Annotated in this window: 205 protein-coding genes and 6 pseudogenes (2 of these 211 running past the window's edge); 95 read left to right on the forward strand and 116 right to left on the reverse strand. The window is 55.9% G+C overall.

Annotation, left to right across the window (positions count from 1 at the left end; translation table 11 throughout):
* Together L384_RS22525 and L384_RS06380 are read left to right on the forward strand one after the other, a co-directional pair.
* Positions 1 to 86, forward strand: partial view of a cytochrome bd-I oxidase subunit CydH gene (locus L384_RS22525; protein WP_003857632.1) — the 3' portion only. It extends 4 nt beyond the left edge of the window; only the last 86 of its 90 coding nucleotides appear in the window; its start codon lies off the left edge, out of view; its stop codon occupies positions 84 to 86.
* 161 nt (positions 87 to 247) lie between these two features.
* The gene (locus L384_RS06380; protein WP_003857631.1) at positions 248 to 1,414 is read left to right on the forward strand and encodes an MFS transporter; all 1,167 of its coding nucleotides are present in this window, start codon (positions 248 to 250) and stop codon (positions 1,412 to 1,414) included.
* 37 nt (positions 1,415 to 1,451) lie between these two features.
* Here the strand turns inward: L384_RS06380 and sodB are convergent, their stop codons facing one another.
* Positions 1,452 to 2,033, reverse strand: coding sequence for a superoxide dismutase [Fe] (gene sodB, locus L384_RS06375; protein WP_003857629.1), 582 nt, complete (start codon positions 2,031 to 2,033; stop codon positions 1,452 to 1,454).
* A gap of 122 nt (positions 2,034 to 2,155) precedes the next feature.
* Positions 2,156 to 2,914 carry a C40 family peptidase gene (locus L384_RS06370; RefSeq protein WP_022650940.1) on the reverse strand — a complete coding sequence of 253 codons (759 nt, stop codon included), beginning with the start codon at positions 2,912 to 2,914 and terminating at the stop codon, positions 2,156 to 2,158.
* A gap of 338 nt (positions 2,915 to 3,252) precedes the next feature.
* On the opposite strand from L384_RS06370, the gene grxD reads away from it, so the two are divergent.
* The gene (gene grxD, locus L384_RS06365) at positions 3,253 to 3,600 is read left to right on the forward strand and encodes a monothiol glutaredoxin 4 (RefSeq protein WP_003832760.1); all 348 of its coding nucleotides are present in this window, start codon (positions 3,253 to 3,255) and stop codon (positions 3,598 to 3,600) included.
* 78 nt (positions 3,601 to 3,678) lie between these two features.
* Here grxD and rnt read toward each other — a convergent pair whose 3' ends face one another.
* The 5 genes from rnt to eptA all read right to left on the reverse strand — a co-directional run bounded on the left by rnt (position 3,679) and on the right by eptA (position 8,359).
* Positions 3,679 to 4,338, reverse strand: a complete 660-nt coding sequence (gene rnt / locus L384_RS06360) for a ribonuclease T (RefSeq protein ID WP_003857625.1) — start codon at positions 4,336 to 4,338, stop codon at positions 3,679 to 3,681.
* Positions 4,339 to 4,434: 96 nt separating this feature from the next.
* A complete protein-coding gene (gene gloA / locus L384_RS06355; RefSeq protein WP_003857623.1) occupies positions 4,435 to 4,842 on the reverse strand; it encodes a lactoylglutathione lyase in 408 nt (135 codons plus the stop codon).
* A 99-nt stretch (positions 4,843 to 4,941) separates the two neighbouring features.
* Complete coding sequence (locus L384_RS06350) at positions 4,942 to 6,039, reverse strand: alkene reductase (protein ID WP_023324540.1); 1,098 nt, start codon at positions 6,037 to 6,039, stop codon at positions 4,942 to 4,944.
* A 53-nt stretch (positions 6,040 to 6,092) separates the two neighbouring features.
* On the reverse strand, positions 6,093 to 6,692 hold the full coding sequence (locus L384_RS06345; protein ID WP_003857618.1) for a TetR/AcrR family transcriptional regulator: 600 nt from the start codon (positions 6,690 to 6,692) through the stop codon (positions 6,093 to 6,095).
* 41 nt (positions 6,693 to 6,733) lie between these two features.
* Positions 6,734 to 8,359 (reverse strand): phosphoethanolamine transferase EptA, encoded by a 1,626-nt coding sequence (gene eptA, locus L384_RS06340; protein ID WP_032628380.1) that lies wholly within the window; start codon positions 8,357 to 8,359, stop codon positions 6,734 to 6,736.
* Positions 8,360 to 8,506: 147 nt separating this feature from the next.
* On the opposite strand from eptA, the gene L384_RS0121225 reads away from it, so the two are divergent.
* From L384_RS0121225 to sodC, 3 genes are all read left to right on the forward strand, one after another.
* Positions 8,507 to 8,746, forward strand: coding sequence for a DUF1289 domain-containing protein (locus L384_RS0121225; RefSeq protein WP_032628212.1), 240 nt, complete (start codon positions 8,507 to 8,509; stop codon positions 8,744 to 8,746).
* Between the two features lie 48 nt (positions 8,747 to 8,794).
* Positions 8,795 to 9,691 (forward strand): aldo/keto reductase, encoded by an 897-nt coding sequence (locus L384_RS06335; RefSeq protein WP_023313962.1) that lies wholly within the window; start codon positions 8,795 to 8,797, stop codon positions 9,689 to 9,691.
* A gap of 81 nt (positions 9,692 to 9,772) precedes the next feature.
* Complete coding sequence (gene sodC, locus L384_RS06330) at positions 9,773 to 10,291, forward strand: superoxide dismutase [Cu-Zn] SodC (RefSeq protein ID WP_023313963.1); 519 nt, start codon at positions 9,773 to 9,775, stop codon at positions 10,289 to 10,291.
* On the opposite strand, the gene L384_RS06325 is transcribed toward sodC, so the two are convergent.
* The 3 genes from L384_RS06325 to L384_RS06315 are packed head-to-tail and all read right to left on the reverse strand — an operon-like array spanning position 10,270 to position 13,402.
* Positions 10,270 to 12,303: an FUSC family protein gene (locus L384_RS06325; protein ID WP_032610210.1), complete on the reverse strand. Its 2,034-nt coding sequence runs from the start codon at positions 12,301 to 12,303 to the stop codon at positions 10,270 to 10,272. The two genes, sodC and L384_RS06325, sit on opposite strands and share 22 nt — an antisense overlap.
* Positions 12,303 to 13,163: an efflux RND transporter periplasmic adaptor subunit gene (locus L384_RS06320; RefSeq protein WP_032628382.1), complete on the reverse strand. Its 861-nt coding sequence runs from the start codon at positions 13,161 to 13,163 to the stop codon at positions 12,303 to 12,305. Before L384_RS06320 ends, L384_RS06325 begins: the two co-directional genes overlap by 1 nt.
* Before the next feature lie 2 nt (positions 13,164 to 13,165).
* Positions 13,166 to 13,402 (reverse strand): DUF1656 domain-containing protein, encoded by a 237-nt coding sequence (locus tag L384_RS06315; protein WP_023324544.1) that lies wholly within the window; start codon positions 13,400 to 13,402, stop codon positions 13,166 to 13,168.
* 187 nt (positions 13,403 to 13,589) lie between these two features.
* On the opposite strand from L384_RS06315, the gene slyA reads away from it, so the two are divergent.
* Complete coding sequence (gene slyA, locus L384_RS06310; RefSeq protein ID WP_006808997.1) at positions 13,590 to 14,030, forward strand: transcriptional regulator SlyA; 441 nt, start codon at positions 13,590 to 13,592, stop codon at positions 14,028 to 14,030.
* Between the two features lie 35 nt (positions 14,031 to 14,065).
* On the opposite strand, the pseudogene L384_RS06305 reads toward slyA, so the two are convergent.
* Together L384_RS06305 and slyB are read right to left on the reverse strand one after the other, a co-directional pair.
* A pseudogene (locus L384_RS06305) lies at positions 14,066 to 15,429 on the reverse strand (MASE4 domain-containing protein).
* 193 nt (positions 15,430 to 15,622) lie between these two features.
* Positions 15,623 to 16,090, reverse strand: a complete 468-nt coding sequence (gene slyB, locus L384_RS06300) for an outer membrane lipoprotein SlyB (RefSeq protein ID WP_003857604.1) — start codon at positions 16,088 to 16,090, stop codon at positions 15,623 to 15,625.
* A 255-nt stretch (positions 16,091 to 16,345) separates the two neighbouring features.
* On the opposite strand from slyB, the gene anmK reads away from it, so the two are divergent.
* The 5 genes from anmK to pdxY all read left to right on the forward strand — a co-directional run bounded on the left by anmK (position 16,346) and on the right by pdxY (position 20,928).
* Entirely contained in the window at positions 16,346 to 17,470 is a 1,125-nt protein-coding gene (gene anmK / locus L384_RS06295; RefSeq protein WP_022650944.1) for an anhydro-N-acetylmuramic acid kinase, read from the forward strand.
* 93 nt (positions 17,471 to 17,563) lie between these two features.
* Complete coding sequence (gene mliC, locus L384_RS06290; RefSeq protein WP_023324546.1) at positions 17,564 to 17,887, forward strand: C-type lysozyme inhibitor; 324 nt, start codon at positions 17,564 to 17,566, stop codon at positions 17,885 to 17,887.
* 57 nt (positions 17,888 to 17,944) lie between these two features.
* Positions 17,945 to 18,601: a pyridoxamine 5'-phosphate oxidase gene (gene pdxH, locus L384_RS06285; protein ID WP_003857601.1), complete on the forward strand. Its 657-nt coding sequence runs from the start codon at positions 17,945 to 17,947 to the stop codon at positions 18,599 to 18,601.
* 125 nt (positions 18,602 to 18,726) lie between these two features.
* The gene (gene tyrS, locus L384_RS06280; protein WP_003857600.1) at positions 18,727 to 20,001 is read left to right on the forward strand and encodes a tyrosine--tRNA ligase; all 1,275 of its coding nucleotides are present in this window, start codon (positions 18,727 to 18,729) and stop codon (positions 19,999 to 20,001) included.
* Between the two features lie 66 nt (positions 20,002 to 20,067).
* Positions 20,068 to 20,928, forward strand: a complete 861-nt coding sequence (gene pdxY / locus L384_RS06275) for a pyridoxal kinase PdxY (RefSeq protein ID WP_023324547.1) — start codon at positions 20,068 to 20,070, stop codon at positions 20,926 to 20,928.
* Positions 20,929 to 21,018: 90 nt separating this feature from the next.
* On the opposite strand, the gene gstA is transcribed toward pdxY, so the two are convergent.
* From gstA to blr, 12 genes are all read right to left on the reverse strand, one after another.
* Entirely contained in the window at positions 21,019 to 21,624 is a 606-nt protein-coding gene (gene gstA / locus L384_RS06270) for a glutathione transferase GstA (protein ID WP_023324548.1), read from the reverse strand.
* A 105-nt stretch (positions 21,625 to 21,729) separates the two neighbouring features.
* Positions 21,730 to 23,238: a dipeptide/tripeptide permease DtpA gene (gene dtpA, locus L384_RS06265; protein ID WP_003857596.1), complete on the reverse strand. Its 1,509-nt coding sequence runs from the start codon at positions 23,236 to 23,238 to the stop codon at positions 21,730 to 21,732.
* A gap of 613 nt (positions 23,239 to 23,851) precedes the next feature.
* Positions 23,852 to 24,487, reverse strand: a complete 636-nt coding sequence (gene nth, locus L384_RS06260; RefSeq protein WP_003857594.1) for an endonuclease III — start codon at positions 24,485 to 24,487, stop codon at positions 23,852 to 23,854.
* On the reverse strand, positions 24,484 to 25,170 hold the full coding sequence (locus tag L384_RS06255; protein ID WP_003857592.1) for an electron transport complex subunit E: 687 nt from the start codon (positions 25,168 to 25,170) through the stop codon (positions 24,484 to 24,486). Before L384_RS06255 ends, nth begins: the two co-directional genes overlap by 4 nt.
* Before the next feature lie 2 nt (positions 25,171 to 25,172).
* The gene (rsxG, locus tag L384_RS06250; protein ID WP_003857590.1) at positions 25,173 to 25,793 is read right to left on the reverse strand and encodes an electron transport complex subunit RsxG; all 621 of its coding nucleotides are present in this window, start codon (positions 25,791 to 25,793) and stop codon (positions 25,173 to 25,175) included.
* Positions 25,794 to 25,803: 10 nt separating this feature from the next.
* Positions 25,804 to 26,856: an electron transport complex subunit RsxD gene (gene rsxD / locus L384_RS06245; protein ID WP_003857588.1), complete on the reverse strand. Its 1,053-nt coding sequence runs from the start codon at positions 26,854 to 26,856 to the stop codon at positions 25,804 to 25,806.
* Positions 26,857 to 28,878 (reverse strand): electron transport complex subunit RsxC, encoded by a 2,022-nt coding sequence (gene rsxC, locus L384_RS06240; RefSeq protein WP_023324549.1) that lies wholly within the window; start codon positions 28,876 to 28,878, stop codon positions 26,857 to 26,859.
* Complete coding sequence (gene rsxB / locus L384_RS06235; RefSeq protein WP_023324550.1) at positions 28,871 to 29,449, reverse strand: electron transport complex subunit RsxB; 579 nt, start codon at positions 29,447 to 29,449, stop codon at positions 28,871 to 28,873. The genes rsxC and rsxB overlap by 8 nt, the downstream gene beginning before the upstream one ends.
* The gene (gene rsxA / locus L384_RS06230; protein WP_003857582.1) at positions 29,449 to 30,030 is read right to left on the reverse strand and encodes an electron transport complex subunit RsxA; all 582 of its coding nucleotides are present in this window, start codon (positions 30,028 to 30,030) and stop codon (positions 29,449 to 29,451) included. The genes rsxB and rsxA overlap by 1 nt, the downstream gene beginning before the upstream one ends.
* A gap of 76 nt (positions 30,031 to 30,106) precedes the next feature.
* Positions 30,107 to 30,547 (reverse strand): DUF2569 domain-containing protein, encoded by a 441-nt coding sequence (locus L384_RS06225; protein ID WP_015570663.1) that lies wholly within the window; start codon positions 30,545 to 30,547, stop codon positions 30,107 to 30,109.
* 85 nt (positions 30,548 to 30,632) lie between these two features.
* Entirely contained in the window at positions 30,633 to 30,848 is a 216-nt protein-coding gene (gene ydgT, locus L384_RS06220; protein WP_000217941.1) for a transcription modulator YdgT, read from the reverse strand.
* Positions 30,849 to 31,077: 229 nt separating this feature from the next.
* Positions 31,078 to 31,203, reverse strand: coding sequence for a division septum protein Blr (gene blr / locus L384_RS0121230; RefSeq protein WP_151884424.1), 126 nt, complete (start codon positions 31,201 to 31,203; stop codon positions 31,078 to 31,080).
* A gap of 239 nt (positions 31,204 to 31,442) precedes the next feature.
* Here blr and L384_RS06215 point away from each other — a divergent pair, with 239 nt between their 5' ends.
* Positions 31,443 to 32,483: an oxidoreductase gene (locus tag L384_RS06215; protein WP_003857576.1), complete on the forward strand. Its 1,041-nt coding sequence runs from the start codon at positions 31,443 to 31,445 to the stop codon at positions 32,481 to 32,483.
* A gap of 56 nt (positions 32,484 to 32,539) precedes the next feature.
* Here the strand turns inward: L384_RS06215 and add are convergent, their stop codons facing one another.
* The 3 genes from add to malX form a co-directional block, all read right to left on the reverse strand.
* Positions 32,540 to 33,538 (reverse strand): adenosine deaminase, encoded by a 999-nt coding sequence (gene add / locus L384_RS06210; protein WP_015570661.1) that lies wholly within the window; start codon positions 33,536 to 33,538, stop codon positions 32,540 to 32,542.
* A 96-nt stretch (positions 33,539 to 33,634) separates the two neighbouring features.
* Entirely contained in the window at positions 33,635 to 34,807 is a 1,173-nt protein-coding gene (locus L384_RS06205) for a MalY/PatB family protein (protein WP_023324551.1), read from the reverse strand.
* Positions 34,808 to 34,857: 50 nt separating this feature from the next.
* Entirely contained in the window at positions 34,858 to 36,450 is a 1,593-nt protein-coding gene (gene malX, locus L384_RS06200) for a maltose/glucose-specific PTS transporter subunit IIBC (RefSeq protein ID WP_023324552.1), read from the reverse strand.
* A gap of 179 nt (positions 36,451 to 36,629) precedes the next feature.
* Here malX and L384_RS06195 point away from each other — a divergent pair, with 179 nt between their 5' ends.
* Complete coding sequence (locus L384_RS06195; RefSeq protein WP_003857568.1) at positions 36,630 to 37,658, forward strand: Mal regulon transcriptional regulator MalI; 1,029 nt, start codon at positions 36,630 to 36,632, stop codon at positions 37,656 to 37,658.
* A 101-nt stretch (positions 37,659 to 37,759) separates the two neighbouring features.
* On the opposite strand, the gene L384_RS06190 is transcribed toward L384_RS06195, so the two are convergent.
* A complete protein-coding gene (locus L384_RS06190) occupies positions 37,760 to 39,286 on the reverse strand; it encodes a YdgA family protein (RefSeq protein ID WP_023324553.1) in 1,527 nt (508 codons plus the stop codon).
* A 99-nt stretch (positions 39,287 to 39,385) separates the two neighbouring features.
* Complete coding sequence (gene manA, locus L384_RS06185) at positions 39,386 to 40,561, reverse strand: mannose-6-phosphate isomerase (protein ID WP_032628216.1); 1,176 nt, start codon at positions 40,559 to 40,561, stop codon at positions 39,386 to 39,388.
* 199 nt (positions 40,562 to 40,760) lie between these two features.
* Here manA and fumA point away from each other — a divergent pair, with 199 nt between their 5' ends.
* Positions 40,761 to 42,407: a class I fumarate hydratase FumA gene (gene fumA, locus L384_RS06180; protein ID WP_023314046.1), complete on the forward strand. Its 1,647-nt coding sequence runs from the start codon at positions 40,761 to 40,763 to the stop codon at positions 42,405 to 42,407.
* A gap of 182 nt (positions 42,408 to 42,589) precedes the next feature.
* Positions 42,590 to 43,984 carry a class II fumarate hydratase gene (gene fumC / locus L384_RS06175; protein WP_023324555.1) on the forward strand — a complete coding sequence of 465 codons (1,395 nt, stop codon included), beginning with the start codon at positions 42,590 to 42,592 and terminating at the stop codon, positions 43,982 to 43,984.
* On the opposite strand, the gene tus is transcribed toward fumC, so the two are convergent.
* The 4 genes from tus to rstA all read right to left on the reverse strand — a co-directional run bounded on the left by tus (position 43,985) and on the right by rstA (position 48,143).
* Positions 43,985 to 44,914: a DNA replication terminus site-binding protein gene (tus, locus tag L384_RS06170; RefSeq protein WP_023314048.1), complete on the reverse strand. Its 930-nt coding sequence runs from the start codon at positions 44,912 to 44,914 to the stop codon at positions 43,985 to 43,987.
* Positions 44,915 to 44,988: 74 nt separating this feature from the next.
* The gene (gene rstB / locus L384_RS06165) at positions 44,989 to 46,287 is read right to left on the reverse strand and encodes a two-component system sensor histidine kinase RstB (protein ID WP_003857557.1); all 1,299 of its coding nucleotides are present in this window, start codon (positions 46,285 to 46,287) and stop codon (positions 44,989 to 44,991) included.
* Positions 46,288 to 46,611: 324 nt separating this feature from the next.
* Positions 46,612 to 47,031, reverse strand: coding sequence for an anti-adapter protein IraM (gene iraM, locus L384_RS22080; protein WP_058659747.1), 420 nt, complete (start codon positions 47,029 to 47,031; stop codon positions 46,612 to 46,614).
* A 392-nt stretch (positions 47,032 to 47,423) separates the two neighbouring features.
* A complete protein-coding gene (gene rstA, locus L384_RS06160; protein WP_003857553.1) occupies positions 47,424 to 48,143 on the reverse strand; it encodes a two-component system response regulator RstA in 720 nt (239 codons plus the stop codon).
* Positions 48,144 to 48,270: 127 nt separating this feature from the next.
* Here rstA and L384_RS06155 point away from each other — a divergent pair, with 127 nt between their 5' ends.
* On the forward strand, positions 48,271 to 48,606 hold the full coding sequence (locus tag L384_RS06155; RefSeq protein ID WP_003857551.1) for a GlpM family protein: 336 nt from the start codon (positions 48,271 to 48,273) through the stop codon (positions 48,604 to 48,606).
* On the opposite strand, the gene folM is transcribed toward L384_RS06155, so the two are convergent.
* The 3 genes from folM to ydgH all read right to left on the reverse strand — a co-directional run bounded on the left by folM (position 48,603) and on the right by ydgH (position 51,877).
* Positions 48,603 to 49,325 (reverse strand): dihydromonapterin reductase, encoded by a 723-nt coding sequence (gene folM / locus L384_RS06150; protein WP_003857550.1) that lies wholly within the window; start codon positions 49,323 to 49,325, stop codon positions 48,603 to 48,605. The two genes, L384_RS06155 and folM, sit on opposite strands and share 4 nt — an antisense overlap.
* A 39-nt stretch (positions 49,326 to 49,364) precedes the next feature.
* Positions 49,365 to 50,747: an amino acid permease gene (locus L384_RS06145; RefSeq protein WP_023324556.1), complete on the reverse strand. Its 1,383-nt coding sequence runs from the start codon at positions 50,745 to 50,747 to the stop codon at positions 49,365 to 49,367.
* Between the two features lie 185 nt (positions 50,748 to 50,932).
* A complete protein-coding gene (gene ydgH, locus L384_RS06140; RefSeq protein WP_003857546.1) occupies positions 50,933 to 51,877 on the reverse strand; it encodes a DUF1471 family protein YdgH in 945 nt (314 codons plus the stop codon).
* Between the two features lie 535 nt (positions 51,878 to 52,412).
* On the opposite strand from ydgH, the gene pntA reads away from it, so the two are divergent.
* From pntA to L384_RS06125, 3 genes are all read left to right on the forward strand, one after another.
* The gene (pntA, locus tag L384_RS06135) at positions 52,413 to 53,942 is read left to right on the forward strand and encodes a Re/Si-specific NAD(P)(+) transhydrogenase subunit alpha (RefSeq protein ID WP_023324557.1); all 1,530 of its coding nucleotides are present in this window, start codon (positions 52,413 to 52,415) and stop codon (positions 53,940 to 53,942) included.
* Between the two features lie 10 nt (positions 53,943 to 53,952).
* On the forward strand, positions 53,953 to 55,341 hold the full coding sequence (gene pntB, locus L384_RS06130) for a Re/Si-specific NAD(P)(+) transhydrogenase subunit beta (RefSeq protein ID WP_003857541.1): 1,389 nt from the start codon (positions 53,953 to 53,955) through the stop codon (positions 55,339 to 55,341).
* A gap of 107 nt (positions 55,342 to 55,448) precedes the next feature.
* Positions 55,449 to 56,561: a mechanosensitive ion channel family protein gene (locus L384_RS06125; RefSeq protein ID WP_003857538.1), complete on the forward strand. Its 1,113-nt coding sequence runs from the start codon at positions 55,449 to 55,451 to the stop codon at positions 56,559 to 56,561.
* Between the two features lie 38 nt (positions 56,562 to 56,599).
* On the opposite strand, the gene uspE is transcribed toward L384_RS06125, so the two are convergent.
* From uspE to L384_RS06095, 6 genes are all read right to left on the reverse strand, one after another.
* Positions 56,600 to 57,550: a universal stress protein UspE gene (uspE, locus tag L384_RS06120; protein WP_003857535.1), complete on the reverse strand. Its 951-nt coding sequence runs from the start codon at positions 57,548 to 57,550 to the stop codon at positions 56,600 to 56,602.
* Between the two features lie 137 nt (positions 57,551 to 57,687).
* Positions 57,688 to 58,440 carry a fumarate/nitrate reduction transcriptional regulator Fnr gene (fnr, locus tag L384_RS06115; protein WP_000611906.1) on the reverse strand — a complete coding sequence of 251 codons (753 nt, stop codon included), beginning with the start codon at positions 58,438 to 58,440 and terminating at the stop codon, positions 57,688 to 57,690.
* A gap of 183 nt (positions 58,441 to 58,623) precedes the next feature.
* Entirely contained in the window at positions 58,624 to 59,139 is a 516-nt protein-coding gene (gene ogt, locus L384_RS06110; protein WP_003857532.1) for a methylated-DNA--[protein]-cysteine S-methyltransferase, read from the reverse strand.
* A 9-nt stretch (positions 59,140 to 59,148) separates the two neighbouring features.
* Complete coding sequence (gene abgT / locus L384_RS06105) at positions 59,149 to 60,675, reverse strand: p-aminobenzoyl-glutamate transporter (protein WP_023324558.1); 1,527 nt, start codon at positions 60,673 to 60,675, stop codon at positions 59,149 to 59,151.
* Between the two features lie 36 nt (positions 60,676 to 60,711).
* On the reverse strand, positions 60,712 to 62,157 hold the full coding sequence (locus tag L384_RS06100; RefSeq protein ID WP_023324559.1) for a M20 family metallopeptidase: 1,446 nt from the start codon (positions 62,155 to 62,157) through the stop codon (positions 60,712 to 60,714).
* Entirely contained in the window at positions 62,157 to 63,467 is a 1,311-nt protein-coding gene (locus L384_RS06095) for a M20 family metallo-hydrolase (protein WP_023324560.1), read from the reverse strand. The genes L384_RS06100 and L384_RS06095 overlap by 1 nt, the downstream gene beginning before the upstream one ends.
* A gap of 175 nt (positions 63,468 to 63,642) precedes the next feature.
* Between L384_RS06095 and L384_RS06090 the strand changes: the two genes are divergently transcribed.
* Entirely contained in the window at positions 63,643 to 64,548 is a 906-nt protein-coding gene (locus L384_RS06090) for a LysR family transcriptional regulator (protein WP_003857524.1), read from the forward strand.
* A gap of 349 nt (positions 64,549 to 64,897) precedes the next feature.
* Positions 64,898 to 65,461 carry a DNA endonuclease SmrA gene (smrA, locus tag L384_RS06085; protein WP_003857522.1) on the forward strand — a complete coding sequence of 188 codons (564 nt, stop codon included), beginning with the start codon at positions 64,898 to 64,900 and terminating at the stop codon, positions 65,459 to 65,461.
* A gap of 32 nt (positions 65,462 to 65,493) precedes the next feature.
* Here smrA and L384_RS06080 read toward each other — a convergent pair whose 3' ends face one another.
* On the reverse strand, positions 65,494 to 67,155 hold the full coding sequence (locus L384_RS06080) for a methyl-accepting chemotaxis citrate transducer (RefSeq protein ID WP_023314051.1): 1,662 nt from the start codon (positions 67,153 to 67,155) through the stop codon (positions 65,494 to 65,496).
* 145 nt (positions 67,156 to 67,300) lie between these two features.
* On the opposite strand from L384_RS06080, the gene L384_RS06075 reads away from it, so the two are divergent.
* A complete protein-coding gene (locus L384_RS06075) occupies positions 67,301 to 68,167 on the forward strand; it encodes an aldo/keto reductase family oxidoreductase (protein WP_003857518.1) in 867 nt (288 codons plus the stop codon).
* Positions 68,168 to 68,213: 46 nt separating this feature from the next.
* On the opposite strand, the gene L384_RS06070 is transcribed toward L384_RS06075, so the two are convergent.
* Positions 68,214 to 68,414, reverse strand: coding sequence for a hypothetical protein (locus L384_RS06070; protein ID WP_003857516.1), 201 nt, complete (start codon positions 68,412 to 68,414; stop codon positions 68,214 to 68,216).
* 325 nt (positions 68,415 to 68,739) lie between these two features.
* Between L384_RS06070 and L384_RS06065 the strand changes: the two genes are divergently transcribed.
* Both L384_RS06065 and L384_RS06060 read left to right on the forward strand, forming a co-directional pair.
* Positions 68,740 to 69,159 carry a translesion error-prone DNA polymerase V autoproteolytic subunit gene (locus L384_RS06065; protein ID WP_003857514.1) on the forward strand — a complete coding sequence of 140 codons (420 nt, stop codon included), beginning with the start codon at positions 68,740 to 68,742 and terminating at the stop codon, positions 69,157 to 69,159.
* A 347-nt stretch (positions 69,160 to 69,506) separates the two neighbouring features.
* Positions 69,507 to 71,936: a glucose/quinate/shikimate family membrane-bound PQQ-dependent dehydrogenase gene (locus tag L384_RS06060; RefSeq protein ID WP_003857512.1), complete on the forward strand. Its 2,430-nt coding sequence runs from the start codon at positions 69,507 to 69,509 to the stop codon at positions 71,934 to 71,936.
* 86 nt (positions 71,937 to 72,022) lie between these two features.
* On the opposite strand, the gene pqqF is transcribed toward L384_RS06060, so the two are convergent.
* The 9 genes from pqqF to yajD form a co-directional block, all read right to left on the reverse strand.
* Positions 72,023 to 74,299, reverse strand: a complete 2,277-nt coding sequence (gene pqqF / locus L384_RS06055; RefSeq protein ID WP_023324562.1) for a pyrroloquinoline quinone biosynthesis protein PqqF — start codon at positions 74,297 to 74,299, stop codon at positions 72,023 to 72,025.
* 5 nt (positions 74,300 to 74,304) lie between these two features.
* Positions 74,305 to 75,447: a pyrroloquinoline quinone biosynthesis protein PqqE gene (gene pqqE / locus L384_RS06050; RefSeq protein WP_023324563.1), complete on the reverse strand. Its 1,143-nt coding sequence runs from the start codon at positions 75,445 to 75,447 to the stop codon at positions 74,305 to 74,307.
* Entirely contained in the window at positions 75,434 to 75,712 is a 279-nt protein-coding gene (pqqD, locus tag L384_RS06045; protein WP_003857508.1) for a pyrroloquinoline quinone biosynthesis peptide chaperone PqqD, read from the reverse strand. Before pqqD ends, pqqE begins: the two co-directional genes overlap by 14 nt.
* A gap of 2 nt (positions 75,713 to 75,714) precedes the next feature.
* Positions 75,715 to 76,470, reverse strand: coding sequence for a pyrroloquinoline-quinone synthase PqqC (gene pqqC / locus L384_RS06040; RefSeq protein ID WP_003857506.1), 756 nt, complete (start codon positions 76,468 to 76,470; stop codon positions 75,715 to 75,717).
* Between the two features lie 2 nt (positions 76,471 to 76,472).
* Positions 76,473 to 77,390 (reverse strand): pyrroloquinoline quinone biosynthesis protein PqqB, encoded by a 918-nt coding sequence (gene pqqB, locus L384_RS06035; RefSeq protein ID WP_003857504.1) that lies wholly within the window; start codon positions 77,388 to 77,390, stop codon positions 76,473 to 76,475.
* 55 nt (positions 77,391 to 77,445) lie between these two features.
* Positions 77,446 to 77,517, reverse strand: a complete 72-nt coding sequence (pqqA, locus tag L384_RS22085; RefSeq protein WP_002905689.1) for a pyrroloquinoline quinone precursor peptide PqqA — start codon at positions 77,515 to 77,517, stop codon at positions 77,446 to 77,448.
* A gap of 138 nt (positions 77,518 to 77,655) precedes the next feature.
* A complete protein-coding gene (locus tag L384_RS06030; RefSeq protein ID WP_003857474.1) occupies positions 77,656 to 78,675 on the reverse strand; it encodes a dipeptidase in 1,020 nt (339 codons plus the stop codon).
* A 104-nt stretch (positions 78,676 to 78,779) separates the two neighbouring features.
* Positions 78,780 to 80,045, reverse strand: coding sequence for a Y-family DNA polymerase (locus tag L384_RS06025; protein WP_023324564.1), 1,266 nt, complete (start codon positions 80,043 to 80,045; stop codon positions 78,780 to 78,782).
* A 259-nt stretch (positions 80,046 to 80,304) separates the two neighbouring features.
* Positions 80,305 to 80,652 (reverse strand): HNH nuclease YajD, encoded by a 348-nt coding sequence (gene yajD / locus L384_RS06020; protein WP_003857471.1) that lies wholly within the window; start codon positions 80,650 to 80,652, stop codon positions 80,305 to 80,307.
* Positions 80,653 to 80,859: 207 nt separating this feature from the next.
* On the opposite strand from yajD, the gene L384_RS06015 reads away from it, so the two are divergent.
* Both L384_RS06015 and L384_RS06010 read left to right on the forward strand, forming a co-directional pair.
* Entirely contained in the window at positions 80,860 to 81,894 is a 1,035-nt protein-coding gene (locus L384_RS06015) for an LLM class flavin-dependent oxidoreductase (RefSeq protein WP_003857470.1), read from the forward strand.
* Positions 81,887 to 82,834, forward strand: coding sequence for a zinc-dependent alcohol dehydrogenase family protein (locus L384_RS06010; RefSeq protein WP_032628222.1), 948 nt, complete (start codon positions 81,887 to 81,889; stop codon positions 82,832 to 82,834). The genes L384_RS06015 and L384_RS06010 overlap by 8 nt, the downstream gene beginning before the upstream one ends.
* On the opposite strand, the gene L384_RS06005 is transcribed toward L384_RS06010, so the two are convergent.
* Complete coding sequence (locus L384_RS06005) at positions 82,831 to 83,871, reverse strand: AI-2E family transporter (protein WP_003857467.1); 1,041 nt, start codon at positions 83,869 to 83,871, stop codon at positions 82,831 to 82,833. The two genes, L384_RS06010 and L384_RS06005, sit on opposite strands and share 4 nt — an antisense overlap.
* A gap of 421 nt (positions 83,872 to 84,292) precedes the next feature.
* Here L384_RS06005 and mdtJ point away from each other — a divergent pair, with 421 nt between their 5' ends.
* Complete coding sequence (gene mdtJ / locus L384_RS06000) at positions 84,293 to 84,655, forward strand: multidrug/spermidine efflux SMR transporter subunit MdtJ (protein ID WP_003857465.1); 363 nt, start codon at positions 84,293 to 84,295, stop codon at positions 84,653 to 84,655.
* Positions 84,642 to 84,971: a multidrug/spermidine efflux SMR transporter subunit MdtI gene (gene mdtI / locus L384_RS05995; protein ID WP_003857463.1), complete on the forward strand. Its 330-nt coding sequence runs from the start codon at positions 84,642 to 84,644 to the stop codon at positions 84,969 to 84,971. Before mdtJ ends, mdtI begins: the two co-directional genes overlap by 14 nt.
* A 5-nt stretch (positions 84,972 to 84,976) precedes the next feature.
* On the opposite strand, the gene L384_RS05990 is transcribed toward mdtI, so the two are convergent.
* The 5 genes from L384_RS05990 to L384_RS05975 form a co-directional block, all read right to left on the reverse strand.
* On the reverse strand, positions 84,977 to 85,798 hold the full coding sequence (locus L384_RS05990; protein WP_003857461.1) for a trypsin-like serine peptidase: 822 nt from the start codon (positions 85,796 to 85,798) through the stop codon (positions 84,977 to 84,979).
* A gap of 102 nt (positions 85,799 to 85,900) precedes the next feature.
* Complete coding sequence (locus tag L384_RS22920) at positions 85,901 to 85,984, reverse strand: small membrane protein YdgU (RefSeq protein WP_057979992.1); 84 nt, start codon at positions 85,982 to 85,984, stop codon at positions 85,901 to 85,903.
* 92 nt (positions 85,985 to 86,076) lie between these two features.
* Complete coding sequence (asr, locus tag L384_RS05985; RefSeq protein WP_003857459.1) at positions 86,077 to 86,382, reverse strand: acid resistance repetitive basic protein Asr; 306 nt, start codon at positions 86,380 to 86,382, stop codon at positions 86,077 to 86,079.
* A gap of 149 nt (positions 86,383 to 86,531) precedes the next feature.
* Positions 86,532 to 88,016 carry a carboxypeptidase M32 gene (locus L384_RS05980; protein ID WP_023324566.1) on the reverse strand — a complete coding sequence of 495 codons (1,485 nt, stop codon included), beginning with the start codon at positions 88,014 to 88,016 and terminating at the stop codon, positions 86,532 to 86,534.
* 74 nt (positions 88,017 to 88,090) lie between these two features.
* On the reverse strand, positions 88,091 to 89,344 hold the full coding sequence (locus L384_RS05975) for an MFS transporter (protein ID WP_003857455.1): 1,254 nt from the start codon (positions 89,342 to 89,344) through the stop codon (positions 88,091 to 88,093).
* 121 nt (positions 89,345 to 89,465) lie between these two features.
* Here L384_RS05975 and L384_RS05970 point away from each other — a divergent pair, with 121 nt between their 5' ends.
* The 3 genes from L384_RS05970 to bioD all read left to right on the forward strand — a co-directional run bounded on the left by L384_RS05970 (position 89,466) and on the right by bioD (position 92,538).
* Positions 89,466 to 90,371 carry a LysR family transcriptional regulator gene (locus L384_RS05970; RefSeq protein WP_003857454.1) on the forward strand — a complete coding sequence of 302 codons (906 nt, stop codon included), beginning with the start codon at positions 89,466 to 89,468 and terminating at the stop codon, positions 90,369 to 90,371.
* 121 nt (positions 90,372 to 90,492) lie between these two features.
* A complete protein-coding gene (gene mlc / locus L384_RS05965; protein ID WP_003857451.1) occupies positions 90,493 to 91,713 on the forward strand; it encodes a sugar metabolism global transcriptional regulator Mlc in 1,221 nt (406 codons plus the stop codon).
* 129 nt (positions 91,714 to 91,842) lie between these two features.
* Positions 91,843 to 92,538: a dethiobiotin synthase gene (gene bioD / locus L384_RS05960; RefSeq protein ID WP_023324567.1), complete on the forward strand. Its 696-nt coding sequence runs from the start codon at positions 91,843 to 91,845 to the stop codon at positions 92,536 to 92,538.
* Here the strand turns inward: bioD and clcB are convergent.
* The 7 genes and pseudogenes from clcB to L384_RS22925 all read right to left on the reverse strand — a co-directional run.
* Complete coding sequence (gene clcB / locus L384_RS05955; protein WP_023324568.1) at positions 92,473 to 93,783, reverse strand: voltage-gated ClC-type chloride channel ClcB; 1,311 nt, start codon at positions 93,781 to 93,783, stop codon at positions 92,473 to 92,475. The two genes, bioD and clcB, sit on opposite strands and share 66 nt — an antisense overlap.
* Positions 93,784 to 93,888: 105 nt before the next feature.
* Entirely contained in the window at positions 93,889 to 95,037 is a 1,149-nt protein-coding gene (gene osmV, locus L384_RS05950; protein WP_023324569.1) for an osmoprotectant ABC transporter ATP-binding protein OsmV, read from the reverse strand.
* Positions 95,037 to 95,684: an osmoprotectant ABC transporter permease OsmW gene (gene osmW / locus L384_RS05945; protein WP_006808875.1), complete on the reverse strand. Its 648-nt coding sequence runs from the start codon at positions 95,682 to 95,684 to the stop codon at positions 95,037 to 95,039. Before osmW ends, osmV begins: the two co-directional genes overlap by 1 nt.
* An 8-nt stretch (positions 95,685 to 95,692) precedes the next feature.
* A complete protein-coding gene (gene osmX / locus L384_RS05940) occupies positions 95,693 to 96,592 on the reverse strand; it encodes an osmoprotectant ABC transporter substrate-binding protein OsmX (RefSeq protein WP_023324570.1) in 900 nt (299 codons plus the stop codon).
* A gap of 18 nt (positions 96,593 to 96,610) precedes the next feature.
* Positions 96,611 to 97,321, reverse strand: a complete 711-nt coding sequence (gene osmY / locus L384_RS05935; RefSeq protein WP_003857442.1) for an osmoprotectant ABC transporter permease OsmY — start codon at positions 97,319 to 97,321, stop codon at positions 96,611 to 96,613.
* Between the two features lie 250 nt (positions 97,322 to 97,571).
* Positions 97,572 to 98,321, reverse strand: coding sequence for a YoaK family protein (locus tag L384_RS05930; RefSeq protein WP_003857441.1), 750 nt, complete (start codon positions 98,319 to 98,321; stop codon positions 97,572 to 97,574).
* Positions 98,322 to 98,613: 292 nt separating this feature from the next.
* Positions 98,614 to 98,728: pseudogene (locus L384_RS22925) on the reverse strand (alpha/beta hydrolase); the annotation flags it as partial.
* A 105-nt stretch (positions 98,729 to 98,833) separates the two neighbouring features.
* Here L384_RS22925 and L384_RS22535 point away from each other — a divergent pair.
* Positions 98,834 to 99,280, forward strand: a pseudogene (locus L384_RS22535) (LysR substrate-binding domain-containing protein); the annotation flags it as partial.
* 85 nt (positions 99,281 to 99,365) lie between these two features.
* Positions 99,366 to 100,043 (forward strand): type A chloramphenicol O-acetyltransferase, encoded by a 678-nt coding sequence (catA, locus tag L384_RS05920; protein ID WP_023324573.1) that lies wholly within the window; start codon positions 99,366 to 99,368, stop codon positions 100,041 to 100,043.
* A gap of 175 nt (positions 100,044 to 100,218) precedes the next feature.
* On the opposite strand, the gene L384_RS05915 is transcribed toward catA, so the two are convergent.
* The 7 genes from L384_RS05915 to L384_RS05885 all read right to left on the reverse strand — a co-directional run bounded on the left by L384_RS05915 (position 100,219) and on the right by L384_RS05885 (position 106,614).
* On the reverse strand, positions 100,219 to 100,530 hold the full coding sequence (locus tag L384_RS05915; RefSeq protein WP_003857437.1) for a YebG family protein: 312 nt from the start codon (positions 100,528 to 100,530) through the stop codon (positions 100,219 to 100,221).
* A 109-nt stretch (positions 100,531 to 100,639) separates the two neighbouring features.
* Positions 100,640 to 101,254: a Tat proofreading chaperone DmsD gene (gene dmsD, locus L384_RS05910; protein ID WP_017384547.1), complete on the reverse strand. Its 615-nt coding sequence runs from the start codon at positions 101,252 to 101,254 to the stop codon at positions 100,640 to 100,642.
* Positions 101,255 to 101,298: 44 nt separating this feature from the next.
* Complete coding sequence (locus L384_RS05905; RefSeq protein ID WP_023324575.1) at positions 101,299 to 102,153, reverse strand: dimethyl sulfoxide reductase anchor subunit family protein; 855 nt, start codon at positions 102,151 to 102,153, stop codon at positions 101,299 to 101,301.
* Position 102,154: 1 nt separating this feature from the next.
* Positions 102,155 to 102,772 (reverse strand): DMSO/selenate family reductase complex B subunit, encoded by a 618-nt coding sequence (locus L384_RS05900; protein ID WP_023324576.1) that lies wholly within the window; start codon positions 102,770 to 102,772, stop codon positions 102,155 to 102,157.
* A gap of 10 nt (positions 102,773 to 102,782) precedes the next feature.
* Positions 102,783 to 105,221, reverse strand: a complete 2,439-nt coding sequence (ynfE, locus tag L384_RS05895) for a selenate/tellurate reductase subunit YnfE (protein ID WP_023324577.1) — start codon at positions 105,219 to 105,221, stop codon at positions 102,783 to 102,785.
* Between the two features lie 130 nt (positions 105,222 to 105,351).
* Complete coding sequence (locus L384_RS05890) at positions 105,352 to 105,657, reverse strand: DUF1161 domain-containing protein (RefSeq protein ID WP_003857424.1); 306 nt, start codon at positions 105,655 to 105,657, stop codon at positions 105,352 to 105,354.
* Between the two features lie 102 nt (positions 105,658 to 105,759).
* Positions 105,760 to 106,614, reverse strand: coding sequence for a glycosyltransferase family 17 protein (locus tag L384_RS05885; RefSeq protein WP_003857421.1), 855 nt, complete (start codon positions 106,612 to 106,614; stop codon positions 105,760 to 105,762).
* A 192-nt stretch (positions 106,615 to 106,806) separates the two neighbouring features.
* Between L384_RS05885 and L384_RS05880 the strand changes: the two genes are divergently transcribed.
* Positions 106,807 to 107,517 (forward strand): YnfC family lipoprotein, encoded by a 711-nt coding sequence (locus L384_RS05880; RefSeq protein WP_023324578.1) that lies wholly within the window; start codon positions 106,807 to 106,809, stop codon positions 107,515 to 107,517.
* Between the two features lie 17 nt (positions 107,518 to 107,534).
* On the opposite strand, the gene speG is transcribed toward L384_RS05880, so the two are convergent.
* A complete protein-coding gene (gene speG / locus L384_RS05875) occupies positions 107,535 to 108,095 on the reverse strand; it encodes a spermidine N1-acetyltransferase (protein ID WP_003857416.1) in 561 nt (186 codons plus the stop codon).
* Positions 108,095 to 108,433 carry a DUF1283 family protein gene (locus L384_RS05870; RefSeq protein ID WP_023300007.1) on the reverse strand — a complete coding sequence of 113 codons (339 nt, stop codon included), beginning with the start codon at positions 108,431 to 108,433 and terminating at the stop codon, positions 108,095 to 108,097. Before L384_RS05870 ends, speG begins: the two co-directional genes overlap by 1 nt.
* A gap of 150 nt (positions 108,434 to 108,583) precedes the next feature.
* Here L384_RS05870 and L384_RS05865 point away from each other — a divergent pair, with 150 nt between their 5' ends.
* The 5 genes from L384_RS05865 to L384_RS05845 all read left to right on the forward strand — a co-directional run bounded on the left by L384_RS05865 (position 108,584) and on the right by L384_RS05845 (position 114,410).
* Positions 108,584 to 108,910, forward strand: a complete 327-nt coding sequence (locus L384_RS05865) for a YnfA family protein (RefSeq protein ID WP_003857412.1) — start codon at positions 108,584 to 108,586, stop codon at positions 108,908 to 108,910.
* Positions 108,911 to 109,021: 111 nt separating this feature from the next.
* The gene (manD, locus tag L384_RS05860) at positions 109,022 to 110,236 is read left to right on the forward strand and encodes a D-mannonate dehydratase ManD (RefSeq protein ID WP_023314071.1); all 1,215 of its coding nucleotides are present in this window, start codon (positions 109,022 to 109,024) and stop codon (positions 110,234 to 110,236) included.
* 14 nt (positions 110,237 to 110,250) lie between these two features.
* Positions 110,251 to 111,270, forward strand: a complete 1,020-nt coding sequence (locus L384_RS05855; protein WP_003857408.1) for a Zn-dependent oxidoreductase — start codon at positions 110,251 to 110,253, stop codon at positions 111,268 to 111,270.
* Between the two features lie 73 nt (positions 111,271 to 111,343).
* Positions 111,344 to 112,723, forward strand: coding sequence for an MFS transporter (locus tag L384_RS05850; RefSeq protein ID WP_023324579.1), 1,380 nt, complete (start codon positions 111,344 to 111,346; stop codon positions 112,721 to 112,723).
* A gap of 223 nt (positions 112,724 to 112,946) precedes the next feature.
* Positions 112,947 to 114,410, forward strand: a complete 1,464-nt coding sequence (locus L384_RS05845) for a mannitol dehydrogenase family protein (protein WP_023324580.1) — start codon at positions 112,947 to 112,949, stop codon at positions 114,408 to 114,410.
* 44 nt (positions 114,411 to 114,454) lie between these two features.
* On the opposite strand, the gene ydfZ is transcribed toward L384_RS05845, so the two are convergent.
* Entirely contained in the window at positions 114,455 to 114,658 is a 204-nt protein-coding gene (ydfZ, locus tag L384_RS05840; protein WP_003857405.1) for a putative selenium delivery protein YdfZ, read from the reverse strand.
* A gap of 287 nt (positions 114,659 to 114,945) precedes the next feature.
* Here ydfZ and L384_RS05835 point away from each other — a divergent pair, with 287 nt between their 5' ends.
* Entirely contained in the window at positions 114,946 to 115,377 is a 432-nt protein-coding gene (locus tag L384_RS05835; protein ID WP_023324581.1) for a universal stress protein, read from the forward strand.
* A 35-nt stretch (positions 115,378 to 115,412) separates the two neighbouring features.
* Here L384_RS05835 and L384_RS05830 read toward each other — a convergent pair whose 3' ends face one another.
* Positions 115,413 to 116,099: a GntR family transcriptional regulator gene (locus L384_RS05830; protein WP_003857403.1), complete on the reverse strand. Its 687-nt coding sequence runs from the start codon at positions 116,097 to 116,099 to the stop codon at positions 115,413 to 115,415.
* A gap of 90 nt (positions 116,100 to 116,189) precedes the next feature.
* Positions 116,190 to 116,936 carry a bifunctional NADP-dependent 3-hydroxy acid dehydrogenase/3-hydroxypropionate dehydrogenase YdfG gene (ydfG, locus tag L384_RS05825; protein WP_023324582.1) on the reverse strand — a complete coding sequence of 249 codons (747 nt, stop codon included), beginning with the start codon at positions 116,934 to 116,936 and terminating at the stop codon, positions 116,190 to 116,192.
* A gap of 143 nt (positions 116,937 to 117,079) precedes the next feature.
* On the opposite strand from ydfG, the gene dcp reads away from it, so the two are divergent.
* On the forward strand, positions 117,080 to 119,113 hold the full coding sequence (gene dcp / locus L384_RS05820; RefSeq protein ID WP_023324583.1) for a peptidyl-dipeptidase Dcp: 2,034 nt from the start codon (positions 117,080 to 117,082) through the stop codon (positions 119,111 to 119,113).
* Positions 119,114 to 119,243: 130 nt separating this feature from the next.
* Here the strand turns inward: dcp and L384_RS05815 are convergent, their stop codons facing one another.
* Positions 119,244 to 120,035: a sulfite exporter TauE/SafE family protein gene (locus tag L384_RS05815; RefSeq protein WP_032628384.1), complete on the reverse strand. Its 792-nt coding sequence runs from the start codon at positions 120,033 to 120,035 to the stop codon at positions 119,244 to 119,246.
* Positions 120,036 to 120,144: 109 nt separating this feature from the next.
* Here L384_RS05815 and L384_RS05810 point away from each other — a divergent pair, with 109 nt between their 5' ends.
* Both L384_RS05810 and L384_RS05805 read left to right on the forward strand, forming a co-directional pair.
* On the forward strand, positions 120,145 to 120,948 hold the full coding sequence (locus L384_RS05810) for an AraC family transcriptional regulator (RefSeq protein WP_023324585.1): 804 nt from the start codon (positions 120,145 to 120,147) through the stop codon (positions 120,946 to 120,948).
* 108 nt (positions 120,949 to 121,056) lie between these two features.
* On the forward strand, positions 121,057 to 121,548 hold the full coding sequence (locus L384_RS05805) for a 2-thiouracil desulfurase family protein (RefSeq protein WP_003857394.1): 492 nt from the start codon (positions 121,057 to 121,059) through the stop codon (positions 121,546 to 121,548).
* Between the two features lie 59 nt (positions 121,549 to 121,607).
* On the opposite strand, the gene L384_RS05800 is transcribed toward L384_RS05805, so the two are convergent.
* The 3 genes from L384_RS05800 to L384_RS05790 form a co-directional block, all read right to left on the reverse strand.
* Complete coding sequence (locus L384_RS05800) at positions 121,608 to 122,291, reverse strand: SOS response-associated peptidase (protein WP_023324586.1); 684 nt, start codon at positions 122,289 to 122,291, stop codon at positions 121,608 to 121,610.
* Between the two features lie 149 nt (positions 122,292 to 122,440).
* Complete coding sequence (locus tag L384_RS05795) at positions 122,441 to 122,680, reverse strand: DinI family protein (protein ID WP_003857390.1); 240 nt, start codon at positions 122,678 to 122,680, stop codon at positions 122,441 to 122,443.
* 87 nt (positions 122,681 to 122,767) lie between these two features.
* On the reverse strand, positions 122,768 to 124,030 hold the full coding sequence (locus tag L384_RS05790) for an amino acid permease (protein ID WP_080394436.1): 1,263 nt from the start codon (positions 124,028 to 124,030) through the stop codon (positions 122,768 to 122,770).
* 632 nt (positions 124,031 to 124,662) lie between these two features.
* Here L384_RS05790 and L384_RS05785 point away from each other — a divergent pair.
* The gene (locus L384_RS05785; RefSeq protein ID WP_022651139.1) at positions 124,663 to 125,028 is read left to right on the forward strand and encodes a hypothetical protein; all 366 of its coding nucleotides are present in this window, start codon (positions 124,663 to 124,665) and stop codon (positions 125,026 to 125,028) included.
* A 10-nt stretch (positions 125,029 to 125,038) separates the two neighbouring features.
* Positions 125,039 to 127,135, forward strand: a complete 2,097-nt coding sequence (locus L384_RS05780) for a pyrroloquinoline quinone-dependent dehydrogenase (RefSeq protein WP_023314079.1) — start codon at positions 125,039 to 125,041, stop codon at positions 127,133 to 127,135.
* 74 nt (positions 127,136 to 127,209) lie between these two features.
* Here the strand turns inward: L384_RS05780 and L384_RS05775 are convergent, their stop codons facing one another.
* Complete coding sequence (locus tag L384_RS05775; RefSeq protein ID WP_003857383.1) at positions 127,210 to 127,800, reverse strand: DUF4142 domain-containing protein; 591 nt, start codon at positions 127,798 to 127,800, stop codon at positions 127,210 to 127,212.
* Positions 127,801 to 128,028: 228 nt separating this feature from the next.
* Here L384_RS05775 and L384_RS05770 point away from each other — a divergent pair, with 228 nt between their 5' ends.
* Positions 128,029 to 128,307, forward strand: a complete 279-nt coding sequence (locus L384_RS05770) for a YdgH/BhsA/McbA family protein (RefSeq protein ID WP_003857380.1) — start codon at positions 128,029 to 128,031, stop codon at positions 128,305 to 128,307.
* 308 nt (positions 128,308 to 128,615) lie between these two features.
* A complete protein-coding gene (locus L384_RS22090) occupies positions 128,616 to 128,789 on the forward strand; it encodes a GnsA/GnsB family addiction module toxin (protein WP_003857379.1) in 174 nt (57 codons plus the stop codon).
* 87 nt (positions 128,790 to 128,876) lie between these two features.
* Here the strand turns inward: L384_RS22090 and L384_RS05760 are convergent, their stop codons facing one another.
* Positions 128,877 to 129,713, reverse strand: coding sequence for an alpha/beta fold hydrolase (locus L384_RS05760; protein ID WP_023324588.1), 837 nt, complete (start codon positions 129,711 to 129,713; stop codon positions 128,877 to 128,879).
* 660 nt (positions 129,714 to 130,373) lie between these two features.
* The gene (locus L384_RS05755) at positions 130,374 to 131,363 is read right to left on the reverse strand and encodes a 2-hydroxyacid dehydrogenase (RefSeq protein WP_003857375.1); all 990 of its coding nucleotides are present in this window, start codon (positions 131,361 to 131,363) and stop codon (positions 130,374 to 130,376) included.
* 210 nt (positions 131,364 to 131,573) lie between these two features.
* On the opposite strand from L384_RS05755, the gene L384_RS05750 reads away from it, so the two are divergent.
* Genes L384_RS05750 through L384_RS05740 form a run of 3 tightly spaced genes read left to right on the forward strand, consistent with a single transcriptional unit; the run spans position 131,574 to position 134,726 of the window.
* A complete protein-coding gene (locus tag L384_RS05750) occupies positions 131,574 to 134,213 on the forward strand; it encodes a YdbH family protein (protein WP_023324589.1) in 2,640 nt (879 codons plus the stop codon).
* Entirely contained in the window at positions 134,210 to 134,401 is a 192-nt protein-coding gene (locus tag L384_RS05745; RefSeq protein ID WP_003857369.1) for a YnbE family lipoprotein, read from the forward strand. The genes L384_RS05750 and L384_RS05745 overlap by 4 nt, the downstream gene beginning before the upstream one ends.
* Positions 134,402 to 134,408: 7 nt before the next feature.
* Complete coding sequence (locus L384_RS05740) at positions 134,409 to 134,726, forward strand: YdbL family probable chaperone protein (RefSeq protein ID WP_023324590.1); 318 nt, start codon at positions 134,409 to 134,411, stop codon at positions 134,724 to 134,726.
* On the opposite strand, the gene feaR is transcribed toward L384_RS05740, so the two are convergent.
* On the reverse strand, positions 134,727 to 135,635 hold the full coding sequence (gene feaR / locus L384_RS05735; RefSeq protein ID WP_023314084.1) for a transcriptional regulator FeaR: 909 nt from the start codon (positions 135,633 to 135,635) through the stop codon (positions 134,727 to 134,729).
* Positions 135,636 to 135,876: 241 nt separating this feature from the next.
* Between feaR and L384_RS05730 the strand changes: the two genes are divergently transcribed.
* Complete coding sequence (locus L384_RS05730; protein WP_022651146.1) at positions 135,877 to 137,376, forward strand: aldehyde dehydrogenase family protein; 1,500 nt, start codon at positions 135,877 to 135,879, stop codon at positions 137,374 to 137,376.
* Positions 137,377 to 137,415: 39 nt separating this feature from the next.
* On the opposite strand, the gene L384_RS05725 is transcribed toward L384_RS05730, so the two are convergent.
* The 6 genes from L384_RS05725 to paaZ form a co-directional block, all read right to left on the reverse strand.
* Positions 137,416 to 138,522, reverse strand: a complete 1,107-nt coding sequence (locus tag L384_RS05725) for a GGDEF domain-containing protein (RefSeq protein ID WP_023324591.1) — start codon at positions 138,520 to 138,522, stop codon at positions 137,416 to 137,418.
* A gap of 51 nt (positions 138,523 to 138,573) precedes the next feature.
* Positions 138,574 to 140,547, reverse strand: coding sequence for an alkyl/aryl-sulfatase (locus L384_RS05720; protein ID WP_023324592.1), 1,974 nt, complete (start codon positions 140,545 to 140,547; stop codon positions 138,574 to 138,576).
* A 168-nt stretch (positions 140,548 to 140,715) separates the two neighbouring features.
* Complete coding sequence (tynA, locus tag L384_RS05715) at positions 140,716 to 142,989, reverse strand: primary-amine oxidase (RefSeq protein WP_023324593.1); 2,274 nt, start codon at positions 142,987 to 142,989, stop codon at positions 140,716 to 140,718.
* Positions 142,990 to 143,148: 159 nt separating this feature from the next.
* Entirely contained in the window at positions 143,149 to 143,544 is a 396-nt protein-coding gene (locus tag L384_RS05710; protein WP_023324594.1) for a hypothetical protein, read from the reverse strand.
* Positions 143,522 to 143,761 (reverse strand): Hcp family type VI secretion system effector, encoded by a 240-nt coding sequence (locus tag L384_RS22930; RefSeq protein WP_071789850.1) that lies wholly within the window; start codon positions 143,759 to 143,761, stop codon positions 143,522 to 143,524. Before L384_RS22930 ends, L384_RS05710 begins: the two co-directional genes overlap by 23 nt.
* 225 nt (positions 143,762 to 143,986) lie before the next feature.
* A complete protein-coding gene (paaZ, locus tag L384_RS05705) occupies positions 143,987 to 146,026 on the reverse strand; it encodes a phenylacetic acid degradation bifunctional protein PaaZ (RefSeq protein ID WP_023324595.1) in 2,040 nt (679 codons plus the stop codon).
* A 285-nt stretch (positions 146,027 to 146,311) separates the two neighbouring features.
* On the opposite strand from paaZ, the gene paaA reads away from it, so the two are divergent.
* The 13 genes from paaA to paaY all read left to right on the forward strand — a co-directional run bounded on the left by paaA (position 146,312) and on the right by paaY (position 157,493).
* Entirely contained in the window at positions 146,312 to 147,241 is a 930-nt protein-coding gene (gene paaA / locus L384_RS05700) for a 1,2-phenylacetyl-CoA epoxidase subunit PaaA (protein WP_003857355.1), read from the forward strand.
* 12 nt (positions 147,242 to 147,253) lie between these two features.
* Complete coding sequence (gene paaB, locus L384_RS05695; protein ID WP_003857353.1) at positions 147,254 to 147,541, forward strand: 1,2-phenylacetyl-CoA epoxidase subunit PaaB; 288 nt, start codon at positions 147,254 to 147,256, stop codon at positions 147,539 to 147,541.
* A gap of 8 nt (positions 147,542 to 147,549) precedes the next feature.
* Entirely contained in the window at positions 147,550 to 148,296 is a 747-nt protein-coding gene (gene paaC / locus L384_RS05690; RefSeq protein ID WP_023324596.1) for a 1,2-phenylacetyl-CoA epoxidase subunit PaaC, read from the forward strand.
* Between the two features lie 11 nt (positions 148,297 to 148,307).
* Positions 148,308 to 148,805 (forward strand): 1,2-phenylacetyl-CoA epoxidase subunit PaaD, encoded by a 498-nt coding sequence (gene paaD, locus L384_RS05685; RefSeq protein WP_003857347.1) that lies wholly within the window; start codon positions 148,308 to 148,310, stop codon positions 148,803 to 148,805.
* A 7-nt stretch (positions 148,806 to 148,812) separates the two neighbouring features.
* On the forward strand, positions 148,813 to 149,883 hold the full coding sequence (gene paaE, locus L384_RS05680) for a 1,2-phenylacetyl-CoA epoxidase subunit PaaE (protein ID WP_023324597.1): 1,071 nt from the start codon (positions 148,813 to 148,815) through the stop codon (positions 149,881 to 149,883).
* Complete coding sequence (paaF, locus tag L384_RS05675) at positions 149,880 to 150,647, forward strand: 2,3-dehydroadipyl-CoA hydratase PaaF (protein ID WP_003857343.1); 768 nt, start codon at positions 149,880 to 149,882, stop codon at positions 150,645 to 150,647. The genes paaE and paaF overlap by 4 nt, the downstream gene beginning before the upstream one ends.
* Positions 150,647 to 151,435 carry a 2-(1,2-epoxy-1,2-dihydrophenyl)acetyl-CoA isomerase PaaG gene (paaG, locus tag L384_RS05670; RefSeq protein ID WP_026080707.1) on the forward strand — a complete coding sequence of 263 codons (789 nt, stop codon included), beginning with the start codon at positions 150,647 to 150,649 and terminating at the stop codon, positions 151,433 to 151,435. The genes paaF and paaG overlap by 1 nt, the downstream gene beginning before the upstream one ends.
* 1 nt (position 151,436) lies before the next feature.
* Positions 151,437 to 152,861 carry a 3-hydroxyacyl-CoA dehydrogenase PaaH gene (gene paaH, locus L384_RS05665; RefSeq protein WP_023324598.1) on the forward strand — a complete coding sequence of 475 codons (1,425 nt, stop codon included), beginning with the start codon at positions 151,437 to 151,439 and terminating at the stop codon, positions 152,859 to 152,861.
* Positions 152,851 to 153,273 (forward strand): hydroxyphenylacetyl-CoA thioesterase PaaI, encoded by a 423-nt coding sequence (gene paaI, locus L384_RS05660; protein WP_023324599.1) that lies wholly within the window; start codon positions 152,851 to 152,853, stop codon positions 153,271 to 153,273. The genes paaH and paaI overlap by 11 nt, the downstream gene beginning before the upstream one ends.
* Complete coding sequence (pcaF, locus tag L384_RS05655; RefSeq protein WP_023324600.1) at positions 153,273 to 154,478, forward strand: 3-oxoadipyl-CoA thiolase; 1,206 nt, start codon at positions 153,273 to 153,275, stop codon at positions 154,476 to 154,478. The genes paaI and pcaF overlap by 1 nt, the downstream gene beginning before the upstream one ends.
* 26 nt (positions 154,479 to 154,504) lie before the next feature.
* Positions 154,505 to 155,821 carry a phenylacetate--CoA ligase PaaK gene (paaK, locus tag L384_RS05650; RefSeq protein WP_023324601.1) on the forward strand — a complete coding sequence of 439 codons (1,317 nt, stop codon included), beginning with the start codon at positions 154,505 to 154,507 and terminating at the stop codon, positions 155,819 to 155,821.
* Positions 155,822 to 155,942: 121 nt separating this feature from the next.
* A complete protein-coding gene (gene paaX / locus L384_RS05645; RefSeq protein ID WP_032628228.1) occupies positions 155,943 to 156,878 on the forward strand; it encodes a phenylacetic acid degradation operon negative regulatory protein PaaX in 936 nt (311 codons plus the stop codon).
* A 9-nt stretch (positions 156,879 to 156,887) separates the two neighbouring features.
* Positions 156,888 to 157,493: a phenylacetic acid degradation protein PaaY gene (gene paaY, locus L384_RS05640; protein ID WP_006810541.1), complete on the forward strand. Its 606-nt coding sequence runs from the start codon at positions 156,888 to 156,890 to the stop codon at positions 157,491 to 157,493.
* Between the two features lie 42 nt (positions 157,494 to 157,535).
* Here the strand turns inward: paaY and L384_RS05635 are convergent, their stop codons facing one another.
* Positions 157,536 to 158,171, reverse strand: a complete 636-nt coding sequence (locus tag L384_RS05635; RefSeq protein WP_003857323.1) for a helix-turn-helix domain-containing protein — start codon at positions 158,169 to 158,171, stop codon at positions 157,536 to 157,538.
* Positions 158,172 to 158,373: 202 nt separating this feature from the next.
* Between L384_RS05635 and L384_RS05630 the strand changes: the two genes are divergently transcribed.
* Positions 158,374 to 160,350, forward strand: coding sequence for an alkyl/aryl-sulfatase (locus tag L384_RS05630; RefSeq protein WP_023324603.1), 1,977 nt, complete (start codon positions 158,374 to 158,376; stop codon positions 160,348 to 160,350).
* A 56-nt stretch (positions 160,351 to 160,406) separates the two neighbouring features.
* Here the strand turns inward: L384_RS05630 and L384_RS05625 are convergent, their stop codons facing one another.
* Both L384_RS05625 and L384_RS05620 read right to left on the reverse strand, forming a co-directional pair.
* The gene (locus L384_RS05625) at positions 160,407 to 161,159 is read right to left on the reverse strand and encodes a hypothetical protein (protein ID WP_022651152.1); all 753 of its coding nucleotides are present in this window, start codon (positions 161,157 to 161,159) and stop codon (positions 160,407 to 160,409) included.
* Between the two features lies 1 nt (position 161,160).
* Positions 161,161 to 161,358, reverse strand: coding sequence for a hypothetical protein (locus L384_RS05620; RefSeq protein ID WP_003857318.1), 198 nt, complete (start codon positions 161,356 to 161,358; stop codon positions 161,161 to 161,163).
* Between the two features lie 259 nt (positions 161,359 to 161,617).
* Between L384_RS05620 and L384_RS05615 the strand changes: the two genes are divergently transcribed.
* Genes L384_RS05615 through L384_RS05580 form a run of 8 tightly spaced genes read left to right on the forward strand, consistent with a single transcriptional unit; the run spans position 161,618 to position 167,498 of the window.
* Positions 161,618 to 162,052 (forward strand): nuclear transport factor 2 family protein, encoded by a 435-nt coding sequence (locus L384_RS05615; RefSeq protein ID WP_003857316.1) that lies wholly within the window; start codon positions 161,618 to 161,620, stop codon positions 162,050 to 162,052.
* The gene (locus tag L384_RS05610) at positions 162,049 to 162,768 is read left to right on the forward strand and encodes an SDR family NAD(P)-dependent oxidoreductase (RefSeq protein ID WP_023324604.1); all 720 of its coding nucleotides are present in this window, start codon (positions 162,049 to 162,051) and stop codon (positions 162,766 to 162,768) included. Before L384_RS05615 ends, L384_RS05610 begins: the two co-directional genes overlap by 4 nt.
* Positions 162,765 to 164,024 carry an NAD(P)/FAD-dependent oxidoreductase gene (locus tag L384_RS05605; protein ID WP_023324605.1) on the forward strand — a complete coding sequence of 420 codons (1,260 nt, stop codon included), beginning with the start codon at positions 162,765 to 162,767 and terminating at the stop codon, positions 164,022 to 164,024. Before L384_RS05610 ends, L384_RS05605 begins: the two co-directional genes overlap by 4 nt.
* 1 nt (position 164,025) lies before the next feature.
* Complete coding sequence (locus tag L384_RS05600) at positions 164,026 to 164,748, forward strand: DUF1365 domain-containing protein (protein WP_023324606.1); 723 nt, start codon at positions 164,026 to 164,028, stop codon at positions 164,746 to 164,748.
* The gene (locus L384_RS05595; protein ID WP_023324607.1) at positions 164,745 to 165,965 is read left to right on the forward strand and encodes an SAM-dependent methyltransferase; all 1,221 of its coding nucleotides are present in this window, start codon (positions 164,745 to 164,747) and stop codon (positions 165,963 to 165,965) included. Before L384_RS05600 ends, L384_RS05595 begins: the two co-directional genes overlap by 4 nt.
* Positions 165,962 to 166,447 (forward strand): DUF2878 domain-containing protein, encoded by a 486-nt coding sequence (locus tag L384_RS05590; RefSeq protein WP_003857308.1) that lies wholly within the window; start codon positions 165,962 to 165,964, stop codon positions 166,445 to 166,447. Before L384_RS05595 ends, L384_RS05590 begins: the two co-directional genes overlap by 4 nt.
* Positions 166,444 to 166,968, forward strand: a complete 525-nt coding sequence (locus tag L384_RS05585) for a chalcone isomerase family protein (protein ID WP_003857307.1) — start codon at positions 166,444 to 166,446, stop codon at positions 166,966 to 166,968. The genes L384_RS05590 and L384_RS05585 overlap by 4 nt, the downstream gene beginning before the upstream one ends.
* Entirely contained in the window at positions 166,965 to 167,498 is a 534-nt protein-coding gene (locus L384_RS05580; protein ID WP_023324608.1) for a DUF3833 domain-containing protein, read from the forward strand. Before L384_RS05585 ends, L384_RS05580 begins: the two co-directional genes overlap by 4 nt.
* On the opposite strand, the gene L384_RS05575 is transcribed toward L384_RS05580, so the two are convergent.
* Together L384_RS05575 and L384_RS05570 are read right to left on the reverse strand one after the other, a co-directional pair.
* Positions 167,495 to 167,953, reverse strand: a complete 459-nt coding sequence (locus L384_RS05575) for a DMT family transporter (protein ID WP_003857305.1) — start codon at positions 167,951 to 167,953, stop codon at positions 167,495 to 167,497. The two genes, L384_RS05580 and L384_RS05575, sit on opposite strands and share 4 nt — an antisense overlap.
* A gap of 4 nt (positions 167,954 to 167,957) precedes the next feature.
* The gene (locus L384_RS05570) at positions 167,958 to 168,392 is read right to left on the reverse strand and encodes a DMT family transporter (RefSeq protein WP_003857304.1); all 435 of its coding nucleotides are present in this window, start codon (positions 168,390 to 168,392) and stop codon (positions 167,958 to 167,960) included.
* Between the two features lie 98 nt (positions 168,393 to 168,490).
* Between L384_RS05570 and L384_RS05565 the strand changes: the two genes are divergently transcribed.
* Positions 168,491 to 169,423 carry a LysR family transcriptional regulator gene (locus tag L384_RS05565; RefSeq protein ID WP_023324609.1) on the forward strand — a complete coding sequence of 311 codons (933 nt, stop codon included), beginning with the start codon at positions 168,491 to 168,493 and terminating at the stop codon, positions 169,421 to 169,423.
* Positions 169,424 to 169,426: 3 nt separating this feature from the next.
* Here L384_RS05565 and L384_RS05560 read toward each other — a convergent pair whose 3' ends face one another.
* On the reverse strand, positions 169,427 to 170,455 hold the full coding sequence (locus L384_RS05560) for a methionine synthase (RefSeq protein WP_023324610.1): 1,029 nt from the start codon (positions 170,453 to 170,455) through the stop codon (positions 169,427 to 169,429).
* The gene (locus L384_RS05555; RefSeq protein WP_022651153.1) at positions 170,452 to 171,456 is read right to left on the reverse strand and encodes a DUF1852 domain-containing protein; all 1,005 of its coding nucleotides are present in this window, start codon (positions 171,454 to 171,456) and stop codon (positions 170,452 to 170,454) included. Before L384_RS05555 ends, L384_RS05560 begins: the two co-directional genes overlap by 4 nt.
* Before the next feature lie 168 nt (positions 171,457 to 171,624).
* Between L384_RS05555 and L384_RS05550 the strand changes: the two genes are divergently transcribed.
* Entirely contained in the window at positions 171,625 to 172,164 is a 540-nt protein-coding gene (locus L384_RS05550) for a DUF2058 domain-containing protein (protein ID WP_003857300.1), read from the forward strand.
* A gap of 7 nt (positions 172,165 to 172,171) precedes the next feature.
* Here L384_RS05550 and L384_RS05545 read toward each other — a convergent pair whose 3' ends face one another.
* Both L384_RS05545 and azoR read right to left on the reverse strand, forming a co-directional pair.
* Positions 172,172 to 172,858 carry an RluA family pseudouridine synthase gene (locus tag L384_RS05545; RefSeq protein ID WP_023324611.1) on the reverse strand — a complete coding sequence of 229 codons (687 nt, stop codon included), beginning with the start codon at positions 172,856 to 172,858 and terminating at the stop codon, positions 172,172 to 172,174.
* A gap of 90 nt (positions 172,859 to 172,948) precedes the next feature.
* The gene (gene azoR / locus L384_RS05540) at positions 172,949 to 173,554 is read right to left on the reverse strand and encodes an FMN-dependent NADH-azoreductase (protein ID WP_023324612.1); all 606 of its coding nucleotides are present in this window, start codon (positions 173,552 to 173,554) and stop codon (positions 172,949 to 172,951) included.
* Positions 173,555 to 173,757: 203 nt separating this feature from the next.
* Between azoR and hrpA the strand changes: the two genes are divergently transcribed.
* Positions 173,758 to 177,660, forward strand: a complete 3,903-nt coding sequence (hrpA, locus tag L384_RS05535; protein ID WP_023324613.1) for an ATP-dependent RNA helicase HrpA — start codon at positions 173,758 to 173,760, stop codon at positions 177,658 to 177,660.
* A gap of 84 nt (positions 177,661 to 177,744) precedes the next feature.
* Here the strand turns inward: hrpA and L384_RS05530 are convergent, their stop codons facing one another.
* From L384_RS05530 to L384_RS05520, 3 genes are read right to left on the reverse strand one after another with little or no spacing between them, the layout of a single operon-like run.
* Positions 177,745 to 179,124, reverse strand: coding sequence for an efflux transporter outer membrane subunit (locus L384_RS05530; RefSeq protein ID WP_023324614.1), 1,380 nt, complete (start codon positions 179,122 to 179,124; stop codon positions 177,745 to 177,747).
* Positions 179,121 to 180,203 (reverse strand): HlyD family secretion protein, encoded by a 1,083-nt coding sequence (locus L384_RS05525; protein WP_003857294.1) that lies wholly within the window; start codon positions 180,201 to 180,203, stop codon positions 179,121 to 179,123. The genes L384_RS05530 and L384_RS05525 overlap by 4 nt, the downstream gene beginning before the upstream one ends.
* A gap of 22 nt (positions 180,204 to 180,225) precedes the next feature.
* Complete coding sequence (locus tag L384_RS05520; protein WP_003857293.1) at positions 180,226 to 181,878, reverse strand: MFS transporter; 1,653 nt, start codon at positions 181,876 to 181,878, stop codon at positions 180,226 to 180,228.
* Between the two features lie 214 nt (positions 181,879 to 182,092).
* Here L384_RS05520 and L384_RS05515 point away from each other — a divergent pair, with 214 nt between their 5' ends.
* From L384_RS05515 to cybB, 3 genes are all read left to right on the forward strand, one after another.
* On the forward strand, positions 182,093 to 182,887 hold the full coding sequence (locus tag L384_RS05515) for a YdcF family protein (protein ID WP_023324615.1): 795 nt from the start codon (positions 182,093 to 182,095) through the stop codon (positions 182,885 to 182,887).
* A 199-nt stretch (positions 182,888 to 183,086) separates the two neighbouring features.
* Entirely contained in the window at positions 183,087 to 184,526 is a 1,440-nt protein-coding gene (gene aldA, locus L384_RS05510) for an aldehyde dehydrogenase (RefSeq protein ID WP_023324616.1), read from the forward strand.
* Between the two features lie 87 nt (positions 184,527 to 184,613).
* A complete protein-coding gene (cybB, locus tag L384_RS05505) occupies positions 184,614 to 185,144 on the forward strand; it encodes a cytochrome b561 (RefSeq protein WP_003857288.1) in 531 nt (176 codons plus the stop codon).
* A gap of 40 nt (positions 185,145 to 185,184) precedes the next feature.
* Here cybB and L384_RS05500 read toward each other — a convergent pair whose 3' ends face one another.
* Both L384_RS05500 and L384_RS05495 read right to left on the reverse strand, forming a co-directional pair.
* Positions 185,185 to 186,252 carry an oxidoreductase gene (locus L384_RS05500; RefSeq protein ID WP_023324617.1) on the reverse strand — a complete coding sequence of 356 codons (1,068 nt, stop codon included), beginning with the start codon at positions 186,250 to 186,252 and terminating at the stop codon, positions 185,185 to 185,187.
* Between the two features lie 13 nt (positions 186,253 to 186,265).
* Positions 186,266 to 187,009 carry a DeoR/GlpR family DNA-binding transcription regulator gene (locus L384_RS05495; protein WP_023324618.1) on the reverse strand — a complete coding sequence of 248 codons (744 nt, stop codon included), beginning with the start codon at positions 187,007 to 187,009 and terminating at the stop codon, positions 186,266 to 186,268.
* A gap of 733 nt (positions 187,010 to 187,742) precedes the next feature.
* On the opposite strand from L384_RS05495, the gene L384_RS05490 reads away from it, so the two are divergent.
* The 4 genes and pseudogenes from L384_RS05490 (at position 187,743) to L384_RS05480 (ending at position 210,739) form a co-directional block, all read left to right on the forward strand.
* Positions 187,743 to 189,080 (forward strand): TolC family outer membrane protein, encoded by a 1,338-nt coding sequence (locus L384_RS05490; protein WP_023324619.1) that lies wholly within the window; start codon positions 187,743 to 187,745, stop codon positions 189,078 to 189,080.
* Positions 189,081 to 189,200: 120 nt separating this feature from the next.
* Positions 189,201 to 207,225 (forward strand): annotated as a pseudogene (locus L384_RS0121240) (Ig-like domain-containing protein).
* 176 nt (positions 207,226 to 207,401) lie between these two features.
* Positions 207,402 to 209,567, forward strand: coding sequence for a type I secretion system permease/ATPase (locus L384_RS05485; protein WP_023324622.1), 2,166 nt, complete (start codon positions 207,402 to 207,404; stop codon positions 209,565 to 209,567).
* Positions 209,564 to 210,739 carry an HlyD family type I secretion periplasmic adaptor subunit gene (locus tag L384_RS05480; protein WP_022651165.1) on the forward strand — a complete coding sequence of 392 codons (1,176 nt, stop codon included), beginning with the start codon at positions 209,564 to 209,566 and terminating at the stop codon, positions 210,737 to 210,739. Before L384_RS05485 ends, L384_RS05480 begins: the two co-directional genes overlap by 4 nt.
* A 33-nt stretch (positions 210,740 to 210,772) precedes the next feature.
* Here L384_RS05480 and L384_RS05475 read toward each other — a convergent pair whose 3' ends face one another.
* The gene (locus L384_RS05475) at positions 210,773 to 211,657 is read right to left on the reverse strand and encodes a hypothetical protein (RefSeq protein WP_032610223.1); all 885 of its coding nucleotides are present in this window, start codon (positions 211,655 to 211,657) and stop codon (positions 210,773 to 210,775) included.
* Between the two features lie 285 nt (positions 211,658 to 211,942).
* On the opposite strand from L384_RS05475, the gene L384_RS05470 reads away from it, so the two are divergent.
* Complete coding sequence (locus L384_RS05470; RefSeq protein WP_023324624.1) at positions 211,943 to 213,400, forward strand: EAL domain-containing protein; 1,458 nt, start codon at positions 211,943 to 211,945, stop codon at positions 213,398 to 213,400.
* 83 nt (positions 213,401 to 213,483) lie between these two features.
* Here L384_RS05470 and L384_RS05465 read toward each other — a convergent pair whose 3' ends face one another.
* From L384_RS05465 to L384_RS05440, 6 genes are all read right to left on the reverse strand, one after another.
* Positions 213,484 to 213,762: a biofilm development regulator YmgB/AriR family protein gene (locus tag L384_RS05465; RefSeq protein WP_044596271.1), complete on the reverse strand. Its 279-nt coding sequence runs from the start codon at positions 213,760 to 213,762 to the stop codon at positions 213,484 to 213,486.
* 23 nt (positions 213,763 to 213,785) lie between these two features.
* Positions 213,786 to 214,085: a hypothetical protein gene (locus tag L384_RS05460; RefSeq protein WP_003857266.1), complete on the reverse strand. Its 300-nt coding sequence runs from the start codon at positions 214,083 to 214,085 to the stop codon at positions 213,786 to 213,788.
* A 118-nt stretch (positions 214,086 to 214,203) separates the two neighbouring features.
* A complete protein-coding gene (gene ycgZ / locus L384_RS05455; RefSeq protein WP_003857265.1) occupies positions 214,204 to 214,443 on the reverse strand; it encodes a regulatory protein YcgZ in 240 nt (79 codons plus the stop codon).
* A gap of 189 nt (positions 214,444 to 214,632) precedes the next feature.
* A complete protein-coding gene (locus L384_RS05450) occupies positions 214,633 to 214,905 on the reverse strand; it encodes an ElaB/YgaM/YqjD family protein (protein WP_003857263.1) in 273 nt (90 codons plus the stop codon).
* 184 nt (positions 214,906 to 215,089) lie between these two features.
* The gene (locus tag L384_RS05445) at positions 215,090 to 215,695 is read right to left on the reverse strand and encodes a hypothetical protein (protein ID WP_023324625.1); all 606 of its coding nucleotides are present in this window, start codon (positions 215,693 to 215,695) and stop codon (positions 215,090 to 215,092) included.
* Between the two features lie 339 nt (positions 215,696 to 216,034).
* Entirely contained in the window at positions 216,035 to 216,346 is a 312-nt protein-coding gene (locus tag L384_RS05440) for a hypothetical protein (protein WP_003857260.1), read from the reverse strand.
* Between the two features lie 398 nt (positions 216,347 to 216,744).
* Between L384_RS05440 and L384_RS05435 the strand changes: the two are divergent.
* A pseudogene (locus tag L384_RS05435) lies at positions 216,745 to 217,290 on the forward strand (phosphotransferase family protein); the annotation flags it as partial.
* 9 nt (positions 217,291 to 217,299) lie between these two features.
* Here L384_RS05435 and L384_RS0121245 read toward each other — a convergent pair.
* Positions 217,300 to 218,513 (reverse strand): IS3 family transposase gene (locus L384_RS0121245; RefSeq protein WP_155857818.1). Its coding sequence is split into 2 segments (ribosomal slippage): positions 217,300 to 218,219 and positions 218,219 to 218,513, totalling 1,215 coding nucleotides; the frame shifts between segments, so codons are not numbered across the junction.
* Between the two features lie 38 nt (positions 218,514 to 218,551).
* On the opposite strand from L384_RS0121245, the pseudogene L384_RS22800 reads away from it, so the two are divergent.
* From L384_RS22800 to L384_RS05415, 4 genes and pseudogenes are all read left to right on the forward strand, one after another.
* Positions 218,552 to 218,794: pseudogene (locus L384_RS22800) on the forward strand (aminoglycoside phosphotransferase); the annotation flags it as partial.
* 216 nt (positions 218,795 to 219,010) lie between these two features.
* Positions 219,011 to 219,286 (forward strand): metal/formaldehyde-sensitive transcriptional repressor, encoded by a 276-nt coding sequence (locus L384_RS05425; RefSeq protein WP_003857256.1) that lies wholly within the window; start codon positions 219,011 to 219,013, stop codon positions 219,284 to 219,286.
* 32 nt (positions 219,287 to 219,318) lie between these two features.
* Positions 219,319 to 220,437, forward strand: a complete 1,119-nt coding sequence (locus tag L384_RS05420) for an S-(hydroxymethyl)glutathione dehydrogenase/class III alcohol dehydrogenase (RefSeq protein ID WP_003857251.1) — start codon at positions 219,319 to 219,321, stop codon at positions 220,435 to 220,437.
* A gap of 159 nt (positions 220,438 to 220,596) precedes the next feature.
* The gene (locus tag L384_RS05415; RefSeq protein ID WP_023324628.1) at positions 220,597 to 222,288 is read left to right on the forward strand and encodes a methyl-accepting chemotaxis protein; all 1,692 of its coding nucleotides are present in this window, start codon (positions 220,597 to 220,599) and stop codon (positions 222,286 to 222,288) included.
* A 41-nt stretch (positions 222,289 to 222,329) separates the two neighbouring features.
* Here L384_RS05415 and L384_RS05410 read toward each other — a convergent pair whose 3' ends face one another.
* A complete protein-coding gene (locus L384_RS05410) occupies positions 222,330 to 223,253 on the reverse strand; it encodes a LysR substrate-binding domain-containing protein (RefSeq protein WP_003857247.1) in 924 nt (307 codons plus the stop codon).
* A 227-nt stretch (positions 223,254 to 223,480) separates the two neighbouring features.
* Between L384_RS05410 and L384_RS05405 the strand changes: the two genes are divergently transcribed.
* Positions 223,481 to 224,824 carry a 2-oxoadipate dioxygenase/decarboxylase HglS gene (locus tag L384_RS05405; RefSeq protein WP_003857245.1) on the forward strand — a complete coding sequence of 448 codons (1,344 nt, stop codon included), beginning with the start codon at positions 223,481 to 223,483 and terminating at the stop codon, positions 224,822 to 224,824.
* Between the two features lie 42 nt (positions 224,825 to 224,866).
* Positions 224,867 to 226,372, forward strand: coding sequence for a carboxylesterase/lipase family protein (locus L384_RS05400; protein ID WP_023324629.1), 1,506 nt, complete (start codon positions 224,867 to 224,869; stop codon positions 226,370 to 226,372).
* Here L384_RS05400 and L384_RS05395 read toward each other — a convergent pair.
* The gene (locus L384_RS05395) at positions 226,359 to 227,201 is read right to left on the reverse strand and encodes a LysR family transcriptional regulator (RefSeq protein WP_022651173.1); all 843 of its coding nucleotides are present in this window, start codon (positions 227,199 to 227,201) and stop codon (positions 226,359 to 226,361) included. The two genes, L384_RS05400 and L384_RS05395, sit on opposite strands and share 14 nt — an antisense overlap.
* Before the next feature lie 113 nt (positions 227,202 to 227,314).
* Between L384_RS05395 and L384_RS05390 the strand changes: the two genes are divergently transcribed.
* The 3 genes from L384_RS05390 to L384_RS05380 all read left to right on the forward strand — a co-directional run.
* Positions 227,315 to 228,484 (forward strand): pyridoxal phosphate-dependent aminotransferase, encoded by a 1,170-nt coding sequence (locus L384_RS05390; protein WP_023324630.1) that lies wholly within the window; start codon positions 227,315 to 227,317, stop codon positions 228,482 to 228,484.
* A 10-nt stretch (positions 228,485 to 228,494) separates the two neighbouring features.
* Positions 228,495 to 229,268 (forward strand): ABC transporter substrate-binding protein, encoded by a 774-nt coding sequence (locus L384_RS05385; protein WP_023324631.1) that lies wholly within the window; start codon positions 228,495 to 228,497, stop codon positions 229,266 to 229,268.
* A 230-nt stretch (positions 229,269 to 229,498) separates the two neighbouring features.
* A protein-coding gene (locus L384_RS05380; RefSeq protein ID WP_032609161.1) for a glucan biosynthesis protein D crosses the window boundary here: on the forward strand, positions 229,499 to 230,686 show its 5' portion. Its footprint extends 468 nt past the window's final position; only the first 1,188 of its 1,656 coding nucleotides appear in the window; its start codon is at positions 229,499 to 229,501; its stop codon lies off the right edge, out of view.

Here is a 230,686-nt window from a genome sequence, read left to right on the forward strand (position 1 = left end):
GTACCGATCTGAAGTTTTCGCTGTTTACCACCATTGTTGTTCTTGCTCTGATTGTTGCCGGTGGTTTAACCGCTGCACTGCACTGATTCAGGCGGAGGGAGAACCTTCTCCCTCTCTTGCCGCTATTGTTACCTCTCCGGCAAAAATCTTTTGCCAAAATGTTAACTTCTCATTTTTTGTGATTGATGTCATGCTTTTGACTTCTTAGTTCTGTGCCGGGTTATGGCACGGTATCCGGAGCCTCTTCATGAAAATCAATTTTCCCCTGCTGGCCCTGGCGATTGGCGCCTTTGGGATTGGCACCACTGAATTCTCCCCGATGGGGTTATTGCCTGTTATCGCCCGGGGGGTAGACGTCTCTATCCCTGCGGCCGGTATGTTAATTAGCGCCTACGCGATCGGCGTGATGGTGGGCGCGCCGCTGATGACGCTGCTGCTTTCGCACCGTGCGCGCCGCAACGCGCTGATTTTCCTGATGGCGATTTTCACTCTCGGCAATGTGTTTTCCGCGATTTCGCCCGATTACACCACTCTGATGCTTTCGCGCATTCTTACCAGCCTCAACCATGGCGCCTTCTTCGGACTGGGCTCGGTTGTTGCTGCCAGCGTGGTGCCAAAACATAAGCAGGCCAGCGCGGTAGCCACTATGTTTATGGGCCTCACCATCGCTAATATCGGCGGCGTTCCCGCCGCCACCTGGCTGGGAGAAGCCATCGGCTGGCGTATGTCTTTCCTCGCAACCGCCGGACTGGGCGTGGTCGCGATGGTTGCGCTGTTCTTCTCACTGCCGAAAGGAAGTGCTGGAGAACGTCCGGAAGTACGTAAAGAGCTGGCGGTGCTGATGCGTCCTCAGGTGTTGTCCGCGCTGCTCACCACGGTGCTGGGGGCCGGGGCGATGTTTACGCTCTACACCTATATCTCCCCGGTGCTGCACGACATAACCCACGCAACGCCACTCTTTGTTACCGCGATGCTGGTGCTGATTGGTGTCGGGTTCTCGATTGGCAACTATCTCGGCGGGAAATTTGCCGACCGCTCCGTGAGTGGGACGCTGAAAGGTTTTTTAACGCTGCTGATTGTCATCATGGTGGCGATTCCGTGGCTGGCGCGTAACGAAGTGGGTGCCGCGATTGCCATGGTGGTGTGGGGCGCCGCAACCTTTGCCGTGGTGCCACCGTTGCAGATGCGCGTAATGCGCGTTGCACACGAAGCGCCGGGGCTCTCTTCATCGGTGAATATCGGTGCGTTTAACCTGGGCAATGCGCTGGGGGCCGCAGCGGGCGGGGCGGTGATCTCCGGTGGTTTGGGTTATAGCTTTGTGCCGGTGATGGGGGCGATCATTGCCGCACTCGGCCTGCTGCTGGTGATAATGTCTGGTCGTAAACAGCCTCAAGCGGTGTGTACGGCGGAATAAACAAAAACGCAGAAGGGCTGCCCCTTCTGCGTGTCTCTTACGCGGCGAAGTTCTTCGCAACAAATTCCCAGTTAACCAGTGCCCAGAAGTGTTCCAGGTAGTTCGGGCGCGCATTACGGTAATCAATGTAATAGGCGTGTTCCCATACGTCCACGGTCATCAGCGGCGTGGCGCTGGTGGTCAGAGGGGTACCCGCATTAGAAGTGGAAACGATAGCCAGTTTGCCATCAGCCTCTTTTACCAGCCAGGTCCAGCCGGAGCCAAAGTTTTTAACGGCTGCATCAGTAAACTTCGCTTTAAAATCCGCGAAACTGCCGAACGCGGCGTTAATCGCTGCCGCCAGCTCACCGTCAGGTTCTCCGCCTGCATTCGGGGCCAGGCAGTGCCAGTAGAAGGTGTGGTTCCACACCTGTGCGGCGTTGTTGAATACGCCGCCGTCTGAACTGCGCACGATCTCTTCCAGCGTTTTGCCTTCAAAATCGGTGCCCTTGATCAGGTTATTCAGGTTGGTGACATAGGTCTGGTGATGCTTGCCGTAATGGTACTCCAGGGTTTCCGCGGAAATATGCGGGGCCAGGGCGTCTTTTGCATACGGTAGTGCAGGTAATTCGAACGACATTGCTTCTCTCCTTATAGTTTTATACGTTGCCAATAACCCTACAGACAACAAGGACAGGATAGCAAATTGAAAGGGTATGCAAAAGAGGAACTTACCCTGCCACAGAGGCGGCAGGGCAGGGGCTAGCGGATGGTTTTTGGCGTCATCACGCGGCGCGCACCCACATAGTGGCGCACCCAATAATCTTCGCTGAGAGAGGTGATCTGAATGTCCTGACCGCTGCGCGGTGACTGGATAAATTTACCGTTACCCACATACACCCCAACGTGATCTGCCGTACCGCGTCCCTGGGTGCGGAAGAACACCAGGTCGCCATTTTGCAGTTCGCCACGGTTTACAGGGGCGGCGTCGCGCAGATGGTACATCTCATTGGCGGTGCGTGGAATGCGAAACTTCACCAGATCTTTATAGGCATAATAAACCAGCCCACTACAGTCAAAACCGGTGCGCGGAGAGGTGCCACCCCAGCGATACGGTTTACCTATTTGCCCCATCAGTTTGTTCATCGCCGTTTTTTGCGCTTTCTGCATACGCGCTTTATGCACGTCAGCCAGCTTCGTCACTTTTGCGCATTTCGTTTTATGGCCTTTGCGCACGGTGCATTTTTCATTCACCAGGCTGGCGGTTGTTCGGGTGGTTTTGTGCGTGCCGGAACGGAGAGTTTTGGTTTTACTGGAGGCGGTCTTTTTGGTCTGAGCGGTGGTTTTCTTCTTTACTGTTTTACTGGTGGTTTTTTTCTTACGTTCTGTGGATTTTGCCAGATGCGTTTTTTGTACAGCAGAATGCCGCGCCTGTTCAGAGGCGTTCGCCGCTGGCGTAAATGAGAGTGTGGTAAACAGTAAAGCACAGAGCGTCATCGAGATTTTAGTTATCCGCGCCACTGGGCAGTCCCCTGATAAATGCAGGCCACAATGCATACCCGCGTGAGATTTACAAAACCTGTCGATTCTAATCCATAAAATCAGAAGAAGTTAATAGCATTTTTCATTCAAAAATTATGTTTCGTTAGCAAGTGCAAAAAAATTCACCATTCTGACGCACTCCTGTTCGCTCCTTAAGCAAAACCGCACTCCGTCTGGCGATAAACGACATTAGCAATGCAACTTTATGCGATAAGCGATAAAATAATTAGACGTGACAAAAATGTTATTTTCCGATGTCGGCCTGACCCGCTACAATGTCAGACTGATGCCGTAACAGAAGTTAAAGGAAGCAAGACATGAGCACCACTATTGAAAAAATTCAGCGCCAGATCGCTGAAAACCCGATTCTCCTGTACATGAAAGGTTCTCCGAAGCTGCCAAGCTGCGGCTTCTCCGCGCAAGCGGTTCAGGCGCTGTCCGCCTGTGGTGAGCGTTTTGCTTACGTTGATATCCTGCAAAACCCGGACATTCGCGCTGAATTGCCAAAATACGCAAACTGGCCGACCTTCCCACAGCTGTGGGTTGATGGTGAACTGGTTGGCGGATGCGATATCCTGATTGAAATGTATCAGCGCGGCGAACTGCAACAGCTGATCAAAGAGACTGCGGCGAAGTATAAAACCGAAGAGCCGGACGCAGAATAAGTTTTCTGCGGATATAAAAAAGCGACCACATTATGTTGGTCGCTTTTTTTTGTCCTGTGGGGCTGTTGATAATCCAACCTACGATTGAAGATCGGCCTCGTCGCCCATCGGCAGCGGCCAGCCGCCCAGACGTTTCCAGCGGTTGACGATCTCACAGAACAGCTCCGCCGTACGCTCGGTGTCGTATAACGCGGAATGCGCCTGGGTACCGTCAAACGCAATACCCGCCGTGATGCAGGCTTTCGAGAGCACGGTTTGCCCCAGCGCCAGGCCGCTCAGCGCGGCGGTGTCGAAGGTCACAAACGGATGAAATGGATTACGCTTTAGCGAGGCGCGCTCGGCGGCAGCCATGGTGAAGCTGTGATCGAACGTAGCGTTGTGGGCTACCATGATGGCGCGGCTACAGTCATTCTCTTTCATGCCTTTGCGCACCATTTTGAAAATGGCGTGCAGCGCCTCGTATTCGCTTACCGCCCCGCGCAGCGGGTTTGTCGGATCGATACCGTTAAAGGCCAGCGCCTCTGGCTGTAAGTTTGCCCCTTCAAAGGGTTCAACGTGGAAATGCAGCGTGGTGTCCGGTACAAGCCAGCCCTGTTCATCCATCTTCAGCGTGATGGCGGCAATCTCAAGCAGCGCATCGGTTTTAGCGTTAAATCCGGCTGTTTCTACATCAATGACAACGGGATAAAAACCACGAAAACGGTCGCACAGACCGGTAAATTGAGCGTTATCGGACATCAGGGTCTCTTACAAGGGGGAAAAAGCAGTGCGCATTATGGCAAATTTTGAGAGGGGATGCAGCAAAACAACGGGCGCATAGTGCGCCCTGCGGGATCAATTGCCCAGACCGCGACCAGCGTCTTTGGCTTCAATCAGTTCGATTTTATAACCGTCCGGATCTTCCACAAACGCAATGACGGTGGTACCGCCTTTAACCGGACCGGCTTCACGGGTGACGTTACCGCCATTGCTGCGGATACGTTCGCAGGCTTCGGCGGCGTTATCCACTTCCAGCGCGATGTGTCCGTAAGCCGTACCCAGCTCATAGCTGTCCACGCCCCAGTTGTAGGTCAGCTCGATGACCGCTTCATCAGATTCCGGGCCGTAACCGACAAACGCCAGAGAGTATTTATATTCCGGATTTTCGCTGGTGCGCAGCAGCTTCATGCCCAGAACGTTAGTGTAGAAATCGATGGAACGTTGCAGGTCGCCAACGCGCAGCATGGTGTGAAGTAGGCGCATAATTTCCTCATTAACCAGTGGAATGGATTATCTTTTTGAACAGAAACGATGTTTTAGTATAGCGGCGAAAGGTCGCCGCTATCAATGTACAAAGCGGGATTACAGTGAAGGGTAGTCGGTATAACCTTCCGCGCCGCCGCCATAGAAACTTTCAGGGCGCTGCGGGTTCAGTTCGGCTTTCTTCTGCAAACGGGCAACCAGATCCGGGTTAGCAATGTAGTCACGGCCAAAGGCCACGGCGTCGATCAGGCCTTTCCCGATCAGATCTTCAGCTTTCTCTGCCGTATACGCGCCCGCCCCGATAATCACGCCGTGGAAGCGCTCGCGCACTTTCTGGCGGAAGGCTTCACTATAAGGCTTGCCGCCTGCCCAGTCCGGCTCGGACATGTGCAGATAGGCGATACCGCGTTTCGCCAGCTCTTCAATCAGATACAGCGCGTCTGCTTCTTCGTTCGGACCGTTGTCGACGTTCTGGAAAGTACCGATCGGGGAGACACGAATACCAATGCGGTCTGCGCTCCACTCATTACAGACAGCATCCACCACTTCAAGCACCAGACGCGCGCGGTTTTCAACGCTGCCGCCGTACTGGTCGGTACGCTGGTTGGAAGAAGGGGACAGGAACTGATGCAGCAGGTAACCGTGCGCAGAGTGCAGCTCAACCAGGTCGAAGCCCGCTTCACGGGCGTTGGCGACGGCCTGACGGAAATCATTCACAATACCCGGGATCTCGTCCAGCTCCAGCGCGCGTGGCGTGGTGGTGTCAACGCGGATCGCATTACCGTTTTCATCGCGCAGGGAAGTGCGGGTATTGGCGTTCAGGGCAGAAGCAGAAACCGGCGCCTGACTGCCAGGCTGGATGCTGCTGTGTGAGATACGTCCGGTGTGCCACAGCTGAACCGCAATACGGCCATCTTCAGCATGAACACCTGCGGTGATTTTTTTCCACGCGGCGATCTGTTCTGGGCTGTGCAGACCCGGCGCACCGGCGTAGCCTTTTGCCTGGGCAGAAATCTGCGTGGCTTCGGAAATAATCAGGCCCGCGCTGGCGCGCTGACGATAATACTCACCCATCAATGGCGTTGGGATATCGCCCGGCTCGATGCTGCGCAGACGGGTGAGTGGGGCCATAAACACGCGGTTTGGGGCAGTAACGGCACCCACTTTCAGTGGGGTAAACAGCTTTTCAGCGGACATAATGGCTCCTGAGTAGACCAGTCGACTAGTAAAAGGGTAAATAAAAACGCCGGCTACACGCCAGGCGCGGTTATACAGTTTTTCACGTGCGCCAGCGCGCTTTCGAGCGGCACGGCGCTGCGAGACATTTTTGCTTGCAGGTTGGCGCCTAACCAGAGGGAATAGAGCACCTGTGCCTGCGTGAGCGGATCGCCGGAGAAGGAGAGCGTTTTTTCATTGCGCCCGCTCTCCAGCGCCTGAGCCAGCAGGGCAATCACGCCGCTGGCCCCTTTATCCATGGCGGTGCGCATATCTTCGGAGAGATCGCACACTTCGGCAGACAGTTTTACCGTCAGGCAGCCGCTGATGATGCCCTGCTGACAGAACTGCGTCAGCGTTTCCTGATAGTAGTTCAGAACACGATCCCGGTAGTCACCTTCACCGCTGGCGAAGTGGGCTGCCAGGCGCTGATGGTAGCTGGCGTAGTGCCGCTCCAGCATGGCAACGCCGAACGCCTCTTTGGAACGAAAATAGTGATAAAACGATCCCTTAGGTACTTCAGCGGTTTTTAACAACTCGCTAAGCCCCATCCCGGTAAACCCGCGATGCATGCAAAGGCGCTCGCCGGTAGCCAGCAAATGTTCTCGTGTATCGTGTTCAGTGTGTCTGCTCATGCCCTTACTCTAATAGACCGTTCGGTCTAATGCAAGCCCGCTTAGCGACGACACTGCGACAGAATATCCAGCTGCGGCTGATAAACCGCTGATTTCACGTCCATCATGCCCAGAACGGTGGCGAATAAATTGTCCTGTGAAACCGCCTCTTTTGCGGCATGGTCACGCAGGCAATCCGTGTTTACGCCGAAGTTTTTCGCATAATCCGGGGAGAGCCAGAACATAAAAGGAATATGCGTTTGCTGCTCCGGGGCCAGCATATACGGCGTACCATGCAGGTAAATTCCGCTTTCGCCCAGCGATTCACCGTGATCGGAGAGGTAAATGAGCGCCGTGTTCATGTTGGCCTGCCGGGCTTTCAGTGCGTCGATGGTTCGGCTGACGACGCTGTCGGTATACAGAATCGTGTTGTCATAGGTATTGATCAGCGACTGATGATCGCAATCCTGAATTTCATTGGTATCGCAGGTTGGGGTGAACTTGCGGAAGCTGTCGGGGTAGCGTTTGTAATAGGCCGGACCGTGGCTGCCCATCAGGTGAATAACCAGAACCGTATCCTGTTTTATTCCATCCAGCACGTTGTCCAGGCGGTACAGGTTAACGTCGTCGATACAGGATTTGTCCTTACAGAACTGATCCAGTTTCCACTGGGTCATGTCCGTGTGCGGCACGCGGTCGCAGGCGCCTTTACACCCGCCGTCGTTATCGCGCCACAGCAGGTTGAACCCGGCGTGGTTAAGCACATCAAGCAGACCTTCCTGATGATGGGCGAGGTCCGCGTCATATTTTTTCCGCGTCATGCCGGAGAACATGCAGGGGACGGAAACAGCGGTTTCCGTGCCACAGGAGGAGGCCCGCGGGAAGTTGATGACATCCTGCTTTTTCAGCTCGGGGTTGGTTTCACGCGGGTAACCATTTAACGAGTAGTTTGCGGCGCGGGAGGCTTCGCCCACCACCACAACCAGCACGGTTTTCTTGCGTTGGCTGGCAATCAGCGCGCCTTTATGAGCATCTTCGCCAATGCGGACCAGCGTCTGGTCGCCGGCAAACCAGCGCATTTTGCTGTATTTCACCACGGCGCTCACGTAATTCGCCGGGGTGACCATTTTTACGATGCTTTTGTTATTGCGGAACAGCGAAGCATAGTCTTTATAGAACACTGACGCGACCAGGATGATCACCAGCAGCGCACCCAGCATAGCGGCGAAGCGCGTCAGGAGGGCATACCACCATTTTCCGGTGCGAATGCGCGTCAGGGCTAACACAACAGATGGAACCAGACCCGCTACGACCAGCCACAGGATCATCTGCGGCGTCACCAGGGCTGTCGCTTCCTGAGAATTAGTCTCGAACACGTTCACAATCATGTTCTGATCGATAACCGCGCCATAGGTATACATAAACCAGGTCGCGGCGGCACATCCCAGAGTCAGGACAATCAGGAGCGGCTTACGAATATAGGGGATATTTAACAGGCTGAAGACAATCACCCAGCCGCAGAACAGTACCAGCGGCACGCTGGCAGCAAACAGGACATCGTGCAGATGCGCAGGCGCAATAATTGACCAGCTGCGCTGGATAAACAGTGCATTCAGTACGGTAAAGAAAAGTGCACAGCCCAGAGTAAATTTTATATCGTTACAGTGTAACTTTTTTGCGAACCACATGATGAGCAGACCATTCGTTATATCAATGCGGCGAGTATAAGAAGGGAAGATTAGCGAAACCTTAATGTCCTGTTTGTGGCAGACATCCTTGCATGCAAGCCATTTAGGGTCTTCACTGTAGGGAATAATGACGTTCTGGAGGTAGGTGTGGCAGAGCAACTGGAATTTTTCCCTGTCCAGAGCCCGTGCCGGGGTATTTGCCAGGTTGATGAACGAGGATACTGTCGTGGCTGCATGCGCACGCGCGATGAACGTTTTAACTGGCAAAATTTCAGCGACGCGCATAAGCAGGAGGTCTTACGGCTTTGCCGACAGCGTCTGCTGCGTAAAATTCGTGCAAACAAAGCGGTTGAACCCGAAGAACCTCAGCAACCTTCACTGTTTTAGCAGGGTAATTGCGTATACTGGTGACATGACTTCCTTGAGGAAAATGTTATGGTTCAGCGTATTACCCTTGCCCCACAGGGCCCGGAATTCTCCCGATTCGTTATGGGCTACTGGCGCCTCATGGACTGGAATATGTCTCCGGTCCAGCTGGCGGACTTTATAGAAGAGCATCTCGATCTCGGGATCACCACCGTCGATCACGCTGATATTTATGGCGGCTATCAGTGCGAGGCCGCCTTTGGCGAAGCGCTGAAGCGTGCGCCGGGGCTGCGTGAACGAATGGAGATTGTGACCAAATGCGGTATTGCCACCACAGCAAAACCGGAGCATGCGCTTGGACATTACATCACTGACAGCGCGCATATCGTTAAAAGCGCCGAGCAGTCACTGGTCAACCTGGCCACAGATCGTATCGACCTGCTGCTGATCCACCGTCCCGATCCGTTGATGGATGCGGATGAGGTCGCGGAAGCCTTCCTGACGCTGCACCAGAGCGGCAAAGTGCGCCATTTTGGCGTGTCTAACTTCACCCCGGCACAGTTTGCGCTATTGCAGTCTCGCCTGCCGTTTACGCTGGCGACGAATCAGGTGGAGATCTCGCCTGTTCATCAGCCGCTGCTGCTGGATGGCACGCTCGACCAACTGCAACAGCTGCGCATCCGTCCAATGGCATGGTCCTGTCTGGGAGGCGGCCGTCTGTTTAACGATGAGGCATTCCAGCCGCTGCGTAACGAGCTTGAAACGGTGGCGCGCGAACTGAATGCGGAGAGTATCGAGCAGGTGGTTTACGCCTGGATCCTGCGCCTGCCGTCTAAACCGCTGCCAATTATTGGCTCCGGCAAAATTGAGCGTGTCCGCGCTGCGCTTGTTGCTGAGGAGCTGGATATGACGCGTCAGCAGTGGTTCCGCATTCGTAAGGCGGCGCTGGGCTACGACGTACCCTGAGCACGCCTGAACCTGACTTTCCGGTGAAATCTGCGCCTCTGGTATAGACTTAAGGTGCAAAAAATAACCCGTGGAGGTCATATGAAGCGTTTTGCTCTGGCAATGGTCACGCTGGTTGTTTGCGCAGGGGCGCAGGCAGCCAGCGAGGACGTTGAAATGAATCTCGTCACTTCTCAGGGGGTAGGTCAGTCCATCGGGACGGTGAAAATCACCGAAACCGATAAAGGGCTGGAATTTGCTCCCGATCTCAAGGCTCTTCCACCCGGCGAACATGGTTTTCACGTTCATGCTAAAGGCAGCTGTCAACCCGCGATGAAAGAGGGGAAACCAACAGCTGCGGAAGCCGCAGGGGGGCATCTCGACCCGCAGAACTCCGGTAAGCATGAAGGCCCGGAAGGGATGGGGCACCTCGGCGATCTGCCGGTGCTGGTGGTAAATAACGATGGTAAAGCCACCGATCCGGTTGTGGCGCCACGACTCAAAAAGCTTGACGAGGTCAAAGGCAAGGCGCTGATGGTCCACGTGGGCGGCGATAACATGTCCGATCAACCTGAACCGCTTGGCGGCGGCGGGGCGCGCTATGCCTGCGGGGTGATCTGATCGCCAATCGTTCCGGGTGGCGGCGCCTGTTCAAGCTGTGACAGGGAGCAGTGCAGCCGCCAGATAATGGATGCCAGATCGCGGGCCGCAGGCTGATGATGGTGCGCCAGCGTGTCGCAAATACGCTGAAGCTCGGCGAGCGTGACGCTCAGGGGGCGCTGCTGCACCCCGCGCTCGCTCATCACATCGCGGAGCATGGAAATACAGTTATCACGGACCTGCGACAGCGGATCGGAACGCGTCTCCCAGGCGCGCAGCTGCCACACCACGTGCGAACAGTTTAGCAGCACCACGCCCCAGCGCAGTAGCCAGCGACGGGAGAGTGAATCCTGGCTGTTGTTCAGCTGGCTGACATGATGGTAAACCAGCGATTCATACTCGCTTTCGCGCAGATGCGGCCTGCGGCTCAGCTGATCGACAAAACCCCTGCGCAACTCCCGAATATGCCTGCGGCTTTTACGCGCGTCCGAGCCCGGGCGTAGCACGGCGAAAGCCAGCCACGCCAGCCCCACGCCGAGGATCTTCGCCAGGTTGTCGTTGAGAAAATCAGCGTAATCGTAAACCGGTGGATTCGTTACAGAGATAAATGAGCCCATAAAAACAATTAACTGACCCCACAGACCGGCCAGTTTAGGCATTTGCAGTTTGAGCAACTGCATGGTGGTTAATAGCGGGAAGAGAAACAGCAGAAATTGCCAGAGGTCGGTTATCTGCACCATCAAACCAAATTTCACCACGAAGCTGAACAGCGACAGCAGCACCAGCGTACGCAGCAGAAGCGTCAGGGAGTTAAAGGGGGAAGCGGCGACGGAATAGAGCACGCAGCTGATTGCCGCAAGCGTCAGGGCCGCACTGCCCGCATCCCATTGCGTGGTGATGGCCCATGCGCCTACGGCCGTCAACGCGCAAAACGTACGAAAACCGCTCCATAGCGCCTCCATTGCGTCGGTATGCCGCGCCAGAGCAGGACTACCGGGAACGGAAAATTCGGTGACGGGCGTGGCATTCTCGACGGCTTTTAACCAGCGGCTGCTGCGCAGATACAGGCGGCAGAAATAGTTTAGACGCTGCCAGAAGGCGCGATGCCGGTAGTCATATTCATCCGCTGGGGCGAGCGGCGCGATAATGCGGGCCACGGTATAAATATCGGCATCCGAACGCGCAAGGGTAGCGAGCAGCGCCTCGATAATCTCCCGGGTATGGGCTGGCGGTGCAGGCCAGTTCAGCAACATCCGACGAAGGCTCGAGATCGCGCTCGTCATCCGCAATTGCTGGTGCAATAAATAGTTCAGAAGCGTGTTCTGGCGACGAAAACGGTAGTGGCTCCAGAAAGCCTGGATGCGCAACAGGTTCATGGTCAGGATCTGGCCGATGACCTTTTCGTGCGCGAGGCGGATGTCATCGCTGCTGTCAGGCTGCCAGAGCAGGCTGGCATGTTCCAGCAAACGTGCGTGCATCGTTTTAAGGGCGGTGATAAGCGTAGTGCCATCTGAGGTACTGGGCAGGATCATCATCATGACGCCCCCGCACAGAATGCCGACCATCACTTCACACACGCGTGCCTGGGCGATATCCCACAGCTCAGTGGTATCCAGCACGTTGACGACCGGAAAGGCGATAATGGCCGCGGTGTAACCCGCCAGTTGAAACGCATAGGCAACGTTATTGGTAAAATGAGCGCAGGCCCAGGTACACAGCCCCAGCCATGCCGACATGCTTAACAAAAAGAGCCAGGGATCGTTCAGAGTATGGCCGGCAAGAAGCAGTGCGGCGGTTGCCCCCAGCAGGCTACCCGCCACGCGCCCGAGGCTTTTACTGATAACGCCCCCGACGGTTGGGAAGCTGACGACCGCCGCAGAGGTCATCGCCCAGTAAGGCTCATCCAGATTCAGATAATAGGCAACCGTAAGCGCAAGGCACATGGCGATGCCGTTACGCAGCGCGTAACGCCACTGCGGCCGTGTAGCTTTTATCCACGGCGTATTGCGCCAGGAGAGAGCTCCCAGGTTCATCATCGCGATCCGATGGCGACGGTGCAGGTTGTGCCAGAGACCAGGGTAATGTCTTTCGGCAGTTGATCAAACTCGACGCGAACAGGCACCCGCTGAGCCAGACGCACCCACGGTACGTTGGGTTTGATGTCGGGCACCAGGCCAGAATCGGTTTCCACGCTCTGATCGTAAATTGCCCGACCTATGCTGCTAACGTGACCCTGTAACGTTTCTGCGCCGCTGTAAAGCGTGATTCGGGCAGGCGCTCCCTCGCGGATATGGCGCAGCTTGGTTTCTTCAAAATAACCTACAACATAGAAAGAGCGGCTGTCGACCAGGGCAAAGACCGGCTGGCCTGTGGTGGCGTAATCCCCCACACGGGTCGACAGGCTCGTGATCCATCCATCCACCGGAGCTTTGACAACGGTCTGGGTCAGTTGCCACTCGGCCTGTTTCAGCGTTGCCTCTGCAACCTTCAGGCTGGCCTGCATGGCTTTTACATTGATATTGGCGGTATCGAGATCTTCCGCAGAGATGTAATTCCTCGACAGATGTCGGCGACGTTCGGCTTCGTTATTGGCTTTTGCCAGATCGGATTGAGCTTTTGCGAGCTGCGCCTGGGCATTGAGCACCGCAATGTGAAAAGGGGTCTCGTCGATGCGGAATAACACATCACCCGCATGAACGAACTGGTTGTCCTTCACCAGCAGCGCGCTGATACTGCCGGACACCTGTGGCGTGATGCTGACCTGTTCCGCGCGGATCTTGCCGTCACGCGTCCAGGGCGACTGCATGTAATAATTCCAGAGCCACCAGCCGGCGATAAGCGACAGCGCTAAGACGAAAAGAGTGGAAAAATATTTTAACGTTTTCAATGCTATTCTCACCACACGGTTAACACGGCAAGGCCAAGACAGACGGAGAGGGTAAACAGGGAGAGATCCATTAACATCGGGTGCCAGATTTCACCGGAATACATCCAGTCGCGCAGCAGACGATGCGCAATGAGCCAGATCACAAAACCGACCATCACGGCTTTAAACAGTGGCGGAAAGTAGACCAATGCGCCAACAATCAGATCCTGGAGGGGCAACCCTGCGGAGAAGGAAAACAACGTCACAAGCAGCGATCCTTTGCGGTGGAATGAGGGCCACAATGGCAGATTTCAATGCGATGGCGCATTACCGTTCAGTGTAAATCATCCTTTAAGGAATGATGAATACCGTGATTGCATTTGTTTTGGCAATACAAATACTGCAAACTATTCTAAAATCACTATAATCACTTAGCAAGCTAATTATAAGGAGATGAAATTGGAATCGCCATTAGGTTCTGATCTGGCAAGGTTGGTACGCATCTGGCGTGCTCTGATTGACCATCGCCTGAAACCTCTGGAACTCACACAGACGCACTGGGTTACGCTGCACAACATCCATCAGCTTCCGCCCGATCAGTCACAGATCCAATTGGCAAAAGCGATTGGTATTGAACAGCCTTCCCTGGTGCGTACCCTTGACCAGCTGGAAGAGAAGGGACTCATCTCCCGACAAACCTGCGCCAGCGACCGTCGCGCCAAGCGGATCAAATTGACGGAAAAAGCGGCCCCGATTATTACTGAGATGGAAACCGTCATCAGTAAAACGCGAGGGGAGATCCTGGCCGGTATTTCACCCGCTGAGCTGGAGATGCTGATCGGACTCATCGCCCGTCTTGAACAAAACATCCACGATTTACAGTCGCGCGACTGACGTTGTTCACTGGCCTTGCTCGTGCAAGGCCTTTGTCATGTTCTGAACACCACCACCCGGTTGCGGCCCGTCTCTTTTGCCTCGTACATGGCTTTATCCGCGCTTTCCACACAGGTTTCAGCGCTGGTTTCCGGCGAGGTAGCGGTGAATACTCCCATACTAATGGTAATCGGTTCCGGAAGCTGCCCACCGCTGCTGGCCTTGTCAAACCCGCTCAACTTGAGGCGAATACGTTCGGCAACCTGATGCGCGACATCGGACGGTGTATTTGTCAGCATGAGCACAAACTCTTCGCCGCCGATCCGCGCCGCGATATCCTGCGGTCGCACCGAATCGGTCAACAGGTTTGAGACAAACTGTAAAACCCTATCCCCCTGCAAATGACCGTAGCAGTCGTTAATGCGTTTAAAACGGTCAAGATCGCTCACGACCACCGACACCGGATGTGTCACCGTGGCCGTGTTTAGCGCGTGATTTAATGAATCATAGAAATAGCTGCGATTATAAAGACGGGTGAGGGGGTCGCGGATGGAATTTTGATAAGACTGCTGATATTTTACATGCGAGTCACGATACAAATTAAATACGTCGGAAAGTAAGATGAAAATAATCATTAACGTAGCGACAGTTTCGAATAACCGTGCCCGGTACCATGAAATATCTTCAGCGTGTCCGCCTAACAATAGCATGAGCAGAGTGACGATATAACAGACACATAAAAAATTGCCGCCGACCCAAAACAAATTCCTCACGCGGGTAATGGCCAACAGGGTGATTAACGTTACTACCCACAGGACGATCAAAATGATATTGATCGCCTGGCTCCAGAGAACCATAAACTGTCGGGTTTCATTATCCACCAGGTCCAGTGTGAGCAGGGTCGAATGGCTGGAATAGAACAATGCCAGCCCAAGCATACAGCCCGTAAAGAGCGAGGCGCCGACAACGATACCAACATGGGCGCTTCGTGAGAGCGCAGAATTGCGCAGGGTATACAGTAATGCTGCGACGATCATCAGCACCGCCATTAAAAAGTGGCGGAACATGTAGAAAATCATGGCGTCATTATAGTTCGCTTCGTTGAACTGATAGAGATCAAGCCAGGCCGGGAAGCTGGCCAGTGTCCCCACCATCAGTAACGCCGAACCGGCAAAGGCCAGGGCAATGGGAACAAGATATAATCGCCTTTTGTCGCACCAGTATTTCATTGCCATAAAACAGGCAATAAACAGATGGAACACCAGAAGAAATATCGTCAGCGTAGGGAAAAACAAAGGTGAAAACGAAGGAACCCATTCAACAAATTTTATAAAAAAACCTTGTAATACGGCAATGATAACAATGCACCAAGCGCGAAGGCCACAAAGCGGTTCTTTACAAATCGACAGATCGCAAGCATAGAGAATTTAAAAATTAAAAAAGGAAAAAGAGATTGCGAAGAGTCTAAGCGAGGGAAATAAAAAATACTTTGCGCACGGACAAGAACGGGTGAAATGAATAATTCACCATGTGAATATATTGTGCCAATATATTATTGGAAATGATGATTTTGGTAAATGGATGCGGTCTGAAAGACCACATCCATCAGGATATTAACGCGGGGAGACGGTGACCTGGCTGCCGTTGCTTGCAAGAACAACACGCTGGCCAGCAGAGAAGCGGGTGTTACCCTGTTTCTGCACAACCATAATAGTGCTGCCATCGTCTTTGCGGATTTCCAGCTCAACGCCCTGAGTTTTGTTCATCGCACCCTGAACGCCCTGACCCGCTACGCCGCCTGCAACTGCGCCCGCTGCGGTCGCCAGAGAACGTCCGGTGCCGCCGCCAATGGTATTACCCAGGAAACCACCCAGCACAGCACCGCCGATTGCGCCCACCACGTTCGTGTCATCGCCACCCTGAATCTGAACAGGACGGGCATTAACGATAGTACCGTATGTCACGTTCTGTACCTGTTTAGCTTCAGAAGCACTATATACGTCGCCGGAGAGTGAACTGTCATTCACACAACCCGCCAGTGTTAAACCAATCAGCGAAACGCCCAGTACACGTAAAATCATTTGACTCTCCTGTTCACCAAAAAACGCCCGGTTGGGGCATCCGTTATGGCTAAATTATATGGCATTCCTGACCACAGTTCATATCTTTGCATGCCGAATAAATAAATTTTACCTGAACAGGGCTTAACGGGACATAAACAAACATCGCCTGTGCTACAGGTCTGAGATTGTTAAAAATTATTATCACCGCATAGCAAAGCCGCGTTATTTATGATGGAGTGTTTGCACTTAGCCCATGTAACGTAAGGAAAGCGCATGAAATCGGGTCGCTATATCGGTGTGATGTCTGGTACCAGTCTTGACGGTGTGGATGTCGTTCTGGCCGCCATTGATGAAAACATGGTGGCGCAGCAGGCAAGCCTGACCTGGCCAATTCCGGTCTCGTTAAAAGAAGAGATCCTGAACATCTGCCAGGGGCAACAGCTGACGCTTTCCCAACTGGGCCAACTGGATGTGCGTCTGGGGGCGCTGTTTGCTGATGCGGTACTGGCCCTGATGCAGCAGGAAAGACTCCACCCGCAGGATATCGTGGCAATAGGCTGCCATGGGCAGACCGTCTGGCATGAACCTGTCGGCGAGGCGCCGCACACGATGCAAATTGGCGATAACAACCAGATTGTGGCAAAAACCGGCGTAACGGTGGTGGGTGATTTCCGTCGTCGTGATATGGCCCTCGGCGGGCAGGGGGCGCCGCTGGTTCCGGCATTTCATCAGGCGCTGCTGGCGCACCCGGTAGAGCGCAGGATGGTCCTGAACATCGGCGGGATCGCCAACCTGTCGATGCTTATTCCCGGGCAACCCGTGCGGGGGTACGATACCGGACCCGGTAATATGCTGATGGATGCCTGGATCTGGCGTCAGAGCGGTAAAGCCTATGACAAAGACGCGCAGTGGGCCAGCCAGGGGAAAGTGATCCTTCCCTTGCTGCAAACCCTGTTAAGCGATCCTTTCTTTGCTCTGCCTGCGCCAAAAAGCACGGGGCGGGAATATTTCAACTACGGCTGGCTTGAACGTCAGCTGGCGCGCTTCCCCGGCCTTGCGCCTCAGGATGTTCAGGCTACGCTGACGGAGCTCACCGCGGTGTCGATCTCTGAACAGGTGTTGCTGAGCGGCGGGTGTGAGCGCTTGCTGGTATGCGGAGGCGGAAGCCGAAACCCTCTGGTGATGGCACGCCTTGCCGCCTTGCTGCCGGGCACCGAAGTCACGACCACTGATGAAGCCGGGATCAGCGGAGACGATATGGAAGCGCTGGCCTTCGCCTGGCTTGCCTGGCGTACGGTTGCCGGTCTGCCGGGTAATTTACCCTCCGTAACCGGTGCGCGGGAGGCGAGCGTCCTCGGGGCCATTTTCCCCGCAAACCCGCGCCATAATCAGAGTTAACTGAAATTCAGCGGGAGGCGTAACCCGTAAAATAGGGAAAAACAGGAGGGCGGTTAGGCCCTCCAGGACCAGGATAGTCTTCGGAATCTGCCCATGAAAAAACTTCTTCTCATTGCTGTACCTTTTCTTATGACCGGATGCAGCGTCTATAACCAGTTCGTTGAGCGTATGCAAACCGATACGCTGGAATATCGTTGTGATGAAAAACCGCTGACGGTGAAGCTGAACAACCCGCGTCAGGAAGCCAGCTTTGTTTATGACAATAAGTTGTTGACGCTGAAGCAGGGAATGTCGGCCTCCGGTGCGCGCTACTCAGACGGGATCTACGTCTTCTGGTCGAAAGGCGACAGCGCCACCGTCTACAAGCGTGACCGCATTGTGCTGAACGATTGTCAGCTTCAAAATCCGAAGCGTTGAGATTTTTGAAGGGGGCGCGCACAATAGCGCCACCCAATCTCACTTTCAGCTAACGCCATGTCAGATAACGACGAACTACAGCAAATTGCGCATCTGCGCCGTGAATACACCAAAGGCGGTCTGCGACGCCAGGATCTTCCCGCCGAACCGCTGGTGCTTTTTGAACGCTGGCTGAAGCAGGCCTGCGAAGCGAAACTGGCCGACCCGACCGCGATGGTTGTTGCCACGGTTGATGAAAATGGTCAGCCGTATCAACGCATCGTTCTTCTCAAGCATTATGACGAGAAAGGGCTGGTGTTCTACACCAACCTGGGCAGTCGTAAAGCGCATCACCTTGAAAATAATCCGCGTATTAGCCTGCTCTTCCCGTGGCATATGCTTGAGCGCCAGGTGATGGTTACCGGCAAGGCGGAGCGCCTCTCTACGCTCGAAGTGGTGAAATATTTCCACAGCCGCCCGCGCGACAGTCAGATCGGTGCCTGGGTCTCTAAACAGTCCAGCCGAATCTCAGCCCGCGGCGTGCTGGAGAGTAAATTCCTCGAACTCAAACAAAAGTTTCAGCAGGGTGAAGTACCGCTGCCGAGTTTCTGGGGCGGGTTCCGCATCCCCATTGAGCAGATGGAATTCTGGCAGGGCGGTGAACACCGTCTCCACGACCGCTTTTTATACCAGCGCGACAACGGTGGCTGGAAAATCGACAGACTGGCACCGTAATCCCCAAAATTTGTTGATTTAAGCGCTAGCGCACACCGCGCTGGCGCTTTATTCTATGGTCCTTTCGCATCAGGCGAAAAGTCGTGTACCGGCAAAGGTGCAGTCGTTTATACATGGAGAATTTGATGGCAAGCAGTAACTTGATTAAACAATTGCAAGAGCGGGGCCTCGTGGCCCAGGTGACGGACGAGGAAGCGTTAGCAGAGCGACTGGCGCAAGGCCCGATCGCGCTCTATTGCGGCTTCGATCCCACCGCTGACAGCTTGCATTTGGGGCATCTTGTTCCATTGTTATGCCTGAAACGCTTCCAGATGGCCGGCCATAAGCCTGTCGCTCTGGTTGGCGGCGCGACCGGTCTGATTGGCGACCCAAGTTTCAAAGCCGCTGAGCGTAAGCTGAATACCGAAGATACCGTGCAGGAGTGGGTAGATAAGATCCGTAAACAGGTTGCACCGTTCCTGGATTTCGACTGCGGTGAGAACTCTGCGATTGCGGCGAACAACTACGACTGGTTTGGTGGCATGAACGTGCTGACGTTCCTGCGTGACATCGGCAAACACTTCTCTGTTAACCAGATGATTAACAAAGAAGCAGTGAAGCAGCGTCTTAACCGTGACGACCAAGGTATCTCTTTCACCGAGTTCTCTTACAACCTGTTGCAGGGGTATGACTTTGCCTGCCTGAACAAGCTGCACGGCGTATCTCTGCAAATTGGCGGTTCCGACCAGTGGGGTAACATCACCTCCGGTATCGATCTGACCCGTCGCCTCCACCAGAATCAGGTGTTTGGTCTGACCGTGCCGTTGATCACCAAAGCAGACGGTACCAAGTTCGGTAAGACCGAAGGCGGCGCGGTATGGCTGGATCCGAAGAAAACCAGCCCGTATAAATTCTACCAGTTCTGGATCAACACGGCGGATGCCGACGTTTATCGCTTCCTGAAGTTCTTCACCTTTATGGATATCGAAGAAATCAATGCGCTGGAAGAAGAAGACAAGAACAGCGGTAAAGCACCACGCGCCCAGTACGTGCTGGCGGACGAAGTAACCAAACTGGTTCACGGCGAAGAAGGTCTGGCGGCGGCGAAACGCATTACGGCGAGCCTGTTCAACGGGACCCTGAGCGATTTAAGCGAAGCGGATTTCGAACAGCTGGCGCAGGATGGCGTACCGATGGTGGAGATGGAAAAAGGCGCCGATCTGATGCAGGCGCTGGTGGACTCCGAGCTCCAGCCGTCTCGCGGTCAGGCGCGTAAAACCATCGCCTCTAACGCGATCACCATTAATGGCGAAAAACAGGCCGATCCGGAATACACCTTTACCGAGAACGACCGTCTCTATGGTCGCTACACGCTACTGCGTCGCGGTAAGAAAAATTACTGCCTGGTCTGCTGGAAGTAATTAAAAGTATGCAGGGGCGTGGGAAACCACGCCCCTTTTGTTTTGACAGGGTTTGGTAAGTACAACATGAAGAACATCCTCGCCATTCAGTCCCACGTTGTGTTTGGACATGCTGGCAACAGCGCTGCGGAATTCCCGATGCGCCGCCTCGGCGTTAACGTCTGGCCCCTCAATACCGTCCAGTTTTCGAATCACACCCAGTACGGTAAATGGACCGGCTGCGTGATGCCGCCGTCGCATCTGACGGAAGTCGTTCAGGGGGTTGCGGATATCGACCAGCTTAAACGCTGCGATGCCGTACTGAGCGGCTATCTGGGATCGGCGGAGCAGGGGGAACATATCCTCGGCATTGTGCGCCAGGTGAAAGCGGCAAACCCCGCGGCGAAATATTTCTGCGATCCGGTGATGGGACATCCGGAAAAAGGCTGCATCGTAGCGCCGGGCGTTGCGGAGTTTCATGTCCGTCATGCATTGCCCGCCAGCGATATTATTGCCCCCAACCTGATTGAACTGGAGATCCTCAGCGAGCATCCGGTTAACAGCGTAGAAGAGGCTGTAAGCGCCTCTCGCGAGCTGATCGCCCAGGGGCCAGAGATTGTACTGGTGAAACACCTGGCACGCGCAGGGTTGAGCCAGGACCGTTTTGAGAAGCTGCTGGTGACGAAGGATGAAGCCTGGCATATCAGTCGACCGCTAGTGGATTTCGGTACACGTCAGCCTGTCGGGGTCGGGGATGTGACCAGCGGTTTGCTGCTGGTGAAACTATTGCAGGGCGCGAGCCTGCGCGATGCGCTGGAGCACGTCACCGCAGCCGTTTATGAAATCATGATTGCGACGAAGACGATGCAGGAATATGAGCTCCAGGTCGTCGCGGCACAGGATCGCATCGCGAAGCCGGAGCACTATTTTAGCGCAACGCAGCTATAGACACTGCCCGGCGGCGCTGCGCTTGCACGGGCCTACGGAATTTGTAGGCCGGGTAAGCGTCAGCGCCACCCGGCTCCCCAGGCCGCTCCGTTAATTCAACCCTTCCGCTTTCAGCGCCGCCGCCACCGCAGGACGCTCCGCCACGCGCGTCATATACGAGGCGACATGGTCTAATCTTTCCATGTTCAACTTAACCGCGCGCGCCCAGCGCAGAACGGTAAACAGATAGGCATCGGCGATAGTGAAACGCGAGCCACAGATCCACTGGTCGTCTTTCAGCGCGTCGTTAACGTACTGCAACTTTTTCTCCAGCAGCGCGCGCACGGTAGGTTTGTACTCTTCTGGCGTGTCCGGGCGGAACAGGGGCGTAAAGCCTTTGTGCAGTTCGGTGGCAATATAGTTCAGCCACTCCAGCGTCTTATAACGCGCAATGCTGCCGGTGGGGGCAAGGAGCTGACGATCCGGTACGTTGTCCGCCAGGAATTGCATAATCGCCACCCCTTCGGTCAGCAGGGTGCCATCATCCAGCAGCAGGGCCGGAACCTGCCCTTTTGGGTTAATCGCAAAAAAGTCATCCCCGTTTTCCAGGCGCTTTTTCATCAGGTCAACGCCGTCCAGCGTGAAATCTTTACCGCTCTCGCGAAGCGTAATATGGGAAGCAAGAGAGCAGGCGCCCGGTTTATAGAACAGTTTCATCGGTAACTCCTTTTTGCTGAGGTTCCAGCTATGTTAGTGCGCGTTCGGATAAAAAAAAAGCCGCTAATCAATTAGCGGCTTCTGTTCAGTCGTTTCCCGATGACATTACGCGTTCGCGGTTTTAATCGCTTTAGCGGATTTGTCGTCGTCCTGCGTCATACGATTCAGTTTAGGTGCGGTCAGCAGCATCAGTACGGCAATCACGGCGGTCGCGATACCAATTTGCATGAACACGGTGCCGTAGACATTCAGGGAAACCAGCGGGTCGGTAACGTTGTCTGGTACCGCCATCAGGTTCGCAATCTTACCTGCGATGATGGCCGCGCCAGCGGTAGTCAGGAACCAGCTACCCATGATGAAGCCCATCAGACGCTGAGGGACCAGCTGCGCAACCATCGCCAGGCCCAGACCGGAGATCATCAGTTCACCGATGGATTGCAGCGCATAGCTCAGGATCAGCCAGTTTACAGACACGATACCCGCGTCGGTCGCGAATTTCGTCCCCAGCGGCAGCACCAGGAATGCGCCAGAGCACAGCACCATACCGATAGCGAACTTGTGCGGCATAGGCAGACGGTCGCCCATCTTGTTATAGATAGCGGCCAGAATCGGGCTACCAATCATGATCCAGAACGGGTTCAGGGCCTGATACTGCTCCGGCTCGAACGCGATACCGAGGATGGAGTGCTCAACGTTGCGGATAGCGAAGAAGTTCAGAGACGTTGGCATCTGGCTGTACAGAACGAAGAAGATGATTGCTTCCAGCATCAGAATGAACGCCACAATCATCTTACGACGTGCCGCACCCTGCATCGCGAAGGCTTCTTTCGCGAAGATAATCACGATACCCAGCGCAACCACGCCCAGTACGGCACGTGCAACGCCCTGGTTATGCAGCAGCCAGGTGGCGACAGCGGCCAGGATCACGATGCCGACGATGGTTGCCAGCAGTTTGCCCATGTGCACGGGTTCGAAGTCTGGTTTTGAACCATAGTCTTTAACCCAGCTACGGCAGAACAGGAAGTTCACAACGGTGATCAGCATACCCACGAAGCTCAGCGCAAACGCTACGCTCCAGCCGAATTTTGCGGCCAGCCATGGGGTTGCCAGCATAGAGAAGAAGGAGCCGATGTTGATGGACATGTAGTACATGGTAAATGCACCGTCCAGACGTGGGTCATCTTTGCTGTAGCAGGTAGAGAGCAGGGAAGATGGGTTCGCCTTGAAGAGGCCGTTACCTACCGCGATGGTAGCCATGCCCATGTAAACCACACCTGCATCGTGCCCGGACCAGGCAACCAGCCCATAGCCAATCGCCAGAACAACGGCGCCCAGCATAATGACTCGTTTAGTACCGAGGACTTTATCGCCTAACCAGCCGCCGATAGCGACGAGGCCATACACCAGGGCGCTGAAGGAAGAGAATAGCGTGATGGAATCGGCTTCAGACATACCCAGCTGTTTAACCAGGTAAACCGCCATGATCCCTTGCAGGCCGTAGTAGCCAAAACGTTCCCATAATTCGATAGAGAAAATGAGATAGAACGCTTTAGGCTGTTTGAAAGCGTTAAGACTTACGCTCTCATCTGTTGGTTTATTGTTTGCAGTAGACACATATACCTCTTTTTTTACATCCCATATTAACGGGGGTGTTCATAGCGTGATGACCGTAGTCCATCCGCTTTATAGTTATATTGGGAGGGGAAACGGCGGGTAATGTTCACTATCCAGCCCCATCTGGCAATACGTTTGTAATAATCTGTTACATATAACTCTGGCGGTATAATCATCGGTTCACGCAAATGTTATGCAGCTTTAAATTTCATTGGTTGAAAATTAGTGGTTTTTTTGACTGTGAGCGACCCTGTTTAATGGCTGTATGGCGATATGTTCTGCTATTTCGGGTGATTGGCAGTGATATAGCCCATGTTCTGAAAAATGACTGGTCTTATGTGCGGTGTTGAATAGACGAAATCTTGTCTGACAAAGGGGTTGGGCGGGTTTTAACAACAAAAATCCAACATCAGGTTATCAGAGTGATCGCGATCACAGATGTATAGAAATTTTTGGTGATGAAAAAACTATTAACCTGTTTGAGTGTTAAATGACCGAAGAATCGACAATGCGTAAAGGAGAAAAAGAGGGCAATTTATGGTCACATGAGAAGATATCAGAGCCCTTGTTAATTCTAAGGGCTTGAACAGGTAAGAAGTAAGGTGGTTTACGCTCAGGGATAGACTTTTTCTTTGTATTCGCAGAGATCTTCGATAATGCAGGAACCGCAGCGTGGCTTACGGGCAATACAGGTATACCGGCCGTGCAGGATCAGCCAGTGGTGGCAGTCCACCTTAAATTCCGCAGGAACGACTTTTAACAGCTTCTCTTCAACCTCTTCCACGTTTTTACCCGGCGCGAAACGGGTGCGATTTGAGACGCGGAAGATATGGGTATCTACGGCGATGGTCGGCCAGCCAAACGCCGTGTTCAGCACCACATTTGCCGTTTTACGCCCGACGCCCGGCAACGCTTCCAGCGCGGCGCGATCTTCCGGGACTTCACCGCCGTGCTTCTCCAGCAGGATCCGGCAGGTCTTAATGACGTTTTCGGCCTTGCTGTTAAACAGGCCAATGGTCTTGATATAGGATTTCACACCTTCAACGCCCAGCTCCAGCATGGCCTGCGGCGTATTGGCGACAGGGTAGAGCAGGGCAGTGGCTTTATTGACGCTCACGTCCGTCGCCTGTGCAGAGAGCAGCACCGCGATCAACAGTTCAAACGGCGAGTTAAAGTTCAGCTCTGTCGTTGGATGAGGATTCTCATCGCGCAGGCGCGTCAGGATCGCAATGCGTTTCTCTTTATTCATACTGCTTTCTCGGGGATCCCTTCCTGTACGCTGCGTTCAGCGGCGCGGCGTTTACGTTTTTCATCAATCAGGTATTTTAACGCCAGCATCATCCCAAGGCCAATGAAGGCGCCAGGAGGTAGCATGGCCAGCAGGAACGGGGTGTCCGTATGGAACACCTCAATACGCAGCGACTTCGCCCAGCCGCCAAGCAGCGCGTCCGCACCGTCGAAGAGCGTACCGTTGCCCAAAATTTCACGCAGAGAGCCGAGGACGAACATGGCGGCAGTCGCGCCCATGCCGATGGAAAACCCATCCAGCGCGGATATGGCCGGATTGTTTTTCACCGCGAAGGCTTCAGCGCGGCCTACGACAATACAGTTAGTCACGATAAGCGGAATGAAGATCCCGAGCGACTGGTACAGGCCAAATGCGTAGGCGTTAATCAGCATTTGCACGACGCTGACCACCGACGCAATGATCATGACATAAATCGGAATACGGATTTCTGACGGCGTCCAGCGGCGCAAAACAGAAATGGAAAAGTTAGTCAGGGTCAGCACCAGCGTGGTCGCCAGCCCCAGCCCGAGCGCGTTGGTGGCGGTAGACGTCACCGCCAGCAGCGGACATAGCCCAAGCAGCTGCACCAGCGCGGAGTTGTTCTTCCAGAGACCCTGGACGATAACCTCTTTAACCTGGCTCATGGTCACTCCTCACAGGTGGAAAGATGATTGATCTGCGCGGGCAGCGTTTCGGCATACAGCCCGGCGCGCTTTACGGCGTTGACCACCGCGCGCGGGGTAATCGTGGCGCCCGTGAACTGGTCAAATTCGCCGCCATCTTTTTTCACCGCGAAAGCAGGATCGTCCTCGCCATGAATCATCTTTCCGGCGAAGTGTAAGATCCAGTCGCTTAAGCGTGTTTCAATTTTGTCGCCAAGGCCCGGCGTTTCGTGATGTTCCGTCACGCGCGTACCCAGTACGGTGCCGGAAAAATCGCTGCCCACCAGCAGCTGAATCGCACCGGAGTAACCGTCCGGCGCGGTGGCTTCCATGACGGCGCCCACGGGGTTATCGCCCTTGCGGGCAATATAAACGCGATGGGGTCCTTTACCAAGCTGCGGAGCCTGCACGACAAAGCAGCTTTTTTGCAGGTCATTATCGTAGAGATCGGATGGGATCACCTGATCGAACAGCGCTTTTTGCTGCTTCATTGCCTGCTCTGCAATGGTGGTTTTCGTCAGTTCATTTACCAGCGCGGTCAGCCCGGTGAGGGCGGCGGCGAAGATCGCCAGCGTGACGCCGTGTTTTTGCATTGTCTTTAGCATGGCGCGACCCTTAGCGATGACCGTACACGCGTGGACGCGTGTAGTAGTCGATGAGCGGAACGGTGATGTTAGCCAGCAGCACGGCAAATGCCACGCCGTCCGGATAGCCGCCAAAGCTGCGAATAAGCCAGACCAGCAAGCCTGCCAGCGCGCCGAAAATCAGACGACCACGGTTGGTGGTAGAGGCGGTGACCGGATCGGTCAGAATAAAGAATGCCCCGAGCATGGTCGCGCCGGAGAGCAGATGGAGCTGCGGGCTGGCCAGTGACTCAGGTGAGATAACCCAGCCGAGCGTCGAGCAGACGGCCAGCGTCACCAGGAAGCTCACCGGAATATGCCAGCGGATCGCCTTCTGTTGCAGCAGGAACGCGCCACCCAACAGGTAGGCCAGATTGACCCACTGCCAGCCAGCACCTGCCAGTACGCCGCTGTAAATAGACGATTTCATCACCTGCTCCACGCTTTGTCCGGCACGCAGGGAGGTTTTGAAGGTATCGAGCGGAGTGGCCTGACTGATGCCGTCCACGCCCATGCGAAGCGCGTTCATATCTGCGCCCAGCGCGGTGTGGCCGGTAAAGATAACGTGCAGGGCATCCATAAAGCCGGGCACCGTGGCGGCGATCTCATGCGGCGGCAGCCAGCTGGTCATCTGTACCGGGAAGGAGATCAGCAGTACTACGTAGCCAATCATCGCCGGGTTAAACGGGTTATGGCCCAGCCCGCCGTACAGCTGCTTGGCGATGATCACCGCAAACACCGTTCCCAATACCACCATCCACCACGGGGCGAACGGGGGAATGCTGATGGCCAGCAACAGGCCGGTCAACAGGGCGGAGTTATCGCTCAGGATGCGAGTCACCTCCATTTTGCGCAGCTTCAGGATCGCGGCTTCCGCTGCGACGGCACTGGCGCAACCCAGAACTAACTGGAAAAGCGTACCCCAGCCGAAAAACCAACACTGTACGGCAATACCTGGCAGCGCGGCCAGGCACACCAGCATCATAATACGCGATGTCTGGCGCTGGTTATGGGTATAAGGGGAACTTGCAATTCTGAAAACCATTTAATCCTCGTTAACGGCTTGCTGCGCGGCTTTCTTTGCCTGAACGCGCGCAATCGCGGCGGCGACTGCGGCTTTGCGTGGATCGTCATTAGCGGCCGCAGGCAGTTCGTCCTGCTGTGCCGCTTTTCGTGCTTTGGCACGGGCGATGGCCGCTTCAACGGCGGCTTTACGCGGATCGACAGGGGCTTCACTCTCTTCGGCAGGTTGTAGCTGTGCCGCTTTACGTGCTTTGGCGCGGGCGATAGCGGCTTCAACGGCCGCCTTGCGCGGATCCGTCGCTTCCTGTTCAACCACCACTGTCTGCTGACCGGCTTTGCGGGCTTTTGCCCTGGCAATAGCCGCTTCCACCGCCGCTTTACGCGGGTCGATGTCGGCTTCCGGTTTGGCGTTTTGCGCTTTCTCCGCCTGACGCGCGCGTGCTTCGGCTTTCCGCGCTTCGCGGGCTGCAATCGCTTCGCTGTTGTCCGGTTTTTCTCCCGGAGCGATCACAACCGTCTGGGCGGCGGTGGCTTTCTTCTCGCGTACGCGGGCCAGGGCTGCGTTAATGGCATCCTGATCTTTCGCCGCAGGCTGCACGGCAGCCTGCTTATGGCGTTCCTGACGGGCTTGTTTCTCGCGCTCCAGTCGCGCCTGGCGCGCTTCAAAGCGGGCCTTCGCTTCAGCGGCACGTTTTTCTTCCATGGAGATGGCGTAGATTTCAGCTTTCTCCTGACGGAAATACTGCACCAGCGGAATATTGCTTGGGCAGACCCAGGCGCAGGCACCGCATTCAATACAGTCAGCCAGGTTATGCGCCTGGGCTTTATCGTGCAGCTGGCCTTTGCTGTACCAATACAACTGCTGCGGCAGTAAATCTGCCGGGCATGCGTCCGCACAGGCGCTACAGCGTATGCAACCTTTCTCTTCCTGCGTTTCGCCCATCTCCGTCAGGGAAGGGGCGAGCAGGCAGTTGGTAATCTTCACCACCGGCACATCAAGCCACGGCAGGGTAAAGCCCATCAGCGGGCCGCCCATAATGACCAGTTGATCGCTACCCGGGCAGAAGCCAGCCTGTTCCAGCAGATGACGCACCGGCGTACCCAGACGCGCCCAGATGTTGCCGGGACGGGAGACGGACTCGCCTGTCAGCGTGACGACGCGCTCGGTCAATGGCTCGCCGTCAATCACCGCACGTTTCACCGCGTAGGCAGTCCCCACGTTTTGCATCAGCACGCCGATGTCGGACGAACGGCCCCCGTGGGGGACCTGTTTGCCGGTCAGGATCTGCGTCAGCTGTTTTGCCCCGCCGGACGGATATTTGGTCGGGATCACGCGCAGGGCGATATCATGGCTGTCCGCCAGTACCGCACGCAGCATCGAAATGGCCTGCGGTTTATTGTCCTCAATACCGATCAGCACTTCGCGGGGTTGCAGGATATGCGCAAGAATGCGAATACCTTCCACCACCTGCGCGGCACAGTCCTGCATCAGACGGTCATCGGCGGTGATGTACGGTTCGCACTCGGCGGCGTTGATGATCAGCGTTTCGATTTTATCGCCGCCGCCGTGAAGCTTAGCGCCGGTCGGGAAGCCTGCGCCCCCCAGACCCGCCACGCCGAACTGATGAATGCGTTCAATCAGCGCTTCACGGCTGTGGGAACGGTAGTCGCTCCAGCCGTCACGCTCGATCCAGCGGTCTTCACCATCGGCTTCAATGATCACGCTCAGCTCAGACAACGCCGACGGATGGGCAACGGTATGGGGGGCAACAGCCACCACCTTACCGGAAGTCGGGGCATGTATCGGCAACATCCGTCCGCGACCAAAGGTCAGCGGCTGGCCGCGAAGAACGCTATCGCCTTCTTTCACGCACAATTCGCCTTCCGCGCCGATATGCTGTTTCAGGGGCATAACGTAACGGGTCGCCAGCGGGATCTGGCGCAGCGGCGTGCCGTTAGACTGCGATTTCATCTCAGGCGGATGAATGCCGCCGTCGAAATCCCTGATCTTCTCTTTTCTGAAGGCAGAAAATAACTTAAGCATGTTGTTCCACAGGAATATTGCGAACCGGAATGGTCTGAAGGTCCCACTTCCAGTTTTCGGTAGTCGTTTCAACCGGGCGCAGTTCTATACACTGCGTCGGGCAGGGCGCCACGCAGAGATTACAGCCGGTGCACAGATCCGCCACAACGGTATGCATCGCGCGCGTTGCGCCCACAATGGCGTCAACAGGACACGCCTGAATACATTTTGTGCAGCCAATGCAGTTGGCTTCGTCGATAACAGCAAGGGCACGAACAGGCTCCTGGGCATGTTCATCGCCGTCGACAGGCTGGGGATCGACGTTCAGCAGGGCAGCTATTTTAAGCATGACCGCTTCGCCACCCGGCGCGCAGCGGTTGATCTTTTCTCCCTGCACGCCCACCGCCTCAGCGTAAGGGCGGCAGCCAGGGTAGCCACACTGCCCGCACTGGCTCTGGGGTAAAAGTTCATCAATTTTTTCAACCACCGGATCGTCCTCCACCGCAAACCGGCGGGAGGCGTAACCCAGAATGATGCCAAAGACGAGTCCCAGCACGCTGATGGACGCGATGGCAATCCAGATAGCACTCATTACAACTTCACCAGACCACTAAAGCCCATAAAGGCCAGAGACATTAAACCTGCGGTCACCAGAGCGATGGCGTTACCGCGAAACGGCGCGGGAATATCCGCCGCGGCCAGACGCTCGCGAATCGAGGCGAACAGGACCATAACAAAAGAAAAACCGACCGCGGCGGAAAAACCATACAGCGCCGATTGCAGGAAATTATGCCCAAGGTTGATATTCAGTAGCGCCACGCCCAGCACCGCACAGTTAGTAGTGATGAGGGGCAGAAAAATACCCAACAGGCGATACAGGGCAGGGCTGGTTTTCCGCACCACCATTTCGGTAAATTGCACCACGACCGCAATGACCAGAATAAAGGCCAAAGTGCGCAGGTAGAGCATGTCGAGCGGGATTAGGATCCAGGTATCAATCAGCCATGCGCAAATGGAGGCCATCGTCATCACGAAGGTGGTTGCCAGCCCCATGCCCATTGCCGTCTCCAGCTTTTTGGAGACGCCCATAAACGGGCACAGGCCAAGGAACTTCACCAGTACGAAGTTATTCACCAGCACAGTTCCGACAAAGAGCAGTAAGTAATCGGTCATTATTTAGCCTGAAATAAAATAGCCGCCTATTATCGGATAAACGACAACAGGCCACAACAGGTTAACTGTAAGGTTATTACGGGTTGACAAAGGTCTTCTTAACGCGCGTCGAACGCTTGAAATAAGGGACCAGAAGCGCCGTCGCCAGTAGCGGAAACAGTAACTGGCGAACCGCCAGCGCGTCAGACACAGGCGAGAAAGCGAACGCTTTGACAGCCAGCAGCACGGAGACCAGCAGCCAGATAATGTAATGCTTTGGCACGCTTTTGCGGCGTTTGAAGAAGGCGATAGTCAGCCACAGCGTGTAGTACCACATCGCGATCGCGAAAACGAACGACACAAACCACGTCGCAATATTGAGCGCACTCTGGGACATCAGTGTCTGGATAGCATGAGGCGTAACCAGTGCGGTGGTGTAAAGCAACAGCGCCAGTGAAGCGCTTAATAATGCCACCAGCAGCCATGCCAGCGGGGCGATTAACCAGCCCCCAATTCTCTCTCCAGGCAATGCGGTCATACGCTCTCCCATAGTCTGCGCGAAATGTTATACAGAAATTTGCAGGGCGGAGAGTATATAACATTTCACGCCGAAGGCTACTTTCTTATACAACGTAACGCCATACGGATTTAGGCACTTCCCCCACATTGAACAGACGACCACCAGAGACCAGTTCGGCGCGACGATGGTCAGCAGCGCGGTACATATTGATGATGTCCTGATTATCCGACAGCGTGTAGTTCAGATGGTCAAACAGTTTTTCCAGGCTTTCAAGGGAATTGATCTTGCGAAATTTTAATAAATAGTCCTGAACTGTCATATTAATAAGTTTCCATATAAAAGGGTAATACCCATAAAGGTAATGCGTTCGAATAATAAACGGATTAATAAAGACGTAAACTGTCCACTCGGGTAACGCGACGAAATTAGGAGTTTTCTTTGCGAAGAATCAGGCATCAGGAGATGCCTGAAAGAGAAGGGTAACCCCGTTCATTACGGCTGGCAATATGTTCCATGACGTAATGTGTCACGCTTTATGACGACACGGCTTACTTTTGTTGTGCGACAGTCACAGGCTCCGGCGGCTGGTAGTTATCGATATGGCTGGCAATGCCGAGCAACACGACTGAAACCCCAAGGACAATCCATCCCGCTAATTCAATGATTCGATTAATTATTGACGTCATAATTTGTGTTTGTAATTTATCCATAAATACAGATTACAAATGTTACAGCGCCCTTTTCTTCAGAGCAAGCGCTTTGGGAACGATTCCCCGGCCCCCTATGCACACTTTAATGCGAGGTAACAAAAAACGCTGTCGTGAGATGCTATTTTAACTCACAGGGCACATTATTAATGTGTGCGTTAAGCACAAGGCCAGTGATAAATAAGCGCACAGCGAGGGGGCAAACGATGAGTGAAAACATCCGCGTCGGTCTTATTGGCTACGGGTACGCAAGCAAAACCTTTCATGCACCGCTGGTTGCCGGCACGCCGGGAATGGAACTGGCGGCCATCACAAGCAGCGATGAGACTAAGGTCCGCGCCGACTGGCCAGCTGTGCCGGTGGTAACGGAGCCTAAGCATCTGTTTAACGATCCTAATATTGACCTTATTGTCATTCCTACCCCTAACGACACTCATTTCCCCCTGGCGAAAGCGGCGCTGGAGGCAGGCAAACATGTTGTTGTCGATAAGCCCTTCACCGTGACGTTGTCACAGGCGCGCGAGCTGGATGCGCTGGCGCGAAGTCTGGGTCGGTTATTATCGGTCTTTCACAACCGGCGCTGGGACAGCGATTTCCTGACGGTCAAAGCGCTGCTCAACGAAGGCACGCTCGGCGAAATTGCCTTTTTTGAGTCGCACTTCGATCGTTATCGTCCGCAGGTGCGAGATCGCTGGCGCGAGCAGGCGGGACCGGGCAGCGGCATCTGGTATGACTTAGCGCCGCATCTTCTCGATCAGGCCGTTCATCTGTTTGGTCTGCCCGTAAGCATGACGGTCGATTTAGCGCAGCTCAGGCCGGGGGCGCAGACCACCGACTATTTCCATGCCATTTTGAGTTATCCGCAGCGGCGCATTGTGCTGCACGGGACAATGCTTGCGGCGGCGGAATCGGCCCGCTATATCATTCATGGGGCGCGCGGCAGCTATGTGAAGTTCGGCCTGGATCCGCAGGAAGAGCGCCTCAAAAATGGCGAACGCTTACCGCAGGAGGACTGGGGCTACGACATGCGCGACGGGGTGGTGACGCGTGCGGAGGGTGAGGCGCTGGTTGAAGAGACGGTATTGACCCTGCCGGGGAACTATCCGGCGTATTACGCCGCCATTCGTGACGCGCTGAACGGTTCAGGTGAAAATCCGGTTCCCGCAAGCCAGGCAATCCAGATTATGGAGCTCATTGAGCTGGGGATCGAATCTGCCAAACATCGCGCAACGCTCTGTCTGGCATAAGTGCCAAACGCTTTCGTAGGCCGGGTAAGCGCAGCGCCACCCGGCAGTAAAGAGGACTACTGAGCAACTTTATCGCGCAGCGCCTGTTTCTCTTCAGGCGTCAGGAAGGCGATCTCCAGCCCGTTGATTTGCGCCTGACGGATCTGCTCGCGGCTCAGCCCGGCCTGCGGCGCGGCGATGTTGTATTCGTGAATAATATCCACGCCCTGAACCGCCGGATCGTCCGTGTTCAGTGAAGCCAGCACCCCGTGTTCAAGGAAGGTTTTCAGCGGGTGTTGCGCCAGCGATGCCACTGTACTGGTCTGAATATTGGAGGTCAGGCAGGATTCGATTCCAATACGTTGTTCGGCGAGGAAATCCATCAGCGCGCGATCTTCAATGGCTTTCACGCCGTGACCAATACGTTCCGCACCCAGTTCACGAATGGCCTGCCAGATGCTTTCCGGCCCCGCGGCTTCGCCTGCATGAACGGTAATATGCCATCCTGCATCACGTGCGCGGTTGAAATGAGACAGGAACAGGCTGCCCGGGAAGCCCAGCTCGTCACCGGCCAGGTCGATGGCGGTGATCTGGTCGCGATGCGCCAGTAATGCTTCCAGCTCCTGAAGACAGGCCGCTTCACCGAAGGTACGGCTCATAATGCCGATCAAACGCGCCTGAACGTCAAAGGTTTTGCAGCCTTCACGCACGCCTTCAATGACCGCTTCAACCACGCCCGCTACGGGGAGATTGTGGGTCATCGCCATATAGCCCGGGGAGAAACGCAGTTCGACATAGTGCAGGCCGTTGCGCGCGGCATCTTCGATGTTTTCAAAGGCGACACGGCGACAGGCATCGACCGAGGCCAGCATCTTCACGCCCCAGTCGAGCTTGCTCAGAAAGCTCACCAGATCCGGTTCGTTCGACGTGACCTGAACATGGGGGATCAGGGTTTCAAGCGTTTCGGCAGGGAGGGTTAAATTGAACTGGCGACCAAGATCGAGAATGGTTTGGGCACGAATGTTGCCGTCAAGGTGGCGGTGAATATCGGTTAAAGGCAGGCGTGTATCAATCATGGTCGCACTCTTTGCTGGTTAAAGTGCGCCATATTATAAAAACAAAACGGGGTAAAAAGCTATTTGCGCAAGGGAATATTCCGTTGCGCAAATAATTTACAGCAGCGTGTTGATGCCCGCGATGAGGCGCTGAACGCCCTGTTCAAGCTTACTACGGGGGCAACCCGCGTTCAGACGAACGTAGCCTTTCCCTTCGGCTCCATAGGTATATCCCGGCATGATGGCCACTTTTTGCTGTTCAATCAGCACGTTTTGCAGCGTATTGTCGTCAATACCGAGCGGGCTGAGGTCGATCCAGGCCAGATAGGTTGCCTCTGGCGGTTGCCAGTTGAGTGTCGGAAATGCACTGTTTAATTCGCGAGCAACATACCGCAGATTCTCTTCGAGATAGGTCCGCAGCGCGTCCAGCCAGGGTTCGCCCTGTCGGTAAGCAGCAATATGCGCGGTCAGCGCCAGCACGGAAGGGGAAGAGAGTCCGTCCCTACCTTTTAATGCATTCAGATAGGCGTTACGGCTGGCGTCATCGGCGATAAGCCCCCAGGCGCCCGTCAGCGCCGGAATGTTGAAGCTTTTGGAACCCGAGGTCAGCAGCGCCCATTTACCGCGCGCAACCTCATTCCACGGGGTATGACGATGCGTGCCCCATACCATGTCCATATGAATTTCGTCGCTGATCACCGCTACGTCATAACGTTCACACAGGGCCGCCATTGTGGTCAGCGCCTCCCGAGTCCAGACTTTTCCGGTCGGGTTTTGCGGGCTACACAGCAGCAACACCTTGTTTTCCGGTTTTGATAGCGCCGCTTCCAGCGAGGCCATATCCCCCTCCCAGCCATGCGCTGTTTTCTGCATCGGCACGGAAACAACGGTACGCTGGTTGCCTTCGATGGCTTTATAAAAGGCATCGTAAGCCGGAGTGTGGACCACCACGCCGTCGCCAGGCGAGGACCAGAGGCGGATCAGTTCCGAGACCATATAAATGACCGACGGCCCATACACCACGGTTTCGGTATCAATCTGACTGTTAAAGCGTTGCCGGAACCAGTGCGCCACGGCGGCCAGAAATTCTTCATTTTTCCAGCGACTGTAACCAAACACCCCGTGGTTTATTCGCTGGTGCAGCGCATCGGTAATGCAGGGGGCGGTGGCGAAATCCATATCAGAGATGGTGAAGGGCAGCAGGTCGGCTGCGCCAAAACGGTCAGCGACATAATCCCACTGGGTACACCAGGTGCCGTGTCGATCCACGACGGTTGAAAAATCAAACATGACGGTGCTCCGTAAAGTAAAACCCCCTCATGACGAGGGGGGGCGAGGCATCAGGCTTCGACGGTTCGCATCAGGGTTGCCAGCTCATCCTTCACTGACTGTACCTGCGGGCCAATGACGACCTGCAAATTGTGCTGATTTAACTGTACTACGCCAATAGCCCGGTTAGCTTTAAGTGCGTTGGTATCCACTTTGGACATGTCCGCCACCGACAAACGCAGGCGGGTGATGCAGTTATCCAGAGAGGTAATATTATCCGCACCGCCCAGCGCCGCCAGAATAGCCGGCGTGTTATATCCGGATTTCCCAACGGTACCGGCCACCGCCTGTTCAACGCTGGTGGCCGTATCGGTATCGCGGCCAGGCGTTTTCAGGTTGAAGCGGGTGATGGCGAAGCGGAAGATCCCGTAGTAAACCGCGAACCAGATGGCGGCCACAACCGGCACCAGATACCACTTGGTGGACAGGCCGTGCAGGATACCGAATACCACGAAGTCAATCACGTTACCGTCGGTGTTACCGATGGTCACACCGAGCACAGCCATCACGGTAAAGCCCAGGCCCGTCAGTACGGCGTGGATGAGGTACAGTACCGGTGCCACGAACAGGAACAGGAACTCGATAGGTTCTGTCGTACCGCCCACCACGCAGGCAATAACGCCGGAGATCAGCAGACCTTTAATTTTATGACGATTTTCCGGACGGGCACAGTGGTACATCGCCAGCGCAGCACCCGGCAGGCCGCCGAGGAAGGCAGGCATTTTACCCTGAGAAAGGAAACGCGTCGCACTTTCAGAGAAGCCGTGAGTGGTCGGGCAGCTCAGCTGGGCCTGGAAGATGGTCAGCGCGCCGCTAACGGAATGACCGCAAACGTCCATGGTGCCGCCTGCTTCCGTAAAGCGGATCAGGGCAACCAGGATGTGCTGTAAACCAAACGGTAGCAGCAGACGTTCACCCGTACCGAAAATCATCGGGCCGAAATCACCCGCGCCGTTGATAATGCGGCCAATCCCGGTGATCCCCATGGCAAAAATCGGCCAAATCAGAGGGATGATCAGACCAAACAGACCCATCACAACCAGCGTAATGATTGGCACAAAGCGGGTCCCGCCGAAGAAGGCCAGCGCATCGGGCAGGCGGATGTTGTGGAAGCGCTCGTGCAGCATCCAGATAATCACCCCCGCGATCACGGCTCCAAGGATCCCGGTATCGATGGACTGAATACCAATCACGCTCTGAATGTTATTGGCTTTCAGTACCGCCGCGTCGGTCGTCGGCAGGATCCCTTTGGCGGTCAGCCAGAAGTTAACCGCAAGGTTCATGACCGCATAGCCAACGAAGCCCGCAAACGCCGCCACGCCTTTGTTTTCGCGCGCCAGACCCAGAGGAATGGCGATACAGAACATTACCGGCAGGAAGCTAAAGGCAAACGATCCGACCTTGCTCATCCAGATGAAGATCGCCTGAAGTACCGGATTTCCCAGGAAAGGGATCAGAGTAATGACGTCATGACTGCTTAACGAGCTGCCGATCCCCAGCATAATCCCGCAAAAAGAGAGAAGCGCCACGGGCAGCATAAAGGTTTTACCCAGTTGCTGGAAAAACTCCCACAGCGATATTTTTTGTGCTGCTTTCGTCGTCATAAAACGACTCCTTAAAGGGTAGAAAGAGATTTAACGACCTCGATGGGGCGAGAAGATAAAACGTTTTATCAAACTTTAGTGCGCGCTAAATCACATTCTCAGGCTTTTACTGGTAGTATAAAGATAACGTATTGATAAAACGTTTTAGCGATCTCATTATCAAGGAGTCACGCCACCACATGGCTGTAGCGAAAAAGATCACCATCAACGATGTCGCGCTGGCGGCGGGGGTTTCCGTCAGCACCGTTTCGCTGGTATTAAGCGGGAAGGGGCGCATCTCTCCTGCAACGGGTCAGCGCGTCAACGAGGCCGTTGAGCAGTTGGGCTTTGTGCGTAATCGCCAGGCGTCGGCGCTGCGCGGTGGGCAAAGCGGGGTGATAGGGCTGATCGTTCGCGATCTCGCGTCGCCGTTTTATGCAGAACTGACCGCCGGGCTGACCGAGGCGCTTGAAGCGCAGGGGCGAATGGTTTTCCTGCTCCACGGTGGGCGCGAACCGGAGCAACTGCTCTCCAGGCTGGATTTGCTGCTGACGCAAGGGGTGGATGGGGTGATCGTGGCCGGCGCGTCCGGCGTGGGCAGTGAATTGTGTGAGCGCGCGGCGCAGAAAGGCGTACCGCTGGTGTTTGCGTCGCGCGCCAGCTATCTCGACGAAGCCGATACCCTTCGACCGGATAACATGCAGGCCGCGCAAATGCTGACCGAGCATCTTATTCATCGCGGCCATCAGCGCATCGCCTGGCTCGGCGGTAAAAGCTCGTCCCTGACGCGTGCCGAGCGGGTGGGCGGTTACTGCTCCACGCTCATCAAATACGGCCTGCCGTTTCACAGCGAATGGGTGGTGGAGTGTGAATCCAGCCAGAAAAAAGCCGCGGAAGCCATCGGCACGCTGCTTCGCAACAGCCCGACGATCAGCGCGGTGATTTGCTATAACGACGTTATTGCGATGGGGGCGTGGTTCGGTTTGATCCGCGCCGGACGCCAGAGCGGTGAGGGCGGGGTAGAAACGTTCTTCGGCCATCAGGTGGCGCTGGGGGCGTTTGCAGATGTCGGTGAAAATGCGTTAGACGATCTCCCCATCGTCTGGGCGACGACGCCGGCTCGTGAAATGGGGTACACCCTGGCAGAACGAATTATGCAGCGCATTGAAAATACGGACGTGCAGGCCGGGCATCAGATTGTGGCTGCGCGCTTAGTGACGGTGAAGTAAACGCTTTGCTTTCACGGGCCTACAACGGCTCAGGATCGGAGGCCGGGTAAGCGTCAGCGCCACCCGGCAATAAAAAACCCCTCATGCGAGGGGTTTTTCGTTTACTGCTGCGGTACTGCCGGCGGCGCAGCCGGTTCGGCCGGTTCAGGCATGCCCAGCGTCGGCATACCAAACATACCGACAAACTCTTCCAGCGGCATTTTGTCGCCGTTGAGCGTCACCTGGCCATTAGCATATTGCAGGCTGGTGGAAATGGTGTTGTCTTCCACCTTCGTGATGCGGAACATCTGGCCCATCGCCGCCAGGCCTTTCACCTGTTGGTTTGCCAGTTTACCTGCATCTTCTTCACCATACCCTTCGAGTTTCGCAATCTGCGTCATGAACTCGGTTGCCATATCCATCGGGATGGTCAGCTTGCTGTCGAGCGATTTCACGCTGCGGTCAACTTCCTGCGCCAGGGTCTGCGGCTCGCCGGTCGTGGCTGCCGGATCCTTCAGGAACAGCGACAGGTTGAAGTTGGTTTCGCCTTTGCCGTTTTTCCAGCTCAGGGGCGCAACGGTAATCACCGGCTCGCCCTTCAGCAGGATCGGCAGGTTATTAAACAGCACCGTCATCGCCTGCTGCTGGTAAGCCTGTGGGTTCTGTTGCAGGGCGGCATCGGTCAGCAGAGCCTGGCTCTCTTTACTGTATTTCTGACTGAATTCGTGCCACGCCTGGCCGTCAATGTTGCCGATTTTCAGGGACAACTTACCGGTACCCAGATCCTGATTCTGTACTTTCAGGCTTTTCAAGCTGTAATCCAGCTGGGTGTTGATGCTTTTACCGTCTTTGGACACGTCAGACTTACCGTCCAGATCCATGCCTTCAAGCACCGCCATCTCTTTGCCTTCGATCGCAATGGCGATCTTATCGAGGCTCAGTTTCTGGTCGCCGATACGCTCATCAAAATCAGTCATACGGCTATTGCCGCTGGCTTTCAGGTTGTTGAAGGTAAGCTGCACCTTCTGGTTATATTCATTGACTGAATTCACCAGGCCGCTGGCGGCATCGCCGGTCAGGGAGACATTCTTGCCGTCGCGATCGGCATCAAGCTGGAAATTACCGCCGCTGAAGGCGACTTTATCAGTGCCTTGTTCGTAATTCAGGGCTTTCAGGTCGATGTCGGAATGCGTATCACCGGCATAGCTGATGCGGGTATTGATCTCAAACGGCGACTCATTTTTCGCCATATCGAAAATCGGCTTCGTCACCTCGTTATTCACCAGTACGGTTCTGGCGGATGCCATAGAGGGGATCAGGTTAAACTTTTTCAACTGCGCCAGCGGGAACGGACCGTGGCTGACCACTTCATCCAGCACCACGCTCTGGCCCGGTTTCAGCCAGGCGTTCTGATTACCCGCAACCGGCTTCACCACCACCTGCATATGGCTGGTAAACACGCCACGCTGGTAGTTCTGATAGCTCAGCTCCAGACCTGCTTCAGGCGCGCTGCGCTTAATCTCGCTGTTTGCCTGCGTCATCATCTCTGCCAGACGGCTTTCCAGCTGTTTCCCGGTATACCAGGAAGCACCCGTCCAGATCACGCCTAAAGCAACAATCACTCCTACCGCTACGACCGATTTTTTCATTGCGATTATCCCTAAAATGAAACCAGGCGGTTAAAACCGCCTGGTGTTACAACGCCTGTTACTAGCTTAGCAAGAGTTGTTAAAAAATTCAGTAAGTCCCTAAAGCTTATTAAAAACACGCGCCAGGCGACCGGTGCCGCTCACCCGGACAGGCGACTCGTTTGCTGCGACAAAGGCGGATTCACCCGGTTTGAGCACCAGACGCTCGCTATCTTTGTGCAACGTCGCTTCGCCTTCCACACAGAACAGGATCGCGGCGCTCTCCTGTGCAATGGCGGTTTCGTCTGCGCTGAGGTCGTGCAGGGAGAAGGCAAAATCGTCAACCGGAATCGGGTAGTCCAGCTCTGCGCCGTTTTTCACCGGCTGAGTAAGCAGCTCCGCAGCAGGTTTCGCCACAAACTTCACGTTGGCAACCAGCTCAGGGATATCGATGTATTTTGGCGTCAGGCCCGCGCGCAGTACGTTATCGGAGTTAGCCATCACCTCCAGTGCCACGCCGTTGAGGTAGGCGTGCGGGATTTCAGCGAACAGGAACATCGCTTCGCCCGGGTTGAGCTTCATCACGTTCAGCAGCAGCGGAGAGAAGAGGCCGCTGTCGTCCGGATAAAACGCGGAAATTACGCGAATGGTGTCCCATGGCTCACCCTGCTGGCTGTTCAGCGCGGCTTTCAGCACCGCCAGCGCGTGGGACTTTTCCTCGGCCTGCATATTCAGCAGGCTGGCAAACAGCTCGCTCAAGGCTTCTGCGTTCGGGTTTTCCAGGAAGTGGGCGATCGCGTTGTGAGCCCCGGCGACCGGTTGCAGCAGGGAGATGATCTCGGAAAACTCGCGGAAGGCATTCATCGCCAGAAAAGGGGTGAGGGCGAAAACCAGTTCCGGCTTGTGGTTAGGATCTTTGTAGTTACGCTCTGCGGCGTCTAACGGAATACCGGCGGCATTTTCTTTGGCAAAGCCCAGCTCAGAGGCTTTTTTGTTCGGGTGAACCTGAATGGAGAGCGGCTGGTCGGCGCACAATACCTTGAACAGAAACGGCAGCTCACCAAAACGATTCGCCACTTTATCGCCGAGCAGTGCGGCTTTGTCGGCGTCGATGACGTCACGCAGGCTGCGAACCTGACCGCTGGCATCTTCAATTTTTGAGCTGCTCTTCGGGTGCGCGCCCATCCACAGCTCTGCCATCGGCAGGTTGTCCGGGTTGGCGATACCGTAGAGATCCGTTAACGCAGTTTTACTTCCCCAGGCGTAGTTTTGCACTGAGTTGATGAGTTTTTGCATTATCAAGCCCTGATTCATATGTGGAATTAACTCCGCGTATTAAAGCAATAAACCGAATGGAAGTAACCTGCGGATGTAAAAAGTCGTACTAGTCTCAGTTTTTGTTAAAAAATTGTGTAGGATAAGCTGACTCGCTTTTAAGCCGGGCAGCGGAACATCTGCCCTGAATAAACAGACCGAAGCAGTAAGTGAGAGAACAATGTCGAATAAACCCTTCCATTATCAGGATCCTTTCCCGCTCAGTCAGGATCAGACCGAGTATTATCTGTTAACCCGCGATTACGTTACTGTCTCTGAGTTTGAAGGGCAGGAGATCCTCAAAGTTGACCCGCAGGCGCTGACGTTGCTGGCGCAGCAAGCCTTCCATGATGCTTCCTTTATGCTCCGTCCGGCGCATCAGCAGCAGGTTGCTGATATCCTGAGCGACCCGGAAGCCAGCGAGAACGATAAGTACGTTGCCCTGCAATTCCTGCGTAACTCTGATATCGCGGCGAAAGGCATTCTGCCGACCTGCCAGGACACCGGCACGGCGATTATCACCGGTAAAAAAGGCCAGCGCGTCTGGACCGGCGGCGGTGACGAAGCGGCGCTGGCGCGCGGCGTTTACAATACCTACACCGAAGACAACCTGCGCTATTCGCAAAACGCGGCGCTGGATATGTACAAAGAGGTGAACACCGGCACTAACCTGCCTGCGCAGATTGACCTCTACAGCGTCGACGGTGACGAGTACAAATTCCTCTGCATCGCCAAAGGCGGCGGTTCAGCCAACAAAACCTATCTTTACCAGGAAACCAAAGCGCTGCTTACCCCGGGCAAGCTGAAGAACTACCTGGTCGAGAAGATGCGTACCCTCGGCACCGCGGCCTGCCCGCCGTACCATATCGCATTTGTGATTGGCGGTACGTCTGCCGAAAGCACCCTGAAAACCGTTAAGCTGGCCTCAACCAAATACTACGATGGCCTGCCAACGGAAGGTAACGAACATGGTCAGGCGTTCCGCGACGTGCAGCTTGAGCAGGAACTGCTGGCCGAAGCGCAGAACCTGGGGCTGGGCGCGCAGTTTGGCGGCAAATACTTCGCGCATGACATTCGCGTGATCCGCCTGCCGCGCCACGGTGCTTCCTGTCCGGTGGGGATGGGCGTTTCCTGTTCAGCGGACCGTAACATCAAAGCGAAGATCAACCGCGACGGCATCTGGATCGAGAAGCTGGAGAACAACCCGGGCAAATACATCCCTGAAGAACTGCGTAAAGCGGGCGAGGGGGAAGCGGTTCGCGTGGACCTGAATCGTCCGATGAAAGAGATTCTGGCGCAGCTTTCGCAGTATCCGGTCTCGACGCGCCTTTCCCTGAACGGGACGATTATCGTGGGCCGCGACATCGCCCATGCGAAGCTGAAAGAGCGCCTGGACAACGGCGAAGGGCTGCCGCAGTACATTAAAGATCACCCGATCTACTACGCAGGTCCGGCAAAAACGCCTGATGGATATGCTTCCGGCTCGTTAGGCCCAACCACGGCGGGCCGTATGGACTCCTACGTCGACCAGTTACAGGCCAACGGCGGCAGCATGATCATGCTGGCGAAAGGCAACCGCAGCCAGCAGGTGACGGACGCGTGCCACAAGCACGGCGGCTTCTACCTCGGTAGCATCGGTGGCCCGGCGGCGGTGCTGGCGCAGGGCAGTATCAAGAGCCTTGAGTGCGTGGAGTACCCGGAACTGGGTATGGAAGCGATCTGGAAAATTGAAGTGGAAGACTTCCCGGCGTTCATCCTCGTGGATGACAAAGGTAACGACTTCTTCAAACAGATCCAGTCTTCCCAGTGTTCGGCGTGTGTGAAGTAATTCTGTAAATTGCCGGGTGGCGCTGACGCTTAACCGGCCTACATACTCGTAGGTCGGGTAAGGCGCAGCCACCACCCGACATCAAAAAGAGCGCACAAAGCGCCATAACGTTTCTCAGAAGTCATCAATACTTATCTCTTAAGCATGTGAGCAATCCCATCTTTGTTATCAAGGAGTAAGTAATGACAATGCATCGCCGCGAGAAAGACTCCATGGGCGCCATCGACGTCCCGGCCGACAAGCTATGGGGCGCACAAACCCAGCGTTCGCTGGAGCATTTCCGCATTTCGACAGAGAAAATGCCCGTCTCGCTAATCCAGGCGCTGGCGTTGACCAAACGCGCTGCCGCCAAAGTCAATCAGGATCTGGGCCTGCTGGATGCCGAAAAAGCCACCGCCATCATCAATGCCGCCGACGAAGTGCTGGCGGGCAAACATCCCGACGAATTCCCCCTTGCCATCTGGCAGACCGGCTCAGGCACCCAGAGCAACATGAACATGAACGAGGTGCTGGCGAACCGCGCAAGCGAGTTGCTTGGCGGCGTACGCGGCATGGAGCGCAAGATCCACCCGAACGATGACGTGAACAAAAGCCAGAGTTCCAACGACGTGTTTCCGACGGCCATGCACGTGGCGGCCGTCATCGCAATCCGCGAGCAGCTTATCCCGCAGCTCAACGTGCTTAAATCTACGCTTAACGAGAAAGCGCAGGCCTTCCGCGACATTGTTAAAATTGGTCGTACGCACCTTCAGGACGCCACGCCGCTGACGCTCGGCCAGGAGATCTCCGGCTGGGTGGCGATGCTGGAGCACAACCTTAAGCATATCGACAACAGCCTGCCGCATCTGGCGGAGCTGGCGCTCGGCGGAACGGCGGTGGGCACTGGGTTAAACACCCATCCCGAGTACGCGGTGCGCGTGGCCGAAGAGCTGGCGAAGATTACCGGGCAGCCGTTTGTTACCGCTCCGAATAAATTCGAAGCGCTGGCGACCTGTGATGCCCTGGTGCATACCCATGGCGCGCTGAAAGGGCTGGCGGCCTCGCTGATGAAAATCGCCAACGACGTGCGCTGGCTGGCCTCCGGCCCGCGCTGCGGCATCGGCGAAATCAGCATTCCGGAAAACGAGCCGGGCAGCTCCATTATGCCGGGCAAAGTGAACCCGACCCAGTGCGAAGCCATGACCATGCTGTGCTGTCAGGTGATGGGTAATGACGTGGCGGTTAACATGGGCGGCGCGTCGGGTAACTTCGAGCTTAACGTCTATCGACCGATGGTGATCCACAACGTACTGCAATCGATTCGTCTGCTGGCCGATGGCATGGAGAGCTTTAACGAGCACTGCGCGGTGGGCATTGAGCCTAATCGCGAGCGAATCAGCCAGCTGCTGAATGAGTCTCTGATGCTGGTAACGGCGCTGAACACCCATATCGGTTATGACAAAGCGGCCGAAATCGCTAAAAAAGCGCACAAAGAGGGGCTTACCCTGAAAGCCTCTGCGCTGGCGCTGGGCTACCTGACGGACGCCGAGTTTGATGCCTGGGTCCGACCGGAAGCGATGGTGGGCAGCCTCAGATAATCACTGCGCCACATACAGGTGCAGCCGCGGAATAATCAGCTGTAGCGGCTGCGCCTGGGGTTTATAGCGATGCTGAACGTTTTCAGCATCGTAGTTCAGCAGTTCCCCGATATCCGGCACCACCGCACCCTGATCGGCATCATAGAGCGCAATCAGCGGCGTCGGGCAGGCGTATTGCACCTGCTTTTGTTGACCGGCATACCAGACACGGGCGATAGGCTGCACCTTCACCGGACGCTTTATTTTAAGACGGGTATCAGCTGGCAGGGAGGCAATGCTGTGGTACTCCTGCTCCAGCCGTTCAATCCACTGTTCCCGCGACCACGGGGCGACCGTTCGCGGCGATTTCAGGCTTTTTTCCAGCTGCGCCAGGATCTCGTCCCGCGCGAAATTTTTAATGATGTGCTTGTTGGCCCAGCCGAAGCGCAGCGTGGCGGGATGGCGCAGTACCGTCAGCGTGCGGTAGGCATTCAGGGTGATCAGCCCCGGAAGCTGGCGATGCACCCATTCAAAACGGGCAGCCGGTGCCAGCCCGGACTCAACGGTTACAATCTTCTCAAAGGCGGCTTTCAGCGTATTGATATGCGTAATCTGCGCCTCAATTCCTTCACGCGTTGCGGCATCCGTTTGCAAGCAGATGACGCCGGGCAGGCGAACGGCGGCCTTACTGCTGCGATTTTCGGACTGCTGCTGGATGAAAAGGCGACGATAGTGCTGCAACGTCATTTCCAGCGCCGCCTTGCCAACATGCTGCGTCACCTCAATGGTGTTCAGCGGGTCGTGCTCTGCGCCTTTTGCCACCTCGGGCAGGGAAAAGACGCGGGCGGCCAGCAGGCGGCAGTCCTGAAGTTGCCCCGTGAGGGTCAGTAACGCCTGCTCTATTTCCCGAAACGTGGTGTTAAGCCTTTCGATGAGATCGTAAGTTGTCATGGCAGCCCTTAATTAGTTACAACATACTATTGATATAGCACAACACGCCGGGTCAGGCCAGCGTGCGGTTTAGGTCAGGCAGGTACGGGAAGGGGAATGTTGTGATAGATCGGCCAGCTAAAGACGAACCGGGCCCCGCCCAGCTCGCTCGCTTCGCAGCGAACCGAACCGCCCATCGCCTGGGCAATAGAACGGACAATAGCCAGCCCCAGACCACAGCCGCCGGTAGCCCGGTCGCGGCTGGGATCGAGGCGCACAAACGGCTCAAAAACTTTTTCACGCTCCGCCGGCTCAATGCCGGGGCCATCGTCTTCCACACACAGAATCGCCTGGCTTCCCTGCAAATCTAAACCTATGCGCAGCGTCGTTTCGCTGTAGCGCATGGCGTTGTTCATCAGATTATCCAGCACGCGTTCCATCAGGCGCATGTCCAGTGCGCCGTACGCGCCGGGGGTAATGGCTGTCAGCAGTTTTCGCTGAGGGTTAACGCTCTGCACATCGTTAATATGCGTCTGTAGCCAGACGGGGAGATCCGGTGTACTGAGGTGCAACTCCGTCTGAGGCCGATCGAGGCGGGCATAGGTCAGCAGCTCTTCAATTAGCGCTTCAAGCTGGCCAATATCCCGATTGAGCGCCTGCGATTCCGCCCCGGTGAGGTTCTCGCTCATCTCCAGGCGATAACGCAGGCGTACCAGCGGAGTGCGCAGTTCATGCGCAATGCCATCGATCAGCTGCTTCTTGCTGGCAATCAGGGCGTTGATGTTATCGGCCATCTGGTTAAAGGCAATACCGAGCCGGTCAAAACTGGAACCACTGTCGAAATGTATGCGTTCAGTTAAATGACCCTCCCCAAAACGCTGTGCGGCGGATTCCAGTTTCAGCATGTCCTGCCAGTGCGGTCGCATCCAGATGAATACAGGGAAAGCGAGCGAGATGGCAATAAAGCCCAGCAGGGCGAGATCCAGCAGGCGCATCTGGTGCAGGTAATAGAGGTAGGGCACCGGCCCGACGGCCAGGACATAATGGCTGCGCGGAATACGCTGAATGAAGGTATATTTCTCGTCCAGCGCGACGATGTCTCCATCGCGCAGACGCTGCATCGCAGGCGGCGCTAAGTCAAAATCCTTCATGGGTTCGATACGCAGATCAAACGACAGATTCAGATCCAGCTCTTTTAACGTGCGCGCCCAGTCATGAGGTGGTATTTCTCGCAACTCGCTACGCATCAGGTAGAGCGAGCTTTTCATCAGATCGTCGAGGGATTGTCTGCCCGCGCGCTCTGCGGTGAATTTGTAGACCAGCCCGACCAGCATGGTCATCACCAGAAAGCAGACAAACAGCAGAAGGTAAAACTGCACAAACAGCTTTTTCATTAATCTCACCGAAACAGGGGCTTCACTACACGTCTTTTACCAGCAGGGTCGCCATGGGCGCAAGTCAGGCATGATGAGTTGAAAAGGGTAATTGTCGAGAGGTATTTCAGCGCGGCATCGCTTTATTCCATCAATGCCCGGAAAATCCGTTTACGTTTCAGTTAAACGAGTTTATTTACGATTGCGTATTATTGATCCGTAATAACAATGACAAAGGCCACCTGCGGGTGGCTTTATTTAATGGCGTTAACCAGCGAGAGGGATCCGGCACAAACGGTGCGACAGAGATAATTAGCGTTGTAACCTGAGCATTATCGATCTTCGTTAATGTCTGGATTTAGCTGTGCTGACAATCAGTGGATTCGTGGTAAACCCATGCGGGCATTTCCGCGCGTTGCAATGCACCGCGTATGTGCATATCTCTTCTTGCTGGTTTCGGTTGTATGGGCATGCCATCTTGTTTTTAATTTCACTCCACAACATCTCGTTATAAGGTGATATGTTATATATCGATATAGGCTTGAACACACCATTAATGAAGACGCCATTTTTTGTCGGATATATTCTGTCACCGGGGTACAAATAGACATCGCTTTCATACCAAATAATGAGTTTCAAGAACTTGAGTCCCAAGATGCTTGAATAAACGATTCCCGTGTTAGGACAAATTACCGAGCTAATGACTCTCCATGACATTGCTATACCTCTTTCATTAAATAATTGAGAGAGTATAAGGTTTAGCATGAGAATTAGATATCTGCAAACACGTAAGCTATTGAAAAAGATCGATATTATTTATACGGTTGCCACTATCCCCTTTGTTTTCAAAAGGATAAGATAATGATTAAAGCAATTGTAAAGATTATTTTTAGACCAATGTGCTTTTAAGTGACGGATTTTTGATCGATGATGGCGCCTGCACTGCTGAATATATATTGTACTACAGCACTGAAATACATTAGGAATACTTTTGTTTAGGCGAAAAATGCCCAGCGAAATAGCATACAAGGAAGGAATGAGAACAAGGGATATTTTATAACTGACGATGCATATAATCGATAACTTTCGACGGGTACTGATAATAATTCCGATGCATCGTGAGTTATTTTTCGAATATTCCTGTTTTGTTCCTTTTTTCAGGTTTCCCAGGCGTGCGGTGCAAACAGATAGCCCTTATTGCGTACGGTTTTAATGCGGTAAGGTTCCGTGGCGTTATCCAGCAGTTTTTTACGCAGACGCGAAATCGCCACATCAACGCTACGATCCATTCCGTCGTAACTTACGCCGCGCAGATTTTTCAGTAATGCATCCCGGTCCATAATTTGACCGGCATGGGTTGCCAGCTCCCACAGCAGGTCAAAATCTGCGGTTGAGAGCGCAATCAGCTCCCCGGAAAGCATAACCTGTCGGTTGACCGGGTCGATAGAAAGCGTGCCGAAGCGCATCGCTTTGTGCGGCGTTAAGGAGGGGGCAGACGCTTCACGCTCCGCGCCGCTGGCACGCTGACGCAGATGGAGGCGCAAACGGGCAAGCAGGACTGCCGGCGGCGTGGTTTTCAGGATGTAGTCATTCGCGCCCATCTCAAGCGACAGAATATGATTCATATCGCTGTCGAGAGAGGTCAGCAGCACGATCGGACCGTCCCACTTCGTGCGCAGATCCCGGCATAGCGTCATACCATCTTTTCCGGGCAGCATGATGTCCAGCAACACCAGGTCCGGATTTTCGCGGGTCACGACGTCTTCAGCGCGATCGCCACGAGGCTCGACAACCACTTCCATATCATGTTTACCCAGATAAGCGGCGATCAGTTGCCCCACCTCGGGTTCATCTTCAACATAAACAATCTTATTCATACAACGTCTGTCATCGCAAAAAACGTCAACATACACCGCGCAATCTTAACCTTCCATTAATCTTTCAAAATTAGCCGGACTTCCGTTATCCTGCATGGGAATGTTATTTGATTGTTAAGGGAAAAGAATGGGGCTGGTGATAAAAGCCACGCTGGGTGCGCTGGTCGTGCTGCTGATTGGGGTGCTGGCTAAAACGAAGAACTACTACATTGCCGGGCTGATCCCGCTGTTTCCCACCTTTGCGTTAATCGCGCACTATATTGTGGCCTCTGAGCGGGGTATTGAGGCGCTGCGCGCCACCATTGTGTTCGGGATGTGGTCGATCATCCCGTATTTTATCTATCTGCTGTCGCTGTGGTACTTCACCGGTTTTCTGCGTCTGCCCCTGGCGCTGGGCGGGGCGGTGGTCTGTTGGAGCCTCAGCGCCTGGGTGCTTATCTTCTTCTGGAGCCGCTTTCACTAGCGCAGCGGGCGGCCACCGTCCACGGCAAACGTTCGGCCCGTGACGTAACAGCTGGTCAGCAGATAATCGATCAGGTCGATCACCTCTTTCTCACCGGGCGCAATTTTCATTAACGACTTGTTGAGCGCCTGCTGACGATACTCGGCATCATCGCCTTCGTTAAATAAAATCATCGCCGGAGCAATCGCGTTGACCTTTACCTCGGGCGCCAGCTTGCGTGCGAAAGAGCGGGTCATATTATCCAGGGCGGCTTTGCTGGCCGCATAGGCGATGTGTTTGTCGCTTCCTCGCTCTACCACGTAATCGGTGAAATGGATAATGTCGCCTGCGGCATGACCGTGTCCGCGCAGCAGATCCTGTAGGGCATGGTTGAGCAGATAAGGCGCATTAACGTGGATCTGCATCATGCAGGCGAGCGTTTCGCTGAGCGAATGTCCTGCTTTTTCAGGAAGCCAGGTACTGGCATTGTGAATAACCGCCCGCAGCCCGTGGGTGGTCGATTTCACTTTGTCCGCGAAGGCGAGTATACCTTCATCCGTGGAGAAATCCGCCTGAATGCAGACTGCTCCGGCATTTCGTAGACCTTCAATGGAGGGATATTCCGTGCGGTAACTGACGATAACCGGATGGCGAAGGTTGAGAAAGTGATGGGCGAGGGCGAGGCCGATGCGACGGCCTGCGCCAGTGATCAATATTGGGCGTTGCTGCGTGTGTCCCATCGTAATCTCCTTTTCAGTTCAACAATGGGACAGGCGACGCTATCCCATTAACATCCACGTTGCCGGTACGGCAGCGACTAACAGCAAACCTATCAACGCCATTTCGCGGCGCTTAAGGGCATTATCAAGCTGATGCGTACGGCGAGCGTAGATAAACACCAGCAGGCCCGGTGCGTAGAGCACCACGGACAGCAGCAGATGCATCGGTCCGGAAGCATACAACAACCATAGACCGTAAATACAGGCGCCGACACCTACCGCATAGTGTGCCGGGCGGGTCGCAATTTTTAACAGATATGCGCCCACTAAGAAATAGGGTACCAGAATCATCTCGGAGGCGATGGTCAGCAGCGTGTTATAGTCCGATCCTGTGAGCCAGATCAGCACCAGACAGACCTGCACGCTGATGTTGGTGAGCCACAAAGAGGCCGATGGCGCACTGTTTTTGTTCTGACGGGCAAACAGGCGCGGGAACGCTTTATGCGTGGCGGCCAGGAACGGCACTTCCGCTGCCATAATGGTCCAGCTCAGATAGGCGCCGCAAACGGAGACAATCAGACCCGCCGCGATAATCACGTCTCCCCAGGGACCCAACATTTTCACCATCAGCCCGGCCATGGACGGGTTACGCATTTCCGCCAGTTCAGGGCGTGCCACCACGCCGAGCGACAACAGCGTCACCAGCAGATAAACGCCCAGCGCCGCCAGTACGGCCAGCAGCGTGGCGCGTCCCACGTCGCGCTTGTTACGCGCGCGGGCAGAGACTACGACGGCACCTTCAACGCCGATGAACACCCACAGGGTGATCAGCATGGTATTTTTCACCTGTTCCCAGACGGGAACGCCCAGCGCAATGCCGCTGAAATCGAGCGTAAAGACATCGAGACGGAAGGCGAGGAAGGCCAGCACGACGAACAGGCCAAGCGGCACAAGCTTGGCCAGCGTTGCCACGAGGTTAATGCTGGCCGCGGTCTGGACGCCGCGCAAAATCAGCCAGTGAACAATCCACAGCAGTACCGAGGCGCCGACGATGGACTGCCAGGTATTACCGTCGCCAAACAGGCGCAGTTCGGGCGTATCGGTAAAGAAGCTGAGCGCCGAGAAGACGATAACCAGATAGGAGACGTTGGCGATCACCGCGCACAGCCAGTAACCCCAGGCGGAGCAGAAGCCGATCAGCTCGCCGAAACCTTCCCGGGCGTAAGTGAATATTCCGCCGTCCAGATCCGGTCGGATACGGGTCAGCAGCAGCATGGCGAATGCCAGCAGCAAAATCCCAACACCGGTAATGCCCCAGCCAATCAGTAATGCGGCCGGGCTGGCGACGGCCGCCATGTTCTGCGGCAAACTGAATACGCCCGCGCCCAGCATTGAGCTCAATACAAGTGCAGTTAACGCACTCAGGCCAAGTTTATTTTCCATTGGCTTCCTGTTATGAAAAGTCCAAATCCAGAATAATTATTTCGCTAAGGCGCATAAAAATGGTGGATCACGCTAAGGCGCGGGATTTTACGGAGTGTGAAGGATGCATGCAATGACGTGTGGCAGAAATCAGAAAAAAAGTAACAAAAAAGGCGGCACTGCGCCGCCTTTATGAAACCGTTTTGTTACTTGTACAGATCGGCGCTGATGGTCAGGTTGTTACCACGTTCCTGCCACTGACGGGTGATGTGGTAATACTTCGCGCCTTTCTTCGCAGCACGCTTCGCCACCTGATAGGAGATTTCCGTCATGTTGCCATAGTTGCCCGTAAACTTGATGCTGTCGAACGGCACCATCTGCGCGGCAGTGGCTTTGTTCAGCTCTTCAATTTTCGTGCCGTCTGGTAATGTAACGGTATAACGACCGCCTTTGGTGGATTGGGTTTCAAAGAAACGACCCACTTCAGCGCTAGGTGCCGCAGACGTTGCTACGCCCGGAATTTCCACTTTCTTCGCTTCTTCACCGCCTTTCGCTAACGCGGCACGTCCCGCATCTGAATCCGCTGGAATGGCATCCGGGCTTTGCACTACGCGTTTTTTCGCATCTTGCTTATAGATGAAAGCGGTGATGCGCTGGTTTCCGCCCTGGTTGGCATCAACCTGACGCACGATATAAAACGCGTAAGCGCCTTTTTCTCTCGCGGCTTTGGTGATGGCATCGTTAACTTCAGGCTGGCTGCGGTAGAAGCCCTGAACGGTCACGGTGTCATACGGTTCCAGCTGAACAGCCTGATCTTTCGGCAGTTCAACAATGCCGTTAATCACGCGGTTTTTCTGTTCATCTGCTTTTGGGGCATTATCTTTGTACAGCGCAATCGTCACGCGCTGGTTGCCGCTGTTGCCTTGATCGGACTGGTCAACAACGTAAAACGAGGCAGCGCCGTTTTTATCGGCGGCTTTTGATGCGGCGGCGACGGCATCGCCAATAGAGTTATAGCGACCCACAATGACCGTATGGTCAAAAGGTTTTAACGCTGCCGCTTGCTCCGGCGTCAACTCTGTCGCGGCATTCGCAGACAGGGCGGTCGCGGAAAGAAGTGCGGACGCCAGGAGTGTGTTCTTAAGCTTCATAAAAATAATCCTTCGCCTTGCGCAAACCATGTACTGGTGTTGTTGTTAATTTGAGACGGTCCCGATTATGGCATTTAACACCCATCGCTGTCTGCGGCATTTTTCACAGCCTGTGCTCACCAAAGGACCTGATTCGATAACATTTTGTGATATGTGGAAAAAACAGGCGTTTCACAAGAAAAACTGATTAAGCATATGACTTTTACAAGTTAATTTAATGTTAATGAGTTGTTCTATTATGGCGCTATATCATGTTTTTACCGCTTCGCTTGCGCGATTTATCGGTCCTGAAGGCGAATTTAAGGTAAATATCTCTGTCAGTAACCCCGATCGCTTATTTTTCACAGATAAAGTAAGAAATAGTGTTTTCTGGCGGTAGATCACGGGCGCTATTTTCAGTAGGTTATAGAAAGTTTGTTACTGTTTTATTTTCCGGGGTTAATCATTCTCCGTCGTTATCGCGATGGTGAAAATTGATACAAACCGCGGGCAATTATCGACAAACCATCATCAAAAACCGATGGAAGGGAAAACTATGCGTATTGGGGTACCAAAAGAACGGTTAGCCAATGAAACCCGCGTAGCGGCAACACCAAAAACGGTGGAGCAACTGCTTAAACTGGGTTTTACCGTCGCGATTGAAAGCGGCGCGGGCACACTGGCGAGTTTCGATGACGAGGCCTTTACTCAGGCTGGCGCGGACGTCGTGGACGGTGCTGAGGTCTGGCAATCACCCATCATTCTGAAGGTAAACGCACCGGAAGAGGGTGAAATTGAACTGCTGAACGCGGGCACTACGCTGGTGAGCTTTGTCTGGCCAGCCCAAAACCCGGAGTTGATGGAGAAGCTGGCGGCACGCGGTGTCACCGTGATGGCGATGGACTCCGTGCCGCGTATTTCGCGCGCGCAGTCTCTGGATGCGCTGAGCTCCATGGCGAACATTGCCGGCTATCGCGCCATTGTCGAAGCTGCGCATGAGTTTGGTCGCTTCTTTACCGGTCAGATTACGGCGGCAGGTAAAGTTCCACCCGCGAAGGTGATGGTGATTGGTGCCGGTGTGGCAGGTCTTGCCGCTATCGGGGCCGCAAACAGCCTGGGCGCTATTGTTCGCGCGTTTGATACCCGGCCGGAAGTGAAGGAGCAGGTGCAGAGTATGGGCGCCGAATTCCTTGAGCTGGACTTCAAGGAAGAAGCGGGCAGCGGTGATGGTTACGCGAAGGTCATGTCTGAAGCCTTTATCAAGGCGGAAATGGCGCTCTTTGCGGCGCAAGCAAAAGAGGTAGACATCATTGTCACCACCGCGCTTATTCCGGGTAAACCGGCGCCGAAGCTGATCACCCGTGAGATGGTGGATTCCATGCAGCCGGGCAGCGTTATAGTCGATCTGGCGGCACAAAACGGCGGTAACTGTGAGTATACCGTGCCAAATCAGGTCACGACGACCGCGAACGGCGTGAAGGTGATCGGTTATACCGACCTGCCAGGGCGTCTGCCAACCCAGTCCTCTCAGCTGTACGGCACGAACCTCGTTAACCTGCTGAAGCTGCTCTGCAAAGAGAAAGACGGCAACATTACCGTTGATTTTGATGATGTGGTGGTGCGTGGCGTTACCGTGGTGCGTGAAGGGGAAATCACCTGGCCTGCACCGCCGATTCAGGTTTCCGCTCAACCTCAGGCTGCGCCGAAAGCGGCCCCAGAGCCCGCGGAGCCAGCAAAACCTGCGTCGCCGTGGCGCAAATACGCCATCATGGCGCTGGTCATAATCCTGTTTGGCTGGCTGGCGGACGTCGCGCCAAAAGAGTTCCTTGGCCACTTCACCGTCTTCGCGCTCTCCTGCGTGGTGGGTTACTACGTCGTGTGGAACGTTTCCCATGCGCTGCATACCCCGCTGATGTCGGTCACCAATGCCATCTCCGGGATTATCGTGGTCGGGGCATTGCTGCAAATTGGTCATGGCGGCTGGATCAGCTTCCTGAGCTTCATTGCGGTGCTGATCGCCAGTATCAATATTTTCGGTGGTTTCACCGTGACTCAGCGCATGCTGAAAATGTTTCGTAAAGGCTAAGGGGTAGCATATGTCTGGAGGATTAGTTACAGCCGCATACATTGTTGCTGCAATCCTGTTTATTTTCAGTCTGGCGGGGCTTTCCAAACACGAAACGTCTCAGCAGGGAAATAACTTCGGTATCGCCGGTATGGCGATTGCGCTGATTGCCACCATCTTTGGGCCGGACACCGGCAACGTGGCGTGGATCCTGGTGGCGATGATCATCGGCGGCGCGATTGGTATTCGTCTGGCGAAACGCGTTGAAATGACCGAGATGCCGGAGCTGGTTGCTATTCTGCACAGCTTCGTGGGTCTGGCGGCGGTGCTGGTGGGCTTCAACAGCTACCTGTACCACGAACCGGGCCTGGAGCCGATTCTGGTGAACATCCATCTGACCGAAGTGTTCCTCGGCATCTTCATCGGTGCGGTGACCTTCACCGGGTCGATTGTGGCGTTCGGCAAGCTGCGCGGGAAGATCTCTTCCAAACCGCTGATGCTGCCTAACCGCCACAAGCTGAATCTGGCGGCGCTGGTTGTTTCCTTTGTGCTGCTGGTGGTCTTCGTGCGTACCGAAAGCGTAGGCTTGCAGGTGCTGGCGTTACTGGTGATGACCATCATCGCGCTGGCGTTCGGCTGGCATCTGGTGGCGTCTATCGGCGGAGCAGATATGCCGGTAGTCGTTTCCATGCTGAACTCCTACTCCGGTTGGGCGGCGGCGGCGGCAGGCTTTATGCTGAGTAACGACCTGCTGATTGTCACCGGTGCGCTGGTCGGTTCTTCCGGTGCGATCCTGTCTTACATCATGTGTAAGGCGATGAACCGTTCGTTTATCAGCGTCATCGCGGGTGGCTTCGGTTCTGACGGTTCATCAACCGGTTCTGATGAGGAAGTGGGTGAACACCGTGAAATCAGCGCGGAAGACACCGCAGAGATGCTGAAAAACTCGCATTCCGTCATCATCACCCCAGGCTATGGCATGGCGGTGGCGCAGGCGCAGTATCCGGTGGCGGAAATCACCGAGAAACTCCGCGCGCGCGGTATCAAGGTTCGCTTTGGTATTCACCCGGTGGCGGGGCGTCTGCCAGGCCACATGAACGTGCTGCTGGCGGAAGCGAAGGTGCCTTACGACATCGTGCTGGAAATGGACGAGATCAACGATGATTTCGCCGACACCGACACCGTGCTGGTGATTGGCGCCAACGACACCGTTAACCCGGCGGCGCAGGACGATCCGCGTAGTCCGATTGCGGGTATGCCTGTTCTCGAAGTGTGGAAGGCGCAGAACGTTATTGTCTTCAAACGCTCTATGAACACCGGCTATGCTGGCGTGCAGAACCCGCTGTTCTTTAAAGATAACACCCACATGCTGTTTGGCGACGCCAAGGCCAGCGTGGATGCGATCCTGAAAGCGCTGTAATTTCGCTTCATCCTGACAAACCGCCCCCTGGGGCGGTTTTCTTATTTCTGCGGCCAGCTTTTCTCCTCTGTCTATACTTTACCCTTTGTGTAATACGAGGAGGTGTAATGCGATTTTTGTCCCGCTTCGACATCATCGAGCTGATGATGACGCCGTCTTTCTGGATCGGCGTCGCCACGGTGGTCTTTGTGACTCTGCTGGTGTACTGGCTGCTGACGCGCCTGATCGCCTTCGTTAAGAAAGGGATCACCACCTGGGGCGACAAGCACCCCAGCACCAACCGGATGCGCTTTATCCTGACGGATATGCTTAACCGCACCAGCCGCGTCCTGCTTTTTGTCGTGGCGCTGTTGTTCAGCCTGCGTTTCGTCGACTTACCGGATCATCTCTTTGGTACCGTGAGCCACGCCTGGTTCCTGGTCTTCGCTATCCAGGTGGCGCTGTGGATGGATCAGGGGGTGGTGTCGTGGCTTCGTCACGTCATGCTGGCGCCGGGAAGCCATAAAAACCCGGTGACGCTGGTGATCACGGGGCTTATCCTCCGTGCCATTGTCTGGTCAGTGATGCTGCTGTCTATTCTTGCTAACGCGGGCGTCAACATCACTGCTCTGGTTGCCAGCCTTGGGGTAGGGGGTATTGCTATCGCCCTCGCGGTGCAAACGATCCTGAGCGACGTGTTTGCATCGCTCTCCATCGGTTTTGATAAGCCGTTCGAAATCGGCGATTTTGTGGTGTTTAACGATGTCGCCGGGACGGTAGAGCACATTGGTCTGAAAACCACCCGTATCCGCAGCCTGAGCGGGGAGCAGATTGTCTGCGGGAACGCCATCCTGCTGCAACAGACGCTGCATAACTACAAGCGGATGCAAACGCGGCGGATTGTTTTTACCTTCGGGGTCGCCAGCGACACGGCGCCGGAAAAACTGCGTTCAGTGGGTGAGATGGTCAAACAGATCATTACCGACGTCGGGGAAACGAAGTTTGACCGCGCCCATTTCCTGGGCTTCGATCGCGATCGCCTGACCTTCGAGGTGGTTCATATTGTTAATACGGCGGATTACAACAAGTACATGGATATTCAGCAGGAGATCAATATTCGTATCCTGGAGGGGCTGAACCAGCAGGAGATCAAGCTGGCGCTACCGAGCATGGTTCTGCACGCGCCCTGGATGAATGCCGGCGACGAGGCATCTGCGCAACGGTTGAGCGAAGCGCAATAAAAAAAGCCCGCCGTTACCGGCGGGCTTTCATTTTGGGGTCAATCGTCTTCCTCATCGTCCAGCTCAACCGGCGTCTGATATTGATCCGGTTTGATGACCAGAAGGTCGCAGCGCAGATGGTCGATCACCTGCTCGGCGGTATTTCCCAGGAACGCGGCAGAAATACCGGTCCGGCCGATGGTGCCCAGCACCACAATCCCGGCCTGCAAATGCTCCGCCAGATCCGGAATAACCTCTTCCGGTAACCCTTTTTCTACGTGGGTCATGTTCTCATCGATACTGAATTTCTGGCGCAGCGCTTTCATGGCCAGCAGATGCTGACCGCGAATCGCGTCGTTATACACGCTCGGGTCAAATTCAGGCAGCTCGATGGCGATATTGATTGGCGTAACCGGATAGGCGCCCACCAGATGGACTTCAGTATGGTTAACCTGGTCGGCAAGCTGAAGCGTCTCCTTCACCAGTTTCTCGTTCAGCGAATTGTGATAATCCTCTTCGCTGGCCAGATTGACCGCCACGACGGCTTTCCCGCCCTCAGGCCACGGCTGATCTTTCACCATCCATACCGGACAAGGGCATTTGCGCAGCAGGTGCCAGTCTGTTGGAGTGAAAATCACGGATTCCAGTTTGTCATGCTGGTGCGCCATTTTCAGCAGCAGGTCATGCCCACCGGCCACCACTTCCTGAATAATGGCTTCGAAGGGGCGGTTGTGCCAGACTACTTTAATATCAATCGGTACGCCCGCTTCCAGGTAATACTTCGCCTGCTCGCGGATCCACGCGGTACGCTGGCTGATCACTCCCTGACGCATAGCGGTGCGCTCGTCAGGCGACAGAAGGGTGGTCATCTCGTATGAGAAGTCATAAATCGGCAAAAAGGCTTTAATTTTGCCACCAATCCGTTGATGTAAATACACAGCACGTCGTAATGCCGGCTGATCGTCCTGATTAGGATCGATAGCCACCAGCATGTTTTGATACTTTGCCATACAGGTCTCCTTACTACTGTCACCACAGTCTGTAAGTAAAAGAGTAACCTATATATCTTGAATGAAACAGGGGGGAAGTTTTTGCCAGATCAATAATCATGAAAATTTATCGACCTGGCATAAGATATCCGGGAGAGTTATGCCACGTTACGTGAGTGACCCGCCAGAATGGCCAGAGCTTCACCGTTTTCGATGGTGATATACTTACCTTTAACCGCCAGCATTCCGCTCTTCTGGAAGCGACCCAGCAGACGGCTGATGGTTTCCACGGTCAGGCCCAGATAGTTACCAATATCACCGCGCGTCATGGTCAGACGGAATTCACGCGGGGAGAAGCCACGTTCCGCGAAACGGCGGGAGAGGTTATAGATAAAGGCGGCCAGACGCTCTTCGGCATTCTTCTTAGAAAGCAGCAGGATCATATCCTGATCGCCTTTGATCTCACCGCTCATCAGACGCATCATCTGCTGACGCAGGTTCGGCATCTTACCGGACAGATCGTCCAGCGTCTCAAACGGAATTTCGCAGACCATAGAGGTTTCCAGCGCCTGAGCAAAGCTCGGGTGATGGCCACTGCCGATGGCGTCAAAGCCGACTAAATCGCCTGCCAGATGGAAGCCGGTGATCTGCTCGTCGCCCTGTTCGGTAATGGTGTAGCTTTTGATGGTGCCAGAACGGATAGCATAGAGCGACTTCAGTTCGTCTCCCGCCTTAAACAGCGTCTGCCCTTTCTGAATAGGCTTTTTGCGCTCGATGATATTGTCAAGCTGATCGAGTTCGTGCTCATTCAGAGTAAACGGGATACAGAGCTGGCTGATGCTGCAATCCTGGCAATGGATAGCACAACCGCCAGACTGAATGCGTCGTATAATTCGCTTTTCCGGGATCATAGGTTTGCTCAAGCCTTAATTGATATTGGTCAATTTTAACATCTTTTTGGTAAGGACGTAAGTCTGGCAAACCCCCAATAAAGACAAGAGACGGCAGCGTGTTGCCATCTCCTTGAAATTCCACAGAATGATTAAGGATTATGAACCTAACAGGAAGAAAATTAAGCACAAAAAGCCTGGGAATTACAGCAGAAAATACCCTTCGTGACGCAGCAGCCACTCTTTGCGCTGTACGCCTCCGGCATAGCCGGTGAGGGTGCCGTTGCGCCCAATCACGCGATGGCAAGGCACCACAATGCTGACGGGGTTAGAGCCATTTGCCGCACCGACCGCGCGCGCCGCGCCGGCACGACCAAGCTGTTCTGCCAGCTGACCGTAGTGCATCACCTGCCCGCAGGGAATATTACGCAGCGCCTGCCACACCTCGCGCTGGAAAGGGGTGCCCGCCGTGGCGGTTGGCAGGGTATTAATAATGCTGAGATCGCCCTCGAAGTAGGCCGTCAGTTTATCGCTCAGCCCGCCAGGATTACGGGCAGTAACACGCTCGTATCCCTCGGCGCGATAATGGATGTTGAGCAGCTCAACCATCCGGTCGCTGTGCTCTTCCCATTCAACCGCGCGCAGATTGAACGCTTCATCCGCGATAACCCACAGCGGCCCCAGCGGCGTCGCAATCTTATCTTCGAGTAATCTCAGCATCAGTACTCCTTAGTTCAGCCTCGGGTAAACACCCGGTCCAATCGGCAGGCCGACAAGATACCACGCCACCAGCATCACCAGCCATACCCCTAAGAAGATAAGCGGATAGGGCAGAACCAGCGAATAGTAGGTACCCAGCTTAGCCTCCGGTCTGTAGCGTTGCAGGAAGCCTAAAAACAGCGGAACGAAGGGTGACACGGGCGCCAGCGGGATCACCGAGGAATCGGCGACACGGAACAGGATCTGGGCGAACGCCGGATGGAAGCCGAGCATCATAAACATGGGGACAAAGATGGGCGCCAGAATCGACCAGATAGCCGACCCGCTGGCAATAAACATGCACAGCAGGGACGACAGCAGCGCCAGGCCGACAAACGCCGGAACACCGCTCAACCCCGCCGCCTCCAGCGCGTCCGTCAGGCTCACGGCCATAAACTTGCCCATGTTGCTCCAGTTAAACATGGCGACAAACTGCGCCAGCGGGAACACCATCACGATAAAACCCGCCATCTCCTTCATCGGCTCGATCATCAGGTGCGGCAGATCTCCCTGACGGCGGATTTTGCCGGTGGCGATGCCGTACGCGAGCGAAACGACGAAGAAGAAGAGAATTATCAGCGGCACAATGCCCTGAATAAACGGCGAGGGCAGTACGGTGTGTTTGATCGGATCGCGCAGCACGCCATTCTCCGGTACCACCATCAGCGCCACCACCGCAATGAACGCCAGCGAGACGATCCCGGCTACGCGCAGGCCGAACTGCTGCTCTTTGCTCAGCGTCTCCAGCTTTTCATCGCTCCGGCCTTCCCATTTACCCAGGCGCGGCTCAATGATTTTATCGGTAATCAGACCCCCGACAATCGTCAGGACAATCACTGAACTGGCCATAAAGTACCAGTTGTCGATCACGCTGACGTGCATGGTCACATCGATGGTGCTGGCTGCCTCTGTGCTGATGCCGGAGAGCAGCACATCGGTGGTCACGATAAGCAGGTTAGCGGTAAACCCACAGCCGACGCCCGCAATCGCCGACAGCAGGCCCGCAACAGGATGACGACCAACGGCGAGGAAAATCAGCGCCCCCATCGGCGGCATGATCACCAGTGCCGCGTCGGACGAGATATGGCTGAAGAAGGCAATAAACAGCACCATATAGCTGGCATAACGCGCGCTGACGTGCGAGGCCATTTTGACCATCAGCGCGGGCAGGAGACCCACGCGCTCGGCCAGTCCCGCGCCTAACACCAGCGCCAGGATGGCGCCCAGCGGCGCAAAACCGCTGAAGTTTTTAATCACGTTCGGCAAAAACCAGTGCAACCCTTCAACGCTGAGCAGGTTTTTCACTGCCACCATGCTGCCGTCGGCCGGGCTGCGCACGCTCACCTCAAAGGCGGACAGCACGGCCGTCGCGACCATCAGGATGACAATTAAATAGATAAAAAGCAGGAAAGGGTGCGGCACTTTATTGCCGATCCTTTCAACCCAGCCATAGAGCTTACCGGATGGGGAATGCGAAGGTATGGAAGACATACTCATGGGCGTTCCTCGGGACTGTTGTTGTGTTGTGTTTTTTTATTTTAAAGGTGACGGTGTCACGCCCTGCGGGATCGGACACTCGTACGGTTTTTCTGTTATGTGTTGTTCGAACTCTTCCCGGCATTTTCGCAACAGGTCGGCATCCTGAAGCAGATGCAGCGCGGTCGCGCCCATCACTTTTCCGGCCAGCAACATGCCTTTATGGGCAATAGAGGTACGCCCCTGCGCCACTAATTGCCAGGTATGCAGCGGGGTGCCCACGGTAAAACAGGGGCTAAAGCACTGTGCGACAGGCATCTTCCAGCTGACATCCCCCACATCGGTGGAGCCTGCCAGCACGTTATCGGTGATGGCATATGGGGCAACTTCATCCACCAGCAGCGTCTCCTGATGGCGTCGGGCAAACGCTTTTCCCTCTTCGGCCCCCGTTGCGGCAATGTTTTTCAGGCTGTTTTGCAGGTCGTTTGCCGTGAGCGTAGCGCGGATTTTACGGGCAAATTCGCGTTCCTCTTCCGTCCAGGCCGGCGTGCCGTAATGCTGCAATGCGCGGTACATCGCCGCTTCGAGCGTTCGGTTCGGCAGATAGCTGGAGCAGGCTTTATCAAAGCGGCACTCGACGATGGTTTCGGTCATCATCGCCGCGCCCTGGGCGATTTTCTCGATGCGCGCGTAGATCTGCTGCGCATCGGCCATCTCCGGGGCGCGGATCAGGTACAGCACCTCGGCCTGGGCCTGCACCACGTTAGGCGAAATTCCGCCGGTATCGGTGATGGCGTAATGAACGCGCGCTTTTTCAATGATGTGTTCGTTGAGGAAGTTTGTGCCGGTGGTCATCAACGTCACGGCATCCAGCGCGCTGCGTCCCAGATGTGGGGAGTTAGCGGCATGGGCGGCGATCCCCTTAAACCGCCAGGCGGCCTGAATATTGGCCAGCGTGCTGACGTTAAACATCCCGGCAAAGGCTTCCGGGTGCCATGTCACGGCAGCGTCCACGTCGTCAAATAATCCTTCACGCACCATAAAGGTTTTACCGGAGCCGCCTTCCTCGCCGGGACAGCCGTAAAAACGCACCGTTCCGCTGCCGCCGTGCTGTTCCAGCCAGCTTTTCACCGCCACCGCCCCGGCAAAGGCAGCCGTGCCTAAGAGGTTATGCCCGCAGCCGTGGCCGTTCGCCCCCGGGGTGGCGGATTGCGCCGTCGCGCAGTGTGCCTGCTGGCTTAGCCCGGCCAGGGCATCGTATTCGCCCAGAAGGGCGATAACGGGCTTGCCGCTGCCGTAGCTGGCAATAAAGGCGTTGGGAATGCCTCCGGCTTCCCGCGTCAGGGTAAAGCCCTCGGCTTCCAGCGCGCTGGCGAGGCGTTCGGCGGACCAGAACTCTTCAAAGCGCGTTTCGGGATGATCCCAGATGTCGTCGGCAATATCGGTAAACGTCTGACATCGCGTGTCGATGGCATCAGCGATAAAAGCGTAGTTCTCCTGCATTACACACCTCGCGTCCACGGGAAATTAAGCGCAGTTCGCGCCAGCGTTTCGATGGCAACGTTCATCACCTGCTCATCAAAATCGAATTTTTCGTTGTGATGTCCGGCGCTCAGCTGGGTGCCGAAAACCATATACGAGGCCATGCCGCCGTTCTGCTGCACGCGGGCCATCATTAGCGTGGCGTCTTCGGAGCCCGCAGGCGCTTTGACCTTATTAATGGCATGATTCACACCGGGCACCTGGCTTGCCTGCTCGCGCAGATAATCGACCCAGGCCGGGGAAGGGGCGCTGGAGGTCGCCGCCCCCATCAGGTTTATCCCGGCTGTTACGCCATAGAGCGCCGCCGCGCCGGTAATTACCGCCTGCGCGCGCTCAAAGACATACTGATTAATGGCCTCGCTTTCGCCGCGGGTTTCAACCTTAAGTAACGCATCAGCCGGAACCACGTTGCGTCCGCTGCCCGCCTGCATGACCCCGACGTTAACCCGGGACGCGCCTTCGCTGTGTGGCGCGATGCCATGCAGCGCGATAGCGGCCTGGGCAGCAGCAAGCAGGGCGTTACGGCCCTCTTCCGGTTTACCGCCAGCGTGTGCGGCGACTCCGGTATAGCGCACGTCAAATTTGGTGGTCGCCATGAAGTTATCGCTGCCGCAGATCACCGTCCCTTCCGGAACGCCGGTTCCGATATGAATGGCGGTAAAGTAGTCTACGCCGTCCAGCGCGCCTGCGGCGACCATAGCGCGCGCGCCGCGCGTACCCTCTTCGGCAGGCTGGAAGATCAGTTTGATGGTGCCGTTGAGCTGCGCTTCATGCTGCTTAAGCACCTGCGCGAGCCCCAGACCAATGGTGGTATGCCCGTCGTGGCCACAGGCGTGCATCATTCCCGGATTGCAGGAGGCAAACCCGTCGCGGAACGGGCGATGGCTGTCGTCGAGCGCTTCGCTTAAATCAAGGGCGTCCATGTCCACGCGAAACGCCAGGGTTGGGCCCGGGCGGCCGGTATTCAGGGTCGCGACAATGCCGGTGAACCCGCCCTCAAACGGCGCCAGCCATTTCTCCGGCGCGCCCTGCGCCCGGGCGCGGGCAAACTCTCGCGAAAGGGTGGCGTCATCGGGCAGTCCCATACGGCTTTCAGCGTCGACCACGTCGCGACCCATCGCCAGCTCGTAACCCAGTGAGGCGAGGATCTCCGCCACTTTTGCCGCAGTGCGAAACTCCACCCAACCGGATTCCGCGAAATGGTGGAAATCGCGACGCCATGCGCTCATTTGTGGGGCTAATGTCTGGATGTACTGCGCCAGTGCGTTCATATCTTTTCCTGTCATCATTAAAATATGTGAACTGCTTCACGCTGTGATAGTTTTTACTTATCACTAATCGTTTTTTCACAGTTTTAACCGTTCAGGAATTACCCTCGCACATCCGTTTCCATTAAAGTAGATGACAGTTTCTTTACTCTGATAAACAACGGTTATCGGTTGCGTTATGTCATTTCAGATTAAATTTCATCAAATCAGGGCGTTTGTCGAGGTGGCGCGTCAGGGCAGCATTCGCGGCGCCAGCCGGACGCTTAATCTTTCGCAGCCCGCGCTGACCAAATCCATTAAAGAGCTGGAGGAGGGTATGGCGGCCCAGCTATTTGTGCGCCGGAGTAAAGGCGTCGCGCTGACCGAGTGCGGGGAAGGGTTTTATCACCGCGCTAATTTGATTCTGGAAGAGCTGCGTGCAGCGCAGGATGACATCCGCCAGCGACAGGGCGAGCTTGCCGGACAGATCAATATTGGGATGGGAGCCAGCATTTCACGCAGCCTGATGCCAGCCGTCATTACGCGTTTTCATGCGCAGCATCCTCAGGTCAACGTCCGGATTATGGAAGGCCAGCTGGTGTCGATGATTAATGAATTACGTCAGGGTGAGCTGGACTTTACCATCAATACCTATTATCAGGGGCCGTACGATCACGAATTTACGTTTGAAAAGCTGTTCGAAAAGCCTTTTGCCGTATTTTGTCGGGCAGGACATCCGGCGACAGGGGCGACCTCAATTAATGAGCTTCTGCAATATAACTGGACGATGCCTACGCCCCGGGGAAGTTATTATAAGCAGTTGCAGGATACTTTTAACCATCGCTCTCAAATACCGCGAATTGGCGTTGTCTGTGAGACCTTTTCCTCCTGCATTAGCCTCGTCGCACAAAGCGATTTCATCAGCATTTTACCGCAGGAGTTGGGCTGCGATCCGCTTCTGGCGCACCGTCTGATAATGCTGCCGGTTGTCGAAACCCTGCCTAAAGCGGCATATTATTTAATTCAGCGTCGTGATTCTCGCCAGACACCGCTTGCCGAATCATTAATCACGCAGTTTCGAAGAGAGGCCAGGAAATTAATTTAATAAAAATAACAACAATAAAAAATAGAGTCTGCCCGACATCAGACAGACTCCACAGAACACACAGTCGTGCATCCTTTCGCGGATCCTACATGCATTATCCATTGGGCAGGTTTATTAAGTTATAACAGCTTTTTCTTAAAAGAGAAGGACGTTGAGTGATTGATTTCACGATTTTTTAACGTAATTTATTTAATTAATTACGGCTGAAATTTAAGTTAATGTTAGATTAAATTCATTGCGTCTGCGATTATCTGTTCCTTAAGCCATTATTTGTACCCGTGCCCGGGTTATTGAGACCCGCAACGGGCGCAGGTATAGTACATCACTCAGATGTAGCCGGAGGATTTCCATGAACCCTGACGACAAATCACTTTTTCTTGACGCCATGGAGGATGTCCAGCCGCTCAAACGCTGCGCGGATATTCACTGGCAGCAGAGCCGCAACACGCGGGCGCGTCAGGAAATAGATACTGAGCAGCTCGATAACTTTCTGACGCTGGGGTTTCTGGAACTGTTGCCCCTTGACGAGCCGCTGATGTTCCAGCGTGAAGGGGTACAGCAGGGGGTATTTGATAAGCTGCGTTCCGGCAAATATTCCCGTCAGGCCAGCTTAACGCTGTTACGCCAGCCTGCGGAGCAATGCCGCCAGCTGGTCTATTCCTTTATTCGCCAGGCCGGACGTGACGGGCTACGCAACCTGATCATCGTGCATGGTAAAGGGCGTGAACAGCAGTCGCACCCTAACGTAGTGCGCAGCTATCTTGCGCGCTGGTTGACCGAGTTTGACGAAGTACAGGCCTTTTGCGAAGCGCAGCCGCATCACGGCGGCAGCGGAGCATGCTATGTGTCGTTGCGTAAATCAGAGGATGCGAAGCGAGATAACTGGGAACGCCACGCCAAGCGCAGCCGCTAATCAGGAAGGCGGGCGAGATGCCCGCCTGTCACTCAGAAGGTTTCCCAGTTCGCGTCAGCTGTATTCGCGCCTGCCGCTGACGGGCGCAGCAGTACGGGCGTTTTCACGTTTTTAGGGCGAGCCGCCGGCGATGCCTGAGCGTTCAGCCGGAATGCCGCCACGGCCTGACGCAGCTGTTCAGACTGATCTTCCAGCGCCGCCGCCGCCGTTGCCGACTCCTGTACCAGCGCGGCGTTTTGCTGCGTGACGCTGTCCATCTGCGAGACCGCCAGGCTGACCTGCTCTATACCGCGGCTCTGCTCGTCAGACGCCGAGGAAATCTCAGCCATAATATCGGTTACGCGCGTCACGGCCGCGACGATCTCTTTCATGGTCGCACCCGCCTCGCTCACCTGTTCCGAGCCGGTATTCACCCGGCTGACAGAGTTCTCGATAAGCCCTTTGATCTCTTTTGCCGCCTGCGCGCTGCGGCTGGCCAGCGTCCGTACTTCACCTGCCACGACCGCAAAGCCGCGACCTTGTTCTCCGGCACGGGCGGCTTCAACCGCCGCGTTGAGCGCGAGAATATTGGTCTGGAAGGCAATGCTATCGATAACGCCGGTGATATGCGCAATTTGCTGAGAACTGTCGGCAATGTCATTCATGGTACGCACCACGTTATCCACCACCTGACCGCCGCGTGCGGCGGTTTCAGACGCATTCTTCGCCAGCAGCGTCGCCTGGCGGGCGTTATCCGAGTTCTGTTTCACCGTGGCAGTCAGCTCTTCCATGCTGGCGGCGGTCTCTTCCAGCGAGGCTGCCTGCTGCTCGGTTCGGGCGGAAAGGTCGTTACTTCCGGCGGCAATTTCTCCTGCGCCCGTGTAGATAGAATCTGTGCTGCCGCGCACGGCGCTGACGGTGCTCACCAGCGACTGCTGCATCTCGTGCAGACCAGCAGCCAGCTGGCCCATCTCGTTGCGCCCGGTAATCGCGACATTTTGCGTCAGATCGCCGCTCGCGATGGTGCGAATATGGTTCATGATGGCGTTGAGCGGTTTCAGGAGCAGGTGCTGTAAACCCTGCCAGATCACCACCAGCACGGCGATCACGGTCAGGAAGATCGCCGCCAGCGTCCACTGCATCTGGGTAAAGCTGCTCTGGTTCTCTTCGGCGGCGGCTTTCAGCAGAACGTTGTTTTCAGCGCGCCAGCGGGTATAGACCGCCTCCATCTCATCCTGCGCCTGCTGGGCGTCCAGGTCGCCATAGGCCTGATAGTTATCTGCGCGCAGATACTCAATGGACAAGCGCATCACCTCGTGCATTTGCTTCCAGGCTTTCTGCATCTCTTCGGTGAGCGCGGCATTCTGGCCCTTCACCTGCGGAATAACCAGCCAGTTTTTGTAATAGTCTTCGGCTTTGGCCAGCGAACCGTTGGCGGTGCCCAGCAGCGTGTTGATCGCCGCGAGAGAGGCCGGATCGCGCTGGTTTTTCAGGTAGCGGATCGCCACGCGGGTAACGGTAACGCGCGTTTTCACCAGCGTGTTAACGCTGTCGCTCAGGCTTTCCTGTTGGGCATTGAGTAACCCGGAGTTCTGAAAGTTGTGACGATCGTTGTTAACGGCAGAGTAGAACAACCCTCCCGTGACAACTTGCAGCAGACAGAATATGGTGAGGGCAAAGATAATACCGGTAATCACGTGCAGATTTTTCAGCATGGCGGTCATCCGTAAGAGAAGAGGCAGGGTTACATCAATACTATCGTCGTAGCGAATTTAAACTTTAATTTTACTATTGCTTAACTAATGGTTTCGTTGCGGAACCTGTTGTAAATCCGGATCATTTTTTATGAGGAAGGTCAGCATGAGCAGCATAGATAAAAGCGGAACGTTCACGCTCGGAACGCGTACGGTTAAACGATTTGGCTATGGCGCGATGCAGCTTGCCGGGCCTGGCGTTTTTGGTCCGCCAAAAGATAAAAATGCGGCGCTGGCAGTGCTGCGTGAAGCGGTGGCGTTGGGTGTGAATCACATTGATACCAGCGATTTTTACGGACCTCATGTGACCAACCAGCTTATCTGCGAGGCGCTTCATCCGTACCGGGACGACCTTACGATTGTGACCAAGATCGGAGCCCGACGCGGCGAGGATGCCTCCTGGCTGCCGGCGTTTTCCGCGCAGGAGCTGACGCAGGCGGTGCATGATAACCTGCGTAACCTGAAGCGGGATGTGCTGGACGTGGTTAACCTGCGGATCATGTTTAGCGCCCACGGACCGGCGGAAGGCTCGATTGCCGCGCCGCTGAGCACCCTTGCGGAGCTGCAACAGCAGGGGCTGGTTCGTCATATTGGGCTGAGCAACGTCACCGCTTCGCAGGTTGCTGAAGCGCAGAAGATGGTTTCCGTGGTGTGCGTACAGAACATGTACAACGTTGTGAATCGCGGTGACGATGCGCTGGTTGATTCGCTGGCGCAGCAGGGGATTGCCTGGGTGCCGTTCTTCCCGCTGGGTGGTTTCACGCCACTGCAATCTTCCGGACTACAGGCGGTGGCGGATTCACTGGGCGCGACGCCGATGCAGGTGGCGCTGGCATGGCTGCTGCAACGCTCGCCAAATATCCTCTTGATCCCGGGAACCTCATCGGTGGCGCATCTGCGTGAAAACCTGGCGGCAGCCGATCTGGTATTGCCGCCTGAGGCGCTGGAGACGTTAAATTCTCTGGTGGGGTAATCCCGATACCAGCAAAAGCCCGGAGGATTTTTCGGGCTTTTGCTGTTTATGATCCAATCTGACTTCTTTGGCGGTGAAGCGCTAACGCTTCTGCCACGATTTCCTGCTTACTTTTCCGTGTTTCATACGCAGTAATGCGGATGTACTCCATCAGCGCAGGATCGATGCGCGCACTTAACATCCTGAGTTCGGCCTCCTTTGCGACACCGCGAGCAACACGCTTATCGGGATAATCACGGGCGGGCATAGAAAACGTCCTCCAAAAATTGTCTTGTTAATTTGTGCTGTAAAATATGCGCTAGTCTAAATATAAAGTCAACGTATAGTGTATGTGGAGTGATTTGTGGTTACTTTGTTTTGTTTTTATAGTCATGTGAAAGTCATTGCGTAGTGAAGTTTTATGACGCGTTACGCTTGTCTGTGCGTAAAAATTTACAAAACAAATAATCTTCATTGCTATAGGGGGTTATAAGCGAAGCGGTTAAGGCGTAGCCAGCCGCTTACGCTGACATGGCTTGATCGATACCTCAGTTAAAACTACTGTATATAAAAACAGTATGGAGGTGTTTATCATGATCTTTTTCAGACCCGCAGAGTTGCGTGAAATCGTTGCTATTCCACTTTTCAGCGACTTAGTACAGTGCGGCTTCCCCAGCCCGGCAGCGGATTATGTAGAGCGGCGTATCGATTTAAACGAGTTATTAGTCGCCCATCCCAGCTCCACTTACTTTGTCAAAGCCGCCGGTGACTCGATGATAGAAGGGGGGATCAATAACGGTGATTTGCTGGTGGTGGACAGTTCCCGCAAGCCTGAGCATGGCGATATCGTGATTGCGGCGGTAGAGGGCGAATTTACCGTGAAGCGCCTCCAGCTGCGTCCCAATATTCAACTCAACCCCATGAACAGCGCCTATTCACCGATTATTGTCGGCAGCGACGATACGCTCGATATCTTTGGTGTAGTGACGTATATCGTGAAATCCGCGAGCTGATCGTGTTTGTGAAGCTTAATTAATAGGCAATAAGTTAATTCTCATCATGCAAAAATCTTACGTCACCTGAGCTGTCTTGTCGGCAAACCTGATATTCATCGCATAAGCCGGAACTTGCTGGTCAAATATTCTGGTATTGGCGAATTACAGAGTGATATCCCATTTTTTTTATTTTGTTATGTTCCTGCACTTTAGTGAGTTTTCTTTTCTTCCGACAGAATACATTTTGTCTACATTATAATTTTAATTTATGATTCGCACACGAACAATTGATGTTACGCAGGGTTTTAGCATCGTGGCAGTCAATAAAACCCTGCTGTTATAAAGTAATCAGGAGATTCATTTTTATGTCAGACAATAATCCCCGCTCATCCGGCTGGTTAGGCCCGTGGTGCCTGCTGGTGGGTGTGATACTTCTTGTAACGGGGCTCTTTTTTGCTATCGGCGGTTTTAAACTGGTTTCCCTGGGGGGGAGTTGGTATTTTCTCATCGCCGGGGTTATCACTCTGCTCTCTGCGATTCAGTTCTTCCGCCGCAAGTCCTCTGCCGTGGGGCTGTTTGCCCTGGTGTTTCTTGGCACCCTGATTTGGGCATTTTTCGATGCCGGGCTCGACTTCTGGCCGCTGGTTTCCCGTTTAATGGTACCCGCCGGGCTGATGGTGCTGGCAGCTGCCACCTGGCCTGCATTGCGTAAACGTGAAGGAAAACCGTCCTGCGCAAAAGGGGCCCTGGGGGTCTGCGCGGTCCTTATTATTGCCATGGGCGTCACCTTTGTTCAGATGTTTCAACCCCATCCGACCGTGCCGTTTAGCGGTGAAAAACGTCCGCTGGTACCGGTAAAAGATGATGCGAAACAGCAGAACTGGGATCACTACGGTAATACGGCCGGCGGTAGTCGCTTTGTGGCGCTGGACCAGATAACCCGTGACAACGTGAAAAACCTGAAACCGGTCTGGACCTACCATACCGGTGACGTACCGGAAAGTCCGGACGGCAATGGCGCAGAAGATCAGCAAACGCCGCTACAGGTTGGCGATCGTGTCTTCCTCTGTACGCCGCATAACAACGTGATCGCCGTGGATGCCGATAGTGGGAAAGAGATCTGGAAAGCGGAAATCAACGCCAAATCTGCAATCTGGATGCGCTGCCGTGGCCTGGCATACTTTGATGCCACCAAACCGCTGGCACAGCCAACGGTAGCGGGCTCCACGCCGGTTCTGCCAGCGCAGGTCGCACCGGGCGCTGCATGCCAGCGCCGTATCCTGATGAATACTATTGACGGTAAGCTGATCGCGTTAGACGCCGATAACGGCAAATTCTGTCCGGACTTCGGTACTAACGGCAGCGTTAACCTGCATGAAGGGATGGGCGACGCGTCAGATCCCACCTATGTGCTGACGTCGGCCCCGACGCTGGCGGGTACGACGGTTGTCGTTGGTGGCCGCGTTGCGGATAACGTCAGCACCGATATGCCGGGAGGCGTTATACGTGGTTATGACGTGATCACCGGCCAGCTGCGCTGGGCGTTCGACCCGCGTAATCCGGATCCGAACTATGTTCTGAAGCCGGGCGAACACTACAAACGTAGCTCTGCAAACTCCTGGGCCCCTATGTCCTGGGATGCGTCGATGAATACCGTGTTTATCCCGATGGGGAGTTCCTCCGTCGACCTGTGGGGCGCTGACCGTATTCCGGAAGATCATAAATACGCCACCTCAATCCTCGCGCTGGATGCGACTACCGGGAAAGAGAAGTGGGTATACCAGACCGTGCATAACGACCTCTGGGATTTCGATATCCCGATGCAGCCGAGCCTGGTTGATTTCCCGACAAAAGAGGGCAACAAGCCCGCGGTGGTGGTGGGCACCAAAGCGGGGCAAATTTATGTTCTTGATCGCCTGACGGGTAAACCGCTCACTGAAGTGAAAGAGGTTCCGGTAAAACCAGCGGATATTCCACGTGAACAGTACCCGGCAACGCAGCCGCGCTCTGTGGGGATGCCGCAGATTGGCGCGGAAACCCTGAAAGAATCGGATATGTGGGGGGCGACGCCGTTTGACCAGCTGGCCTGTCGTATCAGCTTCAAATCAATGCGTTATGACGGTCTGTACACGATGCCGGGGACCGATATTTCCCTGAGCTTCCCGGGCTCGCTGGGGGGAATGAACTGGGGTAGTCTGTCCACGGATCCGAACAACCAGTACATCTTCGTCAACGACATGCGTCTGGGTCTGTGGGTCCAGCTGATTAAACAAGATCCGCAAAGCGCAGTGGCAAACACGGGCGGTGAAGCCGTGAACGCCGGTATGGGCGCTGTTCCGATGAAAGGAACGCCGTATTCGGTCAACAAAAACCGTTTCATGTCACCGCTGGGTATTCCGTGCCAGAAACCACCGTTTGGCTCTCTCTCTGCGATTGACCTGAAAACACAGAAAATCGTCTGGCAGGTGCCGGTCGGTACCGTTCAGGATACCGGTCCGTTTGGGGTAAAAATGCGTATGCAGATGCCTGTCGGTATGCCGACGCTGGGCGGTACGCTGGCCACGCAGGGCGGTCTGGTCTTCATTGCGGGAACCCAGGATTACTACCTGCGCGCCTTTGATTCCTCTACGGGGGAAGAAGTGTGGAAAGCGCGTCTCCCGGTGGGTAGCCAGGGCGGACCTATCAGCTATGTATCACCGAAAACCGGCAAACAGTACATTCTGATCTCTGCCGGCGGTGCACGCCAGTCGCCGGATCGTGGTGACTACGTGATTGCCTACGCGCTGGATAAATAACAGCGAAATAAGCAGCCTGGCCCCGTCGTAGTACGGGGCTTTTTTTTGACTAAAAACCACGCACAGGAAGAAAGCTGCGGTTCCGGTCAGCCCGTGAAAAGCACCCGCCAGCGACGGCGACGGCGAGTCATCTCGCGCCATAGCGCGACTATCTCGTCAGGTTGCAGGGCATCAATAGCCTGCGGCGTTAACACCGGCAAACCATAGCGCTGGCGCAGGGCGGCCACTGCCGTGGCGCTGGCATCCATCGGTGAGCGGATCTGCGTCGCCAGCTGCTGTCGCAATAGGCTGAACTCGGATTCATCGCACAGCGTCAGCTCTCGCAAAAATCGTTTGCAGCAACCCAACAGGTTCACGGGAGAACGATCAGGCGACTGTAACGCCAGCAGCAGGCCATCGCGATCGGCAATACGCTGATAACGACAGCTGACCACGTAGCCAATCTGCTGTTCCACGCGCAGGCGCTGGAAAAATCGCGGTTCGCAGCATAACGCCAGCAGCCGCAGCGCGGCGAGCGACGCACCCGGCGGCAGGGGAATAAACACCAGCAGCGCCGAATCCGCGCTGGCGTGCGGAATGTGTTCGACCCCGCCGGGACAATCGCTTAACGGCAACGGCTTAGCGTTAACCGGCGCCCGGAGCAGGCCAAGCTGCCGGGCTAACCCGTGCGCGTGTCCGGCGCTGCCGCCAGCTAACGCCGCCAGCCAGCCATTCCGTGACGGTTCCGATGCCAGTCGTTCAGGCAATTGCTTAAGCAACTGACGGATCGCAATGCCATCTGGCGCAGGCGTAATAGCCGGTGTGGGGCGGGAGAGGCGATCGATTATCGCCCCGATGATGGGTTCCGCCATCACCACGGCGTCAGGAAGCCGCAGGGTTAGCTGCCAGCTACCGTCAACCGTTTGCCACTCGCCGCTGCCGCCGATATGGCGCATTTCAGCCAGAAGAGGGCGTAATTGTTTGCCGATCGCCACCCCCTGTGACTCGCTTACGCGCGAATAAAAAGGCTTGCGGAGGATCAACGTCGGCGGTTGTGCCTGCGCCGGTAAATGCAGCAGCGGAACGGCTTCTGGCGTCAGGGCTGGGGCAGAATATTGGGCAGCCTGCGGGTAGAAGGAAAACGCGATGGGGCTCTCATCCGCAACCGGCTGGCGACGCCAGTGGCTAAGCGGCAGGGCAAATCCCTGGCTGGAAATTGTCCCGGCGGCTTCCATTTTTTTGCAGGCCAGATATGAGGTGGGCGCCGCCAGTAAGTCGGCACAGAAGGCGGAAAAATCAACCGGCGCCGCGCCGGGCGCAAAACCAAACGCCCGCTGGCGAAGCTGGTCAAGGGCCGACAGGGCGCTAAAGCGCTGCTGTGCCAGCCGATAATAATGCCGCTGTTGCTCTTGCGTCGTTTGCTGTAGGGCCCGCAGCCAGCGCGTGATTTGCGCGTCTATGGCCTCGGGCCGTTCGCCGTCAAGCGTTAGCGCCAGCCAGCCGTAATCGTCATCCTGATAAAGCCAGTCCAGCGATACCTCTTCTGCCAGCCCGCGCGCCCGCAGCCCGTCAATCAGGCTTCCGGGGGCCTCGTCCAGCAAAAATTCCCGAAGCAAGGTGACGTTGTCACTTTTTCGGATCAACGGACAGCGCCACAGCGCGGGTCGCTCCGTCACTGCCAGCTGATAATCTGCTTCAGCGCTAAGGCGTAACGGGGGGGCGGCTTCAGGCACGCCACCTGAAGCAAAACCTGTCGCAAACGTATGGGCAAGCTCGGCTAACGCATCCAGCGTTTGCGGTCCCTGTAGCCACAATTGCAGGTGTCCGGCCACATAATAGCGGCGATGAAAGTCGCGCAACGCGGCGTGCAGCGATCCCGTGTCTTGCCCCAGAGAATCATGGCTACCCACCTGAAAACGGCGAAAAACCTCCGGTTGTTCCATCGCGTGGCGCGCCGCGGCTTCGCGCCGGGCGGCATCATGCTGCTGGATAAGCCGGTTTTCCGCAGCAATGACCGCCACTTCGCGCTGGATGTCCTGCCGGGAAAGCAGCGGCGCCTGCAACATATCCCGCAGTCGCGCGACGCCGTCGGACAGGTTATCGGCGGCAACGTCGAAGAAAAAAGCGCTGTGGCGAGCCAGCGTGGTGGCATTGACGTTGCCGCCCTGGCGCTGGACCCAGGCCATGAGTCGATCATCGCCCTGATAGCGCTGGCTACCGCGGAACAGCAGGTGCTCAAGTAAATGCGCAAGACCGGCGAATCGCGGTGGCTCGTGATGGCTTCCGGCACTCACGCGCGCCAGCGCCGCCGCGCGTGTCGCCTGCGGCTGATGCACCAGCGTTGCGCGTAAACCGCCTGCCAGTTCCACGATGCGGATGGTCATTATCGTTACAGTTCCCGGGTTTTATAGATAAGCTGAGAACGGGTTCGGTTGCGAAACTGAAGCTGACCGATCTTCATATCACTACAGGCTGCTTCGCGTCGCGCCTCGAGGATTTTATGATGATGCGGCGATTTGCTGCACACCGGATCGGCGTTATCCGCATTCCCGGTGAGCATAAAGGCCTGGCAGCGGCAGCCGCCGAAGTCTTTCTCTTTTTCATCGCAGGAGCGGCACGGCTCCGGCATCCAGTCAAATCCGCGATAGCGGTTGAAGCCGAAAGAGTCATACCAGATGGATTCCAGGCTCTGCTCAAGCACCGAGGGGAATTCCACCGGCAGCTGACGCGCGCTGTGGCAGGGCAGCGCCGTGCCTTCCGGGGTTACACTGAGGAAAATCGACCCCCAGCCGCCCATGCAGCCTTTGGGCCGCTCCTCGTAATAATCGGGAGTGACGAACAGCAGGTTGGTCAAATTGCCGCTGGCGGCCATTTTTTGCCGATATTCGGCAACCACGCGTTCCGCGTGGGCAATCTGTTCCCGCGTCGGCAGAAGCCCCTGACGATTAAGGAACGCCCAACCGTAGAACTGGCAGGTGGCAAGTTCGACGTCGTCGGCGTCCAGCTCGATGCACAGTTCGATGATTTTATCGATCTGATCGATATTATGCCGGTGCAGGACGAAATTCAGCACCATCGGGTAATCGCGCGCTTTAACCGCTTTGGCCATCGCCAGCTTCTGCTGGAAGGCTTTTTTATTCCCCGCCAGCGCAGCGTTGAGCACTTCATCGCTGGCCTGGAAGCTAATCTGGATATGGTCCAGACCGGCCTCGCTGAATGCGTCGAGCTTGCTTTCCGTCAGGCCAATTCCCGAGGTGATCAGGTTGGTATAAAAACCGAGATCGCGGGCGGCGCGGATCAGCTCCGGCAGATCTTTACGCGTCAACGGTTCGCCGCCGGAAAAACCTATCTGCACGCTGCCCATCGCCCGCGCCTGGCGGAAAACCTCAATCCACTGTTCAGTGGTCAGCTCCTGATCCTGCCGGGCGAAGTCCAGCGGGTTAGAGCAGTAAGGACACTGTAGCGGACAGCGATAGGTCAGCTCCGCCAGCAGCCACAGCGGTGGATTGACGGCAGGTTTATTCTGGCTCACGGAAAATAATCCACTTCTGTTGATAAGCAATTTGCAGGAATTCTACGACGTCGTCATCCACGCCGCCGGCTTCCGGGAACCGTTCGTTGAGTATGGCAATGATGGCCGCCGCGTCGCGTTGGCCATCGACCAGTTCGAGGATCGCGGCGGCGGTCTCATTGAGTTTAGCCATGCCTTCCGGATAGAGGATGACATGGCTGTCCTGAGCGGCTTCCCATTGCAGGCGATAGCCGCGACGAAAGGCGACGATGGAGTTTTTTTGCATGCTTATACCAGTCGGGTTGTGTGCCAGGCCGCTTTGTCGGTGACCGTGTGATAAGGCGGACGCTGTAGCGCGTAGGCCATGGTCATCGCGTCGAGCATCGACCACAGGATATCGAGTTTGAACTGAAGGATCTCCAGCATCCGATTCTGCTTTTCCGCGCTATCGCAATAACGCTTCGCCAGCTCCAGACCGTGTTCAACGTCGCGGCTGGCCTGGCTGAGGCGGCTGCGGAAATAAAAATAGCCTTCCTCTTTGATCCACGGGTAGTGCTGTGGCCAGCTGTCGAGACGCGACTGATGGATTTGCGGGGCGAACAGTTCGGTGAGCGAACTGCATGCAGCCTCCTGCCAGTTGGCGCGGCGGGCGAAGTTAACGTAAGCGTCGACGGCGAAACGGACGCCGGGCAGCACGTGGCGTTCGCTGATTAAGTCCTCGCGGCTGAGCCCCACGGCTTCGCCCAGCTGTAGCCAGGCTTCGATACCGCCGTCATGACCGTTGCTGCCGTCGTGATCGAGGATCCGCTGCACCCATTTGCGACGCGTGTGCGGATCCGGGCAGTTCGCCATAATTGCCGCGTCTTTCAGTGGGATCGTCGTCTGGTAGTAAAACCGGTTCGCCACCCAGCCCTGGATCTGCTCGCGGCTGGCCTCGCCGTTATGCATCGCGATATGGTACGGATGGTGAATATGATAGTAGGCGCCTTTCGCCCGAAGGGCGTGCTCAAACTCTTGCGGCGAGAGCGTTTCGCGAATGTGCATAGTTAGTCCTGAAGCGTGATGTTCATCCCGTCCCAGCTCACTTCTATTCCCTGCTGCGCAAGGGCGTGACGCTGCGGCGACTGCTCGTTAAGGATCGGGTTGGTGTTATTAATGTGGATCAGAATCTTGCGCTTTGCCGGCAGCGAGGCCAGCAGCGCCATCATGCCGTGTTCATCGCCGAGCGCCAGATGGCCCATGTCGCGGCCGGTATTGCGCCCGACGCCGGTGGCCTGGAGTTCATCGTCCTGCCAGACGGTGCCGTCAATCAGCAGACAGTCCGCCTTTTTAAGCCACGGCAGGATAGCGTCATCGGGTTCACCGAGACCCGGTGCGTAGAACAGCGTCTGACCGTTGCGGCGGTTTTCGATAAACAGCGCCACGTTATGCCCCGGCAGCGGGCGGTCGCGCCACGGCGAATAGGGCGGTGCGTTACTGGCGATGGGGACAGCGGTAAACTGCAAATCAGGGCAGGCTTCCACGCTAAAGGCGGTGAGCGGCGCGATCGGGTGGTGAATCAGGCCACCGTTCCAGTGCCGGAGCATGGTAAAAATCGGGAATCCGCTGGAAAGATCTTCATGCACCTCCGGCGTACACCATACCTGATGTGGGCACCCCTCGCGCAGGCTGAGCAGCCCGGTGGTGTGGTCAATCTGGCTATCGGTGAGAATAATGCCGCCAATATGCGTGCCGCGCAGAACCTCTTTCTTATTCAGTTCTGGCGTATGGGCAATCTGCTGGCTGATATCGGGGGAGGCGTTACACAGCACCCACTCTTTGCCGTTATCGCTGACGATGATCGACGACTGGGTGCGAGGGGTCGCCTGAAGGGTACCGTCGCGCAAACCCTGACAGTTGGCGCAGTTACAGTTCCACTGGGGGAAACCACCGCCAGCGGCGGAACCGAGGACTTTAATAAACATGAAGATGAGCCAGGTAGTCAAACAAAAATGCCCGCACGGATGGCGGGCAGAGCGATTAGCGGTTGGAAATGTACAGGGTCACTTCCAGGCCAAGACGTAAATCAATAAAAGCAGGTTTCTTCCACATCGTTTTTTCCTCTTTAAAAATGCAGCACCAACGCCATTGTTTGTGCCAGTTTTGTGATGGTCATCAAATAATGCGTCACAGGAGGGCAAAGCTCAACCCGAAAGATGTAAGGAATTAACTTAATGTTTACAACGTAACCTATTGTTGCCAAACATTTTGCAATACCTTTTGCCAGTTACCCCACAGCAGCTTATTCAGCACAAATTGATCATAGCCGCTGTCACGCAACGCGCTGATTAGCCGTGGTAAACCACTCACATCGTGTAAGTCATCAGGCAACGTAATGCCGTCAAAATCGGAGCCCAGCGCGACATGATCGTCACCCATGATGTTAATAAGATAGTCGATATGGCGAACAATCGTACTCAGCGGGGTATCGCTATCGCGTTTACCGTCGGCGCGCAGAAACGCGTTGCCGAAATTGACGCCAGCCACGCCGCCGCTGTCGCGGATAGCCAGCAGCTGCCGATCGGTCAGATTGCGCGGTTGCGGGCACAGCGTATGGGCGTTGGAGTGGGTGGCGACCAGCGGTGATGAGGAATGACGAGCGGTATCCCAGAACGCCTTTTCATTCATATGCGAAACGTCAATCAGCATGTTCAGGGCGTTAGCGTGCTTAATGAGGGCGATACCCTCTGCGGTAAGCCCTGGGCCGCTGTCCGGGCTGCCGGGAAACGCCCCGTTAACGCCGGTGCCAAAACGGTTAGCAATGTTCCAGAAAGGCCCAATGCTACGCACCCCGGCGGCATAGAAAGCCTGTAGATCGCCTCCCTCGCCGTCAAAACCGCCCGCGCCCTCAATATGCGCTACCATCGCCAGCACCTTATCCTGACGGCAGCGTTCGATATCCGCCGCGCTCAGGCACAATCGCGCCCGGCCGTCGGAGTGGGCGACAAGCTGCTTAAGGATCGTCAGCTGCTGCCAGAGAATGTCGACCGGCTGCCACGGCTCGCAGGCGTATTGTGGCGCCATGCGGGCGATATACTCCTGCGGCGGCACGAACAGCGCGAACAGCCCGCCGGAAAATCCGCCTTGCTGCATGCGCGGATAATCGAGGTGTCCGTTTTCAATGCCGGAGAAGAAGGCCGTTACCGGATCCTGGCGATGGTGAAGCCATAAATTAAGCAACAGGTCATTGTGACCATCAAAAATCGCCATAGCGCATCCCACTGTCTTTTATTGCTGTGAAAGTTGCCTGGCACGATAACCGATTTGTCCGGTCCGGCAAGGAGAAATTTACAACTTAGCAGCAATTGTTAATATCACTTAACAGTGAGGAGATCCGCAAAGCGGGTTGTGTAGCGGGGTGAAAGCATTTCCCGTTTCATCTGCCACGGTTGCTGAATACCCTGTCCCGCGAAGTAAAGCGTGCCACGGCCATTTTCAGCATTCAGATGGTCTAATACATCCATTAACTTTTGGCTGTTTTTCCTGGGTGCGTTGTCGTCAAATAGATTAAGTTGCGCGACGCCCTGGCTATAAAAATCTCCCAGCATCACACCGGCTTTCTGGTACCGATGGCCGTTCTTCCAGACCGCATCCAGACAACGAACTGATGCGCCGATAATATCCCGGCTATCCTGGGTTGGGGTGAGCAGTTTTACCGACGCGCTATTGCCATAATATGGCTCGTTAAGTGCGAAGGGCGAGGTTTTAACAAATACGGAGATAAAGCGGCAATGCTGATGCTCATTGCGAAGTTTTTCTGCCGCCCGGGCAGCATAACTACAGATGGCCTGGCGTACATCGTCATATTCGGTGATGCGTTCGCCAAACGAGCGCGAACAGACAATTTCTTGCTTTACCGGGGCAAACTCTTCCAGTTCAAGACACGGTTCGCCCCGTAATTCACGCACCGTTCTCTCCAGCACGACATTGAAATGTTTTCTTATGAACCGGATATCGGTGTCTGCCAGTTGCAGGACGGTCTTAATCCCCATTATCTCAAGCTTCTTCGCTATGCGACGTCCTACCCCCCAAACGTCTTCGACGGGTAGCGCCGCCATCAGCTTTCTCTGACGATCCACATTGGATAAATCAACAACGCCTCCCGTCTGGCGCTGCCAGCGTTTTGCCGCGTGATTTGCCAGTTTCGCCAGCGTCTTTGTGGGTGCGATGCCCACCCCGACGGTCAGATGGGTGCGTTGCAGTACGGTCGCTCTCATTTCATGCCCAAAATCGGAAAGATCGCGACAATTACGTACCCCGGTAAGATCGCAAAAGATCTCATCAATGGAGTATATTTCGCTACGAGGCGACATCTCTTCAAGCGTGTTCATTACCCGGTTGGACATATCCGCGTAAAGTTCATAATTACTGCTGAAACAAACCACGCCATGATGCCTGAAGCGATCTTTCTGTTTGAAGTACGGTTCACCCATTTTCACAAAGGGTTTGGCTTCAGCGGAGCGAGAGATGACGCACCCATCGTTATTGGACAACACGACCACCGGTCGTCCCTTCAGGTCCGGGCGAAAAACCGTTTCACAGGAAGCATAGAAAGCGTTCACATCACACAGTGCAAACATGGTCAGCTCGCTCTGGTATCGCCAGGTGGGGTGAAAAACTGCATTATGATCACCGTTAATAAATACTGTATTTATATACAGTATTGTATATTGATAGCAAAGATCAAGGGGGAACGAGGAGTGACGTCGTACGGGTGCAGGAGGGCGAGGGTTATGTCCAGAATGGCGGCGAGGCAAATCTGGCGGAAAGGGTATTTAATGAAATGTTTAAGGAATATAAGTGCCCATACGGCAGGTATGGGCAGTGAAGCCGTCGATATTACTTCTTCTTGTCCATCATCGCCTTGAGATCGGCAAAGGGGTTAAACGTGGCGACACCCACGTCTTTTTGCGCATCCTCACCCGCGACAACGGTGGTGCCATACTGATCCGCTTCGGTGTACTTTGAGTGCTCGTGATCGTGACAAAACAGGCACAACAGCTCCCAGTTACTGCCATCTTCCGGGTTATTGGTGTGATCGTGGTCGATATGGTGAACCGTGAGTTCACGAAGATTTGAATAAACAAACTCACGCGAGCAGCGTCCACAAACCCAGGGGTAGATTTTTAGCGCTTTTTCACGGTAGCCGCTTTCCAGCCGTGCGTAGTTTTTGGGGATCAGAGCCATTGCTGATGTTACCTGTTAAAAAGAGAATAGTTCACACTATATCCCATTATGAGATGTCAGGAGAATGCCTCCTCTGCGGGAAGGCAGCCTGCGATTTGCGTATTTCTGTCAGTTTATTTGAAGCATTCCGTTAAATAATCACCATTTATTCTCATTCGTTAATGCGTAGAGTAGGGATAACGCAATGCTTTATCAGGATACTCCACTATGAAAAAGATCGGATTTTTGTCGTTTGGTCACTGGACGCCGTCACCCCAGTCCGGCACGCGAACCGCGGCTGACACGCTGCTACAGTCCATCGATCTGGCGGTCGCAGCTGAAGAGCTGGGCGCGGACGGGGCTTATTTCCGTGTGCACCACTTTGCCCGCCAGCTCAGTTCGCCATTCCCCTTGCTGGCGGCAATAGGCGCGAAAACCAAACGTATCGAAATCGGGACGGGCGTGATCGACATGCGGTATGAAAATCCGCTGTATATGGCGGAAGATGCTGGCGCGGCAGATCTCATCTCCGGCGGGCGATTACAGCTTGGTATCAGCCGGGGTTCCCCGGAGCAGGTGATTGATGGCTGGCGTTATTTTGGTTACGTGCCGCAGGAAGGGGAAACCGAATCTGATATGGCGCGCCGCCACACTGAGGTACTGCTTGATGTATTACGCGGTGAAGGGTTTGCGAAGCCTAACCCACAGCCGATGTTCCCAAACCCGCCGGGATTGTTGCGTCTGGAGCCGCATTCAGAAGGCTTACGCGATCGTATCTGGTGGGGGGCTGGCTCTAATGCAACGGCAGTATGGGCGGCAAAACTGGGGATGAACCTGCAAAGCTCAACGCTGAAAGATGATGAAACCGGCGAGCCGTTCCATATTCAGCAGGCAAAACAGATCCGTGCCTACCGACAGGCCTGGGCTGAGGCAGGGCATACCCGTCAGCCACGCGTTTCGGTCAGCCGCAGTATTTTTGCCCTGATGGACGAACGCGACCGAATGTATTTCGGTTCAAGCCGCAATGAGAGCGACAGCGTGGGCTATCTGGATGAGAAAACGCGGGCCATTTTCGGACGCAGCTATGCCGCAGAGCCAGACAAGCTGATTGAACAGTTGAAAAAGGATGAAGCGATCGCGGAAGCGGATACGCTGTTGCTTACCGTGCCGAATCAGCTGGGCGTGGAATACAACGCACATGTGATCGAGTCCATCCTGAAACATGTCGCACCGGAAATGGGATGGCGCGATCGCAATGCGTAATCTGGCCCTCTGGTATCGCCGGTTTGGTGAGCCTGAATCGGTACTGCAAGCAGAAACCACACCATTGTCCCCGCGACAGCCGGGAGAGATACGTGTGCGCATGCTTTTTTCTCCGGTGAACGCCTCCGATCTCATCCCCATCACCGGGGCATATCGCCATCGCACGCCGCTGCCTGCGATAGCCGGTTATGAAGGGGTCGGAATAGTGACCGAAACGCCCGCCGCTTATCCGGCGCTGCTGGGCAAGCGGGTCCTGCCGTTACGGGGGCAGGGAACCTGGCAGCGCTATGTCGACTGCCCGGCGGCGTATGCGGTTCCCGTCCCGGACGACGTCGACTCGCTTCTTGCCGCGCGGGCGTATATCAATCCGCTTGCCGCACAGATGATGCTGGACCGCTATCCTCCGGTCGGGAAAACGGTGCTGCTCACCGCTGCCGGTTCTGACTGCGCCGTTCTGCTCGGGCAATGGGCACGCCAGGCGGGTGCAGAGGCGGTTTACGGGATCCATCGCTCGCCCGTGCACGCTCAACGTCTGGCTGAAAAGGGGATCGTCCCGATTGCGCAACACGATATGGCCGCCGTCAACGCTGCCGCCGCGCGCGCAGACGTGGTGTACGACGCCACGGGCGGCAGCCTGGCGGAGACGATCCTGAGCGTGATGCCCGAAGCCGGCACCTTTGTCTGCTACGGGCTGCTCTCCGGGCAGACCTTCCGGCAGCAGCGGCCGTTGCCGTGCGTGGCGTGGTTTCACATTCGTAACTATCTGGACGCGCTGAGCGCTGAGGCGTGGCAGGCGGAGTTTCGGCGCATCTGGCCTAAACTGCGCGCCAGTCAGTGCAGCGATGTCACCCTCTACCCGCTGTCGGAATGGCAGCGGGCAGTAGGCAACTATCGCGAAGCGGGAAGAACGGGCAAGCCCATGCTGTCGATGGACAATTAATCGGCCTTATGGCTCATGTCGCTCAGCAGTACAGCGATACTTTGCCCACCGGCGGTCTGCTCGAGGCCAATTTTGACAATAATTGTCAGCGGAACGGAGAGCAGCATGCCGACAGGCCCGAGCAGCCAGCCCCAGAAAATCAGGGACAGGAACACTACAAGGGTTGAAAGCCCCAGCCCGCGTCCCATTATCCGTGGTTCAAGAATGTTCCCGAAGACAAGGTTAATCACCAGATAGCCTGCCAGCAGAATCAGGGCATCATACAAACCGCTGAAAACCAGCACCTGAAGGATAGGGGGGATCGCCGCCAGCACGGAGCCGATGTTAGGAATATAGTTGAGCGCAAAGGCCAGCAGCCCCCAGACGAAGGCAAAACGCACATCCAGCGCGGCGAGCATCCCCCAGACCACTAATCCCGTCACCAGGCTGATGGCCGTTTTCAGCACCAGATAGCGTGAAACGCTGTCGAGCGCGCGCTGAATGGCGCCCATCCCCTCTACCGGACGCACCATGATGTGCTGGAGCTTTGCAGGCAGCTGTGGAACTTCCAGCAGCATAAACACAACCGTCAGGAACAGCAGGAAAATTGAGGTCATGGCGTTGGAGAGTTGTGCCAGCAGGCTGGTGACAATCGTCATGGCGGCATTCGGATCGATGTATTTAAGCAGTTCCTCAACCGAGACTTCGATACCCGCGCGTTGCAGCCAGGGTTCAATTTGCAGCAGCGGGGTCGCCAGGGAAGAGCGGTATGTCGGTAGCGTCCGCGCCAGCTCGTTCAGGGAGGTTCCCAGATAGGCGACTAACAGCACCATCGCAACGATAATAATACTGATAAGCAGGCTTATCGCCAGCACACGCGGGATGCGCAGACGCACCATTCGCTGCACCAGTGGATTGAGGATCACCGCGATAAAAAGCGCCAGGATAAAAGGCACGATGATATCGGCCGCAAAACGAACGCCGGTCAGAATGATCACCAGCATGCCCAGCATGATGACGATCTTAAGCCCGTTGAGGGTGATAATAGGTTTGGCCATGGACGTTCCTGAACAGTTTTTTATTTATAATAGAGGGGAAAGCGGATTAAAAAAACTAACCAAAATCAAACAGACTGGGTAAAGAAATGAAAAGGCTTTGAGTAAATTCCTGGCTTATGATACAAATCAGGCGTGTTCAACTACCGAGGACAATTTTCATCCGCAAAGACGAGAAGCAACACCGCGGATAATTGTAATTTTATGGACAATTTGTTCAGGACGTATTTTTCAAACAACTCTGCTCTGTTTTCAACCTCCCTCTGCCTGCTTTCTGGTGAGCAACACTGGCGTTCCGCGCTATAGTCACGTCTTCTGCCTGAGCTGGCGCTATGCGCTTAGCTAATTGATTTAATTCCCAATTTTTTGGTTTGCTGTCCGCAGTGAGCCTCGATGGATTATATTCTCAAGCAGGAGAAAAAACATGTTTTACTGGATTTTATTAGCTCTGGCGATCGTCGCTGAAATTACCGGCACCTTGTCGATGAAATGGGCGAGCGTGAGTGATGGCAGCACCGGTTTTATTTTGATGCTGGTCATGATTACGCTTTCCTATATTTTCCTCTCTTTCGCGGTTAAAAAAATCGCGCTGGGCGTGGCATACGCATTGTGGGAAGGTGTTGGTATTTTATTGATTACGCTGTTTAGCGTCATGTTATTTGATGAAACCCTGACGACAATGAAAATTGCCGGGCTGACGACCCTGGTCGCGGGTATCGTGCTGATTAAATCGGGTACACGCAAACCGGCAAAACAGCAGAAGGAGCAGACCCATGCAGCAGTTTGAATGGATCCACGCGGCCTGGCTGGCTTTCGCCATCGTTCTGGAAATTATTGCGAACGTCTTTCTGAAGTTCTCCGACGGTTTTCGTCGCAAAGCCTACGGCCTGTTATCGATTGCCGCGGTTCTGGGGGCGTTTAGCGCCTTGTCGCAGGCGGTGAAAGGCATCGATCTGTCCGTGGCCTATGCGCTGTGGGGTGGCTTCGGTATTGCCGCCACCCTGGCGGCAGGCTGGATTATGTTCGGGCAGCGTTTAAACAATAAAGGCTGGATAGGGCTGGTATTACTGCTCGCCGGCATGATCATGATTAAACTGGCCTGAGTGACCTACTGCTGCGCCAGGGCTTCCAGCCGGTCGCGAAAACCGGTCACCGACAACGCCCGGTTATCGGCGCGCCAGCGGTCTTTCGCCGCTGGCGCAGAACTTTGAACGCCAATCAGCTGCCAGCCGTTATCGGTTTTTAACATCAGCGGCGATCCGCTATCACCCGGTAGCGTATCGCACTGATGCGACAGCACGCTGTTTTGCGCCCAACCCGTCACCACGCAGTCCGTATGGGTGTACAGCGAATCGAGGTGATCAACAGGGTAGCCTGACTGCGTTACTTTTCGATCGGCGGCTTTCAGGGCGGCGGTGAGCGCGGCTTTATCGCCATCAAAGAGCGGCAGCGGGGTGATCCCGGACGGCGGATAACGTAAAACGATCAGCCCGAAATCCCAGGAGGCCGCCCCGGGCGGCACAATCCAGCCATCACCATCCGGTTTCAGGCGTTTGCCAAGCGACGGATCCACCCGCCCCTCAATACCGTGAATTTCGTAGCGCCATATTCCTTTTTGCGACACAAAGCGCAGGGCGATCGCTTTATCCGGTTTGCCTTCAGGCGGCATTAACAGGCAATGACCCGCCGTCAGCGCAAGGCGTGGCGTAATGAGGGTTGCAGTACATAAATTGCCGCTGGCGGTTTCCAGTTGCCCGATTGCATCCCAGGGCGATTCAGTAGGATCGGTGACACGCGTACGATCGTCATGACCAAAAAACAGCGTCTTTACCTCTTTGGCGCTAATGGCGTCATCGTCGCCATCATCCGCATGTGAAAAGCCAGCAAAAAGGCTAAACGTTCCCAGTAACAACACAACAGATTTACGCATATCACACTCTGGTGGGGGTAATTATGATTATTAAAAGTGATCCCTATAAAAATACTATAGACGCGACGGCGAGAAAGTGGGAGTAAAATCAGCGTGCTACATTCAGGAAAGATAAAAGTGGCTGGCGATGAGCGCGCATAAAATTAGCAGGATAAGAATGAACTCAAACCGATAGCGCCGCAGCATACGCCCTCCGGATAAAAAAACGGCGCTGACCGCAAACCCGTTCAGCGCCGGTTTACCAACGTGCCCCGAAGGGCACGGTTAAGCTTGTACTCTTACGCTGCTGGCTGTGCAGCAGGTTTAGCCGCTTCGTGTTTTGCTGCTTTTTTGTGATGCTTTTTAGCCGCCTGTGCTTTCTGCTCTACCGCTGGTTTTGCCGCTTTTTTGTGGTGCTTTTTAGCGGCCTGCGCTTTCTGTTCTGCCGCTGGTTTAGCCGCTTTGTGATGTTTTTTATGGTGAACCGTTTTGGCCGGAGCAGCGGTGGAAGCCGCAGGCGCTGCGGTGGCGGTAGTTTCAGCCGCGAATGCAGCGGAAGACAGACCCATAGCAGCGGCAACAACCAGAGCTAATACTTTTTTCATTTTCATACCCTCGAATTTGGTTTCTCATTTAACCCCACTGCGGGGCCGTTGAAATAACTATATCCCTGTAAATTCGGGGTTTCCGTGAGTGATTGGTATCGGCGTGTAACCGTATGTACAACGCCGGGGCAGATCCCCGGCGCATTCGGTTATAGGTAGCGGGATGTCAGGTGTTCGCGGAAGTAGCGGATATTCAGATCTTCACCCGTGGCCTGGGTGATGAGCTGCGATGTGCTGAAACGGCTGCCGTGCTGCCAGATATTCTGACGCAGCCAGTCAAACAGCGCCGAGAAATCGCCCCCGGCGATGGATGCCTGCAACCCGGGCAGCGCAGTTTTGGCGGCATGGAACAGCTGTGCCGCATACATTGCTCCCAGCGTGTAAGACGGGAAGTAGCCAAAACCGCCGTCGGTCCAGTGGATATCCTGCATACAGCCGTTGCGGTAGTTATCTTTGGTGGATAACCCAAGCCAGGCCTGCATTTTCTCATCCCATAACGCGGGAATATCATCGACTTCAATTTCGCCATTGATTAGCGCGCGCTCGATCTCATAGCGCAGCACCACATGCGCCGGATAGCTCACTTCATCCGCATCAACGCGGATGTAGCCCGGCTTCACGCGCTGGTTCCAGGCAATGAAATTCTCTTCGCTAAATGCCGCCTGGCTGCCGAAACGGGCATGAACCGCCGGAAGCAGATGCTTCAGGAAAGCGTCGCTGCGGCCTAGCTGCATTTCAAAGAACAAGCTTTGGGATTCATGGATCGCCGTAGAGCGCGCCAGCGCAACGGGCTGACCGGCCCATGCTCGCGGAAGGTTTTGCTCGTAGCGGGCATGTCCGGTTTCGTGGATCACGCCGAAAAGCGCGCTGAGCAGTTCACCTTCATCGTAACGCGTGGTGATACGCACATCTTCCGGCACGCCGCCGCAGAACGGGTGGGCGCTAACGTCCAGACGACCGCCGTTAAAATCGAAGCCAAGCATTTTCATCGCTTCCAGGCCCAGCTCGCGCTGCGTGGCGGTCGGGAAGGGACCCTGTGGCGGAACGAACGATCGTTGAGCCTGTTTTTCCACAACCTTTGCCAGCAACTCCGGTAGCCAGGACTTCAGATCGCCGAACAGCACATCCAGGCGAGCGCTGGTCATGTCGGGTTCAAAGATATCCAGCAGCGCGTCGTAAGGCGTGCAGCCTTTAGCTTCAGCGCGCAGGCGGGCTTCTTCACGACTGAGTTTCACCACCTCTTTCAGGTTGGCTGAAAAGCCCTGCCAGTCGTTGGCCGGACGCTGAGTGCGCCACGCGTGTTCACACCTGCTGCCCGCCAGCGATTTGGCCTCCACCAGCGATTCCGGCAGTAAAGTTGCCTGCTGGTAGTGGCGCGTCATTTCACGCAGGTTGGCCAGCTCAACGTCGTTCAGATCTTCGTCTGCCGCCGCCGCCAGCCATTCACCCACTTTTTTATCGGTCAGGATCTGATGTTGCAGGACGCTCATCTCCGCCAGCGCTTCACCGCGCGCGGCGCTGCCGCCTGGCGGCATCATGGTGAACATGTCCCAGCTGGCGATGGAGGAGAGGTGAGAGAAGCGGGAGAGGCGCTGGAAGGTGCGGGTGAGTTGTTGATAGTTATTGTTTTTCATGAAGTCCTCGTGTCTGAATCAGCCGATGACAAAAATTAGCATCGGCTCGATTTAAACACGAAGAGGGCTGAATGTTAATGCAGTCGTTTATGCAGGCTCGCGCCCACCAGCAGTGCCGCGCACAGCATCAGCGCGATAAATCCGCCCACGCCGTTCCAGCCGTAGTTATGCCAGAACACCCCGCCGAGCGTACCGGCTATGCTGGAACCAAGATAGTAACTGAACAGATACAGTGACGAAGCCTGACCTTTAGCGCGGCGCGCGCGTGGGCCAATCCAGCTGCTGGCAACGGAATGCGCGGCAAAGAAGCCCGCAGAGAAGAGCAGCATTCCGGCAAAAATCAGCCACAGGGAAGAGAAAAGCGTCATCAGCAGTCCGAACAGCATCACGGCGGTGGATACCAGCATCACCGGACCACGGCCGAAGCGCGCGGTCATGGCGCCCGCTTTTGGCGAACTCCATGTCCCGGTGAGATATGCCACAGAGAGCAAACCCACTAATGCCTGGCTAAGATGCCACGGTGAAAGCATCAGACGATAGCCAATGTAGTTGAACAGCGTCACGAACGAGCCCATCAGCAGGAAACCGGTCAGGAACAAACGGGGCAGCCCTTGATCGCGCCAGTGCAGGCGAAAGTTGATAAATAACGTTTTCGGACGCAGGGAGGTCGGGCGGAAATGGCGCGATTCCGGCAGGATTTTCCAGAACATCAGCGCCGAAGCGAGGGCGAAGCAGCCGATAACGGCCAGCGCAATGCGCCAGTTAAAGAAATCAGTAAACACACCGCTGAGCAGGCGTCCGCTCATCCCGCCGATAGAGTTCCCGCTAATGTACAGCCCCATGGAGAAGGCCACGAAACTCGGGTGGATCTCCTCGCTGAGATAGGTCATCCCGACCGCCGCCACGCCGCTCAGGGATAACCCAATCAGCGCGCGCATGATCAGAATGCCGTGCCAGCTGGTCATCATGGTGGACAACAAGGTACACACGGAGGCCAGCATTAACGCCGTTACCATGACCTGCTTACGCCCGATGGCATCCGAAAGTGGCCCGGTGAACAGCAGACCGATCGCCAGCATCCCGGTTGAAATGGAGAGCGAAATACTGCTGCTGGCTGGCGACACGCCAAATTCATGCGACAGGACCGGCAGGATCGGCTGAACGCAGTAGAGCAGGGCGAAAGTGGCGAGACCCGCTGAGAAGAGCGCCAGCGTGACGCGCATAAACTGGGGGGTACCACGTTTAATAAACTGAACCGGCTGCGGTGCTGCGGGTAAATCATCAATGTCGCTGGCCGGCGCGATATCAACGGTCGTTGTACGGCTCACACATAATCCTTGCTTAAACATCCCCGTGGTTTCTGGTGACGGGTATGACCACAAGATTAGGGTAGGAAAATGTAAATATTCTGTCTAATATATTAATAATCTCAAATGATACTTTAAAAATATGAATATCGAGCTGCGCCATCTACGCTATTTTGTCGCCGTCGCCGAAGAGCTGCATTTTGGTCGTGCGGCGGCAAGGCTGAATATCTCTCAGCCACCGCTAAGCCAGCAGATACAGATCCTGGAGCAGCAGGTCGGGGCGCGTCTGCTGGCGCGAACCAACCGCAGCGTGAGCCTGACGGCGGCGGGAAAACAGTTTCTTGCCGATAGCCGACAGATCCTGAGTATGGTGGAGGACGCCGCCGCCAGAGCGGAACGGCTTTATCTCGGGGAGACGGGAGAGCTGCGCATCGGGTTTACCTCATCGGCCCCCTTTATCAGCGCTGTTTCACAAACGCTATCCTCGTTTCGCCGTAACTTTCCGGATGTGCATATTCAGACGCGCGAAATAAATACTCGCGAGCAGATATCGCCGCTTAACGAAGGATCGCTCGATCTGGGGCTGATGCGTAACACGCAGTTGCCTGATACCCTGGCGTGGCAGGTGATCCTGCGCGAACCGCTGATGGCGATGATCCCCCGGGATCATCCGCTCGCCGCGCAGCACAGCGTCACGCTGGCTGAACTGGCGAAAGAGCCATTTGTCTTTTTTGACCCACAGGTGGGAACCGGGTTGTATGACGATATTCTTGGTTTGATGCGGCGATATGGCCTTGTCCCGACTATCGCGCAGGAGGTGGGGGAAGCCATGACGATCATTGGTCTCGTTGCCGCAGGGCTTGGCGTGTCGATTCTCCCGGCCTCGTTTAAACGGGTACAATTGCCGGAAATGCGCTGGGTGAAGATAGCCGAGCAGGATGCAGTCTCAGAGATGTGGCTGGTGTGGTCTAAACATCATGAACAGAGCCATGCGGCACAGCGTTTCAAAGAACAATTAATTACCGCTTCTCGCGGGCGTTATTTATAGGGAAAAGTGGGCGAAAATGTGCAGTAAATCACATGGCTAAGTAAAAATTTGACGTCAGCCATTGAAGTGCTTCACCATAGCCCTCAGTTTATTTCGAAGCTCGAAAATAAGGGAGTACGAGGTGGTTGCTGATAGTCAGCCAGGGCATATCGATCAGATCAAGCAGACCAACGCGGGCGCCGTTTATCGCCTGATTGATCAGCTTGGTCCGGTTTCGCGTATCGATCTTTCGCGCCTGGCACAACTGGCACCCGCCAGTATTACCAAGATTGTCCGCGAAATGCTGGAAGCCCATCTGGTTCAGGAGACAGAAATTCAGGAGCCGGGCAGTCGTGGCCGTCCGGCGGTAGGGCTGGTGGTGGAAACGGAAGCCTGGCACTACCTGTCGCTGCGGATTAGCCGCGGGGAAATATTCCTCGCGCTGCGCGACCTCAGCAGCAAGCTGGTGGTGGAAGACCGGCTGGAACTCCCGCTTAATGCAGAGCAACCACTTCTCGATGCCATTCTGACCCACATCGACCAGTTCTTTATTCGTCACCAGCAGCGTCTTGAACGTTTAACGGCGATTGCGATCACCCTGCCGGGAATTATTGATACCGAAAATGGCATTGTGCACCGCATGCCGTTTTATGAAAACGTCAAAGAGATGCCGCTGGGCGACGTGCTGGAAAACCACACCGGTGTACCGGTCTACATTCAACATGATATCAGCGCCTGGACGATGGCGGAGGCGTTGTTTGGCGCTTCCCGGGGCGCGCGCGACGTGATTCAGGTGGTGATTGATCATAACGTTGGCGCTGGTGTGATTACCGACGGGCGTCTGTTGCATGCTGGCAGCAGTAGCCTGGTGGAGATCGGCCATACGCAGGTCGATCCGTACGGAAAACGCTGCTACTGCGGTAACCATGGCTGTCTGGAGACGATTGCCAGCGTCGAAAGCGTGCTGGAGCTGGCGCAAGTGCGGCTCAGCCAGTCGATGAGCTCCACGCTGCACGGTCAACCGTTAAGCGTCGAGGCACTGTGCGCTGCGGCAAGGCAGGGCGATCTGCTGGCGAAGGACATTATTACCGGCGTGGGCAATAATGTCGGGCGCATTCTGGCCATTATGGTGAACCTGTTTAACCCGCAAAAAATACTGATCGGCTCCCCGCTCAGCCAGGCGGCGGATATCCTCTTTCCGGCGATTTCCGCCTGCATCAATCAGCAGGCGCTTCCCGCGTACAGTAAAAACATCGTGGTCGAAAGTACGCAATTTTCCAACCAGGGCACGATGGCCGGCGCCGCGCTGGTAAAAGATGCGATGTACAACGGCTCGTTACTGATTCGTTTGCTACAGGGCTAACTCTTTTCCAGAGATGTACGAAAAATTGCGCTATCTCAAGCCCGGTAGCGCACGCATCCCGTAGACTTTCCCCACTGAATTATTTACCTGGTTTATATTTTGAAGCATACCCAAGAGGTGGAATGAGTCATGCTTAAGCGTTTCTTTATTACTGGTACGGATACGTCTGTCGGGAAGACAGTCGTATCCCGCGCGTTACTCCAGGCCCTGGCGGCAAGCGGTAAACGCGTTGCAGGATACAAGCCGGTTGCAAAAGGCAGTAAAGAGACGCCAGAAGGGCTGCGCAATAAGGACGCCCTGGTTCTGCAAAGCGTCTCGTCTCTGGAACTGCCTTATGATGCCGTCAATCCTATCGCGTTAAGCGAAGAGGAAAGCAGCGTCGCTCACAGTGGGCTTATCAACTACAGCCTGCTTTCTGATGGCCTGGCAAATCTGAGTGAAAAGGTTGACCACGTTGTCGTTGAAGGGACCGGTGGCTGGCACAGCCTGATGAACGATTTACGTCCCCTTTCCGAATGGGTGGTGCAGGAGCAATTGCCGGTGATTATGGTCGTGGGCATCCAGGAAGGGTGCATCAACCATGCCTTGCTGACGGCGCAGGCTATCGCTAATGACGGCCTGCCGCTGATTGGTTGGGTGGCGAATCGTATTAACCCGGGCCTTGCGCACTACGCTGAAATCATCGACGTGCTGAGCAAAAAGCTGCCTGGCCCGCTGGTAGGCGAACTGCCTTATCTGCCCCGCGCAGAGCAGCGCGAATTAGCGCACTATATCGATCTCTCGGCTTTCGGCGGTATGCTGGCCGTAGATCGAGTCGTGGCGTAGCGTTCTCGACAATACCGACGCCACAACACAGGCAACCAGCAAACCGGGAAGTAAAAAATACTGCCCGGTCATCTCACAGACCATCAAGGCCGACATGATTGGCGCATGCGTTGTGGCGGCGAGCAGCGTCGCCATTCCCGCCAGCCCAAGCAGGATCGCCGTCTCAGAGCCAGGAAACCACAGCGCAAAGATCTGCGCAAACAGCATTCCCGTTGCCATACCAACGAACAAGGTTGGCGTAAACACGCCTCCCGGTGCGCCGGACCCGCTGCTTGCCAGTACCGCCAGCAGCTTGCAGATAAAGACGCCGGCAATTACCGACAGCAGCGGCGGCGACTGCAAAAACGCCTGAACCACGCTATAGCCATTCCCCCATACCTTCGGCGTCAGCAGCGACAGCAGCCCGACGATCAGACCACCCAGCGCCAGCTGCCAAGGCGGTGAAAGTTTGAGACGCAGAAACATCCTGTGGCTGGCCGCCATCAGCCACATCAGCAGCGGGCCGCAAACGCCAGCCAGCAGACCCACGCCAACGATCAGGAAATAATCCACCGCCGTAAGCATCTCGCTGAGATGGACATCATATAGCGTATTCGCGCCGGGACTTAACAGGCGCGTAGTCAGCAGGGCTACTACAGCGGCAATCACCACCGGGCCGAGGGAGGCCAGCATCAGCGTGCCAAACAGGATCTCTGCGATAAACAGGCTGCCCGCCAGCGGCGCATGATAGGCGCTGGCCATCCCGGCGGCGGCACCGCAGGCGATCCACAGTTTCCATTCGGATTTTGGCGTACAACGTTGTGCAAAAAAGGAGGCGGCGAGGGCGGCGAGCAGGATCATGGCGCCTTCACGGCCGATGGCGCTGCCGCTGGCGACCACCAGCAACGACGCGAGGGATTTCACCAGGCTGGCGCCGTAGTCAAACTGGCCGTCTCCCGTCTCAAGCGCTTCCATATAATCGGTCGGGGCGTGGGGACGTTGTGCCGTCATGCGCTGCCATCCCCACAGCAGCATCCCCGCGGCCAGACCACCTAGCGCAGGCGTCAGCGCCCGCCGCCAGGGCGATAACGCGGCTGCGGCGTTCACCAGACTTCCGCTTTCGTTGCTGAGAAATAGCCACTCCAGCAGATACATGCTGTGGCGGAACACCGCAACGGCCAGCGCCGCCAGCACGCCGGTGACGGTAGCAATCAGGAGACGGCGAAACATCGCGCGGATGTCGGGGTAAGCGTGAAGACGTTGCATGAAGTCGTGATTTAACGGGGACGATACAATATTGTGGCGGGAAATCGGGAGGTTAGCAAAAGGTATGCGTGCGGAAAAAGGCCGGGCAGTACCCGGCCTGAATGCTTAACTCTCGCTATGAATATTTAATGCCCGGCGCGTACGCCCTGAACTCAAATACTCCGCAATATAATCCTGGGATATCTCGCCGTTATAGCGTCCGTCCTCGTCCACAATCGGCATCCAGCTGGTGTTGCTCTCATACAGGCGAGAAAGCACCACGCGCAGGTTATCCTCGGCCTTACCGGTCATACGGAACGGATGCAGAATATCCCCGCAGCTGCCGCTGGCGTTACGCGCTTCGCGGCGCTTCACAAAGCCGAGCGGTTTGCCGTGCTCATCAACCACGGTAATGGCGCGAATATCGTTGTCATCCATGGTGGCGAAGGCCTCCGGCAGCGGCGTCGATTCGCGTACCGTAATGGTAGGCTGCTGGTCGGTGACGTCGCCCGCCGATACCAGCAGCAGGCGTTTCAACGTCCGGTCCTGACCAACAAACGAGCCAACAAACTCATTCGCGGGTTTCGCCAGCAGCTCGTCCGGGCTGGCGCACTGCACGATACGCCCCTGACGGAAGACGGCAATACGGTCGCCCAGCTTCAGCGCTTCGTCAATATCGTGGCTCACCAGCATCACGGTCTTTTTCAGCTTGCGCTGCATCTCAAGGAATTGGTTCTGGATCACCTCACGGTTGATCGGGTCGACCGCGCCGAACGGTTCATCCATCAGCAGGACCGGAGGATCGGCTGCCAGCGCGCGGATGACGCCGATACGCTGCTGCTGCCCGCCGGACATTTCGCGCGGATAGCGGTGAAGGAATTTATGCGGATCCATTGCCACCATATCCATCAGCTCTTCGGCACGGGATTTACAGCGTGCCTTGTCCCAGCCCAGCATGCGCGGCACGACGGTAATGTTCTCTTCGATGGTCATGTTCGGGAACAGGCCAATCTGCTGGATCACGTAGCCAATGTTGCGGCGTAGGGTCACGGTGTCCATTCCGCTGGTGTCTTCGCTGTTAATCAGGATTGTCCCGCTACTTGGCGTAATGAGACGGTTGATCATCTTCAGGGTAGTGGTTTTCCCGCAGCCGGACGGGCCGAGCAGCACGCACATTTCCCCTTCAGGCACGTTCAGGTTGACGTTGTCGACGGCCTTAAACGTCTGGCCGTGTTTCTGTGAAAATTGTTTGGTGAGGTTTTCCAGTTTTATCATTATCGAATCCCCTTCGGAGTCAGTACCACCTGCAAACGGTGCAGCAACCAGTCGAGCACAATCGCTAAAAGACAAATCATCAGCGCGCCCGCAATCAACATACGAATATCACTCCCGCCAATACCGTTAAGCAGCAGCAGGCCCAGCCCGCCCGCACCGATCACGGCGGCAATCGCCATGACGCCGATGTTCATTACCACGGCGGTGCGGATGCCGCCAAAAATCACCGGCAGCGCCATCGGGATTTCCACCCAGCGCAGACGCTGCCAGAAGGTCATGCCGATGCCGCGTCCCGCTTCTCGCAGGCCGGGGGGCAGGCTGTCGAGCGCCGTATGGGTGTTACGCACAATCGGCAGCAGCGAATAGAGGAACACCGCAGTAATCGCGGGCAGGGCGCCAATGCCCTGACCGATCAGCGAAAAGAGCGGGATCATCAGGCCGAAAAGCGCAATTGACGGGATGGTGAGCACAATGGTGGCAATCCCCAGCACCGGCGTTGCCAGCCATTTATGGCGGACAATTAAAATGCCCAGCGGCACGCCAATAATAATCGCCAGGCCGACGGCGAGTGCCACCAGCCACAGGTGTTGCAGCGTCAGGGTTAAGAGATAGTCCCAGTTGTCGAGAATATAGTGAATCGTCTCCATAGCGCCTCCTACAGCAACTGTTTGCTACGCAGGAAATCACGGGCGACCTGCTGCGGTGACTGATGGTCGATATCCACCTTCTTATTCAGGTCGGTGATAACGTCGTTATTGAGCTGGGCTGAGAGGGTGTTCAGCGCCTCCTCCAGCCCCGGGTTAGCCTCCAGCGTGTCTTTTCGAACAACTGGCGTCACGGCGTAACTCGGGAAGAAGCCTTTATCGTCTTCCAGCACTTTAAGATCGAAGCCCTTTACGCGCCCGTCGGTGGTGTAGATCAGCCCCGCATCGACAAACCCGTCGCGCACCGCGTTATAGACCAGTCCCGGATCCATCTGGCGGATCTGCGGGCGGTCCAGCTCCATCTTGTAGGCCGCCTGCAACGGTTTCATCCCGTCGCTGCGCCCGGCAAATTCCAGGTCAAGGCCCAGCAGCCAGTTGTTATCCGGATCGGTTTTACGGATCTGCTCAATCTTTGCCACCATCTCAGACATGGTATTGATATGTTCAGCCTCGGCGCGCTTGCGCTGCATGGCAAAGGCATAGGTATTGTTCATATCGGCAGGTTTAAGCCACACCAGACCGTGCTTCGCGTCGAGGCGTTTCACCGTCTCGTATGACTCCTGTGGCGACATGCGTTTGTTGATGTGGTTGAAGATGATCAGCGACGTGCCGGTGTACTCCCAGGTCATATCAATCTGCCTGTTGATCATCGCGTTACGGGAAATCACCGTTGCAATATTGGTCTGCGGCTGCACCTGAAACCCTTTCTTTTGCAGATACTGCACGGTCATGGCCGAGAGAATGTGCTGCTCGGTAAAGCTCTTGGTTGCCAGGATCAGCGGCGCGGCGAGCGCCTGGCTGGTGAAGAGCGCGGCGGCGCATAGCGCCGTCAGGCCGGAAAACAGTCTCATAGAAGCTCCTTGTTATAATTATCGCGCGAGATGCGGGCTCAGTAGTCGACCCAGTGCCGCCAGCAGCGTATCCAGAATCAGGGCGAACAGGGCGGTGGCCGCCGCGCCCAGGATCAGCGTCGGAAAGTCATTCAGATAGATCCCAGGGAAAATCAGCTCGCCGTAGCTGCTGGCGCCAATCAGGAATGCCAGCGGTGCGGTACCGACGTTAATCGCAGTGGCAATGCGAATACCAGAAAGCATCACCGGCCACGCGTTAGGGATCTCAACCTGACGCAGGCGCTGCCATTTGGTCATGCCGATACCGTTTGCCGCTTCCAGCAACGACGCGGGAACAGAGCACAGCCCGGCATAGGTGTTACGCACAATCGGCAGCAGAGAGGCCAGAAAGAGGGCGATAATGGCCGGTTTATCACCGATGCCAATCACCACCATCGCCAGCGCCAGAACGGCCAGCGGCGGCAGGGTGTTACCCACGTTAAAGATTTGCATCACATATTCGGCGATACCACGCGCGGCCGGACGGCTCAGCAGAATACCGCTTGGAATGCCCACCAGCAGGGCAAAGAACATTGATGAAAAGACCAGAATCAGGTGCTGTTGCCCGAGGTAGATCAGGTCAACCTGGCGCGCCTTAATCGTCTCCAGTCCAATTCCCCAGGTGAGGAGAGCGAGAACCACGATAATCGCGCCGACAAAAAGCAGCGAACGTTTAAGTAATGGGTGCATTGCGGTGTGTCTCCCTGTGCGCATGCGTTATAGCAACCACCGGTTGCCTGTTGTTATGCCATGTTTCGGCAGGGGTACTTCACCTATAGCAAGCGAAACGGAAGGGTTCCAGCGAAGGGGGTAAAACAGTAACCCTATGAAATTAGTGACAACCTGGGTGAAGCCTTATGGCATAAGGGCTGTCAGTGGGCAGGCAGAATAGTCTTAAAGAAGCATGCCTTACGTGACAATGTCACGTAAGGCGTGCTGATTAAACCTGTCGACTAAGCGCGGCGCGCACTTTTCGTACCCGCCACGAGATGCGGACGATAGAGAAGGCGGCGACGACCACCAGCATCAGGCCCAGCGCCAGCATCGCGTGGAATCCAAACTCTCTGAACAGGATCAGCCCCGCGATACCTCCGCTGATAAAGGAGAAAAGGGTAGTTAAATGGGTTTTGAGCTGACTCTTTTGCGCGGCCGTATCTTTGGAATAATCCCGGCGCAGCATGGCGACCATAACGGAGGCCAGCGAAATGCCCGCATCGGTCAGCGTGCCGGTGATGTGTGTGGATCTTACCCGTCCACCGGATAGCTGAGTGGAGGTGGAATTATGAATTCCCATCAACCCGCACAGGAAAATAATAATCTCCTGATTCGTGGCAAAGGAGTGAAAATACATTTCGTACAGGGATACCCCTGCCAGTAATAGCCCTTCAACAAACAGAACCTGGCTGAATACCAGCCTGATGTTATGGATAATCCCCCAGATAACAATAATCCGCGCAGCGATGGCACCTGAGACAAACGAAAGAATAATGGCGCCGAAGAAAAGAATATCGCTGAGATCGGTGGAGGAAACTTCGCTGGATAGCTGCGAGGTATTGCCCGTCATATGCGAGGGAAAAAAGCCGAACGCGCCCAGCGCAATGGCATTCAGCAGTCCCGCGGAGGTCGCCAGCCAGAGGGCAAGACGACGATCCTCCTGATGCGTTCGTTCTTTCTTTAATTTAATCAGCAAAGAATACCTCCGGTTTGAGCTTTGCCTGAACGCTCAAGCTAACAAAGCGATGTCGCTGGCTGACCAGGATATTGCTTAATTATTATTTCAACGGGAGGAGTGCGAGGTTTTGTAATTAAATAAAATAACCTTGTTAATATAATGCTTTATTGCTGATGACGCGAGCAGACTGGCGGGCATAAATACCGGCCCAGTATGCATGCTCGCTGGAGCGGGATGGGATTTGATTCAGTGTAGACATAGGTGTATTTCACAACGACGAGAAGAGAAGCCAGCATCTGGTCGCCAATGTTCCTGGGAATGTACAGATCGCCAGCCAGGGTGATCCCGTATCGGTTCTCGAACGTCACCTTGCGGTGGTCGACTTTATCGCTCTTGGCGAAGGTCTTATCCAAGGTTGTCACCATCGAAACGCGGGCGTCAGGATTTCGTGTTTCTTACTAATTCATTGTTTTAACTCAACTTAACGATGCGCATAGCAGCACAGCTGACAGTTTGGGTGAATGTTTTCATTCGACGCTGGCGTCCGGCTGGGGCCGGATGATTGCCGTGCGCATCACGCCCGATATGGAGATGGCTGTGTTGACGCCCTGGCGCATTTTCGGCGCTATGGTTTTACGCAGACGCCCGCCGATCTGGACGCTCATCCCTGCATTGCCTACCAGTTTGCCGACGGTAACCACTATCAATGGGAGCTTGTGCAGGATGGGAAGCGAGTGACTCACCGCCCGGAGGGGCAATGGGCCTTTTCCGACAGCTACATGGAGGCCGAAGCGGCCCGGCTGGGACTCGGGCTGGCCTATGTCCCGGTTGAGCTGGTGGCTGACGATCTGGAGCGTGGCACGCTTATACGCGTTTTACAGCGCTATAGCCTGCGGATGGACGGACTGTACCTCTATTATCCACACCGCAACGTATCCCCGGCGCTGAAAGCGGTGATTGATACGCTGAAAATTTAGGGTGCCTCTTCGCTACGGTCTATACAGCCCCTGCGTTTGTGATACGCTACTATTTTATATAGCGCAGCTCAACTAAGGCTCTGAAATGACAAAAATAACGCCAGAATATACGGTAGTTGACTTATCACGTTGGGCAAGAAAGGAACACTTTGAAGTATTTCAGGGCTTTGCTCAATCTACATTTAACCAAACGGTTCAGCTGGACATTACCGTGCTGCTAAAGCATATCAAAGAGGTTGGCTGGAAATTTTATCCTGCGATTATTTCCCTTATTTCTCACGTCGTAAACCGGCATCCGGAATTCCGTATGGTCATGAAGGATAATGAGCTTGTAATATGGAATGAGGTGCATCCCAGCTATACCCTTTTCCATAAAGAGACGGAGACGTTTTCATCATTATGGAGTCACTTCGACGGGAATATTCATCACTTTCAGAACGTTTATGCAGAAGACGTTTCTCGCTATGGTGATAATCTTGCCTACTGGCCCAAAGAAGAGTCCCGGGAGAATATATTTTTCATATCTGATATTCCGTGGGTCAGTTTTAGCAGTTTTAACGTCAACGTCGCTAACATGCGGAATTTTTTTGCGCCCATGTTCACGTTTGGAAAATACTATAACCAGGATGAAAAAGTCTTGTTGCCTTTCGCCGTTCAGGTCCATCATTCTGTTTGTGATGGCTTCCATGTAGCCAGGATGATCAACGAGTTACAAGAGTTATGTGATAATTTACCACACCATTCAGAGGCGCCGAACGTGTGATTCACGTGTTTTTAACATACGTCTGACGAGAGGAAATGCTGTAACCAAATTTTACGCCAGAACAGATTAAAATATTCAATCGCATTGTTTTCGAGAAGATCGAAATAATGCATGATTAAGCCGCGAGCCGTTTCCGGCCCGCGGCGGCATGACAGGTGATGAGTCGTTCTGACGATCAGGCGGCTTTGACGGCCCGGATTTTTTTGCTGCTATCCGCATCTGATGCTGTTTTATCCGTTGCAGCATTGCGCTCGGGAAGCTTGCTGGTACGCAGGATATGCTGCACGGACTCTTTCTGCTCGGCGAGATACAGACCAAGGTTCTCCGCCTGCGTTTCATCCATCTGCATTCCGCTTTGCAACAGCCAGTCAGTGAACGCTTCTGCCATATCGAGCAGTTTGTCGTGAGCGTCAGCCTCTTTCTTACTGGCAAATGTCATTTTCTCTTCACCTTTTCTTACGACAACAAATTTTGTTTCAACAGCCATTGCGCACCCCCATATACTGTAATTATATACAGTATAGCAGTTGTGACGTTGTGTTGCAGCAAAAATGTGCGAGCCTGGCCTGCACAACGGGTGGACAAGCCAGGTGCTGTTATCGGTATAGCGTTTTTTCGACAATCGGGATCAGCAAAGTGGACTGCCATTCCGCCAGCGTCAGCTGGGCAAGTTTACCCAGCGCGGTGTAGAACGGATGGGCCGCGTTTTCAACGAATACGCTAAGGAAACGCGTGCTCCATGGCAGCAGATGCCAGGCCAGAAGCTGGTCGCGTTCTGTTTCGCGACCGTTCTCGGCAAGCCATGCCGCCAGCATCAGCAACGTTCCGAAATGATCTTCAGGCTCATTCTGCTGCATCTCAAAGGCGATATGGTTTTCACGCATCCACTGACGCAACGCGAGGGTCGAATCGCCAAACAGCACTGACTCGCGATCAAGCCAGACCGAGCCCCACGGGGGGGCGGGCAGGGCATACGGGCCAATAAACAGACGCTGCCAGGCGTCTTTCAACGCTTCATCCGATGGGGTCTTAAACATACTGGCGACAGGCAGCAGGTTTTCCTCCGCCAGCGGCCAGTCCTGAACCCAGTCACCTGCGGTCAGGGCACTCACCAGCGGCGCGGTCTGCTCGCTGTCTGGGGCGAAATAAAACAGCGCGCCCAGTACCCGGGCGCTGAACGCGAACGATTCGCGGTGTGAGACATCATTCATTACAACTTTCCTTACTTGCGCGCGGGTAGCCCCGCGCACCTGTGTTAACCTGCAATTGCTAACCCTGCGGTCATATGCAGACCATAAAATAGCCCACGGCCAATCAGTTCACCCAGCACCACCAGAACGACACCTGCAAACAGGCCGAGCGTTTTTGGCTCCTGACGACGAATAAGCGGGCAGATCCAGCAGCCTAAACCCGCCGCCAGCAACGCGATGCGCCACACCTGAAGCGAGCCATAATCTGGCAGCAGGGCGCTGGCCTGCTGGATGGAACTCTGTATCGTCCCCAGCGTATTGCTTTGCAACACGACGACCGCCACGCAGACGATAAGTGCCAGTACGCTGACTGACGCGGCAAGAGTACCTTTGAATGTCACGTTTGCGACGCGCAGCAGCAGCGCGGCCAGCAGAGGACCAGCCAGAACCATCGTCAGGAAGAAGCTCAGCGTGGTGTAACCCGTATACCAGGTCGGGACAGTCTCAATCTGATAGACACGGGTCATCGCCCAGACAAAAACGATGCCCAGGATCTGGCTGACAACCAGCCAGATTTTGCCCAAAGCTGGGGGCATTTTACCGATAACCGACACCAGCCACCAGAAACCGCCCACGGCAAAGAAGATCGAACCCGCCGCGATCTCATTACTCAGCGCTGACGCGCCCACGCGGTTAAGCGAGTTGAAGGCACGCAGCGGGGAGCCAAGATGCAGCACCGAAGCCATAAACCCAATACCCATTACCAGCCAGAGAAAAAACAGGCTGCGCACGATGCGCATTCTGGCCTTGTCATCATTTTCCTTAAGCCAGACGAAGCCCATCACGATTAACGCGCCGGCCACGCACTGCCCGAAAACGGTGAAGATCACCAGCGGCCATTCATGCCATCCACTTCCCATCTCACACCTCCTTCGGGTTTGCCAGGTAGCCGGTGGTGTCCCCCGTCGGACGGCTGTTGGCGTTAGGTTTAATCACAATACTCGGCTTTGTGAAGTGCGCAGACGGCAGCGGCGCGACGGCAGCAAGCTGGCCGTGTTTTTTGCGCAGCTCCTCAATCGGGCCAAAGTCCAGCGCGCGCAGCGGGCAGGATTCGACGCAGATGGGCTTTTTGCCGTCCGCCACCCGGCTGTGGCAGCCGTCGCACTTGGTCATGTGGCCTTTGGCGGCATTGTACTGCGGCGCGCCGTACGGGCAGGCCATGTGGCAGTAGCGACAGCCGATGCAGACATCCTCGTCCACCAACACAAAACCGTCGTCGCGCTTGTGCATTGCCCCGCTCGGGCAGACCTTGGTGCAGGCCGGATCTTCGCAGTGGTTGCAGGCAATCGACAGGTAATAGGCGAAGACATTCTGATGCCAGACGCCGTTATCCTCCTGCCAGTCGCCGCCCGCGTATTCATAAATACGACGGAAGCTAACGTCCGGGGTCAGATCTTTGTAATCCTTGCAGGCCAGCTCGCAGGTTTTGCACCCGGTGCAGCGGCTGGAATCAATAAAAAATCCATACTGGGTTGTCATCGGTTAATCCTTATGCCTTCTCGATCTGCACCAGGTTCGTGTGCTGCGGGTTGCCTTTCGCCAGCGGTGACGGGCGGTGCGTGGTCAGGGTATTGATGCAGGAGCCGTGATCGACACGATCGCCGTTCATGTTGGCGTCATGCCAGGCGCCCTGGCCCATCGCGCTTACGCCGGGCATGATGCGCGGGGTGACTTTCGCAGCAATGCGCACTTCGCCGCGGTCGTTGAAGACGCGCACCATATCCCCATTTTTGATACCTCGTTGCTCTGCATCCACAGGGTTAAGCCACACCTCCTGGCGACAGGCGGCCTGGAGCACATCTACGTTGCCGTAACTGGAGTGGGTACGGGCTTTAAAGTGGAAACCGAACAGTTGCAGCGGGAATTTGCTGCGCTCGGGCGCGTCCCAGCCTTCAAAGGTTGAGGTATAGACCGGCAGCGGGGTGATGGTTTCGTCTTTTTGCAGTTCCCAGGTTGCCGCAATATCCGCCAGCTTGCTGGAGTAGATCTCGATTTTGCCCGACGGGGTTTTCAGCGGATTGGCATCCGGATCGTCACGGAATTTTTTATAGGCCACAAAATGTCCATTTGGATCTTTGCGCTTATAAATACCCATTTTTTTCAGCGCGTCGTAGGACGGCAGCAGCGGATCTTTGGCGACCATTTTGGCGTACAGGTAGCGCAGCCACTGCTCCTGCGTACGGCCTTCGGTGAATTTCTGATGGATATCCGGTCCGAGGCGTTTCGCCACTTCGCTCATGATCCAGTAAATGGGCTTGCGCTCGAACTTCGGGGCGGTAACCGGCTGGAGGAAAATCAGGTATCCCATGTTGCCGGCGTAATCGTTGGGGATGATATCTTCCTGCTCGACGGTCATCAGATCCGGCAGAACAATATCGGCATACTTCGCAGACGAGGTCATGAAGTTATCAATGACGACGATCGTTTCGCACTTGCTCTCATCCTGCAAAATGTCGTGAGTTTTGTTGATATCGGAGTGCTGGTTGATGATGGTATTACCCGCGTAGTTCCAGATGAACTTGATCGGCGCATCGAGCTTATCTTTGCCGCGTACGCCGTCGCGCAGGGCGGTCATCTCCGGTCCACGCACGATGGCATCCGTCCAGCTGAAGCAGGAGATTTGCGTTTTCACCGGATTTTCCGGCAGCGGCATGCGTTCGATGGTGATGGTGTAGGTCGATTCGCGTGCGCCGCTGTTACCGCCGTTAATGCCGACGTTGCCGGTCAGGATCGGCAGCATGGCGATGGCGCGGGACGTTTGCTCCCCGTTTGCCTGACGCTGCGGGCCCCAGCCCTGGCAAATGTAGGCCGGTTTCGCCGAACCGATTTCACGGGCCAGCTTAATGATGCGTTCGGCAGGGATGCCCGTTATGCGAGACGCCCAATCCGGAGTTTTCGCGGTTTTGTCATCACCCTGGCCGAGAATATAGGCTTTGTAATGACCATTAGCCGGTGCGCCTTCCGGCAGGGTTTTTTCGTCATAACCCACGCAGTATTTATCGAGGAAAGGTTGATCGACCAGATTTTCATTAATCAGCACCCACGCAATACCTGCCACCAGCGCGGCATCGGTGCCCGGACGAATCGGGATCCACTCGTCTTCACGCCCTGCGGCAGTGTCGGTATAACGCGGATCGATAACGATCATCCGCGCGTTTGACCGTTCGCGCGCCTGCTCAAGGAAGTATGTGATCCCGCCGCCGCTCATGCGCGTTTCCGCCGGATTATTGCCGAACATCACCACCAGTTTGGTGTTTTCGATATCCGATGTGCTGTTGCCGTCGTTGCTGCCGTAGGTGTAGGGCATTGCGCAGGCGATCTGCGCGGTGCTGTAGGTGCCGTAGTGGCTGAGGAAGCCGCCGTAGCAGTTCATCAGGCGCGCGACCAGCGAGGCGTAAGGGGAGGAACGGGTGATGTTGCCGCCTACAATTCCGGAGGAGTAGTTAATGTAGACCGCTTCGTTGCCGTATTTTTCGACCACGCTTTTCAGACTCGCGGCGATGGTGTCCAGCGCTTCTTCCCAGGTGATACGCTCAAACTTGCCTTCTCCGCGTTTGCCCACGCGTTTCATCGGATAGTTCAGACGGTCTGGGTGATTGATGCGACGGCGAATTGAACGGCCTCGCAGGCAGGCGCGAACCTGATGGTTGCCGTAAACATCCTCGCCGGTATTATCCGTCTCAACCCAATAGACTTCGTCATCGCGAACGTGCAGACGCAGAGCGCAGCGGCTACCGCAGTTTACCGAGCAGGCGCCCCAGACGACTTTGTCTTCTGCGGGCTGAATAGCGGACTGCACAGCGGCGGCGGCGCTTTTCAGACCAAAAGGTAATGCGATCCCACCGGCGGCAAGCGCCAGAGATCCTATGGCAGTAGATTTAACCAGAGTTCGACGGCTTATCCCGCCGTGATGTTCAACTTCGGACATGACTCACCCCATCATTGTTAATAATTATTTTCACCCGTGACTACAACCGGGCTAATGATGGGGGGAATGTTACTTATTTAGAGGTATTAAATATTAATCCTCGTCAAATCAGGGGAATTGAGTGGGAAAATCATTGCGGCTCAGCGGGCGCATTCTCCTGCGTACCTGCGCCGCTCACCGGGTAGTTGCCGCTACTGGTGCGGGTATACAAAATTTTGAAAGTATCGTTGGCACAATGCCCAACGACCTGCGCATCCGGCTGATCGGCCTGATCGTTCGGGACGATGTTCAGGGTAAAGCCAGACTCCGGTACGCCGTTGTTGATAATCTTCTGCTGAATGTCGCTTTTCACGCGCTCGCAGGAATCCGGGGCCGCAAGAAGAGCGGGTGAAGCACTCATTAACAGCAGGGCGGTAATCCAGGGTAACCGTTTCATCTGTAGCTCCTTTTCACTGTGTAGACTGTAAGCATAGCAGGGCTAGGGTAAGCTTTTGTTTTTGGGTCTGTCTTTCTGAATTGTCCTGGAGCCCTGCCTGCGTCATAAAATAAATTGCGAATAATGGTGCTGATTGTCTACCAGATAAGAAGGCAGGGTGCGTTTTGATACCTCTTGCCTGACCAGTTTTCGGTCTCGTCCCCAGATATCTTCGGCGTTTGTGATAACCTTCATAATATGTTCCGGGTTATTGAATTCCGGCAGATCGTATTCGGTATGAGAAATGGTAGACATTTTTTCAGAAATTCTTTCTGGGGTCATTACCCAGGAGAAATGCCAGCCGCCATCTTTCACAATCTTATTATTGATTTTTAGCCAGTTCCATTTAAACCATGACCAGTTTTTATCTTTGCGCGCACGCTTCCAGTTTCGGAAAGATTCAGGCTCACCGTGGAAGAAATGCTTAAGGTTGTAATAGGACGTCGCGCGCGGCAAAGTACATTTTCTAGGCGTACCATCCGTGTTGTGAACCTGGAGATTAAACTGATAGTTGAATACGTTTTGATGAATAGTCGTGCAGAGCGCGCGCGGATTTATGGCCCTGACCGTGTCGGGAGAGAAGATTTCGTCAACGTCTGACACCAGAATCAGATCGTCGTCTGCCGCGTCTTTTAACCCGTTCATAATGGAGTTGCGAAGCGCTGCTTCATTTGCCCATGCATCAACCTGGTTATTATCCGCCCGGTTTAAAATAGGCTGCGCGTCAAAAGGCACGTAAATGATTTTGTCTTTGAATTTGGCAAACTTCGTAATATCGAAATGCAATTCTCGCGGTATGCCCGTAAAAGAGTGTGTTGCTTCTACAATGACAAAACGGTCAACAACATCAGCGAGAGTATGTAATCTGATGTCGAGCAACATATCTTCGTCATAGTATAAAAAACAGTCGTAAATCATGATGTTAACCCGAAAATTTAAGAATCTAATTTTATAATAGTGTGGAATCTTCCGCGCCCAAAGTAGCCACTTTGGCAGGTCTCGTCAATGCAAACGACGGATTTATACAGCGCGAAGAGTCAAATGAAGTGCTGTTATGTAAGTTGCTGTATTTGCTAATATGATTGTATCTCTCTCTGAACGGTAAATGATGTGAACAAATACGCAGCGATAACGCTACTGGCAACGGTACTGGTGGGATGCGACAACAACACCGCGCCGCTGTCATTTACGCCGGAGATGGCGAGCTTTTCGAACGAGTTTGACTTTGATCCTCTGCGCGGGCCGGTGAAGGATTTTACCCAGACGCTGTTTAACGATAAGGGTGAAGTCTCTAAACGTGTGACCGGCACGATGTCAACGGAAGGGTGTTTCGATACGCTGGAACTGCACGATCTCGAAGCGAATACGGGCGTTGCGCTGGTGCTGGATGCTAACTACTACGTCGATGCGGAAACCCAGCAGCAGAAGGTAAAGTTGCAGGGGAAATGCCAGCTGGCGGAACTGCCGTCTGCCGGCCTGACGTGGGACACCGACGATAACGGGTTTGTGGTTGCAGCGCACAGTAAAGAGTTGGAAGTGAAGTACCAGTATGACGCCGACGGCTACCCGCTGGGTAAAACTACGGTTTCCGGCGACCAGCGTTTATCGGTCAAGTCGGTGCCTTCGAAAGATCTGCGCAAGCGCATGGATTATACGGCGGTAAGCCTGTTGAACGATAAACCGATGGGCAATGTAAAGCAGAGCTGTGATTACGATCGCCACAACAACCCGGTGAACTGTGAGCTGGTGATAACAGATGACAGCGTCAAACCTGCCGTTGAGCGCAAGTACACCATCAAAAACAGCATTGAATATTATTGAGAATAAAACCGCGCAGGTTACTGCGCGGTGGGTTTAAGCAGGCTGGCGGAGGAGGACTTATGCCCGGCCAGATGCTGATGCTGGAAAATGCACATGCGTATGGTGTTACGGTATTCGCCGTTAATAAAGAACTCATGGATCAGTTCACCTTCCACCATAAAGCCCAGCTTACGGTAGATATGAATCGCTTTTTCGTTCTCTTTGTCGACGATAAGGTAAAGCTTGTAGAGATTCAGGACGTTAAACCCGTAATCCATCGCCAGCTTTGCCGCTCGCGACGCAAGACCTTTCCCCTGGTGCTCCGGTGAAATAATGATCTGAAATTCCGCCCGACGGTGAACGTGGTTGATCTCAACCAGTTCAACCAGCCCGGCTTTTTCACCTTCGCACTCCACCACAAACCGGCGTTCACTCTGATCGTGGATATGCTTATCGTAGAGATCGGACAGCTCGACAAACGCCTCATAAGGCTCTTCAAACCAGTAGCGCATCACGCTGGCATTGTTGTCGAGCTGGTGAACAAAGCGTAAATCTTCGCGCTCCAGCGGACGGAGCTTAACGTCACACGGCGTCGACATTACGGTGCTACCGTGCGGCCAGTGCGACGATCGAGACAGCGCAGGGTGTTAGGCTCCCAGTAAGCGTTGACGTTGGCACTTTGCTGGCATTTGTCGCGGGCATCAAACGCGACGTCTTCTTTATCCCACTCTTTCTCCACGCGCTTATTCACTTTCTGACGCAGGCTGCGGGTGTCATTCCATTGTTCTTTGTCCATGGCAGCATTCTGGCGGCTTTGCGCGCTGTCACCAGACTCAATGATGAGTTTGCTGGTTTCGGCTGATGCCGTTGCGGCGAAGGCGAACGAGGACAGTGCCAGTGCGGCTGTCAGACAAAGGCGTTTGCTTAATGTAGTCATAGCGTTTCCTTTAAACGGGTGCAGAGAATCGGATTACCCCGTTGGATTCTACACCAATCCGAAAGGGTGTCATACCCGCGCGGCAGGTATGGGAACGATGTGAACATTATCGCGTATGATGTCTAAATCAATCCTCACGAAACGAGAAAAATGTTCAAAACGACGCTGCTTTTTTTCGCGACCGCGCTGTGCGAAATCATCGGATGCTTTTTGCCGTGGCTCTGGCTAAAGCGGGGCGCTTCCGCGCTGCTGCTGATCCCGGCGGGTGTGTCCCTGGCCCTTTTTGTCTGGCTGCTCACCCTGCATCCGGCCGCCAGCGGGAGGGTATATGCGGCCTACGGCGGAGTGTACGTCTGTACCGCGCTGCTGTGGCTGCGCGTTGTCGATGGCGTCCGGCTAAGCCTGTATGACTGGGCAGGCGCGCTGATTGCCCTGTGCGGCATGTTGATCATCGTGGCCGGTTGGGGACGCGCATAAGCGTCCTTATAGTGTGATCGCCCGCTGATTTTACGATCATTATACTTGTATGGTAGTAGTGTGGTTGCGTAAATTTCCTGCATCACAACGAGCGATGTAAGGAAATGGATTATGAAGATTGTCGGGGCTGAAGTATTTGTCACCTGCCCGGGGCGTAACTTTGTCACCCTTAAAATTACGACCGATGAAGGCATTGTCGGCCTGGGTGATGCCACGCTGAACGGACGCGAACTTTCCGTTGCCTCTTACCTGAAAGATCACCTGTGCCCTCAGCTGATTGGCCGCGATGCGCACCGCATCGAAGATATCTGGCAGTTCTTCTATAAAGGCGCTTACTGGCGTCGTGGTCCGGTAACCATGTCAGCGATTTCTGCCGTGGATATGGCGCTATGGGACATTAAGGCGAAAGCCGCGAACATGCCGCTCTATCAGCTTCTGGGCGGGGCTTCCCGGGAAGGAGTGATGGTTTATTGTCACACCACCGGGCACACCATTGACGACGTGCTGGAAGATTATGCCCGTCATAAAGAGATGGGCTTCAAGGCAATTCGCGTGCAGTGCGGCGTGCCGGGAATGAAAACCACCTACGGCATGGCCAAAGGCAAAGGGCTGGCGTATGAACCTGCGACCAAGGGCGCTTGGCCGGAAGAGCAGCTGTGGTCCACCGAGAAATACCTCGACTTCACGCCCAAACTGTTCGACGCAGTGCGCAGCCAGTTCGGTTTCAGTGAACATCTCCTTCACGACATGCACCACCGTCTGACGCCCATCGAAGCGGCGCGGTTCGGCAAAAGTATTGAAGATTACCGCCTGTTCTGGATGGAAGATCCGACTCCCGCTGAAAACCAGGAGTGTTTCCGCCTGATCCGCCAGCACACCGTCACGCCAATTGCGGTGGGGGAAGTGTTCAACAGCATCTGGGACTGCAAGCAGCTGATTGAAGAGCAGCTCATTGACTATATCCGCGCCACCATAACCCATGCGGGCGGCATCACCGGGATGCGTCGCATTGCGGACTTTGCCTCACTCTACCAGGTGCGTACCGGCTCACACGGCCCGTCGGATCTGTCGCCGATTTGCCACGCCGCGGCGCTGCATTTTGACCTGTGGGTACCGAACTTTGGTGTGCAGGAGTATATGGGTTATTCAGAGCAGATGCTGGAAGTGTTCCCGCACAGCTGGCGCTTCGATAACGGCTATATGCACCCGGGCGACAAGCCAGGGCTGGGCATTGAGTTTGATGAGAAGCTGGCAGCGAAATACCCGTACGATCCGGCTTATCTGCCGGTGGCCCGTCTGGAAGACGGCACTCTCTGGAACTGGTAAACGAGGAGCGAATGATGAAAAGCGTAGTGATCCAACAGCCGAATGCGCTGGAGATTGAGGAGCGTCCTCTCCCGTTGCCGGGGGCAGGCGACGTCCGCGTCAAAATTAAGCTCGCCGGTATCTGCGGTTCAGACAGCCATATCTATCGCGGGCATAACCCGTTTGCAAAATATCCGCGGGTAATCGGTCACGAATTCTTTGGCGAAATAGACGCGGTTGGCGAAGGCGTGGAGGGCACCCGACTCGGCCAGCGCGTTTCGGTGGATCCGGTGATCAGCTGCGGGCACTGTTACCCCTGTTCCGTCGGAAAACCGAACGTTTGCACCTCGCTGGTGGTGCTGGGCGTCCATCGCGACGGTGGTTTCAGCGAATACGCCGTCGTGCCGGCGAAAAATGCCTGGCACATTCCGGATGCGATCCCTGACAAACACGCGGTGATGGTTGAGCCATTCACCATTGCCGCCAACGTGACGGGGCAGGCGAAACCCACCGAACAGGACGTGGCGCTGATCTACGGCGCAGGCCCGATGGGGCTGGTCACCGTGCAGGCGCTGAAGGGCGTTTACAAGGTGAAGCAGGTCATCGTGGTAGACCGCATTGATGAGCGGCTGGAGATGGCGCAACGCAGCGGCGCAGACTGGGTCTTCAACAACGGCGAGCAGTCGTTACAGACTGCGCTGGATGAAAAAGGCATCAAGCCGACATTAATCATCGATGCTGCCTGTCATCCGTCCATTTTGCAGGAAGCGATTACGCTGGCGTCTCCGGCGGCGCGCATCGTGCTGATGGGATTTTCCAGCGACCCGAGCCAGATCGTGCAGCAGGGGATCACCGGCAAAGAGCTGTCGATCTTCTCTTCGCGCCTGAATGCCAACAAATTCCCGGTGGTCATTGACTGGCTGGAAAAAGGGCTGATCGACCCTGAAAAACTGGTCACCCATACATTTGACTATCACCACGTTACAGACGCCATCGAACTGTTTGAAAAAGACCAGCGGCAGTGCTGCAAAGTCTTGCTCACGTTCGACCAATAATAATTCACGCGGTTAAGAGCCTGCGAAGACAGGCTCTAAGTGGTACGCATCTTACCTTTCAGAGATAGCCATTATGACTCAAGCACAACCTCAAAGAAGTACGTCAGATTTGGTGAAAGCCGCCGTATCTGGCTGGCTGGGCACCGCCCTGGAATTTATGGATTTCCAGCTCTACTCCCTTGGCGCCGCGCTGGTGTTTCATGAAATTTTCTTCCCTGAGCAATCGGCGGCCATGGCGCTGATCCTGGCGATGGGCACCTACGGCGCAGGCTACATCGCGCGTATCGTCGGGGCATTTATCTTCGGCAGAATGGGCGACAGAATTGGCCGTAAAAAAGTGCTGTTTATCACCATCACCATGATGGGGATCTGCACCACCTTAATCGGCGTGCTGCCGACCTACGCGCAGATCGGGATTTTCGCACCGGTGCTGCTGGTGACGCTGCGTATTATTCAGGGGCTGGGCGCGGGGGCAGAAATCTCCGGTGCGGGCACCATGCTGGCGGAGTACGCGCCGAAGGGTAAACGCGGCATCATCTCCTCGCTGGTGGCCATGGGCACCAACTGCGGAACGCTGAGCGCCACGGCGATCTGGGCCGTGATGTTCTTTGCCCTCGATCGTGAAGAACTTATTGCCTGGGGCTGGCGCGTGCCATTCCTCGCCAGCGTGGTGGTGATGATCTTCGCCATCTGGCTGCGTATGAACCTTAAAGAGAGCCCGGTGTTTGAGAAGGTTAACGACGCCGAAACCGTTGCGCCAGCGGCGGCGCAGGATACCTCATTAGTCGCGATGTTTAAGAGCAAATCGTTCTGGCTGGCGACGGGGCTGCGCTTTGGCCAGGCCGGTAACTCTGGGCTTATCCAGACCTTCCTTGCCGGGTATCTGGTGCAGACGCTGTTATTTGATAAGGCGATCCCAACCGATGCGCTGATGATCAGTTCGATTCTCGGCTTCCTCACCATTCCGCTGCTGGGCTGGCTGTCCGATAAAGTGGGGCGCCGTCTGCCGTATATCATCCTTAACATTTCAGCCATTATTCTGGCTTACCCGATGCTGTCGATTATTGTTGATAAGAGTTACGCGCCGGGCGTGATTATGCTCTCTATCATCGTTATTCATAACTTTGCGGTCCTCGGGCTGTTTGCGCTGGAAAACATCACCATGGCAGAGATGTTTGGTTCGCGGAACCGCTTTACCCGCATGGCAATCTCGAAAGAGGCGGGAGGGCTGGTGGCCGTAGGCTTTGGTCCGGTGCTGGCGGGGATCTTCTGCAATATGACCGGGTCCTGGTGGCCAATTGTGGCGATGCTGGTGGCGTACTCGCTGATTGGGCTGGTCTCCGCTTTGCTGATGCCGGAAGTGCGCGACCGCGATCTGAGTGAAGCCGAAGATGCAGCCGAAGCGCCGCATAAAGAAGCGGTAGCCTACGGCGCGCTCTCTTCACGCCGCTAGTGGTTTACATCTTGTGTTACCTGTCACACAACTTTTTACTGATGTCACACCACATGGCGAAAAGTTAATGTAAATCAAGATCTGAAAACGACGTATCAGTATGGTTAATGGCAGCGTTTTTTGACTCCGACTGCCATTCTAGTTGGTGTAGTCAGCAGGCGCTGCCGCTCTTAAAAGGAAGCGGCAGCGGATCACAGCTTTCATTAATTAACGAGTCTCAATCATGGAAAACCAGTTATTACAGGCGAAGGCAACGCGTCCTCAGTACGATCGCGACAGCCTCAAGGCACGCATTGTTCATTTAGGGTTTGGCGCGTTTCACCGCGCGCACCAGGCGGTGTACACTGATATACTCGCCGCAGAACAGGGCAGCGACTGGGGTTACTGCGAAGTTAACCTGATTGGCGGCGAACAGCAGATCGCCGATCTGAAGGCACAGGATAACCTTTATACCGTGGCAGAGATGTCTGCCGATGCGTGGACAGCGCGCGTGGTCGGCGTCGTCCAAAACGCGCTGCATGCCCAGGTCGACGGGCTGGAAACCGTGTTTGCGGCGCTGTGCGAGCCACAGGTCGCCATTGTTTCCCTGACCATCACCGAGAAAGGGTATTGCCATTCCCCGGCATCAGGACAACTGATGTTCGATCATCCGTTAATCGTTGCCGACCTGCAAAACCCCCATCAGCCGAAATCTGCGCCGGGCGTCGTGGTTGAAGCGTTGGCGCGGCGTAAGGCGGCGGGGCTGCCAGCATTCAGCGTGATGTCATGCGATAACATGCCGGAGAACGGCCACGTGATGCGCAATGTCACCTGCGCCTACGCGCGCGCTGTTGACGGCGAACTGGCCGACTGGATTGAAGCGAACGTCACCTTCCCGTCAACCATGGTGGACCGTATTGTGCCCGCCGTCACGGCTGACACGCTGGATAAAATCGAACAGCTGACCGGCGTACGCGATCCGGCAGGTGTCGCCTGCGAGCCGTTCCGCCAGTGGGTGGTGGAAGATAATTTCGTCGCCGGACGTCCAAAGTGGGAAAAGGCCGGTGCGGAACTGGTTTCTGATGTCATTCCGTTTGAAGAGATGAAGCTGCGAATGCTTAACGGCAGCCACTCGTTCCTGGCCTATCTCGGCTACCTTGCCGGTTATCAGCACATTAACGACTGCATGGAAGATGAACATTATCGCGCAGCCGCGCATGCGCTGATGCTGAAAGAGCAGGCGCCGACTCTGAAAGTGAAGGGGGTGGATTTAGCTCACTATGCTGACCTGTTGATCGCGCGCTACAGCAATCCGGCCCTGCGTCACCGCACCTGGCAAATCGCCATGGACGGTAGCCAGAAATTGCCGCAGCGGATGCTCGATTCCGTGCGCTGGCACCTGGTCCACCAGAAACCCTTCCCGCTGCTGGCCCTCGGTGTGGCGGGCTGGATGCGTTATGTCGGCGGTGTGGATGAGCAGGGTAACCCGATTGAGGTGAGCGACCCGCAGCGGGCGGTGATTCAGGCGGCGGTAAACGGTAGCGCTGAAGGCGAAAGCCGCGTTAATGCGCTGTTGGGCATTGAGGCTATTTTCGGTAACGAGCTGCCGAAGGACGCGGTGTTTGTGGCGTCGGTCATGCAGGCTTATCAGACGTTGCTGCAAAAAGGCGCGAAGGCCACGGTTGCTGAGTACGCCACCCGGCTTTAACGCTATGACATGCCGCCGTCCGCGGCGGCATGTCGGGGCGCAGCTTAGTGCATCCCCAGGCGAATCAGCTCAATCGGTTCGAACTTACCTTCGCATCCTTCCACTTCAACCGTTTTACCACGACGCACCTGCTCGGCATTAAGGCCGTCGCTGTGGATCGCTTTAATCACGCCGAACTGACCTGTGCCGCTAATCATGACGCGGCTGCCAGTGGTGATTGCATTTCGGTTACGGTCGTATGTCATCATGGTATTTTCTCCTCTCGTACTTATCCGCTACGGCGCTAATTCGACGGCTGCCGTTCACGGGGCACTATTAATACGCCTCTCTTTAACGAAATTATTTGCTTTTGATCAAGCTCACACTTTTTTCTTATTTCATGCAGGCGTTGACGGTTCAGGACACCACTTTACAAAGCGGACAGTTATTTTCCTTAATTGATAGTTTCCGGATGCAAGTGTTTAGGCTTTGTTTATATCCACAATGTCATTCTGGAGACAGAAAATAACCCTTCATCGGAAAAGGAGTCAGGCTTATGTATAAGAAAATTTTGATGCCTGTTGACGTGTTTGAGATGGATTTGAGCGATAAAGCGGTACGCCATGCGGTCAACCTCGCGAAGGCGGAAGGCGCGACGATCACCCTGGTCAACATTCTCCCTAACAGCAGCCGTTCATTACTGCGGGGGTTCAATGCCGATATTAAGAAGTTCGAAGAGTATATGACCGCCGAGTCTGATAAGAAGATGAAGGCGCTGAAACGGCTCTTTGATATGTCCCCGGAAAATATTGATTGTGAAGTTCGCTTCGGCAACGTACGCGATGAAATCATCAAGCTCAGCAAAGAGGGGAAATATGACGTTATTGTTATTGGATCAAGAAATCCGAGCATGACAACCCATCTGCTGGGTTCAAATGCTGAAACTATCCTGCGCTACGCCATTATTCCGGTGTTAGTGGTCCGCTAATTACTTCGCCGCAACCGAAAGGGGGCGGCGAGGTTTTATTCTTCGCTGAACCACTCGCGGTTTTCCTGACGAATTAACTGAACTGACTCACTAATTTCCTGAAGGTGAAGCGTCATCGCTTTATCTACGGCTTCCACGTCGCGTTTTTCCAGCGCGCTGAAAATATCATGATGCTGGCGCAGCAACATCTCTGGCGGAGAAACATGGTCGAGGCTCATGTAGCGCACGCGGTCGATGGTCGCTTTGATGTTTTCAACGGTATCCCACGCGAGCTGGCACTCGGCGATCTGCGCCAGTTTCTGGTGAAACTCGTCGTCCAGCTGGAAAAAGTCGTTTAACTGTTTGCGGTCGATGGCGATTCGTTGCTGATGCAGGTTTTGCTCCAGCAGGTAGCACTGGTTATCGTTGATGAGCGACGCGGCGCGACGCACCACGGCGCACTCGATGGCCTGGCGAACAAAACAGCCATTCCGTACCTGCGAAAGCGAAATTTTATTTACATAGCTGCCGCGCTGTGGGCGGATCTGAATAAGGCCGTTTTCTGCGAGTTTAATAAACGCCTCGCGCACGGGCTGACGGGAAACGTCAAAACGTACCGAAACCTCTTTTTCTGAGAGTGGCGTTCCTGGTGGGATCAGGCAGCGAACAATATCACGGCGTAAGATGCGATATATTTGCTGATTAACGGGCTGGGTAGGATTAAGTTGCGATTCAGCGGCCATGGGTTGTGATTTCTCAGAGAGTTAACTTGAACATACTACCATTCTTTTCCCTGCCATCACATACCCGGCCCGCAGGCCGGGAAGGGTGAATTACCCGCGATGCACGCTGAGTCCGGCATAGGTCTGGCTGACGGGCATCATCTCAACCGTGTTGATGTTGACATGCTTCGGCAAATTCGCGACCCACCAGACGGTTTCGGTGATATCTTCCGGCGTCAGCGCATTCGCGTTTTCATAGGTTTTATCCGCTTTCGCGTCATCGCCTTTGAAACGCACGTTGGAGAATTCGGTTCCGCCTACCAGACCCGGCTCAACATCGGTCACGCGGATCGCGGTTCCGTGCAGGTCGGTGCGCAGGTTCAGACTGAACTGGCGGACAAAGGCTTTGGTCGCGCCATAGACGTTGCCGCCCGCGTAAGGCCAGCTTCCGGCGGTGGAACCGATGTTAATGATATGACCACGGTTACGTTCAACCATGCCCGGCAGCACGGCGCGGGTCATGTACACCAGGCCTTTGTTGTTGGTGTCGATCATGTTCTCCCAGTCTTCCAGGCTGGCTTTGTGGGCAGGTTCCATACCCAGCGCCAGGCCAGCGTTATTGACCAGCACGTCAATTTCACGCCATTCGGCAGGCAGGTTGGCAATCATCTCTTCAATGGCGGCGCGGTTGCGGACGTCCAGCTGTGCGGTCAGAATGCTGTCACCCAGCTCGTCTTTTAGCTCCTGCAAACGCTCCTGACGACGCCCCGTTGCAATCACTTTGTGTCCGTTGGCGACGAAGCGACGCGTGATGCTTTCACCAAAACCCGCTGTCGCCCCGGTAACTAAAATAATCATCTCACTGTTCCTCAACGCTTTTTGTGTTGTACTAACATAGCACGCTCTCCGGCACGTCGTTAAGGCAACATTTGTATGACGCCATTGCAGGCTGGCGCAGGCTGGCCTACTCTGGGGAGAAATACCGTGCTCAGGAGTAAACGATGTCGGTCAACAATCCTTTTTTTGAAATTAGCCTGTTGCCTTATCAGGCGCCACGTTTTGATGCGATCAACGACAGCCATTACCGCCCGGCGTTTGATGAAGCAATGCGCCTGAAGCGTGCAGACATTGACGCGATTATCGCGCAGCGCGCCGCGCCGGACTTCGATAACACCGTGCTGGCGCTTGAAAAAAGCGGGGCCATGCTGTCGCGCGTGAGCAGCGTATTCTTCGCCATGACGTCCGCACACACCAACGATTATCTTCAGGCACTGGACGAGCAGTTCTCCACCGAACTGGCCGGGCTGGCGAACGATATCTGGCTAAACGATACGCTTTTCGCCCGCGTGGAAGCCGTCTGGCAGGATCGCGAGGCGCTGGATGCCGAATCCCGCCGACTGACGGAGGAGACGTATCAGCACTTTGTTCTTGCGGGCGCGCGTCTGAACGCCGATGAAAAAGCCGAGCTGAAATCTCTGAATACCGAAGCCGCCACCCTGACCAGCCAGTTCAACCAGCGCCTGCTCGCGGCGAATAAGGCGGGAGGGCTGGTGGTGGACGATGTTCGCCAGCTTGACGGGCTCAGTGCGGAGGAGATGGCTGCCGCGGCTCACGCTGCCGCAGAAAAAGGGCTGAAGGAGCGCTGGCTGATCCCGCTTTTGAATACCACGCAACAGCCCGCGCTGGCGGCGCTGGCGTTGCGCGAGACCCGTAAAAAGTTGTTCAGCGCGGGCTGGGAACGCACTCAGAAAGGCGACGAAAACGATACGCGCGAGCTGATCCGTCGGCTTACCGCGTTACGGGCAAGACAGGCGCAGCTGCTCGGCTTTGACAACTATGCGAGCTGGAGCATTGCCGATCAAATGGCGAAAACGCCGGAAGCCGCGCTCGAATTCATGCGCGGAATAGTGCCTGCGGCGCGCGGCAGGGCTGCGCTGGAGCAGGCGGATATTCAGAAAGTCATCGACGACGAGCAGGGCGGTTTTACGGTGCTGGCCTGGGACTGGGCGTTTTATGCCGAACGCGTGCGCTCAGCGAAATACGCGCTGGATGAGTCGCAGATCAAACCCTATTTCGCGCTCAATACCGTGCTTGAAGATGGTGTATTCTGGACCGCCACGCAGCTGTTCGGTATCCGTTTTGTCGAGCGTTTCGATATTCCGGTTTATCACCCGGATGTTCGCGTGTGGGAGATTTTCGACCATACGGGTGAAGGCATGGCGCTGTTCTATGGCGACTTTTTCGCGCGTGATTCCAAAGCGGGCGGTGCGTGGATGGGGAATTTTGTTGAGCAGTCTTACGAGTTTGCTGCGCGTCCGGTGATTTATAACGTCTGCAACTATCAAAAACCGGCGAACGGGCAAACCGCGCTGATCTCCTGGGATGATGTGATTACCCTGTTCCACGAGTTTGGCCATACCCTGCATGGTCTGTTTGCCAGCCAGCGCTATGCCACGCTTTCAGGCACCAACACGCCGCGTGATTTCGTTGAATTTCCGTCGCAGATCAATGAACACTGGGCCAGCCATCCGCAGGTGTTTGCGCACTTTGCTCGTCATTATCAAACCGGCGAACCGATGCCGGATGCGCTGCGGGAAAAAATGCTCAATGCGACCCAGTTTAACAAGGGTTATGACATGACGGAGCTATTGAGCGCCGCGCTGCTGGATATGAACTGGCACGGCATTCAGGAGCCCATTGAAGACGTGGAAGCCTTTGAAGCCGCCGCGTTGAAAAAAGAGGGGTTGGATCTTCCAGCCGTACCGCCGCGCTATCGCAGCAGCTATTTCGCCCATATCTTCGGCGGCGGGTACGCGGCGGGGTATTACGCTTACCTGTGGACGCAAATGCTGGCGGACGATGGCTATCAGTGGTTTGTCGAGCAGGGTGGTTTGACCCGCGAAAACGGACAGACATTCCGCGAGGCGATTTTGTCCCGCGGCAACAGCACTGATCTAGCTGAACTTTACCGGAACTGGCGCGGGCACGATCCGAAGATCGAACCGATGCTGGAGAATCGCGGATTGAGTGCGTAAGGCTTTTTTAGTGTTTAAACAGAACCGGGCGCGAGGCCCGGTTTTTTGTACGCTTTGGTCCGCTTTGTGTCTGAAAGGTACATTGAGACAGGTATAATTACGGGCCATTAGTCGCTGCGATAAAAGAGGGTTACTGAAATAGCATCGCCAGTAACACCAGGAACAGCAGCATGACATAGATTCGTGCGTGCCAAATATCAGGTACAGCAGGTATAACCCGACGGCTAAAAACTATTCCTGCCCAGCCTGTTAGTACCAACATACCTAAAATTTTCAGGTTGATAAAACCGAGAAATCCATTCACAGGAATAGTTTGCCAGCCCATAACTGCATACGTCACGGCACCACATAGCGCGACGGGCAGGGAAAGCGGATTAGAAGCACTAATGCATTCACGCATCGCATAACCATGGCGCCGTAACAGGGGTACCGTCATTACGCTTCCGCCCACGCCAAGCAATGCGGCTATCATACCAATGGTCACTCCGCCGCCCGTTACTACAGGAAATGACAAGCGACGCAGAGAACTTCCTCCGAGAAAACCCTTACGCAACAAACAATCGCTGATTGTTGCCAGCATGTAGAAAATGAACAGCGCGCGAACAACACTCTCACTAAATATTCCTGCCAGACAGGAACCCACGATAGCCCCAATGGCTATAAACCATAGTAACGGGAATAACATTTGCGATGAAAGCTCGCAAGCTCGCCAGTTTCGATAGGTGACCCAGCCCGCGTTAAATATCATCACCGATGTAGAGGTAGCAACCGCGATATGCATGGCGTTTAGTGCCAGTTCGGTCTGCCGTAGCATTAGTTGATAAACGAATGGTACTACGACAAAGCCGCCGCCAAAGCCAAAAAGCACGGTGGTAATACCGGTAGTAAAGCCTGCCAACGCAATGATTGCGATATCATTCAAAATCATACCCTCGACCTGAAAATGATTTCGCAGCTTATACCGGTAGCGTCCTGCTTCCCATTAGCGCCGCGCTCAATTACCTTTGTAAATCGGTCATAAGGAGACGGGTGTGCGCAACGTAAAGATTGAAGAGGTCGAGCAGCTAGATCGTGAAGTGGTAGCGATAGGCAATGACTATGTGCAGGGATTTATGCTGCCACAGCACAAACATCGCCGCGCGCAGCTGCTATATGGCGCGACCGGATTAATGCATGTCATAACCCAGGATGGAGAGTGGATTGTTCCTCCACAACATGCTGTTTGGATCCCACCCGAAACTATGCACGCCGTCAAATTTGTTGGCGTGACTACTCGCAGTCTGTATATAGAACCAGATTTCGTGAATGCCTTCTTAAAATATCCTCGTTGTGAAGTTATTAGCGTATCGCCATTATTACGTCAGCTATTGCTTGAGTCAGTGGATTTACCGCCACTGTATGAAAGCACGCGTGACCGTGCACTGATAAATCTGATGATATTGGAGCTGGCGGCTATGCCGGTTCGCGAATTCGATATTCCGCTGCCGCAACATCCGGCCCTACTGGCTCTTTGTCAGGCGTTTTTACTCAATCCCTCAATCCATGATCCAGCAGAGCGCTGGGCAAATGCGCTGTTCATGAGCGACAGCACCTTTCGTCGCCATTTCCTTACGCAAATGGGCATGTCATTTTCTGTCTGGCGCCAACGAGCATGCGTGGTTAGCGCGCTGGCATTGTTGATAACGGGAAAACCCGTAAATGAAGTAGCCTTGACTCTTGGATACGATAATGCATCATCCTTCGCAACGATGTTCCGCCGTGTCACAGGACAGCCACCTTCGTATTATCACCCGGCATTATTCAAAAAGTTCCACGGGACAGGGCACCGATCATAGCGTCAGCTATGTACCAGCTAAAGACGCTGCCACGTCAAATTCTTTAATTCATGAGAAGGGTTAAGGTGTTAAAATCGTAGGCGTTTTGGATCTTAATACTATTAAATAATGATAAATAAAATACTGGTCAGTGCCTGCCTGATGGGCCTTAAAGTCCGTTATAACGGGAAAGAGAAAGCGCAGATGACTCATCAACTTGCTCGCTGGCAACAGGAGCAGCGCCTGGTGATCCACTGCCCTGAGTTGGCTGCGGGGCTACCTGTTCCGAGACCACCCGCTGAGATTATGTCTGCTGAGGGTAAAGACGTAATGCGTGGACAAGCCAGAATAATTGAAAACACCGGAACAGATGTTACCGGGCATTATCAACTTGCAGCCTGGCTGGCTCTGCGAGCAGCACAAGAAGCAGGATGTACTGCTGCTTTGTTAACTGATGGTAGTCCAACGTGCGGAACTCAGTTTATCTACAACGGTTCTTTCAGTAATCAGCGTAAATCGGGTATGGGAGTGGCAGCGTCATTACTCTCTGAGCATGGTATTGCGGTATTTTCAGAAACTCAGTTTGCGGAGCTTGTGAACTGGATTGAAGAAAGGGAATGAACGGTTCTCCAGGATTAACGCCGAGCGGCATCGCTTCCTGGTCATAATGGGTATGCAGCTTATTTTTCCATTTTATGAGCCACCTCGATTAACTCCGCCCCCTGATTCTTCACGTTCCCCACGGCGCGAGTTACAGCATGCCAAATAAACTCGTCGGCGGGTACTGTACCGTCGGCAATGATCTCTTCCGCTTTTTTCCCGCCAACATCCTGTCGCATCCATTCTCTTGCTGCTTCTGGCGACAGAACCAGCGGCCGTCGATCGTGTATATCAATGAGGCCTTTATCCGCAGCAGAGGTCACTATGAGAAATCCCTCGGCTTCATCGCCGCGCTCAAACGGCGTACTGCCGATCGCCGCCATGAATATCGGCTGCCCGTCGGCCCGATGAATAAAATACGGCTGTTTCTTGTCGCCTTCCTTTTTCCATTCGAACCACCCATCGGCAAAGCAGATCGCCCGGCCATGCTGCCAAAGAGGTTTAAACATTCTGCTGGTGGCTGCGGTTTCTACACGCGCGTTAATCAGTGGTGCTTTGTCCCACCATCCAGGCGCGTAGCCCCAGAATACCGGATCGAGGTGCAGTTGTTCGTCACGTTCGCTTAACAGCAGCACTTTGGTACCGGGCGCAACGTTGTAGCGGCCAATGGGTTCAGGGTCATATGCGATATCGCGTTCGCCTTCGTCTGCCAGGTAAGCCAGATATTCTTCACGGGTTTGGGCTTGTGCAAAACGTCCACACATAGAAACCTCCAGTCAGTCAGACTGAAAGTATAGGGCAGGGAGAAAAAGTCGCGCGGGCATGCTTCTGAGATTGAACCGATGCTGGAAAATCGCGGCCTGAATACACAGGGGTATTGTTAGTTGAAAACAGAACCGGGCTTTGCGCCCGGTTACTCTTGTATCAACCACATATCCGACTCTTCGAACATTTCCTCGAGCATGCGGTTGAGCTTTTCACGGTCGCTTTTGCTGGCGTCGCTGTTCAGGCCGTTCGCTTGCATTGGCTTAACCGTCACGCTGGCATCAGGAAAAATCCGGTGCACGCGTTTAGTCAGCTCGGCCAGGATGATTTCCCTGGCTCCCTCCAGCCCCTGTACGTTTCGCTTGTCATAAACCAGTTCCACAAACATGATTGTTTACCTTATGGATATTACGCATGTGATTCAGCCTGAACGTAAAATACTACTGTATATGGGTACAGTCAAACGGCGTTCAGGCTAAAGCATTGTCCAGAGCAATGCAGACAGCGTTGCCAGTCCGCCCAGAACAACCAGAAACCCCGTCACGCCGCGAAGCTCCGCCAGCGAGGGGCGGGTGTATATGAGGTACGCAGGGATAAGGAACAGGATCACCGCGATCAGTGGTCCGCAGAACATTTCAATCAGGCTGAGCACATCCGGATTGGCATAAACAATGCCATAGGTCAGCAGGAACAGCGCCAGAGAGGCCAGCCGCTTGCTGGCGCTGGCCTTTTTGCCGGATACGCTGGCAGCCAGCTGACCAAACGTTTGTGCGACCGACAGGCCTACGCCGAGAAAGGATTTCGTCATACCGATGATAGCGATGAGCGGGGCAATGTGGTAAATCAGGCTGAAATCACCGTTTCCTTTCATCACGGACAGCACATTCAGGTTTTCCGCCTTCGCCCGTACAAAGTTGTCATGCGGGATCCCCAGCACGCAGCTCAGCACGAAAAAGAGGATACTGGCGAAGATGGCTAAATAGGCGATGCGGATCACGAACAGTGCCTTTTTCTCGCCCTCCGCTTTCCTCTCCCGGTAGTAAGAGGTCAGCGGGGAGACCATAGGCGCACAGCAAAACGAGAAGGTAATAAGCGGCAGCGTCAGCCAGATATTTTTCAGCGTTACCGGCAGCGGCGTGGCGTTCATTTCAGCGGCCGTATCGGTCAGGTTAGACAGATGCCATCCCGGGATAAGTGATACGGCGATCAGCAGTACAGATGCCGCGAACGGCAGCGCCAGCGCGCTCATAATGGCCACGACTCTGTCCCGGCCCTTGCTAAGCACCACATAAAGTGCGGCAACCACGATAAACGACAATGGCCCACGGCTGAGGGCGGTAATATGCAGATGCTCCACCAGTAAATTACTCAGCGCATTAATCAGCGCCACCCCGTAAACCAGGGTTACCGGGAAGAAGGTCACACAATAGAACAGGGTGATCAGCTTTTCACCCCGTCCGCTGAAGAAGGAGCCGAAGATCGGCAACGTGCCGTTTTCAGTCTTTTCCTCACGCATATACACGCGACAGAGGAGTAAATGGGGGATCAGGGATAACGGCAGCCCCAGCAGGAGCATGACCAGGAAAATAACCGGACCACGGGTGCCGATTTCCACGGGCAGGAACAGCGTTCCCGCCCCGACGGCTGTACCGTAGAGGCCCAGCGTCCAGATGTTATCCTGCCAGTGCCAGTTAGAGCGTGTTGTAATATTAGCTGAGAGAGTGGTGGCTTTATTCATCATATTTACCGCGTTGTTAGAGGAGCGACGACTTATTTAGTTTTTATCTGCCTGTAGTCGTTGCTGCGCCATTACACCACGGGTGGGAGGGGTTTGATTTCGCATACCGTAAACCTTATGTGTATGCCTCCAATAACTATCGTTATTCTTTGACGATGCTTTAACAGGCGGTTAATTAAGAAGGGGATTTGTTAAATTAACGAACAAATAACGACTGACTTTCCCTGCCTGCACGTCTGTTAATTAAAAAATAAAAACCCTGTTTTATTAAGTACCATAAGGCGCCATCATATTGAAGGGGGACTTATTTAATTATTTTATTGGGCGGAGAATTATCCCGTCATGCCTCAAATTAAAAAACAGGATATAGACAATCACGTAACCTGCTCGTAGCTTTCGAACTGTCTTGTAACATAACGCTATCTTTATGGTGGCGAAGGGGCACAAGGCGTCGTATGCCTGCTATTAAACGCCCCATAAAAAAATCCTCTTCTATACTCAGTTACGTTTAGTGAAATATGCCGCCGCTCCACACGTCGCGTTGCCTTAATAGCAGCGGGCAGCAGGGGCATATATCCACGAAAACGCCTTAATAATGGTCAATTTTGCATTTTTAGAGGGGGATTCCTGGTATGTTGCATTCTCAATCCTCGCGGGTCGGTAGCATGTTGCTGCTGCTGACCGCGATAATAGCCTTCGCGGTGGCGCTATACGCCTGGTGGACGCCGCTTACCGGCGTCACTGGCACCATTGGCGCACTGGGCGTGGTCATTGCCAGCGTAGTGCTGGCGATCCTGACCGTTATGCTACGCGCGGCATCGCGTCGCGGGGCGCGCGTTTTCCTGATTATTGTCACCCTGGTGGTGTTGGCGGGTATTGGTTTTGCCGCCGCGCTGCTGCACCAGTACATCATAACGGCAGCCATGGTGGTCGGCCTGATAGGTCTGATTATGCTGAGCAGCCATTCCGCCCGTTACAACCATCGCGTCAGAAGCTGAGGAGCCGCCCGTGCACAACGATAAGCATTATCCCTTCATAAAAGTCAGCATGACGGCGCTGGCGCTGCTGGTCGCTCCGCTCGCGCTACAGGCGCAGGATAAGGCCACTGAGGCCTCTCAGGGGACCCAGGAATCGCTTAACATTGATGCCGCCGATCAGCAGGCACCCGGAACCACAAAAACCACCGACGATGCCTCAACCGGCAGCGGTGACGGAAAGAAAGTCGCCTCGGCCAGCCAGCCCGCGACGCCGCTGGTGCCCGGCACGCCCACCTGGGACAGCTTCCACGGCCAGCTTAACGCGCAGAAATACAGCCCCCTGACCCAAATTACGGCGGATAATGTCGGGAAATTAACGAAAGTCTGGGAATTCCATACCGGCGACGTCTCGGATGGTAAAGGCGATACGCCAGCCACCGTCTGGTCCGCAACGCCCATTTTCGCCAACGATACGCTCTACATTGGCACGCCATTCGATCGCCTGATTGCGCTGGATCCGGGGACGGGTAAAGAGAAGTGGCATTATGACACGAAATCGTCGCGCAAGGCGCTGACCCAGCCAGTGCTGAAAAACCGCGGCGTTTCCTACTGGCAGGCCAAAAATCCGGTGAGCGGAGAGGCATGCCAGAAGATGGTTTATATGGGCACCGTTGACGGCAAGCTCTTTGCGCTGGACGCCGATTCAGGCAAACCTTGCAGCGGCTTTGCGAATAACGGCGTGTTGGATCTGAACCAGTGGAATACCGTTAACGCGAAGTATCCGCTCTCTGTCCTGCAACCGCCAACCGTTGTCGGCAACCATCTGCTGGTGGGCTGGGCCGGGAAGGACTGGGCCTATGCCGAAGCCCCTCCGGGCACCGTATTTTCAGTCAACGCCCAGACCGGTAAGCTTGAATGGACCTTTGAGGCGATCCCGGCAGAGATCCGCAAGCGTACCGGTACCGCCAACGTCTGGACGCACATGTCCGCCGATGAGGCCAACGGGCTGGTCTATCTCCCGGTTTCATCGCCATCTCCCAACTATTGGGGCGGCAACCGCGTGGACGCTATTCCGCTTGGCACCTCGACCACCGCGCTGGACATCAACACCGGTAAAGTGGTCTGGTCCCGTCAATGGGTACACCACGACGTCTGGGATTACGATATTAACTCCGCCCCGACGCTGATGGACATCACCGTAGACGGCAAGCAGATCCCGGCGCTGATTCAGGCCACCAAGCAGGGTTTCCTGTTCGTGGTTAACCGCCTGACGGGGGAGGACGTATGGCCAATCGAAGAACGTCCGGTTCCGCAGGGTGATGGTTCGGTTCAGGGTGAAGTTCTCTCGCCCACGCAGCCGTTCCCGACCAAACCCGCACCGCTGCTCGACCAGTCGAAAAAACCGGAAATCTGGAAGCTGGCGGATATCGTCGGTGGCGGCCAGTGCTCTCGTCTGTGGGATAACCTGACCTATGAGGGAATGTATACTCCGCCGACCACAAAGGGCGAAGGCACGCTAACCTATCCTGATAGCGCTGGCGGCGTACAGTGGGGTGGGGTGGCGTTCGATCCGCAAAAACAGATCGCCATCGTCAACACCTCGCATATCGTCCAGTACGTGAAGCTCTACAGCCGCGAAGATTACGATAACGCAGACAAAGACTCCGGTAACGAAAGCGGCTTTGCCCCACAGGAAGGCGCCCCGTACGGTATGCGTCTGCTGGTGGCGAGCAACTGGCTGGGCATGCCGTGCTGGCAGCCGCCGTTTGGCGAAATCGTGGCGCTGGACATGCATACGGGCGATGTGAAATGGCGTCGTCCGGTTGGCGCCTCCCAGCAGTATGGCTTCTTCATGCCGGAGAGCTGGGGTTCACCTACCATTGGTGGCCCGGCAGTGACGGCGGGTGGCGTGATCTTCATCGGTGCTTCAATGGATGCCAAAGTGCGTGCCTACTCGGTCGAGAGCGGTGAAGAGCTGTGGTCCGATCAGGCAGAAGCGCCGGCAGTAGCGAACCCGTCAGTCTATGAATATAAAGGTCGCCAGTATGTGGCCTTCGTGGCAGGCGGGAATACGATCCTGAAGGATCAGGTGGGCGATCAGGTGGTGGTCTACGCCTTGCCGGAATAATTCATCAGGAAGGGGAAATAAGCGTGGGGCCTGCGGGCCCCACTTTGTTTTGCAATTGTCGTTTTACCGACGCGTTATTTATCGGCTGATGCGCCGGAGTGGGTTGACATCTGCTCGGCGGACTTCAGATGCTGCTCAACGACCGGCGTGTGCTCGTTGGCCAGAGCCTTCACATCCGGATCGTCGATTTTACTGGCGTCGCTCTTAAGCTTCGACAGCACCTTCTCGTGGTCCTTCACGCCAGCATATTCCATATACATTTTGTCAAAAGCGTCACCACGCTGGTTTTCCAGCCTTGAGTTCAGGGCTTTATGCGCGGCGTCTGGTTCGGTCGGCAGCTCCACGCCCTTTTTCTGGGCAACGGTCTGGACTTTGGTCAGCGCGGCGCCGTGATCGTCGACCATTTTCTGAGCGAATGTTTTCACTTCACTGCTTTGGGCCTTGTCCAGGGCGAGCCTGGCGGCGGCGACTTCGTTGATATTGGCCTGCGCCATGTCCTTCAATGCTTTCTCGTCGCCGGAGCTGAGTCTGGCGTCCGGTTGAGCCTTGCCCGCAGTTTGAGTTTGTGCGGCGCTTGTCGTCTGGGCTTGTACGCCAACGGTGCTGAACATTGCTGCAACTGCTGATACGGCTAGCAGCCTTTTCAGGGTTTTACTCGTGTGCATATTGTTCTCCTGATGGTCATGGTACAGGTAAGTTTCGGTTGCTTCAGGCGCAACCGGACAGATAAATGCTCACTACAAGGGTCAGTATAGTAGATGAAACTGCTGCACCCGCCGTTCAGGTCAGTGATGGCTGGTCGTGATGCTCAATTCTTCTACAATATTGATACGGATCATTTACATATTTGGTGCTAATGTTAAATATATAGATTCATCAACAGGAGGAATGATATGAAAAAAGCACTATTAGGGAGTGTATTGGCTTTAACAGTAGCAAGCTTCGGCGCATCTGCGGCAGATATGATTTCCAAGGATGAAGCGCACCACTTCAAACTTGAATACCTTGGTAATGTATCTGTAGGGGCTTCAGGTGGACAAATTTCTTCACCTTCAGATCTTCATCAAAAACTCTCAAAACTGGCAGACGAGAAGGGCGGGAAATACTACGTCATTATCGCTGCCCGCGAGCATGGCCCTAACTTCCAGGCCGTCGCAGAAGTCTTTAAATAATTTTCTCGAATACCACAAAAACCCGCTTCTGGCGGGTTTTTTGTTTACAGACAGCCAAAAAAATGCCCCTGATGCGGGGCGAGTTTAAGTCAAAACTTTTCTTATGTTTATGTGCTCTAAGGCTTTGGGACAATAACAGCTTGTTCAAATAATGCAACATAAATGCATGTTTAAATGTGACGGCTCCATCATGCTGCTCATCTTAAGGTTAATGCAGCATACGTAACGCAGATAGTCTACGCTTTACAAAGGGTTATGGTTAAAACCATTTAGAGAATGGATACAGTTAACGGTCGTAAGAGGTAAAGATGAAAGTTGACGCACTGACACAAAAGGCAGAGGAAGAGATTTCAGCGCTTATAGCCAAAAAAATTGCAGAGTTACGAAAAAAAACAGGGCAGGAAGTTTCTGAAATAGAGTTTATCGCTCGTGAGGCCATGACGGGCCTCGAGGGGTATGAAGTAAAAATCAAACTCCTGTAAGCGTTTCTTCCTGAAATGGTCGCTCAATTCTTGCCGCAAAAGAGAACCGGGCGTGATGCCCGGTTGTATTATGGATAATCATCGTCTTTATGAGCGAATAAATGTCAGTATATCGGCGTTTATGGTATCTGCATGCGTGGTATGCATCCCATGCGGGAAGCCTGGATAAATTTTGAGTTCGCTGTTTGCGAGCAGCTTATCCTGTAGAAGGGCGGCATTTTTATAGGGGACAACCTGATCGTCATCACCCTGCAACACAAGGACGGGAACCGTAATGGCTTTAAGATCGTCCGTCTGGTCGGTCTCTGAAAACGCCTTAATGCCTTCATAGTGGGCTTTGGCGCTACCGATCATTCCCTGACGCCACCAGTTCTGGATTGTGCCCTGCGAAACCTCTGCTCCGTCTCGGTTAAATCCATAGAAAGGACCGCTGGCGACGTCGAGGTAAAACTGGGCGCGGTTAGCGGCCAGCGCCTGGCGGAAGCCGTCAAACACCTCAATGGGCGTTCCGCCGGGGTTAGCGTCTGATTTTACCATCAGCGGAGGAACGGCGCTGACCAGTACCGCTTTGGCCACTCGCCCCTGAGGTTGGCCGTACTTCGCAACGTACCTGGCGACCTGGCCCCCGCCGGTGGAGTGGCCGACGTGCACTGCATTACGCAAATCAAGGCTTTCGACCACGGCCGAGGCGTCTGAGGCATAATGATCCATATCATGACCTTCACTTACCTGATCGGAACGACCATGACCACGACGGTCGAGGGCGATGACGCGGAAGCCTTCTGCAAGGAAAAAGAGCATCTGGTTATCCCAGTCATCGGCGCTCAGCGGCCAGCCGTGATGGAAAACGATCGGCTGCGCATCCTTCGGACCCCAGTCTTTGTAATAAATACTGACACCATCTTTCGTTGTTACGAATGCCATATTTCAGACTCCTCTGCTAATGGCAAAAACGTGTGAAGGCTAAGTAAATAGCCCAGCATTTAGGGACGTAATAAAACTGACTTATATTAATCTTATTACTGATATATCCGCTTAAAGTGTAGAAGGGTTCCTGAAAACAGTTATAGATTAAATTTATATGGTCATTATTTATTTTTAAACGAAATATCCCCTAAACCAGCCGGGGCACTGTGTTATTTTTCTAGCGTGGTGAATCCCCCTGTGCGGAGGGGCTAAACAGCACGTGTAGCTTAGGCAATCAGTAGCGGGTCAAGGTGGCTGACCAACGACTCACCGGGAGGCACCCGGCACCACACATACGTTAAAGCTTGTATCTCGCTGAATTTATTAGGGAAGGTGTATGAAGTTGGGCTTTTTGGCTGGAGCAGTGCTGGCAACCTGGTTGTCTTTAACCTACCCGACGCAAATGAGAGCTGTTTTTGAACAACTGGTTACGATAGTGCAGCAAATCACGCAGCCTTCATCAGAGTCTCATTCTGATATGGTCACACCGGAACAGTCATATCCTTGATTGTTATATTTACGGTGAACGTTACCCGTCTTAATAGTTAACCTGTGCTTATTTTTCTGATGGGCTTGTTATTGGCCGGGCAGAGGTTACCGCCACCCGGCCTGACGGTCTTAAACGATCGCGTTAGGGCACGCTTCGCCCTTATCAAGCTGCTGTAAATTCCCCAGCGTGGTTTCCGATATACTAATCAGCGCTTCGGCGGTCAGAAACGCCTGGTGGCCGGTGAACAACACGTTGTGGCAGGCCGACAGGCGACGGAACACGTCATCCTGAATCACGTCGTTAGATTTATCCTCAAAGAACAGATCGCGTTCGTTCTCATACACATCCATACCCAACGCGCCAATTTTTTGCGTTTTCAGCGCTTCGATAGCGGCCTGAGAGTCGATCAGTCCACCGCGGCTGGTATTGATGATCATCACGCCGTCTTTCATCTGGTCGAACGCCGACTGGTTAAGCAGGTGATAGTTTTCCGGGGTCAACGGACAGTGCAGGGAGATAACATCAGACTGCGAGAAGAGCGTTTTCAGATCGACATACTCCACGCCCAGCTCCAGCGCAGCGGCGCTAGGGTACGGATCAAACGCCAGCAGGCGCATGCCAAATCCTTTCAGGATGCGAAGGGCGGCCACACCAATTTTGCCGGTACCAATCACGCCTGCGGTTTTACCATACATGGTAAAGCCGGTCAGCCCTTCCAGAGAGAAGTTAGCATCACGGGTACGCTGATAGGCACGGTGAATACGACGGTTGAGCGACATCATCATCCCGACGGCATGTTCAGCCACGGCTTCCGGAGAATAGGCTGGGACGCGAACGACCTTCAGACCCAGCTCTTTGGCGGCATCGAGATCGACGTTGTTAAAGCCTGCGCAGCGCAGGGCAATGTATTTCACGCCCTGTTTTTTCAACTCTTCCAGCACCGGTCGGCTACCGTCGTCGTTAACGAAGATACACACGCCTTCGCAGCCGTGAGCGGTTTTAGCCGTCTTTTCTGTCAGCAGAAAGTCGAAAAATTCAAGATCGAAACCGTACGTCTCGTTAACATGTTGCAGATACTTTTTGTCGTACTGCTTTGTGCTATATACCGCGAGTTTCATAAGACTTTCTCCAGTGATTTTGGAACCACGTTAGCATGTTTAAAATTATCTTACAATTTTTCAAAATTCATTGAAATCAATAAGTTCTATGAATTATTGTAGAGCATCTACTCTTAAAAATGGCATTACCTTCAACTGACTGGCTAAACATGCGACAATGAGCGGCAAGTACGGCTTATTTTTTTCGCAAAATCAGGATATTAACTGCCCATGAAGGGTAAATACAAAGCCGCAATCGCGCTATTACTGCTGCTATTACTCGTGCCGCTGACGCTGCTGATGACGCTCGCCCAGTGGGTACCCACGCTCGCCGGGATCTGGCTCCCTGTTGGAACGCGCATCGCGTTTGAAGAAAGCCCACGGCTCACGCGCCACGCCCTGATCATCCCCGATCTACGCTATCTGGTAGAAGAGTGCGAAATTGCCCGCGTGGAAAACGTGACCCTGTCACACCCCAGCCGTTGGGATCTGGATATTGGCGCACTTGAACTTAACTCTGTCTGCCTGAGCAAATTACCGCAGTCAGCGTCCTCAACGGTGGCGCCGAAAACGCTGGCGCAGTGGCAGGCCATCCTGCCCAACACCTGGCTGACCATCCACCGCTTTACCCTTTCTCCCTGGCAGCAGTGGGAGGGTGAGCTGCATGCTTCACTCACGCCAGCCCGCCAGGACATCACTTATAACGGCGAGCAGGTGAGCATTAAGGGGCAGTTGCGCGGCCAGACGCTCTCCATCAGCCAGTTCGATGTGCAACTGCCGGATCAGCCGCAGCCCGTGAAGCTGATCGGTGAATTTACCCTGCCGTTGGTACCGGACGGCGTGCCGGTGAAAGGGCATACGGTCGCGACCTTTAACGTGCCACAGTTATCCTCGCTGGTCGATGCCGATCTGGACTGGGAGGACAATCAGGGCCAGCTGGTGGTCATGGCGCGGGACAACCCCGATCCACTGCTCGATTTACCGTGGCAGATCACCGCTCAGCAGTTAACCGTCAGCGACGGACGCTGGAACTGGTCAGCCTCCGGTATGCCGATGAGCGGTCGCGTCGGGCTGAAAGTGGATAACTGGCAGCAGGGGCTGGAGAAAGCCACCTTCACAGGGCGGCTCAACGTGCTGACCCAGGGGGATGCGGGGAAGGGCAACGCGGTGCTGAATATCGGTCCCGGCTCGCTCAGTATGGAAAACAGCGCTATGCCGCTGCACCTGAGCGGGGAAGCCAAGCAAAACGATCTGATCCTGTATGCCAGACTCCCGGCGAAGCTGACCGGCAGCCTTTACGATCCGCAGCTTACGTTTGAACCCGGCGCATTATTGCGCTCGCGCGGGCGCATCATCGACTCGCTGGATATCGATGAGATCCGCTGGCCGCTGGCAGGCGTGAAGCTCACGCAGAAGGGCGTGGACGGCCGCCTGCAAGCCATTCTGCGGGCGCATGAAAACGAGATGGGCGATTTTGAACTGCATCTGGACGGCCAGGCTAACGACTTTTTACCGGACAACGGTTTGTGGCAGTGGCGCTACTGGGGTAAAGGGAATTTCACGCCGATGAACGCGCGCTGGGATGTCCGGGGAACCGGGGAGTGGCGCGACAACGTTATCGAACTGACCGATCTTTCCACGGGGTTCGACAAATTGCAGTACGGTACGATGCTGGTCAGCAAGCCGCGCCTGGTGCTGGATCACCCGGTGCGCTGGTCGCGGGACCCGGATAACCCCACCTTTAGCGGCGCGCTCGCGCTCAATGCCGGGCAAACAAGCTTCTCGGGCGGAAGCGTGCTGCCGCCGTCCGTTTTGACCTTCAGCGTTGACGGGACAGACCCGACGGTGTTCCAGTTTAAAGGGAACCTGCATGCGGACGACATCGGCCCGGTCCAGGTGAATGGACGCTGGGATGGCGAACGCCTTCGCGGTAAGGCCTGGTGGCCAAAACAGTCTCTTACGGTGTTCCAGCCGTTGATCCCGCCAGACTGGAAAATGACCCTGCGCGGCGGCGAAATGTACGCACAGGTGGCTTTCTCAGCGGCCTCCGATCAGGGGTTTGAGGCCGGGGGGCACGGGGTGCTGAAAGCGGGCAGCGCGTGGATGCCGGATAACGAAATCAACGGCGTTGATTTTGTTCTGCCGTTCCGCTTAAGCCAGGGTACCTGGTCGCTGGGCACGCGCGGGCCGGTAACGTTACGAATCGACGAGGTAAAAAACCTGGTCACAGCCCGAAATATCACCGCGGATCTCCAGGGCGATTATCCCTGGACCGAAGCGAACCCGCTCCTGCTCACCAACGTGAAGGTGGAAGCGCTCGGCGGGAAAATCACCATGCAGCAGTTGAGAATGCCGCAGCACGATCCGGCTTTACTACGCGTGGATAATATTTCCTCCAGCGAACTGATAAGCGCGGTGAATCCGAAGCAGTTTGCCATGTCCGGCCCGGTGAGCGGCGCGCTGCCGTTCTGGCTGGACAATGAAAAATGGATCATTAAAGATGGCTGGCTGACCAACCCGGGGCCGATGACGCTGCGCATCGACCAGGACACGGCGGATGCCATTGTGAAAGACAACGTGGTTGCCGGGGCGGCGATCAACTGGCTCCGCTATATGGAAATTTCGCAGTCGTGGACAAAACTCAATGTGGATAATCTGGGTGTGTTAACCATGCAGGCGGCCATTAAAGGCACCAGCCGCGTCGAGGGCAAAAGCAGTTTCGTAAACCTGAATTACACCCATGAAGAGAACATTTTTACCCTCTGGCGCAGCCTGCGCTTTGGGGACAATCTGCAAACATGGTTTGAGCAACATGCGGCGATACCCCTTCTCCGCGGTTCGACAGGCAAGGAAAGTGAGGAACAACAATGAAAAAGAGGGCTGGTGTACTCACCGTGGCCGTCGTCGCGCTGCTGTCAGGCTGCACGCCGCGCATTGAAGTGGCGGCGCCCAAAGAGCCGATCACTATCAACATGAACGTGAAAATTGAGCATGAAATCCATATCAAGGTGGATAAAGACGTTGAAGCCCTGCTGAAATCCCGCAGCGATCTGTTCTGAGGATGCCATGAAACGATTAGCTCTGATGTTACTGGCGCTGGGGATGAACGTTCACGCCGCCACGCTTACGCTCAACGATGCACGTGTCCAGGGGCGCGTAGGGGAAACCCTGAGCGGCTATCTTGCGCCCGTTCAGCACGACGCTGAAACCCTGGCGCTGGTGAGCCGTATCAACGCCGCACGCACGGAAAGTTACCAGCAGTTAGCTGACAGCAATAATTTGCCCGTCGACGAAGTGGCGAAAATGGCGGGACAAAAGCTGGTGGCGCGCGCCCAGCCGGGTGAATACGTGAAGGGGATTAACGGCAAGTGGCTAAAAAAGTAACTAACGGTAACGCTTACGGTATTCGCCCGGCGAAACCCCGAAACGCTGTTTAAAGGCGGTGGAAAAATGGCTATGGTCGGTAAAGCCCCAGCTGTAGCCAATGCCCGCCAGCTTTTCGTCATCGCTGATGGAACGCAGCGCCTGAGCGCATAAATCGAGGCGACGGTTCTTAATATACTGCGCCACCACCAGCCCTTTCCCGGCAAACATGCGGTACAAGCTCCGCACGGACATGCCGCTCTCTGAAGCTATCCACTCCGGTCTTAACGCCTCTGACTGAATATGATCATCAATCAGGGACAGAACGTGGCGGAACTGACGCTCCTTGCGCGGCAGCACCTCGTGTTGCTGCTGGAAGGCCGGACGCAGCAGACACACCATCGCCTCCAGCGCCGCTTCGCTTTCGCTGGCGCTGAGATCGGCATTGCCCATGCTCTCCTGTAGCAGTCGGTAGCTCAGCTGTACGGTAGGCAGACTGCGGGAGAGGGGCAGCGCGCACCTCACTTCCTGAAAACGCGCGTGTTGCTCAATGATTTGTCGCGGGAGCAGCAGCGAAATCTGGCGGGAACGCTCCTGCCAGTAAATGGAGCACGGGCGGGAGGCGTCAATCAGCGTGATATCCCCGGCTTTCAGCATCGCGCGCTGGTTGTCCTGTTCGATTCCGGCGCTGCCTTCCAGCTGAAACACGGTGTAGAACCAGGCGTCGTTGCCGTTTTTGATCTCCTGACGGGTGCGAAAAAGGTTAACGCCTGCGGCGGTCACCGTGCTCAGCTTCAGACTTTGGGTATAGCTGGTTTCCAGTTCGCCGAGAAACGCCCCCTCTAACGGACGTGCCGCAAAGCGCCCACAAACCTGGTTAATTTGCGCCAGCCACTGCTGAAAATTGTCCTGTTCGCTTGCACACGCCATTGATGTTCTCGCTGCACCGTCACTGTTTTCGCATTGTTGCATTTATGTTGCATTTTGTCAGGGCTACGAGGCTGACTATAGGAAAGAACACTCAACGGTTACAGCGATATAAGTGGGAATTATCACGATTTGCGGAGCCTGTCACAGCTGACAAAGCGAATGTCACACAGACAAAAGCAGGAATGCGATTCCCCTCTTAGACTGCATACACACCCTGCGAAGCATAACGAAGGAGTATCCTATGTCCGAATCACACGTCGCCATCCTGCCAGGCGTGCAGCAGTTTTTAGATCGCCAGCACGGCCTGTGGATTGAAGGGCGTCAGGCGGCATCCGACAGCGAAAAGCGTCTGAACGTCTACAACCCGGCGACCGGAGAGGTTATTGCCTCCACCGCCGATGCCAGCGTCGATGATGTCGATCGTGCGGTGATGTCTGGCTGGCGCGCCTTTGTCGCCCGAAGCTGGGCAGGGCGTCTGCCGGCAGAGCGGGAACGCATCCTGCTGCGGTTTGCCGATTTGGTGGAACAGCATGGCGAAGAGCTGGCACAGCTCGAAACCCTGGAGCAGGGGAAATCCATTAACATCTCCCGCGCCTTCGAGGTGGGATGCACCCTGAACTGGATGCGCTACACGGCAGGGCTGACCACCAAAATTGCCGGTAAAACCCTCGATCTCTCGATTCCACTGCCGCAGGGCGCGCGTTATCAGGCGTGGACGCGTAAAGAGCCGGTGGGAGTCGTGGCGGGGATTGTGCCGTGGAACTTCCCGCTGATGATTGGCATGTGGAAAGTAATGCCCGCGCTGGCGGCAGGTTGCTCCATCGTGATCAAACCCTCGGAAACCACGCCGCTCACCCTGTTACGGGTGGCGGAACTGGCGAGCGAGGCGGGGATCCCGGATGGCGTGTTCAACGTGGTGACCGGTAGTGGCGCCGTCTGTGGCGCGGCGCTAACCTCGCACCCGCGCATTGCCAAAGTAAGCTTTACCGGTTCGACGGCGACGGGCAAGCAGATTGCCCGCGTGGCTGCGGATACGCTAACGGGCGTGACGCTGGAGCTGGGCGGCAAAAACCCGGCCATCGTGCTGAAAGACGCCGATCCGGCGTGGGTAATTGAAGGGCTGATGACCGGCAGCTTCCTGAATCAGGGGCAGGTCTGCGCGGCCAGCTCGCGTATTTATATTGAGGCTCCGCTGTTCGACACGCTGGTCAGCGGCTTTGAACAGGCCGTGAAATCTCTGAGCGTCGGGCCGGGCATGTCGCCGGATGCGTTTATCAACCCGCTGGTGTCGCGCGCCCATTGCGATAAGGTTCAGGCGTTCCTGGATGAGGCGAAGGCGCACAATGCGGAGCTGATCGCCGGGAACCGGGGGCCAGACGGTAAAGGCTATTACGTTTCGCCAACGCTGGTGGTCAACCCGGATAATCATCTGCGCCTGACGCGTGAAGAGGTCTTCGGGCCGGTGGTGAACCTGGTTCGTGTGGACGACGGGGAAGAGGCGCTTCAGCTGGCGAACGACACTGAATATGGCTTAACGGCCAGCGTCTGGACGCAGAACATCAGTAAAGCGCTGGCGTATACCGACAGGTTACAGGCCGGAACCGTGTGGGTGAACAGCCACACGCTGATAGACGCCAACCTGCCGTTCGGCGGCATGAAGCAGTCTGGCACCGGGCGCGATTTCGGCCCCGACTGGCTGGATGGCTGGTGTGAAACTAAGTCGGTGTGTGTGCGGTATTAATAAAACGCCGGGTAAGGCGTAGCCGCCACCCGGCATTATTTAACGCGACCACCGATCCCGCCCGGCCTCCTTCGCCCGATACAGCGCCGCATCGGCGCGGGCGATGATTTCCGGGCCGGCCAGTCCTGGGGTATAGCCGGCAATGCCCATACTCACCGTCACACATTCACTCACCTTCGACGCGCTGTGCGCAATTGCTGCGGTGCGCAGGCCAGCCTGGATCCGCGCGGCGACTTTCTCAGCAACGCTTTCTTCACAGTCAAAGAGGATCACGACGAACTCCTCACCACCGTAGCGCGAAACCACATCCTCTGGCGTGCGCACCGAGGTGTTCAGCACCTCTGCCACCCTCGCGAGACACGCGTCTCCTGCCTGGTGACCATAGGTGTCGTTATACAGTTTGAAGTAATCGACATCTAGCATCAGCACCGCGAAGCGTTTGCCTTGCTCCACGGCGTTTTCCAGCACCAGCTCCATCGCCCGCCGGTTGGCCGTTTTCGTCAGCGGATCCTGATGGGCCAGCGCATCCAGCCGCGAAATTAAACGCTGATTCTGCTGGTTTCGACGCCACGCCTCTTCAAACCAGCTCAACAGGATATAGCGCCCGCACACGAGAATGAAGGTGAACACCACCCACAGCCCGGCGAAGCGATAATTAATTTCCTGATTCAGCAGCATGCTGGCAACGGGCAGGCTTATCCATAGCGGAACGGTGAAGCAGAGCAGTGCCACCGGGTGAAAATAGAGCGCGGTCATACCGGCCATCAGCAGGGTAACGAATATCGGCCAGGGATGAGGAAGCTGTATCACGTTGATAAACCAGTAACAACTTATCGACCATAGCAGGCTACACATTAACAGCACCGCGCTGACGCCGCGGATGTGGCGCCAGGCCATTATTACCAGCGCCACGGAAAGGATGACTACCCCAAGCATGGAGGCGTCTATCATCTGCCGCAGAGGCGGGCTGATGTGCAGGAGGGCATCGATATGGCCGAAAAGCGAATTGCGCAGCAGGACCATAAGGGCAAAGCTGGCATTCACAAAGGCGAGCCACGGCAGGTTCACGGCCAGCCCGTGAACAACCATTGATTTACGGGTAGGCCATGTCGCAGGTTCGGGTGTGGCTGGATGTCTTTTTTCCATTGAAGAGAATTTTCCTTGAGCGGGCGGAACCTCCGCCCGCGAGTGCTGCCTTTACGGGGTCACAATGTTAAACCAGAATTCAAATTTATCCATGTAACCGAGCATGGCATCGAGTTTTGCGGCATCGCCGGTCACTTTGATATCGCCATTATCCTGCGCCTGTCTAAGCGTCACTTCTTTCAGGATGATTTTATTCAGCGTATCGCGGTTGAGGGTCACGGTCGCGTCAGCGTCTTTCGCTTCGGCGTTCGCCGTGTGGTTCAGCACGCCATTTTCCAGTTCCAGCTTGTATTTACCGCCGTCGCTGCCGAGGTCGATGTTAAACACCGATTTTGCATCCGCCGCTTTTTCACCGTTAATGTGCACCGCCAGATAGTCAAAGAACATTTCTGGCGTCATCGCGCGCACGGTGTCCGGGCTGGCGGTGTTCGGGGTCGGTCCTTTCACCACGCCGTTACGCAGCTCCTGGGCGCCGGTCAGGTAGAAGTTACGCCACGGGCCTGATTCAGCCTGATAACCCAGCTGCTCCAGCGCATCCGCTTCCAGGTTTCGCGCGGCCTGATTATTTGGATCGGCAAAGACCACTTTGCTGACCACCTGAGCCACCCAGCGGTAGTTCCCCTGGTCAAAGTCGGTTTTCGCTTTGCTCAGGATGGCATCCGCGCCTCCCATATACTCCACAAATTTCTTCGCGGCTTCTTCAGGCGGCAGTTCATCCAGGGTCGCGGGGTTGCCGTCAAACCAGCCTAAATAGAGCACGTAGGTGGCTTTGACGTCATGGCTGACTGAACCGTAATAGCCTCGGTTGGCCCAGGTATTGGCCAGGGAGTTCGGCAGCTTGAAGTTGGCGGCGATCTCGTCACGCGTCAGCCCTTCATTCGCCATGCGCAGGGTCTGGTCGTTAATGTAGCGATACAGGTCGCGCTGGCTTTTCAGCAGGTTAACCACATTCTCGTTGCCCCAGGTCGGCCAGTGGTGCTGCGCCATGATAACTTCGGCCTTATCACCCCAGCGTACAATTGCCTGGTTGATGTATTTCGACCATGGCAGCGGTTCACGAATTTTCGCACCGCGCAGGGAGTAGGTGTTGTGAAGGGTATGGGTGACATCTTCCGCAGACTCGATCAGCTTTTTCTCTTCGATATACCAGAGCATCTCAGAAGGCGCTTCCGATCCCGGCGCGAGCATAAAATCATAGGTCAGGCCGTCGATCACCTCTTTCTGACCATCTTTCTCGATGATATTGGTCGGGGCGATCAGGGTCACCGTCCCGGCGGAGGTGGTGGTGCCGAGACCCGCGCCGACCTGGCCCTTCGCATCCGGCTTCAGCAGGTTGCCGTACATATAGCTGGCGCGGCGGCTCATGACGTTACCCGCCATGATATTCTCCGCGACGGCGGCCTCCATAAATCCGGCGGGCGCGTAGACTTTCACCTTGCCGGACTTCACATCTGCTTCATCCACCACGCCGCGCACGCCGCCATAGTGGTCAACGTGGCTGTGGGTGTAAATAACGGCGACCACAGGCTTGTTACCGCGATTTTTATAGTAAAGATCCATCCCGACTTTGGCCGTTTCTGCCGACACCAGCGGGTCGACCACGGTAATGCCTTCTTTACCTTCAATAATAGTCATGTTTGACAGGTCGAGGTTACGGATCTGGTAGACGCCTTCGGTCACTTCAAACAGACCGCTGATGTTGATCAGCTGGGACTGACGCCATAAGCTCGGGTTAACCGAGTCGGGCGCCTTATCGCCTTCTTTGATAAAAGCGTACTGCTGAGGATCCCAGACGGTGTTGCCTTGCTCCCCTTTGATAATTTCCTGAGGCAGCGGGGCAATAAACCCTTTGTGGGCGTTGGTAAAATCGGTGTTATCGGAGAAAGGAAGCTGGTTGAAGAGTGCGTTGTTGGCCTGTTGCGTTGCTGCGCTGGCATCCTTAGGTGCTTCTGCGGCCCAGGCGGAACTGGTAGAAATAAAACATCCCGCCAGCGCGAGACTCCTGACGATCTCATTGATTCTCATCCTAAAACCTCTCAGTAAACTGTGACGTTGTTTGTGGAGACTTCGAATCCTGGTGAAAGTGTGTCAAGAAATGCAAAAGGATTAAGCGAGGTAACAATAACTATAATCGGGGAGAGTAATTCAGCAAGTAAGCGGATGAAAAACCGGGCATTACGCCCGGTCGGTGGGTTATTTCTGCTCTTTTTTCTTGCCGAGCGTTGGCGTCTCGTCAAAGAAATTCCACGGCTTGAGCAACGTGTGCACCCATTCCGTCGGCATTATCGGCCACTCCTCGGCACGGGCGACATGGGTGGTGCCGGTGGTCATCCAGATGACGTTATCCTGGTCGTTCAGCGACTCGTTATCTTTGCTGTACTGGCCGAGGCCGGTATCGTGCGTGGAACGGTTCGGGTATTTTCCCTCCGGGTACATCTCGTCGGGATGGTAACGCGTTACCCACAGTTGTTTATCCATAAAGCTCAGGCGGTGATAAATCCACTCGTCCGGGGCAAACTTCGCGCCGGACGCTACCGGGTGTGTACCGCCCGCGTAAGGGATGATCTGATATGAGACCGGGTTGCCCATGCGGTTCTCTTTGCTGGTATTGCTCAGCAGGCGGATGGTGCCCGGGTCAAACTTCTGCGCCGCCTGCTGTTCGGTATCAATATCATACTGATTAACCTGCATGGTGCTGGTGCGCGGTCCGCCAGCGGTGTTCGGTTTGACGTCGGGATCCATGGCCACCAGCTTGTTGTTGATGCCGTCCACGTCCATATCCAGACGGAAGTTGTAGATGTGCTGGTGGGTGGTACCGACAATATTATGGTCGATCAGCGTTCCGTATCGGGTGTCATCCTTCGCGGTGGCATCATGCATGGTTTTCGTCTGCACGCCTTTCACCGCTTCAATGCCCGTGGCCCCTGCATCAATGCCGATAGTGCCGTTTTCGTGGAATACCCAGTCGAAGATGTAATCATAGTTACCCACGGTGCTGACCCAGCGCACCACCAGCTCGCGGCGTTCGGTGCTGACGTTGGGTTTTCCTAATTCCTGATGCTTATATTCCGGCCCGGCGTAACGCTCGAAAATGGCGATCGCCCGGGGGATCTCCATTGGCGCGCCGGTGTAATCCGGGATGGTTTCGTTGAGCATCACGGCGTTAGACGGAACATCCTTGCCGCGCACGAGCGGGGAGGTCAGGGTACCCATGCCGTAATCGCCGGAGTCCAGGTAGGCTTTAAAGTACCAGCCGATATCCGGGTCGCCGTACGGCACAATCATGCCGCCGAGCGACCCCTGATACATCACCTGTCGCTTTTTGCCGTTGTCGTTATAGGTCACGGTGGAGATTATCGGGCCGACGCGTGAGTCCAGGCTCAGATGAAAATCCCAGTTCTGCCAGTGCACCCTATCCCCGGTGATGGTGTAGTTCTTGCCTTCCGGCTCGATAATCTCCAGCGGTTTTTTCACCGTTTCAACGCGGTCACGGCCATCATAAGGGCGCGGCGTGAGCGGCACCGGCACGACCGGGCCTTCCTCAATCTTCTGGATTTTCTTCTGCTCGAGATCCACCACCGCAAGCAGGTTTTCGATCGGGTGCGCCCAGTAGTTACCGTCGCCCACGTCGAGATAGCTGATCACTTTCAGCAGGCGGTCTTCCTGTTTCAGCCCATCCTTGCCGTCAAAAAAGCCGACGGTAAGCGGGGTGGTGATCACTTTCTTCGGGTCGGTAATGCCGCGCTTTTTCAGCACGGCGGCAAACTCCGGGCTTTCATTGATGATCTGCTGCACGGTATTGAAGTCATCCAGCAGCACCATGCCGTGCGCGTCTTTGATCGGCTCCCAGCGGAGGATCTTTTTCTCCTTCAGATCCACCCGGCTTTCGATGATGTGTTTACCATCAAGCATGATGATATTGGCCTGGCGGGGCGCATCCACCGCCGTGCCGTTAAGCACAAAGTCCCAGACTTTGGCCTTTTCTGGCTCCGCCAGCGCAATCTGGGTAAAGCGGGTATTGGGTTTAAAATCCGCTGAGGCTTTCACGATTGCTACGGCCTGGTTGATTTCATCAGCCGTCAGCGCGTTTAACGGGTGGGGGCTTTTTTCAACCTGGAATGTCTGATCAAGATCGGACTGAAAGACATCGTTGATAAAGGTCTCCGGGATAAACGCCTTATTGTTCTTCATCACCACGGGCACCTGGAGCGTCAGCGGTTTGCCGTTAACGATGGCGGTATTTGCGCCGGGTTTGACCTTCACAAAGGCACCGTCTTTGACGATGGTGAACATCTGGGCGTAATCATCCCACTGCACGTCCGCGCCAAACGCCTGAAGCGTTTTGTCCATCGGGACCATATGCGCCTCGCTGCCGTGAGCGTAAACAGGGGATTGCCAGGCGCAACAGAGCGCAACGGCCATGGCCAGTGCCGTTCTACGGGCAGAAAAAGAAGAATTGCTTCCCATCGCAGACCTCATCTTGTTGTGTTTATTGTGTAGTATCAGCGTTATCCTGACAGGCGCGCACGAAAAGCGTTTGCCTGCATCTGCCAGGTTGTTTGTCAGTCTTGCCAGGTTAAAAAAGAGCGGGGGTGCATCACACCCCCATGGCAGATAAAGTGCGCTTCAGTAAGGCGAGCTATCGAGATGCGTGCGGACATCAAAACCTACCGTCGTGAACGAATAAACCGTACCGCGAACGCGAAGATAAATGTCTCCATTTTTAATTGCCACTGAAGCTTTATCATCATCGGTGATCATGACGGGATTGATATTCTTAATGTTAGACATGAATTCTTCCGGACTTTTTTTCGCATCAAAGAGATAAATATGATACCTGTTTTTAGACAGCGAGCCCGTCTCAACCTGGGTGATGTAAAGAGTTAAACGATCGTTAACCTTGATTTTTTCCTGCAAATTTCCATACACGGTAAAAAGATCGCGGAAAGGGTATGCAATGAATATGAGAAAAATAAAGATAATAATTCCAGCTCGCCAGTTAAAAACCCGAACGTCGCGCATAATCTATTCCTGCCCTTATCCATAACTGATCGACTGGATCATCACCGTAATTATTATTGTTCTGGAATTTTGCAAATTCGGCAGGATCAATTAGGAGGCGAAGATTGTGTGTAAAGCCGGTAACTTCAATGCTTCCCTCACGGTAACGAAAATCCACCGAGCCTGTAATTTTTGACCCACCATCTTCAGTTAAGAAAAGGTAAACAGGAATTGCCATAGTTTGTTAATCATCCATGTAATTTAATGCGGGAATATTCCCGGCGCCAAATAATAACCATGCTAACTGCATGGTCAATTTGCTTAGTGTTTCCGGTTGTAACTTATCCAAACCAGGCAGACTGGATGGTTCGATTAATCAAAGCCATCCAGTCCCTGTTTTACCTTCCGCTTATTTTGATGCGCTCAAACACTCGAAGCAGCAAGGTTAATGCCATTGCATTGATTAAAAGTCACCCTGCTGGCGCGCCACCAGCGTCAGGATGGAGTAGAGCGCCACGGCCTGCTGGTGCTGGTTGAAGATCTCCACAGCCCATTCCACCACGCCGGTGGGTTTTTCCTCGGCAGTGCGCTGTTTCTTCAGCGTTTTACGTTTACAGGTCAGGCGCACCTGAATGGTATCACCCGGCTTGACCGGCTCGATAAAGCGCAGGTTTTCCATGCCATAGTTGGCAATAACCGGCCCAACCCCGGCATCGACAAACAGCCCCGCCGCGGCGGAAATCAGGAAATAACCGTGTACCACGCGCTCACCAAAAATCGACTCCGCCGCGCCAATTTTGTCCATATGGGCGTAGAAATGATCCCCGCTCAGGCAGGCAAAATTCACGATATCCGCTTCCGTCAGGGTACGACGCGGGGTCAGCAGGCTGTCGCCCGGCTGTAACTCCTCGAAGTATTTACGGAACGGATGAACGCGATCTTCCTGCACCTCCGCGCCACGGACCCACTGTTTACCGATCGCGGCGAGCATGGACGGGCTGCCCTGAATGGCTGTGCGCTGAAGATAGTGCTTCACAGCGCGCAGGCCGCCCAGCTCTTCGCCGCCGCCCGCACGTCCCGGACCACCGTGCACCAGCTGCGGCAACGGTGAACCGTGGCCGGTAGATTCTTTCGAGGATTCCTGGTTGAGGATCTGAATGCGCCCGTGGGCGCGCGCGGCACCAGCAATAAACTGCCGCGCCACGCGGGTATCTGCCGTAACCAGCGTTCCCGCCAGGCTGCCGCCGCCCGCCCGCGCCAGCTGCATGGCGTGCTCGGTGTTACGGCAGGGCATCAGGGTTGCGACGGGGCCAAAGGCTTCGGTGGCGTGAACGGCCGGGGTTTCGTCCGGCTGCGGGCAGAACAGCAGGGTGGGTGGGAAGAATGCGCCAGGCGCCTGCAAATCAGCTTTACCACCCAGACGGATCTGGCAGCCCGAGACCAGCAGATGATCGACTTTTTCCTGCACGTCAGCACGTTGCTCACTGTTGACGAGAGCCCCCATCTTCACCCCTTCCTGGGCCGGATCGCCGACGACCACGTTCACCAGCCGCGCAATCAGCGCCTGGCTGACGGCTTCAACCTGCGCTTCAGGCACGATGATGCGGCGGATGGCGGTACATTTTTGCCCGGCTTTGGCGGTCATCTCGCGCACCACTTCGCGGATAAACAGCGTAAACTCCGGCTGTTCCGGCGTCACGTCCTCACCCAGCACGCAGCAGTTAAGAGAATCTGCTTCCATGGTAAACGGAATGGAATGTGCGACGATATTCGGGTGGACGCGCAGGCTCTGCCCGGTGCTGGCCGACCCGGTAAACGTCACCACGTCCTGGCTGTCGAGGTGGTTCAGCAGATCGCCCGCGCCACCGCAGATCAGGCTGATGGCGCCGTCCGGCACCAGTCCGCTCTCCACAATCGCTTTCACCATCGCCTGAGTCACCTGCGCGGTGGCGGTGGCGGGCTTGATGATGGCGGGCATCCCGGCAAGCCAGGTGGGCGCGAGCTTTTCCAGCATCCCCCAGCACGGGAAGTTGAACGCGTTGATATGCACCGCCACGCCGGATTTCGACGTTAACACGTGACGTGCCGCAAAACCGCCTTCCTTCGACAGTGGGATCAGCTCATCCTCCGGCCACAGGGTATCGTCCGGCAGCTCACGGCTGCCGAGGCTTGCGTAGGTGAAGAGGGTGCCGATACCGCCTTCAATATCCACCCAGCTGTCAGCCTTCGTCGCGCCGGTCTGGGCTGACAGGGCATAAAACCGATCCTTCTGGCTCAGCAGATGTTTGGCCACCGCCTTCAGCATGGCGGCGCGCTCGATAAAGCTCATTGCGCGGAGCGCTTCTCCGCCGTGTTCAATGGCGTAACGGCGCGCGGCCGCCATATCCAGCCCTTCGCTGGTGACTTGATATAGCGTTTCCCCGCTGATGGCGTGGGTGATGGTGCGCTCGCGGCCCCGGCCTGATTGCCAGATGCCGGACAAGAAGCTGGCTAACTGCTGCATTTCTTCTCTCCAGATGTTTCGTGATTTCACTATAAATAGTTTGATCTCGAATCATAAAAATCAAGCTGAGTTTTAAAGAATTGTTAACGTTGTGATCTGTATTGCTTGACCTGACCAACAGAAAGCCTTGCGCCATCGGCCTTTCATGAAAAGGCTTGCGAGCGTCGTCACAAAATAAACAAACGCTTCTTGGGGTTATATTTAACCTTTGTGTAACTTTTAAGAAGCCAAATGATTCACCATTTTGCTATTTGTGGTGATTTAACGAATCACAAAGGTGGTTATGTGACGCAAGAACAACGCTTTGAGCAACGCATCGCACAGGAGACGGCCATCGAGCCGCAGGACTGGATGCCGGATGCCTACCGCAAGACGCTGATCCGCCAGATTGGACAGCACGCCCACTCTGAGATTGTCGGCATGCTGCCGGAAGGGAACTGGATCACCCGCGCACCGACGCTGCGCCGGAAAGCCATTCTGCTGGCGAAGGTGCAGGATGAAGCCGGACATGGCCTGTACCTTTACAGCGCGGCGGAAACGCTGGGCTGCGCCCGGGAGGACATCTATCAAAAGATGCTCGACGGCAAGATGAAATACTCCTCCATCTTCAACTATCCAACCCTGAGCTGGGCCGATATCGGGGTCATTGGCTGGCTGGTGGACGGGGCGGCCATTGTGAACCAGGTGGCACTGTGCCGTACGTCTTACGGCCCGTATGCCCGGGCGATGGTGAAAATCTGTAAAGAAGAGAGCTTCCACCAGCGTCAGGGGTTTGAGGCCTGCATGGCGCTGGCGCAGGGTAGCGAAGCCCAGCGGCAGATGTTGCAGGACGCCATCAACCGCTTCTGGTGGCCCGCGCTGATGATGTTCGGACCCAACGACGACAACTCCCCAAACAGCGCCCGCAGTCTGGCCTGGAAGATCAAACGCTTTGGCAACGATGAGCTTCGCCAGCGCTTCGTGGACAACACGGTGCCTCAGGTGGAGATGCTCGGCATGACCGTGCCGGATCCCGACCTGCGTTTCGATGAAGAGAGCGGTCACTACCGCTTCGGCGAAATCGACTGGCAGGAATTTGACGAGGTGATCAACGGGCGCGGGATCTGCAACCACGAACGTCTGGCCGCAAAACGTAAAGCCTGGGACGACGGCGCATGGGTGCGTGAAGCCGCTCTGGCCCACGCGGAAAAACAACGCGCCCGCCAGGCCGCATAAGAGGAATCAACCATGAGCAATGTTTACTGGCCGTTATACGAAGTTTTTGTCCGTTCGAAGCAGGGGCTGTCGCACCGGCATGTGGGCAGCCTTCACGCTGCCGACGACCGCATGGCGCTGGAAAACGCGCGCGATGCCTATACCCGCCGCAGCGAAGGCTGTTCTATCTGGGTGGTGAAGGCGAGTGAAATCGTCGCTTCCCAGCCGGAAGAGAGCGGGGAATTTTTCGATCCGGCGGAAAGCAAGGTCTACCGCCATCCGACGTTTTACACCATCCCTGATGGTATCGAGCATATGTGAGGTTGGGGATGAACAACGTATCTGCTTATGCCCTGCGTCTGGGCGACAACGGTCTGGTGCTCTCACAGCGTCTGGGCGCCTGGTGCGGCCACGCGCCGGAGCTGGAAATTGACCTGGCGCTCGCCAATATCGGCCTTGATCTGCTCGGGCAGGCGCGCAATTTCCTGACCTACGCCGCTGAACGGGAAGGTAAGGGTGATGAAGATACCCTGGCCTATGGCCGCGATGAGCGTCAGTTCCGCAATTTGCTGCTGGTGGAACAGCCAAACGGCAGCTTCGCCGACACCATTGCCCGTCAGTATCTGATGGATGCGTGGAACGTGGCGCTCTACGAGCGGCTGATCCACAGCAGCGACAGTCAGCTTGCCGCCATCGCGGCAAAAGCCATTAAGGAGGCGCGCTATCACCTGCGCTTTAGCCGCGGCTGGCTGGTGCGGCTGGGGGACGGAACAGAAACCTCCGCACAAAAAATGCAGCAGGCGGTGGATAGCCTGTGGCGCTTTACGGCTGAACTGTTCGACGCTGACGAGGTCGAGCTGGCGCTAATTGATGACGGCGTGGCGGTTGATCCGCGCGACCTGCGGGACCCGTGGGAGCGCGAACTGTTTGCTGGCCTGGCGGAAGCCACCCTCCGCGTGCCCGAAGAGGTGGCGTATCGCACGGGCGGTAAGAAGGGGCTACATACCGAACACCTCGGGCCGATGCTGGCAGAGATGCAGTATCTCCAGCGCGTTTACCCCGGCCAGCAGTGGTAAAGGAGGACGCCATGCAACGCCTCGTCGACATCGCGCCTGCACAAATCCCGCAGATTTGGGCGCTGTTAAGCCAGATCCCCGACCCGGAAGTGCCGGTGCTGACCATCACCGACCTGGGCATGGTGCGCAGCGTGAAGGCACAGGGGGAAGGCTGGGTCATCGGCTTCACGCCAACCTATTCGGGCTGTCCGGCAACGGAGCATCTGCTGGGGGCGATCCGCGAAACCCTGACCGGAAACGGCTTTAGCCCGGTACATATTGTGCTGCAACTGGAGCCCGCCTGGACCACCGACTGGATGACCGACGATGCCCGCAGGCGCCTGCGTGAATATGGCATCAGCCCGCCTGTTGGTCATAGCTGCCATGCCCACGTTCCCGCGGAGGTGAGCTGCCCGCGCTGTGCGAGCACCGATACCTCGCTTATCAGTGAATTTGGATCCACGGCCTGCAAAGCGCTCTACCGCTGCAATACCTGCCGTGAGCCCTTCGACTATTTCAAATGTATTTGAGGCTGCCATGACAACGTTTCATTCATTAACAGTGGCAAAAGTGGAGCCCGAAACCCGCGACGCGGTGACCATTACCTTCGCGGTGCCGCAGGCGTTACAGGAGGCGTACCGCTTCCGTCCCGGTCAGCATCTGACCCTGAAAGCCAGTCCTGGCGGGGATGAACTGCGCCGCTGCTACTCCATCTGCCGGAGCACCGCGTGCGGTGAGATCAGCGTGGCGGTCAAAGCCATCGAGGGCGGACGTTTTTCCCGCTATGCCCGGGACGAGATCAAACCGGGCATGGCGCTGGAGGTGATGGTGCCCCAGGGGCATTTTGGCTACCAGCCGCAGGCCGAACGCGAAGGCCATTATCTGGCGATTGCCGCCGGGTCCGGGATCACCCCGATGCTGGCGATTATGTCCGCTACGCTGGCCACTGAAGCCCACAGCCACTTCACCCTGATTTACGGCAACCGCAGCAGCCAGAGCATGATGTTCCGCCGGGCGCTGGCGGACCTGAAAGATAAATACCCGCAGCGTTTACAGCTGATCGCCATCTTCAGCCAGGAGACGCTCGACAGCGATCTGCTCCATGGCCGCATTGACGGGGAAAAGCTCCAGGCGCTGGCAAAAACGCTGGTGAATTTCCGTCAGTACGATGAAGCCTTCATCTGTGGCCCGTCGGCGATGATGGATGAGGCCGAAGCGGCGCTTAAAGCGCTGGGTATGCCGGAAAAAGCGATCCATCTTGAGCGCTTTAACACGCCGGGTACCGCCGTTAAACGGACAGCCAGCGTGCAGGCCGATGGCCAGAAGGTCACCGTCCGTCAGGACGGGCGCGACAGGGAGATCACCCTGACGGCGGACGACGAGAGCATTCTTGACGCGGCCCTGCGTCAGGGGGCGGATCTGCCTTACGCCTGCAAGGGCGGCGTATGCGCCACCTGCAAATGCAAAGTGCTGCGTGGGAAAGTCGATATGGCGACCAACTACAGCCTGGAGCCGGACGAGCTGGCCGCAGGCTATGTGCTGAGCTGTCAGGCGCTGCCGTTAACCGCCGACGTTATCGTCGATTTTGATGCGAAGGGGATGGCATGAGCGAACTGATTGTTACCCGTCATGGCCGCGTGTTGCAGCTAACGCTTAACCGTCCGGCGGCGCGCAACGCGCTCAACAATGCGCTGCTCCTGCAAATCGCGGAGCAGCTTGAGGCCGCCGCCGCGGATGCTGAGATCGCCGTCTGCGTGATGTACGGCAACGAACGCTGCTTTGCCGCCGGGGCCGATCTCAACGAAATGGCGGAGAAAGACCTGCCCGCCACCCTGAACGATATCCGTCCGCAGCTGTGGGCGCGGATCAACGCCTTCACCAAACCGCTGATTGCCGCCGTAAACGGCTTCGCGCTGGGGGCAGGCTGTGAGCTGGCGCTGCTCTGCGATGTCGTGATTGCTGGCGATAACGCCCGTTTTGGCCTGCCGGAAATCACCCTCGGGATCATGCCGGGCGCAGGCGGCACCCAGCGGCTGATCCGCAGCGTAGGCAAATCGCTGGCCAGCAAAATGGTGCTGACGGGCGAAAGCATCACGGCGGTGCAGGCGCACAGCGCCGGGCTGGTCAGCGACGTCTACCCGGCCTCGCTGACGCTGGAGTACGCCCTGAAGCAGGCAGCGCTGATGGCGCGCCATTCGCCGCTGGCGCTACAGGCGGCGAAGCAGGCGCTTCGCCAGTCGCAGGAAGTCCCGCTTCAGGCCGGGCTGGCGCAGGAGCGTCAGCTGTTTGCGCTGCTCGCGGCCACCGACGATCGCCGGGAAGGGATCAACGCCTTTTTACAAAAACGCACCCCAGACTTTAAAGGACGCTAATTGTGGAATCTATTCTGAGCCATGTTGAGCAGGGCGTAATGACCATTACGCTGAACCGCCCGGAGCGCCTGAACAGCTTTAACGACGTCATGCACCAGCAGCTTTCCGAATGCCTGAAGCAGGCCGAGCGCGATGACGCCATCCGCTGCCTGCTGATCACCGGGGCAGGACGCGGTTTCTGCGCCGGGCAGGATCTCAACGACCGTAACGTCGACCCGAACGGCCCGGCGCCCGATCTGGGCATGTCCGTTGAGACTTTTTACAACCCGCTGGTGCGCCGCCTGGCAAAACTGCCGAAGCCGGTGATTTGCGCGGTTAACGGCGTGGCGGCGGGCGCGGGGGCGACGCTGGCCCTCGGCTGCGACATGGTGATTGCGGCGCGCTCCGCCAGTTTTGTGATGGCCTTCAGCAAGCTCGGCCTCGTCCCGGACTGCGGCGGCACCTGGCTGCTGCCGCGCGTGGCCGGACGCGCCCGCGCCATGGGGCTGGCATTGCTGGGCGATAAGCTCAGCGCTGAGCAGGCACAGGCCTGGGGAATGATCTGGCAGGTGGTGGACGACGAGCAGCTCTCCGCCACCGCACAGCAGATGGCGCTGCATTTTGCCTCGCAGCCGACCTTTGGCCTGGGCTTGATCAAGCAGGCGATCAACGCCGCCGAAACCAACACCCTCGACGCCCAGCTTGATCTGGAGCGCGACTATCAACGCCTGGCCGGACGCAGCGACGACTACCGGGAAGGCGTCAGCGCGTTCCTGGCAAAACGCGCGCCGAACTTTACGGGGAAATAAGATGGTGAATATCCATACGGTCGCCGTCATTGGCAGCGGCACCATGGGCGCCGGGATTGCCGAAGTGGCAGCCAGCCACGGTCATCCGGTTCTGGTGTACGACATTGACGCAGCGGCGATTTCCCGCGCCGTCGACGGCATTCGCCAGCGGCTGTCCTCACGCGTTGCGCGTGGAAAACTCTCTGCCGACGCCGGGGAGCAGATCCTCGCCCGCCTGACGCCGGTGACGAATATCAGTGCTCTGGCGAAAGCCGATCTGGTGATCGAGGCGGCCTCCGAGCGGCTTGAAGTGAAAAAGGCGCTGTTTACCCAGCTGGCAGAGGTTTGCCCGCCGCAGACGCTGCTCGCCAGCAATACCTCGTCCATTTCCGTTACCGCGATTGCGGCGGAGATAAACCACCCTGAACGCGTCGCCGGGCTGCACTTCTTCAATCCTGCCCCGGTGATGAAGCTGGTGGAGGTGGTCAGCGGGCTGGCGACCTCACCAGAAGTGGCCGATGCGCTGTGCGAGCTGGCGCTGAGCTGGGGAAAGCAGCCGGTACGCTGCCAGTCCACGCCGGGGTTTATCGTCAACCGAGTGGCGCGCCCGTTCTACTCGGAAGCCTGGCGCGCGCTGGAAGAGCAGGTGGCAACGCCCGAGGTGATTGACGCCGCCCTGCGAGACGGCGGAGGCTTCCCGATGGGGCCGCTTGAGCTGACGGACATGATTGGTCAGGACGTCAACTTTGCCGTGACCTGCTCCGTGTTTAACGCCTTCTGGCAGGAGCGTCGTTTTCTGCCGTCGCTGGTGCAGCAGGAGCTGGTGCTGGCGGGGCGTCTGGGTAAGAAAAGCGGGCAGGGCATTTACCGCTGGCTGGAGGAGAAACCCACCGTCAGCTGGCTCGCCCCGGTCAGCGACAGCTTCAACCCCATGCGCGTACAGCGAAGAAGTGACGGTGTCACGGAAATTGACGATCTGTTGCTGATCGAAACGCAGGGTGAGACCGCGCAGTCGCTGGCGCTGCGCCATGGCTGCCCGGTGGTGGTGGTCGACCGCATCGAGCGGGATGTGGCCGTGATAGCCGCCGCACCCGGCAACCCGCACGCCGCCACGCAGAAAGCCATTTACTGGTTGCAGCACCAGCAGAAACGGGTGGTCCAGATTGCGGATTACCCCGGTCTGCTGGTCTGGCGCACGGTAGCGATGATTGCCAACGAAGCGCTGGACGCCCTGCAAAAAGGGGTCGCCAGCGAGCAAGACATCGATACCGCCATGCGCTTAGGGGTCAACTATCCCTGCGGGCCCATCGCCTGGGGCGAGCGCCTTGGCTGGCAGCGTCTGTTAACGCTGCTGGAGAACCTGCAACGTCACTACGGCGAGGAACGCTATCGCCCCTGTTCACTGCTGCGCCAGCGTGCGCTTCTGGAGAGTAGCTATGAGTCATAACGCCTGGCATAACGCCCGTGCGATGTACGAACGGGACGCCTGCGCGCAGGCGATGGGGATGGACATTCTCGACATGGGCGAGGGCTACGCGGTGGTGACCATGACCATCACCCCGCAGATGCTCAACGGGCATAAAACCTGCCACGGCGGACAGCTGTTCTCGCTGGCCGATACCGCCTTTGCCTACGCCTGCAACAGTCAGGGGCTGGCGGCGGTGGCCTCAGGCTGCGCCATCGATTTTCTGCGTCCGGGCTTTGCCGGCGATAAGCTGACCGCTACCGCGTGGGTGAAGCATCAGGGCAAACTGACCGGCGTATACGACATTGAAATTCAGAACCAACACCAGAAAACCGTCGCTCTTTTTCGCGGGAAATCGCACCGCACCGGCGGCAGTGTGACAGGAGAAGCCTGATGCGTGACGCATTTATTTGTGAGGGTGTGCGTACCCCGGTCGGTCGCTACGGTGGAGGATTATCCAGCGTGCGTGCCGATGACTTAGGGGCCGTGCCGCTGCGTGCGCTGCTGGCGCGTTACCCGCAGCTCGATCTGGAGCGCATAGATGATGTGATCTTCGGCTGCGCAAATCAGGCCGGAGAGGATAACCGCAACGTAGCGCGCATGTCATCGCTGCTGGCCGGGCTGCCGCAGACCGTTTCCGGTACCACCATTAACCGCCTGTGCGGCTCCGGTCTGGATGCCCTTGGCTTCGCGGCGCGCGCCATCAGGGCCGGGGATGGCGATCTGCTGATCGCCGGTGGCGTCGAATCCATGTCCCGTGCGCCGTTCGTGATGGGCAAAGCCACCGCGGCGTTTCAGCGTCAGGCGGAGATCTTCGACACCACCATCGGCTGGCGATTTGTGAATCCGCTCATGCATCAGCAATACGGAACTGACAGCATGCCGGAAACGGCAGAGAATGTAGCGGAATTGTTAAATATAAGCCGTGCCGATCAGGATGCATTTGCCCTGCGCAGCCAGCAGCGCACCGCGCGGGCGCAGCAGAATGGCGTTCTGGCGCAGGAGATTATCCCGGTACAGGTGGCGGGGAAAAAAGGTGCCGTAACGGAAGTGAGCGTGGACGAGCATCCGCGCGCCGAAACCACCCTTGAACAGCTTGCCGCGCTGAAAGCTCCGTTCCGCAAGAACGGTGTGGTGACGGCGGGGAACACCTCTGGCGTGAACGACGGGGCGGCGGCGCTGATTATCGCCAGCGAGCCGATGGCGCTTGCCCAGGGGTTAACCCCGCGCACCCGCATTGTGGCCATGGCGACCGCGGGCGTCGAGCCGCGTCTGATGGGATTAGGCCCGGTTCCCGCCACCCGTAAGGTGCTGGAACGTGCCGGACTCAGTATCACCGATATGGACGTCATTGAGCTTAACGAAGCCTTCGCCGCACAGGCGCTGGGCGTGCTGCGTCAGCTGGGTTTGCCGGATGACGCGGAGCATGTGAACCCGAATGGCGGGGCGATCGCGTTAGGTCATCCGCTGGGAATGAGCGGTGCCAGACTGGCGCTGGCCGCGAGCAATGAATTGCACCGACGCGGCGGGCGCTACGCGCTGTGTACGATGTGCATCGGTGTGGGTCAGGGCATTGCCATGATCCTTGAGCGTGTTTGAGCGAACAATAATGTGAGTACCCTGCGATGATAAATACAACAAAGCTTGATCCGATCGAAACCGCGTCCATTGATGAATTGCAGGCGTTGCAGACCGCGCGCCTGAAGTGGACGCTGAACCACGCCTACAACAACGTTCCGATGTACAAACGCAAGTTTGACGCCGCGGGCGTTCACCCTGACGATTTTAACGAGCTGGCGGACCTGCAAAAATTCCCGTGCACCACCAAGCAGGATCTGCGCGACAACTACCCGTTCGATACCTTTGCGGTGCCGATGGAGCAGGTGGTGCGCATCCACGCCTCGTCGGGCACCACCGGAAAGCCGACCGTGGTGGGATATACCCAGAATGATATCGACAACTGGGCCAATATCGTTGCCCGTTCCCTGCGCGCCGCCGGGGGCAGCGCGAAGGATAAAATTCACGTGGCCTACGGCTACGGGCTATTCACCGGCGGGCTGGGGGCGCACTACGGTGCCGAGCGTCTGGGTGCAACGGTGATCCCGATGTCCGGCGGCCAGACGGAGAAGCAGGCGCAGCTGATCCGCGATTTTCAGCCGGATATGATCATGGTGACGCCCTCATACTGCCTGAATTTAATTGAAGAGCTGGAGCGTCAGATGGGCGGTGACGCCAGCGCCTGTTCCCTGCGCGTCGGCGTGTTTGGCGCCGAGCCGTGGACGCAGGCGATGCGCCGCGAAATTGAAAAACGGCTGGGCATTACCGCGCTGGATATCTATGGTCTCTCCGAAGTGATGGGGCCGGGCGTGGCGATGGAGTGTCTTGAAACCGCTGACGGCCCGACCATCTGGGAAGATCACTTCTACCCGGAGATCGTCAACCCGAATGACGGCACGCCGCTGGCTGACGGCGAGCAGGGCGAACTGCTATTCACCACCCTGACCAAAGAGGCGCTGCCGGTGATCCGCTACCGCACCCGCGACCTGACGCGCCTGCTGCCGGGCACTGCACGCACCATGCGCCGGATGGATCGCATCAGCGGGCGCAGCGACGACATGCTCATCATTCGCGGCGTGAACGTCTTCCCGTCACAGCTGGAAGAGGAGATCGTTAAGTTCGAACATCTTTCGCCACACTATCAGCTGGAGGTGAACCGCCGCGGGCATCTTGATTCACTTTCGGTGAAGGTCGAGCTGAAACAGAGCAGCTTAACGCTGACCCATGAGCAGCGCTGTCAGGTCTGCCATCAGCTGCGTCATCGGATTAAATCGATGGTGGGGATCTCGACCGACGTGATGATCGTTAACTGTGGCAGCATACCGCGCTCCGAGGGTAAAGCCTGCCGGGTGTTTGATTTGCGTAAAGTGGCAGCCAACAGTTGAATTCCCCTCACCCCAGCCCTCTCCCAAAGGGAGAGGGTGTATTGAGTTCCCTCTCCCTTTGGGAGAGGGTACACCCCAGATTCGTATGCTATGATTCATCCAGGAAAAAAATAACAACAGAATGAATCACATGAATAAACTTGATGCCTTTATCCAGCATGCAGTCAGCTCTGTTCCCGTCAGCGGAACGTCGCTTATCTCCTCACTGTATGGCGACGCGCTTTCGCACCGCGGCGGAGAGATCTGGCTCGGCAGCCTGGCGGCCCTGCTGGAAGGGATGGGATTTGGCGAGCGCTTTGTGCGCACCGCGCTGTTTCGCCTCAACAAAGAGGGCTGGCTGGACGTGTCCCGCATTGGCCGCCGCAGCTTTTACCGTCTCAGCGACAAGGGGCTGCGTTTGACCCGCCGCGCGGAAAATAAAATCTACCGGGCGGAACTGCCGGCGTGGGATGGTAAATGGCTGCTGCTGCTCTCCGAGGGGCTGGATAAAACCACCCTCGCGGACGTGAAAAAACAGCTCATCTGGCAAGGATTCGGCACGCTGGCGCCGAGCCTGATGGCCTCGCCGTCGCAGAACCTGGCGGACGTGCAGTCTCTGCTGCATGACGCGGGCGTGGCGGAAAACGTCATTTTCTTTGAGGCCCATTCACCGCTGGCCTTATCACGTGCGGCGTTACGAGCCCGCGTGGAAGAGTGCTGGCAGTTGACCGAACAAAACGCGATGTACGAAACGTTTATCAACTCGTTCCGTCCGCTGTTGCCGCTGCTGAAAGAAACGCCGCCTGAGGATTTGACCCCGGAACGCTGCTTCCAGATCCAGCTGTTACTCATTCATTTTTATCGTCGCGTGGTGCTGAAAGATCCGCTGTTGCCGGAGGAGTTACTTCCTGCGCACTGGGCGGGACAGAGCGCGCGACAGCTGTGCATTAATATCTACCAGCGCGTGGCGGCGGGAGCCCTGGCGTTTGTCAGTGAGAAGGGGGAAACCTCTGTGGGCGAGCTGCCCGCTCCCGGCACGCTTTATCACCAGCGTTTTGGTGGTCTGAATATCACATAAGGAGAGGGTATGCCTGTTTATCAAATTGATGGTCTGACGCCGGTCGTGCCTGAAGAGAGCTATGTTCACCCGACCGCGGTGCTGATTGGCGACGTGATCCTCGGCAAAGGCGTTTACGTGGGGCCCAACGCCAGCCTGCGCGGCGATTTTGGCCGGATCGTGGTGAAAGACGGCGCGAACATCCAGGATAACTGCGTGATGCACGGTTTTCCGGAGCAGGACACGGTGGTGGAAGAGGACGGGCATATCGGCCACAGCGCGATCCTGCACGGCTGCATTATCCGCCGTAATGCGCTGGTGGGTATGAATGCGGTCGTGATGGACGGGGCGACGATCGGCGAAAACAGCATCGTTGGGGCGGCGGCGTTTGTGAAGGCCAAAGCGGAAATGCCTGCGAATCACTTAATTCTTGGCAGTCCGGCGAAAGCGATTCGTGAGCTAAGCGCGCAGGAAATAGAGTGGAAAAAGCAGGGCACGCGGGAGTATCAGGTGCTGGTGGACCGTTGTAAGCAGACGCTGCACCAGGTGGAGCCGCTGCGGGAAGAAGAGCCAGGACGCAAACGGCTGGTCTTCGATGAGAATTTACGGCCTAAGTCGGCTGGCCGGGATAAATAAGGCTGTTCGCTCCCGCACGTTGATCAAGGCGTGAAAATGAGCTCAATACGCATCCGGCAGGGGCCGGTCAATCGACACCAGCTTTCCGCGCTTCATGGTGATATATCCCCCGGCTTTAAGATCTGCCAGCACGCGAAAGACATGCGTTCGTGACAGGTTAGTGCGCTTGATGATAAACAGCGCCAGGCCCTCATTCTCTCCCGTGTGGGTCTCCTGCCGATAGAGATAGCGGTACAGCATTGGTTTGATGGTCTGGTAGCTGGTGACCTGCCTGCGTTCATTGTGCAGGTCGATGGTAAATATGGACATGTAGGTCAGTATGGTGGCCAGCGCCTGCATGCGCTCAGGCCCGCCCTGGAAAAATATCTGGTCGAAGTCGACCCAGGATATTCTCACCAGCTTCACCTTCGCACTGCTGCGATATTCATACTTCGCCAGTGGACAATACCTTTCCATTAACCCTATCGGCATATACTCGATAGTATTGCCAATATTAAGGCCATCATCAGGCATTAATATCGTCAGCGACCCTTCAGTGCAAAAATAGATATAGCCAGGCTCGACGGTGAGTTTTTTATTTGCGGCAACGGTTAAGGCCTCGCCTTTACAAAGCATGTGCGGAAAAAATTGCCCAATATTGAGTTGCTGATAATAGGTATGGATATCCTGAAAATTCACGCTAAGCCTCTCCCCGCAACGTTTGCCGTGGTAGCGAGTATAGCAGCAATAGCCCCCGAATTACGAACCCATAAATAACCAGTCCCATATGGGACTATGATGGAAAGGTATTCTGTTTAGAATGGTCGTCAATGAGTTCGCATTAAAATTATCCGCCAACTGTAAATATCCAGGCGGCGCAATTAATCTATGAGGCCATTCAATGAAATTAACCCTAATTGCTAAACATCTGGCGCTTGCCGGTGTGTTGACGTCGCTGTCGCTTTCCTCGTTTGCGGAAGTACAGCCGCAGGATGCCACTGCCACGACCCGGCAGGTAAATAACGCCCTGTATAACAAATTACCGTTTGCCGATAAAACCGACTTTGAGAACGCCCATAAAGGTTTTATCGCCCCGCTGCCGCAAAACATGATTAAAGGCGAGCAGGGGAACGTTATCTGGAACCCGGCGAAATATGATTTCGTGAAAGAGGGTGAGAAAGCCCCGGATACGGTAAACCCGAGCCTGTGGCGTCAGTCACAGTTGATCAACATTGGCGGGCTGTTTAAGGTCACCGACGGCGTGTATCAGATCCGTAATCTCGATCTCTCCAACATGACCATCATTGAGGGCGAGAAGGGCATTACCGTTATCGACCCGCTGTTAAGCGCTGAACCGGCGAAAGAAGCGCTGGATCTCTACTATGCAAACCGCGGCAAGAAACCGGTCGTCGCTGTGGTGATCACCCACAGCCACGTTGACCACTATGGCGGCCTGCGCGGCGTGGTTGACGAAGCTGACGTCAAGTCTGGCAAAGTGAAAATCTACGCGCCGGATGGCTTTATGAAAGAGGCGGTTTCCGAAAACATTATGGCCGGGAACGCGATGAGCCGTCGTGCGAGCTATATGTACGGCAACCTGCTGAAGCCGGATGCAAAAGGCCAGGTGGGTGCAGGCCTTGGCACCACCACCTCTGCGGGTACTGTCACCCTCATCCCGCCGACCGACTACATTACCCATACCGGTCAGGAAGAAGTGATCGACGGTTTGACCTACGACTTTATGATGGCGCCGGGTTCAGAAGCTCCGTCGGAGATGCTGTGGTATGTCAAAGAGAAGAAAATGATCGAGGCCGCAGAGGACGTAACTCATACCCTGCACAACACCTACTCCCTGCGCGGCGCGAAAATCCGCGACCCGCTGGCCTGGTCTAAGTACATTAACGCCGCCATTGAGCGCTGGGGGGCGGACGCAGAAGTGATTATTGCGCAGCACCACTGGCCGACCTGGGGCAACGAGAATATCGTCAAGCTGATGAAAGGCCAGCGCGATATGTATCGCTACATCAACGACCAGACCCTGCGTATGGCAAACAAGGGGCTGACCCGCGACGAGATCGCCGCCGAGTTTAAACTGCCGGAATCGCTGGAAAAACAGTGGGCGAGCCGCGGTTACTACGGCTCCGTTAGCCACGACGTCAAAGCCACCTACGTGTTTTATCTCGGCTGGTTCGACGGCAACCCGGCAACCCTCGACGAGCTGCCGCCTGAACAGGCTGCGAAGAAGTTCGTGCAGTACATGGGCGGCGCTGATGCCATCATGCAGAAAGCCAAAGCGGATTATCAGCAGGGTAATTACCGTTGGGTTGCTCAGGTGGTCAGCAAAGTGGTCTTTGCCGATCCTAACAACCAGGCTGCCCGTAATCTGGAAGCCGACGCGCTGGAGCAGTTAGGTTACCAGGCGGAAGCGGGCACCTGGCGTAACTTCTACCTGACCGGCGCGCAAGAACTGCGTAATGGCGTGAAGAAGCTGCCGACGCCGAACACCGCCAGCCCGGATACCGTGCGGGCGATGACCCCGGAAATGTTCTTCGACTACCTGGGTGTGCACATCAACGGGGTACGGGCCGGTAACGCGAAGGCGGTCTTCAATGTCGATCTCGGTAAGGATGGCGGCAAATACAAGCTGGAGCTGGAAAACGGCGTGCTGAACCATACCGCCAACGCGCAGGCGAAGGATGCCGACGCAACTATCGCGCTGGACCGTACCACGCTGAACAACATCATCCTTAAGAAAGAGACGCTGAAGCAGGCGATGGATAAGGGTGACGTGAAGGTGAGCGGAAACGGGGCGAAGCTGGAAGAGATGCTGAGCTACATGGACACATTTGACTTCTGGTTCAATATTGTGACGCCATAAGTTTAGCGTTCATCCTGGTTAATCCTGGCGCCTTGTTGCGATAAGGCGCCATTTTTTTATTCACGCATTGCCAGCGCGCTGGCGCTTGCCGGATCGAACAGCGAAATACTCTCGATCTGATCCAGCATGATCACTTTGCGAAAATCCATGGCGCTTTTGGGCTCTGAATCGAGCGTAATGTCATGCTCGGCATACCATTTGCTGTAGTTATGTTCGATACAGAGCTGCATGTTTTTCCCGTCACGGTAGCCGCTCAGCATCGGAATAAGCACGATATTGGCCGTTTTTTCATACTCCAGCGTGGCGGTATGGATCATCCCAATATAGATCCGCCGCGATTTCAGCGTGACGTGCGCCAGTTCACCTTCCTCCATGCACTGATAGAGCAGCTGTTCAATCCCGCTCGATTGCGCCAGCCGCTTGTAGAGCTTTTTTCGGCCTTCGCCGTCCAGCCGCGCGCTCCCGGCCCAGTTCGAGCGGTAGAGACAGAACAGGATCGCGAAGGTCAGCATTACCACCACCGGGGCCTGAATCCCCAGGAAGCTCCAGTTCATAAAATCAATTTGCCAGTCGGCATATTTTGCAGACGTGAAATGGAACGTGTTATCGGCGGCGGAGAGGGCGAACAACAGCAGCCACAACAGGCCGGTGGCGATCACTCCCTGAAGAACAAAAATACAGCCATACAGCGCCACAAGAAAATAGACGTCCCAGCCAAAGGAGCGCTTGATTTTAAACCGTGTTGAGAGGTCGCGGCTGGTGTACCAGTACCCGCATACCATCAATACCATGAATATTGCCGTTCCCATTTCAGGCCCTCTTCAGCGCGTTGACATGGCGCAGAAAGTCCTGCCGCACCTCGTGGCTTTTGTAGTTAACCGAGGCGTTTCCATCCTGATCGATGATGATGCGGTCGCCATCCTCTACGGCTTCGATAATTTCCTGGTGACTCATGACCTGCAACAAGGATTCCGGGCTGGAAAAGAGCGTCATCAGTAAATGTTTCATCGCGTGACATCCTTATGAATTAAAAGGATAAGTCTGGAAGATAAATGGCACCTTTGCCTTAAGGTTATCCCTAAAAAAACGGCAGCCTGGCGGCGAAATTAAACTTTATGCACAAAATGGTTGCGCGAGGTAACATTTCAGGTCTTTGAAAAATAATAAGAATAAAAAATATACCTGCGCAAACTTGGACAAATAACGTTAATTGTGTAAGTTTAAATTATGCGATTTCGCTACGTTGTTTACACCCAGGATGTGACCCATGAGCACGTTGCCGTCCGTCATCAGTCGGTTCGTTGATTACTACGCCACGCTGGATACCCAGCCACCTTCGGCGCTGGCGGGGATTTATCGCGCCGATGCCACGCTTATCGATCCCTTTGGCGAACATAGCGGGGTGTTCGCGATCCAGCGCTATTTCACCCACTTGCTGGCTAACGTCCAGCACTGTCGCTTTACCGTTGATGCGCCGTTGCAGCAGGGCGATCGCTTTGTGGTCACCTGGATGATGCACTGGTCGCACCCGCGTATTGCCCGGGGTGCAGTGCGACAGCTGCCGGGCTGCTCCGTGGTAGACATGCGCGACGATCGCATTGTTCGCCAGCGGGATTACTACGATGCCGGAGAGATGATTTACGAACATCTCCCGATACTCGGCTGGGCCGTACGCGGCGTGAAGCGGAGAGTGAAATCATGAAAACGGTTCTGATCACCGGCGCAAGCTCGGGCATCGGGGCGGGGCTGGCGAAATCTTTTGCCGACGATGGTTACCGGGTGATTGCCTGCGGGCGCGATGCGCAACGTCTGGCCGCTGTGCATCAGCACAGCCCCAACATCACGGTGCGCCTGTTCGATATGACAGACAGGGACGCCTGTCGCCAGGCGCTGGCGGACTGTGCTGCCGACACGGTGATTCTCTGCGCCGGAACCTGCGAGTATCTCGACCGCGGCGAGGTGGATGCCGAGCTGGTGGCGCGGGTCATGACCACCAATTTCATGGGGCCGGTAAACTGCCTTGCGGCGTTGCAGCCGCAACTGGTATCCGGCAACCGCGTGGTGCTGGTCAGTTCGATGGCGCACTGGCTTCACTTCCCGCGAGCCGAAGCCTATGGGGCCTCTAAAGCGGCGTTAACCTGGTTTGCCGACACGCTGCGCCTCGACTGGGAACCGAAAGGGATTGCCGTCACGGTCGTTTCACCCGGTTTTGTCGACACGCCGCTGACCCGCAAAAACGATTTCCCGATGCCGGGCCGGGTCAGCGTGGGGGACGCCGTCCACGCCATTCGTCGCGGTCTGGCAAAAGGGAAGGATCACATCGCGTTTCCCGCCGGGTTCAGCCTGGCGCTGCGCCTGCTTTCCGGCCTGCCCGATGTACTTCAGCGCGCACTGCTGCGCAGGATGGTGCGACCATGAAAATCGCAATTATCGGCAGCGGCATCGCCGGGTTAACCTGTGCCTGGCGGCTCGCCGGACATCATCAGATCACGGTGTTTGAGGCGCAGGCCACCCCGGGCGGCCATACTGCAACGGTAGATGTCGACACGCCCCAGGGTACCTTTGCCATCGATACCGGTTTTATCGTCTACAACGACCGCACCTATCCGCGCTTCATGGGGCTGCTCAGCGAACTGGGCATCAGCGGGCAAAAAACGCAGATGAGTTTTTCGGTACATAACCCGCAGAGCGGGCTGGAGTACAACGGCCACACGCTGACGTCGCTGTTCGCCCAGCGTCGTAATCTGCTGAACCCTGCCTTCTGGACGCTACTGAAGGAGATCGTGCGCTTTAACCGGCTGGCGAAACAGACGCTCCGGGGCGAAGTCGATGGATCCGCCACGCTGGAAACGTTCCTGCGCCAGCACCGCTTTACGCCCTTTTTTGCGCGCCACTACATCCTGCCAATGGGAGCGGCTATCTGGTCGTCGTCGCTACAGGAGATGAAACGCTTTCCGCTGCCGCTCTTTTTACGCTTTTTTGAAAACCACGGTCTGCTGGACATTACCCATCGTCCGCAGTGGTACGTCGTGCCAGGCGGCTCCCGGGAGTATATCCGCGCGATGATGGACAAGCTTGGCGATCGCCTGACGCTGCACCTCAACGCGCCGGTTCAGAAGGTTGTTCGCCACGATCGTGGCGTCGATATTGAGCGGGAAGGCGTCACTCATACCTTCGATCAGGTGATCTTCGCCTGTCACTCTGCTCAGGCGCTGGCGATGCTCGCCAGCCCAACGCAGGCTGAACGTGAGGTGCTGGGTGATATCGGCTGGCAGCGTAACGAGGTGGTGCTTCACAGCGATCCGCGCTGGCTGCCGGTGCGCAAGCGCGCGTGGGCGAGCTGGAACTACCGCCTCAGCGAGCAGGATCGGGCCAGCGCCTGCGTCACCTACAACATGAATATCTTGCAGGGACTGCCGCCGGGTAGCCCGCTGTTTTGCGTCACCCTCAACCCGCAAACGCCGGTGGAAGAACGCTATGTGCTGCGCCGCTTTGTCTATGAGCATCCGCTTTTTAACCCGCAAAGCTGGCAAGCTCAGGCCCGGCGCGGCGAAATAAATGGTCGCCATCGGAGCTGGTTCTGCGGCGCGTACTGGTACAACGGCTTCCACGAAGATGGCGTGCGCAGTGCGCTGGACGTGGTCAACGCTATCGCGGCCGGGGAGGGCAACTGAGATGAACAGCTGCCTTTACCACGGTACATTGCGCCATCGTCGGCTTGCGCCGAAAACGCACCATTTTACCTATAGCGTGTTTATGGCGTGGCTCGATCTCGATGAGCTGGACGCGCTGCCCTCTGTCGGCGTGCGTCGTAACCGCGTTGCGCCCGCGGCATTTTATGATGCGGACTACCCGCTGGGCACGCCGCTCAAAGAGCGCGTCCTTGAGCGTCTGGAAAAGCTGACCGGCGAGCGTCCGGCGGGGCGGGTCATGCTTCTGACTCAGCTGCGCTATTTCGGTTTTCATTTCAACCCGGTCAATTTTTACTACTGCTATGACGGCGAAGACACTCTGCGCTGGGTTCTCGCCGAAGTGCGTAACACGCCGTGGAATGAACGACATTACTACGCGGTAGCGGGGCGGGACGCCCCGCCGACGCAGAAAGCGTTTCACGTCTCGCCCTTTAATCCGATGGATATGGTTTACCACTGGCGCTTCAACAGCCCGGACAGCACGCTGCGCATGCATATCGAAAACCATCAGGAGACGAAGGTGTTTGATGCCACCCTGACGCTACGCCGGGCGCCGCTGACGCGCGCAGCGCTGCGTTCGCTGCTGGCGCGGATCCCGTTGATGACCCTCAAAACCGTTTTCGCCATTTACTGGCAGGCGCTCAGGCTGTGGCTGAAGCGCGTGCCGCTGCATAACCATCCCCTCAGCAGGAGTGAACGCTCATGACCGATCCCGTCTTTGCGCTTGAACCCGATATCCCGCGCAACGTCCGCGTCGCGCGATGGTTGCTCTTCCGCCTGCTGAACGGTCTGCGCGGTGGCTCGCTGACGCTGCGTGAAGGCGCGCAGACGTTCCAGTTCGGCGACGCCTCCGCCGCGCTTCATGCTGAGGTGCAGGTACTTGCTCCGGGCGTCTACTGGCGCATTTTAACCGGGGGCAGCCTCGCCGTAGCACAAGCGTGGATGGATGGCGACTGGGAGACGCCCCACCTGACGCCGCTGCTGGAGCTGATTGCACGTAATAGCCAAATCCTCGGGCAACTGGAAAAAGGGTTTCGCCTGCTCGGGAAACCGGTGGAGCGGCTACGGCACTGGATGCGGCGCAACTCCCGCGCGCAGGCGCGTGAAAATATTGCCGCCCATTACGATCTGGGCAACGCCTTCTACGCCCATTTCCTTGATGAAGACCTGCTGTACTCCAGCGCGCTGTTTAACGGGGACGAGCAGGATTTGAACGCGGCTCAGCAGGCGAAAATGGCCAGGCTGTGCGACCAGCTGGCGCTCACGGCAAACGATCATCTGCTGGAGATTGGCACCGGCTGGGGGGCGATGGCGGAATACGCCGCCCGTCACTACGGCTGTCGGGTGACCACCACCACGCTGTCGCAGGAGCAGTACCACTGGGCCACCGCGCGGATCGTCCGGGCAGGGTTGCAGGATCGCGTTGAGGTGCTGCTCTGCGACTACCGCGATCTGACCGGGGTTTACGACAAACTGGTCTCGGTTGAGATGATCGAAGCCGTCGGCCAACGCTACCTGCCAACGTTTTTCCGTACCTGTCAGGCGCGTCTGCGTCCAGGCGGGCGGATGGCGATTCAGGCCATCACCATTCAGGATCAGCGCTATCGCGACTACAGCAAAAGCGTCGATTTTATTCAGCGCTACATCTTCCCCGGCGGCTTTTTGCCCAGCATCACCGCCATGAATGAACTGATGACCCGCCATACCGATTTTGTGGTGCGTAATCTCTTCGATATGGGGCCGGACTACGCCCGCACGTTGGCGCACTGGCGTCAGCGTTTCGTTCACGCCTGGCAGGAGATTGAAAAGCTCGGGTTTGATGACCGTTTCCGGCGGATGTGGCTGTACTACCTCGGCTACTGTGAAGCCGGGTTTAATGCCCGCACCATCAGCGTGGTGCAGCTGACTGCGGAACGCGTATGAAGCGCTACGGGCAGGTATTTCTGTTGGCCATCGGTTTTGATCTCTACTGGACGCTGGTGGTGCTGTTTCGCGAGCAGGGGCTGGTCATCTGGATCGCGCTGGCGGTGCTTGCCTGGCTGTTATTACCGCCATCACACCGGGTATACGCCCTTGTGCTGGCGGCGTCGGGTGCGCTGCTGGACGCCCTCTGGGCGCTGACGGGGCTGATTGCGTTCACGGGCGCGTCCCTGATGCCGCTATGGATGGTGGCGCTGTGGCTAATGTTTGCCACCGTCTGGACGCACCTGACCCGCACGACCACCTTGCCAGGATGGTTGCTGACGGTGCTGGCGACCCTGGGCGGACCGGTAGCCTACCTGATCGGTGAACATCTTGGGGCCATTACGTTTCAGGAGCCGACCTTTATCGTCGTCAGCTGGATGTTCCCCGGCTGGCTGGTGCTGATGCTGTTTTTCCACCTGTTGATGGGGAGACAACAATGAGAAATCTGGTACTGATGCTCGCGTTATCCGTCTTCACCTGTACCGTGCAGGCGGCAGACTGGCTGAGCTGGCGCAAGGTGGGTGACGCCACCCTCACCTGGGGGCCGTTTACCGTCTATACCTCTCAGCTTCTGACGCCCGACGGCAGCTATACAGGATTAGACGGCGATAATGCGCTGATTATCACCTATGCCCGGGACATCGATGGTGACGACCTGGTCGAGGCGACCCGTGACCAATGGCAGGCGCAGGGCATTTTGCAGCAGGAGCCGCAGAGTGAAGCCTGGCTGCGGATGCTAAAAGCGCTCTGGCCCGACGTCACGCCCGGCACGCAGCTCGCGTTTGTGGTTAATAACGGCCAGGGACAATTCTGGTATCGCCCCACGGCGTCGCAGAAAAAATTTACGCCACTCGGGCCACGCCAGACGGCAGCGTTTAGCTCACGCTTTCTGGCGATATGGCTCGATCCCCGCACCGAATATCCTGAACTGCGTCAGCAGTTAACTGGAGGAGCACAATGAAACGTTTCCTGCTAGTGGCGCTTGCCCTGACGATGCTGGTGGCCGGATGTAGCACCGAGGTGACAGAGTATCGTCAGCAGCAGCCACGGCTTGATATTTTTACTTACTTCCAGGGGAAAACCGAGGCGTGGGGGATGGTGCAGGATCGCAGCGGTAAGCAGATCCGCCGTTTTCACGTCGAGATCGCCGGGGATGTTATCGGCGATACGCTGACCCTGAACGAGCATTTTGTCTACGATGACGGCGAAAAGCAGCAGCGCGTCTGGCATATCCGCCGCGTTGGGCAGAATCGCTATGAAGGCACGGCGGGTGACATAGAAGGTGTCGCGACAGGCCAGGCGGCGGGCAATGCCCTTAACTGGCGCTACAGCATGAACGTGAAGGCGGACGGCAAAACCTGGCTGCTGCACTTTGATGACTGGATGTATTTGCAGGACAGCACCCGTATGTTCAATAAAACGGAGATGAAGAAATTTGGCGTCACCGTCGCCACGGTGACGCTGTTCTTTACCCGCAAAGAGGGCGGTTAATCCTCTTCGGGCTGAGGTTTACTGCTTGAGTAGATGAAGAAGAGCGCAATACTCAGGCAGACGACGGCCCCGAAACGGCTCACTGAAAACGGAATGGCTTCATTGTTCAGCCAGCCAAAGTTATCAATCAGCATGCTCATGGCCAGCTGGCCCAGGATAACCGCTACCGTGGCAACAGCGGTCCCGATGCGCTGCACCGCGAGCACCATAATCACGATATAGGGCACGCCGCACAGGGCGCCCAGAAGCTGCCATTTGGGTACATCCATCAGGCTGACCGCCTGTTTCGGCTCAAAAAAGAAGATCAGCAGGGCGGTCACCAGCGCGCCGACGGAAAACGTCAGAAACGCGCTTTTGAATACCCCCACGCTGCTGCCTAATTGCCCGTTAATGGCAGCCTGAATGCTCAGCGTTGCGCCGCCAATCACCGCCAGAATAATCATAATCACTGTCATAACGTTACCCCTGCGCCACGAGAATGAGCGCGGCGATGATAAATCCCAGCGCAATAATGCGTTTTGTATCGATCCTGCGGTGCGGCGTACCCAGCAGGCCATAGTGGTCGATAATCAGGCTTTTAAAAACCTGGCCTGCCAGAATGCCGATCATCGTCATGGCAATGCCGATCGCAGGCGTGGCAATGGTGAGAATGATGACGTAAACCGGGCCGAGCACGCCGCCCAACAGGTGCCATGAAGGCTGCGCAAAAAATGAGGGACTGTTGCGGGGGCTGAAAAACAGCATCAGCAGAAACGTTAGCCCCGTTCCCACACTAAATATGCTGAACGCCGCCCACAGGTCGCCCACCTCTGCGCCCAGCGGCCCCAGCAGCCCGGCTTCCACGGACAGCCCCATGCCACCGGCAATCACCAGTAAAATTAAAATAATGTGCATAACGCTTTTTCTCCTTTTTCCAGGCGGAGAAGATTACGTCTGAACATCATTGAGAAAAATGCCATAATGCAGGAAACACCTGTGCAGGAAATGCATTAATGATAGATGCCGGACATATCAGCATTCGCGCGCTGCTGATCTTCATCGACGTTTATGAAACGCAGAATTTTTCCGTGGTGGCGAGGCGGGAAGGGATTTCTGCGTCGCAGGTCTCACGCGTGATCCACCAGCTTGAGGACGCCCTCGGGCAACAGCTTTTCTACCGCAACACGCGGGCGATTATGCCCACAGAGAGCGGGCATCTTTTTGTGCGCTATGCCAGGGCGATGGCCGGGAATATGGAGGACGCGCGACGCGAGCTGGATGAACGCGCCCGCGAGCCGTCGGGCACGCTGCGTATCAATGGCCCGGTCTTTTTCGGACAGAGGCACATCGCGCCTGGCCTGCCGGGGCTTCTGGCGCGTTACCCTCGTCTCTCCATTGAACTGACCCTCACCGACGATTTTATCGATCCGCACCGTGACGCCGCGGACGTTATCTTCCGCATCGGCGCGCTGACGGACTCCTCGTTTCACGCCCGGGTGTTCGGGCAGCAGTTCTACCATCTGGCGGCCTCGCCTGACTATCTGCAAAAACATGGCGCGCCCGAGGGGCCGGACGATCTCAGCCGTCACCACTGTCTGGTTTACCGCGGCTCGTCCGGGCCTAACCGCTGGCTGATCCGACAGCCGGGCGAGGCGTGGGTTCACTATCCCATCGTACCGCTGATGACTTCCAATAACGCGGAAACGCTCCTGATTGCGGCGCTGGGCGGTATGGGCGTTGTGCTTTTCCCGGACTGGATGGTGAGCGAACGACTCAAAAGCGGTGAGCTGGTGGCACTGCTGCCGGAAATGGAGTGTTCAATTAATACGGAGCCATTGACGATTGCGGCGATTTACCCGAATGCGCGTCATCCGCCCCTGAACGTCAGGGCGGTGATTGATTACTATATTGAGCGATTCGGTACGCCGCTGTACTGGCAAACCTGAAGGTTAGCGGGCAAGCTCGCGACGGATAATGTCAGCCCCGGCGCTTAACGCCTTCAGCTTACCGTTGGCGACCTGGCGGGAAAGGGGAGCCATACCGCAGTTGGTGGACGGATAGAGCTTGTCTGCATCAACAAACTGCAACGCCTTACGCAGCGTATCGGCGACCTCTTCAGGCGTTTCGATGGTCTGGGTGGCGACGTCAATTGCCCCGACCATCACTTTTTTACCACGGATAAGCTCCAGCAGATCCATCGGCACGCGCGAGTTGTGGCACTCCAGCGAGATAATATCGATCTTTGAGGTCTGCAACTTAGGAAACGCCTTTTCATACTGGCGCCACTCGGAGCCGAGCGTCTTTTTCCAGTCCGTATTGGCTTTGATGCCGTACCCGTAACAGATATGTACCGCGGTTTCGCATTTCAGTCCTTCAATGGCGCGCTCCAGCGCGGCAATGCCCCAGTCATTCACCTCGTCGAAAAAGACGTTAAAGGCAGGTTCATCGAACTGAATAATGTCGACACCGGCCGCCTCCAGCTCGCGGGCTTCCTGATTAAGGATTTTTGCGAACTCCCAGGCCAGCTTTTCACGGCTTTTATAGTGAGCATCGTATAGCGTGTCGATCATGGTCATCGGGCCGGGCAGCGCCCACTTGATCGGCTTGTCCGTCAGCTGGCGCAGGTATTTCGCGTCGTCAACAAACACCGGTTTCTGACGCGCCACCGCGTCTACCACGGTCGGCACGCTCGCATCGTAACGGTTACGGATGCGTACCGTCTGACGGTTCTCAAAATCCACGCCGCTGAGATGTTCAATAAAGGTGGTGACGAAATGCTGGCGAGTTTGTTCCCCGTCGCTGACGATATCAATCCCGGCGCGAATCTGTTCATCCAGAGACAAACGTAGCGCATCCTGTTTCCCTGCAAGTAATTCCTCGTCCTGGAGTTTCCACGGCGACCAGAGCGTTTCCGGCTGCGCAAGCCAGGTGGGTTTCGGCAGGCTGCCAGCCGTCGATGTCGGGAGCAATGTTTTCATGAGAAGAACCTTTTATCCGTATTAAATGAAAGCGTGAAGTGATGAGACCACTGCTCAAGAAGGGTTTTGTAGGGTTTGATAAACCGCTCTTCGGTATATTTCCCCTGTTCAATGGCCAGCCGGCTGCGCTCTTCACGGTCATAGACGATTTTTGTTAATGAGTGATCCTGCTGATTCAGGTCGGGCTGATAGCACTGTCCCGCAGCGGAATTGGCATTGTAAATTTCCGGTCGATAGATCTTCTGGAACGTCTCCATGGTGCTGATGGTGCCGATCAGCTCCAGATTGGTGTAATCACGCAGTAAATCGCCGGTGAAGAAGAAGGCGAAAGGCGCGACGCTGTTTTCCGGCATGAAATAGCGAACCTTCAGGCCCATCTTCGCGAAGTACTGTTCCGTTAGCGACTCGCCGTCCGGCTGGTACTCATACCCCAGCACCGGGTGGTGGTTACCGGTACGACGATAGGTGTCTTTGCTGGAGACGCTCAGGCAGATCACCGGCGCTTTTTTGAAGTTCGCCTGATATTCCTCAGAATGAACGAAGCTTTTAAAGATATTGCCGTGCAGCTCGCCAAAATTCTCGGGGAGGGTAAAACGGGGTTGATCTTTATTATGCTCCAGCAGCAGGACGCTGAAATCATAGTCACGAACATACGATGAGAAGTTATTTCCGACGATGCCTTCGATGCGCTCGTGGGTTTTTTTATCCACGATTGTCGTTTGCAGAATTTCGATGGCCGGGAAGGTAAAATCGCCGCCGATATTCATATCGACTGAAATAATCTCCAGCTCGACGGCATAGCGGTCAGCTTTCGGGTTATCCCAGCTCGCCAGCGCGTTAAAGCGGTTGTTGATCATCACCAGCGTGTTGCGCAGGTTCTCCTGACGCTTCTCGCCACGCGCCAGGTTGGCGAAGTTGGTGGTGGTACGCGTGTTTTCTGACGGGTTATAATTTTCATCAAAGCAACTGCGCTTAAGGGTAAATGTGAAAGCCTGACTCATTTGGTTATGCATCCTAAGTTCATGTTGCCGGAACGTTATCAATGCATAATTTATGCCTGAGCCCCTGGCGCAGGGGAAGTGACTTAATTTCACTGCAACATGAGGGTTCTTCATGAACTGCGCGATTCAGGTATAATCCCCCGACATTTCCAACCGGTTTAAACGAACATGACAAAACTCACCCTACAAGAGCAGATGCTGAAAGCGGGCTTAGTCAGCAGTAAAAAGATGGCCAAGGTCCAGCGCACGGCGAAAAAATCCCGCGTCCAGGCTCGCGAGGCGAGAGAGGCTGTTGAAGAGAACAAGAAAGCCCAGCTGGAGCGTGATAAGCAGCTGAGCGAACAGCAAAAACAGGCGGTGCTGGCAAAAGAGTTCAGGGCGCAGGTGAAGCAGCTGATTGAGATGAACCGCATCACCGTGGCGAAGGGCAACATTACCTTTAACTTTACCGACGGCAACCTGATCAAAAAAATCGAGGTCGATAAGCAGACGCAAACCCAGCTGATCAACGGCCGTCTGGCGATTGCCCGACTGGTGATTAATGCGAAGGGCGACTGTGATTACGCGATTATCCCGGCGGTGGTGGCGGATAAAATTGCCCAACGCGATGCGGACAGCATTGTGCTTAACAGCGCGCTGAGTCAGGAAGAGCAGGACGAAGACGATCCGTACGCAGACTTTAAAATCCCTGACGATTTAATGTGGTAATCCCCGCTCAGAATGGCGCGGCGTGACGGGCGTTTATCGTCTCGCCGCTCAGCGGATGAATAAAATTCAGAACGCTGGCATGCAGCATCAGCCGGGGCGTTTCTTCCGCGCCCGGCCATTCCAGACCACCATACAGATCGCACCCCAGAATAGGGTGGCCTAACTGCTGGCAGTGAATGCGCAGCTGGTGGGTGCGCCCGGTCTCCGGGGTAAGCTCTACCCGCGTCAATGGCATTGTCGTATCCTGATAAATACGTTCCATCACCCGATAGCGAGAGCGAGCGGGCTTACCGGTGCGGGCACAGATCGTCATCAGCGGAAACAGTGCCGGATCTTTGGCAATCGGGGCATCCACGGTCCCTTCGTCCTGTTCCACATGTCCGCACAACAGGGCGGTGTAAACCTTGCTCACGGCGCGCTGGCTGAACTGGTGACAAAGCGCGGCGTTAATCGCCTTGTTACGCGCAATGACCATCAGGCCCGAGGTGCCAAAATCAAGGCGATGCACCAGCGTGCAGCCAGGAAAGGTTTGCACCAGACGATGGTGAACGGAATCACGGTTTTGCGGATTTTTCCCCGACAGGCTGAGCAGACCGGAAGGTTTGTTGATCAGCAGCAGATGCTCGTCCTGCCAGAGGATCTCAATGTCGTCGTGACAGGGTGGTGCAATAAACGTATCGATAATGACAGACATCAGGCCGCCGGGCTGGAGAGTGGGTGCGGATGATAACGAAATATGCAGGAAAAGAAAAACCCTCCCACCGGGCGGTGAGAGGGGGAGATCTTAGGCAGCGACCAGGCTGTCGATAGCGGCTTTCGCGTCGGACTGCGCTTTGGTAGCCACTTCCGGGCCGTAAGCGATACCTTCAGCGAACACAAAGTTCACGTCGGTAATGCCGATGAAGCCGAGGAACAGCGTCATGTACGGCGCCACCAGGTCGGTTGGGGTATCTTTGTGAATACCGCCGCGGCTGGTCAGGACGATAGCGCGTTTACCTTTTACCAGACCTTCCGGGCCGTTCTCGGTGTAACGGAAGGTTACGCCAGCGCGCGCCACCAGGTCGAAGTAGTTCTTCAGCTGGGTAGGAATGTTGAAGTTGTACATTGGGGCGTTGATCACGATAACGTCGTGCGCCTGCAATTCAGCAATCAGCTCGTCGGAAAGCGCCAGGGCTTCCTGCTGACGCGGGGTAAGAGGCGCATCGCTCGGACGCAGCGCGCCAACCAGCTCGCCGTCCAGCACAGGAATTGGGTTTGCCGCCAGGTCACGCACGGTGATTTCATCCGCGCTGTGCTGTTCACGCCACTGTTCAACGAAATAGTCAGACAGCTGACCAGACTGTGAATACCCTGCCAGAATACTGGATTTCAACACTAATACTTTGCTCATGGGAAATTCCTGTTTTGTATTTGATTGAGGGGGTTGCCCCGTTGCTTGTTGACACTTTATTCACAATCCTGCCACAGGGATAGCGCAATATATCGAAGCCTATGTTCGAATTTTTTGAATAAGGCGCGCAAAGCGCTGATGTGGTACTCTATAGCAATCATTAAAAAGAGATTTTATCCGGCAGTGCACTGCCCGTTAACGCTATGACAGAACACCAAAAATTGACCTTCTCCATGCTGATGCAAAAGCTTGATTCACTGATGCTGCGCGATAAACAGCGGTTTGCGCGCCGTCTGCACGGCGTTAAGAAGGTTAAAAATCCTGATGCACAACAGGCCATTTACCAGGAAATGGCCAAAGAGATTGAACAGGCGGCAGGGAAAGTTGTGCTGCGTGAAGCCGCACGCCCGGAGATTACCTATCCGGAAAACCTGCCCGTCAGCCAGAAGAAACAGGACATTCTTGAGGCCGTACGCGACCACCAGGTGGTGATCGTCGCGGGGGAAACCGGTTCAGGTAAAACCACCCAGTTGCCGAAAATCTGCATGGAGCTGGGCCGCGGGTTGAAAGGGCTGATCGGTCACACCCAGCCGCGTCGTCTGGCGGCGCGCACCGTGGCGAACCGTATTGCGGAAGAGCTGCAAACGGAGCCGGGCGGCTGCATCGGCTACAAGGTGCGATTCAGCGACCACGTCAGCGATAACACCATGGTTAAGCTGATGACCGACGGTATCCTGCTGGCGGAAATCCAGCAGGATCGTCTGCTGATGCAGTACGACACCATCATCATCGATGAAGCGCACGAGCGCAGCCTGAACATCGACTTCCTGCTCGGCTACCTGAAAGAGCTGCTGCCCCGGCGTCCGGATCTGAAAATCATCATCACCTCTGCGACCATTGACCCGGAGCGTTTCTCAAAACATTTCAACAATGCGCCGATCATTGAAGTCTCAGGCCGAACCTACCCGGTTGAAGTGCGCTATCGCCCGATTGTGGAAGAGGCGGACGATACCGAGCGCGACCAGCTTCAGGCCATCTTCGATGCCGTCGACGAGCTGGGCAACGAGAGTTCTGGCGACATTCTGATCTTCATGAGCGGCGAGCGCGAGATCCGCGATACCGCCGATGCGCTCAGCAAACGCGATCTGCGCCATACCGAGATCCTGCCGCTGTACGCGCGCCTGTCGAACAGTGAGCAGAACCGCGTGTTCCAGCCGCACAGCGGACGCCGCATCGTGCTGGCGACCAACGTGGCCGAAACCTCGCTCACCGTGCCGGGCATTAAATACGTGATCGACCCGGGTACGGCGCGCATCAGCCGCTACAGCTACCGAACCAAAGTTCAGCGCCTGCCGATTGAGCCGGTTTCCCAGGCGTCGGCTAATCAGCGTAAGGGCCGCTGCGGCCGCGTGTCGGAAGGGATCTGTATTCGTCTTTATTCGGAAGACGATTTCCTGTCGCGCCCGGAGTTTACCGATCCGGAAATTCTGCGGACCAACCTGGCATCCGTTATCCTGCAAATGACCGCGCTGGGGCTGGGCGATATCGCCGCCTTCCCGTTTGTGGAAGCGCCGGATAAACGCAATATTCAGGACGGGGTGCGCCTGCTGGAAGAGCTGGGGGCCATCACCACCGACGAGCAGGCGACGGCCTACAAGCTAACGCCATTGGGCCGCCAGCTTAGCCAGTTGCCGGTCGACCCGCGTCTGGCGCGCATGGTGCTGGAGGCGCAAAAACACGGCTGCGTGCGCGAGGCGATGATCATCACCTCGGCGCTCTCCATTCAGGATCCGCGCGAGCGCCCAATGGACAAGCAGCAGGCGTCGGATGAAAAACACCGTCGCTTCCACGATAAAGAGTCTGATTTCCTGGCCTTTGTGAATCTGTGGAACTACCTGGGCGAGCAGCAAAAAACGCTCTCTTCAAATCAGTTCCGCCGTCAGTGCCGGGTGGATTTCCTCAACTACCTGCGCGTGCGCGAGTGGCAGGATATCTATACCCAGCTGCGCCAGGTGGTAAAAGAGCTGGGCATTCCGGTCAACAGTGAACCGGCGGAGTACCGCGAAATTCATATCGCCTTGCTGACCGGCCTGCTGTCCCATATCGGGATGAAGGATGCGGATAAACAGGAATTTACCGGCGCACGCAACGCGCGTTTCTCCATCTTCCCGGGCTCCGGGTTGTTTAAAAAGCCGCCGAAGTGGACCATGGTCGCCGAGCTGGTGGAAACCAGCCGTCTGTGGGGGCGTATCGCCGCGCGTATCGATCCGGAGTGGGTTGAGCCGGTGGCGCAGCACCTGCTGAAACGCTCATACAGCGAGCCGCACTGGGAGCGCGGGCAGGGCGCGGTGATGGCGACGGAAAAAGTCACCGTCTACGGCCTGCCGGTGGTGGCCGCGCGTAAGGTTAACTACAGCCAGATCGATCCGGCGCTGAGTCGCGAGCTGTTTATCCGCCATGCGCTGGTGGAAGGCGACTGGCAGACGCGCCATGCGTTCTTCCGTGAAAACCTGAAGCTGCGCGCCGAGGTGGAAGAGCTTGAGCACAAGTCCCGCCGCCGCGACATTCTGGTGGACGACGAGACGCTGTTTGAGTTTTACGACCAGCGCATCAGCCACGATGTGATCTCGGCGCGCCATTTCGACAGCTGGTGGAAGAAAGCCAGCAAAGAGACCCCGGACCTGCTCAACTTCGAAAAGAGCATGCTGATCAAAGAGGGCGCGGAGTCGGTCAGCAAGCTCGACTACCCGAACTTCTGGCATCAGGGCAACCTCAAGCTGCGTCTGACCTATCAGTTTGAGCCAGGGGCCGACGCGGACGGCGTGACCGTTCATATTCCGCTGCCGCTGTTAAACCAGGTCGACGAGAGCGGGTTTGAGTGGCAAATTCCCGGCCTGCGCCGCGAGCTGGTCATTGCATTAATCAAATCCCTGCCTAAACCGGTGCGGCGTAACTTTGTGCCGGCGCCGAACTACGCCGAAGCGTTTTTGGGCCGCGTCACGTCGCTGGAGCTGCCGCTGCTGGACGCGCTGGAGCGTGAGTTCCGACGCATGACCGGGACCACCATCGACCGCGACGACTGGAACTGGGATCAGGTGCCCGATCACCTGAAAATCACCTTCCGCGTGGTGGACGATAAAAACAAAAAGCTGATGGAAGGCCGCTCGCTTTCGGAACTGAAGGACGCCCTGAAGGGCAAAGTGCAGGAAACCCTGTCTGCCGTGGCGGACGACGGTATCGAGCAGAGCGGGCTGCACATCTGGAGCTTTGGTCAGCTTCCGGAAAGCTATGAGCAGAAGCGCGGGAACTATAAGGTCAAAGCCTGGCCCGCGCTGGTTGATGAGCGCGACAGCGTGGCGATTAAGCTCTTTGACAATCCGCAGGAACAACAGCAGATGATGTGGCGCGGGCTGCGTCGACTGCTTCTGCTTAACATCCCGTCGCCGATTAAGTATCTGCACGAGAAGCTGCCGAACAAAGCCAAGCTGGGGCTCTACTTTAACCCGTACGGTAAGGTGCTGGATCTGATCGACGACTGCATCTCCTGCGGTGTGGATAAGCTGATCCACGAGGCGGGCGGTCCGGTCTGGACGGAAGAGGGCTTTGCTCAGCTTCATGAAAAGGTGCGCGCGGAGCTGAACGACACCGTGGTGGAGATTGCCAAACAGGTCGAGCAGATCCTTACCGCCGTGTTCAATATCAACAAGCGCCTGAAGGGTCGGGTGGATATGACCATGGCCCTGGGGCTGTCGGACGTGAAGGCGCAGATGGCGGGGCTGGTGTATCGCGGCTTTGTCACCGGCAACGGCTTTAAGCGTCTGGGCGATACGCTGCGTTATTTGCAGGCGATTGAGAAGCGTCTGGAGAAAATGGCGGTCGATCCGCATCGCGATCGCGCGCAGATGCTGAAAGTCGAAAACGTGCAGCAGGCGTGGCAGCAGTGGCTCAACAAACTGCCGCCAGCGCGTCGCGATGACGACGACGTGCGGGAGATCCGCTGGATGATCGAGGAGCTGCGCGTCAGCTTCTTTGCGCAGCAGCTCGGTACGCCGTATCCGATTTCGGATAAGCGTATCTTGCAGGCGATGGAGCAGATCTCCGGCTAAAACCGTTGCCCGGTGGCGCTGCGCTTACCGGGCCTACGGGAGAGCATGTGGGCCGGGTAAGGCGCAGCGCCACCCGGCATGTTTTCACGCACTGCTCCAACCGCCGCCCAGCGCTTTATACAAATCAATTTGCGCCAGCAACAGGTTGTTTTTCACCTGTACCACGCTGGTCTGCACCGAGAACAGCGTGCGCTGCGCATCGAGCACATCCAGATAAGAAGAGTACCCGTTGCGGTAGCGGTTTTGCGCAATCCGCAGCGTTTCCTGCGCGACCGCCTGCTGTGCCAGCAGCTCGGTAAGCTGTTCCTGATAGCGGGTGATGGCATCAAGGCTGTCATTCACCTCAGCAAACGCGTTACGCACGGTTTTTTCGTAGCTATACAGAGCCTGATTCCGCTGGGACTGGGAGATATCCACCTGCGCATTCAGCGCCTGACGGTTCAGCAGCGGCGCAAGAATACTGCCGCCCACGCTCCAGAGCTGTAGGGGGTTATCCAGCAATCCCGACAGCGTGCGATCCTGCACCGATCCCGTGGCCGTGAGGTTGATCGACGGCAGCAGGCTGGCGCGCGATGCCGCCAGCGTCGCGTCTGCCGCAATCAGCTGACGTTCCGCCTGAACGATATCCGGGCGCCGGTTGAGTAGTGTCGACGGCAGCTGGGAGGGCAGTTTCAGCGGCGTCAGGGCATCAAAGCTTTCACCGCGCGCAACGTCACCCGGGTTGCTGCCCAGCAGCAGGCTAAGCGCATTTTCCTGCTGTGCAATCTGGTGCTGAAGCAGTGGAACCTGGGCGCGGGTGGCGCGCAGCTCAGAATCCGATTGCATCAGCTCAAGGCGAGAGCTGTATCCCGTCTCAAATTGTCGTTTGGCGAGATTGAACGCCTCTTCACGCGACTTCAGCGTGGATTGGGTAACGCGAAGCTGTTCATCCAGCGACAGCAGGGTGACATACCCGGAGGCCACCGATGATGCGACGGTAAGATCAGCCGCCGCTGCCGCCGCCTTTTGTGCCTCCAGCGATGCTTCAGCGGCACGGGAGGTGCTACGGTTTACGCCCCAGATATCCACGTCGTAGCTGGCGGTCAGGCTGCCTTTGTACAACGTACCGTATACCGGAAGCCCCGTGGCGGCGGACTGCGAGCGCGCACGCGTCCCGGTCACGCCCGCGTCAAGCGACGGGAACAGACTGCCGTCGGCGGCGAACACCCGGGCCTGGTACTCGTTAATCCGCTCGCGTGCAATCAGCACGTCGCTGTTGTTCTTCAGCGCCTGATCCACATAGCGGTTCAGATTGCTGTCGTGAAAATTTCGCCACCAGAGCTGCTCTGTCGGGCTGGCTGGCCCCGACGTCGCGCGCCACTGGGCCGGTATGTGCAGGGACGATTTGGCGGGCTCAACGTCAACCGACTGGCATCCCGCCAGGATAGCCATCATCAGCAGGCCGGCTATCGGGCGAAGCGTCATTGTTTCGCCTCCCGCGTGTCGATGGTCACCTGCACCGACATGCCAGGGCGCAGCAGCCGGTACGCCTCCGGCTCACCGAGTACTTCAATGCGTACCGGGATGCGCTGGGCGATTTTAACAAAGTTGCCCGTGGCGTTATCCGGGGTGATAGCGCTGAACTCGACGCCTGTGGCCGGGGATATGCTCTCCACGCGGCCCTGATAGGCTTTATCATTTAAGGCATCGACGGTGAATTTCACCGGCTGTCCGACGCGTAAATTCGCCAGCTGCGTCTCTTTGATATTGGCGATCACCCAGTGCTGCGGCGGGACCAGCGTGGTAAGGTGCGTCCCGGCGGCGACGTACGCCCCCAGACGCACTGCAATCTGCCCGAGCTGACCATCACGCGGCGCGACAATCCGGGTGTTTTGCAGATCGATCTGCGCCAGCTCCAGCGCGGCTTTCGCATTCTCAACGTCGGCCTCCAGCGAACCGCGATTGACGATAACCGTTTGTAAATCCTGACGCGACATCTCAAGCGTTGCTTTCGCCTGGTCGATATCGGCGCTCCCCTGGGCGGCACTGGCCAGCGCCGAATCGCGCTCGCGAATGGAAAGGGAGCCGTCCGCGGTCAGCTCTTTCACGCGTTTCAAATCCGCCTGGGTTTTCAGACTTTGGGCACGGGCGTTTTTCAGCGCCGCCTCGTTTTTGGCAATCACCGCTTCCGCGCTTCTGCGCTGTTGCAGGTTGTTATTAAGAGCTGCAATTTTCATTGCCAGCTGCGCCTCGGCCTGATGGACGCGCTGGCGATAGATACGGTCATCTATCTGCAACAGCAGCTCGCCTTTTTTAACCTGCGCGAAATCCTGAACATGGACCTCGGTAATGTAGCCGTTTACCTGAGGACTGATGAACGTAGTCTGGCCGCGCACGTAGGCGTTATCGGTAAACTGGGCATGACGCGTGAACGGGGGCAGCTGCCAGGCATAAAGGATCACCAGTACCCCGACAATGCCGATAGCCGCGGCGGTGAAAATGGACACGACGCGCACGTTTTTACGGGTGTTGGCCTGCTCTTTGGCGGCATCCTGCTGACTCATAACCTCTCCTGAAAAATAGTCATTACTTGTTGCCAGTGGCGTTCTTAAGGGCCATACGGGCGGTGATGCGCAGGCGCAGCAAGCGCCATAAAATCCAGACCAGCGTGGCAGTGGCAATGCTCGCCGTCAGGAGATAAGTATCGTTGTAAGCCAGAATATTTGCCTCAAGCGCCGTCACCGTCTGGAGCTGGGTAATGGCCTGGGTTCCCAGCAGGGAACTGTCGCCAATCAGGCTTTTGTACATCTGGGTGTAAAGCTGAATACGTTCGTTCACCAGCGGGTTAAGGGTGGTGAGCTGGTCAGCCAGCAGGCTGGAATGGTACTTCTCGCGCCAGGTCTGGAAGGTGCCGAGGATCGCGGAACCCAGCAGGCCCCCAAGGTTCTGACTCATGCCAAACATCACGGAAAAGCTGACCAGGTTGCGCGGGTCGGCGATCACCCCGCCAATGGCTGCCAGCATCGCAGGCGCGAGGAAGAAAGCGCTGCCGAAGCCCAGCAGGAACTGGCTGAAAATAAGCTGATCCGGCCGGGTCAGGTTGTTGGACTGGCTGTCCAGCAGCGAGGCGACGATCATCAGCACCAGCGAGGTGATTATCGGCCAGGCCAGTTTAGTGGGCTTAATCGTCAGACAGCTGGTGACGATACCGCAGACGATCCCGGCGAAAATAGCCCACGCCAGATGGGTCATCTGTTCATTCTGTAGGCCCACATATTGCAGCCAGCCGATGACGCCCGTGTTCTGCTCCGCCAGTACGATGCGGATCAGCAGCATAATCAGCCCCAGGCGTACGATGCTGCCGCTGGACAGCCAACGGGTATTAAGCAGCGGGTTGCTGCGGTTATGTTCAAACACGATCGCAGAGACAATCAGCACCAGCGAGAGGGCCAGCGCCCAGCCGATCCACGGCGCTTCAAACCACCAGTCCAGACGCCCTAACGACAGAACCGCGCACAGCAGCGCCATGCCGGGCGCAAGCAAAAAAAAGGTAATGAAATCTTTCTTCTCGAAGACTTTGCGCCGATCGCCCGGCGGCAGCTTTAGCACCATCACGCAGGCCAGGGAGATCAGGGCCAGACCCAGCTCGAAGAAGTACAGCCCGCGCCACTCATCAAGCTGTAACAGCTCGGTGGAGAACAGCCGCGCCAGCGGGATCGCCAGCGACGACCCGGTAATGCCAATGGTCAGCGCCTTCAGTCGATGCTTTGCGGGCCAGGCCTGGATCTGGTAATAAATGCCGAGCGAGCTGAGCGCGGCGGCGACCATCCCGTGTGCTGCCCTTACCATCAGCGCCGAGCTAAGATCGTTCACAAACAGGTGGAAAAAGGTGACCAGCACATACAGCACCAGGAAGCCTTCCGTAAAGGCGCGCAAACCGTACTGCTGGCGAAACTTTACCAGCAGCAGGTTGATGGAAACGTTGGTCATGACATAGACGGCAGGCAACCAGGCGATTTCAGTCGACCAGGCGCCAAAAGTGCCTTGCAGATTTTGCAGATTAGCGGTGACGACCGCGTTACCCAGCGCCCCGGTCAGACATACCAGCAGGCCGACCACGCCATAGGCGATCCGTTTTGGGGTTGGATGTTCCGGGGTGGAAGGGGAACCCAGCAGGGCGGGTTTCTCGTGTGGCTGCCACTCGCGAGGAGCATAAGGGTCGCGTTGGGGCAGGCGCATAACGTGGTTTACCTTTCAAAATGTTGAATTGTGAGCGGGCTAATGATTCTAAGGCTGACGCAAATCATAATTCAAGTGAATACGATTTTCTCAAGTTAATCAAATGTGAGTGCTTTTTGAGAACGTTCCAGCCCGTTTTTTCAGCATTCATGCCATAGCATGACGCGCAGAAAGGGGGATAATCGATGGCTCTGTATGCTGTAAGGAGGTAACGATGACAATGGCACTTTTCCCCTGTCTGCCTGGCACAACACTCGACGCCGTGAATACCGTTGGGGCGTGGCTTGCTCAGGACGACTATCAGGACAATCAGCCCGTTGATCTGGTGATTCTGGCGGGTAATGCGGTGATCCCCGCGATTGATGCTGCCTGTAAAAACGCGGCTGAACAGGGTGTTCCTCTGATCATCAGCGGCGGGATCGGTCACTCGACGACCTTCCTCTACGCCGCGATTGCGAAACACCCCCGCTATAACAGGGTACCCACCACCGGGCGGGCTGAGGCAGCTATTCTGGCCGACATCGCCCGTGAATTCTGGAACATTCCGGCTGAGCATCTTCACGTTGAGGATCAGTCGACCAACTGTGGTGAAAACGCCCGCTTCAGCCGGGCGTTGATGAAACAATCCGGACTGAACGCCGCCCGGGTGCTGGTGGTGCAGGATCCGACGATGCAGCGGCGCACAATGGCTACGTTTGCCCGCGTATGCCGCGACGAGGCCGCAGCGCCCGCATGGGTGAGTCATCCCGGCCTGACGCCCGTGCTGCAAAACAGCGACGACGGTCTGGTGTTTAGCGGCCCGGCCGAGGGGTTATGGCCGGTAGAACGTTACCTGTCGCTGGTGCTGGGTGAATTTCCGCGACTCAGGGACGACATCAACGGCTACGGTCCGGCGGGACGTGATTTCATTGCCCATGTCGATATCCCTGCCGACGTGGACGCCGCGTGGCAGATCCTGCGAAACGACGTCATTCTCACCGACGCGCTGGTGAGCCGTTCTCTGCTGTAATGCTCTTGCCCGTTTGCGCCATCTTTTACGCAAACGGGCAGCCTTTGTTGCCGATTTGTGATTTTGGAAACGGGCTGCCCCGTATCTTTTATGAGATATCTCACAAAAACAGACTCATAGAGTAGGCAATTGCCCCGGTAATTATAGTTTTTAACAATAAGTTTACTTGTTAAAAACAGTGTGATTACAGGAGCAGGTTATGACAGTACCCGTACAACATCCTATGTATATTGATGGACAGTTTGTTGCCTGGCAGGGTGATGCATGGATTGACGTGATCAATCCGGCCACGGAAGAGGTCATTTCCCGTATTCCCGACGGCACCGCCGAGGACGCCCGCAAAGCCATTGACGCGGCAGAGCGCGCGCAGGCTGGCTGGGAGGCGCTGCCAGCCATTGAACGCGCCAGCTGGCTACGCAAAATTTCCGCCGGGATCCGCGAGCGCGTCAGTGAAATCAGCGCGTTGATTGTGGCCGAAGGCGGCAAGATCCAGCAGCTGGCGGAAGTGGAAGTGAACTTTACCGCTGACTATATCGACTATATGGCCGAGTGGGCGCGCCGGTATGAAGGGGAAATCATTCAGAGCGACCGTCCGGGCGAGAATATTCTGGTGTTTAAGCGTGCCCTTGGCGTCACCACCGGCATTCTGCCGTGGAACTTTCCATTCTTCCTGATTGCCCGTAAGCTTGCTCCCGCGCTGATCACCGGCAACACCATCGTTATCAAACCGAGCGAATTTACCCCAAACAACGCCATTGCGTTTGCCAAAATCGTCGATGAGATTGGCCTGCCGAAAGGCGTCTTTAACCTGGTGCTGGGCCGGGGTGAAACCGTCGGACAGGAGCTGGCCGGGAATCCGAAAGTGGCGATGGTCAGCATGACCGGCAGCGTCGGGGCAGGTGAAAAGATCATGGCTGCGGCTGCGAAAAACATCACCAAAGTGGGGCTGGAGCTGGGCGGTAAAGCCCCGGCCATCGTGATGGACGATGCCGATCTTGAGCTGGCCGTGAAGGCCATTGTGGATTCACGCGTCATCAATACCGGGCAGGTGTGTAACTGCGCGGAACGTGTCTATGTCCAGAAGAGGATCTACGACCGCTTTGTGAATCGTCTGGGCGAGGCAATGAAAGCCGTCCAGTTTGGCAATCCGGCTGAGCGAACGGATATTGCCATGGGGCCGCTGATCAACGCCGCCGCGCTGGAGCGCGTGGAGCAGAAGGTGGCGCGCGCGGTGCAGGAGGGGGCCAAAGTGGTCCTTGGCGGTAAAGCGGCAGAAGGTAAAGGGTATTTTTATCCCCCAACGCTGCTGCTGGACGTGCGTCAGGATATGGCCATCATGCACGAAGAGACCTTTGGCCCGGTGCTGCCGGTGGTGGCTTTCGACACCCTGGAAGAGGCCCTGAACATGGCCAACGACAGCGACTACGGTTTAACCTCTTCTGTTTATACGCAGGACCTGAACGTCGCCATGAAAGCCATTAAGGGGCTTAAGTTCGGCGAGACCTACATTAACCGTGAAAACTTTGAAGCGATGCAGGGCTTCCATGCGGGCTGGCGGAAATCCGGAATCGGCGGGGCAGATGGTAAACACGGTCTGAATGAGTATTTGCAGACGCAGGTGGTCTATTTACAGTCGTAATCAGGAGCCCCCTCCATGCGAGGGGGTTCACATTTTCAGGAAAGGTGGTTATGTTGGCGCGATAATGGTTATTTATCGGGAAACAACATGCGCACAAAATATACGGGTCTGCAAATCAGCATTCACTGGCTGGTTTTTCTGTTAGTTATTATGGCCTATTGCGCCATGGAGTTCAGGGGATGGTTCCCGCGAAGCGATCGTCCGCTCATTAATATGATCCACGTTTCCTGCGGGATCAGCATCCTGGTGCTGATGGTGGCGCGCCTGCTTATCCGCCTCAAATTCCCGGCTCCGCCTATTCAACCGAAACCAAAAGCGATGATTACCGGGCTGTCCCATCTGGGGCATCTGGTTATCTACCTGCTGTTCATTGCGCTGCCGCTGATCGGCATGGTGATGATGTATAACCGGGGAAATGACTGGTTTGCGTTTGGCCTGACGATGCCGCATGCGGCGGAGGGGAATTTCGACCTGGTGGATACGCTAAAAGCGTGGCACGTGACGCTGGCGAATCTGGGATATTTCGTGATTGGTTTGCACGCCTTTGCCGCGCTGATGCATCACTATTTCTGGAAAGACAACACGCTGCTGCGCATGATGCCGAAAAAGCGTCAGTAACCGATAATGCCCTGCAAACCCGCAGGGCATTTTTTGCGGCTTATTGCAGTTGCGCGCGCTCCTGCGCCGTTAAGTCCATTTCCTGAGTTGTACCCGTTTCTGAAGATTTTACAGCTGCTTCCAGCACCGCCATCACCGCCAGGGCTTCCATCGGCGGGACCGGGTTGTCAATCTTGCCGTTCAGGGCATCGCGCACGTTTATATAGTACTGTCGCTGGTCGCCTTTTGGCGCAGGGATAGCGCTGGCTTCACCCTGGGCATTAAGCAGCACCATAGCGTCGCTGTCTTCACCCCAGCTTTCACTACCCGGAATGACGCCTGCCAGCAGCTGGGCTTCCTGCTGATCGATGCGCGCTTTCACCACGCTAGCCTTGTCACCGTGAATGGTAAAGCGGGATACGCCGCCCGCCACCAGCATGCTGCAATGGAGGACCACTTTGTGTTCCGGATAATTCAGCACCACGTGCGCCCAGTCGTTAATCTCCGCGCCGTCACGGAGGGTGGCGATGTTGCCCTGTACCGACTGCGGCAGACCAAAAAGCTGTAGCGTCTGGTCAATCATGTGCGGGCCTAAGTCGAACCACAGGCCGCTGCCGGGAACGTTTTGCTCTCTCCAGCGCACGCGAACCTCCGGGCGGAAACGATCGATATGCGACTCAAAATGTTTCACCTTGCCGATGCTGCCTTGCGCAATCACCTGCTTAATGCCGAGAAAATCGCTGTCCCAGCGGCGGTTATGGAAGACAGTAAGCAGCAGCTGTTTTTCTTCAGCTAGCGCAATCAGATCCCGCGCTTCCTGCATATCCAGCGTGAACGGCTTATCTACTACCACATGCTTGCCGGCATTGAGCGCCAGGGTGGCCAGCGGCGCATGGGTCGCGTTAGGGGAGGCGATAACCACCAGATCGATATCCGGGTGCTGAATGGCCTCTTCCGGCGTGGCGACAACGAGCACGTCCGGCAGATCGCGTTTCACTTTCTCTTCATCCCGGGATGAGATCACCGCCAGCTTCAGGCCGTCAACGGACTGGATCAGCGGGGCATGGAACGTCTTACCCACAAAACCATACCCGATCAGCGCAATATTCATTGTCTTCACTTTATTCATGACCTTCTCCACGTTAATGTGCGCAAACGGTAACCTGCACGGCGCTATGGTCCCCGAGCTCTGCCCAGGGACGATCTAAAAACAGTTGATGAATCTCGGATAACCCTGACACCAGATACGGTTCGCACTGGTTGAGTTTTAGATGGTCGGCGACTACCCAGTGCGCCTGGCTTGCGGCCAGCATGGCACGCTTCACTTCGGCATCCGCCTCCTGACTGGCGCTCAATCCGAGTTCGGCATGGATGGCGCATGCGCCAAGGATGGCAATATCCGCCCGGTAGCGAGAGAGCAGTGAAAGGGTGGCGCTTCCGGCAAGCAGGCGCTGTTTCTGATCCCACTTTCCACCGAGCAGGATCAGGTCGATACCTTCCCGATCGCTCACCTGTTGGGCGATATCAAGAGAAGGGGTGATGATGGTCAGCGGCCCATGAAGGAAAGAGGCAACGGCCAGCAGTGTGCTTCCGGCATCCAGAAACAGCGTCGAGCCCGCAGGCACGCATTGCGCAACCTGTTTACCCAGCCGCTGCTTGATTTCAGGCAGCAAGGTATTCCTGCTAACCCGGTTCATCGTCGAGAGATTCAGCGCGATGGCGCCACCATGGTTTTTTTGTGCCAGTCCCTGTTTTTCCAGGTCGGTCAGATCGCGACGGATAGTGTCCGCTGAAACCTGCAATCGATCTGCCAGCTCGGTAATGCTGGCCTGGCCTTGTTCAGTAATGATATCAAGCACATATTTCTGTCTGGCGGTTTTATGCATGGGTGCAGTATCCTGCAAAATGTCGCAATACTTCGCATTTTACAGCATTTTGCAGAAAAGGGAATCGGGACAGGCGCGGGATGTTATCCAAAAACAGTTTAATGGTGTGATTATTGATATCGCATTAATCAGTCATCAAAAACATGTATGTATCTTTTAGGTATGTTGTTATCGCTATGTTTTACTTATAAATTTGGCTTAAGCTGCCACATTCCAGCGCCTAATTGATATTTATAACTAATTTGTAATTATAAATTAGTGCATATATCTAACAATCTGTGTTTATAAAGTAAAATAATCCAGTTTTATTCGGTGGATTACTTAAGTTGACATTTCTTTGAAAATCTTTGTGTCTGATTCGGGGTGAAATTAACGCAAAAATGTACACCGGGGTATTTTAGAATTTTCTTTATATTACAGGGGGTTTATTTGTTTCATCTGAAAGGTCTTTTATAACGTTTTGTCCAGAAACCCCATCTTTTTTCTTATTTGTAACAACACATTAACATTGCGGGTGTGGTTGCTTATATCACATTTTGTTATGCTGCGAATCAATAAATATTTAAGTAAATTCTTAAAAGAAAAAAAGGATTGAACGGCTCTCGTCTCAATTGAAATGGGTTAGGGGAACTCTTGCCCGGAATTAATGGAGAAGGGGCAATGGATTTCTGGCGAATTATTTGTACCTCTTCCTGGGTATTTATTTGGCTATCACCTGGAGTCGGGGGATATTATGAAGATGAAATGCAATAACAGGTTACTCAGATTATCTGCCTCCCTGACCTTAATTTCGTTGGTGGTGACTGCGGCTAATGCAAATAACGGCCAGGCGGGGATATCTCCCGTTGCGGCAATGACGATGAAAGAAAGTATTCTTTTCGCTCTCGATCGCGACCCCTCGGTGAGTCAGCAGGCGGCACAGCTGGGGATCGGCCAGGCACAAATAGACGAAGCGCGCAGTGGCTGGATGCCACAAATAGCCCTGAACGGGAGTACAGGTCACAGCCAGACCACCGATTCAAGCGGCTCGTTGCGAAATTCCGCAGCCTGGGGCCTGAGTCTGACGCAGCTGGTGTACGATTTTGGCAAGACCAACAACAGCATCAGCCAGTCTTCAGCTCAGCGTGACAGCTATCGCTACCAGCTGATGAGCACGATGTCTGCCGTCGCGGAAAAAACAGCCCTCAGCTATGTGGAAGTGAAACGCTACAGCGATCTGTTGCAGGCGGCAAAAGAGAACGTGCAGGCGCTTAAAAACGTTGAGCAGCTGGCAAAACTCCGCGCCGACGCTGGCGTAAGCTCCACCTCTGATGAGCTTCAGACCCGCACCCGTATTGCCGGGATGCAGGCGACGGTAGAGCAGTACAATGCGTCCCTGAACAGCGCCCGCGCGCGGCTGGCGGTATTAACTGGCATACAGGCTGAACGCTATTCACCGGTTCCGGGAGGTCTGGCCGTGGAGCCGGATTCTCTCAATCGGATTGATTATTCACTGATCCCAACGGTGATGGCCGCGCAGAACATGGAGCGTTCAGCCCAGTACGGCGTAGAAACCGCGAAGTCTCAGCACTGGCCGACCTTAAGCCTGAAAGGGGGCCGCACCCGCTATGAGTCGGATAATCGCGCGTACTGGGATGATCAGATCCAGCTCAATATTGACGCACCGCTTTATCAGGGCGGCGCGGTCTCGGCGCGCGTCCGTCAGGCCGAGGGCGCAAGGGCAATGGCATCGTCTCAGGTCGATCAGGCCCGTTTTGATGTCCTGCAAAAAGCCTCCGTCGCACAGGCCGACTGGACCGGGGCGCGTGGACGAATGGAAGCCGGGAAACGTCAGCTGGAAAATGCGTTGCGCGCCCGCGATGTCTACAAAAATGAATATACCCTGAGCAAGCGCAGCATTAACGATCTGCTCAGCGTGGAGCAGGATGTCTGGTCTGCCACCTCCGCGAAAATAATGGCTGAATACGATGGCTGGAGTGCGGCGATTAATTACGCCTCTGCGGTGGATAATCTCATGCCGCTTATCGGAATAGAGAAAAACGCTGCCGCGAAATTACCTGATTTAAGTTAAAAAAGGCGCGCCTTTCTGCGCGAAATAAGTCAGACAATAATGGGTGATTTTTCCCAAGGATAGCTACATCCCTCTGGTGGACATATCCACAGGAATACGCGCACCTGCAAGGAGAAGAATATGAGTACCGCAAAAGTTGTTGATGTCATCATTCGCAAAACGGCAGAGAAGACGAAATTAACCGGTGAAGGGAATCTCTCGGTTTCTATTTCCTCACCGAGCGTGATTGAAATTCAGGGTTCTGCTCAGGACGTGGTGCGTTATGTCCGCCAGGGGAATGACCTCCTCATTTATATGAAAGATGGCAGCGTGATCCGCTGCAATAATTATTTTGTCGAAGACACGGAAACCCATAATCATTCCGAACTGGTATTTAACGATAACCAGGCGTTGACGCATATTTCATTTGCCGATGCCGGCGAAGCATCAGGCGTTGCCGCCACCGAATTAACCGCCCAGGCTGCACCCATTAGCAGCATTGAACCTTTCCTGGAGCAGGGAAGCGTATTAAGCGATGCGCCGTGGGGCTGGATTGCCGGTGCGGCGTTAGGGGGCGGTGCGATCGGCGCACTGCTGGCTCACGGCGGCGATGGCGAAACCAAAACCAGGGTTATTGATAATACAAAAGAAGTCGAAAGCGCTACGCCGACATTTTTGCTGGCGGACAACGCGGGTGACAAGCAGGGCGTGCTGAGTGCAAAAGAGGTCACGGATGATAACACCCCCACCTTCAGCGGTACCGGGCAGCCGGGCGCGACCATTCAGGTTAAAGACGGCAGCGGCAGCACCATCGCCAGCACCATGGTCGCGAAGGACGGCACCTGGACGGTAACACTTCCGACCCAGGCGGACGGGGAACATACCTGGTCCGTCGTACAGATCGACGGCAGTAAAACGACCTCTGCGGGCAGTATTACCGTAACCGTTTCTACAGCGGATACCAGCGTGACGCTCGCCACCACGGCGGGCGATAACGTGATCAACGCCAGCGAACAGTCCGCGGGCTTTACGCTGTCCGGCACCAGCAAAAACCTGGCGCAGGGAACGGAGCTTACCGTCACGCTCAACGGTAAAACCTATACCGCAGAAGTGGGAGCAAACGGCGCATGGAGCGTGAAGGTGCCTGCTGCCGACGCACAGGCGCTGGGCGATGGTACCTGGACGGTCAACGTCAGCGGAAAAGACGCGGCGGGCAACACCGTGTCCGGCAGCCAGACGATTGGCGTGGATACCGCCTCGCCAGTGATCTCTGTCGACACGATCGCCCAGGACAACATCATCAACGCGGCTGAACATAATCAGCCGCTGACGCTGACGGGGAAAACCGATGCGGAAGCGGGCCAGATTGTGACGGTCACGCTGAACGGCAAAAATCACACGGCGACCGTGGGCAGCGACGGCAGCTGGTTCGTTACGCTTCCGGCCAGTGAAGTACAGACGCTGGCTAACGGCGAGCACACCCTGACGGTAAACGTCAGCGACAAAGCGGGTAATGGGTCCTCCATCACCGCCGATTTCACGGTCGATACCGCAGCGCCAGTGGTCACTATCAACACCGTCGCGGGCGACGACATTCTGAACACCAGCGAGCAAGGGCAGGCGCAGATTATTTCCGGCCAGGCGAACGGCGCGGCGGAGGGCGACGTTGTCACCGTGACCGTTGGCGGCAAGACCTTTACCGGTGTCGTCCAGGCGGACGGCAGCTGGAGCGTCGGCGTGCCTGCCTCCGTCATTGGCGCGCTGGGGGAAGGTAGCCACAGCATTTCGGTCGCCGTGACCGATGCGGCGGGCAACACCGGCAGCGCGACGCACGGCATTACGCTGAGCGGCAACCCGCCGGAATTTACCCTTGATCCCATCAGCCAGGATAACGTCCTGAATGCGCAGGAGGCCATGCAGCCCCTGAGCCTGAGCGGGACCAGTAATCTGCCGAACGGCAGCGCTGTCACCGTGACGCTGAACAACGTTAACTATCAGACCACCGTTGAGAACGGTCGCTGGTCCGTTCAGGTGCCGGTCTCCGACGTGCTGGATCTGGCGAATACCCTTTACACCGTCAGCGTCAGCGGCACCGACAGCGTGGGTAACAGCGGCTCCGCCGAGGCGAATCTGCTGGTAGACACCGTGCTGCCGCAGGTGATCGTCAACACCTTTGCCGGGGATAACCTGGTCAATAACGCCGAAGCGGCGGTTGACCAAACCCTCAGTGGACGCGTCACCGGCGCGGCGGCGGGCGATACCGTCTCTGTCACCGTGGGCGGCAAGAGCTACACCGCGACGGTTGGCAGCGACCTGAAATGGAGCGTGACGATCCCATCGGCCGACCTCCAGGCGTTTGGCGACGGCGATTTAACCTTCAGCGCCTCTGTCACCAATGCGCACGGCAATACCGGCACCGGCGAACGTGATATCAACATCAACGCCGAACTGCCGGGCCTGCGCGTGAACACGATCTCTGGCGATGACGTGATTAACGCCATCGAGCAGCAGCAGGATCTGGCCGTAACCGGCTCCAGCACTCATCTGGCCGAAGGCACACAGATCACCGTCACCATCAATAATGTCGAATACGTCACCACGGTTAACGCCAGCGGCAGCTGGCAGATTGGCGTGCCGGCGGCGGACCTTCAGGCATGGACGGCGGGAGGCATGACCGTCAGCGTCAGCGCGGAAGATGCCTGGGGCAACACCGTGGCGGCTGAACACCCGATCGAGCTTGACCTGAATGCGGTGGCTGTCACCATCGATACCGTAACCACTGACGATATGCTCAACGCGGCGGAAAAAGGCGCGGATGTCACGCTTTCTGGTCAGACGCAGGGCGTGGAGGCCGGGCAGACCGTGGTGGTGAAATTCGCGGATCAAACCTTTACCGCACAGGTGCAGCAGGACGGCTCCTGGCACCTGACCGTTCCGGCGAGCGCGATGGAAACGCTGATCGACGGGCGTGCGCAGGTGAGCGTCAGCGTGACTAACGTCAACGGCAACAGCGCGGACGCGTCACGCGTGGTGATCGTCGATACGCAGCCGCCAGCCATTACGCTTGATAACCTGACCGACGACAACATCATTAATGCGGCAGAAGCGCAGCAGGATCTGGTGCTCAGCGGCAGCACAACCGCTGAAACGGGCCAGACGGTCACCGTGACGCTGAACGGTAAAACTTACCAGACCACGGTACAGGCGGACGGTCGCTGGCAGCTGAACGTGCCTGCCGCCGACGTAGGCGCGCTGACCGATGGCAATGTCACCGTGACGGCCACCGTCACTGACGTGGCGGGCAACAGCAGCAGCGCGGATCGCGTTGGGCTGGTGGATGCCACCGTACCGCAGGTGACCATCAACGATTTCGTCACCGACACCAACACCGTTAACCAGCTGGCCCATGCTCAGGCGCAGATCCTGAGCGGCTCCGTCACCGGCGCGGCGGCGGGCGATTTGGTCACCATCACCATCAATAACGTGGACCACACCACCGTGGTGGATGCGGCAGGCAACTGGAGCCTTGGCCTGCCTGCGTCCGTCATTCAGGGGCTGACGGACGGCACCTGGACCATTAACGTCTCCGTGACCGATCGGTCCGGCAACACCGGCAGCAGTTCAGCGGATGTGGTGGTCAATACTGTGACGCCCGTTATCGGTATTAACACGCTGGCAGCGGATGACGTGATCAATGCGGCAGAGAAGGGCGAAGATCTGCTGCTTTCCGGTACCAGCAACCAGCCGGAAGGAACCACCATCACTGTTAATCTGAACGGTATCAACTACACCGCCACCACCGACGTCAGCGGCAACTGGAGCGTTACCGTACCCGCCTCTGCGGTGAGCGCGCTGGGTGAAGCCAATTACACCGTAACGGCGAGCGTCACCGATAATGTGGGCAATAGCGCCGCTGCCACGCACGATGTGCTGGTGGACAGCTCGCTGCCGGTTGTTACCCTCAACAACTTCGCGGGCGACAATATCGTCAACGCGGCGGAAGTGGCCGCAGGGCAAACCCTGACCGGAAAGGTTTCTAACGCGGCATCGGGCGATACCGTCACGATTATCCTCGGCGGGCAGACATACACGGCTACCGTACAGGACGATCTCACCTGGAGCCTGCCGTTAACCCAGAGTCAGTTAACCGCGCTCGGCAACGGCGATCTGACCGTATCGGCCAGCGTGACGAACGCGCACGGCAATACCGGATCGTCTTCCCTGGATGTCACCATTGACGCCGAGCTGCCCGGCCTGCGCATTGATACCGTCGCCGGTGACGACGTCATTAACGTTATTGAACACGTGCAGAACCTGGTTATCTCCGGCACCAGCACCGACCTGGCGGCGGGTAGCACCGTCACCGTGACCATCAACGGCAAGAGTTATTCCGCATCGGTACTGGCGGACGGCACATGGCAGGCTGCGGTTCCGGCCGCAGACGTCTCCCGGTGGGCGGACGGGTCGCTCACCATCAGCGCCAGCGCGCAGGATACCTCCGGCAACCCGGTGAACATCGGTACCGTTGTGGATGTCGATCTCGCCCCGGTGGCGATAAGCATTAACAGCGTGACGGACGACAACGTGCTGAACGCGGCAGAAAAAGGCCAGGATCTGGTGCTGTCCGGCTCCTCCTCGAACGTTGAAGCGGGCCAGACCGTTACCATTATCTTTGCGGGTAAAACCTGGACCACGACGGTCGATGCCAACGGTGACTGGACCTGCACCGTACCGGCTGCCGATCTGAGCGGCCTGAAGGACGGCGAAGCCAGCGTACAGGTCAGCGTAACCAACGTGAACGGCAACGCGGCCTCTTCCTCGCTGGCATTCAGCGTCGCTACCGCCGCGCCAGCGGTCACCATCAACACCATCAGCGGCGACAACATGCTGAATGCGGCAGAGGCGGCGCAGGAGCTGACCCTGAGCGGGAGGTCTACTGCCGAAGCAGGCCAGACGGTCACCGTGACCTTCAACGGCAATCAGTACACCGCCCAGGTGCAGGCAAACGGCAGCTGGACGCTGGACGTACCGGCGGCGGATCTGGCGGGGATCGCCGACGGCAGCGCGGCGGTCACGGTGACCGTGTCCGATAAAGCGGGCAACCCGGCCAGTGCAGGGGCGTCCGTGCTGGTCGACACTACCGTGCCGCAGATTACCTTCGACATTGTGGCGGGCGACAACATTGTTAATATTGCCGAGCACGGCCAGGCGCTGATTGTCACCGGCAAGGTGACGGGCGCGCAGGCGGGCGATGTGATTACCTTGACCCTGAACGGCAAAGACTACACAGCGATGCTGGACGGTGCCGGTAACTGGAGCGTGGGCGTTCCGGCGACGGACGTGGGCGCGCTGGCTAACGGCGATCAGACGATCTCCGCCACGGTCACCGATAAAGCGGGCAACAGCACCAGCGCGACGCATGCGTTTGACGTTTCCCTGACCGCGCCGGTGATTGCCATCAATACCCTGGCGGTTGACGACGTGATCAACGCGACCGAAAAAGGCCAGGACCTGTTGATCTCCGGTACCAGCAACCAGCCGGACGGGACCCGCATCACCGTAACCCTGAACGGTATCAGTTACGCCGCCACCACCGATGCCAGCGGTAACTGGAGCGTCACCGTTCCGGCGGCAAACGTCTCGGCATTGGGCGAAGCGAGCTATAGCGTGACGGCCAGCGTGACCGATACTGCGGGTAATAGTGCGAACACCAGCCATAGCGTGCTGGTCGACAGCGCGCTGCCGCAGGTCACCATTAATGCGGTTGCCACCGACGACGTGATTAACGCGGCGGAAGTGGCTTCCGGACAAACCCTGAGCGGGAAAGTGAGCGGTGCTGCGAGTGGTGACACTGTCACAATTTCGGTGGGTGGCAATACCTACACGACAACCGTGCAGGACGATTTAAGCTGGTCGGTTAACGTCGCGTCTGACGTGTTAACCGCCATCGGCAACGGCGACCTGACCGTATCCGCCAGCGTCACTAACGGCCACGGTAATACCGGCTCCGGCGAGCGCGACATCACGATTGATGCCAACCTGCCTGGCCTGCGGGTCGATAAGGTGGCGGGTGACGACGTGATCAACAGCATCGAACACGGACAAAACCTTATTATCACCGGCTCCAGCGACGGTCTGGCAGCGGGTTCAGCATTGACGGTGACCGTTAACGGTAAAACCTACGCGGCCACCGTACTGGCAGACGCTACCTGGACGGCCGCCGTTCCGGCAGCAGACGTCGGCGCGCTGAGCGAAGGCACCGTCACCGTGACCGTTGAAGGCCAGAGCGCAGCGGGCAACCCGGTTTCTATCAGCCACGACGTGAAGATCGACCTGGCGACGGTTGCTATCAGCATTGACGCTATCGCTACCGACGACGTAATCAATGCGGCAGAAAAAGGCGCAGATCTGGTGCTGTCGGGTGCCACCACCAACGTGGAAGAAAACCAGACTGTTACCATCACTTTCGGCGGTAAGACCTATATCGCGACGGTGGATGCCAGCGGCCACTGGACGGCGACCGTACCGTCTGCCGATTTAGGTAGCCTGAAAGACGGCGACGCCAGCGTGCAGGTCAGCGTCACCAACGTGAACGGCAACAGCGCCTCGGCGGGCCGCGAGTACAGCGTGGACGCCACCGCGCCGACGGTGTCCATCGAGATCGTCAGCGACAACAACATCATCAACGCGGCCGAAGCGCAGCAGGATCTGGTCGTTAACGGTGTCTCCAACGCCGAAGCGGGCCAGACCGTCACCGTGACGCTGAACGGCGTGGACTACACCACCACCGTACAGGCGAACGGCAGCTGGAGCGTCACCGTACCGTCTGCGGATATCGGCGCGATTACCGACGGCAGTTACACCATCACGGCAGCCGTCGCGGATAAGGCGGGTAACCCGGCCTTGGCGGACCGCGATGTGCTGGTGGATACCACGGTGCCACAGCTGACCATTAACACCGTTTCCGACGACGACGTGATCAACAGCGCCGAGCATGCGCAGGCGCTGATTGTCACCGGTTCCGTGACCGGTGCGGCGGCGGGCGACGTAGTGACCGTCACCATCAATAACAAAGATTACACGGCGACCCTGGACGCTTCCGGCAGGTGGAGCGTGGGCGTGCCTGCGGCGGACGTGAGTGCCCTGACCGCCGGGGATCACACCATCACCGCGGCGCTGACCGATAAAGCCGGAAACAGCAACAGCACAACGCACGAGGTTGAAGTCAACCTCACTGCGCCGGTGCTGAACATTGACACCGTGTCCGGCGACGATGTGATCAACAGCAGTGAGAAAACGCAGGATCTGACCATCACAGGTACGGCTTCCGGGCTGGCCGCGGGCGCGGTGGTCACCGTGATGCTCAACGGCAAAGCGTACAGCGCCACGGTGGATACCAATGGCCAATGGACCACAACCGTTCCGGCGAGCGAGGTGGGGCAACTGGGTGAAGCGCTTTACACCGTGTCGGCCTCCGCAACGGACAGCGTCGGCAACAGCACCAGCACCTCGCACACCGTGAACGTGGAATCCGTGCTGCCTGGCGTCATCATTAACGCCGTGGCGGGCGACGACGTGATCAACGCGGCGGAGCTGGCAACCGGCCAGACCATTAGCGGCACAGTGGTGAATGCCGAAGCGGGCAACACCGTGACTGTGTCTGTTGGCGGCCATAACTACACCGCAACGGTGCAGAGCGATCTGACCTGGTCCGTCAGCGTACCGGAATCTGTGCTCACCGCGCTGGGCAATGGCGATCTGACCGTGACCGCCAGCGTCACGAACGGCGTGGGCAACAGCGGCAGCGGAGAGCGCGATATCACTATCGACGCGAATCTGCCGGGCCTGCGCGTGGACACCGTAGCGGGCGATGACGTGATTAACAGCATCGAACACGGGCAGAATCTGATTATCACGGGTTCAAGCGACGGCCTGACGGCGGGCACAGCGCTGACCGTCACCGTAAACGGTAAAACCTATGCAGCCACGGTGCTGGCAGACGGCACCTGGAGCGCGGCGATCCCTTCTGCGGACGTGAGTGCCCTTGCCGCAGGCGCGGTCACCGTGAACGTTGAAGGCCAGAGCAGCGCGGGCAATCCGGTGACTATCAACCATGATGTGACGGTGGATCTGGCAAACGTCGCGATCAGCATTGACGCCATCGCTTCCGACGACGTGATCAACGCCGCCGAGAGGGGTGCGGATCTGGTGCTCTCCGGCACCACCGCGAATGTAGAGGAAAATCAAACCGTCACCATCACCTTCGGCGGCAAGAGCTACACCGCCACGGTGGACGCTGAGGGTAAATGGACCGCCACGGTGCCGTCTGCGGATCTGACTGGTCTGAAAGACGGTGATGCCAGCGTGCAGGTGAGCGTCACCAACGTGAACGGCAACAGCGCGTCTGCGGGCCGCGAGTACAGCGTGGATGCTACCGCGCCGTCCGTGACCATCAACACGATTGCCACCGACGATATCCTCAACGCCTCAGAAGCACAGTCCGACCTTGCAATCTCCGGCACCAGCACCGCCGAAGCAGGCCAGACGGTGACCGTATCGCTGAACGGCAAAGATTACACCACAACCGTCAGCGCGAACGGCAGCTGGACGCTGAACGTGCCGGCAGCTGACCTTGCAGGATTAACCGACGGCAGCGTCACCGTAACCGCGAGCGTGAGCGACAAGGCGGGTAACCCGGCGTCGGTTGACCACGCCCTGACGGTGGACGTCACCGTACCTGCGGTGACCATCCACACCGTGGCAGGCGACGACGTGATTAACGTGGCTGAACACAATCAGGCGCAGATTATCAGCGGCTCCGCCACCGGCGCGGCGGCGGGCGATAAGGTCACCGTCACGATCGGCGGCCAGACTTATACCACCGTGCTGGATGCGGCGGGTAACTGGAGCGTGGGCGTTCCGGCGAATGTGATTTCAGGCCTCAGCGACGGCACCGTGACCGTCTCTGTGTCAGTCACCGACGCGGCGGGCAATACCGGCAGCGGCACGCATAATGTGACCGTCGATACCGGTCTGCCATCGGTCAGCTTCAACGCCATCAGCGATGACAACGTCCTGAACGCCGTTGAAAAAGGCCAGGATCTGAGCGTCAGCGGCACCAGCGCCAACCTTGCGGAAGGCACCCAGGTCACCGTGACCCTGAACGGTAAAAACTACACGGCGACAACTGCGGCAGACGGCACCTGGAGCCTGACGGTTCCGGCTGCGGATCTGACCGGTCTCGGTCAGGCCAGTTACACCCTGAACGCGACGGCCACCAACGGCGTGGGCAACAGCGTGAGCAATTCTGCGAACCTGCTTGTCGACACCGCGCTGCCAACCGTCACCATCAACACCGTGGCGGGCGACAACGTCATCAACGCGGCGGAAGTGGCCGCGGGTCAGACCCTGAGCGGCACCGTGGCGAATGCCGAAGCGGGCAACACCGTGACCGTCGCTATCGGCGGCCACAGCTACACCGCAACGGTGCAGAATAATCTGTCCTGGTCCGTCAACGTGCCGTCTGACGTGCTGACCGCACTCGGCAACGGCAGCCTGAGCGTAACCGCGACCGTCACCAACGGCCACGGCAACACCGGCACCGGCGAACGCGAGATCGCTATCGACGCTAACCTGCCGGGGCTGCGCGTCGATACCGTGGCGGGTGACGACGTGGTCAACACCATCGAGCACGCGCAGAACCTGATTGTTTCAGGCACCAGCGACGGGCTGGCGCCGGGCACGGCGCTGACGGTTACCGTCAACGGTAAAGATTACGCGGCAACGGTGCTGGCAGACGGCACCTGGCGCGCGGCGATCCCGTCCACCGACGTGAGCGCGTGGCCGGAAGGCACCGTGAAAATCAGCGTTACCGGTGACAGCGCGGCGGGTAATCCGATCACCATCAGCCACGACGTGACCGTGGATCTGGCTACCGTTGCCATCAGCATCAATGCGCTTGCCACCGACGACGTGATTAACGCGGCGGAGAAGGGCGCGGATCTGGTGCTGTCCGGTGTGACCACCAACGTGGAAGCCGGGCAGACCGTGACCATTAGTCTGAACGGCAGGATCTACACCACCACCGTGGACGACAGCGGCAACTGGACTTACACCGTGCCGTCAGCGGATCTGGCTGGCCTGAAGGATGGTGACGCCAGCGTACAGGTGAGCGTCACCAATGTGAACGGCAACAGCGCCTCGGCGGGCCGTGAGTACAGCGTGGATGCTACCGCGCCGTCCGTGACCATCAACACCATTGCCACCGACGATATCCTCAACGCCTCAGAAGCGCAGTCCGACCTGGCAATCTCCGGCACCAGCACCGCCGAAGCGGGCCAGACGGTGACCGTATCGCTGAACGGCAAAGATTACACCACAACCGTCAGCGCGAACGGCAGCTGGACGCTGAACGTTCCGGCGGCGGATCTGGCAGGATTAAGCGACGGCAGCGTCACCGTGACCGCGAGCGTGAGCGACAAGGCGGGTAACCCGGCGTCGGCGGACCACAACCTTACGGTGGACGTCACCGTTCCGGCAGTGACCATCCACACCGTGGCAGGCGACGACGTGATTAACGTGGCTGAACACAATCAGGCGCAGATTATCAGCGGCTCCGCCACCGGCGCGGCGGCGGGCGATAAGGTCACCGTCACGATCGGCGGCCAGACTTATACCACCGTGCTGGACGCGGCGGGTAACTGGAGCGTGGGCGTTCCGGCGAATGTGATTCTCTGTGTCAGTCACCGACGCGGCGGGCAATACCGGCAGCGGCACGCATAATGTGACCGTCGATACCGGTCTGCCATCGGTCAGCTTCAACGCCATCAGCGATGACAACGTCCTGAACGCCGTTGAAAAAGGCCAGGATCTGAGCGTCAGCGGCACCAGCGCCAACCTGGCGGAAGGCACCCAGGTCACCGTGACCCTGAACGGTAAAAACTACACGGCGACAACTGCGGCAGACGGCACCTGGAGCCTGACGGTTCCGGCTGCGGATCTGACCGGTCTCGGTCAGGCCAGTTACACCCTGAACGCGACGGCCACCAACGGCGTGGGCAACAGCGTGAGCAACACCGCGAACCTGCTGGTAGATACCGCGTTGCCAACCGTCACCATCAACACCATTGCGGGCGATAACGTCATCAACGCGGCGGAAGTGGCCGCGGGTCAGACCCTCAGCGGCAAGGTAGCGAACGCGGAGGCGGGCAATACCGTCACCGTGACCATTGGCGGCAACACGTACACCGCGACAGTGCAGAGCGATCTGACCTGGTCCGTGAACGTGCCGGAATCCGTCCTGACGGCGCTGGGCAACGGCGACCTGACGGTGTCTGCGACTGTGACCAACGGCCACGGCAACACGGGAACAGGCGAGCGCGATATCACTATCGACGCCAGCCTGCCGGGGCTGCGCGTGAATACCGTGGCGGGCGATGACGTGATCAACAGCATTGAGCATGGTCAAAACCTGATCGTCTCCGGCACCAGTGACGGGCTGGCGGCAGGCACAACGCTCACCGTGACCGTGAATGGCAAGACCTATGCCGCGTCGGTACTGGCAGACGGCTCCTGGAACGCGGCGATCCCGGCGGCAGACGTCGCGGCCTTCGCAGCAGGTACCGTCACCGTGACCGTGGCAGGCCAGAGCGCGGCGGGCAACCCGGTGACCATCAGCCATGACGTGACCGTCGATCTGGCGGCGGTGGCTATCAGCATTGATGCGATTGCCACCGACGACGTGATTAACGCGGCGGAGAAAGGCGTGGATCTGGTGCTCTCCGGCAGCACCTCGAACGTGGAGGAAAACCAGACCGTTACCGTTACCTTCGGCGGCAAGACGTACACCGCGAAGGTGGATGCTGACGGTAACTGGACGGCCACCGTGCCTTCCGCCGATCTCGCGGGCCTGAAGGACGGTGACGCCAGCGTGCAGGTGAGCGTCACCAACGCGCACGGCAACAGCGCCTCGGCGGGCCGCGAATATAGCGTGGACGCGACTGCGCCAACCGTGAACATTGATACGGTAACCGGCGACAACGTGATCAACGGCAGCGAAGCGGCTGCGGGCGTGGACATTTCCGGCACCACCACGGCTGAAGTCGGTCAGACGGTCACCGTGACGCTGGGCGGAAACAGCTATACCGCACAGGTTCAGCAGGGCGGCGTCTGGAGCGTGAACGTGCCGGGCACAGACCTGTCCGCACTGGCGGATAACGGTTACACCGTGCAGGCCAGCGTGAGTGACGCCGCGGGTAATCCGGGCAGCGCGGGGAAAGCGATTACGCTTGATACCACGCCGCCGACCGTCAGCTTTAACGTTGTGGCGGGCGATGACGTCATCAACAGCGTGGAGCACGGGCAGGCGCAGATCGTCAGCGGCACCGCAACCGGCGCCAGCGTCGGCGATAAGGTGGTCATCACCATCGGTTCGAACCAGTACACCACCACCGTTGACGCCAGCGGCAAATGGAGCGTGGGCGTTCCGGCCAGCGTGATTTCCGCGCTGACCGACGGCACCGTGACCCTTAGCGCGACTATCACCGACAGTGCGGGTAACAGCAGCACCCAGACCCACGACGTGGTGGTAAATACCGCATCGGTCGCGCTGACCGTCAACACCCTCAGCGGTGATGACGTGATCAATGCGGCAGAAGCGGGCGCGTCGCTGGTCATCAACGGCTCCAGCGCGCAGTTCGCCAGCGGTACGCAGGTCACTATCACCCTGAATGGTAAGAGCTATACGGCCACTATCCAGAGCGATGGCTCCTGGACAACCACCGTACCGGCCGCCGACGTGGGCACCCTGGCCGACGGCGCGAGCTACCAGGTTTCTGTTTCGGCGCAGGACAGCGCCGGGAACAGCGCCTCGGCGACGCACACCATCAGCGTGGACACCACCGCGCCGGTGATTAGCGTGAACACGTTGTCGGGCGACGATGTGCTGAATGCGGCGGAAGCCCAGCAGGCGCTCACCGTACAAGGCTCTTCCAGCGCGGAAGCAGGCCAGACGGTGACCGTCACGCTGGGCGGCAAAACCTACACTGCGCTTGTGGCAAACGACGGGACGTGGACGCTGGATGTTCCGGCAGTCGATCTGGCTGCACTGAGCCAGGGGGCGCTGACGGTGACCGCCTCGGTCAACGATAAAGCCGGTAACAGCGGCCAGACGACGCATACCTTAACGGTCGATACCATCGCGCCAGCCGTCACCATTAGCACCGTGGCTGATGACGATATCGTCAACAACGCCGAGCAGCTGGCGGGACAGACCATCAGCGGGACCACCACCGCGGAACAGGGCCAGACGGTGACCGTCTCCTTCAACGGCCACAGCTATCAGGCGACCGTCGGGGCGGACGGCTCCTGGTCGGTCTTCGTGCCGGGGCGTGATTTCCTTGGCCTGAGCGACGGGGATTACACCATTACGGCTACGGTGAGCGATAAGGCAGGTAACCCGGGCAGCGCAACGCACGACGTGACGCTTAACGGCGACGTGCCGACCATCGCCATTAACACCTTTGCGCAGGACGATATCGTAAATGCCGCCGAACATGGCACGCCACTGGTTATCAGCGGCACCACCGATGCGCCAGCGGGCCAGACGGTGACAATTACGCTTAACGGTAAAACCTACACGGCTACCGTTCAAAATGACGGCACCTGGAGCTATACGGTCGGCAGCGCAGACGTGACCGCGCTGGCGGACGGCGGTTCGTACGTGATTAACGCGCAGGTGAGCAACGCCATCGGCAACAGCGTCAGCGATAACCACACCGTAACCGTGGATCTCACCGCACCGTCGATGGGGATCAGCATTGATTCCCTGCAAAACGATACCGGCCTCAGCGCGAATGACTTCATCACCAACGACAGCCAGGTGGTGGTGAATGGTTCCCTGACCGCGCAGCTCGGCAATAACGAGAAGGCGCAGATCAGCCTTGACGGCGGCGTCACCTGGATCGACCTGACCGTCACCGGCACCACCTGGCGCTACACTGATGGTCGCACCCTGACGGACGGTACGTATCAGTACCAGGTGCGCGTGATTGATAACGCGGGCAACGTTGGGGCAACGGACAGCCAGGACGTGGTAATCGATCTGACGAAGCCTGCGGCGGCGACCATTACCGTGGATTCCGTCTCGCAGGATACCGGCCTGTCCGACAGCGACTTCATTACCAGCGACAACCAGATCAGCCTGAAAGGGACGCTCGGCGCGGCCCTGGGCAGCGGCGACCACGCCCAGATCAGCCTGGACGGTGGCGCGACCTGGACTGACGTGAGCGTTAGCGGCCTGAGCTGGACGTATATTGATGGCCGTACGCTGACCGACGGGGATTACAACTACCAGCTGCGCGTGATTGACGAGGCGGGGAATATCAGCGCCACCACCAGCCAGGTGGTGACCATTGATACCGTCGCGCCGGACGCCAGCAAAACGATCGCTATCGACAGCATCAGCGACGATACCGGCCTGAGCAGCAGCGACTTTATCACTCGCGACACGTCCCTGACCCTGCACGGCTCACTCGGCGCGACGCTGGCCGACGGCGAATATGCCCAGATCAGCATCGACGGCGGCGTCACCTGGCAGAACGTGATCGTCACCGGCAACAGTTGGTACTACGTGGACGGCCGCACGCTGGGTAACCAGACCTATGACTACTACGTTCGCGTAGTGGATGCGGCGGGCAACGTGGGTGCCAGCGCTCATCAGCAGGTGACGGTCGATACGGTCGCGCCGGATGCGGCGATTACGGTGACCGTGGATAACATCACCGTCGATACCGGTTTCGATAACAATGACTTCCTGACCAGTTCGACCTCGTACACGCTCAACGGGACGCTCGGGGCCGAACTCGGGGCGGGTGAGTATGTGCAGGTGAGCATGGATGGCGGCACCACCTGGGTTTACGCCACGGTAAGCGGTACCCAGTGGCGCTATACCGACGCGCGCACCCTGGCCGACGGCGACTACCGCTATCAGGTGCGGGTTGTCGATCAGGCGGGCAACGTCGGGGCCACCACCACGCAGGACGTGACGGTGGATACCCAGGCGCCGCAGTACGGCATCACCATTGACAGCATCAGCGAAGATACCGGGCAGTCCGGAAGTGATTTCATCACCATGGACACATCGCTGACAATCAACGGTTCGTTGGGCAGCGCGCTGGCCAGCGACGAGCGCGTACAGATTAGCCTCGACGGCGGCAATACCTGGATTGACGCTACCGTCACTAACCAGCGCTGGAGCTATACGGACACCCGCGATCTGGCGGACGGGGATTACAACTACCAGGTGCGGATCATCGACCAGGCGGGCAACGTCGGCTCAACCACTTCGCAGGTAGTAACGGTTGATACCACGCCGCCTGATACGGTGGGAACGGTGGTCAGCTATACCGACGGGGAAGGCGAACGTCAGGGCAGCTTCGGCGCTTCGGTGGCAACAGATGACAACTCTCCAGTGATTAACGGGACGCTTAACCGTGCGCCGGACAATGGCGAGATCGTGCAACTGTATCGTGACGGTGTGCTGCTGGGACAGGTGACGATGAACGGCGCCGCCAGCTGGTATTTCCAGGACAGTGGTCTGAATGACGGTAATCACGTCTATATGCTGCGTGTTACCGATCTGGCAGGTAACTTCACCGACTCAGATGATTTCGTGCTGAAAGTGGATACGAGCATCCCGACCACCACCGTGACCATTAACCCTCAGACGACGACAGATAGCACCCCGATTCTGAGTGGACTTGTATCGGCGGGACTGACCAACGGCGAGTACGTGGTTATCACCGTGAACGATAAAACCTACACCTCAGAGACTGGCGGTGCGGTCGTGGTCGATCCGGAGAACAACACATGGTATTTGCAGCTCCCTGACGGCGATGCGCTGAGCGTGAAGAATTATGATGTTACGGCACAGGTGAAAAGCAGCGCCGGCAACGGTAATACCGCTGGGTTGACCACCGGTAGCCTGATTGTAGGGAGTGAAGAATCATTGACGCCGGCCTGGTCATTTACCGCCGCGAACTACTCCTATTCTGCCAGCTATATGCTGGATTCGGATGGGCTGTGGACGATTATGGCCAACCAGCAATTCGCATCCGCCAATACCAGTAGCCGTAACGCTTACACCGTTTCAGGCAATTTCTCAATGACGGGGAGTTACACAACCGGTACTTACGCGGATATCAACCGCGACGGGCTGGCTGACGTGCTGGCGGAAGGGACAAGTTACTCGTACATGGTGCAGCTGATTAACAATGGAGACGGTACATACACTTCCAGTACGCTGACCAATATGGGGGCTGCGGTGTGGTATGGCGCGGTGGTCGCCATTGACATCAAGGGCGATGGTTACACTGACTTTGTCATCGGCGATGCTGGCGGGCCTGATTCCAGCACCGTCATGCTCAATAACAACGGCACGCTGACGGGCAGTTCGAAGTCCGGTACGTACTCCAGTTTCGTATCGGGATCAACGGTAGGTAACTACAACAGTCTGATTGAAACGTCCGGTGTGGATTTGAACAACGACGGGAAAGTGGATATTGCCCAGCATACGACCAACGGGGGCAACAACTATGCCCTGTCGACCATGTTTAACCAGGGCAATGGCTCATTTACGTGGGGGCAAAACTTCACCAATACCATGTACAGCGGCTATGGTTCCGCCGCAGCGTCCAATGCCGTGAGTATGACCTGGGCCGACTTTAACGGTGATGGTTACATGGACCTGTATATGAGCATGTCCCGTACCTCCAGCGGAACCAGTCAGGGCGGGGTGTTAATGCTGAACGACGGTAGCGGCAACCTTCTGGCCGGCACCGCGGTTGGAACGGCGACCACGGATAAGTTTGTGGGTAACGTCAGCGTGGCGGTGGACTGGAACCTCGACGGTCACATGGACATCATCAAGCTGGCGAATAGCGGGCAGTCTTATCTTTACACCAATGATGGACTGGCAGGTACTGCAAGCTTTACTGCTTCGAAATTCAGTACCGCTACGTCAACTCAGGTATCCGGCGCGGCTCTGCTTGATTACGACTGGGATGGCGCACAGGATCTGCTCATTTTCCGTCAAAACGGTACGGTTTTACTGGAGCGGAATACCAATACGGTCGCACCAGGTACGGCCTTGCATCTGAAGATTGTCGACAGCGAAGGGATTAACGCCTTCTTTGGCAACACTGTCCAGCTGTACAACGCGGCAGGCCAGCTGGTCGCCAGTGAAATCATCAATGCCCAGTCCGGGATTGGCATTAACGATTCCTCGTCGCTCATCAGTTTTTACGGCCTGGATCCCAGCGAGACGTATCACGCGGTGCTGGTTCGTGCCGTTAACGGTGTTTCGAGTAACGTAACCTGGGACGGGCTGACGGCAGGAGACGGTAAAGAAAGTTACGCCCTGACGGCTGAAGCTGCTACGGGCGGTCACCAGGGCACCCTGACAGGTACCGGCTACAACGATACCTTTATCGCTGAAGCAGGGACGTATACCTACAACGGTTCCGGTGGTTGGACGACGACCTCTGAACACGACACGTGGAGCAGTACGGGTGGCATGGATGTCGTGGATTATCGCAACGCCACTTCCGGCGTCACCGTCGATTTAGGACGCTCTACGGCGCAGAGTACCGGATTCGATACCGCGACACTGGTGAATATTGAAGGCATCAACGGCTCCGACTATGACGACGTGATCACCGGCAACAGCGGTGATAACCAGTTCGAAGGCCGGGGCGGGAACGACACCTTCAACATCGGCAGCGGCGGTCACGATACGTTGCTCTATAAGCTGATCAACGCGTCTGACGCGACGGGCGGCAACGGCAGCGATGTGGTGAACGGCTTTACCGTCGGCACCTGGGAAGGGACGGCGGATACGGACCGTATCGACCTGCGCGACCTGCTTTCCGACAGCGGTTATACAGGCACCGGCTCGGCGAGCTACGTCAACGGCGTGGCGACGCTGGACAGCAGCGCGGGCAACATCGCCGACTACATCCGCGTGGTGCAGAACGGCAGCAACACCGAGATCCAGGTTGACCTGGACGGCACCGGCGGTCAGTTCTCGCCCACCACGCTGGTGACGCTGAACGGGGTGCAGACAGATCTGGCGACGCTGCTGGCGAACCACCAGCTGTTAATTGCGTAAAACACTGCCGCGGGGAGCGATCCTCGCGGCTTTTTGCGTTTCTTTACACGAATAGCCATAACCCTATATTTCACAAGATTATTTTGCGGGCTCGTTTAGACAGTGTTCGATTTCTAATCATCCCGGAAAGGTATCATTTCAGTGCGAAATCATCGCCCTGAACAGGACGTAGCATTATGAAGACACATCCACAGTACGAACCCTGGTTGCAGGGCATGCTCATCATCGCGAAATATTATCGGCTGGATTTTTCGGCGGAGCATGTTCGGGTCACGATTAACCATGAAAGCCAGTCGCCACGCCAGCTGGTGCTGGAGGAGATGGCGCGCCAGCTTGGGCTGGGGATGCGGTGGGTGGCGGCGGAAGCCCTATCGCTCGATCCCTGGCGTTTACCGCTGCTGGCGGAGTTTACCGGCGGGCAAATTGCGGTCATCAACCGTATGGACAACGATGGGAACGTCAGCGTGCAGTTTAGCGGCGACGGCGGCCTGGAGACAACGCTGACGCGGGACGAGCTCGGTTCGCGGTTAAAGGGGCTGATGGTGCTGCGTCCCCTGGAGTCCACGCCGGATGCGCGCGTGGATGATTACATCAAACCCTATGAGAAAAACTGGTTCTGGCAGCTGGCGCTGAAAGACTGGCGTCGTTACAGCGATATTATGCTGGTGGCGCTGGTCGCCAACGTGCTGGCGCTTTCCGGCATGGTCTTCTCCATGCAGGTCTACGACAGGGTGGTACCGTCGCAGTCAGAAGCCACGCTGTGGGTGCTGTTTGGCGGCGTGATGATTGCCATCGTGTTCGAATTCATCATGCGCATGCTGCGCGTGCACATTTCTGACGTGGTGGGGAAGCGCGCCGATCTGCGCATCTCTGAACGCGTCTTTGCCCACGCGCTGCGGATTAAAAACGGCGCACGCTCGAAATCAACCGGATCGTTTATCGCGCAGATCCGCGAGCTGGAGTCGGTGCGCGAGCTGATCACCTCGACGACCATTGCGGCCCTCTCCGATCTGCCGTTCTTCCTGCTGTTCGTCTTCATTCTGTGGATGATTGGTGGTCCGCTGGTGCTGGTGGTCCTGCTCGCCGTGCCGCTGTTGCTTATTCCTGGCCTGCTGGTGCAGCGCCCGCTGGGGAAACTCTCCAGCGAAGGGATGCGTGAATCGGCGATTCGCAACGCCACGCTGGTGGAAGCGGTGCAGGGGCTTGAGGACATCAAGCTGATGCGCGCTGAGCAGCGGTTCCAGAACCAGTGGAATAACACCAATGACGTTGCCGCCAGCGTCGGCATGAAGCAGCGCTGGCTGACGGGGCTGCTGCTAACCTGGACCCAGGAGGTGCAATCTATCGTCTACGCCGTGGTGCTGCTGGTGGGGTGTTACCTGGTCATCAGCGGTGACATGACCACCGGTGCGCTGGTGGGCACCTCGATTCTGGCGTCCCGGACCATTGCGCCGCTGTCGCAAATTTCTGGCGTGCTTTCCCGCTGGCAGTCAGCAAAGGTGGCCCGCAAGGGACTGGATGACCTGATGCAGCGCCCGATTGACGATCCCCAGCACGGAAAGAAGGTGCATAAAGCCCACCTGCGCGGTGATTATCGGCTGGACGACGTCGGGTTTTATTACGACGAAGAAGAGAAGCTCACCGTGCTGAATATCAGCAAACTACGCATTCGCGCCGGGGAGCGCGTGGCGGTGCTCGGGCGGAATGGTTCGGGGAAAAGCACCTTGCTGCACCTCCTCGCGGGAATGCAGGAGCCGCAGCAGGGCAGCATTTTGCTGGACGATATTGCTCTCAATCATCTTGACCCGGCCGACGTGCGCCGCGATATGCAGTTGCTCAGCCAGCAGGCGCGGCTGTTCTTCGGATCCGTACGCGACAACATCCTGATGGGTAATCCGCTGGCGACAGACGAGGAAATCCATCAGGCGCTGGTCAACAGCGGCGCGCTGGAGTTTGTGCGCAAGCAGAAAATGGGGCTAAACACCATCATCAACGAGGGCGGAACGGGGCTTTCCGGCGGGCAACGTCAGGCGCTGCTGCTGGCGCGCGCGCTGATCACCTCGCCGAATATTCTGCTGCTGGATGAACCCACCGCCTGGCTGGATGAGGTCAGCGAGAAGCAGTTTATCCAGCATCTGCACCAGTGGCTCGGTAAGCGCCGGACGCTGGTGGTGGCGACGCATCGCCTGCCGATTCTGGACCTGGTTGACCGCATCATCGTCCTGGAAAACGGCAAAGTGGTGATGGATGGCCCTCGTGATGCCATTTTACGCCAGCACGGAATGGCCCCGCATCAGGCGCCGCAGCGTACGGTTAAACTGAAAACGGAGGGCGTGGCATGAATGATTTCTCCCGCTTTAATAGCCGACTGAAGGAGCCCCGCCTGCCGCGTTCGTCGCTGGTGGCATGGTCGCTGTTTGCCCTGCTGGTGGTGTTTATTACCTGGGCCAGCCTGTTCCAGCTGGATGAGGTCACGACGGGCAGTGGCAAGGTGATCCCGTCCTCCCACGAGCAGGTGATCCAGTCCCTGGAAGGGGGGATTATTCACAGTCTGATGGTGCGCGAAGGCGACATCGTCGAGCGTGGTCAACAGCTTGCCCAACTGGACCGGACGAAAACCGAGTCCAGCGTGCTGGAGAGCGAGTCTCGATTAAACGCTGCAATGGCGACGGCCGCGCGTCTGAATGCTGAGGTGAACGACACCGGGCTGACATTCCCGGCAGAGCTGGATGACGACGTTGAGCTGGTCAAACAGGAAACGGCGCTTTATCAGTCACGTCGCGAAAGCCTTGAAAAAGGGCTGGCGGGTTTACGCCAGGGAGCGGATCTCGTGCAGCGTGAACTGGCATTAACGCGCCCGCTGGTGACGCAGGGGGCGGCCAGTAAGGTCGAAGTCTTACGCCTTGAACGCCAAAAAAATGAGCTGGAGAGCAAAATCACCGAGATGAAAAACCAGTACTACGTTCGCGCCCGCGAAGAACTGGCGAAAGCGAACGCAGAAATAGAGGCGCAGCGTTCGGTCATGAAAGGACGCGAAGATTCACTCACCCGCTTAACGTTTAATGCGCCGGTGCGTGGCATCGTGAAGGATATTGACGTGACGACGGTGGGCGGGGTGATCCCGCCGAACGGCAAACTGATGAGCCTGGTACCGCTTGATGACCAGATGGTGATAGAAGCGAAAATCTCGCCGCGCGATGTCGCGTTTATCCATCCCGGGCAAAAAGCGCTGGTGAAAATCACCGCCTATGATTACTCGATCTACGGCGGGCTGGAAGGGGAGGTGACGATGATTTCCCCGGATACCCTTCAGGACGAGGTGAAACGGGATGTTTATTATTATCGCGTTTATATTCGTACAGACAGTAACCATCTGACCAACAGGCAGGGCAAGGCGTTCCCGGTGTTCCCGGGCATGATAGCCACAGTTGATATCAAAACCGGCAGTAAATCCGTCATTGATTATCTGCTGAAACCGTTGAATAAGGCAAAAGAGGCGCTGCGCGAGCGGTAAAAAAGGCGTTCAGCAAACCGAACGCCCGTCAGATCAGAGTGTAGGCGTCATGTTGACAGCATGGCGTCGTTCTTTTGGTACCACATTGATGTAATGTGTGACATACGCAAAATATAATCCGGCATAATTTTCGACAAGCTCGATAAAGGCCGGATAAATTGACATCCGGCCATCGCCGCGATCTTTAAGATAACCTGCCTCCTGCGCCGATTTGATAATGCGGTTGACGTGAATACGCGAGACGAAAAATTCTTTTGCCAGCGTGCTGGCTGAATACGCTATTATGGCACCGTGTGCTGTTTTGTTTTTAATGGCCTGCAAATAGAGATAGAGCATAATCATTCGTCCACCATCCTTATCAATAAATAAACCCACCTCCGGAAGCACTTTCCTGAATGTTAATCCGCGGAAAAGGTACTCTGCGGCGCGCCGGAAAAAGTTGTGCCTCAGAATGTCATTGTCCAGAAGGTTAACATTAATGTTGAATGCCGGATAAAGAATGCTGACAGGCGTAAACGCCCCGGACATATAGCGTTTAAGCTCATCGAGTCCTTTTTCCGTCGGCGCAATTTTTGTTTTTCGGCGATCTTCACTACAGCGCCAGGTCTTAATTCGCCCGGTAGTTTTAAGTATGGTAATGATCGCGATAACACTGTTAGGGCTGGCGATATTATAACGGGTGCATAGCGCCTTAATCTCTGAAACTGACTCAGCCTGATTGCCAAAAACAAAACAACACATGGACAATATTATGTTGAAGCGTGATTCCTGAAGCATCGTTTTGTAGAACAAGGGTTGTTTTTTATAAATGACATCATTAATTCTGTAGTGTTCTGTTATAGCTTCACCAAATCGCGGGTTGTTTTTAATGACATCCCTTCGATGTAGCAAAGCCCTGGATGAGATGTGATTATCCATAGCATTTTCTCTTTTTGTCTGGGCCGATAAGATGAAGTGTCCGGTCTTCTTTTTCGGAATTTTCATTATACCTCGAGAAATGCATATTTACTGTCGTTATATGAAAAGAAAGTAATATTTATGCTGCATATGGATGAGTCGGTTGATTAACGCAAAAATGTTCCTGTGCATAACATTGATAACGGTTTATTAACCAAACAGGGTGCGGTAAAATTATTCAATGCGACAAAGAGTATTGGCTTTAATTACAGATGGGAATACTATTTGCATTCTCAGGAGCAGGTTATGTCTCAAAATTTACCTTTTATACAAGGTACGTGCTACAAGCAACGGTTTGTTATTTCAGCCTGCGGTTTCACCTTCGAGGGGTATAGCCTGCTTCTGAAGTCACGTGGCGTAAACGCCACGCGGCTCCATTTTGAAGAGGATGAAGTTTGCTCAGGTGATGTTCATAAAATGATGCAAAATCAACCACCTGAAGTTGCTGTTTTTCTTGGTCGCGACGTCGCTGCCTTTCTTGAAAGCCTGAAGCAGTTGGTATCGGTGCTGAATGCGCTGCCGGTTATTTGTAGCGTGACGCTGTATGGCGCAATACCAGAGAGATGGCTTTATGCCACGTTGTGTAGTCTCGTTAATAATACCAAATCGTTATCGATGATCAGGATAGCGAATATTTCAGACGTAATGGACTGTGCAGACAACATTTATGACGTGCATACCGATTCGTCACGCATATTGCGTGATGGACCCGAGAAAGAAGGTAAAGAAAGTCTGAATGGTTTAACAAAGCGCGAATTAACCGTATTGCTGAATTTTTATCGGGGTATTTCGATAAAAGAGCAGTCTGCGAGGTTAGGGTTGTCAGATAAAACCATTTATACCCATAGAAAAGTGGGGTTGGATAAATTATATCTTATCAGGGTGTGGTTTAGCGATACACGTGTTTTTAGAGATGAAGTCTGTGCAGTAAAAAATAATCCGCAGGGGTTTTCGGATGCGGAAATTGATATTTTGCAGGCGTTACATAAGCGGGAAATCTTTGCGGCTTATCAAATTATTACCGATGGCGATAAAAAAGGAGTAGGCTTTGAAATTCTGCTGCGCTGGCATAAAAACGGTCAGGTTCTGAAGGCTGCCCAATTTCTGGGTGGGGTGAAAAATGGCGAAATATGGCTCAAGCTGACGGCGTTAGTCATCCACGCGGCCGTGTCAGGTATCAACAGATACAATGGGAAATATTATTTTTCGGTTAATATTCCGCCTCCACTGGCTACCGGGAACGCGCTGCCGGGAATGGCGAAAAAAGCCGTTGAGATGTTACTGAAGCCGCAGTGGGCCGGGAAACTTGTCTTTGAATTAGCTGAAGCGATTGATGTGACAAAGGATCCAAATATTCCTGTCACTCTTCAGCGTTTACGCGCCGAGGGGTGTCGGCTGTTTCTGGATGATTGCTTTTCCAGAGATTACGCTATGTTACCCATCCGACAGATTAATGTTGATGGATTGAAGCTTGACCGCGATATAGTTGAGCACTTTGTTGCTAACGACAATGACTATAGCATTATTAAAGCGATACAGATATACAGCGACATGACGGGAAGGGAATGCGTTGCGGAAGGCGTCGATAGCGAAGAAAAATTTAAAAAACTTGTCGCGTTAGGAGTTAAACGCTTTCAGGGATATTATCTTTCCCGGGCGGTTAAAGAAGAAGAGCTTGATCGAATGGTACGGCTATTTAGTTAATGGGTTCACTATGCTGGTGGTACGACAGAGAAACTTTTCTACCACCAGCAAAAACAGTCACTCACCAGCACAATAATCTGTTATCAGATATCATCGCGCGTAAAACCGACAACAATTTCAAGCGTATTTCGAATGACATCGCAGGCTTCGGGCTCCTCGGTAATTTCGAGGGCGTGAATCAGTTGCAGGATAATCTCTTTATTAGAGAGATTGTCACCGGTCAGCATAATACAGCGTATTGCCGAGCCCAACACTTCAACCTCACCACTGAGATGTTTTCCTGCATTAAGAAAATGTTCCGCCAGTCCTTTATCGTGCAAGGCTTCAAAATTATACGTCTGCTGCATAATCGCTTTACTCATGGTGGTCACCGTTTCGGTTAAAATTAGTGTTTCTTGTCTGGGGTCAAAAGCGTGTTGTGAGTAAAGAGAGATCGCATGCGACCCATGTCATAATTGCCCATCACTCTTCCCCGGTCGTGCGAGACGCCGGTTACACGCTGGCGCACTTCATCTTCAGCGGCAATCAATGCATTTTTACGTTCATCATTTGATTCAACGTTAGCCATCGCACGCAGGCGATTAGCAAGAGACACAAAGGTAATAGGTCCGTTCTCTTTCAGTATGGATAATACGGCCTCACCGATAAGGTCATCCTTAAGTCGTTCAAATTTAGTTCTATGCATACCTTCAATCTCACTCTGCTACACGCGGCAGGCTGTAGCATGGGGTTAGTCATCGCATTCAGAAGCTCTATTCTCACTCAGCATGACTAACTTAGTAAGTTAAAAAACAGTGTTCAGGTTAACGCTCGAAGAAGAGGGCTATCAAACCGTTGTAGTGCGCTTTCTCAACGTCAGACGTGGATTCTTCAATTCTGCGCAACAGCTTTGTACAAATTGTCATTCTGCTCAGTTGTACATTTTCTTTGATGATCTCACTGACGATGGCACCAAGGGTTTCCTGCTGTGTTGGGACGTTATCCTTGTTAAAATACAAGGTTATAGCGCTTTCTGCTGTAGAGGGAGCATGGTTGCGACGCATAATTTTCCACCGTTAACAAACAATTTTGTAACATCACTGGCATCGAATTTATACTATATGGTCAAATCTGTACATCAAAATTGTACAACTTTTTCGTATGGATTGAGCTTTTATCAGGAGAACTATCAAGATTAGGGGGGGGAAGAGAAGGAAAGAGGGGGAAAAGAAAAGGCCCCGGAGGGCCTGAAATTATTTACGTCCCAACAGAAGTCCCAGAACGATACCTACCGCACCCGCAGCGATTAAGCCCGTTAACGGGTTATTTCTGACGGCTTCAGTAACATCCGAGACGGCATCACTGGCCTGGGCAGCATATTTTTTCGCTGCACCTTTCACCTGGTGTTTAGGGGAGTCAACGAATTCACCAAACTGCTGCTGCGCAGAGCCGGATAATTCATCAAGTTTGTTTTTGGCTTTATCGCCAGCGTATTGTGCATTTTTATCAGTGTCGAAATCAGACATTCCAGCCTCCTTTTGTTGATAGTCTAAGGATAGACGCTGATTTCAGGCGTGAGCGAGAATTCGCTGAAATCGACGCCTGATTGCCCCTTTTTAGGATATGTCTTTCTTACATGACAACCCTAACGTCCTTAGGATGTTGTTGATCACTATTTCCCTCGCCGTCTCTCTACGCAGTGCGAAGAGATTATTTTTGTCGTGCGTGAGCGGGAAAGGTAACGTAATAACCAAGGGATGCGGCCAGGCACAGCATATAACCGAACGATTCCGAACCTTCCTCCACGGCGTTTTTCACGACACGCATATAGCCATGCTCCAGGATGGCGTGCCACAGCACCTGCATTCCAAAGAGGCGGGAGAAGACCAGTACAGCCAGCAGGCCGCTCAACAGAATACCGTACCAGGGGGATTGGGTATATTTTGCCAGCTGTTCCAGGGTAGCACGAAAATGCATAACGGGGCGAATTAACGCCAGCACAGCGGTAATCAGCGCGAACCACACCCAACTCCCATGAGAAATGAGATCAAAAAGCGCGTCCAGCTCACGAATTAGCATTGTCAGGAAAAATCCGCCCACCAGAATATTACAGTAACGCATGGATTCGTACATTTTCGCCAGACGAAAATGGAGAAAGACAATACTCGCTAATACCGTTTCCTGCATAATTTCGGTCAGTGATAATTCCGGAATATCATGGCCGACAAACCGCATATCTACCCAAAGACAAAGTACAACAAGTGCGCAAGCGGCCGCTGCGCCAACGAAGAATAAAAAGCTCTTTAGTACAATCATTAACACCACCATTTTGTTTGTAGCGAGTATGTTAGGTGACGAGAATGTTATTTCTGTCCACATTGTGCCATATAGGTGCGGATTTTTAACATTTCGAGCTAAATAGGGTTGGTCACGACGAGACGAAAGCGTAAATATCGTCAACAACGTCTGTGCTGTTTAGGCGGGGCGATGTCATTGCGGAGGGTGCCATCAGGCAACGGGATGTCAGGGTATTGAGGGACCAGCGAGAGGTGGAAAACACAGCTGCGGAACTATCTTGTCGATGTTTTCTTAAGAACATACTCTGATTGAGAAAGCGTTCAGTTCCACAAAAATGCTGTTTCTCCACCCTGGGAATTATTTTTCTTCTTTGTACTCACCTTTTGATTTCAGTTTATCTCTAACCAGGTTGGCGCAACTGGTTGCATTCTGTAAACTCAGGTCGTTTACAATAGAAGAACGAGATTTTAAAACTTCGTTGTAAGCTTCTTTAACTTTCGGACTGACTGTTGCAGCAAAACTATCTGGTGGGAAGTTACCCAAAGGTTCTTTATCACCGCTTAAGGCCTTAGCACAAGCATTATTAATTTGGTCATCAATGCTTAATTGATTAGCGATAGCTGATAACGAAAAAGATAAAACCAAAGAGGCGAGAACAATTCTTTTCATACTTAGTCATTCCTTAATGATGAAGCGTTGTGATCCGAATTCAATATGTAAAACCCAATTGTGATAGTAATATTTATCAGAGTGTATAAAAATTCTTTTGGATAAACCGGATCAGGACCAATTTCAGCAATGTTTTCTGTCCGAACATGCTGCACCCGACTTATTTTGTTTACTACAGGCTAAATGTTATCAAAGATAAATATATCCAACAGCATTAGTCTATTCTTTTTCGTATTCTTATGATACCTACGTTCTTTAGTGGGGGTTAGTGTGATTGCACAAGTCTTTTAAAGTAGGATTTTTAAGAAAGAATGATGATGTATGACTTCATCTGTAGCACACTTGCATTACACTCAATAACAAGAACAACCAACACGTTAATTTTTAAGGGACAGTGCATGGCTGCAATGGATTTATCCAAAATGGGCACTGCCAAAGTGGTGCTGAATACCAGTGATTGCAATCAGATAGTTATAGAAAAGTGGCCTGTCAGCGATGTTGAGTGGGCCTTTTATCTCTACGCGGCAACAGAGCTTAATCAGGCAGGGATTGCTACGCCAACGCTTTTGTCTGCTGATGCCACCTTACGCAAGTTAAGACTGGAGTATATTCCTTATAAGGTTGATCAGACCGCTGTGGCAAACGATTATGCCATAGCTATGCTGGGGCGCCTGCATCGCTATCCTGCAAATTCTGAATGGCTCTATCATACGCATACGTGGACAGAAACAGCGCTTGAAAACGCTCTCATGCTTTTGGCATTACCTGAAAAAAATGCCCGGCAGCTTCGACGATTTCAGCAGAATAGTAATGCGTTATTCGCCTGCCAAAGCCTGGTTTCAGGCGACAGCAATGCAGGCAACTGGGGAAGAAGAGAAAGCGGTAATTTAGTTCTTTTTGACTGGGAAAGGTTTGGCAAAGGGAGTCCTGCTATTGACCTGGCTCTGTAGTGGTCAAGTAATATTGGCCACGGTTTTACAGTAAAAATGGTACCTGTTCTCAGACTCTTCCGGCGTCAACCCACCGTTATAATGGTGAGGTCTGACGCTGTTGTAGTAGTTCAATATATAGCCACTAATTTGCTGCCGGGCCTCGTCCTTACCTGCGTAACCATTCACTGGCACCCATTCTGTTTTCAGACTGCGGAAGAAGCGTTCCATGGGACTATTATCCCAGCAGTTTCCCCGCCGACTGACACTTTGTTTTATTCTGCAACGCCAGAGACGTTGTTGATATTTCAGGCCTGTATACTGACTTCCCTGGTCGCTATGGAACATGACATCATGCGGTTGACCACGCGTCTCATAAGCCATCCGCAGAGCGTTGCTTATCAGTGCGGTATCGGCATTCGCTGACAGACTCCAGCCGATAACCCTGCGGGCAAAAAGATCCATAACGATCGCCAGATAGCACCAGCGATTTCCTGCCCAGATATACGTAATATCTCCGCACCATACCCGATCTGGCTCGGGCACAGCGAACTGGCGCTCAAGCAGATTCGGCAGGCAGGTATGCTCCTGACGGGCATTTTTGTACTGATGTTTTCCAGGCTGGCAACTGCTCAGGTTCAGATATTTCATCAGACGCCCTGCACGGTAACGGCTCATCGGGACGCCGTTTTGGGTCAGCATGTCAGCCAGAGTGCGCGCCCCTGCTGAGCCCCGGCTCTGATTCCACGCCCGGCGTATTTCGCTGCACAGCCTGACTCGCGCCGGATTAACCGTATCGCGTTGTTTTCGCCAGTATCGGTAACTGCTGCGGTGTATTCCCAGCGCGGAACACAGGCTGACGACCGTGTGGCTGTCACTTAGTCTGGCAACTATCGTGAACCGTTCAGTGAGTCGGACATCAAGAGCGCGGTAGCCTTTTTTAATATCGTATTCTGTTCCTCCAGGCGACGAACCTGCTTTTCCAGCTCGCGGATACGTTGCTGGTCTGGAGTAATAGGTGTGGCAGAGGGCGTAATCCCCTGGCGCTCTCGCCTGAGCTGGCGTACCCAGCTCTCAAGCGTGGTAGAACCGACATTCATCGCTTCACTGGCTTGTCGATAGGAGTAGCCCTTATCAACAATCAGCTGTGCACATTCCAGCCTGAACTCGGGGGTGAAAGTACGCTTAGTTTTCTTGTTCATTAAGTCACCTGTTTTGTGTTGAGGTGAGAATATCACCTTTAATCAGGTGGCCAAATTTACTGTGCCACTACACTCCCCTCATAAGGGGAATGGGGACAAAACAAGAATTTATAGACCTTGCAGGACGCTATTGCCAGCTATCCTCCCATCAAAATATCAGGGAGCTGGCCAGAGAAATTGCTATTGTCAAAGCCTGGATTGTCACGGAAGTGATTGTCCTGCTTCATATGCGGCAAAAGAGTGCATTTCCCTTGTATCTCAACTGGTACAGAGAACATCTTCCCGACTGGTTAGACAACGTGGAAAAAATGTTATGAAGCATGAATTCTAAAAATTCTGCTTTTTATAGCAATACCTACTTTTCGCTCCTGACGCACCTGATTGCCCACTTCTGATATATCAGCGAGTCACTAATATTAACTCGCTGATTTTTCACATTACCTACGGTTCTACTTAAAACCCACAATAAACTTCGTGTTTACATAAAATCGTATTAACAGATACAATACCCCCCTATAGTATCAGGAGGGCGTATGCCGCATTCACCCGAAGATAAAAAACGTATTCTGACCCGCGTCCGCCGCATTCGGGGCCAGGTTGATGCCCTTGAACGCGCCCTGGAATCGGGCGATCCCTGTCTCGCCATTTTGCAGCAAATCGCCGCCGTGCGCGGCGCTGCCAATGGCCTGATGGGGGAAATGGTTGAAATTCACCTCAAAGATGAGCTGGTGACGGGGGAGACCACCCCGGATCAGCGGGCTGTGCGGATGGCGGAAGTCGGCCATTTACTGCGCTCTTATCTAAAATAAATCCACACACCTCACAACAAGGGAAAGACATCATGAAATCTCGCGCAGCTGTCGCGTTCGGCCCAGGCCAGCCGCTGAAAATCGTTGAAATTGATGTTGCTCCGCCGAAGAAAGGCGAAGTGCTGATCAAAATTACCCACACCGGCGTTTGCCATACCGATGCGTTTACCCTGTCCGGTGACGATCCGGAAGGCGTATTCCCGGCGGTGCTCGGCCACGAAGGGGGCGGTGTGGTGGTGGAAGTGGGTGAAGGCGTCACCAGCCTGAAGCCCGGCGACCATGTGATCCCGCTCTACACCGCAGAGTGCGGCGAGTGTAAGTTCTGCAAATCCGGCAAAACTAACCTCTGCCAGGCCGTGCGCGCCACGCAGGGTAAAGGTCTTATGCCGGACGGCACCACCCGTTTCTCCTATAACGGCGAGCCCATTTATCACTACATGGGGACCAGCACCTTCAGCGAATACACGGTGTGCGCCGAGATCTCACTGGCGAAAGTGAATCCGCAGGCCCCGCTGGATAAAGTCTGTCTGCTCGGCTGCGGTGTCACCACCGGTATCGGCGCGGTGCATAACACGGCGAAAGTGAAAGAGGGTGACACCGTGGCGGTGTTCGGCCTCGGCGGGATCGGTCTGGCAGTCATCCAGGGCGCGGTACAGGCGAAAGCTGGCCGCATCATTGCTGTGGATACCAACCCGGAAAAATTTAAGCTCGCAGGTGAGATGGGCGCGACCGATTTCATCAACCCGAAAGACTACGACAAACCGGTTCAGGAGGTGATCGTTGAGCTGACCGACGGCGGCGTGGACTTCAGCTTCGAATGTATCGGCAACGTCGATGTGATGCGCTCAGCGCTTGAGTGCTGCCACAAAGGCTGGGGCGAGAGCATCATTATCGGTGTGGCCGGCGCGGGTCAGGAGATCAAAACCCGTCCCTTCCAGCTGGTGACAGGGCGCGTATGGCGCGGGTCGGCATTTGGCGGCGTGAAAGGCCGTACCCAGCTGCCGGGCATGGTTGAAGATGCGATGGTCGGTAAAATTCAGCTCGACCCGTTCATTACGCACCGCCTGCCGCTGGAGCAGATCAACGAAGCCTTCGATCTGATGCACGAAGGAAAATCTATTCGTACCGTTATCCATTTCGGCGACAACTGATTATTCTGCCAGCGGTTTTTTCCGCTGGCATTTCTTCCCTGATCTTTTCTAAAGTGTGACCTGTCTGGCGCTTTTAACCGTAATCTAATTCTACGCCGTGCCGATGACTCTTTTACAGGCGTGTTTTTACGCATCTTACCTATAAGAGAGTCGACGGTCATGGACAACACAACATCGATGCAGGCGCAGCATAAGCTGAGTTTCTTGCATCACATCCGGCTGGTTCCGCTGTTTTCCTCCATTCTCGGTGGCATTATTCTCCTGTTTGCATTGAGTTCGGGTCTGGCAGGCTATTTCCTGCTCCAGGCCGATAACGATCAGCAGGATGTTACGGCAGAAATCCAGGTGCGCACCGGGCTGTCAAACAGTTCCAACCATTTACGCACCGCCCGTATCAACATGATCCACGCGGGGGCGGCGAGCCGTATCGCGGAGATGGAGGCGATGAAACAAAACATCGCTGAGGCTGAGACCCGCATCAGGCAGTCGCAGGATGGATTTGCCGCCTATATGAAGCGCACTATTCGCACACCGGCTGATGAAGCGCTGGACGGCGATCTGAAAGCCCGCTATGACGCCTACATCGCCGGTATGCAGCCGATGCTGAAATATGCCAAAAACGGCATGTTTGAAGCCATTATTAACCACGAAAATGAGACCGCGCGTCCGCTGGACGATGCCTATAACGCGGTGCTGCTGAAGGCGATAAAAATCCGCACCGAACGCGCCAACGCGCTGACGGCGCAGGCTCACACCCGCACCCGGCTGGGGCTGATGTTTATGTTCGGCGCGTTTGGCCTGGCGCTGGCGCTGGCGGTGATCACTTTTGTGGTGCTGCGCCGTACGGTGATAAACCCGCTCCAGCGAGCCGCTACGCGTATCGAAAATATCGCGAAAGGCGATTTGACCATGCCGGACGAACCGACCGGGCGCAGTGAAATTGGCCGCCTTACGCGCGATCTGCAAACGATGCAGCACGCGCTGGTGACCACCGTAGGCACCGTGCGGCAAGGGGCGGAGGAGATCTACCGGGGAACCAGCGAGATCTCCGCGGGTAACACCGATCTCTCTTCCCGTACTGAGCAGCAGGCGGCGGCGATTGAACAGACGGCGGCCAGCATGGAGCAGCTCACCGCGACGGTGAAACAGAACGCCGATAACGCGCATCATGCAAGTAAACTGGCAGAAGATGCCTCCGGGAAGGCCAGCCGCGGGGGGCAGATGGTCTCCGGCGTGGTGAAAACCATGGGTAATATTTCCACCAGCTCGAAGAAGATCTCTGAAATTACCGCCGTGATTAACAGCATCGCGTTCCAGACCAATATTCTGGCGCTCAACGCGGCGGTCGAGGCGGCGCGTGCGGGTGAACAGGGACGTGGCTTTGCGGTCGTGGCGAGTGAAGTTCGCACCCTGGCAAGCCGCAGCGCAAACGCGGCGAAAGAGATTGAAAGCCTGATTAATGAATCGGTATCGCTTATCGATCAGGGTTCCGGGGAGGTGGTTGCAGCGGGCAATACCATGAATGAAATCGTCGAGGCGGTTAAACGCGTCACCGATATCATGCTGGAGATTGCAGCGGCGTCCGATGAGCAGAGCCGCGGCATCGTTCAGGTGAGCCAGGCGATTTCCGAGATGGATAAGGTGACGCAGCAGAATGCCTCGCTGGTGGAAGAAGCTTCTGCGGCAGCGGCTTCGCTGGAGGAGCAGGGCGCACGTCTGACGGAAGCCGTTGGCGCGTTTCGTCTCAACGGGGCGCACGCAGGACGGACTACAGCCGCTGCAAACGCAGCGAAACCCGCGCCTTTAACCCCGGCGGCGGTCGTCTCAGGTGATAACTGGGAAACGTTCTGAGTAAGACAGACCCGCCCTCGCGGCGGGTTCTGCGTTTATGGTCAGAGAGGCATTGATTTACGAATGGCGCTTAACAGCGTTTGGGCACCTTCAGAGAGCGGGGCATCTACCCGCGTCAGGATCCCAATCGGTTCTCCCGCGCCGGGCGATGTTACCGGCAGCGCCGTAAGCACGCCGCGTCGCAGATCGTCCTTCACCGCGCCGGACGGCACAAACCATACGTAGTCATAATCCACCGTAAGCTGGCGCGACAGCGACGCCGAGAGCGTTTCAATACACCCGGAAGGCAGCGTGCAGCCCTGCATTTGCAGCAACGCTTCCGCATTCTGACGCGGAACGGTTCCTTTTGGTGAGACCACCACCGGCCACTCCATCACACGGCTCAGGGTCACGGTGTCCTGCAACAGAGGATGATTCGGACGCACGACCAGCTTCAGCGATTCCAGGAACAGCAGCTCGTAGTTCAGGCCGCTCATCAGTTCCGGATCGGACATCCGCCCAATGCCCAGATCCAGCTCGCCTGACTTCAGGCCCGCCAGCAGCATGGTGTTATTCATGGTCGCGACCTGAAGCGTGGCGTGCTTTTGCTGACGGTGGAACTGGCCGATCGCCGCAGGCAGTATGCCCAGCGCCGCCGTTGGCAGCGCGCCCACGCGCACGATGTCGCTGGCCGGCTCCTCTTTACGGTTTAACGCCTGACCGGCGGTATTGAGGGCATCGAGAACTTTAACGGCATGCGTCAGGAACTGTTCGCCCACGAGTGTAAGCTGAGCCCCCAGACGGCCGCGATCGAACAGGCGGGTTCCGGTAAGCTGTTCCAGTTCGTTCAGCGTTTTGGAGAGTGCAGGCTGACTGAGGTTAAGGGTTTCAGCCGCTCGCCCCAGCGTTCCCTGTTGAGCGACGGCCACAAATGTATGCAAATGGCGCAAGCGTATGCGCTGACTGAACAGACCATTTTTTTCCATAGGCGATGTTAAAAACAGAGCGACGCGGGTGACAAGTTAAGATGTTTGAATTTGATAACCTGATAGCAAAATATTTTTAACATTTGATCTGTTTGAGTTACAACCGTTTTTCGAAAATGTCCACGCTTTGACCACTCGTCTGCCTGGATCACAATTCGTAAATTCTTCCCAACGAAAGGAACGGGCTTCTCTACACTCCAGGTAGTATTCACTGGAGGCATGACATCATGGCGAACACCATCACGGCTGATGATATTCGGGAACACTTTTCGCAGGCTATGTCGGCGATGTACCAGCAGGAAGTTCCGCAGTACGGCACCTTGCTGGAACTGGTGGCGGACGTTAACCTGGCGGTTCTGGAAAATAACCCACTTTTACATGAACAACTGGCGAACGCAGACGAACTGGCGCGCCTGAATGTTGAACGTCACGGTGCGATCCGCGTTGGCACCGCGCAGGAGCTTTCCACCCTGCGCCGGATCTTCGCCATTATGGGCATGTACCCGGTCAGCTACTACGATCTCTCCCAGGCGGGCGTGCCCGTCCACTCGACGGCGTTTCGTCCGACAGACGATGCGGCGCTCTGCCGTAATCCGTTTCGCATTTTTACCTCGCTGCTGCGCCTGGAGCTGATTGAAAACGTTGCGCTGCGCGAAAGGGCGGCGGAGATCCTCTCCCGGCGCAACATCTTTACGCCGCGCTGTCTGGAACTGATCGACCTGCATGATGCGCAGGGACACTTTACCGAGGCACAGGCGCGCGAATTTGTGCAGGAAGCCTTAGAAACCTTCCGCTGGCATCGTCATGCGACGGTCGATCAGGAAACCTATCTGGCGCTGAGCAACGAACATCGCCTGATTGCCGACGTGGTCTGTTTCCCGGGGTGCCACATCAACCATCTCACGCCGCGTACGCTGGATATCGACCGGGTGCAGGAGCTAATGCCGAAGTACGGCATCGAGCCGAAAATCCTGATTGAAGGCCCGCCGCGCCGCGAGGTGCCGATCCTCCTGCGTCAGACCAGCTTTAAGGCGCTGGAGGAGCCGGTGCTGTTCGCGGGGGAACACAAGGGCACCCATACCGCGCGTTTCGGTGAGATTGAGCAGCGCGGCGTGGCGCTTACGCCGAAAGGGCGCGAGCTGTACGACAGCCTGTTAAACCAGGCCGGGACCGGCAAAGACAACCTGACCCACCAGCTTCACCTGCGCGAGATCTTCAGCGCCTTCCCGGACAGTGAAATGTTCCTGCGCCGTCAGGGGCTGGCTTATTTCCGCTACCGTCTGACCCCGACAGGTGAGGCGCATCGCCACGCGTTTCGTCCCGGCGACGATCCGCAGCCGCTGATCGAACGCGGCTGGGTTGTGGCACAGCCCATCACCTACGAGGATTTTCTGCCCGTCAGCGCGGCGGGGATCTTCCAGTCGAATCTTGGCAATGAAACGCAGGCGCGCAGCCACGGCAATGCCAGCCGCAATGCCTTCGAAGCCGCGCTCGGCTGTGCGGTGTACGACGAGTTTTCGCTTTACGAGGAGGCGGAAGCGCGCAGCAAACAGCGTTGCGGTTTGCTCTGAAACCGTTACTCTGCAAGGGTGTGATGGAAAAAGAAGGTTGGTATGGAAAATCCCTCTGCCCCTGTGGTTGAAACGCGCCAGGGCGCACTGATTGGTTTTACTGAAGGCGATACCCATGTGTGGTGTGGCATTCCCTATGCAGCACCCCCTGTTGGCCCGTGGCGCTGGCGCTCCCCGCGTCCCCCTGCACGCTGGGATGGCGTGCGTCCGGCGACGGCGTTCTCCGCCTCCAGCTGGCAGAGCAGCGAAAGCTGTCAGGAGCTGGGCGGCGGCGACCCCGGCCAGTTCTCTGAAGACTGCCTGTATCTTAACGTCTGGTCGCCAGTGGCTCGCGCCGCTCCGCTTCCGGTGATGGTCTGGCTGCACGGCGGAGGATTTACCCTCGGCGCTGGCGGGCTGCCTCCGTATAACGGCAGGGCGCTGGCGAAGCGTGGCACGGTGGTGGTGACGATCAATTACCGTCTCGGCCACCTCGGCTTTTTTGCCCATCCGGCGCTGGAGGGGGAGGAAGAGCGCGTGGTGCATAACTTTGCACTGCTCGATCAGATTCAGGCCCTGGAATGGGTGCGCGATAACATTGCCGCGTTCGGCGGCGATCCTGAGAAGATCACCGTATTTGGCGAGTCGGCCGGTGCGCGCAGCGTGCTGTCGCTGATGGCTTCCCCGCTTGCGGGAGGACTGTTCCATAAAGCCATTGTGCAAAGCGGGTACACGCTGCCCGACACCCCGCGCGAGCAGGCCATGCATAAAGGCGAAGCGATTGCCGCCCATTTCGGCCTGCACAATGCTACCGCGGAACAGCTTCGCGCGATCCCGCCTGAGGCGTTCTGGCCGCTGACCTCGCCGCTGAATATCGCCCCTGCGCCCATCGTGGGGGATTGCGTTTTGCCTGAGGCCATGCTCGACGTTTTCTTCGCGGCCCGCCAGCATCCTGTACCGGTGATGATTGGGTCGAACAGCGACGAAGCCAGCGTGATGTCGGTATTCGGGGTCGATCTGGCCGGGCAGATCCAGAAGCTCCGCCGCGAGCGGCGTTTTGGCCTGGGGCTGATAAAGCTGCTTTATCCTGGCGTGAAGGGCGATGAGGAACTTGGCAGGCAGGTATGCCGCGACATGGCCTTCACCACCATGGGATACGTGGTAATGCAGGCCCAGCAGCGGGCGGGCGGCCTGTGCTGGCGATACTGGTTTGATTATGTGGCCGAAGCGGAGCACGCGACGTACATCAACGGCGCCTGGCACGGCAACGAAGTGCCCTACGTCTTCGATACCCTTGGACAGGTGGAACCTTCGCGGCAGTATGTGAATGAACGCGATCTGGCCTTCGCCGCTCAGGTGGCGGACTACTGGGTGAGCTTCGCCCGGGATGCGGGGGCACGCGATAGCCTGGCAGGGCCCACGCGCTGGCCCGCCTGCCGGAAAGGGCGGGACGTGCTGTTACGTATTGGTGTGAATAAACATGCAGGTTTTCGGCTTGAAAACCGCTTCATGCGTGCGCGTATGAGCCTCTTCAAACGGGTGATGAAACACCACGTCAGCCTCGACTGAGCAGACAGGCGCGAAACGCATCCAGCCCGTTTTCAGGGCCGGGTGCGTCGCGTAATACCAGCCGGTAGCTCGCCCCCGTCTTTATGCTTGTGTCAAACGGGCGCATCAGCCGTCCGGCGCGCACGTCCTCCTCCACCAGCGTTTCATCCGCGATGGCGATGCCCAGCCCCTGAATGGCGGCGGTAATGGCGAGATCCATGGTTTCGAAGTGTTGATTTTTGAGCATAGCTGGCGGCGGACCCGGCTGTTTCGCCAGCCACAGCGTCCAGTCCGTTTTGTCCCGCGTGGGGTGAAGGAAGGTGAGTGCTTCCAGCGCAGAGCCGGCCCGTAGCGGGCTCATCACCGGGGTTAAGGCCTCTTCGAACAGCAGATCGCCGGCGCTCATGTGCGTCCCAAACACAATCGCCGCGTCACAGGATTCGGTTTTGAAATTGACGTTGTGATCGGTGGTGGTGGTCAGCGCAATCTGGAGTTCCGGCTGTTCGCGCTCCACCTGTAGCAGACGCGGCACCAGCCAGCGCATCGCGCAGGTAGGCGCTTTCAGACGGATTACGGTCTGGTGCGTTCGCGCCTGTTCAGCAACGTTCAGCAGGTGCTCAAAGGCAGATTGCAGCTCCGGCAGCAGGGCGCTTCCCTGTGAGGAGAGACGCAGGCCGCGGGCATGGCGCTCGAACAGCGGGAAGCCGAACCAGCTTTCCAGCGAGGCGATTTTACGGCTTACCGCCCCCTGCGTCAGACAAAGCTCCTTCGCGGCATGGGTAAGATTCAGGTGACGCGCGGTCACGATGAACGTCTCTACGGCATTAAGCGGAAATGAACGACGCGACATATCTCACCTTAGCTATGCATTTTTGTCATGGCTATTATGACAACAATTCGATTGTCCCGGCAATGAAGTTGTTGTTTGAATAGTTATGCATTCACCACGAGAAGGGACAGAGGATGACTTTGAAAACGCCGGTGCAGACACGATCCAAATTGCCCGATGTAGGAACCACCATTTTTACCGTTATCGGCCAGCTTTCAGCCCGGCATAACGCCATCAACCTTTCTCAGGGTGCGCCGAATTTTTCATGCGACCCAAAACTTATCACCGGCGTGACCCGCGCCATGGAGGCAGGGCATAACCAGTACGCCTCCATGACCGGTCTGCAACCGCTCAGAGAGCGCATCGCGGACAAAATTGCCACGCTCTATGGCACACACTATGACCCGGCGAGTGAGGTGCTGGTGACCGCCAGCGCCAGCGAAGGGCTTTACTCAGCCATCAGCGGGCTGGTTCATCCTGGAGACGAGGTGATCTATTTCGAGCCCTCCTTTGACAGCTATGCGCCGATTGTCCGTCTGCAAGGAGCGACGCCGATTGCCATTAAACTGACGGTACCGTATTTTGCCGTGAACTGGGATGAAGTACGGGCGGCTATAACCCCACGCACGCGGATGATCATCGTCAATACGCCGCACAACCCGAGCGGACAGGTGTTTTCAGCCGCCGATCTGCACCAGCTGGCAGCGCTGACGCGCCACACCGACATCATCATTTTGTCTGACGAAGTGTACGAGCACGTCGTTTTTGATGGCGAACCGCACCACGGAATGGCGACGCACCCGCAGCTGGCGGAGCGCAGCGTGATTATTTCTTCTTTCGGAAAAACCTATCACGTCACCGGCTGGCGCGTGGGTTATTGTGTGGCACCCGCGGAACTGATGGATGAGATATGTAAAGTCCATCAATTTTTAATGTTCTCGGCCGATACGCCGATGCAGTACGCGTTTGCCGAACACATGACCGATCCGCAAACCTGGCTGTCGCTGGCGGCGTTTTATCAGCGCAAGCGCGATCTGCTGCAAAGTTTGCTCGCCGACTCACCGTTCAGGCTGCTACCAAGTGCCGGTTCGTTCTTCCTGCTGGCGGATTACAGCGGCTTTAGCGACGAGCGCGACAGCGAGATGGTGAAAAGGCTGATTGTCGAGTACGGGGTTGCCACCATTCCGCTGTCGGCGTTTTATGCCGATGGCACGGACAATAAGTTAATCCGTCTCTCTTTTGCGAAAGATGAGGCGACGTTACGGGCAGGTGCCCAGGCCCTTTGTCGGGTTACACCACGTTAAGGAATTTGAGATGAAATTACGCGCGTTAGTTGTCGGCATGGGACTGTTGTATTCATTCTCGTCGTTTGCCGCCACCGAGTTGCGATACGGGCTGGAAGCGGAATATCCACCGTTTGAAAGCCGCAATGCGTCAGGGGAGCTGGAAGGGTTTGACGTAGAGCTGGGAAATGCCATCTGTAAAGCCGCCGCGCTGAAGTGCAGCTGGGTTGAAACCTCGTTTGATGCGCTGATCCCCGGTCTGGTGGCGAAAAAGTTCGACGCCATAAACTCGGCGATGAACATCACCGAGCAGCGTCGCAAAAGCATTGATTTCACCCAGCCCATCTATCGCATTCCCTCCCAGCTGGTGGGCAAAGCCGGTTCTGCGGTAGAGGCTACCCCCGAAGGGCTGAAGGGCAAAACCATCGGCGTTCTCCAGGGTTCAATTCAGGAAACTTACGCCAAAGAGCACTGGGAAAAGCACGGTGTCACCGTGGTGTCTTATAAAGATCAGAATATGGCCTGGGGAGATCTGCTGAATGGCCGCATTGATGCCTCGCTGGTCATGTCAGCGGCCGGGCAGGCAGGTTTCCTCAGTAAGCCGCAGGGTAAAGGGTTTGGCTTTATCGGCAAACCGGTGTCGGACGACACCATCCTCGGCAGTGGGATCGGCTTTGGGCTGCGTAAAGGGGATGAGGCCACCAAAAAGCAGCTTGATGCCGCAATTGATAAAGTACGTGCCGACGGCACGATCGCTAAACTGGCTGATAAGTACTTCCCGGGTATCGATGTCAGCGTAAAATAACCGCCTCGTTGGTCCCGGCTGTCGATGTCCAGCCGGGGCATTTTTATACATAACTTTACCCCTTTTTCAGGCCGTTCTGGTCGACAGAAAATATTTCTCGGTTTGTTCAGATAATCACCCGCCAACAATTGGATTCTTAACCGTTTTTGTTTAGGCTGTGCGTTCTTTCTTGCCGTCATTTCGCTGCGCGCGAAACTCATTCACACGACCATAAGGACGTTTTCTCAGGCATGAATCGCAGACGTTTTCTCAAAGGTTCCCTGGCAATGGCTGCCCTGAGCGGCACTTCTGGCCTTGCATCTCTGTTTTCCCAGGCGGCGTATGCTGCTGACTCCGACATTGCCGACGGTCAGAGCCGTCGCTTTGACTTCTCTGTTCTGCAATCCATGGCGCACGATCTGGCGAAAACCCCGTGGGGCGGTGCGCCGCGTCCGCTGCCGGAAACGCTGGCCACCATGACGCCGCAGGCGTACAACGCCATCCGTTACGATGAGAAGCAGTCGCTGTGGAATAACATTGAAGGCCGTCAGCTGGACGCCCAGTTCTTCCATATGGGGATGGGATTCCGCCGCCGCGTGCGCATGTTCTCGCTGGATCAAACCACCTCTCAGGCGCGTGAGATCCACTTCCGGCCTGAGCTGTTCAGCTATGGCGATACGGGCGTGGATACCAAACAGCTTGAAGGGCAGAGTGACCTCGGCTTCGCCGGATTCCGCGTCTTTAAAGCGCCGGAACTGGCGCGACGCGATATCGTTTCGTTCCTGGGCGCGAGCTACTTCCGCGCAGTGGATGATACCTACCAGTACGGCCTCTCCGCGCGCGGGCTGGCGGTAGATACCTTTACCGACACCCCGGAAGAGTTCCCGGATTTCACCTCCTTCTGGTTTGAAACCGTTAAGCCGGGTGATACCACCTTTACCGTCTATGCGCTGCTGGACAGCCCGAGCATTACCGGTGCCTATAAGTTTGTGATCCACTGTGAGAAGAGTCAGGTGATCATGGACGTCGAAAACCATCTCTATGCGCGCAAAGACATCAAGCAGCTCGGCATCGCACCAATGACCAGCATGTTCAGCTGCGGCAACAACGAACGCCGCATGTGCGACACCATACATCCGCAGATCCATGATTCAGACCGCCTGGCGATGTGGCGCGGTAACGGGGAGTGGATCTGCCGACCGCTGAACAACCCGCAAAAGCTGCAATTCAACGCCTACCTGGATAAAAACCCGAAAGGCTTTGGTTTGTTACAGCTTGACCGTGACTTCTCCCATTACCAGGACGTCATGGGCTGGTATAACAAGCGACCAAGCCTGTGGGTCGAGCCGCGCAACAACTGGGGGAAAGGTTCTATTGCCCTGATGGAGATCCCGACAACCGGCGAGACGCTCGATAACGTGGTCTGCTTCTGGCAGCCG

Origin of the sequence: Enterobacter sp. MGH 38 (genome assembly GCF_000492855.1) — a bacterium.
GTDB classification, from domain to species: Bacteria; Pseudomonadota; Gammaproteobacteria; order Enterobacterales; family Enterobacteriaceae; genus Enterobacter; species Enterobacter hormaechei_C.

Excerpts from the sequence above, each read along its gene's own strand:
- L384_RS06380 (WP_003857631.1), top strand. The coding sequence starts at position 248 with ATGAAAATCAATTTTCCCCTGCTGGCCCTGGCGATTGGCGCCTTTGGG.
- sodB (WP_003857629.1), bottom strand. The coding sequence starts at position 2,033 with ATGTCGTTCGAATTACCTGCACTACCGTATGCAAAAGACGCCCTGGCC.
- grxD (WP_003832760.1), top strand. The coding sequence starts at position 3,253 with ATGAGCACCACTATTGAAAAAATTCAGCGCCAGATCGCTGAAAACCCG.
- rnt (WP_003857625.1), bottom strand. The coding sequence starts at position 4,338 with ATGTCCGATAACGCTCAATTTACCGGTCTGTGCGACCGTTTTCGTGGT.
- gloA (WP_003857623.1), bottom strand. The coding sequence starts at position 4,842 with ATGCGCCTACTTCACACCATGCTGCGCGTTGGCGACCTGCAACGTTCC.
- L384_RS06350 (WP_023324540.1), bottom strand. The coding sequence starts at position 6,039 with ATGTCCGCTGAAAAGCTGTTTACCCCACTGAAAGTGGGTGCCGTTACT.
- L384_RS06345 (WP_003857618.1), bottom strand. The coding sequence starts at position 6,692 with ATGAGCAGACACACTGAACACGATACACGAGAACATTTGCTGGCTACC.
- eptA (WP_032628380.1), bottom strand. The coding sequence starts at position 8,359 with ATGTGGTTCGCAAAAAAGTTACACTGTAACGATATAAAATTTACTCTG.
- L384_RS06335 (WP_023313962.1), top strand. The coding sequence starts at position 8,795 with ATGGTTCAGCGTATTACCCTTGCCCCACAGGGCCCGGAATTCTCCCGA.
- sodC (WP_023313963.1), top strand. The coding sequence starts at position 9,773 with ATGAAGCGTTTTGCTCTGGCAATGGTCACGCTGGTTGTTTGCGCAGGG.
- L384_RS06325 (WP_032610210.1), bottom strand. The coding sequence starts at position 12,303 with ATGAACCTGGGAGCTCTCTCCTGGCGCAATACGCCGTGGATAAAAGCT.
- slyA (WP_006808997.1), top strand. The coding sequence starts at position 13,590 with ATGAAATTGGAATCGCCATTAGGTTCTGATCTGGCAAGGTTGGTACGC.
- slyB (WP_003857604.1), bottom strand. The coding sequence starts at position 16,090 with ATGATTTTACGTGTACTGGGCGTTTCGCTGATTGGTTTAACACTGGCG.
- anmK (WP_022650944.1), top strand. The coding sequence starts at position 16,346 with ATGAAATCGGGTCGCTATATCGGTGTGATGTCTGGTACCAGTCTTGAC.
- mliC (WP_023324546.1), top strand. The coding sequence starts at position 17,564 with ATGAAAAAACTTCTTCTCATTGCTGTACCTTTTCTTATGACCGGATGC.
- pdxH (WP_003857601.1), top strand. The coding sequence starts at position 17,945 with ATGTCAGATAACGACGAACTACAGCAAATTGCGCATCTGCGCCGTGAA.
- tyrS (WP_003857600.1), top strand. The coding sequence starts at position 18,727 with ATGGCAAGCAGTAACTTGATTAAACAATTGCAAGAGCGGGGCCTCGTG.
- pdxY (WP_023324547.1), top strand. The coding sequence starts at position 20,068 with ATGAAGAACATCCTCGCCATTCAGTCCCACGTTGTGTTTGGACATGCT.
- gstA (WP_023324548.1), bottom strand. The coding sequence starts at position 21,624 with ATGAAACTGTTCTATAAACCGGGCGCCTGCTCTCTTGCTTCCCATATT.
- nth (WP_003857594.1), bottom strand. The coding sequence starts at position 24,487 with ATGAATAAAGAGAAACGCATTGCGATCCTGACGCGCCTGCGCGATGAG.
- L384_RS06255 (WP_003857592.1), bottom strand. The coding sequence starts at position 25,170 with ATGAGCCAGGTTAAAGAGGTTATCGTCCAGGGTCTCTGGAAGAACAAC.
- rsxG (WP_003857590.1), bottom strand. The coding sequence starts at position 25,793 with ATGCTAAAGACAATGCAAAAACACGGCGTCACGCTGGCGATCTTCGCC.
- rsxD (WP_003857588.1), bottom strand. The coding sequence starts at position 26,856 with ATGGTTTTCAGAATTGCAAGTTCCCCTTATACCCATAACCAGCGCCAG.
- rsxC (WP_023324549.1), bottom strand. The coding sequence starts at position 28,878 with ATGCTTAAGTTATTTTCTGCCTTCAGAAAAGAGAAGATCAGGGATTTC.
- rsxB (WP_023324550.1), bottom strand. The coding sequence starts at position 29,449 with ATGAGTGCTATCTGGATTGCCATCGCGTCCATCAGCGTGCTGGGACTC.
- rsxA (WP_003857582.1), bottom strand. The coding sequence starts at position 30,030 with ATGACCGATTACTTACTGCTCTTTGTCGGAACTGTGCTGGTGAATAAC.
- L384_RS06225 (WP_015570663.1), bottom strand. The coding sequence starts at position 30,547 with ATGACCGCATTGCCTGGAGAGAGAATTGGGGGCTGGTTAATCGCCCCG.
- ydgT (WP_000217941.1), bottom strand. The coding sequence starts at position 30,848 with ATGACAGTTCAGGACTATTTATTAAAATTTCGCAAGATCAATTCCCTT.
- L384_RS06215 (WP_003857576.1), top strand. The coding sequence starts at position 31,443 with ATGAGTGAAAACATCCGCGTCGGTCTTATTGGCTACGGGTACGCAAGC.
- add (WP_015570661.1), bottom strand. The coding sequence starts at position 33,538 with ATGATTGATACACGCCTGCCTTTAACCGATATTCACCGCCACCTTGAC.
- L384_RS06205 (WP_023324551.1), bottom strand. The coding sequence starts at position 34,807 with ATGTTTGATTTTTCAACCGTCGTGGATCGACACGGCACCTGGTGTACC.
- malX (WP_023324552.1), bottom strand. The coding sequence starts at position 36,450 with ATGACGACGAAAGCAGCACAAAAAATATCGCTGTGGGAGTTTTTCCAG.
- L384_RS06195 (WP_003857568.1), top strand. The coding sequence starts at position 36,630 with ATGGCTGTAGCGAAAAAGATCACCATCAACGATGTCGCGCTGGCGGCG.
- L384_RS06190 (WP_023324553.1), bottom strand. The coding sequence starts at position 39,286 with ATGAAAAAATCGGTCGTAGCGGTAGGAGTGATTGTTGCTTTAGGCGTG.
- manA (WP_032628216.1), bottom strand. The coding sequence starts at position 40,561 with ATGCAAAAACTCATCAACTCAGTGCAAAACTACGCCTGGGGAAGTAAA.
- fumA (WP_023314046.1), top strand. The coding sequence starts at position 40,761 with ATGTCGAATAAACCCTTCCATTATCAGGATCCTTTCCCGCTCAGTCAG.
- fumC (WP_023324555.1), top strand. The coding sequence starts at position 42,590 with ATGACAATGCATCGCCGCGAGAAAGACTCCATGGGCGCCATCGACGTC.
- tus (WP_023314048.1), bottom strand. The coding sequence starts at position 44,914 with ATGACAACTTACGATCTCATCGAAAGGCTTAACACCACGTTTCGGGAA.
- rstB (WP_003857557.1), bottom strand. The coding sequence starts at position 46,287 with ATGAAAAAGCTGTTTGTGCAGTTTTACCTTCTGCTGTTTGTCTGCTTT.
- iraM (WP_058659747.1), bottom strand. The coding sequence starts at position 47,031 with ATGCTAAACCTTATACTCTCTCAATTATTTAATGAAAGAGGTATAGCA.
- rstA (WP_003857553.1), bottom strand. The coding sequence starts at position 48,143 with ATGAATAAGATTGTTTATGTTGAAGATGAACCCGAGGTGGGGCAACTG.
- L384_RS06155 (WP_003857551.1), top strand. The coding sequence starts at position 48,271 with ATGGGGCTGGTGATAAAAGCCACGCTGGGTGCGCTGGTCGTGCTGCTG.
- folM (WP_003857550.1), bottom strand. The coding sequence starts at position 49,325 with ATGGGACACACGCAGCAACGCCCAATATTGATCACTGGCGCAGGCCGT.
- L384_RS06145 (WP_023324556.1), bottom strand. The coding sequence starts at position 50,747 with ATGGAAAATAAACTTGGCCTGAGTGCGTTAACTGCACTTGTATTGAGC.
- ydgH (WP_003857546.1), bottom strand. The coding sequence starts at position 51,877 with ATGAAGCTTAAGAACACACTCCTGGCGTCCGCACTTCTTTCCGCGACC.
- pntA (WP_023324557.1), top strand. The coding sequence starts at position 52,413 with ATGCGTATTGGGGTACCAAAAGAACGGTTAGCCAATGAAACCCGCGTA.
- pntB (WP_003857541.1), top strand. The coding sequence starts at position 53,953 with ATGTCTGGAGGATTAGTTACAGCCGCATACATTGTTGCTGCAATCCTG.
- L384_RS06125 (WP_003857538.1), top strand. The coding sequence starts at position 55,449 with ATGCGATTTTTGTCCCGCTTCGACATCATCGAGCTGATGATGACGCCG.
- uspE (WP_003857535.1), bottom strand. The coding sequence starts at position 57,550 with ATGGCAAAGTATCAAAACATGCTGGTGGCTATCGATCCTAATCAGGAC.
- fnr (WP_000611906.1), bottom strand. The coding sequence starts at position 58,440 with ATGATCCCGGAAAAGCGAATTATACGACGCATTCAGTCTGGCGGTTGT.
- ogt (WP_003857532.1), bottom strand. The coding sequence starts at position 59,139 with ATGCTGAGATTACTCGAAGATAAGATTGCGACGCCGCTGGGGCCGCTG.
- abgT (WP_023324558.1), bottom strand. The coding sequence starts at position 60,675 with ATGAGTATGTCTTCCATACCTTCGCATTCCCCATCCGGTAAGCTCTAT.
- L384_RS06100 (WP_023324559.1), bottom strand. The coding sequence starts at position 62,157 with ATGCAGGAGAACTACGCTTTTATCGCTGATGCCATCGACACGCGATGT.
- L384_RS06095 (WP_023324560.1), bottom strand. The coding sequence starts at position 63,467 with ATGAACGCACTGGCGCAGTACATCCAGACATTAGCCCCACAAATGAGC.
- L384_RS06090 (WP_003857524.1), top strand. The coding sequence starts at position 63,643 with ATGTCATTTCAGATTAAATTTCATCAAATCAGGGCGTTTGTCGAGGTG.
- smrA (WP_003857522.1), top strand. The coding sequence starts at position 64,898 with ATGAACCCTGACGACAAATCACTTTTTCTTGACGCCATGGAGGATGTC.
- L384_RS06080 (WP_023314051.1), bottom strand. The coding sequence starts at position 67,155 with ATGCTGAAAAATCTGCACGTGATTACCGGTATTATCTTTGCCCTCACC.
- L384_RS06075 (WP_003857518.1), top strand. The coding sequence starts at position 67,301 with ATGAGCAGCATAGATAAAAGCGGAACGTTCACGCTCGGAACGCGTACG.
- L384_RS06070 (WP_003857516.1), bottom strand. The coding sequence starts at position 68,414 with ATGCCCGCCCGTGATTATCCCGATAAGCGTGTTGCTCGCGGTGTCGCA.
- L384_RS06065 (WP_003857514.1), top strand. The coding sequence starts at position 68,740 with ATGATCTTTTTCAGACCCGCAGAGTTGCGTGAAATCGTTGCTATTCCA.
- L384_RS06060 (WP_003857512.1), top strand. The coding sequence starts at position 69,507 with ATGTCAGACAATAATCCCCGCTCATCCGGCTGGTTAGGCCCGTGGTGC.
- pqqF (WP_023324562.1), bottom strand. The coding sequence starts at position 74,299 with ATGACCATCCGCATCGTGGAACTGGCAGGCGGTTTACGCGCAACGCTG.
- pqqD (WP_003857508.1), bottom strand. The coding sequence starts at position 75,712 with ATGCAAAAAAACTCCATCGTCGCCTTTCGTCGCGGCTATCGCCTGCAA.
- pqqC (WP_003857506.1), bottom strand. The coding sequence starts at position 76,470 with ATGCACATTCGCGAAACGCTCTCGCCGCAAGAGTTTGAGCACGCCCTT.
- pqqB (WP_003857504.1), bottom strand. The coding sequence starts at position 77,390 with ATGTTTATTAAAGTCCTCGGTTCCGCCGCTGGCGGTGGTTTCCCCCAG.
- L384_RS06030 (WP_003857474.1), bottom strand. The coding sequence starts at position 78,675 with ATGGCGATTTTTGATGGTCACAATGACCTGTTGCTTAATTTATGGCTT.
- L384_RS06025 (WP_023324564.1), bottom strand. The coding sequence starts at position 80,045 with ATGTTTGCACTGTGTGATGTGAACGCTTTCTATGCTTCCTGTGAAACG.
- yajD (WP_003857471.1), bottom strand. The coding sequence starts at position 80,652 with ATGGCTCTGATCCCCAAAAACTACGCACGGCTGGAAAGCGGCTACCGT.
- L384_RS06015 (WP_003857470.1), top strand. The coding sequence starts at position 80,860 with ATGAAAAAGATCGGATTTTTGTCGTTTGGTCACTGGACGCCGTCACCC.
- L384_RS06010 (WP_032628222.1), top strand. The coding sequence starts at position 81,887 with ATGCGTAATCTGGCCCTCTGGTATCGCCGGTTTGGTGAGCCTGAATCG.
- L384_RS06005 (WP_003857467.1), bottom strand. The coding sequence starts at position 83,871 with ATGGCCAAACCTATTATCACCCTCAACGGGCTTAAGATCGTCATCATG.
- mdtJ (WP_003857465.1), top strand. The coding sequence starts at position 84,293 with ATGTTTTACTGGATTTTATTAGCTCTGGCGATCGTCGCTGAAATTACC.
- mdtI (WP_003857463.1), top strand. The coding sequence starts at position 84,642 with ATGCAGCAGTTTGAATGGATCCACGCGGCCTGGCTGGCTTTCGCCATC.
- L384_RS05990 (WP_003857461.1), bottom strand. The coding sequence starts at position 85,798 with ATGCGTAAATCTGTTGTGTTGTTACTGGGAACGTTTAGCCTTTTTGCT.
- L384_RS22920 (WP_057979992.1), bottom strand. The coding sequence starts at position 85,984 with ATGCTGCGGCGCTATCGGTTTGAGTTCATTCTTATCCTGCTAATTTTA.
- asr (WP_003857459.1), bottom strand. The coding sequence starts at position 86,382 with ATGAAAAAAGTATTAGCTCTGGTTGTTGCCGCTGCTATGGGTCTGTCT.
- L384_RS05980 (WP_023324566.1), bottom strand. The coding sequence starts at position 88,016 with ATGAAAAACAATAACTATCAACAACTCACCCGCACCTTCCAGCGCCTC.
- L384_RS05970 (WP_003857454.1), top strand. The coding sequence starts at position 89,466 with ATGAATATCGAGCTGCGCCATCTACGCTATTTTGTCGCCGTCGCCGAA.
- bioD (WP_023324567.1), top strand. The coding sequence starts at position 91,843 with ATGCTTAAGCGTTTCTTTATTACTGGTACGGATACGTCTGTCGGGAAG.
- clcB (WP_023324568.1), bottom strand. The coding sequence starts at position 93,783 with ATGCAACGTCTTCACGCTTACCCCGACATCCGCGCGATGTTTCGCCGT.
- osmV (WP_023324569.1), bottom strand. The coding sequence starts at position 95,037 with ATGATAAAACTGGAAAACCTCACCAAACAATTTTCACAGAAACACGGC.
- osmW (WP_006808875.1), bottom strand. The coding sequence starts at position 95,684 with ATGGAGACGATTCACTATATTCTCGACAACTGGGACTATCTCTTAACC.
- osmX (WP_023324570.1), bottom strand. The coding sequence starts at position 96,592 with ATGAGACTGTTTTCCGGCCTGACGGCGCTATGCGCCGCCGCGCTCTTC.
- osmY (WP_003857442.1), bottom strand. The coding sequence starts at position 97,321 with ATGCACCCATTACTTAAACGTTCGCTGCTTTTTGTCGGCGCGATTATC.
- catA (WP_023324573.1), top strand. The coding sequence starts at position 99,366 with ATGACAAAAATAACGCCAGAATATACGGTAGTTGACTTATCACGTTGG.
- L384_RS05915 (WP_003857437.1), bottom strand. The coding sequence starts at position 100,530 with ATGGCTGTTGAAACAAAATTTGTTGTCGTAAGAAAAGGTGAAGAGAAA.
- dmsD (WP_017384547.1), bottom strand. The coding sequence starts at position 101,254 with ATGAATGATGTCTCACACCGCGAATCGTTCGCGTTCAGCGCCCGGGTA.
- L384_RS05905 (WP_023324575.1), bottom strand. The coding sequence starts at position 102,153 with ATGGGAAGTGGATGGCATGAATGGCCGCTGGTGATCTTCACCGTTTTC.
- L384_RS05900 (WP_023324576.1), bottom strand. The coding sequence starts at position 102,772 with ATGACAACCCAGTATGGATTTTTTATTGATTCCAGCCGCTGCACCGGG.
- ynfE (WP_023324577.1), bottom strand. The coding sequence starts at position 105,221 with ATGTCCGAAGTTGAACATCACGGCGGGATAAGCCGTCGAACTCTGGTT.
- L384_RS05890 (WP_003857424.1), bottom strand. The coding sequence starts at position 105,657 with ATGAAACGGTTACCCTGGATTACCGCCCTGCTGTTAATGAGTGCTTCA.
- L384_RS05885 (WP_003857421.1), bottom strand. The coding sequence starts at position 106,614 with ATGATTTACGACTGTTTTTTATACTATGACGAAGATATGTTGCTCGAC.
- speG (WP_003857416.1), bottom strand. The coding sequence starts at position 108,095 with ATGTCGACGCCGTGTGACGTTAAGCTCCGTCCGCTGGAGCGCGAAGAT.
- L384_RS05870 (WP_023300007.1), bottom strand. The coding sequence starts at position 108,433 with ATGACTACATTAAGCAAACGCCTTTGTCTGACAGCCGCACTGGCACTG.
- L384_RS05865 (WP_003857412.1), top strand. The coding sequence starts at position 108,584 with ATGTTCAAAACGACGCTGCTTTTTTTCGCGACCGCGCTGTGCGAAATC.
- manD (WP_023314071.1), top strand. The coding sequence starts at position 109,022 with ATGAAGATTGTCGGGGCTGAAGTATTTGTCACCTGCCCGGGGCGTAAC.
- L384_RS05855 (WP_003857408.1), top strand. The coding sequence starts at position 110,251 with ATGAAAAGCGTAGTGATCCAACAGCCGAATGCGCTGGAGATTGAGGAG.
- L384_RS05850 (WP_023324579.1), top strand. The coding sequence starts at position 111,344 with ATGACTCAAGCACAACCTCAAAGAAGTACGTCAGATTTGGTGAAAGCC.
- L384_RS05845 (WP_023324580.1), top strand. The coding sequence starts at position 112,947 with ATGGAAAACCAGTTATTACAGGCGAAGGCAACGCGTCCTCAGTACGAT.
- ydfZ (WP_003857405.1), bottom strand. The coding sequence starts at position 114,658 with ATGATGACATACGACCGTAACCGAAATGCAATCACCACTGGCAGCCGC.
- L384_RS05835 (WP_023324581.1), top strand. The coding sequence starts at position 114,946 with ATGTATAAGAAAATTTTGATGCCTGTTGACGTGTTTGAGATGGATTTG.
- L384_RS05830 (WP_003857403.1), bottom strand. The coding sequence starts at position 116,099 with ATGGCCGCTGAATCGCAACTTAATCCTACCCAGCCCGTTAATCAGCAA.
- ydfG (WP_023324582.1), bottom strand. The coding sequence starts at position 116,936 with ATGATTATTTTAGTTACCGGGGCGACAGCGGGTTTTGGTGAAAGCATC.
- dcp (WP_023324583.1), top strand. The coding sequence starts at position 117,080 with ATGTCGGTCAACAATCCTTTTTTTGAAATTAGCCTGTTGCCTTATCAG.
- L384_RS05805 (WP_003857394.1), top strand. The coding sequence starts at position 121,057 with ATGATAAATAAAATACTGGTCAGTGCCTGCCTGATGGGCCTTAAAGTC.
- L384_RS05800 (WP_023324586.1), bottom strand. The coding sequence starts at position 122,291 with ATGTGTGGACGTTTTGCACAAGCCCAAACCCGTGAAGAATATCTGGCT.
- L384_RS05795 (WP_003857390.1), bottom strand. The coding sequence starts at position 122,680 with ATGTTTGTGGAACTGGTTTATGACAAGCGAAACGTACAGGGGCTGGAG.
- L384_RS05790 (WP_080394436.1), bottom strand. The coding sequence starts at position 124,030 with ATGAATAAAGCCACCACTCTCTCAGCTAATATTACAACACGCTCTAAC.
- L384_RS05785 (WP_022651139.1), top strand. The coding sequence starts at position 124,663 with ATGTTGCATTCTCAATCCTCGCGGGTCGGTAGCATGTTGCTGCTGCTG.
- L384_RS05775 (WP_003857383.1), bottom strand. The coding sequence starts at position 127,800 with ATGCACACGAGTAAAACCCTGAAAAGGCTGCTAGCCGTATCAGCAGTT.
- L384_RS05770 (WP_003857380.1), top strand. The coding sequence starts at position 128,029 with ATGAAAAAAGCACTATTAGGGAGTGTATTGGCTTTAACAGTAGCAAGC.
- L384_RS22090 (WP_003857379.1), top strand. The coding sequence starts at position 128,616 with ATGAAAGTTGACGCACTGACACAAAAGGCAGAGGAAGAGATTTCAGCG.
- L384_RS05760 (WP_023324588.1), bottom strand. The coding sequence starts at position 129,713 with ATGGCATTCGTAACAACGAAAGATGGTGTCAGTATTTATTACAAAGAC.
- L384_RS05755 (WP_003857375.1), bottom strand. The coding sequence starts at position 131,363 with ATGAAACTCGCGGTATATAGCACAAAGCAGTACGACAAAAAGTATCTG.
- L384_RS05750 (WP_023324589.1), top strand. The coding sequence starts at position 131,574 with ATGAAGGGTAAATACAAAGCCGCAATCGCGCTATTACTGCTGCTATTA.
- L384_RS05745 (WP_003857369.1), top strand. The coding sequence starts at position 134,210 with ATGAAAAAGAGGGCTGGTGTACTCACCGTGGCCGTCGTCGCGCTGCTG.
- L384_RS05740 (WP_023324590.1), top strand. The coding sequence starts at position 134,409 with ATGAAACGATTAGCTCTGATGTTACTGGCGCTGGGGATGAACGTTCAC.
- feaR (WP_023314084.1), bottom strand. The coding sequence starts at position 135,635 with ATGGCGTGTGCAAGCGAACAGGACAATTTTCAGCAGTGGCTGGCGCAA.
- L384_RS05730 (WP_022651146.1), top strand. The coding sequence starts at position 135,877 with ATGTCCGAATCACACGTCGCCATCCTGCCAGGCGTGCAGCAGTTTTTA.
- L384_RS05725 (WP_023324591.1), bottom strand. The coding sequence starts at position 138,522 with ATGGAAAAAAGACATCCAGCCACACCCGAACCTGCGACATGGCCTACC.
- L384_RS05720 (WP_023324592.1), bottom strand. The coding sequence starts at position 140,547 with ATGAGAATCAATGAGATCGTCAGGAGTCTCGCGCTGGCGGGATGTTTT.
- tynA (WP_023324593.1), bottom strand. The coding sequence starts at position 142,989 with ATGGGAAGCAATTCTTCTTTTTCTGCCCGTAGAACGGCACTGGCCATG.
- L384_RS05710 (WP_023324594.1), bottom strand. The coding sequence starts at position 143,544 with ATGCGCGACGTTCGGGTTTTTAACTGGCGAGCTGGAATTATTATCTTT.
- L384_RS22930 (WP_071789850.1), bottom strand. The coding sequence starts at position 143,761 with ATGGCAATTCCTGTTTACCTTTTCTTAACTGAAGATGGTGGGTCAAAA.
- paaZ (WP_023324595.1), bottom strand. The coding sequence starts at position 146,026 with ATGCAGCAGTTAGCCAGCTTCTTGTCCGGCATCTGGCAATCAGGCCGG.
- paaB (WP_003857353.1), top strand. The coding sequence starts at position 147,254 with ATGAGCAATGTTTACTGGCCGTTATACGAAGTTTTTGTCCGTTCGAAG.
- paaC (WP_023324596.1), top strand. The coding sequence starts at position 147,550 with ATGAACAACGTATCTGCTTATGCCCTGCGTCTGGGCGACAACGGTCTG.
- paaD (WP_003857347.1), top strand. The coding sequence starts at position 148,308 with ATGCAACGCCTCGTCGACATCGCGCCTGCACAAATCCCGCAGATTTGG.
- paaE (WP_023324597.1), top strand. The coding sequence starts at position 148,813 with ATGACAACGTTTCATTCATTAACAGTGGCAAAAGTGGAGCCCGAAACC.
- paaF (WP_003857343.1), top strand. The coding sequence starts at position 149,880 with ATGAGCGAACTGATTGTTACCCGTCATGGCCGCGTGTTGCAGCTAACG.
- paaH (WP_023324598.1), top strand. The coding sequence starts at position 151,437 with ATGGTGAATATCCATACGGTCGCCGTCATTGGCAGCGGCACCATGGGC.
- paaI (WP_023324599.1), top strand. The coding sequence starts at position 152,851 with ATGAGTCATAACGCCTGGCATAACGCCCGTGCGATGTACGAACGGGAC.
- pcaF (WP_023324600.1), top strand. The coding sequence starts at position 153,273 with ATGCGTGACGCATTTATTTGTGAGGGTGTGCGTACCCCGGTCGGTCGC.
- paaK (WP_023324601.1), top strand. The coding sequence starts at position 154,505 with ATGATAAATACAACAAAGCTTGATCCGATCGAAACCGCGTCCATTGAT.
- paaX (WP_032628228.1), top strand. The coding sequence starts at position 155,943 with ATGAATCACATGAATAAACTTGATGCCTTTATCCAGCATGCAGTCAGC.
- paaY (WP_006810541.1), top strand. The coding sequence starts at position 156,888 with ATGCCTGTTTATCAAATTGATGGTCTGACGCCGGTCGTGCCTGAAGAG.
- L384_RS05630 (WP_023324603.1), top strand. The coding sequence starts at position 158,374 with ATGAAATTAACCCTAATTGCTAAACATCTGGCGCTTGCCGGTGTGTTG.
- L384_RS05625 (WP_022651152.1), bottom strand. The coding sequence starts at position 161,159 with ATGGGAACGGCAATATTCATGGTATTGATGGTATGCGGGTACTGGTAC.
- L384_RS05620 (WP_003857318.1), bottom strand. The coding sequence starts at position 161,358 with ATGAAACATTTACTGATGACGCTCTTTTCCAGCCCGGAATCCTTGTTG.
- L384_RS05615 (WP_003857316.1), top strand. The coding sequence starts at position 161,618 with ATGAGCACGTTGCCGTCCGTCATCAGTCGGTTCGTTGATTACTACGCC.
- L384_RS05610 (WP_023324604.1), top strand. The coding sequence starts at position 162,049 with ATGAAAACGGTTCTGATCACCGGCGCAAGCTCGGGCATCGGGGCGGGG.
- L384_RS05605 (WP_023324605.1), top strand. The coding sequence starts at position 162,765 with ATGAAAATCGCAATTATCGGCAGCGGCATCGCCGGGTTAACCTGTGCC.
- L384_RS05600 (WP_023324606.1), top strand. The coding sequence starts at position 164,026 with ATGAACAGCTGCCTTTACCACGGTACATTGCGCCATCGTCGGCTTGCG.
- L384_RS05595 (WP_023324607.1), top strand. The coding sequence starts at position 164,745 with ATGACCGATCCCGTCTTTGCGCTTGAACCCGATATCCCGCGCAACGTC.
- L384_RS05590 (WP_003857308.1), top strand. The coding sequence starts at position 165,962 with ATGAAGCGCTACGGGCAGGTATTTCTGTTGGCCATCGGTTTTGATCTC.
- L384_RS05585 (WP_003857307.1), top strand. The coding sequence starts at position 166,444 with ATGAGAAATCTGGTACTGATGCTCGCGTTATCCGTCTTCACCTGTACC.
- L384_RS05580 (WP_023324608.1), top strand. The coding sequence starts at position 166,965 with ATGAAACGTTTCCTGCTAGTGGCGCTTGCCCTGACGATGCTGGTGGCC.
- L384_RS05575 (WP_003857305.1), bottom strand. The coding sequence starts at position 167,953 with ATGACAGTGATTATGATTATTCTGGCGGTGATTGGCGGCGCAACGCTG.
- L384_RS05570 (WP_003857304.1), bottom strand. The coding sequence starts at position 168,392 with ATGCACATTATTTTAATTTTACTGGTGATTGCCGGTGGCATGGGGCTG.
- L384_RS05565 (WP_023324609.1), top strand. The coding sequence starts at position 168,491 with ATGATAGATGCCGGACATATCAGCATTCGCGCGCTGCTGATCTTCATC.
- L384_RS05560 (WP_023324610.1), bottom strand. The coding sequence starts at position 170,455 with ATGAAAACATTGCTCCCGACATCGACGGCTGGCAGCCTGCCGAAACCC.
- L384_RS05555 (WP_022651153.1), bottom strand. The coding sequence starts at position 171,456 with ATGAGTCAGGCTTTCACATTTACCCTTAAGCGCAGTTGCTTTGATGAA.
- L384_RS05550 (WP_003857300.1), top strand. The coding sequence starts at position 171,625 with ATGACAAAACTCACCCTACAAGAGCAGATGCTGAAAGCGGGCTTAGTC.
- L384_RS05545 (WP_023324611.1), bottom strand. The coding sequence starts at position 172,858 with ATGTCTGTCATTATCGATACGTTTATTGCACCACCCTGTCACGACGAC.
- azoR (WP_023324612.1), bottom strand. The coding sequence starts at position 173,554 with ATGAGCAAAGTATTAGTGTTGAAATCCAGTATTCTGGCAGGGTATTCA.
- hrpA (WP_023324613.1), top strand. The coding sequence starts at position 173,758 with ATGACAGAACACCAAAAATTGACCTTCTCCATGCTGATGCAAAAGCTT.
- L384_RS05530 (WP_023324614.1), bottom strand. The coding sequence starts at position 179,124 with ATGACGCTTCGCCCGATAGCCGGCCTGCTGATGATGGCTATCCTGGCG.
- L384_RS05525 (WP_003857294.1), bottom strand. The coding sequence starts at position 180,203 with ATGAGTCAGCAGGATGCCGCCAAAGAGCAGGCCAACACCCGTAAAAAC.
- L384_RS05520 (WP_003857293.1), bottom strand. The coding sequence starts at position 181,878 with ATGCGCCTGCCCCAACGCGACCCTTATGCTCCTCGCGAGTGGCAGCCA.
- L384_RS05515 (WP_023324615.1), top strand. The coding sequence starts at position 182,093 with ATGACAATGGCACTTTTCCCCTGTCTGCCTGGCACAACACTCGACGCC.
- aldA (WP_023324616.1), top strand. The coding sequence starts at position 183,087 with ATGACAGTACCCGTACAACATCCTATGTATATTGATGGACAGTTTGTT.
- cybB (WP_003857288.1), top strand. The coding sequence starts at position 184,614 with ATGCGCACAAAATATACGGGTCTGCAAATCAGCATTCACTGGCTGGTT.
- L384_RS05500 (WP_023324617.1), bottom strand. The coding sequence starts at position 186,252 with ATGAATAAAGTGAAGACAATGAATATTGCGCTGATCGGGTATGGTTTT.
- L384_RS05495 (WP_023324618.1), bottom strand. The coding sequence starts at position 187,009 with ATGCATAAAACCGCCAGACAGAAATATGTGCTTGATATCATTACTGAA.
- L384_RS05490 (WP_023324619.1), top strand. The coding sequence starts at position 187,743 with ATGAAGATGAAATGCAATAACAGGTTACTCAGATTATCTGCCTCCCTG.
- L384_RS05485 (WP_023324622.1), top strand. The coding sequence starts at position 207,402 with ATGAAGACACATCCACAGTACGAACCCTGGTTGCAGGGCATGCTCATC.
- L384_RS05480 (WP_022651165.1), top strand. The coding sequence starts at position 209,564 with ATGAATGATTTCTCCCGCTTTAATAGCCGACTGAAGGAGCCCCGCCTG.
- L384_RS05475 (WP_032610223.1), bottom strand. The coding sequence starts at position 211,657 with ATGGATAATCACATCTCATCCAGGGCTTTGCTACATCGAAGGGATGTC.
- L384_RS05470 (WP_023324624.1), top strand. The coding sequence starts at position 211,943 with ATGTCTCAAAATTTACCTTTTATACAAGGTACGTGCTACAAGCAACGG.
- L384_RS05465 (WP_044596271.1), bottom strand. The coding sequence starts at position 213,762 with ATGAGTAAAGCGATTATGCAGCAGACGTATAATTTTGAAGCCTTGCAC.
- L384_RS05460 (WP_003857266.1), bottom strand. The coding sequence starts at position 214,085 with ATGCATAGAACTAAATTTGAACGACTTAAGGATGACCTTATCGGTGAG.
- ycgZ (WP_003857265.1), bottom strand. The coding sequence starts at position 214,443 with ATGCGTCGCAACCATGCTCCCTCTACAGCAGAAAGCGCTATAACCTTG.
- L384_RS05450 (WP_003857263.1), bottom strand. The coding sequence starts at position 214,905 with ATGTCTGATTTCGACACTGATAAAAATGCACAATACGCTGGCGATAAA.
- L384_RS05445 (WP_023324625.1), bottom strand. The coding sequence starts at position 215,695 with ATGATTGTACTAAAGAGCTTTTTATTCTTCGTTGGCGCAGCGGCCGCT.
- L384_RS05440 (WP_003857260.1), bottom strand. The coding sequence starts at position 216,346 with ATGAAAAGAATTGTTCTCGCCTCTTTGGTTTTATCTTTTTCGTTATCA.
- L384_RS05425 (WP_003857256.1), top strand. The coding sequence starts at position 219,011 with ATGCCGCATTCACCCGAAGATAAAAAACGTATTCTGACCCGCGTCCGC.
- L384_RS05420 (WP_003857251.1), top strand. The coding sequence starts at position 219,319 with ATGAAATCTCGCGCAGCTGTCGCGTTCGGCCCAGGCCAGCCGCTGAAA.
- L384_RS05415 (WP_023324628.1), top strand. The coding sequence starts at position 220,597 with ATGGACAACACAACATCGATGCAGGCGCAGCATAAGCTGAGTTTCTTG.
- L384_RS05410 (WP_003857247.1), bottom strand. The coding sequence starts at position 223,253 with ATGGAAAAAAATGGTCTGTTCAGTCAGCGCATACGCTTGCGCCATTTG.
- L384_RS05405 (WP_003857245.1), top strand. The coding sequence starts at position 223,481 with ATGGCGAACACCATCACGGCTGATGATATTCGGGAACACTTTTCGCAG.
- L384_RS05400 (WP_023324629.1), top strand. The coding sequence starts at position 224,867 with ATGGAAAATCCCTCTGCCCCTGTGGTTGAAACGCGCCAGGGCGCACTG.
- L384_RS05395 (WP_022651173.1), bottom strand. The coding sequence starts at position 227,201 with ATGTCGCGTCGTTCATTTCCGCTTAATGCCGTAGAGACGTTCATCGTG.
- L384_RS05390 (WP_023324630.1), top strand. The coding sequence starts at position 227,315 with ATGACTTTGAAAACGCCGGTGCAGACACGATCCAAATTGCCCGATGTA.
- L384_RS05385 (WP_023324631.1), top strand. The coding sequence starts at position 228,495 with ATGAAATTACGCGCGTTAGTTGTCGGCATGGGACTGTTGTATTCATTC.